General features: G+C 53.4%; 152 protein-coding genes and 1 pseudogene (1 of these 153 only partly in view). 93 read left to right on the top strand and 60 right to left on the bottom strand.

Annotation, left to right across the window (positions count from 1 at the left end):
• Positions 1-169: 169 nt before the first annotated feature.
• Together F0P93_RS27770 and F0P93_RS27765 are read left to right on the top strand one after the other, a co-directional pair.
• On the top strand, positions 170-3,358 hold the full coding sequence (locus F0P93_RS27770; protein ID WP_225309675.1) for a DUF1553 domain-containing protein: 3,189 nt from the start codon (positions 170-172) through the stop codon (positions 3,356-3,358).
• A 132-nt stretch (positions 3,359-3,490) separates the two neighbouring features.
• A complete protein-coding gene (locus F0P93_RS27765) occupies positions 3,491-4,936 on the top strand; it encodes a DUF1501 domain-containing protein (RefSeq protein WP_150881058.1) in 1,446 nt (481 codons plus the stop codon).
• Between the two features lie 290 nt (positions 4,937-5,226).
• Here the strand turns inward: F0P93_RS27765 and F0P93_RS27760 are convergent, their stop codons facing one another.
• On the bottom strand, positions 5,227-6,300 hold the full coding sequence (locus tag F0P93_RS27760; protein WP_150881057.1) for a TIR domain-containing protein: 1,074 nt from the start codon (positions 6,298-6,300) through the stop codon (positions 5,227-5,229).
• Positions 6,301-6,941: 641 nt separating this feature from the next.
• Here F0P93_RS27760 and F0P93_RS27755 point away from each other — a divergent pair.
• Entirely contained in the window at positions 6,942-8,072 is a 1,131-nt protein-coding gene (locus tag F0P93_RS27755; protein ID WP_150881056.1) for a serine hydrolase domain-containing protein, read from the top strand.
• Between the two features lie 107 nt (positions 8,073-8,179).
• On the top strand, positions 8,180-9,565 hold the full coding sequence (locus tag F0P93_RS27750) for a sulfatase family protein (RefSeq protein ID WP_150881055.1): 1,386 nt from the start codon (positions 8,180-8,182) through the stop codon (positions 9,563-9,565).
• Positions 9,566-9,580: 15 nt separating this feature from the next.
• Here F0P93_RS27750 and F0P93_RS27745 read toward each other — a convergent pair whose 3' ends face one another.
• The gene (locus F0P93_RS27745; RefSeq protein WP_150881054.1) at positions 9,581-11,167 is read right to left on the bottom strand and encodes an N-acyl-D-amino-acid deacylase family protein; all 1,587 of its coding nucleotides are present in this window, start codon (positions 11,165-11,167) and stop codon (positions 9,581-9,583) included.
• Between the two features lie 3 nt (positions 11,168-11,170).
• Positions 11,171-11,779 (bottom strand): CbrC family protein, encoded by a 609-nt coding sequence (locus F0P93_RS27740; protein ID WP_150881053.1) that lies wholly within the window; start codon positions 11,777-11,779, stop codon positions 11,171-11,173.
• 375 nt (positions 11,780-12,154) lie between these two features.
• Here F0P93_RS27740 and F0P93_RS27735 point away from each other — a divergent pair, with 375 nt between their 5' ends.
• A complete protein-coding gene (locus F0P93_RS27735) occupies positions 12,155-12,943 on the top strand; it encodes a class I SAM-dependent methyltransferase (RefSeq protein ID WP_191908940.1) in 789 nt (262 codons plus the stop codon).
• A gap of 12 nt (positions 12,944-12,955) precedes the next feature.
• On the opposite strand, the gene F0P93_RS27730 is transcribed toward F0P93_RS27735, so the two are convergent.
• The 5 genes from F0P93_RS27730 to F0P93_RS27710 form a co-directional block, all read right to left on the bottom strand.
• Positions 12,956-15,061, bottom strand: a complete 2,106-nt coding sequence (locus F0P93_RS27730) for a tetratricopeptide repeat-containing sensor histidine kinase (RefSeq protein WP_150881051.1) — start codon at positions 15,059-15,061, stop codon at positions 12,956-12,958.
• Between the two features lie 298 nt (positions 15,062-15,359).
• Positions 15,360-15,791: a hypothetical protein gene (locus tag F0P93_RS27725; protein ID WP_150881050.1), complete on the bottom strand. Its 432-nt coding sequence runs from the start codon at positions 15,789-15,791 to the stop codon at positions 15,360-15,362.
• Positions 15,792-15,938: 147 nt separating this feature from the next.
• Complete coding sequence (locus F0P93_RS27720) at positions 15,939-16,664, bottom strand: YoaK family protein (protein WP_150881049.1); 726 nt, start codon at positions 16,662-16,664, stop codon at positions 15,939-15,941.
• A complete protein-coding gene (locus F0P93_RS27715) occupies positions 16,657-17,190 on the bottom strand; it encodes a GrpB family protein (RefSeq protein ID WP_150881048.1) in 534 nt (177 codons plus the stop codon). Before F0P93_RS27715 ends, F0P93_RS27720 begins: the two co-directional genes overlap by 8 nt.
• 326 nt (positions 17,191-17,516) lie before the next feature.
• On the bottom strand, positions 17,517-20,483 hold the full coding sequence (locus F0P93_RS27710) for an excinuclease ABC subunit UvrA (protein ID WP_150881047.1): 2,967 nt from the start codon (positions 20,481-20,483) through the stop codon (positions 17,517-17,519).
• Between the two features lie 155 nt (positions 20,484-20,638).
• On the opposite strand from F0P93_RS27710, the gene F0P93_RS27705 reads away from it, so the two are divergent.
• The 9 genes from F0P93_RS27705 to F0P93_RS27660 all read left to right on the top strand — a co-directional run bounded on the left by F0P93_RS27705 (position 20,639) and on the right by F0P93_RS27660 (position 34,346).
• Positions 20,639-21,268 carry an MgtC/SapB family protein gene (locus tag F0P93_RS27705; protein ID WP_150881046.1) on the top strand — a complete coding sequence of 210 codons (630 nt, stop codon included), beginning with the start codon at positions 20,639-20,641 and terminating at the stop codon, positions 21,266-21,268.
• Positions 21,269-21,460: 192 nt separating this feature from the next.
• On the top strand, positions 21,461-22,102 hold the full coding sequence (locus tag F0P93_RS27700) for a hypothetical protein (RefSeq protein WP_150881045.1): 642 nt from the start codon (positions 21,461-21,463) through the stop codon (positions 22,100-22,102).
• A gap of 163 nt (positions 22,103-22,265) precedes the next feature.
• Complete coding sequence (locus tag F0P93_RS27695) at positions 22,266-22,856, top strand: RNA polymerase sigma factor (RefSeq protein WP_225309674.1); 591 nt, start codon at positions 22,266-22,268, stop codon at positions 22,854-22,856.
• A gap of 482 nt (positions 22,857-23,338) precedes the next feature.
• Positions 23,339-24,853: a serine hydrolase domain-containing protein gene (locus F0P93_RS27685; RefSeq protein WP_150881042.1), complete on the top strand. Its 1,515-nt coding sequence runs from the start codon at positions 23,339-23,341 to the stop codon at positions 24,851-24,853.
• A gap of 274 nt (positions 24,854-25,127) precedes the next feature.
• Entirely contained in the window at positions 25,128-26,270 is a 1,143-nt protein-coding gene (locus F0P93_RS27680) for a FecR family protein (RefSeq protein WP_150881041.1), read from the top strand.
• A gap of 344 nt (positions 26,271-26,614) precedes the next feature.
• Positions 26,615-29,971, top strand: coding sequence for a TonB-dependent receptor (locus F0P93_RS27675; RefSeq protein ID WP_150881040.1), 3,357 nt, complete (start codon positions 26,615-26,617; stop codon positions 29,969-29,971).
• A gap of 13 nt (positions 29,972-29,984) precedes the next feature.
• Complete coding sequence (locus tag F0P93_RS27670; RefSeq protein WP_150881039.1) at positions 29,985-31,451, top strand: RagB/SusD family nutrient uptake outer membrane protein; 1,467 nt, start codon at positions 29,985-29,987, stop codon at positions 31,449-31,451.
• A gap of 11 nt (positions 31,452-31,462) precedes the next feature.
• Entirely contained in the window at positions 31,463-33,109 is a 1,647-nt protein-coding gene (locus tag F0P93_RS27665; RefSeq protein ID WP_150881037.1) for an FAD-dependent oxidoreductase, read from the top strand.
• Positions 33,110-33,137: 28 nt separating this feature from the next.
• Positions 33,138-34,346: a sialidase family protein gene (locus tag F0P93_RS27660; protein ID WP_225309673.1), complete on the top strand. Its 1,209-nt coding sequence runs from the start codon at positions 33,138-33,140 to the stop codon at positions 34,344-34,346.
• Here the strand turns inward: F0P93_RS27660 and F0P93_RS27655 are convergent.
• Positions 34,341-34,799 (bottom strand): hypothetical protein, encoded by a 459-nt coding sequence (locus F0P93_RS27655; protein ID WP_150881035.1) that lies wholly within the window; start codon positions 34,797-34,799, stop codon positions 34,341-34,343. The genes F0P93_RS27660 and F0P93_RS27655 overlap by 6 nt on opposite strands.
• A gap of 195 nt (positions 34,800-34,994) precedes the next feature.
• Between F0P93_RS27655 and F0P93_RS27650 the strand changes: the two genes are divergently transcribed.
• From F0P93_RS27650 to F0P93_RS27630, 5 genes are all read left to right on the top strand, one after another.
• On the top strand, positions 34,995-35,795 hold the full coding sequence (locus tag F0P93_RS27650) for an SMP-30/gluconolactonase/LRE family protein (RefSeq protein WP_150881033.1): 801 nt from the start codon (positions 34,995-34,997) through the stop codon (positions 35,793-35,795).
• Positions 35,796-36,256: 461 nt separating this feature from the next.
• Positions 36,257-36,802 (top strand): RNA polymerase sigma factor, encoded by a 546-nt coding sequence (locus F0P93_RS27645; protein WP_225309672.1) that lies wholly within the window; start codon positions 36,257-36,259, stop codon positions 36,800-36,802.
• 2 nt (positions 36,803-36,804) lie between these two features.
• Positions 36,805-37,398, top strand: a complete 594-nt coding sequence (locus F0P93_RS27640; protein ID WP_150881031.1) for a hypothetical protein — start codon at positions 36,805-36,807, stop codon at positions 37,396-37,398.
• Positions 37,395-38,291 (top strand): hypothetical protein, encoded by an 897-nt coding sequence (locus F0P93_RS27635; RefSeq protein ID WP_150881030.1) that lies wholly within the window; start codon positions 37,395-37,397, stop codon positions 38,289-38,291. Before F0P93_RS27640 ends, F0P93_RS27635 begins: the two co-directional genes overlap by 4 nt.
• 33 nt (positions 38,292-38,324) lie before the next feature.
• The gene (locus tag F0P93_RS27630) at positions 38,325-39,068 is read left to right on the top strand and encodes a hypothetical protein (protein WP_150881028.1); all 744 of its coding nucleotides are present in this window, start codon (positions 38,325-38,327) and stop codon (positions 39,066-39,068) included.
• 134 nt (positions 39,069-39,202) lie between these two features.
• Here F0P93_RS27630 and F0P93_RS27625 read toward each other — a convergent pair whose 3' ends face one another.
• Positions 39,203-40,504 carry a RagB/SusD family nutrient uptake outer membrane protein gene (locus tag F0P93_RS27625; protein WP_150881026.1) on the bottom strand — a complete coding sequence of 434 codons (1,302 nt, stop codon included), beginning with the start codon at positions 40,502-40,504 and terminating at the stop codon, positions 39,203-39,205.
• Between the two features lie 63 nt (positions 40,505-40,567).
• Positions 40,568-43,615 carry a SusC/RagA family TonB-linked outer membrane protein gene (locus F0P93_RS27620; RefSeq protein ID WP_150881025.1) on the bottom strand — a complete coding sequence of 1,016 codons (3,048 nt, stop codon included), beginning with the start codon at positions 43,613-43,615 and terminating at the stop codon, positions 40,568-40,570.
• 220 nt (positions 43,616-43,835) lie between these two features.
• On the opposite strand from F0P93_RS27620, the gene F0P93_RS27615 reads away from it, so the two are divergent.
• Both F0P93_RS27615 and F0P93_RS27610 read left to right on the top strand, forming a co-directional pair.
• Positions 43,836-44,261, top strand: a complete 426-nt coding sequence (locus F0P93_RS27615; protein ID WP_150881023.1) for an ABA4-like family protein — start codon at positions 43,836-43,838, stop codon at positions 44,259-44,261.
• Between the two features lie 19 nt (positions 44,262-44,280).
• On the top strand, positions 44,281-45,135 hold the full coding sequence (locus F0P93_RS27610; protein ID WP_150881022.1) for a TraB/GumN family protein: 855 nt from the start codon (positions 44,281-44,283) through the stop codon (positions 45,133-45,135).
• Here F0P93_RS27610 and F0P93_RS27605 read toward each other — a convergent pair whose 3' ends face one another.
• Complete coding sequence (locus F0P93_RS27605; RefSeq protein ID WP_150881020.1) at positions 45,136-46,341, bottom strand: DUF8457 domain-containing protein; 1,206 nt, start codon at positions 46,339-46,341, stop codon at positions 45,136-45,138.
• A gap of 139 nt (positions 46,342-46,480) precedes the next feature.
• Between F0P93_RS27605 and F0P93_RS27600 the strand changes: the two genes are divergently transcribed.
• The 4 genes from F0P93_RS27600 to F0P93_RS27585 are packed head-to-tail and all read left to right on the top strand — an operon-like array spanning position 46,481 to position 51,086.
• Complete coding sequence (locus F0P93_RS27600) at positions 46,481-47,110, top strand: thymidine kinase (protein ID WP_150881018.1); 630 nt, start codon at positions 46,481-46,483, stop codon at positions 47,108-47,110.
• 43 nt (positions 47,111-47,153) lie between these two features.
• Positions 47,154-49,445, top strand: coding sequence for a type IX secretion system anionic LPS delivery protein PorZ (porZ, locus tag F0P93_RS27595; protein WP_191908939.1), 2,292 nt, complete (start codon positions 47,154-47,156; stop codon positions 49,443-49,445).
• Between the two features lie 29 nt (positions 49,446-49,474).
• Positions 49,475-50,110, top strand: a complete 636-nt coding sequence (locus F0P93_RS27590; RefSeq protein ID WP_150881014.1) for a uridine kinase family protein — start codon at positions 49,475-49,477, stop codon at positions 50,108-50,110.
• A gap of 46 nt (positions 50,111-50,156) precedes the next feature.
• Positions 50,157-51,086: an alpha/beta hydrolase gene (locus F0P93_RS27585; protein WP_150881012.1), complete on the top strand. Its 930-nt coding sequence runs from the start codon at positions 50,157-50,159 to the stop codon at positions 51,084-51,086.
• Positions 51,087-51,186: 100 nt separating this feature from the next.
• On the opposite strand, the gene F0P93_RS27580 is transcribed toward F0P93_RS27585, so the two are convergent.
• The 4 genes from F0P93_RS27580 to nuoL form a co-directional block, all read right to left on the bottom strand.
• A complete protein-coding gene (locus tag F0P93_RS27580) occupies positions 51,187-52,341 on the bottom strand; it encodes an acyltransferase family protein (protein WP_150881011.1) in 1,155 nt (384 codons plus the stop codon).
• A 90-nt stretch (positions 52,342-52,431) separates the two neighbouring features.
• On the bottom strand, positions 52,432-53,337 hold the full coding sequence (locus F0P93_RS27575; protein WP_150881009.1) for a prohibitin family protein: 906 nt from the start codon (positions 53,335-53,337) through the stop codon (positions 52,432-52,434).
• A 185-nt stretch (positions 53,338-53,522) separates the two neighbouring features.
• Positions 53,523-55,184, bottom strand: coding sequence for a complex I subunit 4 family protein (locus tag F0P93_RS27570; protein WP_374756786.1), 1,662 nt, complete (start codon positions 55,182-55,184; stop codon positions 53,523-53,525).
• A 35-nt stretch (positions 55,185-55,219) separates the two neighbouring features.
• Complete coding sequence (gene nuoL / locus F0P93_RS27565) at positions 55,220-57,136, bottom strand: NADH-quinone oxidoreductase subunit L (RefSeq protein WP_150881007.1); 1,917 nt, start codon at positions 57,134-57,136, stop codon at positions 55,220-55,222.
• A gap of 458 nt (positions 57,137-57,594) precedes the next feature.
• Between nuoL and F0P93_RS27560 the strand changes: the two genes are divergently transcribed.
• The 10 genes from F0P93_RS27560 (at position 57,595) to F0P93_RS27515 (ending at position 72,888) form a co-directional block, all read left to right on the top strand.
• Positions 57,595-60,747: a SusC/RagA family TonB-linked outer membrane protein gene (locus tag F0P93_RS27560; RefSeq protein WP_150881005.1), complete on the top strand. Its 3,153-nt coding sequence runs from the start codon at positions 57,595-57,597 to the stop codon at positions 60,745-60,747.
• A gap of 20 nt (positions 60,748-60,767) precedes the next feature.
• Positions 60,768-62,408 (top strand): RagB/SusD family nutrient uptake outer membrane protein, encoded by a 1,641-nt coding sequence (locus tag F0P93_RS27555; RefSeq protein ID WP_191908938.1) that lies wholly within the window; start codon positions 60,768-60,770, stop codon positions 62,406-62,408.
• A 59-nt stretch (positions 62,409-62,467) separates the two neighbouring features.
• Positions 62,468-65,305 (top strand): hypothetical protein, encoded by a 2,838-nt coding sequence (locus F0P93_RS27550; protein WP_150881002.1) that lies wholly within the window; start codon positions 62,468-62,470, stop codon positions 65,303-65,305.
• Positions 65,306-65,372: 67 nt separating this feature from the next.
• Positions 65,373-66,734: a GH39 family glycosyl hydrolase gene (locus tag F0P93_RS27545; protein WP_225309671.1), complete on the top strand. Its 1,362-nt coding sequence runs from the start codon at positions 65,373-65,375 to the stop codon at positions 66,732-66,734.
• A 43-nt stretch (positions 66,735-66,777) separates the two neighbouring features.
• A complete protein-coding gene (locus F0P93_RS27540) occupies positions 66,778-67,644 on the top strand; it encodes an amidohydrolase family protein (RefSeq protein WP_150880998.1) in 867 nt (288 codons plus the stop codon).
• Positions 67,641-68,639, top strand: coding sequence for a zinc-dependent alcohol dehydrogenase (locus F0P93_RS27535; protein ID WP_150880996.1), 999 nt, complete (start codon positions 67,641-67,643; stop codon positions 68,637-68,639). The genes F0P93_RS27540 and F0P93_RS27535 overlap by 4 nt, the downstream gene beginning before the upstream one ends.
• A gap of 9 nt (positions 68,640-68,648) precedes the next feature.
• Complete coding sequence (locus F0P93_RS27530) at positions 68,649-69,800, top strand: mandelate racemase/muconate lactonizing enzyme family protein (protein ID WP_150880995.1); 1,152 nt, start codon at positions 68,649-68,651, stop codon at positions 69,798-69,800.
• Positions 69,801-69,820: 20 nt separating this feature from the next.
• Positions 69,821-70,501: an RraA family protein gene (locus F0P93_RS27525; RefSeq protein ID WP_150880993.1), complete on the top strand. Its 681-nt coding sequence runs from the start codon at positions 69,821-69,823 to the stop codon at positions 70,499-70,501.
• A 14-nt stretch (positions 70,502-70,515) separates the two neighbouring features.
• Positions 70,516-71,223, top strand: coding sequence for a PIG-L deacetylase family protein (locus F0P93_RS27520; RefSeq protein WP_191908937.1), 708 nt, complete (start codon positions 70,516-70,518; stop codon positions 71,221-71,223).
• A 60-nt stretch (positions 71,224-71,283) separates the two neighbouring features.
• Complete coding sequence (locus F0P93_RS27515; RefSeq protein ID WP_191908936.1) at positions 71,284-72,888, top strand: SLC5 family protein; 1,605 nt, start codon at positions 71,284-71,286, stop codon at positions 72,886-72,888.
• 66 nt (positions 72,889-72,954) lie between these two features.
• Here F0P93_RS27515 and F0P93_RS27510 read toward each other — a convergent pair whose 3' ends face one another.
• Entirely contained in the window at positions 72,955-73,839 is an 885-nt protein-coding gene (locus F0P93_RS27510) for an AraC family transcriptional regulator (protein ID WP_150880987.1), read from the bottom strand.
• Between the two features lie 414 nt (positions 73,840-74,253).
• Here F0P93_RS27510 and F0P93_RS27505 point away from each other — a divergent pair, with 414 nt between their 5' ends.
• Complete coding sequence (locus F0P93_RS27505) at positions 74,254-74,835, top strand: RNA polymerase sigma factor (protein ID WP_150880985.1); 582 nt, start codon at positions 74,254-74,256, stop codon at positions 74,833-74,835.
• 14 nt (positions 74,836-74,849) lie between these two features.
• Here F0P93_RS27505 and F0P93_RS27500 read toward each other — a convergent pair whose 3' ends face one another.
• Together F0P93_RS27500 and F0P93_RS27495 are read right to left on the bottom strand one after the other, a co-directional pair.
• Positions 74,850-77,300, bottom strand: coding sequence for a TonB-dependent receptor (locus tag F0P93_RS27500; protein ID WP_150880983.1), 2,451 nt, complete (start codon positions 77,298-77,300; stop codon positions 74,850-74,852).
• A 96-nt stretch (positions 77,301-77,396) separates the two neighbouring features.
• Positions 77,397-78,212 carry a helix-turn-helix domain-containing protein gene (locus tag F0P93_RS27495; protein WP_150880982.1) on the bottom strand — a complete coding sequence of 272 codons (816 nt, stop codon included), beginning with the start codon at positions 78,210-78,212 and terminating at the stop codon, positions 77,397-77,399.
• Positions 78,213-78,345: 133 nt separating this feature from the next.
• Between F0P93_RS27495 and F0P93_RS27490 the strand changes: the two genes are divergently transcribed.
• The 8 genes from F0P93_RS27490 to F0P93_RS27455 all read left to right on the top strand — a co-directional run bounded on the left by F0P93_RS27490 (position 78,346) and on the right by F0P93_RS27455 (position 93,353).
• Entirely contained in the window at positions 78,346-78,843 is a 498-nt protein-coding gene (locus tag F0P93_RS27490) for an anthrone oxygenase family protein (RefSeq protein ID WP_150880980.1), read from the top strand.
• A 100-nt stretch (positions 78,844-78,943) separates the two neighbouring features.
• On the top strand, positions 78,944-80,266 hold the full coding sequence (locus tag F0P93_RS27485) for a Gfo/Idh/MocA family protein (RefSeq protein WP_150880978.1): 1,323 nt from the start codon (positions 78,944-78,946) through the stop codon (positions 80,264-80,266).
• A 244-nt stretch (positions 80,267-80,510) separates the two neighbouring features.
• On the top strand, positions 80,511-81,521 hold the full coding sequence (locus F0P93_RS27480) for a T9SS type A sorting domain-containing protein (RefSeq protein ID WP_150880976.1): 1,011 nt from the start codon (positions 80,511-80,513) through the stop codon (positions 81,519-81,521).
• Between the two features lie 311 nt (positions 81,522-81,832).
• On the top strand, positions 81,833-82,171 hold the full coding sequence (locus F0P93_RS27475) for a PadR family transcriptional regulator (protein ID WP_114408301.1): 339 nt from the start codon (positions 81,833-81,835) through the stop codon (positions 82,169-82,171).
• The gene (locus tag F0P93_RS27470) at positions 82,168-84,840 is read left to right on the top strand and encodes an ABC transporter permease (protein ID WP_225309670.1); all 2,673 of its coding nucleotides are present in this window, start codon (positions 82,168-82,170) and stop codon (positions 84,838-84,840) included. The genes F0P93_RS27475 and F0P93_RS27470 overlap by 4 nt, the downstream gene beginning before the upstream one ends.
• A 117-nt stretch (positions 84,841-84,957) precedes the next feature.
• Complete coding sequence (locus F0P93_RS27465; protein ID WP_225309669.1) at positions 84,958-87,660, top strand: ABC transporter permease; 2,703 nt, start codon at positions 84,958-84,960, stop codon at positions 87,658-87,660.
• Between the two features lie 117 nt (positions 87,661-87,777).
• Positions 87,778-90,447, top strand: a complete 2,670-nt coding sequence (locus F0P93_RS27460; protein WP_225309668.1) for an ABC transporter permease — start codon at positions 87,778-87,780, stop codon at positions 90,445-90,447.
• Positions 90,448-90,641: 194 nt separating this feature from the next.
• Positions 90,642-93,353 carry a PQQ-dependent sugar dehydrogenase gene (locus F0P93_RS27455; protein WP_150880974.1) on the top strand — a complete coding sequence of 904 codons (2,712 nt, stop codon included), beginning with the start codon at positions 90,642-90,644 and terminating at the stop codon, positions 93,351-93,353.
• 12 nt (positions 93,354-93,365) lie between these two features.
• Here F0P93_RS27455 and F0P93_RS27450 read toward each other — a convergent pair whose 3' ends face one another.
• A complete protein-coding gene (locus F0P93_RS27450) occupies positions 93,366-95,876 on the bottom strand; it encodes an ABC transporter permease (protein WP_150881068.1) in 2,511 nt (836 codons plus the stop codon).
• Positions 95,877-95,941: 65 nt separating this feature from the next.
• Positions 95,942-96,640, bottom strand: a complete 699-nt coding sequence (locus tag F0P93_RS27445) for an ABC transporter ATP-binding protein (RefSeq protein WP_138994553.1) — start codon at positions 96,638-96,640, stop codon at positions 95,942-95,944.
• A gap of 165 nt (positions 96,641-96,805) precedes the next feature.
• On the opposite strand from F0P93_RS27445, the gene F0P93_RS27440 reads away from it, so the two are divergent.
• From F0P93_RS27440 to F0P93_RS27430, 3 genes are all read left to right on the top strand, one after another.
• Positions 96,806-97,525, top strand: coding sequence for an arylesterase (locus F0P93_RS27440; protein WP_150880972.1), 720 nt, complete (start codon positions 96,806-96,808; stop codon positions 97,523-97,525).
• Positions 97,526-97,618: 93 nt separating this feature from the next.
• A complete protein-coding gene (locus tag F0P93_RS27435) occupies positions 97,619-98,893 on the top strand; it encodes a dicarboxylate/amino acid:cation symporter (protein WP_150880970.1) in 1,275 nt (424 codons plus the stop codon).
• A gap of 284 nt (positions 98,894-99,177) precedes the next feature.
• A complete protein-coding gene (locus F0P93_RS27430; protein ID WP_138994634.1) occupies positions 99,178-100,320 on the top strand; it encodes a serine hydrolase domain-containing protein in 1,143 nt (380 codons plus the stop codon).
• On the opposite strand, the gene nadB is transcribed toward F0P93_RS27430, so the two are convergent.
• The 7 genes from nadB to nadC all read right to left on the bottom strand — a co-directional run bounded on the left by nadB (position 100,317) and on the right by nadC (position 105,153).
• A complete protein-coding gene (gene nadB / locus F0P93_RS27425) occupies positions 100,317-101,909 on the bottom strand; it encodes an L-aspartate oxidase (RefSeq protein ID WP_150880969.1) in 1,593 nt (530 codons plus the stop codon). The two genes, F0P93_RS27430 and nadB, sit on opposite strands and share 4 nt — an antisense overlap.
• 14 nt (positions 101,910-101,923) lie before the next feature.
• A complete protein-coding gene (locus F0P93_RS27420) occupies positions 101,924-102,310 on the bottom strand; it encodes a type II toxin-antitoxin system VapC family toxin (RefSeq protein ID WP_191908935.1) in 387 nt (128 codons plus the stop codon).
• A gap of 4 nt (positions 102,311-102,314) precedes the next feature.
• Entirely contained in the window at positions 102,315-102,536 is a 222-nt protein-coding gene (locus tag F0P93_RS27415; RefSeq protein ID WP_150880965.1) for a DUF2281 domain-containing protein, read from the bottom strand.
• 11 nt (positions 102,537-102,547) lie between these two features.
• On the bottom strand, positions 102,548-103,471 hold the full coding sequence (gene nadA, locus F0P93_RS27410; protein ID WP_374756789.1) for a quinolinate synthase NadA: 924 nt from the start codon (positions 103,469-103,471) through the stop codon (positions 102,548-102,550).
• Positions 103,472-103,585: 114 nt separating this feature from the next.
• The gene (locus tag F0P93_RS27405) at positions 103,586-104,017 is read right to left on the bottom strand and encodes a nucleotidyltransferase substrate binding protein (protein WP_150880961.1); all 432 of its coding nucleotides are present in this window, start codon (positions 104,015-104,017) and stop codon (positions 103,586-103,588) included.
• Positions 103,969-104,316, bottom strand: coding sequence for a nucleotidyltransferase domain-containing protein (locus tag F0P93_RS27400; RefSeq protein WP_150880959.1), 348 nt, complete (start codon positions 104,314-104,316; stop codon positions 103,969-103,971). The genes F0P93_RS27405 and F0P93_RS27400 overlap by 49 nt, the downstream gene beginning before the upstream one ends.
• A gap of 3 nt (positions 104,317-104,319) precedes the next feature.
• Positions 104,320-105,153 (bottom strand): carboxylating nicotinate-nucleotide diphosphorylase, encoded by an 834-nt coding sequence (gene nadC / locus F0P93_RS27395; RefSeq protein WP_150880957.1) that lies wholly within the window; start codon positions 105,151-105,153, stop codon positions 104,320-104,322.
• A 125-nt stretch (positions 105,154-105,278) separates the two neighbouring features.
• On the opposite strand from nadC, the gene F0P93_RS27390 reads away from it, so the two are divergent.
• The 7 genes from F0P93_RS27390 (at position 105,279) to F0P93_RS27360 (ending at position 117,785) form a co-directional block, all read left to right on the top strand.
• The gene (locus F0P93_RS27390; RefSeq protein WP_150880956.1) at positions 105,279-105,653 is read left to right on the top strand and encodes a hypothetical protein; all 375 of its coding nucleotides are present in this window, start codon (positions 105,279-105,281) and stop codon (positions 105,651-105,653) included.
• Positions 105,654-105,787: 134 nt separating this feature from the next.
• The gene (gene secDF, locus F0P93_RS27385) at positions 105,788-108,787 is read left to right on the top strand and encodes a protein translocase subunit SecDF (RefSeq protein WP_150880955.1); all 3,000 of its coding nucleotides are present in this window, start codon (positions 105,788-105,790) and stop codon (positions 108,785-108,787) included.
• 138 nt (positions 108,788-108,925) lie between these two features.
• The gene (locus tag F0P93_RS27380) at positions 108,926-110,497 is read left to right on the top strand and encodes an amino acid permease (RefSeq protein WP_150880954.1); all 1,572 of its coding nucleotides are present in this window, start codon (positions 108,926-108,928) and stop codon (positions 110,495-110,497) included.
• Positions 110,498-110,682: 185 nt separating this feature from the next.
• Positions 110,683-112,056 carry an MBL fold metallo-hydrolase gene (locus F0P93_RS27375; RefSeq protein ID WP_150880953.1) on the top strand — a complete coding sequence of 458 codons (1,374 nt, stop codon included), beginning with the start codon at positions 110,683-110,685 and terminating at the stop codon, positions 112,054-112,056.
• Positions 112,057-112,363: 307 nt separating this feature from the next.
• Positions 112,364-116,227 (top strand): eIF2A-related protein, encoded by a 3,864-nt coding sequence (locus F0P93_RS27370; RefSeq protein ID WP_150880952.1) that lies wholly within the window; start codon positions 112,364-112,366, stop codon positions 116,225-116,227.
• A gap of 181 nt (positions 116,228-116,408) precedes the next feature.
• Positions 116,409-116,942, top strand: a complete 534-nt coding sequence (locus F0P93_RS27365; RefSeq protein ID WP_225309667.1) for a hypothetical protein — start codon at positions 116,409-116,411, stop codon at positions 116,940-116,942.
• A 183-nt stretch (positions 116,943-117,125) separates the two neighbouring features.
• A complete protein-coding gene (locus tag F0P93_RS27360; protein ID WP_150880951.1) occupies positions 117,126-117,785 on the top strand; it encodes a hypothetical protein in 660 nt (219 codons plus the stop codon).
• A gap of 74 nt (positions 117,786-117,859) precedes the next feature.
• Here the strand turns inward: F0P93_RS27360 and nuoK are convergent, their stop codons facing one another.
• The 4 genes from nuoK to F0P93_RS27340 form a co-directional block, all read right to left on the bottom strand.
• Positions 117,860-118,168: an NADH-quinone oxidoreductase subunit NuoK gene (nuoK, locus tag F0P93_RS27355; RefSeq protein WP_114408283.1), complete on the bottom strand. Its 309-nt coding sequence runs from the start codon at positions 118,166-118,168 to the stop codon at positions 117,860-117,862.
• A 7-nt stretch (positions 118,169-118,175) separates the two neighbouring features.
• Positions 118,176-118,700 carry an NADH-quinone oxidoreductase subunit J family protein gene (locus tag F0P93_RS27350; protein ID WP_150880950.1) on the bottom strand — a complete coding sequence of 175 codons (525 nt, stop codon included), beginning with the start codon at positions 118,698-118,700 and terminating at the stop codon, positions 118,176-118,178.
• A 24-nt stretch (positions 118,701-118,724) separates the two neighbouring features.
• Entirely contained in the window at positions 118,725-120,143 is a 1,419-nt protein-coding gene (locus tag F0P93_RS27345; protein ID WP_150880949.1) for a 4Fe-4S binding protein, read from the bottom strand.
• Positions 120,144-120,218: 75 nt separating this feature from the next.
• A complete protein-coding gene (locus F0P93_RS27340; protein ID WP_191908934.1) occupies positions 120,219-122,642 on the bottom strand; it encodes an alpha-ketoacid dehydrogenase subunit alpha/beta in 2,424 nt (807 codons plus the stop codon).
• 305 nt (positions 122,643-122,947) lie between these two features.
• On the opposite strand from F0P93_RS27340, the gene F0P93_RS27335 reads away from it, so the two are divergent.
• Positions 122,948-123,406, top strand: coding sequence for a DUF1573 domain-containing protein (locus F0P93_RS27335; RefSeq protein WP_150880948.1), 459 nt, complete (start codon positions 122,948-122,950; stop codon positions 123,404-123,406).
• Between the two features lie 85 nt (positions 123,407-123,491).
• Here the strand turns inward: F0P93_RS27335 and F0P93_RS27330 are convergent, their stop codons facing one another.
• Positions 123,492-126,398: a putative LPS assembly protein LptD gene (locus tag F0P93_RS27330; protein WP_150880947.1), complete on the bottom strand. Its 2,907-nt coding sequence runs from the start codon at positions 126,396-126,398 to the stop codon at positions 123,492-123,494.
• 251 nt (positions 126,399-126,649) lie between these two features.
• On the opposite strand from F0P93_RS27330, the gene F0P93_RS27325 reads away from it, so the two are divergent.
• The 4 genes from F0P93_RS27325 to F0P93_RS27310 all read left to right on the top strand — a co-directional run bounded on the left by F0P93_RS27325 (position 126,650) and on the right by F0P93_RS27310 (position 131,430).
• Positions 126,650-127,420 (top strand): N-acetylmuramoyl-L-alanine amidase family protein, encoded by a 771-nt coding sequence (locus F0P93_RS27325; RefSeq protein ID WP_150881065.1) that lies wholly within the window; start codon positions 126,650-126,652, stop codon positions 127,418-127,420.
• A gap of 217 nt (positions 127,421-127,637) precedes the next feature.
• Positions 127,638-128,624, top strand: a complete 987-nt coding sequence (locus F0P93_RS27320; protein ID WP_150880946.1) for an MlaD family protein — start codon at positions 127,638-127,640, stop codon at positions 128,622-128,624.
• 149 nt (positions 128,625-128,773) lie between these two features.
• The gene (locus F0P93_RS27315; protein ID WP_150880945.1) at positions 128,774-130,399 is read left to right on the top strand and encodes an acyl-CoA carboxylase subunit beta; all 1,626 of its coding nucleotides are present in this window, start codon (positions 128,774-128,776) and stop codon (positions 130,397-130,399) included.
• 197 nt (positions 130,400-130,596) lie between these two features.
• The gene (locus F0P93_RS27310; protein ID WP_150880944.1) at positions 130,597-131,430 is read left to right on the top strand and encodes a hypothetical protein; all 834 of its coding nucleotides are present in this window, start codon (positions 130,597-130,599) and stop codon (positions 131,428-131,430) included.
• A gap of 11 nt (positions 131,431-131,441) precedes the next feature.
• Here F0P93_RS27310 and F0P93_RS27305 read toward each other — a convergent pair whose 3' ends face one another.
• The 11 genes from F0P93_RS27305 to F0P93_RS31615 form a co-directional block, all read right to left on the bottom strand.
• Positions 131,442-132,605, bottom strand: coding sequence for a sensor histidine kinase (locus F0P93_RS27305; protein ID WP_150880943.1), 1,164 nt, complete (start codon positions 132,603-132,605; stop codon positions 131,442-131,444).
• 199 nt (positions 132,606-132,804) lie between these two features.
• Entirely contained in the window at positions 132,805-133,242 is a 438-nt protein-coding gene (locus F0P93_RS27300; RefSeq protein ID WP_150880942.1) for a hypothetical protein, read from the bottom strand.
• A gap of 22 nt (positions 133,243-133,264) precedes the next feature.
• Entirely contained in the window at positions 133,265-133,699 is a 435-nt protein-coding gene (locus tag F0P93_RS27295) for an ester cyclase (RefSeq protein WP_150880941.1), read from the bottom strand.
• Between the two features lie 90 nt (positions 133,700-133,789).
• Positions 133,790-134,359: a Crp/Fnr family transcriptional regulator gene (locus F0P93_RS27290; RefSeq protein WP_150880940.1), complete on the bottom strand. Its 570-nt coding sequence runs from the start codon at positions 134,357-134,359 to the stop codon at positions 133,790-133,792.
• A gap of 20 nt (positions 134,360-134,379) precedes the next feature.
• A complete protein-coding gene (locus F0P93_RS27285) occupies positions 134,380-135,843 on the bottom strand; it encodes a sulfatase family protein (protein WP_150880939.1) in 1,464 nt (487 codons plus the stop codon).
• Positions 135,844-135,887: 44 nt separating this feature from the next.
• A complete protein-coding gene (locus F0P93_RS27280) occupies positions 135,888-136,397 on the bottom strand; it encodes a GNAT family N-acetyltransferase (RefSeq protein WP_150880938.1) in 510 nt (169 codons plus the stop codon).
• Positions 136,398-136,475: 78 nt separating this feature from the next.
• On the bottom strand, positions 136,476-137,762 hold the full coding sequence (locus tag F0P93_RS27275; protein WP_150880937.1) for an O-antigen ligase family protein: 1,287 nt from the start codon (positions 137,760-137,762) through the stop codon (positions 136,476-136,478).
• A 246-nt stretch (positions 137,763-138,008) separates the two neighbouring features.
• Positions 138,009-139,010, bottom strand: a complete 1,002-nt coding sequence (locus tag F0P93_RS27270) for an ankyrin repeat domain-containing protein (protein ID WP_150880936.1) — start codon at positions 139,008-139,010, stop codon at positions 138,009-138,011.
• A gap of 101 nt (positions 139,011-139,111) precedes the next feature.
• Positions 139,112-142,645 carry an ABC transporter permease/M1 family aminopeptidase gene (locus F0P93_RS27265; protein ID WP_150880935.1) on the bottom strand — a complete coding sequence of 1,178 codons (3,534 nt, stop codon included), beginning with the start codon at positions 142,643-142,645 and terminating at the stop codon, positions 139,112-139,114.
• Entirely contained in the window at positions 142,639-143,529 is an 891-nt protein-coding gene (locus F0P93_RS27260; protein ID WP_150880934.1) for an ABC transporter ATP-binding protein, read from the bottom strand. Before F0P93_RS27260 ends, F0P93_RS27265 begins: the two co-directional genes overlap by 7 nt.
• Before the next feature lie 62 nt (positions 143,530-143,591).
• Positions 143,592-143,735 carry a hypothetical protein gene (locus F0P93_RS31615; protein ID WP_191908933.1) on the bottom strand — a complete coding sequence of 48 codons (144 nt, stop codon included), beginning with the start codon at positions 143,733-143,735 and terminating at the stop codon, positions 143,592-143,594.
• Between F0P93_RS31615 and F0P93_RS27255 the strand changes: the two genes are divergently transcribed.
• Together F0P93_RS27255 and F0P93_RS27250 are read left to right on the top strand one after the other, a co-directional pair.
• Positions 143,734-145,233: a sensor histidine kinase gene (locus F0P93_RS27255; protein ID WP_150880933.1), complete on the top strand. Its 1,500-nt coding sequence runs from the start codon at positions 143,734-143,736 to the stop codon at positions 145,231-145,233. The genes F0P93_RS31615 and F0P93_RS27255 overlap by 2 nt on opposite strands.
• Positions 145,230-145,946: a LytR/AlgR family response regulator transcription factor gene (locus F0P93_RS27250; protein WP_150880932.1), complete on the top strand. Its 717-nt coding sequence runs from the start codon at positions 145,230-145,232 to the stop codon at positions 145,944-145,946. The genes F0P93_RS27255 and F0P93_RS27250 overlap by 4 nt, the downstream gene beginning before the upstream one ends.
• Before the next feature lie 202 nt (positions 145,947-146,148).
• Here F0P93_RS27250 and F0P93_RS27245 read toward each other — a convergent pair whose 3' ends face one another.
• Positions 146,149-147,678 (bottom strand): right-handed parallel beta-helix repeat-containing protein, encoded by a 1,530-nt coding sequence (locus F0P93_RS27245; RefSeq protein WP_225309666.1) that lies wholly within the window; start codon positions 147,676-147,678, stop codon positions 146,149-146,151.
• A 299-nt stretch (positions 147,679-147,977) separates the two neighbouring features.
• Between F0P93_RS27245 and F0P93_RS27240 the strand changes: the two genes are divergently transcribed.
• The 7 genes from F0P93_RS27240 (at position 147,978) to F0P93_RS27210 (ending at position 158,152) form a co-directional block, all read left to right on the top strand.
• Complete coding sequence (locus F0P93_RS27240; RefSeq protein WP_150880931.1) at positions 147,978-148,982, top strand: NAD(P)/FAD-dependent oxidoreductase; 1,005 nt, start codon at positions 147,978-147,980, stop codon at positions 148,980-148,982.
• Between the two features lie 91 nt (positions 148,983-149,073).
• Complete coding sequence (locus tag F0P93_RS27235) at positions 149,074-149,388, top strand: 2Fe-2S iron-sulfur cluster-binding protein (RefSeq protein WP_150880930.1); 315 nt, start codon at positions 149,074-149,076, stop codon at positions 149,386-149,388.
• Positions 149,389-149,501: 113 nt separating this feature from the next.
• Positions 149,502-152,663: a sensor histidine kinase gene (locus tag F0P93_RS27230; protein ID WP_150880929.1), complete on the top strand. Its 3,162-nt coding sequence runs from the start codon at positions 149,502-149,504 to the stop codon at positions 152,661-152,663.
• Between the two features lie 77 nt (positions 152,664-152,740).
• Positions 152,741-155,056: a glycoside hydrolase family 20 protein gene (locus F0P93_RS27225; protein ID WP_150880928.1), complete on the top strand. Its 2,316-nt coding sequence runs from the start codon at positions 152,741-152,743 to the stop codon at positions 155,054-155,056.
• Positions 155,057-155,095: 39 nt separating this feature from the next.
• Positions 155,096-156,007: a DUF1338 domain-containing protein gene (locus F0P93_RS27220; RefSeq protein ID WP_150880927.1), complete on the top strand. Its 912-nt coding sequence runs from the start codon at positions 155,096-155,098 to the stop codon at positions 156,005-156,007.
• A gap of 95 nt (positions 156,008-156,102) precedes the next feature.
• Entirely contained in the window at positions 156,103-157,110 is a 1,008-nt protein-coding gene (locus tag F0P93_RS27215) for an alkaline phosphatase D family protein (RefSeq protein WP_150880926.1), read from the top strand.
• A 25-nt stretch (positions 157,111-157,135) separates the two neighbouring features.
• A complete protein-coding gene (locus F0P93_RS27210; protein WP_150880925.1) occupies positions 157,136-158,152 on the top strand; it encodes an alkaline phosphatase D family protein in 1,017 nt (338 codons plus the stop codon).
• Between the two features lie 21 nt (positions 158,153-158,173).
• Here the strand turns inward: F0P93_RS27210 and F0P93_RS27205 are convergent, their stop codons facing one another.
• Positions 158,174-159,430 carry a ComEC/Rec2 family competence protein gene (locus F0P93_RS27205; protein WP_191908932.1) on the bottom strand — a complete coding sequence of 419 codons (1,257 nt, stop codon included), beginning with the start codon at positions 159,428-159,430 and terminating at the stop codon, positions 158,174-158,176.
• A 219-nt stretch (positions 159,431-159,649) separates the two neighbouring features.
• On the opposite strand from F0P93_RS27205, the gene F0P93_RS27200 reads away from it, so the two are divergent.
• Genes F0P93_RS27200 through F0P93_RS27185 form a run of 4 tightly spaced genes read left to right on the top strand, consistent with a single transcriptional unit; the run spans position 159,650 to position 162,552 of the window.
• On the top strand, positions 159,650-160,402 hold the full coding sequence (locus tag F0P93_RS27200) for a hypothetical protein (RefSeq protein ID WP_150880924.1): 753 nt from the start codon (positions 159,650-159,652) through the stop codon (positions 160,400-160,402).
• Positions 160,399-160,824 carry a DUF2846 domain-containing protein gene (locus F0P93_RS27195; RefSeq protein ID WP_150880923.1) on the top strand — a complete coding sequence of 142 codons (426 nt, stop codon included), beginning with the start codon at positions 160,399-160,401 and terminating at the stop codon, positions 160,822-160,824. The genes F0P93_RS27200 and F0P93_RS27195 overlap by 4 nt, the downstream gene beginning before the upstream one ends.
• A 12-nt stretch (positions 160,825-160,836) precedes the next feature.
• A complete protein-coding gene (locus F0P93_RS27190) occupies positions 160,837-161,862 on the top strand; it encodes a sensor histidine kinase (protein WP_150880922.1) in 1,026 nt (341 codons plus the stop codon).
• Positions 161,863-161,868: 6 nt separating this feature from the next.
• The gene (locus F0P93_RS27185; RefSeq protein WP_150880921.1) at positions 161,869-162,552 is read left to right on the top strand and encodes a LytR/AlgR family response regulator transcription factor; all 684 of its coding nucleotides are present in this window, start codon (positions 161,869-161,871) and stop codon (positions 162,550-162,552) included.
• A gap of 104 nt (positions 162,553-162,656) precedes the next feature.
• On the opposite strand, the gene F0P93_RS27180 is transcribed toward F0P93_RS27185, so the two are convergent.
• Entirely contained in the window at positions 162,657-163,475 is an 819-nt protein-coding gene (locus F0P93_RS27180) for a glycoside hydrolase family 16 protein (RefSeq protein WP_150880920.1), read from the bottom strand.
• A 307-nt stretch (positions 163,476-163,782) separates the two neighbouring features.
• On the opposite strand from F0P93_RS27180, the gene F0P93_RS27175 reads away from it, so the two are divergent.
• The 3 genes from F0P93_RS27175 to F0P93_RS27165 are packed head-to-tail and all read left to right on the top strand — an operon-like array spanning position 163,783 to position 167,084.
• Complete coding sequence (locus tag F0P93_RS27175) at positions 163,783-166,056, top strand: ATP-binding protein (protein ID WP_150880919.1); 2,274 nt, start codon at positions 163,783-163,785, stop codon at positions 166,054-166,056.
• Between the two features lie 12 nt (positions 166,057-166,068).
• Positions 166,069-166,497, top strand: a complete 429-nt coding sequence (locus tag F0P93_RS27170) for a response regulator (protein WP_150880918.1) — start codon at positions 166,069-166,071, stop codon at positions 166,495-166,497.
• Complete coding sequence (locus F0P93_RS27165; RefSeq protein ID WP_150880917.1) at positions 166,494-167,084, top strand: biliverdin-producing heme oxygenase; 591 nt, start codon at positions 166,494-166,496, stop codon at positions 167,082-167,084. Before F0P93_RS27170 ends, F0P93_RS27165 begins: the two co-directional genes overlap by 4 nt.
• On the opposite strand, the gene F0P93_RS27160 is transcribed toward F0P93_RS27165, so the two are convergent.
• On the bottom strand, positions 167,081-168,202 hold the full coding sequence (locus tag F0P93_RS27160; RefSeq protein WP_191908931.1) for a sensor histidine kinase: 1,122 nt from the start codon (positions 168,200-168,202) through the stop codon (positions 167,081-167,083). The genes F0P93_RS27165 and F0P93_RS27160 overlap by 4 nt on opposite strands.
• 279 nt (positions 168,203-168,481) lie before the next feature.
• Here F0P93_RS27160 and F0P93_RS27155 point away from each other — a divergent pair, with 279 nt between their 5' ends.
• Positions 168,482-168,820, top strand: coding sequence for a cupin domain-containing protein (locus F0P93_RS27155; RefSeq protein ID WP_150880915.1), 339 nt, complete (start codon positions 168,482-168,484; stop codon positions 168,818-168,820).
• 37 nt (positions 168,821-168,857) lie between these two features.
• Here F0P93_RS27155 and F0P93_RS27150 read toward each other — a convergent pair.
• Positions 168,858-169,862 (bottom strand): annotated as a pseudogene (locus F0P93_RS27150) (PDDEXK nuclease domain-containing protein).
• A 209-nt stretch (positions 169,863-170,071) separates the two neighbouring features.
• Between F0P93_RS27150 and F0P93_RS27145 the strand changes: the two are divergent.
• Complete coding sequence (locus F0P93_RS27145; RefSeq protein WP_150880914.1) at positions 170,072-171,313, top strand: MFS transporter; 1,242 nt, start codon at positions 170,072-170,074, stop codon at positions 171,311-171,313.
• A 218-nt stretch (positions 171,314-171,531) separates the two neighbouring features.
• On the opposite strand, the gene F0P93_RS27140 is transcribed toward F0P93_RS27145, so the two are convergent.
• The 4 genes from F0P93_RS27140 to F0P93_RS27125 all read right to left on the bottom strand — a co-directional run bounded on the left by F0P93_RS27140 (position 171,532) and on the right by F0P93_RS27125 (position 181,261).
• A complete protein-coding gene (locus F0P93_RS27140; RefSeq protein WP_150880913.1) occupies positions 171,532-175,011 on the bottom strand; it encodes a putative Ig domain-containing protein in 3,480 nt (1,159 codons plus the stop codon).
• Positions 175,012-175,092: 81 nt separating this feature from the next.
• Positions 175,093-175,638, bottom strand: coding sequence for a cupin domain-containing protein (locus F0P93_RS27135; protein WP_150880912.1), 546 nt, complete (start codon positions 175,636-175,638; stop codon positions 175,093-175,095).
• Positions 175,639-175,787: 149 nt separating this feature from the next.
• Positions 175,788-179,894: a two-component regulator propeller domain-containing protein gene (locus tag F0P93_RS27130; protein ID WP_150880911.1), complete on the bottom strand. Its 4,107-nt coding sequence runs from the start codon at positions 179,892-179,894 to the stop codon at positions 175,788-175,790.
• 230 nt (positions 179,895-180,124) lie between these two features.
• Positions 180,125-181,261, bottom strand: a complete 1,137-nt coding sequence (locus F0P93_RS27125; protein WP_150880910.1) for a redoxin family protein — start codon at positions 181,259-181,261, stop codon at positions 180,125-180,127.
• Between the two features lie 217 nt (positions 181,262-181,478).
• Between F0P93_RS27125 and F0P93_RS27120 the strand changes: the two genes are divergently transcribed.
• The 9 genes from F0P93_RS27120 to F0P93_RS27080 all read left to right on the top strand — a co-directional run bounded on the left by F0P93_RS27120 (position 181,479) and on the right by F0P93_RS27080 (position 192,444).
• The gene (locus F0P93_RS27120; RefSeq protein ID WP_191908930.1) at positions 181,479-182,543 is read left to right on the top strand and encodes a sensor histidine kinase; all 1,065 of its coding nucleotides are present in this window, start codon (positions 181,479-181,481) and stop codon (positions 182,541-182,543) included.
• A 145-nt stretch (positions 182,544-182,688) separates the two neighbouring features.
• A complete protein-coding gene (locus F0P93_RS27115; RefSeq protein WP_150880908.1) occupies positions 182,689-183,360 on the top strand; it encodes a hypothetical protein in 672 nt (223 codons plus the stop codon).
• An 88-nt stretch (positions 183,361-183,448) separates the two neighbouring features.
• Positions 183,449-183,979 (top strand): hypothetical protein, encoded by a 531-nt coding sequence (locus F0P93_RS27110; protein WP_150880907.1) that lies wholly within the window; start codon positions 183,449-183,451, stop codon positions 183,977-183,979.
• Positions 183,980-184,049: 70 nt separating this feature from the next.
• Positions 184,050-184,625, top strand: a complete 576-nt coding sequence (locus F0P93_RS27105; protein ID WP_150880906.1) for an RNA polymerase sigma factor — start codon at positions 184,050-184,052, stop codon at positions 184,623-184,625.
• The gene (locus F0P93_RS27100) at positions 184,606-185,970 is read left to right on the top strand and encodes an outer membrane beta-barrel protein (RefSeq protein WP_150880905.1); all 1,365 of its coding nucleotides are present in this window, start codon (positions 184,606-184,608) and stop codon (positions 185,968-185,970) included. The genes F0P93_RS27105 and F0P93_RS27100 overlap by 20 nt, the downstream gene beginning before the upstream one ends.
• Positions 185,971-186,155: 185 nt before the next feature.
• Positions 186,156-187,337 carry a DUF4856 domain-containing protein gene (locus tag F0P93_RS27095; RefSeq protein WP_150880904.1) on the top strand — a complete coding sequence of 394 codons (1,182 nt, stop codon included), beginning with the start codon at positions 186,156-186,158 and terminating at the stop codon, positions 187,335-187,337.
• Between the two features lie 106 nt (positions 187,338-187,443).
• Complete coding sequence (locus F0P93_RS27090) at positions 187,444-188,604, top strand: imelysin family protein (protein ID WP_150880903.1); 1,161 nt, start codon at positions 187,444-187,446, stop codon at positions 188,602-188,604.
• On the top strand, positions 188,604-189,953 hold the full coding sequence (locus tag F0P93_RS27085) for an HTTM domain-containing protein (RefSeq protein ID WP_150880902.1): 1,350 nt from the start codon (positions 188,604-188,606) through the stop codon (positions 189,951-189,953). The genes F0P93_RS27090 and F0P93_RS27085 overlap by 1 nt, the downstream gene beginning before the upstream one ends.
• Positions 189,954-190,047: 94 nt before the next feature.
• On the top strand, positions 190,048-192,444 hold the full coding sequence (locus tag F0P93_RS27080; RefSeq protein ID WP_225309665.1) for a TonB-dependent receptor: 2,397 nt from the start codon (positions 190,048-190,050) through the stop codon (positions 192,442-192,444).
• A 125-nt stretch (positions 192,445-192,569) separates the two neighbouring features.
• Here F0P93_RS27080 and F0P93_RS27075 read toward each other — a convergent pair whose 3' ends face one another.
• Entirely contained in the window at positions 192,570-194,000 is a 1,431-nt protein-coding gene (locus tag F0P93_RS27075; protein WP_150880900.1) for a glycoside hydrolase family 125 protein, read from the bottom strand.
• A 310-nt stretch (positions 194,001-194,310) separates the two neighbouring features.
• On the opposite strand from F0P93_RS27075, the gene F0P93_RS27070 reads away from it, so the two are divergent.
• From F0P93_RS27070 to F0P93_RS27050, 5 genes are all read left to right on the top strand, one after another.
• Positions 194,311-194,646, top strand: a complete 336-nt coding sequence (locus F0P93_RS27070; protein WP_138994623.1) for a PadR family transcriptional regulator — start codon at positions 194,311-194,313, stop codon at positions 194,644-194,646.
• 124 nt (positions 194,647-194,770) lie between these two features.
• Positions 194,771-197,485 (top strand): ABC transporter permease, encoded by a 2,715-nt coding sequence (locus F0P93_RS27065; RefSeq protein ID WP_225309664.1) that lies wholly within the window; start codon positions 194,771-194,773, stop codon positions 197,483-197,485.
• Positions 197,486-197,614: 129 nt separating this feature from the next.
• Positions 197,615-200,239 (top strand): ABC transporter permease, encoded by a 2,625-nt coding sequence (locus F0P93_RS27060; RefSeq protein WP_150880899.1) that lies wholly within the window; start codon positions 197,615-197,617, stop codon positions 200,237-200,239.
• A gap of 130 nt (positions 200,240-200,369) precedes the next feature.
• On the top strand, positions 200,370-202,979 hold the full coding sequence (locus F0P93_RS27055) for an ABC transporter permease (RefSeq protein ID WP_150880898.1): 2,610 nt from the start codon (positions 200,370-200,372) through the stop codon (positions 202,977-202,979).
• Positions 202,980-203,109: 130 nt separating this feature from the next.
• Complete coding sequence (locus tag F0P93_RS27050) at positions 203,110-205,725, top strand: ABC transporter permease (RefSeq protein WP_225309663.1); 2,616 nt, start codon at positions 203,110-203,112, stop codon at positions 205,723-205,725.
• A gap of 118 nt (positions 205,726-205,843) precedes the next feature.
• Here F0P93_RS27050 and F0P93_RS27045 read toward each other — a convergent pair whose 3' ends face one another.
• Both F0P93_RS27045 and F0P93_RS27040 read right to left on the bottom strand, forming a co-directional pair.
• Complete coding sequence (locus F0P93_RS27045; protein ID WP_150880897.1) at positions 205,844-208,240, bottom strand: mechanosensitive ion channel family protein; 2,397 nt, start codon at positions 208,238-208,240, stop codon at positions 205,844-205,846.
• Positions 208,241-208,448: 208 nt separating this feature from the next.
• Positions 208,449-209,405, bottom strand: coding sequence for a phytanoyl-CoA dioxygenase family protein (locus tag F0P93_RS27040; RefSeq protein WP_374756788.1), 957 nt, complete (start codon positions 209,403-209,405; stop codon positions 208,449-208,451).
• A 159-nt stretch (positions 209,406-209,564) separates the two neighbouring features.
• Between F0P93_RS27040 and F0P93_RS27035 the strand changes: the two genes are divergently transcribed.
• Positions 209,565-210,407 carry an AraC family transcriptional regulator gene (locus F0P93_RS27035; RefSeq protein ID WP_150880895.1) on the top strand — a complete coding sequence of 281 codons (843 nt, stop codon included), beginning with the start codon at positions 209,565-209,567 and terminating at the stop codon, positions 210,405-210,407.
• A gap of 43 nt (positions 210,408-210,450) precedes the next feature.
• Here F0P93_RS27035 and F0P93_RS27030 read toward each other — a convergent pair whose 3' ends face one another.
• The 3 genes from F0P93_RS27030 to F0P93_RS27020 are packed head-to-tail and all read right to left on the bottom strand — an operon-like array spanning position 210,451 to position 213,955.
• Positions 210,451-211,818, bottom strand: coding sequence for an APC family permease (locus F0P93_RS27030; RefSeq protein WP_150880894.1), 1,368 nt, complete (start codon positions 211,816-211,818; stop codon positions 210,451-210,453).
• 3 nt (positions 211,819-211,821) lie between these two features.
• Positions 211,822-212,895 carry a mandelate racemase/muconate lactonizing enzyme family protein gene (locus tag F0P93_RS27025; protein WP_150880893.1) on the bottom strand — a complete coding sequence of 358 codons (1,074 nt, stop codon included), beginning with the start codon at positions 212,893-212,895 and terminating at the stop codon, positions 211,822-211,824.
• A complete protein-coding gene (locus F0P93_RS27020; protein ID WP_150880892.1) occupies positions 212,885-213,955 on the bottom strand; it encodes an N-acetyltransferase DgcN family protein in 1,071 nt (356 codons plus the stop codon). The genes F0P93_RS27025 and F0P93_RS27020 overlap by 11 nt, the downstream gene beginning before the upstream one ends.
• 407 nt (positions 213,956-214,362) lie before the next feature.
• On the opposite strand from F0P93_RS27020, the gene F0P93_RS27015 reads away from it, so the two are divergent.
• Positions 214,363-216,141 carry an ABC transporter ATP-binding protein gene (locus tag F0P93_RS27015; protein WP_150880891.1) on the top strand — a complete coding sequence of 593 codons (1,779 nt, stop codon included), beginning with the start codon at positions 214,363-214,365 and terminating at the stop codon, positions 216,139-216,141.
• Between the two features lie 106 nt (positions 216,142-216,247).
• On the opposite strand, the gene F0P93_RS27010 is transcribed toward F0P93_RS27015, so the two are convergent.
• Positions 216,248-217,871 carry the 3' portion of a M1 family metallopeptidase gene (locus tag F0P93_RS27010; RefSeq protein ID WP_374756787.1) on the bottom strand. It continues 746 nt past the right edge of the window, so 1,624 of the gene's 2,370 nt are visible here — the last part of the coding sequence; its start codon lies beyond the right edge, outside the window — the gene reads right to left on this strand; its stop codon occupies positions 216,248-216,250.

The raw sequence follows: 217,871 nt of genomic DNA, 5'->3' as shown, positions 1-217,871 counted from the left end.
GGAGATGTTGAACAACCCCAACCTGAAACCACAGAATCCGGGGTATCCGAACTAAAAGTGGGTAAATTCTTGTATAATACTGGAATAGCACAAAATAAAAAAGCCGAACTTGCAGTGAAAATGGTCTTACTAGTTCTGTTCGGAGTCAATGATTAGAATGAAGCTAAAAATGACGAGCCGTATTGGGATGTGGATGGCGGGATTGGCGTGTTTCTCCGGAAGTGTGCTGATTCAAAGCTGTAGTGGGGTGGAAAAACCGGCTGAAATTGAAGCGTTGGCGGATCAGCTTCCCGAGAAGGTGGATTACAACCTGCACGTGAAGCCGATTCTGTCCGACAAATGTTTTTTCTGCCACGGTCCCGACAAAGCTAGTCAGAAAGGCGGTCTGGAACTGGCGACCCGTGAGGGAGCGATGGCGGCTTTGAAAAAAGCGAAGAATAAAAAACACGCCATTGTTCCCGGCGATCTGTCGGAAAGCGAAGTCTATTACCGGCTGGTGACGACGGACGAAGACGAGATGATGCCTCCCAAGTCGTCCAACCGCGTTCTGACTCCGTATGAAAAAGCCGTGCTCCTGAAATGGATTGAAGAAGGGGCCGAATACAAACCGCACTGGGCACTGCTCAAACCGGAAAAGGCGAAACTGCCAACCGTAAAAGACGCCCGTTGGCCCAAAAATCCGGTCGACTATTTTACACTCAACAAAATGGAGGAGAAGGGTTTAAAACCGTCTCCTGAAGCCGACCGGGAAAATCTGCTGCGCCGGGTTACGCTCGATTTGACCGGTTTGCCGCCCACGGTGGAAGAGCAGCAGGCTTTTCTGGCCGACCGTTCGCCGAATGCCTACGAAAAAGTGGTGGATCGGTTGCTGAAATCACCCCATTACGGGGAGAAAATGGCCGCCGATTGGCTGGATTTGTCCCGGTACGCGGACACGCACGGCTACACCGTCGATCGCTACCGGCCGATGTGGCCCTGGCGCGACTGGGTGATCAAGTCGTTTAACCAGAATCAGCGGTTCGATCAGTTTGTGACCTGGCAACTGGCAGGCGATTTGCTGCCCAATGCGACGCGGGAACAACGGCTGGCGACGGCGTTCAACCGCAACCACTCCCAGAACATGGAAGGCGGGATTATCAACGAAGAGTTTCGGGTGGAATACGTCGCCGACCGCGCCAACACCGTCGGAACCGCCTTGATGGGCCTGACGGTGGAATGCGCGCGTTGCCACGACCACAAGTTCGATCCGTTTTCGCAGAAAGATTATTACAGCCTCTTCGCGTTTTTCAACAACGTGGACGAAGCCGGGCAAATTTCCTGGGACGACGCCATGCCGGTGCCGACGATGTTGCTGACCCAGCCGAAACACGACAGCCTGCTGACGTTTCTGGATACCAAAATCAAGACGACGGAAAGCGCGATCCGGCAGACGGTTCAGCAGGAACAACCGGCCTTTGAGCAATGGCAGGCCAAAACCGCATCGGCCCTTCCGTTCGATGCTCGGAAAGGATTACAAGCCCATTTTACGTTCGATAAGCTGGCAAACGGCAAGTTTCTGAACGCCGTTAGCCAGAAAGACAGCGGCAAGGTGCTCGATCCGGTGTTGGTACCGGGCAAACGCGGCAACGCTTTTCAGTCCAACGGCGACGATATTCTAACGCTGGGCGAGGTCGGTATTTTCAATCGCTCGCAACCGTTCTCCATCGGCGTCTGGGTCAACATTCCCAAAGACGTTTCCAAGGCGGCTCTCGTTCACAAAGGCAACGGCGATATTCTGTACAATTTTCGGGGGTATTTCCTGAACCTGCGCGACGGCAAACCGGAGTTGCTGATGGCGCATACATGGCCTTACAACAGCATTATTCGGATCGGGAAGCAGGTTTTGCCGAAAGAAAAGTGGATTCAGTTGACGATGACCTACGACGGTTCGAGCAAAGCGAACGGTTTTCGGCTGTTTGTGGATGGAAAAGAAACCGCGCTGGTGACCGAAAAGGACAATCTCTACAAAGACATTCTGTTCAAAGGCAAGCAAAGCGGGTTGATGGTCGGTGCGGACATGCGCGGCCCCGGTTTCAAGAAAGGCGCGCTGGACGAACTGGTGGTGTATAACCGCGCCTTGTCGGCTCTGGAAGTGCAGGCGCTGGTTCAATCGACCCAAACCCTGCCCACTGTCAAAGGCGAACCGCTGAAGGACTATTATCTCAGCACGGTTTCGACAACCTATCAGCAACAACGCGACGAATTGCAGAAACTGCGGGCGGAGCGAAACCGGAATGCGGAGGAAATTCCGGAAATCATGGTGATGGAAGACATGAAAACGCCCCGGCGCACCCACATTCTCAAACGGGGTGTGTACGATGCGCCCGGCGACCCGGTTCAGCCCGACGTGCCGGCCAGCGTGTTGCCGTTTCCGAAGGAATACCCAAGAAACCGGCTCGGTCTGGCGAAGTGGCTGCTGCATCCCGACAACCCGCTGACGGCCCGGGTGACCGTCAACCGCTACTGGCAAACGTACTTCGGGACCGGTCTGGTGAAATCGGCCAATAATTTCGGTAATCAGGGCAATCTGCCCACGCATCCCGAATTGCTCGACTGGCTGGCGGTTCAGTTCCGGGAATCCGGCTGGAATGTAAAAGCCATGCAGAAGCTGCTGGTGATGTCGGCGACCTACCGGCAATCGTCGCGCGGGCGACCGGACCTGCAACAGAAAGACCCCGAAAATACGTGGCTGGCCCGTGGCCCGATGTTTCGGTTAACCGCCGAAATGATCCGAGATAATGCCTTGGCTTCGAGTGGTTTATTGTCGGGCAATTTGGGTGGTGAAAGTGTGAAACCGTACCAGCCGGAAGGTTTGTGGGAGGTGAACAACACGACGTATGAGCAGGACAAAGGCGAAAAATTATACCGCCGGAGTCTGTACACGTTCTGGCGTCGCACCAACCCGCCCCCGTCGATGAACACGTTCGATGCGCCCTCGCGGAGTTATTGCGTGGTGCAGCGGCAGAAAACCAGTACGCCCTTGCAGGCGCTGGTGCTGCTCAACGATCCGCAGTTTGTCGAAGCTGCCAAAGTGGTGGCGGCCCGGTCAATTGCGCCCGGCAAACCGTTGCCCGACCAGTTGACCCACCTGTTCCGGTTGTTGACCAGCCGAAAACCGGTCGAAAAAGAGTTGACGATTCTGACGAAACTATACCAGCAGGAATACCAGAAATTCCGGAAAAGTCCCGCCAAAATGCAGGGCTGGATTGACGCTGGCGAATACAAATTGCCCGAAGCAACCGAGAAATCCGCCCTCGCGGCCGGTGCCGTCGTCGCCAGTGCGGTGATGAACTCGGAAGCGTTTATTACGAAACATTAGAACGGTTTACGGTTTTCAGTATACGGTTTTCGGTGGCTGACGCATTTGGGCTACCGCCGACCCGGAAATGCGTCATCAAGCACGCGTCAGCCACCGAAAACTGAAAACTGTATACCGAAAACCGGTAAACTTATGAAAGAGAAACTCGCGCAAAGTCTGGCCGATACGTTTAACCGGCGGTCTTTTCTGAACAAAGCTTCCTGGGGCCTGGGCTCGCTGGCGTTGGGTTCGTTGTTGCCTTCGCAGCTTTTCTCCAACCCGGCCGAACGCATCGAAACCGTGCCGAACCGCGCGCCGAAAGCCAAGCGGGTCGTTTATCTGTTCCAGAGCGGGGGGCCGTCGCAACTGGAGACGTTCGACTACAAACCGTATCTGGAAAAAATGCACGGCAAAGACCTGCCCGCATCGGTGCGGAAAGGCCAGCGGCTGACGAGCATGAGCGCCCAGCAGTCGGCACTGCCGCTGGTGAGTTCGCCCTATAAGTTTGCCCAGTACGGCAAAAGTGGCGCGTGGGCGAGCGAACTGATGCCCTATACCGGCAAAGTGGCCGATGACCTGTGTTTCATCAAATCGATGTACACCGAGCAGATCAACCACGACCCGGCGCTGACGTTTTTTCAGACGGGCAATCAACTGGCCGGGCGGCCCAGCATCGGTTCATGGGTGAGCTACGGGCTGGGGTCGGCCAACGAAAACCTGCCCGCGTTCATCGTCATGGTGTCGAAAGATGCCCCGCAGGATCAGCCGTTGTATGCCCGGTTGTGGGGCAACGGTTTTTTGCCATCGAAACACCAGGGTGTGCAGTTTCGCTCCGGCAACGACCCGGTTTTGTATCTGAGCAATCCCAACGGCTACAGTTCGGCGGATCGGCGGTCGATGCTGGATGCGCTGAAAGATCTGAATCAGGTGCAGGAGGAAATCTACGGCGATCCGGAAGTGTCGAACCACATTGCGCAGTACGAAATGGCGTTTCGGATGCAAACGTCGGTGCCGGAAGTGAACGATCTGTCCGACGAGCCGGATTGGGTATTTGACCTGTACGGCGAATCGGCCCGAAATCCGGGGACGTATGCCGCCAACTGCCTGATGGCCCGTCGGTTACTGGAGCGGGATGTAAAATTTGTGCAGTTGTATCACCAGGGCTGGGATCAGCACGGGAACTTGCCCAAGAGCATCACCAAGCAGTGCAAAGCGACCGATCAGGCGTCGGCGGCTCTGGTGCAGGACCTCAAGCAACGCGGGTTGCTGGACGACACGCTCGTGGTGTGGGGCGGTGAATTTGGCCGCACGAACTACTCACAGGGCAAGCTGACGAAAGACAACTACGGCCGCGATCACCACCCGCGCTGCTTCACGATGTGGATGGCGGGTGGCGGTGTCAAACGCGGCATCACCTACGGCGAAACCGACGAGTTTGGCTATAACATCATCAAAAACCCGGTCCACGTCCACGATTTTCAGGCGACCCTGCTCCACTTGCTGGGCGTCGATCACGAAAAACTGACCTACGAATTTCAGGGCCGACGGTTTCGGTTGACGGATGTGGAAGGGAAACTGGTGAAGGGGATTTTGGCGTGAAAACTTGTTGACGTATTCCTGGGCTGATTCAAAGTCTGTATAATCTAGACACCCTAATTGATCTAATGTTACTCTTTAACATTAGATCAAAAGTTACTTCTATATTTATCCCTTTTGCTTATTGGGCTGATTATAGTCTAACTTGGTTGTTTCCTGTTAACGATAGCAAACCTTGCTTTTTAGATTTGCCAAACGCTTATCAGCCTGTGTTGTAATAAGAAAAATTTGTATAGTGAACTAGCTATTTTGTAAGGCTCCTTTAAGCCATGCGCAGTTCTACAAGCAAAACGCTATGTCATTAATTTTGCTTTAATTCTCAAAATTAATTGACGATAAGATAATTTTACTTTTTCGCCAAGCGGGAGCAATTCTTCCTGCATCTCCTGTATTCTGTCGTCTGCTTCTGGCCAAGTCTCACCACTAAAAGGCTTTTTTATTGCACTATAAATTATCCCTTGTTCATATTCAATTCTCATATACTCTGTAATTTTTACGCCACTTTGTTCTAGTTCCCAAATAGTAGGAGACTTAGTTCCTTCTTCGCGGAAAAATTTTGCGGCACACTTATAATGAAAATCATTTAATACAACAATAAAATTCCTATAAGGCAAATCAAGTTCTTTGTCTAAAAAGTGGTTCTGGGTTTCCTCATAAAACTTCTCTAAATTGGTCCAAATATTGTAGTAATACGCGCTTGTATATAAGCTATTTGCTGCTGTCGTAATACCTTCCTTCAAAATAATTTCACTACATATGTTCTTTATTAGCATATAAATATTTTTATCATGACTAATAATTCCTATCTGTGAGTGCCTAGTTAATATATTATCGTAATCTTCTATTATTGAAATAAGAGCAGTTTTAAGGATAGATGTAAGAATAGATCTAGAGCTAGGATCATCACTGTTGTAGTTAGATATTCTACGCCCTCTTATATCAAATGGTAATACTTCCGGTTGGCCGAATTTTGAGTTATTAATTAAGATAACTCTTTCCCATCCCAATACGTGTACTGCAAACCCTAGTTCAATCAGTACGTTAGGATTGGGGGTTAATCTTTTCTCAATGCGCCCATCTGCTGAAGAATTATTAATAATTGTTATATCACAAATAAAAATATCTGCTTTACTAATTTTCTCAAAGATTGTATCTGCGATACTAGGGCTTCCACTTTTGTTCTTTGTATCTCTATCAATACCGATTTCAAACTCAAGATTAGAAATGTTCTTTTTATTTATTTCTTTTTTTGCCTTCTCAACACAACTACTTATTAAATTTTTGTTGTTTTTTGCGTCTAAATCCGATTGCCAAGAATAAAAGGCTACATACGTTTTCTTTGTGAAATCCACACTCAACAGACTCATAATATTGCCTATTTTAAACTAGAACTTATTATTATGTTTTTAATACTTAACCCCCAACTGAGAGTATTATCTATATTTAGTTAGAAATTAATACTATTGCGTACCTAAACAAAGAATCATTTTATTGGCTGACAGATGGATTTTGAAGCAACTTTCTTAATTTACATCTGCTCTATTATTCTAGACAAAACACTAAACTAAAGCCCCTTGACAATAGAAAAAACTTAAATGAATAGGGGAATATTACAATACTAGATAGCAAAAGGCTATTCTGCAAGAGTAATGGTAAAAAGTTTCAGTAAATCAATTATTTAAGCGAGTTTGCGTTCAGATATTGAATCGGGATTTTTGGCTTAATTCTGAAAGTCAGCTAGCTGTTTATTCCGCCTTCCACATTCCCTTTCCCTCATAAACACCCTTTCCGGCCGTTTACCATTTTCAATCACTAGAATCCCGTTGCCCAGCACGGATAAAAAGCCACACAGCGATTCGCAAACCAACAGCGGTTTTACTAAACGATACCCAACCCTGGAATTAGCCAATCCCAACCCCCTCCAACCCAAAATTCACCTCAATCCTACGCCCCGCTGCAACCATCCCGCCCAATTTGTCATCTTTCGAGCATTAATCGGACAAACAGCATGACCGCGACCCCTCTACTTTTAACGTTCGTGACCTTCTTTACCCTGCTGGTGGCTTCCAGTCAGGCCCAGAACCAACCGGCTGATCCGGCTTTTCCCCAACTTGACCGGGCCGTCAGGCAACTCATGGATAGCGCGAACGTACCCGGTTTGTCGCTGGCTTGGATTCAGAAGGGTCAGGTTTCCTATCGCCAAGCCTACGGTTTCACCAAAGCCGACTCAACTCAACGCGTGGATTCCAACACCGTCTTCGAAGCCGCTTCGTTGACCAAGCCCCTCTTTGCGTATGCGGTTTTGCAACTGGTGGAAGAAGGGCGTCTGGATCTGGACAAACCCCTGGTTGACTACCTGCCTTATCCGGACGTGGCCGACGATGAGCGGTATACGAAAATCACGGCCCGGCTGGTGTTGAGCCACCGCTCGGGCTTGCCAAACTGGCGTAAAAACCGGCGCTCCTCCCAACTGGCGATGGTTCGTTCACCCGGCGAACGGTTTGGCTACTCCGGGGAAGGATTCGTTTATCTGCAAAAAGTCGTTGAAAAAATCACGGGCGAACCGATCAACGCGTTCATGGAAAACCGGGTCCTGAAACCGCTGGGGATGGCGCACAGCAGCTTTGTCTGGCAACCGGCCTTCACCGCCAATTACGCCCAGCCGCACGACGAATCGGGAAACGTTGGGCAAAAATACCAACCGGCGCAGGCCAACATGGCCTATTCCCTGCACACCACCGCTCCGGATTATGCCCGGTTTGTGCTGGCTCTTCTCAACGTAACGGGACTGAAACCCGCCACGGTCGATCAGATGCTGAGTCCGCAAAGCCAGTTGCCCACCCGGTTTTCCGGCTCCGATACACTGGCGGCCGGTTCGTATTGGGGATTAGGGATTGGCCTGGAACAAACACCGGCGGAAACCTATTTCTGGCACTGGGGCGATAATGGCGCTTTCAAATGTTTCGTCATGGCGAACCGCACGCGCAAAGACGCGGTGGTCTATTTCGCCAATGGATCGAACGGCCTGGACTTTGCCGACGAGATTGTGCGCCAGACGGTGGGTGGTCAGCATCCGGCCTTTCCCTTTCTGGGGATCAACTGGCGGGCGCAGGCGGGGAAAACTGCCAAAAACCGTTGACGAGCACGTAGGAAAAACCGGCGAACCCCGAACGAGTGGCTAAAATGCGTACTTTTAGGGCCGAAGAAATCCGTTTTTCCTAAATTCGACCCGTCAATCATCTGAGTATGAAGAGCAAACTGGCCCTTCCGGCATTGGTATTCGTGCTGTGTAGCAGCTTTGGGACTTCCCTGCCGACTTCTGAGCAGAAGCCAATCAACCGGCCTCCCAACATCATTCTGATTCTGATCGATGACATGGGGGCGGCCGATGTGGGCTGCTACCGACCCAACTCTTCAGCCAGTTCCTTACCGCCTACGCCCCACATCGACCGGCTGGCCGCCGAGGGCATTCAGTTTACGAACTACTACAGCGCGGCCCCCATTTGCTCGCCTTCGCGCGTGGGCCTGTTGACCGGAAACGTGCCCGGCAAGTGGCGCATTACGTCCTTTCTCGCGGACCGGAAACACAACCGCACCTGCGAACAAGCCGATTTTCTGGACGCTTCGGCGCCATCCGTTGCCCGGGAACTCAAAGCAGCGGGCTATGCCACGGCACACTTCGGCAAATGGCACATGGGCGGGGGGCGCGATGTCGACAATGCCCCCGGAATCCGGCAATACGGTTTTGATGCGTACGCCAGCACCTGGGAAAGCCCCGACCCCGACCCGCTGCTGACGTCGACGGACTGGATCTGGGCGAAATCCGACAGTGTGAAACGCTGGAACCGAACGGCGTACTTCGTTGACAAAACGCTCGATTTTTTGAAGCGAAACCCCGACAAACCCTGCTACATCAACCTCTGGCCCGATGACGTGCACACGCCCTGGGTGCCCGACGAAACGACCCTCAACGAGTTTCCGAAGGGAACCGAAAAACCGCGCGAATTCAAGACCGTTCTGACCGAACTCGACTTGCAGATTGGCCGGCTGATGGCCGGTTTGAAGGCCCTGGGCGTGGACGAAAATACGCTCGTTGTGTTTACGAGCGACAACGGGGCCTTGCCTACCTTTCAGGGAAGTCGGTCGGGGCTGTTCCGGGGCAGCAAGCTCTCGCTGTATGAAGGGGGCATTCGGATGCCGTTTATCGTTCGCTATCCGGCCCGAACGCCCAAAGGACGGGTTGATAATCAGTCAGTATTGAGTGCGGTCGACCTGTTGCCCACGTTTGTGAGTCTGGCGGGCAAAAAGGGGCGGAACACCGGCGCTGACGGCGAAAACCGGGCCGGGGTTCTGCTGGGCAAACCGACTATTCGCAAGAACCCTCTTTTCTGGGAATATGGTCGCAATACCGAATCATTCCGTTATCCGGGCGGTCGTGACAAAAGTCCGAATCTGGCTATGCGACAGGGCCACTGGAAACTGCTGGTCAATGCCGACGGTTCCGGCACCGAACTCTATGAGCTGGACACTGACCCTGCTGAACAAACGGACGTAGCCGCTCAGCACCCCAGGCTGGTGGATGAAATGCGACCCAAACTGATGGCCTGGCGGACGGGGTTGGCGAAAAAGTAAAGGAACCGCAAACGATCACTCCGCTTTCCCCGCATATCCTTTCCCCATCAACACCTGCCCCGGCCGCTTACCGGTGTGCTTGCCGTTTTCAACAACCGGAATCCCGTTGACCAGCACGTGGGAAAAACCGGTCGAGTAGGCGTGGGGAACATCGTAGGTCGATTGATCCGATACGGTTTTTTCGTCAAAAATGACGAGGTCGGCGGCATAACCGGGTTTCAGAATCCCTCGATCGTCGAGCTTAAACCGCTGGGCGGGGAGCGACGACATCCGCCGGACGGCTTCTTCCACCGGAATCACTTTTTTCTCGCGCACATACCGGCCCAGCACCCGGGCGTTGGTGCCGTAGCCGCGTGGGTGCGGCATGCCCGACTGAAACCGCGCCACACCCGCATCCGAAGCAATCATCGTGTTCGGGTAGCGCATGATCGTGGCCACGTCGTCTTCCGACATCGTGTGGTAGACCATCTGAATGCGTTTCATGGCGGTTTTGTCCATTAGTTCCAGCACTAGATCCGCTTCGGTTTCGGCGTTGTTTTTTCGACCCAGTTTCTGGTTGATTTTGGTGATGCTCAGACCATTAAAAGTCGTATCGGCGGGGTAATACGCCACCACGGCGTAGTCGAAATTTTTTCGGTCGTTTTTCTTCAAACCGGTGAGCATTTCCTTCCGGATTTTGGCGCGGGTGACCGGGTCGCGGAAACGGAGGAGCGTGGCCGAGTCGCCGTCGGCCAGTGCCCAGGAAGGAACGATGCTGGAAAGGGAGGTGCTTGAAGCGGTATACGGATATTGATCGACGGTTACATCATAGCCGTCGCGCCGGGCGGCTTCCACCATCGCGACGGTTTCGACGCTCGACCCCCAGATCGGTTTACTGGCGACTTTAAAGTGCGAAATCTCGACCGGAATACCGGCTTCGCGGCCAATCTGAATGGCTTCTTCGATGGCTTTTTTAACGTCCTGCCCTTCGTTGCGCATGTGCGACGCGTAGACGCCCCCGTAGCGTGACGCCATTTTGGCCAGATTGACGATTTCGGGCGTGCGGGCGTAGGTGCCGGGCGTGTAAATCAAACCGGTCGAAATTCCGACGGCACCGTCTTTCATGGCCTGCTCGACGAGCGCTTCCATCTCGGTCTGTTCTTTGGCCGTTGGCTCGCGGAACGCCATTTTCATCACTTTCAGCCGTACGGTATTGTGGCCGATCATCGACGCCAGGTTGGGCGAAAAACCGCCGATGCGCAGCGAATCGAAGAAAGTGCGCAGGTTGGTGGCCGAACTCCCGCAATTGCCGGTAACGAGGGTCGTAACGCCGTCGTAGAGGAAATTTTCGGCACCGGGACGGTCCTGCAAACTGCCTTCTACGTGCGTGTGAACGTCGATGAAACCGGGGGCCACAATCTGGTTTCTGGCGTCGATCACGGTTTTGCCCTCCGTGGCCGGAATGGTGCCAATCCGGGCGACTTTGCCGTTTTGAATGGCCACATCGGCGTAGTACCACGGATTGCCGGTGCCGTCGACCACGCGGCCGTTTTTGATGACCAGGTCGAACGACTGGCCGTAGGTGAACGTGCTGATGAAGAGGAAGTAAAGCAGGTGTTTCATGAATTAATCAGAGTCCCAAAGGGTGATGATCCGGTCGGAATGAAGACTTTTAAACACGTAAAAAAGCGTACTGTACTTGCTGCTGGCGGCATAATCCGGAATGGCCTTTTTGGGAACGTCTTCCCATACTTCCTCCGCATCGGTTTCTTCCGCCAGGGTATAATACAGGGATTTTTCGAACAAGGATTGCGCATCAGAATCGCCGGCCAATTGCCGGTAGAGCGGTTTTGAACCATAACCGATAAACCGGGCATAATCCCCGTCGGCGCAGGGCCATTCCCAATCCTGCCAGGTCACGAGGTGTGGGGTGGTTTTCTCCAGGTCGAGTGTTTTCTGATCGGCCAGATCGTCGATGTCGGCTTTACTCAGCGCTGGATTGGCTTCGTTAAGTTGCCGTTTTAATTCCGTCACATCGCCCTGGCAGGTATAACTATCCCGTTCGTAAAGCCGACCGTTCGATAAACAATCCGGGCAAATAAAAGCAAGTTCGTCTTCGCCGAAAAATCCAGCCGCGTCGAAACACGGTTTTTGCTGGTGGCACAGATCGCAACGCGTCTCTTCATCGCTGACGCCAATAAAAAGCTCCGGTTGATCGAGGTAGGTAAAGGTCATAATAGGCTGCCCTTTTGTGATGCCAGACACTAACTTAACAAACAAACGCCGAATTTGCCAGTGGAGAGGGCCAACAAACGAACTACCGCCCGATTACCTACCGCCTGTTGGGACGCGGATTGAATGAATGTATAGGGCAAGAGCCGAAAAGGGAGAAATCCGGTATTTCGTACCAAATGCCACAGATTGCCGCGTAGACTGTAGCTCTATTTATTGAAATAGTTACAAATTAAACGCAAATTTGTGTCTAAAAATAAGGATAGTTCAAAAAGGGAATGAAAACAATCCCGGTATTTCTCCTAAATTGCAGACATACTATCACGAAGCACCACTATGGGATTAAAAAGTTTGTTGCCCAATTCACTCAAGACCTCCTTGAAAAAGATAATTCCAATCGAAATGATCGACCGGCTGGAATTGCTGACCGGTGAACGCGACGCGTTGACGCCACCCTCCCGAATGATCTTCATCGGCGACGGTGATTTTAAAGCCGTTGGGCGGAAGTCGGTTGATCATATCAAGGAACTGGTTGGGTTAAATTCAACGGACAACGTCCTCGATGTTGGCAGTGGAATTGGCCGGGTTGCGATCCCGTTAACGGACTACATCTCCGCTCCGGGTAGCTACGACGGAATCGAGATCGTTAAAAACGGCGTGGATTGGTGCACGAAAGAAGTAACGAAACGGTTTCCGCACTTCCGCTTTCACCACCTGAATGTATACAATAAGATGTATAATCCGAATGGAACCATGCAGGGCCATGAGCTGCGGTTTCCGTTCGAGTCTTCGACCTTCAGTCTGGTGATTCTAAATTCGGTGTTTACCCACATGCTCGAAAATGACTTTGAGCAGTATCTGGCCGAAATTTCGCGGGTCCTGAAAAAAGGGGGACGAGCCTATATAACCATGTTTTTGCTCAACAGCGAGTCGCGCAAAGCCAACGCAGAAGGTAAAAGCCTGTATGGCCGTCAGTTGACGCCGTTTACGGAACGCACCATGGTGCATATTCAGGAACTGCCCGAAAGCATGATTGCCTTTGACGAGGTGTATGCCAAAGAAGCTTTTCAGAAAGCCGGCTTGACGATTCGGACGATCAATTACGGGAGTTGGGTCGGCCGCACCGGCACCATCGACTACCAGGATCTGCTGTATGTGGTGAAATAAAAGACAGCCGGGCTATTCCGGAAGGGGCAGCAGCACGCTGGCTTTTGTTCCGGCCAATTCGCTGGATTCCAGCCAGAACCGGGCGCCGATCGTCTCGGCGCGTTCCCGGATGTTGTGCAGCCCGGTACCGCCTTCTACCGACGGGTTCAGGCCGATGCCGTCGTCCAGAACCTGCACGGCCAGCCACTTGTCATACCAGATCAGCTTGATGTGTGCCTGCCGGGCCTGGGCATGACGAAGAATGTTCGTGCATAGTTCGAGACAGATCACGTACAGATTGAACTTGACTTCCGGACTGAGCGGCAATTTGCCGCTGGGATCATAGTTCAGCGAAAACACCGTTTTTTCGACCAGATTCAACTTTTTAACCAGACTCTTGAGCGATACCAGCAAGTCCTGCTGGAGCAATTGTTCCGGCAAAATGTTGCGCGACAGTTGATGAACCTGCGTGACGGCGTCGTTGAGCAGGTTCAGGCTGTTTTCGTACAGGGTTTTGTTGCGGGGCGATAAAATATCGGCGTCCATCGTTTGGAACGTCATCTTGGTGGCACCGAGCAGACTGCTCACCCGGTCGTGGAGTTCGGTTGCCACGCGTTTGCGCTCAAGGGTCTGGCCTTTGATCAGCGCCATTTCAATCTCCCGGTTTTTGGTCCGTAACGTCAGGTTGGTTCGCCGGAGCCGCAGGCTATAATACAGCAGCAGAAACCCCAGCGAGCTGATGATGGCAATTCCAATGTACAACAGATTTCGGATGCGTTTCTGCGCCGACAGGCCCAGCCGGAGCTGGTCGATGTGTAGCTGCTTGATGGTGGCTTGCTGGGTGGCCTGCTTCTGAGCGGCAGCGGTTTTCAGTTGCTGCGTTTCGAGCTGGTGTTTCAAGGCGTTGGTCTGGGCCAGCCGACGGAATTCATTCGTTTTGAAGGTATTGTTAAGCCGGTCGATTTCAGCCTGTTTCGCCAGCGTCTGGTACCGCTGGTTTTGCAACAGCCGCTCCTGGCGGTAGGCCGTTTCGAGTCGTTCGCGGTCGAACCGGGCCTTGCTCCGCAGGCTTTCAGTCTGGTTGATGGCCCGTTGTTCCTCCCGTTTTTTGTCGTTATAAAGTCGCTGGTAAGCAAAGGCACTCTTCCAATCCTGCTGGTGCTCATAGGCATTCATCAGCACGGAATAGGCCGTTAGCATGGGCGCGTGCACCTTCTGATTCTTCGCCAGAGCTTCCTTTGCGTTGGCAATGGCCTCGTCATACTGCTTGTTACCGAGGTAAGAAACTGCCAGATCGGCCAGTGCGTCGGCCTGAGGAAGGGGCGCTTTGAGCTGCTCCCAGTACGCCACCGACTGTTTCAGGTACGGAATGGCCTGCGTGAATTTCTGCTGGAGGTTATACACCAGGCCGATGTCGTTGGTCAGGTAGGCCTTGTTGGAAATCGACACCCTGGGTTGTTGGTTCAGGATGTCCCAGGCCCGGAGGGCGTGCATTTCAGCCTCCGCCAACTGCTGCTGCCCTTTGTAGGCATTGGCCAGAATCCGGTGGAGGTCGGACAGATGAACGGGGTCGATTTTTTTGTCTTTTCCAAACCACGCAATGCTCTTCTGCAAATAGGCCACGGCTTCGCCATCCTCCCCGATCGAACTGCTGATGTGGCCGAGATTCCGGTAGATGCGCCAGAAATAGAGGGCATATACCTCCGGGGCGGTTTCGATCAGCGACAGCAGGCGGTGGTTCAGTTTGATCGCCCGGGGGTAATCGGTTTTGACCTCCCGGTAATACCGCTCAGTAACCAGCAGCCCTTTGATCTGGTATTTGATGTTCTTTTTCCGCTCGGCGAGGTGGATGAGGTGGTTGGCCACCAGCAGCGCACTGTCGCGGTGGGTCATGCCACTGTAGTGGACATACGCCATAAAATGCAGGTATTCCATCCGGGCGGTATCGACCGTGGGGGCGGGGCGTAGCCGGTCGAGGCCAAGCAGCCGGATTCGGGTAGTTTTCAACAAACTATCCACGTAAGCCCGGTCCATACTCCGGTCGAAGTCAAAAGGCGGGGTGTAATACCGCTGGGCCAGCAGGGAAGCGGATGAACCCAGCCAACTGATCAGCAAAACGACTCGTTGAAACCATTTCATAGACACCTTGAACACTCAAAATCCTCCTTATTTCACACGGGTGGCGACGATTGGATCGAAAAATTACCGGATTTAGTGCCCAAAAATCACGGATACCAGTGATTTTTGGGCAGCCGGAAAAGTGACCTTTATATCAGTAATGAACTGATACACACACTTAAAAGTAATACCTCTTCGGGATTGAAACGAATCACATCACCCCCGATTTACTAAACGGTGATCACGACCCGGCTTTGGTCCGGGTCGTGAACGGCATCCGCTGATAGCGGGTAGTCCCTTTTTTAATTTCCACATCCATTCAATTCGCCCGCTCGAATGGGTCGGTGTTGTAGGTAATTTCTATCGGCTCGTCTGATCGCAAAGCCGCCGGATATATAAGCTGGATTCGGTTCGCGACGGGGTTGTATTGATAATCTTTTCCGGCTTGTAAAATGGCATCGCCTGCTTTGACCGTTATGGTCTTCTCATCGATGCCAAGTGTCGGCAAAAAAAACGCTCCTTTTATCAGCGTATCGGCTGATTGATTTTTACCGGGCTTTACGAAGACCGTATGAAACCGTGGCAAAAATCGTAGCGCAGGTTGAGGAATTAGAAACATTGGTCTGAAGGGTGCGGGTTGGTGTGAAGGAAGCGAATCAGGCCCGGCGAAAGGCGTTGGCTCCCCGGCCGAATAGGCGTGATTCAGAACCGTAACGCTGATCAACAGGGCGAATAGGAAGGCGGTTTTCATGGAGCGGTTTGGAGAGAAGGCTTCTGGAGAACAACGGGTTACGTGTTTTTTTGTTGTGTCGCCATAAAAACACCCTAAATAACAAATGGTGAGGATTAATTTGTCAATTCTTACTAATGCCAAACCGCCTGTTTGTTTCGTTCTTTATCAGCTACTTTTGAGTTTTCGTCGTAGTTGAATGAGTCGGAATTTTATGTTGTCGTAAATTAAGCCTAAAACTAAGGCAGCTGCAGCAAAAATCAGGGCGTGAAGTTTCATCTTTGAGTATAGAATTCCACCAAGGATGCCACCAATAAAAAAGAAACTGATGATGGTCAGCCGAAGTTTTATTGACGATAGAAGTTTGTGCTTCTGTTCCCGCTCTTTGTAAAAAAACAACTGCGATAATTCAATGCCCAGATCGGTAAAAAGCCCCGTTAAATGCGTTGTCCTGACGCTGGCATTCGAGATGGTGGTAACCAGGGAGTTCTGTAAACCCATCGCAAAAAGCAAACTACAGGCAATAGTATTTGGGTTTTTGATGAGCAAATTCTGTCCCCAGAAACCGATAGTAAATAGAATCAAACATTCTATCGAAGCAGGAACTACGTAAATATAATGATCGTCTTTTTGTGAAATAATTTCAATGAGAAAACTGGAAACAAAAGACCCTAAGAAAAAGAAAAATATATACAGAAAATAGACAAATCCTTGCCAAAAATTGAGTTTAAAAACTTCTTCTACGAAAAATGCAAAATGACCGGTTACGTTCGTTGTCAACCGCTGAACAGCAAAAAAACCGGCTACGTTTACAATGCCGGCAACAAGAGATAACAGCGAAGCAATTTTTAAATTATGGCTTAACGTTCGTGTCTTGCCCTGATGTCTAAACATGGTATATTTTTTCTTCTTCTATAATTGAGTCGATAAAATCATTGCTATAAAGTTCTTTTAATGTAGCGTATGCCTTTCTATCTTGATTCGCCTGATCAGCTAAATCGTATTTCATTTGTTGATATTTTACCCTTGCCCATTCATTTTTCCTTAAAAAATTTCTGGATAGAATATGGCGTTCCAATGCTTTACTATCAATTGGACAAACATAAAGATGATGCTTTATGGTGTCTAATATGGTATTAGCCAATTTTCCATTCCTTTTAAATACATCACGGTCTTGGATTCCCTGATTACCATTATGGTAGTACCCCAACTTTTCGAGTCTCGCTTTTATTTTCTCAAAATCTGAGGTATCGGAATAGATAATATCGATATCGATGATTGGTTTTGAATCCAAATGGGGTACAGAAGTGCTTCCTACGTGTTCAATAGAATAGTCAATCCCGTCCAGGGAAGGTTCGATCTCACGTTGTATGTCCGTAAAATTCTTAATCCAATTTGAAGTATATTTTTCGAGTATCATTCTGTCACTTTAAAATGACGCATAACGTTCAGGGATGCAAAAGTTTTTTCGTAGTAAATATACTTGTTTGAACTATTGATGAGAATGGTGTATTCTTTCTTATTTCCCGATTGTCGAACTATGACGTGCATAGCTCAACTACAACAATAGCCGGACCACTAAGCCCGGCTATCGCTATAAATTCAATCAACCTCCTAAAAAAACCTTAGAAGTTGTTTGAATGAAGGCCGGAGGCCTGTCCTGTCAATAGGCAATAGCCGATGGATGCTATTGCCTATTGACAGATCGCCTTTCCAGGGCTCTCCCCGGTTAATTCAAACAGCTTGTTACACTTTCCCCCGCAAAAAATCCGCCGTGTAATTCTCGCCCTGCGGTAATTTTACCAGCTCTTCCGGGGTGCCGGCAAAGGTGACGTAACCGCCCGTATCCCCGCCTTCGGGGCCGAGGTCGATGAGGTAGTCGGCCGATTTGATGATCTCGGTATTGTGTTCGATGATGATGACACTGTCGCCCTGATCGACCAGCGCGTTGATGGCTTTCAGCAGCTTGCGGATGTCGTGGAAGTGCAAACCGGTGGTCGGTTCGTCAAAAATGAACAGCGTTCCGCCTTTGTTGGCGTTGCCTTTTCCCAGAAACGACGCCAGCTTAACCCGCTGGGCTTCACCACCCGACAAGGTGTTGGACGACTGCCCCAGCGTAATATAGCCCAAACCGACATCCTGCAACGGCATCAGTTTTTCAACCATCTTCGGTTCAGCTTTCCGGAAGTAGTCAATGGCTTCATCGACGGTCATTTCCAGAATATCCGCCACGTTTTTGTCGTTGAGCGTCACTTCCAGAATTTCCTGCTTAAACCGCTTGCCGTTACAGCCTTCGCATTTCAGGAAAATATCGGCCATGAACTGCATCTCGATCTTGACCTCGCCTTCGCCCTGGCACACCTCGCAGCGACCGCCATCCACGTTGAACGAAAAGTGCGACGGTTTATAGCCCCGCGCTTTTGCCACGGGCTGTTCCGCCATCACCTGCCGCAAATAATCGTAGGCTTTGATGTACGTCACTGGGTTCGAGCGCGACGACTTACCAATCGGATTCTGGTCGATCATCTCAATGGAGGTGACGCGGTCCAGACTGCCGCCCAGGCTGTCGTGCTTGCCCGCTTCTTCCGAACCGTCGCCCTTCAACCGCGTCAAGGCCGGGTACAACACCTTGCGGATCAGCGTCGATTTGCCCGAACCACTCACGCCCGTCACCACCGTCAGCGTGTTCAGCGGAAACCGTACGTCCAGATCCTTCAGGTTGTTTTCCCGCGCACCGTTCACTTCGAGCCAGTGCGTGGCTTTCCGCCGGAATTTCGGCACGGGCACGGTTTCTTTTCCCGTCAGAAAAGCGAGGGTGTGCGAATTGTTAGTGAAGACGGGGCCGCCCGGCGGTGAAGAGGTATGAGTTACGACGGAGTTGCCAGGCGGTTGTTCTTCGTTCTCACGATAACTCTTCACGCTTAACTCTTCACTCATAATTTCCTCCCAGGTGCCCTGAAACACCAGGTGGCCGCCGTTGACACCCGCATCCGGGCCGATGTCGATGAGTTGGTCGGCCGCCCGCATCACTTCTTCTTCGTGTTCGACCACAATGACAGTATTGCCCAGATCGCGGAGGGTTTCCAGCACGCTCACCAGTTGCCTGGTGTCGCGCGGGTGGAGGCCAATGCTGGGTTCATCCAGAATATACATCGATCCAACCAGCGCACTACCGAGCGAGGTTGCCAGTTTAATACGCTGGTATTCACCGCCGGACAATGTGTTGGTCAGGCGGTTTAGCGTTAAATAGGTCAGCCCGACGCGCTCCATGTAGTCCAGGCGGTTGCGGATTTCGGTGAGCAACCGTTTGCCCACTTCCTGCTGGTGCGGGGGAAGTTCCAGATTCCGGAAAAAACCGGCGGCTTCCCCAATCGGCATCAGCACAATGTCGGTGATGGATTTTCCACCGGCAATTTTTACGTAACTGGCGTCCTTCCGCAGCCGCGAACCCCGGCATTCGGGGCAGGAGGTTTTGCCGCGGTAGCGCGACAGCATCACGCGGTATTGGACCTTGAACGTCTGGCTTTCGACAAAATCGAAAAACGCATTCAGGCCCTGGAAATATTTGTTACCCGTCCAGAGTGTTTCTTTTTGCTCCGGCGAAAGATCTTTATACGGGCGGTGAATCGGGAAGTCGAACCGGATGCCGTTTTTGAGCAGTGGTTTCAGAAACTCCTCGTTCATTTTCTCGCTTCGCCAGGGTGCCAGGGCACCTTCAAAGACCGACAGATTTTTGTCGGGAATGACCAGGTCCGGGTCGATGCCCAGCACTTTACCAAAACCGTCGCACCGGCGGCAGGCACCATACGGGTTGTTGAAGGTGAACAGGTTGACGCTCGGTTCTTCAAAAACCAGCCCGTCCAGTTCGAATTTATCCGAGAAAACGCGTGATTCTTTGCCCACGACATCGACCCGGCAAACGCCTTCGCCTTCGTTGAAAGCGGTCTGGATCGAATCCGAAAACCGGTATTGACTGTCTTCGTCGGGCTGCCCGTCCGCATCGAACTGAACCGTGCTGCGGTCGATCAGAATTTCCAGCGCGGCCCCCGGCGCGGGTTCTTTCACACCCTGTTCCAGCATTTCTTCCATGAACAGCACTTCGCCGTCGGCCACAATCCGGGTGTAGCCTTTCTGGAGCAACACTTTCAGCTCGTCGGCCAGCGTCCGGTCGGGCCGGATGTGCAGCGGTGCCATAATCAGCACACGTTGCCCCTGTTCGTAGGTATACAGGTATTTAACGACGTCTGTTACCGTATCTTTGCGCACTTCCTGCCCCGAAACGGGCGAGTAGGTGATGCCCACACGGGCAAAAAGCAATTTCAGGTAGTCATAAATTTCGGTGGTCGTTCCAACCGTTGAGCGGGGATTGCGGGTCGTTACCTTCTGTTCGATGGCAATGGCCGGCGACACCCCTTTGATGTAATCGACCTCGGGTTTTTCCATCCGGCCCAGAAACTGCCGGGCGTAGCTGCTCAGGCTTTCGACATACATTCGCTGACCTTCAGCAAATAACGTGTCGAACGCCAGGGAGGATTTACCCGAGCCCGAAAGGCCGGTGATCACCACCAGTTTGTTGCGCGGAATGGCGACGTCGATGCTTTTCAGGTTGTGAACCCGGGCACCCTTGATGATAATATACTGTTTGGGATCAAGATGTTCAACGTTGGGTTGCTGAAAGGAGCCGTCAGGCGGCAGACTAACCGATAAATTCATCCTATAAATTTAGCAAAACTCTATCTTTGGACTAACGGTTTTTTTGAAAGGATGGTTTCCTTTTCAATAACGATTGCCCCCAACCCCCTGAAGGCCGGGCGCAAACCTTCGGTTGGGGTCAATGAATCAGGAATTAGCGTAACCAACGGAAATACATGGATTCGATTGTTCAGGAAGACATTCTAAAACTCCTGCTGGCGATGGTGCTGGGCGGTCTGATTGGCGCGGAACGCGAATACCGCAGCAAATCGGCGGGACTCCGAACCACGATTCTGATCTGTGTCGGATCGGCGCTGTTCACCATCGTTTCGCGCCGTTTCAGCGACGACGACCGGATTGCGGCCAACATCGTCAATGGCATCGGTTTTCTGGGTGCCGGGATTATTTTCCGGCAGGAGACCAGCGTCAAAGGCCTGACCACAGCGGCCACGATTTGGGCCGTAGCGGCCATTGGAATGGCCGTTGGGGGTGGTTTTTACGACCTTGCCGTGGGCGGTTTTATCATCATTGGGGCTACGTTGCTGGTGTTGCCGGGGTTGGCCGCCCGCATTGCCCGCGTCAACCAGGCCCGACAATTCCGAATTGTTACTACCTTTAAACACAAAACGCTGCTGGCGTACGAAACGCTGTTTGAAGAATGTGGGTTGCATCCCCGGTTGCAGAGTCAGCAGCGCATTGGCAACGAAATCATTGGCATCTGGCGCGTTACGGGTTCCGAAAAAGCCCACGAGCGCTGTATTCAGCAGTTGCTGAATGACCCGGAAGTAAAAGAGTTTGGGTTTTGAGTGGGGGCCTTATTGCCAGAACCCGCATTTTGCTGCCCCTAAAGCCCCTTCAGGGGATTTGGATGCGGTTAATCCGGATGCTAAAGTCTCCTTTGAGGGGGTTAGGGGCGGTAAGCGCAAGTTTTACTTACTAAAAACCCCTATTTTTTCGTTTATAATTTGAGTATCCATTTTTGTTCATTAATCAACTCTATGAACCTCATACAGAAAGGTTTATTAGCAATCATGCTGATAAGCAGCAGTGTAGCCTTCGGGCAAATTACCGAAGATCCGGAAGAACGACGCGGAGAAGGAAAAGACCCCTTAAAAACCAAAACGCCGGAAGGAGAGCCGTTGCCGTTTTCGCAGCGACTGCGGTTTGGGGGGGGCATCAGCAACGTGTCCATAGGCAATCCCTTCAGCATCGGTGTTGCTCCCGTTATCGCCTACCAGGCTTCCGAGCGGGCCATTCTGGGCGTCGGTATCAATTATGTCTATTACCGGGCCAAACTATACTACCAGGGTGGTGCCACTGAAATTTACCGGGCCAATCAATACGGCGGACGGGTGTTCGGGATGTATGAGATTGTCCCCAACATTGTGAAAAACCTGTACGTTCACGGGGAATTCGAAAATACGAATGTTGGCTACACGAACTACAACATCATCCCCTACGAAACGCAGCGACGCTGGGTGAGTGCCGGGTTGGTCGGGTTGACGTATTCCCAGCCCATCAGTCGGCGGTTCGGCGTGAATTTAACGGCCTTATACAACCTGAGTTACAATGCCGATCCGACGTTCTCGTCGTTCGTTTATGGCGGCAGTCCCTGGGTGATTCGGGTGTCGTTTTTTTAATTGAGAGAAAAGACGCGGGAGTAGAGAATAAAGACCGTCGCAGGAACGATTTTTCTTTATTCTCTACTCCCGCGTCTTTTCTCTTCCTTTTTAGCATTAATGCCATTAGAATTATAAAAATTTCTACTTAATTCGGGTAGATTTTCAAAACCGAATTAAGACCTTGACCACCGAACGGCAGCCCGACTCACTTCTCTGGAACGCCCTGAAACAAGGCGACCGGCGGGCTTTTGCCGAACTTTACGAGCGGTATTACCGCATCCTCTACAACTACGGATACAAACTGCTGCCCGACGCGGCTCTGGTGGAAGATGCCATTCAGGATTTATTCGTGGATCTCTGGCGGATTCAGCAGAATCTGGCCGAAGCCGAATCGGTCAAGTTCTATTTGTTCCGTTCCCTGCGCCGAAAAATTCACCGCCTGAGTGAGAAAGAGAACCGGTTTTTATCCATCGACCAGGCCGCCTTCCCGTTGCAGACTGACACCACGCCGGAGCATCAGTTTACCGACGGGGAGCAGGAGCAGCAATTGACCCGGCAACTGACCCAAGCTCTGAAACAACTGCCTGAACGTCAATTGGAAGTGGTTACGCTGCGGTTTTACGAAAACTTCAAAACCAGCGAGATTGCGGCCATTATGGGCATCACCGACAAGTCCGTCCGGAATACGCTGCACAAGGCCATGAGCCACCTCCGCGAAAATACCCGTTATCTGGCTCCTTTTCTGGGGCTTTTGTTTCTTCTTTTGGCATAGCATCCTCCGCAATCATACGGGTTTCGTTTTTTCAGTCCGCGGTTTTAACCGGGGCTGATAGAACCATGCCGGCCGTAATCAAGTCCGTAAATCAAGAGTCGGGTAGTTTGCGGTTTCGTATCAAAAGACAGCACATAATGCCGTATGGAAAATAGCATACTGCAACTGCAAGCCGGAGATTGGTACGTTGAGCGACTGCGTAGAAATCAAAACGACATTGGCATTTGTGTCCGAAAAAAGACAGGTAATGTCCACTTTTGGACATTACTTCTTATGAAGTAATGTGGTTAACTTATTGATAATCAATTGTATGAATTCAAATGGTTGGGTGTTGGCAGGATATTTGTTCTACAAAAGTTAAAGTATTCCTGATTTACGAATCGTTGTTTTCTGACCAACCCCAGTCCACAGGGACATAGACTGGTATCTCAGGCAATGCAGCGTAAAAAAAGTCCATGAGTAAGTACTAAAATCTTTATTTTGTGAAAAGGTCTCACCGCTTCCTGCTTATCCTAGCCTTCGTGGCCCAGCCCTTTCTATCGCATGCCCAGGCCAGCAGGGCACTCGACAGTTTGTTTCATGCCTTAGATACAGCCCATGTTTTTAACGGGAATGTGCTCATTCGTGAGAAGGGTCAGACCATTTATCAACGGTCAGTTGGCTTGTCGGACTTAAAAACCCGCAAAAAGCATTCGTTGCATTCCGCTTTCCAGATTGGCTCCATCTCCAAGACGTTTACGGCCGTGGCAGTTATGCAATTAATCCAGCAGCACAAACTTGGTCTTAGAGACAGTTATCAAAAATACTTCCCGGATTTCCCTTTCGCACAGATTCACATCGACCATTTGCTTTCGCATACGTCAGGTCTGCCCGACAAGGAAGAATTATTCTTTCCGCTGATTGATCAGGATTCAACCCGACAAATAAGCAACCACGATATTATTCCGGCTCTAAAGCAGTGGAAGAAAGAACTGGCTTTCTTACCGGGCAGTAAATGGCGTTACTGCAACATCGGCTATGCCTTGCTGGCTACTTTAGTCGAAAAGATAAGCGGTGAACGTTTCGGCGATTACTTGACTCGTCATATCTTCCGCCCGGCTGGTATGCACCACAGCTACCTGCTGGGCAACCTTCCCGGCGATACCCATTCTGTGACGGGTTATCTGGTTCGTCACCATTACCTCAACGACATGGAAAGTATTGGCAGCAGCCAAAAAGTTAGGCGCTGGACGTTTAATCTGCGTGGGCTTTATGGGCCAACGAACATCGTCAGTACGACCGGCGATCTGGCTACCTATGCCACTGCCCTGGACGAGCACAAGGTACTGAGTAAGGATATGCTGGACCTGGCCTTTACGCCCTATCGACTGACAGATGGCACTTCGGCCGCCCCCGGCGGTGAGTTTGGGGCGGCCAACTATGGATTAGGTTGGTTTCTGCCCACCAACACCCAACTGGGTCGAATCGTCATGCACACCGGTCGCGAACCTGGTTTCTTTACCTTTTTCTGGCATGATCTTACACACCATCGGACCATTATTTTACTCGATAATGCGGAGAGTACCGGTTTTGGTACGGCCTGCAAGCAAACGATCAATCTGGCTTACCAAACTCCTTTTTTCGGGACGGAACAACCCGGCAAGCGGTCGCTCTTCCTGCCTTACGTTCGAACGTTGCTGAAAGAAGGGCCGGATGCCGCTGCGACCTTATTCAACCAGCTCAAAGCCGACACCGCTCATTACTTTACCGACGAGCGGGAATTGAACGAACTGGGTCTGGAGCTTCTGGCAGACCACCATGACACCGTTGCGCTGGAAGCCCTCAAGCTAGCGACCTTGCTTTACCCGCAGAGTTGGAACACGTATGATAGCTACGGAAAAGCCCTGCTGCAAAGTGGCAGACGCAAAGAAGCCATCGCCATGTATCGCCAATCGGTCCTGATGTTTCCCGGTAATTTGCCGGGCCAAAAAATTCTGAATGAATTGACGAAGGACTAGTGAAGACCGTATTTGTCTTTCAAGCGGTTTTACTCACTCGAATCAGACGGTAGCACGTACTGAAAAGGAGTACAGTTCTGCTTCACACTCGCATACGAACGCCCTTCAACCGAGCCCACGATTCAAATCGTGGGCTCGGTTGAAGGGCGTTCGTAATCCAACGCGTAAATCCAGAGTCAAAATAAAAAGATCAGAAAAGGAGGGGACACTTCGCTACTTCCAGGCTCTTGGTATATAACAATGGAATAGTTATCTATTTTATGGGCCGGATGCAATGAATGACTACCGTAATTATACCACCGAAGACTTTGCCGAAGATGATTTTTTCCGACGCTGGGTGCTGGCACCCGATGTCGAAACCGATTCGTTCTGGCAGGGATTTCTGGCGGAGCATCCCGGAAAAAACACGGTTATTCTGACTGCCCGTTCGCTGTTACAAGCCATTGCGCAGGTGCAGACCATGCCCACGGAAGCGCAGGGTCAGCGAATGTGGGCCGCCATCGAACACCGCACCGCCGGACTTCCGGGGCTGGAGCAACAACCGGAACCGGAGGGTGAAAACCGCTGGGTTTGGCCAAAAATCGAACGCCCGAACTGGTTTCAGTTGGCGGCTGCCATCCTGTTGCTGGTAGGAATTGGCTGGTGGTATATGCTGCGGTCCAAACTGGCAGAAGAACCGGGGACTTATTCCGGACTCGTGGCCGGGTCGACGGTTGATCTGGTCGAAAAAATAAACAACACCCCGCAACCGCTGACCGTCCGGTTTGAAGACGGCAGCACGGTGGTCTTGCAACCCGGCAGTCGGGTGAGTTACACGGCCACGTTTACGGGCCAAAAACGGGAAGTGTATCTGTCGGGCGAAGGGTTTTTTGAGGTCTCCAAAAATCCGGAGAAACCCTTCATGGTGTATGCCAATGGATTGGTTACCAAAGTGATCGGGACCAGTTTTATGGTTCGGGCGCTGGAGGAAGCCAGGGGCGTAACGGTCATTGTGCGAACCGGGAAAGTGGCGGTTTTTCCGATCAAAGCGCTTGATCGGATGCAACCCGAAACCGGGCAACCGGCGGGAGCGCTCTTGCTGACGCCCAACCAGCAGGCCTTTTTCGATGCCGATAGCGACCGGCTGACCCGCAAACTCGTGGAAGCTCCGCTTTTGCTCAAAACGCCCGAGAATAACCACAACTTTATTTTTGAAAATACGCCGGTGGGCGAGGTCTTCAAAACACTGGAAACCTCGTATGGCGTGTCGATTGTCTACGATGCGAAAACGCTGAAAAGCTGCAACCTGACCGCCCCGCTGGGCGACGAACCGTTGTTCCGAAAACTCGACATCATTTGCCAAACCATCGACGCTACCTATGAAGTCTGGGATGCAAAAATTGTGGTAACCGGAAAAGGCTGCCAACCAACGGAATGAATCCTGAATTAGTGATACCGTATTGAGCTAGTTGGATGCTAAAAAATAAAATAGTACAAATAACTCATAACTCATAACTCATAACTGAATCTTTAACCCTGATTGCATGAAAAAACACCGACCTGTTGATTAAAAAAAAGCCGGAACAGAACCGTACTGTTGCGACCAGTACGGCTCCATCATCCCGGCGAATCAGTGCCCCCCCTTGCTTTACCGGTATTGCGACTACCCTGAAAAACGGGGACGGGGATTGTTTTTGCCTCTACTTCTGAAAAATGTTGAACAAAAACACTGCTAAAAGTATGAAAAAACTGCGGGATTATTCCCCAACTCTTTGCCAGATTATGAAGATTACTTGCGTACAGTTGGTGCTGGCCGTAGTCTTTGCCGGGCTTACCCTGGCCCGAAATGGAATGGCGCAGGAGCTGCTCAATCGATCGATCTCTGTTCAATTGGAAAATAAGGACTTACGGACCATTCTGAACCGATTGGAGAAAGCTGCTAATGTAAAATTTACGTACGTTCCGCAACTCATTTCGGTCGGCAATAAAGTGACACTCCGGGCCGAAAACGACCGCCTGGAGGTGGTGCTGAATCGCCTGCTGAAACCGCTGAACATCACCTATCAGGTTTCGGGCAATTACATCGTGCTGAAAAAAGAGACAACCAGCGCGGTGTTGCCCGAAGAAACGACCCTGGAAGCGCCAGCCCTGATGGCGGAGATACCCATTACGGGGATGGTTACAGACGAAAAAGGCGAAGGATTGCCCGGTGTTAGCGTGTTGCTGAAAGGCACGCAACGCGGCACGGCCACCGATAGCAAAGGGACATTCCGGCTGGCGGTGCCCGACAATTCGGCGGTTCTGGTGTTCAGTTTTGTGGGTTACAGAAATCAGGAAATAACCATTGGTTCACAATCGACCCTGACGGTTCGGCTGGAAGCGGACGAAAAATCGCTCAACGAAGTGGTCGTGGTCGGCTACGGAACCGTGAAACGCTCCGATCTGACAGGTTCGGTGGCCAAAGTGGGCGAAGAAAACATCAAAGCGACGCCCATCGTGGCCCTGGATCGGGCCATGCAGGGCCGGGTGGCCGGTGTGCATGTGACCACCAATTCGGCCCAGCCCGGCGGTTCAACAACGGTCCGTATCCGGGGAACGGGTTCGGTGAATGCGGGGAATGAACCCCTGTATGTGATCGATGGCTACCCAACCGGCAACCTCAATTCCATCAATCCCAATGACATCGAATCCATTGAAATATTAAAAGATGCCTCGGCGACGGCTATCTACGGCTCGCGGGGCTCCAATGGGGTCGTTATGGTTACCACCAAGCGCGGCAAAGAAGGACAATCGAGGGTCAATTTCGAGAGTTACTACGGTGTGCAGTCGGTCCGTCGGAGCGTTCCGCTGATGAATGCCCGGGAATATGCTGAATTCATCAACGAAGCCCGAATCAATGGCGGCAGCACGGCCTATTTTGACGGTTCTTCGGCCGACCGTCCATTGCCGACGTCGCTGGGCGAAGGCACCGACTGGCAGAAGGAAGTGTTTCGGGAGGCACCTATTCAGAGCTACCAGATGAGCTTCACGGGGGGCGAAACGAAAACCCGGTACGCGATATCGGGAAGTTATTATAACCAGCAGGGCATCGTCAAAAACTCGTATTTTCAACGCTTTACGCTTCGCGCCAATCTGGATCGTGACGTAAAGTCGTGGCTGAAGATCGGTTTATCGATGCAGGGCGCCTACACCAAATCGAATGCAGCCCGGACGGAAACCGATGGCGGGATTAACAGTGGCGTTACGACATCGGCGATCAACTACGCGCCGGTTTTTCCGGTTTACAATAGCGCAGGCGGCTATTATCTGGATCAGGGTTCTTTAAACGGCAATCTGGTCGATAACCCGGTGGGGCTGGTGAACGAAATCACCGACCAGAATCTGAACGCCCGGCTACTGGGAAATGTGTTTGCCGATATAAAGCTGGCCGAGGGACTGACGTTCCGCACGAGTTGGGGGGCCGACATCCTGAATACGAAATCAAACTATTATGCTACCCGGCAGGTTCGTCTGGGCGCTACATCCAACGGAAGTGCTTCCGTCAATTCGGGCTTTAATCTGAATTGGCTCAACGAAAATACGCTGTCGTACACCCGAACCATTATCCCAAAACACACCCTGAACGCCCTGATCGGGTATACGACGCAAGGATATCATAACGAAGGAGTTACGGCGAGTGCGGTCAACTTTACCGACGACTTTGCCCAGTTCAACAATCTGGGGGCCGGAGCTACGCTGCAAACTCCATCCTCATCGGCGAGCGATTGGGCGCTGGTTTCGTATCTGGCCCGTCTGAACTACAACTACGATGATCGCTTTCTGCTTACGCTCACCGCTCGACGCGATGGATCGTCGCGGTTTGGAACCAACAATAAGTACGGTTTTTTTCCGTCGGGAGCCTTGGCCTGGCGCATTATCAATGAAAAATTCCTGCAAAATCAGAAGGTATTGACCGACCTCAAGCTCCGGACCAGTTATGGATTGAGCGGAAATCAGGCCATTGGCGATTATCAGTATTTATCGGGGTTGGGCGTCAGTACGGCGATCCTGGGCGGAGCTTCTCCCGTTTTGCGGACTGGCTGGACCCCCACGGCCATCAGTAACCTGGATTTGCGTTGGGAAAAGAATGCCCAGTTTGACGTAGGACTCGATGTTGGTTTGCTCAATAACCGGATTCAGTTTACCGCTGATTATTACATCAAAACAACTTCTGATTTGTTGTTTTCGGTTAATATTCCCCAAACGACCGGCTATAGCACGGCGCTCCGGAACATTGGCAAGGTCGAAAACCGGGGCCTGGAACTAGCGTTGTCAACGATTAACGTTGACAAAAATGGCTTCCGGTGGAATACGGAGTTTAGTATGGCCGTAAACAGCAACAAAATTCTGACCCTCGATGGTCGCCCTGAATTTACGACGGGCAGTGGCATTGGTCACCTTCAGGTATCCAACACCGTTTTATTGAAGGTGGGTGAAGCACTGGGTAATTTCTACGGACGGGTCATGGACGGCATTTTCCAGAACCAGGGGGAAATTGACAATTCGGCCCAGAAAACCGCGAAACCGGGCGATATCAAATACCGGGATCTGAACGGCGATGGCATGATTAACGACAACGACCGCACCATTATCGGAAATGGCTATCCTAAACTCTTCGGTGGGCTGAACAATACCGTAACGTACAAAGGCTTTGAGCTGAATGTCTTTTTTCAGGGCGTTACAGGAAATCAGATCCTGAATTACCTGCGGTTTGACCTGTATAATCTGAACGGAAACAACAACCAGGCCGAGGAGGTGGTGAACCGATGGACTCCAACCAACCCGAGCAACGAAATTCCACGGGCTACGCTCACGGGCGGTCAACGGATTCTGTCGACGTTCCAGATTGAAGATGGGGCCTATTTGCGGCTCAAAAACTTCTCGCTGGGCTACAACCTGCCTTCAGCGCTGCTGAACAAAATTGCCGTTCGGAATGCCAAAATATACGTGGCGGCTCAGAATTACCTCACGTTTACGGCCTATAAAGGCTATGACCCGGAGGTGAGTCGCTTCGGTACTACGTCGATCAGCCAGGGGATGGATTATGGGGGGTATCCGGCAGCTAAAACACTTCTTGTTGGTTTAAACCTGACCTTCTAAACGCCTTACTATCATGAGATCCTCTATTTTTCTACTGTTTATAACCGGATTGCTGACGGCCTGTTCGACCGATCTGGATTTGAATCCGCTCGGTTCTCAATCGGTCGGGACCTACTACAAAACGGCTTCCGATGCGGAGGCCGCGGTGTTGAGTATGTATGGTCAGTTGCGGGGAATGTACCGCGATGAAATTGTCGTTACGCCAAATGTGATTGCCGCCGACGATGGCATTCCGTTTCTGACGGGGAATGCCGACCGGGTGGCGATGTGGCGGTATGGCCTGATTTCGACCAATACGTTTGTCGGAAACATCTGGAGTAATGCCTATACCGGTATTCAACGATCCAACCTGATCATCAGCCGGGCTCCGGCCATTCCGATGGAGGAGGCTACCCGGAAAAGCTACGTTGGAGAGGCTAAATTTCTGCGGGCCATGCACTATTTTACGTTGGTCCGCTTTTTTGGCGATGTGCCGCTGGTGACCACCGAAACGACTTCACTGGAAAATGTGAATGTAGCGCGGGCTTCGGTCGATGAGGTGTATAAGCTAATTGAAAGCGACCTGAAAGAAGCCGAAACGGTATTGCCTAAAAGTTATACGGGCAACAACATCGGTCGGGCAACATCGGGCGCTGCGAAGGGCCTGCTGGCCAAAGTCTATCTAACCTGGGCGGGAGCCAATGCGAGTTCGCCGTATTGGGCACAGGCGGCTGCTAAGGCGAAAGAGGTGATCGATTCAGGGATTTATGATCTCTGGGCCAATTATGCCGATGTGTTTGATCTGAAAAACCGGGGTGGAAAAGAATCCCTTTTTGAAGTCATGTACATCACCGATCTGGCGGGCAACAATTTTACTACGGGGTATGCCCCGCGTGGAGCACCCATCGTACCGAGTACGGGCAGCGGTATTTTTCGGGTCAGCAAAAGCTTGTTCGATAGCTACACGGCCGCCGATAAACGCAAAGCGGTCACGTTCCTGACGTCGTATGTTCATCCGACTACCAAAGCAACCGTTACCCTGTCAACCGACGATGCCGATCCCGCCCGGGCCGTGTCGTTCTGGAAATTGGCCGATGTAACCTCTACCGTCAGCGGAGGAGGGGGGAAAAGTTTTAGTGTCCAGCGCTTTTCAGATATTCTGCTGATCTACGCGGAGGCACTCTCGGAAGCCAATAACGGCCCGAATGCCGAGGCCTATGCTGCGATGAATCGGGTGCGGGTGCGGGCGGGTCTTCAACCACTGAGTGGTCTCAACCGGCAGCAGTTTAAGGAGGCTGTTTTGCTGGAACGGCGGCTTGAGTTTGCTTTTGAAGCGAACCGGCGGTTCGATCTGGTTCGGACAGGACGTTTGCTGGATGCGGTAAATGCCGAAACGTCGTACGGTCGGAGTCCCGCCATCGAAGCAACCAACGTCCTGTTCCCCATTCCGCAACGTGAAATGGATGCAAATTCGGCTTTAAAACAAAACGACGGCTATTAAACGCGAACGCAATGACTTTTCGAAAACAACTTTTATTCCTGGTTTTCCTGCTTTCCTGGAAGGCCCAGGCCCAACAAACCTATGATGTCGTCGTGTATGGCGGAACACCAGCGGGGGTCATGGCAGCTATTCAGGTAGCGCGTATGGGCCAGTCGGTGGTCGTATTGGAACCGGGTAAGCATCTGGGGGGCATCATGGTCGAAGGGCTGGGCGGAACGGATATCGACAATCAAAAAGATTTTCAGAATAGCCCTGCCGTTGGGGGCCTGGCCCTTGAATTTTACCGGCGGATTGTCAAAGTCTATGGCCGTAGCGATGAATTTGAAGAGGTGCTGCGTTCCAGAACCAAAAAAGCAGACATCTGGCGCTTCGAACCGCACGTGGCCGAGCAGGTAATCAAGAACTGGGTCGCCGAGCATAAGATTGTCGTGGTGTATGAAAGCCAGTTGCTGGAAACACCGGGGGCTGTCTCGAAAAAAGGCACAGCCATCCAGCAAATCAAACTCACGAACGGAAAAACGTATCGCGGAAAAACGTTCATTGATGCGACATTGGAGGGCGATTTGCTGGATCGGGCCGGGGTCAGTACGGCCATTGGGCGCGAAGCCAACAGTGTTTATAACGAAACCAAAAACGGCATTCGGGCCGTCACGGACCACAACCAGTTTGCGGTGAAGGTAGACCCGTACAACGTGCCGGGCGATCCCTCCAGCGGGGTGATTTATGGGGTATCCGGCGAGCCGCTGGGACAGCCTGGCTCAGGCGACCACCGTCTCCAGGCCTATTGTTTCAGAGTCTGTCTGACCAACAAGCCGGAGAACCGAATCCCGTTTCCGAAACCGGCAGATTATGACCGAAAGAAGTACGAACTATTCGAACGGTATCTGAAAGCGGGCGGAAGGTTGTATCGTCCGGGTGCGAATATCCCAAATCAGAAGACGGATTTTAACGGGGGCCGGGACGTATCGCACAACCTGAACGGGATGAATTATGCGTATCCGGGTGGAACGTACCAAAAACGAAAGGAGATCATTGATTTCCACCGGCATCACACGCTGGGACTTTTCTATTTTTTAGCTACGGATCCCGAAATTGGCCGACTGGACCCCGATCTGCAAAAAACCTGGTCGCAGTGGGGACTCGCCAGGGATGAATTCACCGACAATGGCGGCTGGCCCCGGGTATTCTACGTACGCGATGCCCGCCGGATGGTATCCGACTATGTGATTACGGAACACCATGTCAAACAAGACAACCCGACGCCGGTTGAAGACCCGGTGGCCCTGGCCTATTGGCCTCCCGACGTACACAATGTTCGTACCCTCGTAAAAGAGGGCTATGCCTACAATGAAGGATTTGTGTTTGGCGGCCATGAGTGGCAACCGTTACCCATTTCATACCGGGCCCTGGTGCCCAAAGCCTCGCAATGCACCAATTTGCTGTCGGCTTCCTGTCCATCATCCAGCCACATTGCTTACGGAGCCATTCGGATCGAATTTACCTTTATGGCCCTGGGGCAGGCCTGTGGCACGGCGGCCGTGCTGGCGAATGAAAAACGCGTAGCCGTTCAACAGGTTTCGTACCCCAAACTACGGGAACGGTTGCTGGCCGACCGGCAGGTGATTCGTCTCGAAAAGACCGACGCACCCGCTAAGTAAAAAACCGGTCTTCGGGCCTTTCTGGTACATGACTACCAGCAGGATCAAAACCCTTCTTTTCTATAGCATTCTTTTCCTTTCGTGGCCTGGGAACGGAGTTGGGCAAACGCCCGACTTCTCCCGGGTGCCGGGAGTGATCGTTGCCCACAGCCCGGCGTCTTCCGGGCTGTATATCGGTTCGCCCAGCCTGTGCGTGTTGCCCAACGGCGATTATCTGGCGTCTCACGACCTGTTTGGCCCCCAGTCCAATGAGTTCGTTAAACCGAATTCGCGCATTTACCGCTCGACCGACAAGGGCAAAACCTGGACGCAGATCGCGGAAATCAACGGGCAGTTCTGGTCAAAACTCTACGTCCACCGCAACGGTCTGTATTTCTTTGGCACCGACAAACACCACGGCAACACGATCATCCGAAAATCCGACGACAACGGCGTCACCTGGACCAGCCCGACCGATGGCGAAAACGGCCTGTTGCTGGCGGGCGAGTACCACTGCGCCCCGGTGCCGTTTCTCGAACACGACGGACGACTCTGGCGGGCGATGGAAGACGCGATGGGGCCCATCAAAAAGTGGGGCAAACGCTACGGCGCGTTCATGCTGTCGATGCCGCTGGAAGCCGACCCGATGAAAGCTGCTAACTGGACCAGCAGCAACGTGTTGCGGCACGATTCGACCTACCTGAACAACGGTTTTGGCGGCTGGATTGAAGGCAATGCGGTGTTGAGTCCGAACGGTGAAATGCTGGATATTCTGCGCGTCGATCATAAAGTCTCGCTGGACGAAAAGGCCGCTTTCGTGCGCATCAGTACGGATGGCAAAACCGCCAGCTTCGATGTCGGTACCGGTTTTGTGCCGTTCCCCGGTGGCAGCAAGAAATTCACGATTCGGTATGATCCGACATCAAAGCTCTACTGGACGCTGACGAATTACATTCCGCAGGCGTTCAAGCAGGCCAATGCTGGGAAAAATCCGGCCAGTTTGCGGAATACGCAGGCATTGTGCAGCTCGAAAGACTTGAAGACCTGGGAACTGCGGCAAGTTGTGTTGCAGCACCCCGACGTTGCCAAACACGGTTTTCAGTACGTCGACTGGCTGTTTGAAGGAAAAGACATCATTCTGCTCTCACGCACGGCATATGATGACGGTCTGGGCGGGGCGCACAACAACCACGATGCCAACTTCCTGACGTTTCACCGCATCAAGAAGTTCCGGAAAAAACCGTTCGCCGGTCTATGAGCTACCCCGATCGTTTAACGCTTTTTTGCGGCTACTAAAGATTTTGCTGTCGAGGGTTTTGCTATAAAACGTTTCGATAACGGTTGTAATCGTCGTCTGGCTCCCGACTATCGTATTGCGTGTCGATTGCTGTTCGTACGTAATCACGTCGCCCACGGTAACGACTTCGTACTCTGTCTTTCCGTAGATGCGATAAATCTTCCCTTTTTTGTTGCTATACCCCCAAACCGATGCTCTGGGTACTTTTTCGGTCCGCCCGTCGGGGTAACGAATGACGACCTGCTGGCCACTCAGGAAAGTGGCCCCGACGGATTTGATGGGCTGGCTGGGTTCGGTGCGGTAGAGATCACTGCTTTGGCGCAAAAGTTGGTTGGGCTCCATCTGCAAGCCCTTTCGCGGGCCGGGCGAACAGGCTGCAGCAATCAAAAGGAGAAAAAGCAAGAACCGGCACATGATAAGGAAGGGGTTAAGGATTGATCAATAGCCGAATGAAAATACTAAAAAGGAATCATAAATGAAAAATGATGAATGTTGAATGTAAAAGTAGTGAAGCACTACAAACACTTTTATATTTAACATTCTCCGTTAACCAGATTGACGGTTTTCGTGTTTAGCAGCTACACGATTTCATCAACACGGCTCCTAACCATGAAAAACAGGGATGTTATTGCCACCGGTTTGCAATTCCCGGAAGGTCCGGCCTTTACCTCCGACGGGACGTTCTGGTGTGTCGAGCAGGAGGGAGCCAGCTTGTTTTGGCTCAAACCGGATGGAACGAGCGGTCGGGTTCATGTGGGCATTGGGAGCCGCCCGAATGGTCTGTATATCGATGACCGTGACCGGCTGTGGTTCTGCGATTCGGGTCTGCACGCCATCCGTTGCATCAATTACCCCGATCAGGAGCCCGAAACCATCGTTGATCACATTGCCGACGAACCGCTCAACTGGCCCAACGACCTGATTTTCGACCCGGAAGGCAACCTGATTTTCACCTGTCCCGGTTCGCCCGACGACGACGAACCGGGTTCTGTCTGCGTGTGTTCACCCGTGGGCGAGGTGAAAAAAATCTCCGAAAAACTATTCTACCCCAATGGCCTGGCCTTTTTGCCGAATGGCCGAACCCTGCTCGTGGCCGAAACCCAGCGCAAGCGCATCTGGGCCGGTCGCTGGGATTCCGTTGGTCTGAACTGGATCAATCCGACGGTTTGGGCCGAAACCGGTCCGGACGGTTTCGGCCCCGATGGGTTGACGCTGGGGCCGGATAATCTCCTCTATGCGGCCATTTACGGCGGTAGGTGCCTCCGGATCTACAAGCCCACCGGTGTTTTCGTGGATACGCTCCCACTCCCCGGCGAAAACCCCACCAACTGCGCCTTCGACCCCACCGGACGACTCGGCCTGGTGGTGACGGAAAGCGAAAAAGGGCAGGTGATACGGATAGAAATGTAAAAAAGGAATGTAAAATGATACCTAAAAAGCCCGAAGGGCTGCCAATCTGATAACCCCGGATTGCATCCGGGGCTAGGCGGACGTATGAAGCCAACCATGCTAACCCGGAAAGGGTTGAGTCGGTCAGGGCCTGAGTCAACCCCCTCAGCTCACTGTCCCGTCCCCGGATTGCATCCGTGGTTATCCACAGGGCAGCCCTTCGGGCTTGTGCTGAGTCTGGTTCTTTCCCGTGCGGCTCAGGAACTTATGTCTTTTCAAGGTCAAAACCTACTGGCGTAACCTTCAGGTGGGGCCGACGTTGGGGAAGTTAGGGATAAAAGCGAAAGTCCTGATTCACGTTTACATTCCCCATTTTGCATTACTCATTTTACATTCCATTTTACATTATTTCCCCTCCCTTTCCAACCTTTTCCCTTCTTTTCTGCCCTTTAGGTTGAACGTTCAACCCAAGCCTGGCTCCTTTGACGCTGACGCCCGATATATCGGAAAGTGAACTCGTTGACTTCTGTCTGCGAAAGGATCGGCCTGTGGCGCAGCGGATGGCGCAACGGCTGTTGTTCGAGCGGTATAAACGGGCGATGTTTTCGGTGGCCCTGCGGATTTTGAACGACAACGACCACGCCAATGATGCCTTGCAGGATGCCTTTGTGGAGGTGTTCCGGCATCTGGACTCGTTCCGGTTTCAGTCGACGCTGGGAGCCTGGATCAAAACAATTGTGGTTCGGCAGGCGCTGCGAAAACAGCAACTCGAATGGCGGTTTGAAACCCTCGACGAACAGTTTCACGATCAGCCCGTTGAGGTGCCGGACACGATCACCGGGGCGGTTCTGGATGCAGCCATTCGGTCGTTGCCCGACGGCGCCAGGGCGGTTTTTGTGCTGGCCGAAGTCGAAGGGTATAAACACCACGAAATTGCGGCCATGTTGAACATTTCGGAAGGAACTTCCAAATCGCAGGTCAGCTACGCCCGGAAATTATTGCGAAAAAAGCTATCTGAATTCAGGTGACGATGAACTGGACGAAAGCACTGCAACAACTGCCCGAACACGAACCCCGGCCCGATCTGTGGGATCGGATCGACGCGGATTTGCGGGCGGATGCAACGATTGACCGGGCGCTGGACGACTTGCCGGTTTTTGACCCGAAAGCCGATGCCTGGGAACAGATTGCCGGGCAACTGGAAAAACCGGTGGTTCGGGCGCTCTGGAAGTATTCATTCAGGTGGGCAGCCGCAGCCGCTGCGGTAGTGACGGGAGCCTGGCTGGTTGTGCGACCGGCTTCCGACGAAAAAGTGACGATTAGCTACCAAACCGAAGTCGTTGAAACGGAATTGACGGTGGCGTCGGAGCCGCTGCAATCGGCTGCTGATCAGAAAGTTGAACGTTTTATTGACGAGCAGTGTGCGCAGCAAACCGTTGTGTGTCAGAAACCGGAAGTGAAGGAACTGAAACAGCACCTGAACGAACTGAGCAGCCGGAAAGAAGCCGTTGAGCAGGAATTGCTGGTGTTTGGCAACGACCCGGCGCTGGTGCAGGCCCAGATCAAGATTGAAAACGAACGCGCTGAGGTGACCAAAGAACTCGTCCGGATTTTAACGATATGAAAACGCTGCTTTTTCTACTGACTTTCGTGACGATTTCCACCCTGGCCCAAACCCGGCTGCAGGTGGTGACGAAAACCGTGGAAAAAGAACTGCCCTACAGCGTCGGCCAGCGCGTGAACCTGACGGCCCAGAAAGCCGACATTACGATCAAAGGCTGGAGCAAAACAACGGTGCTGGTGCGGCTGAAACTGATTGCCAAACACCCGGAGCGCGAGGTGGCCGAACGCGAACTGGGGTACCTGAACTACGACATTCAAACCCGCAACAACGTCATCGATCTTTCCAACCGCTTCACGATTCCGCAGCGGGCGGGCGCGATCAAGGGCAATCTGAAGGCGGTTTATGAAATCTGGGTGCCGACGCGCTGCGCCGTAAGCCTCCAGAATACCTTCGGCGACGTGATTCTCAGCGATCTGGCTGGCGACACGAGTTTGAAGATGGAATTTGGTAAACTCTCTCTTTTCAGCCTGAACGGAAAAACAACGGTTATCTCCGACTATGGCGACATCGATGCGACGGAGCTGGGCGGTTTTTTCACCATCAAAGCCGAAAAAGCCGAAATCACCCTCCGCGACCTGAGCGGCAACGGCACCATTCAAAGCCGGTATGGCAAACTCTCGATTCAGCCCGTCACCAGCCTGACGGCCCTGACCGTTCAGGCCGCCCGCACCGAGGTTTTTCTGTATCCCAAACGGCTGGACGATTTTCAGTATGAGATCGAAACGACGTTTTCGACGATTCAGGTGCCGGAACTCTACAGCGGACACCTGAGTGCCCACAAGCGACGCTTTCGGTATTCATCCAGTGGTAGTAAAGGCATCATTTCCGTAACGAATTCATACAGCCCAATGGTCATTCAGCCAAGCGTGGGCGGGGTGACGCTGGCGAAGTAAAAGAGGTTGACAGAAATACTAAACAAATTGGATATGAAGGCGATTGCCGTTTTTACTTTTGCGATGTTTTGGGGATTATCTTCCGTTTTCGCCCAGCAAACGACCTATTCTCAGGAAGACAGCACGATCACCACCAGCGAACTCAAGCGGTTTTATCGCTACATCACACGGGCCAATGTGGAGGAGAAAACGCTGTTCAAACTGGGATTCTGGCCGAATGCCGGGGATCGGGATTTTACGGGAAGGCCTTCATTCCGAATTGGTCTGAACGCGGATGTATCGGTGGAACGGAAAATAACGCCTTCTTTTTCGGTGATGGCTGGGTTTGATTTTATGCTTCGGTACAATAAGTATGATCAATTTGCGGTGCCTTATTATAATAATGGAACTTATATTGATACCGATAGAATGTTCAGAGGATTTGTTTATGCCAAAGTAGGAACTCGGTTTTATTACGATATGGCAAAACGCATCCGGGAAGGAAAAGCGGCCAATAATTTCTCGGGAAACTACATTGGTATTCAATATACTCGGGCGCTTTCGGTTCGAGTCATCGAACACCGCTATGATACAAAAACTGGATCATCCGCAGGGACGAATAATTATGATATAGGGGGGGGCGTATGGCGCACCACTGCTTTCAGCCATGTGGGGATTTCAACGCCGGATCGGGCGACGGGGTTTTGTCGATCTCAATGTTGGACCAGAAATCACTATTCCAAAACGGGAGAAAAACCATGTTTACGGGCCGGGTCGTGCACTCGGGGACTTTTATAAAAATACGTATCAGCCCAGCCTTGCTCTCCGCGTCAACGCCGTCATCGGTTTGGGCTGGTAATTTAATTCGAGCAAAATATTTATTCCTGCCGGTGTTCAATTTTGAATACCGGCAGGAATAAACCAATTTCATATCAAATCGCCGGATCAGCGGGGGTATTCGGATTCGTTAACCGCTCCTGGTCGGGATACGGGTAGAAATTCCGGTTGCGTTCCGTCAGACTGGTCGGCGGGGCGGGGCGTCCAAACCGGCGGCTGTCTTCGAGCCGCAGCCCGGTCAGGAACAGTTCGGTTCCGCGTTGCTTGTAAATCTCCGTTAACAACGCTTCCGCTGTAACGGCTCCGGCGTAAGCAGCCAGTCCGGGATACACCCCGAACGGATCACCGGTTCGCTGCGTCCGAACGGCGTTGATGTCGGCTACGGCGGCATTCAGGTCGCCATTGCTGCGCACCAGGGCTTCCGCCCGAATCAGCCGCACCTCGTCGGGCATATACACTGGAATGGGCCGGTCGATGGCGTCGAAAAACCCTTTGAGCGTTTTCAGGGCTTCGCCATTGACGGTTTTATCGGGTGTCGACAGGTAAAACGCCAGCCGACCGTCGCCCGCTTCGAGCAGCGTGGCCGGTAAGCCCAGCGTGGCCCGGGGCGCGTAGTTCGCCGAAATCTGCACCTGCTGGTAAATCGGATTCGGGCTTTGCGTGTTGTACACAAACTGCGAGCGAGCCGTCAGATTCACCGCATTGGCCGCGGCCAGTGCCGCCGGGTAATTGCCTGCCGCCAGATTATACCGCGCCCGGTAGGCCTGAATGGTGTTGACCAGATCGAAATCGGCCCCCGTTACCTGGGTGGTGAACGTCGCCGTTGGCGGGTTGGTTGCCACGAGCGAAGCGGCTTCGTCCAGCAGCCGGATGGCTTCGGTCAGGGCGGCTTTGCGGTCGGAGAACGTCACAGACCCGGTTTTGTTGGTTTGCAGCGGCACCTGCTCAAAAGCCGTGGCGAGTCCGCCGAGGGCCATTGCCTTGAACAGATTGGCGTGGGCGACAATGCCACTGCGAAGGGCCGGTTCGTTGGCTAAAACCGTGGGCGCATTGGCGATCAGATCCTCGGCCATGCCCATGACCCGCAGCATCCGCAGCCAGAGGCCCAGCACGTTCCCGTTGAACGTGGGCAGGCCCGTACCGCCCGCTTCCAGCTCCAGAATATTCGTAAAGGTCGTAATTCCTTTGATTTCGCGCGTGGTGGTGCCGGGGGCCAGCAGCAGCGATTCGAGCGCGGAAGTCGAATAAAACTGCCGCATCCCGATGCTGAGCGTAATCATGCCGTCGCGGGTGCTGAGCACCTGGGCGTCGGTGGGGCCGTTGGGGTTGGTGATGTCGAGCTTACAGCCCGCCAGCAGCAGAAAAGCGAAGAAAATGATTAATCGTGTTGGCTTCATATCAAATGGATTGGAAAGAACAGGAGACCGCCGAAGCTGCCCCCGGTTTACCAGATAAAATCGTTAAAACGTTGCGTTGATGCCTACCGTCAGCGTGCGCGGAATGGGAACCTCCACGAAGTCGAAGCCCCGAACGGCATTGGATTGACCGGCCGCATTGGTTTCCGGATCGTAGCCGCTGTAGTTGTCGATCGACAGCAGGTTGCGACCCGCTACGCTGAACCGCACGTTGCGGAAGCCCCAGAATTTAGGAGTCACCGTATAAGCTGCCGACAACTCCCGGAGTTTGACAAACGAACCGTCTTCGATCCAGTTTTCAAAAATACTGAACAGGGCAGCACTCGTGCCTTTCGGAACTTCTCCGCGCAGTTCGGGCTCGTAGCCTTTCAAACCGCCGTACAGATCGCGGTCGCCCACGCGCTTGGTGAAGTTGAACACGTCGAAATTCTGCATGGCATCCCACTGCATCCGGAACGACCAGCGCGATCCCACCGCTACTTCGTTGATCAGCGAGTAGATGGCGGTCGGGTTGGGGTTACCGATCACCTTGCTCAAAATCGTGCCGCTCGGCTGGCCGTCTGCGGCCCGTTGAACGGTGTATGTACCGTTGGCACCCTGAATCCCCCGCTCGCGCTGGGGCAAACCGCCCGGCGTCAGCAACAGGCTTCCGTCGGGATTACGGGCAAAAAACGTGGCGTAAAAAGCGCCCAGTGGGTAGCCGTTGACGGCCGCCACCTGCCCAAAACCGCCCGCGAAAGGCAGCACGCCGTTGCCTTCGACACCGTCGGTCACGTTTTTATTCTGCGTATAGGTCGCGGTAATGTTCCAGCGAACGTTTTTCGTCTCAACAGGAATCGCCCGCACCAGCACTTCAAAACCGCGGTTGGTCATGGTACCGATGTTGACAAACCGGTTGTTGTAGCCACTGCTCGGCGACAGCGTGCGGTTTAGAATCAAATCCTTCACCTCCTTGTGGTAATAGGTAAACTCCACGCCGATGCGGTTTTTGGCCAGACTGAAATCCGTTCCGATTTCGAGTTCAGTTTGCCGTTCGGGTTTCACGCTGAAGTTGCCCAACTGCGCGGGAGCAGCATAGCCCACCTGTCCGCCCACCGAAACCGGCGAATAGTTGGTAAACCGGTCGTAGGGACCGATGGCCGTCAGGTTACCCGCTTGTCCCCAGGCCGCCCGAATTTTGAAGTCCGGCAAGGCGTTTGCCAGCGACGAGTTTTTCCAGAACGATTCGTCCGACACGACGTACGAACCGCTCACCTTGGGGTAAAACTGCCAGCGGTTGTCGATCCCGTAGACCGAAGCGGCATCCACCCGACCGGCGGCTGTCACGAAAAACCGGTTGAACAAACCAAAGGTTTGCTGCGCGAATACGCCAAAGAAACTCCGTTCAGTACGGCTTTCGGCCGCGAGGATGTTGGCCCCGTTGTTCACGGTCTGGCCGAAAACGCCCAACTGCTGGGCGGTGATGCCCGTCGTGAAGCTGCGGTCGTATTGCAAGGTAGCGCCGATGCCGGTCGTGGATTTCAGCCATTCGGTGGGGCTGGCCTGGTAGCGAATGTTCAGGTCGTTGTTCAACTGCAAAATCGACGCTTCGCTTTTGCGCGAATACCCGGCGTTGTACGAGGGCGTCGTGTTGTTGGGCGGAATGTAGCCCGTGGCCAGTTGGGAATACGTATCCAGACCGAACGTGAAGTCGATGCCTAAACCGGGCAGGGGCGTCAGGTTAAGCTGGGCATCACCGATGTAGCGGCTCGTCCGCTGGCGGAAATCGAAGCGCGCAATGGCTTCCAGCGGGTTCGTGCGACGCACCACCGAAACCGGGGCCGTCGAGGGATAAACGCCCGTGGCCGGATCGGGTTGCGGATTGATGAAGTTGTTGCTGAAAATAAAACCGGTGAGCGCACCGTAGGCTTCGTTGATCCCGCCATTCGGAATTTCCTTGCTGTTGCTGTAGGTATACGCCGAACCGATGCTCAGCGTCGCCCACTTGGTCAGCGTCTGCTGAATGCGCATCCGGCTGGAAGCCCGGCTGAAATCCGACCCCTGAACAATGCCCTGATTGGCAAACAGCGACCCGGAGAAAAAATACTGGGTCGTGGGCGTTCCACCCGAAACCGACAGGTATTGCTCGTGGCCGGTGGCGGTTCGGAAAATGTCTTTCTGGAGATCGTAGCGCGTAACCGGCGTCTGCGTCTTGTCCGTTACGGTCGCGTTGGCAAACGTAGCGGGGTGTTCGTTGTAAGGCAGCGTTTTCCGAATGTCACTTAACCGAAACTGGGTGGAAAACGTAATCGTCGGGCGGCCTTCCTGGCCCCGTTTGGTGAAAATCTGTACGACCCCGTTGTTGGCCCGCGACCCGTAAATGGCCGCTGCGGCCGCACCTTTGATGATTTCGATGCGCTCGATGTCGTTCGGGTTGATGTCGACCAGGCGGTTTTGCGAGTAACCTCCCAAGTCGATCAGTTCCCGCGAATCGTTGTTGACGATCACGCCATCGACAATGTAGAGCGGATCGGACGAGCCGACGATGGTGCTGGGACCCCGCAGCCGCACGCTGATGCCACCGGCGGGGTTCCCGGAGTTCTGGGTAATCTGCGCGCCGGACACTTTACCCGCCAGTGCCTGATCAATCGAGGTGGCGGCTGAGAGTTGCAGGTCCTTGGCCTGCACGGTCGCAATGGTATTACCCAGTTGTTTCCGGCTGGTGGCGCCGGACGTTCCGGTAACAACCACTTCGTCGAGGCCCAGGGCATCATCGGCCAGGCTACCGTCGGTCGAAACGGTGGTAGTCTGCGAGAGCGTAACGCTCTGCCGCTGTGTCTGGTAACCAATGGAACTGAACTGGAGCGTGTAGGTGCCGGGGGTTAAATTAGCCGTAAAACGATAGGCACCATTTTGGTCGGAAATGCCGCCGGACGTGGTGCCAATGACCCCTACCGCTGCGCCGGGCATCGGCTTGCCATCGTTTTTTGTCGTTACCTTCCCCTGGAAGGTATACGTCATAGTTTGGGCCTGAATTTCCCGGCCGACCAGCAGAAAAAGGACAAAGAGTAGCCCATGAAAGCCACTTTTCACATGAAATAGTTTTGATTTCATAGAATGTTGATAAAAAACCTGTAAATAAGACGAAGAATGATCGTCCATTTAGTAAGTAACTAAATTTTTAGGAAAGAAAAAAAACGTCTGTGATGAATGGAAGGCGCTTTCGGATCGGGTTGCGACGTACGATCATTTTTCTGAATGGCGCGGCAGATTGGGGCGGTTTTTGTTCTGCTATCAATAACTTTCTATACTTTGTCCTGTCAACACCAAACTGATGTCAACCGATACTGTCTTTCAAATCGTCAATACACTCGTATTGCCGCAATGGTTGCTGATGCTCTTTGCGCCCCGCTGGGCACCCACCGATTGGCTCACCAAAATGCTTCCAATTCCGGCCCTGCTGGCGGTTTTTTACATCTATTATCTTTTTTTTGGAGATAGTGGCCTGGATTGGCAATCGTTTAGCACGCTGGCGGGAATAAAAACGTTATTCAGCCAGGGTGCCGCCTTGCTGGCCGGCTGGATTCACTACCTGGCGTTCGATCTGACGGTGGGAAGCTGGATGTTGCGCGACAGCAAACGCCGGAAAGTACCGCACGGCTGGATGATTCCGTGTCTGCTGTTCTGTTTTCTGCTGGGCCCGGTCGGTTTACTGCTGTACCTCGGCGTTCGATCCATGAAACAGCAGACCATTTATTGATACGCTATTTTTTACACTGATGAAAACGCTTTCTTTTTTACTGGTTCTCGTCTCCACGACCACATTTTCGCAATCCCTGCTGTGGAAGGTATCGGGGAATGGGCTAAAAAAACCGTCATATCTCTTTGGTACCTACCACATTATGAAGGATAGCTACCTGAACCAGAATCCCAAAATCAAGTCGGCCTACGAAGGGGCGGAGGGCGTGGTGGTCGAAACCGAAGTCGATTCGTCGGCCATGCTGTCGATGGCCATGCGGGGGCTGATGCTCGACAAAAGCCTGGACAAACTGCTGTCGCAAACGGATTACAAGCTTGTGGCCGACGAATTCAAGAAGGGAACGGGCTACGATCTGGCGCTTTTCAACCAGATGAAACCCATCGTGACGGCCACCATGCTCAGCCTGGCCTACGTTCAGAAAGAGTCCGATACGCTCAACAGCTTCACGGGCTTGCCGCTCGATCTGTATTTTGCCAGCGACGGTCGCAAACGCCGGAAAACCGTCAGTGCGCTCGAAACGATGGAGGAACAGATGGCTTTTTTGTTCGACCACGATCCGGTGGAAAAACAGGCGCAGCACCTGGTGGAAATGGTGAAGGAAAAGGACGAGATGCACGACATGAGCAAATCCGTGACGGAACTGTACCTGAAACAGGATTTGCAGGGCATGTGGAAACTAAACGAAAAATCCGGGAATACGTTCGGCAACATGACCTACCTGCTTGATGAGCGCAACCACAACTGGATGAAGCGTTTACCGGGCCTGATGGCTTCACGGCCCACTTTCGTCGCTGTGGGCGCACTGCATTTGCCCGGTCCGCAGGGGCTGATCGAGTTGCTGAAAAAGGAAGGCTACCAGGTCGAACCGCAGTAATTACACCGCAAACCGTCGTTTCAGAATGTCGACCAGCATCGCCACTTCGTCGCTGCTCATGTCCCACAGATACTGGGCGGCATACCGGTATGAAACCAGATCGCGGGCCTGATCGTAGCTCGTTGCGCGGTTCAGTTCTTCAATCGCTTCGTTGTAGGAAGCCGCATTGCCGTTGAACAACTGATTGATAAACATGAATTTCTGATTCAGCGAAATGCTTTTGCTGATGCTTTCGATGGGCGCGCGGTAGAAGGTTTCGCCAACCGTAGCCGGGCCGGTCGTTTCGGCATCCACTTTCAGGCTTTCTTCGAGCGTCGACGTTTCGGTCAGATGGGCGGTTGCCTGGCTGGGCTGCATCGACGGTGCGGGCGGTTCAACGGAAGAACCTGAATCCGACAGAAAAAGCGGTTGTACCGGGGCATCGTCATCCGGGGGTGTGCCATTAACCGTCAGGCCCGAACCGTTGACGGGTGGTGGAACGGCGGGCGTTGCCGGAACGACGGTATTCTCCACTTCAGTATCAAAAAAGGACTTGTTCGCCGTTGGCGTCGGTTGCGGGGGCGAAAACTCGTAGGAGGATTTACGGAGCAAAACCACGGGGTCGAGCAGCAGTTTTTCCGAAAACAACGGAATGTATTTCTCCGGTTTTTCCAGCTCGCGGCTTCGCTGCATCAAAATTTCATCGAGCCAGTTCAGGGCCTGGTTGACGTAAACGACGCTTTTTCCCTTCATGCGGTCTTCAATAGCCGCCGGAACAAACTTGTTGATCTGGGTATAGCGGGTCAGTTGGTGCGCGGCTTCGGCCGTCAGGGAAAAATCGGGCTGGTTCCGCAGGGCTTCGTCGAAATAGTGGCGCGGGTCGAACAGCAGAATCAGCGTCCGGCGGGTGGCTTCGGTCAGCAGCGGCTCCAGATGTTCCCGGCGCACCGAAATGTGTTGCGACACGGTATTCATAAACACCTGCATCGCCTGCCGGACATCCGGGTGTTCAAAATCAAAAAAAGGACTGCGAAAACGCTCCGCATCGCTGCGCCATTTGTCGGACAGACTGCTGATAACGAACAAATTGACCTGACTGACGGGGCTTAGTTTTAGGAGTTCCTGCCCGCTGATGACGGTATGATGGGCAAAAAAATCACCCGCCACTTTTCGGGCGTATGATTTGCAATATTCAGTAAGGGAGGAGGCATTGAACTTGTTCGACATATCAAAATATCTTTGCTTTGTAAAGATATGGTTTTCGCTTAGAATATTCCGATCAGACATTGGTGAAATTCTCGTTAAAGCCAGTTTGGCCACTACAAGAAAGGTGCCAGATTAGTAATCTATTCAACGCTACGAACGTATGTTTATTGAACCGAACCGCCGGCGTGAACCGCCCCACCTGCGCACGGGTTGGATTGAAGTGATTTGCGGCTCCATGTTTTCGGGAAAAACCGAAGAACTGATCCGGCGCATCAACCGGGCCGTGATCGCCCGGATGAAGGTGGTGATTTTCAAGCCGTTGATCGACACGCGGTATCACGAAGAAAACATCGTTTCGCACAACGCCAATGCCGTTCGTTCGCAGCCCGTCCAGACGGCCCACGACATCCTGACGCTGGCCGGTGATAGTGAGGTGGTGGGCATCGACGAAGCCCAGTTTTTTGATGATAAAGAGCTGATCGAGGTGTGTAACCACCTGGCCGACAACGGAAAGCGCGTCATTCTGGCCGGGCTGGACATGGACTTCGAAGGTAACCCGTTCGGCTGTATGCCGCAGTTGATGGCCATTGCCGAGTACGTCACGAAAGTCCACGCCATTTGCGTGGTGTGTGGCGACATCGCCAGCTATTCCTACCGCCTGAATCATTCCAAAGAAAAGGTATTATTGGGCGAAACCGACAGCTACGAAGCCCGCTGCCGCCGGTGTTATAATCTGGGGGATCAGGTGGTTAGCAAGGAGTGGGTGTATGAAGACAGTAGTAATGAATAGCGCGGACGACTCCGAATGAATAATGATCAATGAATATCGAATATTGAATATTGAATATCGAATAGCGAAGGGTGGGAGCGTGGTGGGGGTGGAAAACCGCTCAGGACAGGCATTCGTTATTCGTTATTCGTTATTCAAGGTTCGATATTTAATACTGTTTATTCATTGTTTAGTATTCACGGCTCCCTTCGCGAAGGCGCAGCCCGGCACCTGGCATTCCCACCCCAGTTTTCTTTCTGCCCAGACGCTGGCGGCTGTTCAGAGCAAAATCTACTGCGCGTCGGAGAATGGTTTTTTTTACTTCGATCCGGTGGCGAATGAAGCCACGCGGCTGAGTCGGGATGACGGATTTAGCGAAACCGGCGTCAGTCAGTTATTTTATGCAACGGACCAGAAACGGTTGCTGGTTGGGTACCGCAGCGGCACCATCGACCTGCTGTCCGTTAGCGATTCCGGCGAACCCGGAACCCTGACTACGATTACCCTTATACGCGACGCCACGCAGATCCCCGGCAGCAAACGCATCAACCACGTGTCCCGCACCGGCAACGACGCCTACCTGGCCTGCGATTTCGGGATTGTGGTGCTGGATGTTGTCAAATCGGAAATCCGCGATACCTACCGAAATATTGGCCCGAACGGAACGCCGGTGGTGGTGCATGCCACGGCTCTGGCGAATGATTCCATTTACGCAGCCACCTCGCGCGGACTGCTGGCGGCCCGATTCGCGCCAACGGTCAATCTGGCATTTTTTGGCAACTGGAAAACCGTCTCCCTGCCGTCTGGTGCTTCCGTTCAATCCGTAGCAGGCGTCAACAACCGCCTGTATGTGGCCTGGCCGGGGCAGGGCGTTGCCGAGCGGCAGGGCGGGCGTTGGACGGTGGTTAAACCGTTGCCGACGATCACCGGTTTGCTGGCAACGGCGACCGAGTGGATTGCCACCGCGCCCGACGAACTCCAGCGTGCCTCGGGCGCGCTGATGCAAAACGCGTTGCTGGGCGAGCCGAAGGAAATAGCCGAAGCCGCCGGAAGTTTCTGGGTGGCCGATTCACTGTCCGGATTGCTGCGCATTACCGGCATCGCCGTTCAGTCCGTTAGTCCCGACGGTCCGGCTTCGGATGTTTTCCAACGGCTGGCTGCCGACCCGTCGGGTCAGGTACTGGCGTTGCCAGGCGGTTTTTCCGACGATCTGAAACCGCTGCGTCGCCGTCGGGGCTTCGATCGGTTCAGCGATGGGCGCTGGCAGAATTTTCAGGCGTTATCACTGCCCACCGATTTCATCACAGCCGCTTATAATCCGACCGATCAGCGGACGTATCTGGGCAGTTTTGGGAGCGGATTGTGGTCGTTCGGCAACCCCAATTCGCCGGAAGTCGTGAACCGGGTGCTGGCCTCCATCAGCAGCCTGGCGGTCGATCCAAACGGTGACATCTGGCTGGCAACACCGACGCTTGATTTCGGAAAAGCGACGATTCAGGTCCGGCGGAAAACCGGGCCGTTTGAATCATTCATTCCGGGGCGGGGCGATAGTCAGCAACTGATTCTGGACGACAACGGTTTTTTGTGGATGCGCCTGAGTGCCTACAACGGCGGAGGTTTGCAGGTTTTTGATCCCAAAACAAACCGGACCCGGCTTTTATACAACCAGTCGGGCGAGGGCGATTTGCCGGATCGGAACGTTCGGTCGCTGGTGAAAGACCGCGACGGCCTGATCTGGATTGGAACGGATAATGGCGTGGCGGTTTTTGATAATCCGGCAGCGGTTTTTACCGGAACCGTCAACGCGTACCGGCCGGTTTTCGACCGTCGGCGGTTGCTCAGTGGCGAGTCGGTGACGGCGCTGGCGGTCGACGGCGGTAACCGGAAATGGATTGGAACTACCAACGGAATCTATCTTTTCAACGAGGACGGGACGGTTTTGATCAACAATTTTACCGCCGACAACAGCCCCTTGCCTTCTTCCCAAATCACCGATATTGCCATTGAACCCACGCGTGGCGAGGTGTTTATCGCTACGCCCAACGGCCTGGTTTCATACGGCGGAACGGCCAGCGAACCCGCCCCGGTTTTTGCGGGCATCACGGTTTTTCCGAACCCGGTCCGGCCCGATTTCGGCGGGTTGGTCAGCATTCGGGGGCTGGTCGAAAATACCGTGGTCAAAATCATGGATGCGGGGGGGCAACTGGTATACGAAACCCGATCGCAGGGCGGAACCGCCACCTGGAACCTGCGCGACTACCGGGGCCGATCCGCCGAAACCGGGGTCTATTTTGTGTTTGCGGTTTCGCCGGATGGAAAAGAAGGATTGGCGGGGAAATTGGCCGTCGTGCGGTAATTGTGGTTTCAACGTTTTATTTTTGTAGAATGACCACCAAACCATTCATTGTCGGGATCACGGGCGGGAGCGCATCGGGAAAGACATCGTTTTTGAAAGGACTGATCTCCGCGTTTTCGGAAGACGAAATCTGCCTGATTTCGCAGGATAATTATTACAAACCACTGGATCAGATTCCGCGTGATGACATTGGGGTGCACAATTTCGATTTGCCGCAAACCATTGATCACCTGCGGTTTGCCTGGCACATCCGGCAACTTCACGAAGGAAAAGTGGTCGAAACGATGGAGTACACGTTCAACAATCCGAATGTGGTTCCCCAGAAGCTGATCTTCAAACCAACGCCCATCATTGTAGTGGAAGGAATTTTTGCTTTTCACTTTGACGAAGTGGCGGAACAGCTTGATTTGAAGGTATTTATCGACGCCAAAAACAAGATTAAATACGAACGGCGGATGGTGCGCGACCAGGCCGAACGTGCCCTGACACCCGAAATGATCAAACACCAGTGGGACTACCACGTCCGTCCGACCTACCAGGAATTTATCAAACCGCACAAAGCGATGGCGGATATTGTCATTCCCAACAACCTGCACTATCAGAAGGGGCTGGAGGTGGTGATTGGGTATTTGAAAGGGAAAGTCGCTACTTTCGAGCCAAAATAATAAAAACCGGTCGCCGGATGCGGTGACACTACTTCCTAAATCCATTATGAATTTCACCCTAACGCTGCTTTCAGCGACGCTCTTACTGGCAACTTCTGCGATGGCTCAAAAACCGGAAACCGTTGACCTCTGGCCCAAAAACCAAATTCCAAATGCGATACCGAACGAGGCCGTTCAGGAAAAATCGGAGCTGGGCAAAGACGGTATTTTACGAATCAGCGATGTGAAAGTCCCGACAATCGCGGCCTTTCTGCCGCCGAAAGACAAGGCCACCGGAGCGGCCATTCTGGTCATTCCGGGTGGAGGGTACAGCCTACTGGCCTACGGACACGAAGGCGAAGAAATGGCGAAATGGTTCAACGAACGCGGTATGGCGGCTTTTGTGCTGAAACACCGCCTGCCCGACGACCGGACGCAGACGAACAAACACGAAGTGCCGCTGGCCGATGCCATGCAGGCCATGAAGCTGATCCGCCAACATGCGACCAAATGGAATGTCAATACCGACCGGCTGGGCGTGATCGGTTTTTCGGCGGGGGGCCACCTCGCTTCGACTTTGTCGACCCATTACCACCGGGGCACCACCGCCAGCGAAGACGCCAAGCCGAATTTCGCGATTCTGATGTATCCGGTGGTGACGTTCGGGGCCAAAGCGCACGGCGGTTCACGGGAGAAATTGATTGGCAAAACGCCCAGCCAGGAGCAGATTGCGTATTATTCGAATGAATTGCAGGTGAATGGCAAAACCCCGCCAACGTTTCTGGTCCATGCGCAGGACGACAAGGGCGTGCCGGTGGAAAACAGCATCGACTATTACCTGGCACTGACCAAAGCCAACGTCCCCGCCGAAATGCACATCTACCCGAAAGGCGGCCACGGCTACGCGCTCCGGGTGCAGGGCAAAGGCTCCATCGAAAACTGGCCCGCGGCCTGTGAAGGCTGGCTGAAGTCGATGGGGTTGCTGGAGAAGAAATGATTGTTTCGCAGAGTTGATCAGAGGAAATCAGAGTTACACAGAGTTTATTTCTCTCTGATAAACTCTGATGTTCTCCGCTTAACTCTGCGAAACAACTTATTTATACTCTCAAGAACACCTTCTTCTTGTACAGAAAATACAGAAACGCCCATTTCACGGCCAGGAATGCCAGCACGGCGCCCACCGCCCGGATGGGTTCGGAGAAGAAACTGAGGATGCCTTCAAAAAAGAATTTGGCCGCGTAGTCGAAGTCGATAAACTCCCCGGCAATGTAGATCAGGATGGAATTCATGCCGATCACCGTGAAGAAAAACGCCCAGCCGCTTACTTTCCGGACGTCGATAATCCAGTAAAACAACGCCAGCATCAGGATGCTCCAGCCCCCGGCTACGAGCGTGAACGAGCTGGTCCACAGGTTTTTATTGATCGGGAACACCAGCCCCCAGCAATAGCCCAGCACCAGACAGGAGATGCCGCCCAGCACCAGCCACAGCGTTTTCTGATCGCGGTGGGCGGATGGGCCGTCGCTGCGGAGCAATTTCCCGGAGAAAATGCCGAGTAAGGCCGTGGCGATGGCAGGAATGGTGGAAAACAGGCCCTCCGGATCATGCACTTTGAGATACAGACGACCCGGCAGCACCGACCGGTCGACGTAGCCCGCCAGGCTGCAATCCAGCGTTAAGATGCCCGCTCCGCAGCCCGGTACCGGAATGAGTTTCATGGCAGCCCAGTAGCCCAGCAGCAACCCGGCAAACCAGGCGTATTGAACCTTCGGATTCGGGAAATACAGGTAGATCAATTGACCAAACATCCCGGCCAGACCGATCCGGGCCAGAACGCTCGGAAACCGCATGTCGCTGATGGGTTTGGTGAACAAACCGTTGTTGTAAACGATGCCCAGTACCACCAGAATCAGACCGCGCGTGATGATTTTTCGGGCCAGTTCGCTTTTGGCAACCCCCCGTTCCAACCGGCTTCCGACGGCAAACGGGGTGGAAACACCCGCCATGAACAGGAAGAGCGGAAAGATGCAATCATAAGGCCGAAAACCGTTCCACTCGACGTGGGTGAACTGCTCGGCCATAAAAAAGGCCCACGCCCAGCCGGTGGTTTTGGCTAAAACGTGAAAAATTTCTTCTCCTCCGGCAATCCAGAACATGTCGAAACCCCGCAGGGCATCCAGGGACATCAGGCGTCGGACGGGCGCCGGTTGGGCAAGGGCAGGCTCTGAAGCAGCCGTAGAAGTTGATTGCATACCAGTTTGTAGAATAGACCGTCTATAGTACTGCTTGGGGTTTGGAATGGGCTATTGCTGCTGAAAAGCAGTTTTTCGGAGGCAAGCCGGTTATTTATCATTCAGAATCAGCGGCACATTTCCGCGTCCGCCCAGAACGATAATTTTGGCATTGGGCGAAGCGGCCAGTTCGCGCTGGGCTTTGATTTGTTCATATTGCAACTGGCGGTCAGACAAGCCGGTTGACAGGATTTTCTGGTAATCGGCAATCCCCTGTGCTTCAACGCGTTTTCGCTCCGCTTCCTGGCGTTCTTTTTGCAGGACAAACTGCATTTTCTGGGCATCCTGTTCGGCATTGATTTTCGACTCGATGGTGGTTTTTACGGATGCGGGCAGGTTGATGTTTCGAATCAGCAATTGTTCGAGCAGCAACCCCCTTTTCCGGAAATCAGCTTCGATGGTTTTGTAAATCCGGGTCTGAAATTCATCCCGTTTGGTGGAATAGAGTGCCACCGCATCGTAATACACGGCATTGTCACGAATGCGGGTACGGGTAATGGGCCGAACCACTTTATTGGTATAATCCGTACCGATGCTGCGGTAAATCTGGGGGGATTCCGATGGAATAACACGGTACAGAACCGTCAGATCGATTACTACTTCCAGCCCATCGGCGGCCAGAACCCGAATGGCATCGTCGCCCTCGTTGTTGCCTTCGTCATGCACCGCTGACATCGTGTAGTTTTGCGTTTTGATGTCGAATTCAGTAATGCTGACCAGCGGATTGACAAAACTCAGGCCGCTTTCCAGCACGCGCTCCTGCACGCTCCCGAATAAACTCTGAACGCCCACCGTTCCGGCGTCGATCTGACGAACCGAGGAAGAAAGAAAACCGATGCTAACCAGAATCGTGCCGACTACTTTCAGCGGCCGGGAAAACCGGGCGAAGGCCAGTGAAGGGGTATTGACGGCAAAACCGACGATGAGGGCCAGTATGCCAAGAATGAAGAAAAACATCGTTTCTGCGGTGAGTTTAGGGTCGTCGCCGGTAAACCGTTAGTCAAGTCAGCTTACCGCAAGTAAGTATACAAACTTTTAGCCACAGAAGCGGGTGATTTTTTTGACAGGAACGACCGGGACGCGATTGAATGGATTTTTACGAATAAATTAGTTTTGATCCGTTCAATCCGTGTTCCTGTTACCTATTCTACGCTGAACCGCTGAATCCACTGCGCAACGGTGGCGTTGGACAGATTGAACAACAGATTGGGGAACAAACCGAGCAGCAGTGCCAAAACCGCCAGCGGAATCAGCATGAGCCGCTCGCGGGCTGTGAGGTCCGTAAGCTGGCCGGTGAATTCGGTGCGCGACCAGAGTGGTCCGAAAAACATGCGCTGGAGCGTCCAGAGAAAATACGCAGCCGCCAGAATGATGCCCAGTGTGGCAACGGCCGTCATCCAGCCGGGCAGCCAAAGCGATTGAAAACTCCCCATCAGTGTAAAGAGTTCGCCCACGAAACCGGAAAAACCGGGTAGCCCCAGGGAGGCAAAAAACGCAATGGCGGTTAGGGCCGTGTAAGCGGGCATGGTGCTGGCCAGACCCCGGTAGCTATCGATGCGCCGGTCGTGGGTGCGGTCGTAGAGAACGCCGGTGAGCAAAAACAGCATGGCCGACAACACGCCGTGGCTTGCCATTTGGTAGACGGCGCCGTTGACGCCTTCGGAGGTTAGGGAAGCTATGCCGAGAAGCACAAAACCCATGTGGGACACGGACGAGTAGGCAATCATTTTCTTGAGATCACTCTGCGCCAGCGCATTAAAACCGCCGTAGACAATCGAAATAACGCCTAAACCGGCCAGCAGCAGGGCATACTCGGCGGCTCCGTCGGGAAACAGCCCCCAGCCGATTCGCAGAAAACCGTAGCCACCGATCTTGAGCAGCACCCCCGCCAGCACGACCGAAACCGGCGTTGGCGCTTCCACGTGGGCGTCGGGGAGCCAGGTGTGAAAAGGCACAACGGGCAGTTTGATGGCAAATCCCAGAAAAACGCAGAGGAAAGCCAGCATCCGCGACGGAAGGCCGAAGATGACGATTTCGCCGGTTGGCCCCAGAAACGAGTCGGGCAGGTAATTGCCGCCGTGGGCCATGTAGCGCAGGTCGAAGGTATGCACCAGTTGCTGCGACTGGATTTTGTAGTCGGCCAGCAGAAACTGGACCTGACGCATGATGTCGTCGGTGATTTCCGACCGGTCGCCAATCAGACCGATGTTGATGGCGGTTTCGACCGGGTCCATGACCGACAGATACAGGCTGATCATCACCAGCAGAATCAGCACCGAACCCGCCAGCGTGTAGAGAAAAAACTTGATGGAGGCATATTCCCGGCGTGGTCCACCCCACAATCCGATGAGAAAATACATCGGCAGCAGCATGAATTCGAAGAAGAGGAAAAACAGGAAAAAATCGAGGGCAATAAAGCAGCCGATGATGGTGGCCGTCAGCAAGAGATACAGGGCGTGGTAGGCTTTTAAGCGCTTATCGATGGTCCAGGAGGAGAGGGCACCGACGAGCATGACCGCGCCCGTCAGCAAAACCAGCGGCAGGCTAATGCCATCGATACCAACCAGATAATCAATGGAAACAACGCCGAGCGACCCCAGCGGCAGGCTGATCCAGTCGAAGCGTTCGAGGAGTTGGTAGTCGGCCTGCGCGGGGTCGAAAACGGCATAAACCGCTCCGCAGACCAGCAGTTCCAGGCTACAGGCAACCAGGGTAATCCACTTGTAGACGTTTTTTCGGCTGTCGGGCAAAAGAACCACGAGCAGCGAACCGAGCAAAGGAATGAATAGGAGTGATGACAGCATAATAGTTTGCCGGAAACCGCCCAAGCGGGTGCCGACTAGATCAAAAACCAGAGAATGACTAATAAACCTACCACCGCGCTGGCAATGTAGGATTGCACCCGGCCGTTTTGCACGGATCGCGTCAGGTTGCCCAGCCGATGGGCCAGCCACGACGCCCCGTTGACGAGTCCATCAACAATCATACGATCGGCCCAGCCGATCATGTGTGCCAGCACGACAGTGCCAATACCGGCGAAGTCAACCAGCTTGTCGATGACCCGGCGGTCGAAACCGTATGAAAGATACGCCAGCCGAACGAAAGGCCGAACAATCAGCCGTTTGTAGAAGCCGTCGAGGTACCAGTTGTGTTCCGACAAACGACTCAGGGAAGTGGATTGGGTCGAAACCGGCATTCGCCAGCCCAGCCACCCACCAACCACAACCACTGAAATGGAAAGCAGCGCAATCCACAGATGGCCCCCGTGATCGCCGACGGCGGGAAATAACCGGAAAAACCAGCTCTGTTCCGCCGAGAACGGGTTTCCGGAAAACACAAAACCGATGGATAAAACCGCCAGCAATAGAACGGGCGCGGTGAGCATCGGGCCGGATTCGTGAACGGGCGCACTACCCACGGGGTCAGCCGGCCGATAACTTCCAAAGAACACCAGCTGACCTTGCCGGGCCATGTAACAGGCCGTTAGTCCGGACGACAAAACTGCCAGCACGGGGATGCTGTAGGCCAAACCGCCCTGTGCACCCGCCCAGCCGAACGCACCGGTGAGAATGGTTTCTTTCGATAAAAAACCGGAGAAAAAGGGAATGCCGGCCAGCGCAGCCGCACAAACCGCCCAACCGACAAAGGTGAGGGGCATCGCTTTGCGTAAACCGCCCATCTGCCGCATGTCCTGCGTATGAACGCCGTGAATGACCGACCCGGCCGCCAGAAACAGCCCGGCTTTAAAAAACGCGTGCGTCGTCAGGTGAAAAAGCGCTCCGGTTACGTTGCTGGTTCCCATCCCGATCACCATCAGGCCGAGTTGCGAGACGGTGGAATAGGCCAGTACTTTTTTAATATCGGTTTGATAGAGAGCCGAATAAGCCGCCATCAGCATGGTAATCGTGCCGATACCGGTAATGATCAGCAGGGCGTCGGGCGTCAATAAAAAGTGGATGCGGGCGAGCAGAAAAATACCGGCAGCCACCATCGTGGCGGCATGGATCAGGGCCGAAACCGGCGTTGGCCCTTCCATCGCGTCGGGGAGCCAGGTGGTGAGCGGAAACTGGGCCGACTTGCCAATACAACCGCAAAAGAGGCAAAAACCGGTCAGCGTCGCCAGCGGCCCGTTGGACACAAATAGATCGGAGAGTTCGGTCAGTTCGGTGGTTCCTGATTGAAAAAGCAACAGAAAAATGCCGAGGAGAAACCCCGCATCGCCGATGCGGTTCATGATAAATGCCTTTTTAGCGGCCGCAGCCGCAGCCGGTTTTTGGAACCAGAAACCGATGAGCAGATACGACGACAGGCCGACCAGTTCCCAGAAAGCGTACAGAACAATCAGATTGCCCGCCAGAACGATGCCGAGCATGGAACCGATGAAGAGACTCAGAAACCCGAAATACCGGTACCGGTCGCGCTCGTCGTGCAGGTAGGAAATGGAGTAAATCTGGACCAGCAGTGCGATGAAATGAACAATGATCAGCATCAGCCAGGTGAGCGCGTCGAGCCGGAAAGTGATGGGAACCGCCCGACCCGGAATCAGAAGCCAGTCCGTGTGGAAGGTCAGGACATGGGTGCCGGTTTGGGTGGCTACGACGACCGACAGGACCAGTCCGATCAGCGTCAGCGCTGCAGCTACACCACCAGCCCTGGAATTCATTCGCCGACCCGCCAACAGGCTCAGGGTGCCGCTCAGAAAGGGCAGAACGATGAGAAGCCAGAGAAGATTTTGGATGGTATTTTCGTCGAACATCGCGCAAGATAACGCCGGACGTTTGCCGGGGCAAATATCCTGAATAAACCGACCAATAAAAATAATTAGTTGGCCGTAACAACCTCACAAGCTACCGAAAATTACAGCATGAATCTCCCGTGGACAGAGTCTCGTTTTTCGTTCTGTTTTTTACCACCCACAGCGATTCGATGCGCATCACGATTCCGACGGATCGGCGGGCTGCTTCTGAAACCGTTCCGGAAATTGCTGGGGCGGTAAGCAGCAGGTTGGCTCGGTTTTGTGTATGTAGGAAACAATAGCACTGGGCTAGCCAACCCCGCCCGCCAACATCCTTTCAACTCCCGGAATCAAAATTATTTTTTGGAAAAATGAGTACACGGCTCCCACAGATCCGTGTTAGGGGTGGTTTTTGATTTTGCCGCCATCAGACTGCCACGTACTCCCTACTTTTTAACAAAAAATAATGACTCCAGACTATGAAAAAAGCATTACAGAGTAGCCCCTGGGTATTCCTGGTTCTAAGCGGTCTCCAGTTTCTGGTGGCGACGGGCTTCGCCGGGTCAGCATTGGCCGCCGATGCGGGTGTCCGGGTTCCGGCAGGCCCGTCGGCATCGCGGCTGGTCGATTTCACCGTAAAAGGGAAAGTAGTCGATGCCGAGAAAAACGAACTGCTGCCCGGCGTGAGCATCCTCATCAAAGGCTCGCAGCGCGGAACCACCACGGATGAAAAAGGCCTGTACTCCATCGTCGTTCCCGACGACAAAACCGTGCTGGTGGTCAGTTTTCTGGGCTACGAAAGCCAGGAAATCCTCGTCGGCAGCACTACCGTACTGGACATTGCCCTGAACGCCGATACCAAATCGCTCAACGAAGTGGTCGTGGTCGGCTACGGGGTGCAGAAGAAAACGTCGGTTACGGCGGCCGTATCGACGCTGAAAGGCAAAGAAGTGGCGTCGATTCCCATCACCAACCTGAGCAACGGGCTGGGTGGCCGGTTGTCGGGCGTCATTGTCAAGCAAGGCTCTGGTGAACCAGGCCGCGACGGCTCGAACATCTTCATCCGGGGCGTTTCGTCCACCGGCAACAACCAGCCACTGCTGATTGTCGACAACATTCCGCGCAGTTTTCAGCAACTTGACCCCAACACCATCGAGTCGTTTACGGTCTTGAAAGATGCCGCGGCCGTGGCGCCCTACGGCGTGGCCGGTGCCAACGGCGTAATCCTGATTACGACCAAACGCGGAAAAACCGGGGCACCGTCGCTGACGTATAATGGCTACGTGGGTTTTCAGAACCCGACGGTTTTGCCGGACTATGTCACTTCGTACCAATACGCGCTGCTGCGGAATGCGGCCGCCAAAAACGAAGGACTGCCGATTCCGTTTTCCAATTACGCCCTGCAGAAATACCAGGACGGTTCGGATCCCGATGCGTATCCCACGTTTAAAGACATCTGGGGTTCGCTGATCAACAAAAATTCCCTCCTGACGTCCCACAACTTGGAACTGTCGGGCGGCACCGACAAAGCACGGTATTACGCCAGTCTGGGGTATCAGCATCAGGACGGGATGTGGGACGCGACGGGCCAGAACCGCTACAATGTGGCCATCAACCTGGACGCGCAGGCCACCCGAACCACCAAGATTTCGATGAACCTGAACGGCTGGGTACAACAGGGCAAATATCCTTCGATTGCCACAGGCCGGATTTTCGAACTAATCGGCTATCTACACCCGCTCTACGGCCCGCTGCAATACAGCAATGGCATGTATGGAACCTTCGTCACGGGCAGTCTTTTCAACAGCGGTTACCAGAAAACCAACACTTCGGCCCTGTATTCCCAGTTGTCGATCGAGCAGGACATTCCGTTCATTCCCGGCTTAAAATTCAAAGGAACGATTGCCTACGACCCCACGACCATTGTGAGTAAAACGTGGACTTTGCCGGTTCAGAAAGCGTCGATTGATACCACAAAAAGGCCGTATGTGATCAAAGATGGTGTTTTTGGTCAGGCTAAACCGTCGCTCAGTCAGGGACTCGACCAGATTCAGCAGATTACCTATCAGGCAGGGTTGAACTACAGCCGCTCATTCGGGAAAAGTACGATTGGCGCGCTGGGTATTTTTGAAGCCAAATCCAACGACCTGGCCAGCCTGAGTGCCAGCCGCCGGAACTTTAATCTGCTGGTGGACGAAATCAACATGGGCAGTTCCAGCCAGGCGGACATGTCTACCGCGGGCATTTCGAGTTCGGCCCGGCAGATGGGTCTGGTGTATCGCGTGACCTACGATTATGCTGATAAATACCTCGTGGAAGCCAGTGGCCGCTACGACGGCAGCTACTTTTTTGCGTCCGACAAACGGTACGGTTTTTTCCCCGCCTTTTCGCTCGGCTGGCGGCTGTCGGAAGAACCGTTCCTGAAAAACCAGGTCTCCTGGCTCGACAACCTGAAACTCCGGGGTTCCTACGGCGAAGTGGGCGCGCTGGCCGGAAGTGCGTTTCAGTACCTGAGCACCTACAGCGTGTTGGGGACTAACTACGTCATCGGCAAAAACGCCGTTCAGGGCATCCGGGAGCGGGCCGAATCCAATCCGAACATCACCTGGGAGCGGGCGAAGAAAACCGATATTGGGCTGGAAGCGACCTTATGGAAGGGGCGGTTTACGTTCGAGGCCGATTATTTCTACGAAAAACGCTCGAATATGCTGGTCAATCCCGATGTGGTGGTGCCGGCCGAATACGGGGTCGCTTTGAGTCAGGTGAACGCCGGGATCATGGACAACCGCGGAATCGACCTGTCGTTCGCGACCAATTACCGGTTTTCGAACGACCTTCAGGTGTCACTCGGAGGCAATTTTACGTACGCCAAGAACAAACTGCTCCAGGTTTTCGAGTCGCCGGTGACTGCCAACAATCCCAACCGCCAGCTGACCGGCCGTTCGCTGGGCACGCAGTTTGGCTTTCAGGACCTGGGCTATTTTCAGGTGAGTGATTTTGACGAAGCCGGGAATCTGAAACCGGGGATTGCCGTCCAGCCGTGGGGAAAAGTGCAACCGGGCGACATCCGGTATGCCGACCTGAACGGCGACGGAAAGATCAATGACAACGATTTGACCGCCATCGGTGATCCGGCGGCTACCCCGCGCATTATTTACGGCCTCTCGCCCAACGTCCGCTACAAAGGCTTCACGCTGGACCTGCTGTTTCAGGGAACGGCCAGAACCAACTGGTATTATCAGCCCTCGTCCGTGATGCCCTTCTGGGATACGATGCTGCCTTACGTTCAGAATTTTGACTACTGGACCCCCGAAAATCCGGATGCGAAAAACCCCCGGCTGACGTCCTCACCGACGGTCAACAATTCGCAGATTTCTTCTTTCTGGGTGGGCGATGCAAGCTACCTGCGTCTGAAAAATGCGACACTGGCCTACAGTCTGCCTTCGTCGGTGACGCAGAAGATGAAAATTCAGAACGTACGGGTTTACGTTTCCGGTCAAAATCTGCTGACGTGGACCAAACTGGTGAATTATGACCCGGAAATCGGTCCGAACAACTCCTGGCAGCCCAACGGTCCCTGGTCGTATCCGCAGCAAAAAGTATTCTCAGTTGGCCTGAATGTGACCTTTTAATGATTCAAACGAGACTGATTATGAACAATTTATTTATCAAAAGACGAACCCGCATCGTCGCTTTGCTCTGCCTCGTTCTGGGCATTTCTTCCTGCCAGGATTTTCTGGAAGTAGAACCCCGCGATCAGGTATCCGACGGAACTCTATGGAGCAGCACCGCCAACGCCGATCTGTTTTTGCACGATGTGTATGCCGGTGTTCCGACCATGGACTCCGGTGATCCCTGGGAAAACTATTCCGACAATTCCCTGAATGGGCAGGCTGGCCGGACGAGCGCCATCCTGTACGGGGCGTCGATTTATACGCCCAGCAATGCCCCCAACCGGTGGGCGCTGTACGTTCAGATCCGGAAAGCGAACCTGTTCATTGCCAAAGTAACGGCGTCGGCCTTGCCGGATGCGTGGAAAAAACAGCGGCTGGGGGAAGCCCGGTTTTTGCGGGCCTATTATTATTCGCTGTTGTGGGTATCGCACGGCGGAGTACCGATTATCACCGATGTGCTGAACCAAAGTACGCAGGGCGACGCCATTTTCCGGCCCCGCAATACCTCGGAAGAAACCTATAAGTTCATCGCCGATGAGTGCGCGGCCAGTGCGGAGGATTTGCCCGTCACGGCCGAAGCGGGCCGGGCCACCAAAGGCGCTGCCCTGACCTTAAAGGCGTGGACCGAGTTGTTTAACGCCAGTCCGCTGAAAAATGCCACCAACGACAAAGCCAAATGGGCAGTGGCGGCTGCCACCTACAAAAAAGTGATGGATCTGAAAGCATACAGCCTGTTTCCGGACTACAACACCTTGTTTTTTGAGGAAAATAACAACAATGTGGAGGTGATCTTCGACCGGCAGCACCTGGGCGGAACCGCGCTGGCCAACTACCGGGAGTCGTATCTCGGCCCCCGCTTTGTGTATGGCACCCTGACCGGTTTTGGGCATGTCGATCCGACGCAGGACATCGTGGATGAATATGCCATGGCCAACGGTCTGCCCATCACGGCACCCGGTTCCGGCTACGATCCGCAAAACCCCTACGTGAACCGCGAAAAACGTTTTTATCAGTCGATTGTCTACGACGGTTCGACCTGGCTGGGCGATCTGATGATCATGAAACAGGGCGTGGGCAGCCTGAATGCGACGGATTTGAACAACAGCAGTGTATCGACCAAAACCGGGTATTACCTGCGAAAAGGCATGAACACGAAATACGCCAGCGTCAACAACAACCTGAACGGGGCCAATTTCATTCTCTTCCGGTATGCAGAGGTGTTACTGGGGTATGCCGAAGCGCAGAACGAAGCCGTTGGGGCCGACGAATCGGTTTACAGTGCCGTCAATCTGGTGCGGGCCCGTTCCGAACTACCGCCCTTAACGCCCGGCATGACCCCCGCGCAGATGCGGGTGGCCATTCACCGCGAACGCCGGGTCGAGCTGGCTTTTGAAGACAAACGCCTGCCCGACCTAATGCGGCTGAAGCTGGCCGAAAAAGTATTGAACGGAACGGTCCACGCTATGAAAATTGACATGGTGGGCGGAAAACCGGTCTATACCGTCATTCCGGCAGCCGGAGGGGCCAAAGTGTTTTTCCCGGAAAAGAATTATGTCCTGCCCATTCCGCAGTCAGCGATCGATAAAAATTCGAAATTGACGCAGAATCCCAATTATTGAGTACGTTACCACCCCGGCTGAGCGGGTTTCCATTCAGCCGGGGGTTATTCCGATTCATTATGCACGGTTTTACGAAAATACGTCGTTGGTTTTGCTTTTCAACGGTCTGGCTGACCGGTTCTTTTTGCGGCCCGGCTGCACCCGCGCAGACCAGCCCGTTGCAACAGGCAAAAGTGCAGATTTCCTTTGGTCACCGGTCCCCGCAGCGGACGATTCAGTCGGTTCAACTGCAGGGCCGCTCACCGGGCTTGCAGGTGTCCGTCCCGACGGGCGCGAACCTCGAAAAAAACGACCGGGCGGCTCTCAAATCCGTTCTGAATACCGGCGCGGGCGATGTGGATGTCCTGCTGGTGAATCTAAGCTGGCCGAAACCCACGGCAACTCCCCGCAAACTGGCGTCCCACAAAGACCAGCATACGATCAACAACGACGCGATGTGGGGCTATTTAATGGCCAACGGTTCACCCGGCCAGGCCTCCCGGCTGAAGGACGACTCCTGGCAGCAACCCGATGCGCCTGTGCTGACCGTTCAACTGGCCGAAAACGGTACGGAAGGCTTTTCCGTGGCCCTCGAGCAGCTCCTGCGGCACGGTGCCATGTGGTTGCCGGAACACGATGTTTACCTCACGCTGGCCGATAAACCGGTCGATTTTAAGCAGCATCTGGCTTCGCTGACCGGTCAGCGAACGCTCGATCAGGTGGCAAAAACTCCCGACGCTTCCCTGGAGCAATTCAAAAAAAGCTGGGAGGATTTCGGAAATCCCAACCAGTGGGATGTTTCCTGGCAAACCAAGTACCTGGGAACCCGGGGGCATTTGCTGGTGACGGCGCCCGCACACGGATCGCTCTACAAATTTGCCATCGATCGCTGGGCCAACGTACGGCCCGATTTCGCTTCGCCCCACAAATTCCGGCTGGACCTCCTGTGGCCCGATAGCCAGTGGAAATCCCAGACGATTGTAAACGGTTTGCCGATCTGTGTGACCCAACTGGAGCGCGAGAGTCAGCAGGCTGCAATCGAGCAGTTTGCCGCGCCGATTACCACACTCCCGGTCATCGGTCGGGGTGAACTACCGGGCGTGATGCTTACCCGCGTTCGGCTATCGGGCAAAACCGGTCCGGTTTCAGTCGGTTTCCGGCTCACGAGTGAAGCGAAAAACCGCCTATTGGAAGCCCAAAAGAAGGGCGACGACTGGGTCGTTGTGGAGCCGGGAACCAACCGGATCTGGCTGATGCTGGAAACCGGCCCCGGGTTTTCGGTTCAGATCAATAAACCGTCAACGGCGAATGCCAACCCGGCGGTCGAAATCACGTGTACCGGCGAAGTGGCTGCTGGCGAAACTCGGGAACTGCTGGCCAAACTGCCCTCTCCGGCGGTCGCGGAGGCCGATTATCCAAAACTCAAAGCCGTCGATTTTGCCGCGTCCCGGACGTTCATCGTGAACTATTGGGAAAACTGGCTCCGTCAGGGTGCGTCGTTCGAGGTGCCGGAACCGGCGGTGAACAACCTGTTTCGGGCCAATTTGTGGCATGCGCTCATTCTGCCCCGGCACCGACTGAACGAAAAAGGACAGCCGCACATGGATTTGCCCTACGCCAACACGGCTTACGGCCAAACCAACGCCGACTGGCCCATCAACCAGGCGGTTTACGTGGACTATATGCTCTACGGGTTGCGGGGGCATTGGCAGGTGGCCGACGACGAGATGGCCGCGATGTTCCAGAGTCAGCAGCAGCCCGACGGACGGATTGGCGGTTTTGCCAACTGGGGCGTTTATTCGCCGGGGCAATTATACGCCATTGCTCAGAACTATCTGCTCTCCCGGGACCGCAAGCGGTTTGACGTCCTGCTGCCCCAATCGCTCAAAACGCTGGACTGGTGTCTCGCGCAGGTGGCCAAAGCCGGAACCGGCAGCGGTGCTAACGGCCTGATTCGCGGTCCTTTGAATGATTTGACCCACGCTGAACGGGAATGGGCCTTTACACAGGCTTACTTCGTGGCCGGACTGGAACGCTTCAGCCAGGCCCTGGCCGTCTACGGTCATCCGCGGGCAAGCGAAGTGCGTCAGGTGGCCGCGAAGATGAAGCAGGACGTGGAACGGGCGTTTGCGCGGAGCAGCGTGCAGTCGGCGGTGGTACAACTGGCAGACGGAAGCTGGAACAATTTTGTGCCGACCGACGCCATGACGCCACGCCGGATGATGGAACAATGGTATCCGACCGACGTGGATTGCGGCCCGCTGCACCTGGCCCGGCTGGAGGCAGTCGATCCGCGCGGCTGGCTGAGCACCGCGATGCTGCACGATCACGAAGACAACCTGTTTCTGAAAAATCAGGGGGCCGCCAACGAGCCGGTCTACGTTCAGCAGGCCCGGGTTTACCTGCGACGCGACGAAGCAAAGGCCGCCATTCGGGCTTTCTACAGCCTGATGGCTTGCGGTTTTTCGCACAACCAGCTTTCGCCGGTCGAACACCGATGGGCGTGGGGGCAATATTACGGCCCGCCGAGTACCGACGGGGCTTGGTTTGAATTGTACCGGGATATGTTGCTGAATGAACGCGATAACCAGACGCTTTTGCTGGGGCAGGCCATTCCGCGGACGTGGCTGGAAGCGGGCAAACGGATTGCGGTTCGGAACGCACCGACCTATTTTGGGCCGCTGTCGTTTACGATGGAAAGCCAGACCGCGACCGGCTCGATTACCGCCCGCATCGAATTATCGAACCGCAACCCGCCCGGGGAGTTACTCGTCCGGTTTCGGCATCCGCAGGAAAAACCGCTGCGGAGCGTGCTCGTAAACGGAAAACCGTGGACCGATTTTGATGTCAAAAAGGAGTGGGTTCGCATTCCAAAACCGGTTGCCGGTTCTTATGTGGTGACGGTTCAATACAAATAGTCAACGGTATGAAAAACTTTTTATCTTACGTCTAAATACGTCTTGCATGCGACCTAAAGCCTTCCTTTTGAGTATATTAGTCAGCGTTTCGGTGCCGCTTCTGGCCCAACCGGTTCAGGTCAGTGTGGGGTTTGGCGAGAAAGAAGGCCCCATGCGCATGGAACGGATGGCGTTGGGGCAGGGCGGTCTTTCCGAAGAACCGATGATTGCCAGCCGCGTCACGGAAATTCGCGCGCTGCACCCCGGCATCATTCGGCTTTTTGTCAGTGAATATTACGACCTGTTGCCCAAACCCGGCACCTACCATTTCAAAACGCTCGACAGCATGGTGACGTCCGTTCTGCTGACGGGGGCCAAACCGTTGATGAGCCTGTGTTTTAAACCGAAGCTGCTTTTTCCGAAAATCGACCAGGACATTGTTGAACCGACGGACTACAAACAGTGGGAAGAACTCGTTTACAACGTCGTGAAACATTACCGCGACCGTAAGGCCGGGATTCAGTACTGGGAAGTGGGCAATGAGGTGGATATTGGCGAAGACGGCGGAACGCCCTACCGCTTCAAACCGGAGAGTTACGCCCGGTATTACAAGCACACGGTGGCGGCTGTCCTGCGCGCCGATCCCACGGCCAAGGTAGGTGGTCCGGCTTTGGCGTGGTTTAAGTCGCCCATTTTGCCGGCTCTGCTCGAGGCCTGTTCGAAAGAGAAACTACCGCTGCATTTTGTTTCCTGGCACCATTACAACAACAGTCCGCAGGTGATCCGGAAGCAGATCGACTACGTTCTGGATCTGCTGAAAAAACACCCGGATCTGAAGGCCGAAACCATCATGGACGAGTGGAATGTGGACTTGTTCAACCCGATTCTGGACCCCCGCTACCAACCCTGCTACGTAGCCGAAACCATCTGGCAGATGAAAGACGCCGGGCTGGACTGGTCGTGTTACTACCAGATTCGCGACTGGTACGTCTCCTACGACACCTTTGCCAAGGTATTCTCGCCGTCGGGGGCGGCTTTCATGACCCGCTGGTGGAACCGGCAGGCGCAGTTCAGCGGTCTGATCGATTACCAGAACCAGCTTCGTCCGGCGTATTTTACCTTCAAACTGCTTTCCCGCATGGCGGGCGAACGGCTGAAAGTCAGCTCGTCGAGCGACAAGGTGCACGGTTTTGCGACGCAGGACGACCAACTGCAAATGCACAATATGATGCTGTGGAATTTTTCGGACCAGACCGTCGAGGTCGAAATGAGCCTGAATGATCTGCCGAAAAAGATGCGAACGCGGCACATTGTTCTGGATGCCACTGGAGCGGGCAATGACGAAAACCACCGGCTCCGACCGGACCCGTTCATTCAGCTCAACCCGGGAAACCAGAAATTGACGGTGAAACTGGAGCCCTGGGCGGTGCATTACTGGTCGCTGGAATGAGCCGGTTGGCCGGAATTTGTTTACGTGAGCTTACTGAGAAACCATGATTGTTGATATTCACACGCATTTTTTTCGTCCCGAAACCGACTTCGGTCCCAAACTACAAGCCGACATGGCCCGTTGCGGTGTTGATGCCGCCGTTTGGGGAGATGTGGGCGAACGGCACCTCGAAACCACCCGCGACGCCGACGTGGCCATTGTTTTTGGCCTTCAGGCTTCCCAGACCGACTGGAACATTCCCAACGAAGTGGTGGCCGCCCACGTCGCCCGCGCCCCGGAACGGCTGCTGTTCTTTACGTCCATCGACCCGGTTTTGCCCGATTTTATGGAACAACTGGAACGCGACCACCAGGATTTGGGGGCGGTGGGCGTCAAACTGGCTCCGCTCTACCAGAACATCCATCCCGGCGATCCCCGGTGCTACGAGCTGTACCGGTATTGCGTCAAACACGGTTTGCCCATCCTTTTTCATACGGGAACGTCGTTCGTGGGCGGTACCCCGCTGGACTATTCGCGTCCGGTTCATTTCGATCAGGTTGCGGTCGATTTTCCGGATTTGCGGATGATCATGGCGCACCTGGGGCATCCGTGGGAAGGCGAAACCATTGCCGTCATTCGGCGGCACGCCAACGTTTTTGCCGATTTGTCCGCCTTGTATTACCGCCCCTGGCAATTTTATAATTCGATGCGTCTGCTGGTGGAATACCGGGCGGATGCGAAAGTGCTGTTCGGTTCGGATTATCCCTTTACGACAACGGGTTCGTCGCTGATCGGGGTGCGCGGCATCAATGCAGTTCTGGGAAACAGCGGGTTACCACCGATTCCGTCGGACGTTCTGGAGGGGATTATTCACCGCGATGCCCTGCGTCTGCTCGGTCTGCCGCATCCCGCGACCCGCATCCGCCCATGAACCGGCCTTCCACCATGCAGGCGCTGCAAATGCGCGGCATCCGCGAACTGGTGAAAACGGAGCTTCCCGTTCCATCGCCCCAACCGGACGAGGTGTTGATCCGCACCCAGGCGGCTACGATCTGCACGTCGGATCTGCACGATCTGGCGACCAATCCGTTTAACATTATTTTGCCCCGTGTGCTCGGCCATGAAGCTGCCGGGATTGTCGTGGCCTGCGGTTCGGCGGTAACGCAGTTCGTTCCCGGAAACCGGGTGGCGGCTCATCCGGTGGTTCCCTGCGGTTATTGCGAAGAATGCCTCCGGGGCTTCGATCACCTCTGCGCCAACATGGGCCATCTGGGCTATGATCGCGAGGGCGGTTTTGCCGACTATTTCGTGCAACGTGCCGACCGGGTTCGGGCTTTGCCGCCGGACGTATCGTTTTCGCTGGGGGCCTTGCTGGAGCCGGTATGCGTTTGTTTACAGGCGGTTGCGCGGGCGGGCGATGTTCGGGGGCGGGTGGTACTCGTGGTTGGCGACGGCCCTTTCGGGAATATGATTGCGCGGCTGGCGCGTCGGGCGGGAGCCAGCCGGGTTCTGGTGGTGGGTCGGGAGCCGTTCCGGTTGCGGCACATACCGGATGCTGAGATTGTCGAGGTTCCGCCAGCCCGGTCGGTGGACGTGGCGATTCTGGCGGTCAGTTCGGCGGAAGCGGTGGGCGTTTGCCTGTCGGCGCTGCGGCCGCGCGGACGGCTGGTTATTTTTAGCGCCGTGCTTCAACCCGTTCCAATCAATCTTTTTCCGCTGCATTTGTCGGAACTGGAAATTGTGGGAGCCTGCAACGACGAAAACCGCCTGGACGAAGCCCTGCGCTGCCTAAGTGATCCCGAGCTGGCTTTGCACGAAGTGATCACCCAAGAAATCCGATTTGAAGACTGGAAAAAAGCCTTTGATCTGGCGAGTCACCAGCATGACCGGGCCTTGAAAGTGGCTCTCGTTTTTGATCCTATTTGACTGAACGCTATGAAAATAACCAATGTAGAGGCTTTCATTCTTGAATCGCCCTTCAAATACCAGGCCCCGGAAGGCAGCGAGGAAGCGCGGGGCGTCAAACACTGTTTCCTGCTCAAAGTCAGCACGGACGAAGGGCTGGTGGGCTGGTCGGACGTCGAAACCGCCCCGCACGTCGGCGAAGCTGTGGTCAACGCACCCGAAAGCGGGTCGGGCGTTTTCGAAGGACTCCGGGCGCTGGTAATCGGCGAAGACCCGTTCGATGTCGAGCGGCTCTGGGACAAAATCTACCGGGGTTCCATTTACTATGGCCGACGCGGGGTAGCGATGCAGGTGCTTTCCGGGTTCGACATTGCCTGCCATGACCTGATCGGGAAAGCCATTGGCCGACCGGTGTACAAAATTCTCGGGGGCGCGCGTCGCGACCGGGTGCGGGCCTATGCCTCCACGCTTTTCCGCCCTACGCCCGATGACATCCGGCGTTCCTGCGACTATTACCTGGAGAAAGGCTTTACGGCGGTGAAATTTGGCTGGGGTGTTTTCGGGCAAAACCGCAAGCTGGACATTGCGCTGGTGGCCGCAGCCCGCGAAACGCTGGGATCCGACGTCGAACTGATGATCGATCCGGGCTGGATGGTAAACCGGTCGGCCTACGACGCCATCGAGTTGTGCCGGGCGCTGGAACCCTACAACATCTTCTGGCTGGAAGACTTCATGCACCCCGAAAACTACGAGGGCTACGCCAAGGTGAAAGCCGCCGGGGTTCGCACCCGACTGGCCGCCGGGGAGCAGGAAGCCACCGCCTGGGGATTCCGCGATCTGATCAACCGGGGCGGTATCGACGTGGTGCAGCCGGATTTGTCGCGCTGCGGGGGCTTTACGCAGGTCCGCAAAATCATGTGGGAAGCCGAACACGCCGGGATCGACGTTTGCCCGCATGCCTGGCTCACGGATTTGCTCACGGCGGCCAGTCTGCACGTGAATGCCGTCTTGCCGCGCGCGCTTTTTCTGGAATACAATGTGAGTGATAACCCCATGCTGCGGGAAGTGATCCAGAATCCGGTGCAGATGGACGCCGAAGGCTACATCCCCGTTCCGCAGGGGCCAGGTTTAGGAATCGAAATAAACGAACAGGCCGTCCGACGGTTTTGTGTAAATCTCTAATGAAAATGATCAGCTTAGCTATGAAAACTGCCCTAAACTTTCCCTCCGATGAAGAACGGTTTAGTTGGATAAAAGAAAATCTGTATGTCCCCGTGGTGTGTGACGTTCTCGACGGTCTGGGGTATCGGAATCAGGCCATGCACCACCGCTTGCGGCCGCTGGACCCGGACCACTGCGTCATTGTCGGACGGGCCCGGACCTTCCGCTGGATGGATACCGACTACGTAATGGACGATCCGTATGGCCTGGAAATTGAAGCGATGGACGCGCTGGGCAAAGGCGATGTGGTGGTGCATTCCACCGACCCGGCCGGAACCAATGCGCCCTGGGGCGAGTTGATGAGCACCATCGCCAAACGGAACGGGGCCACCGGCTGCATTTGCGACAGCATGATCCGCGACTGCCGCAAAATCATGGCAATGGAGTTTCCGGTATTTTACGGTGGTATTCGTCCGCTGGACAGCCTGGGCCGGGGGCGCGTCATGGCCTACGATGTCCCCGTTCGGTGTGGCGACGTGCTGGTGCATCCCGGCGAGTTGATTTTTTCGGATTTCGACGGCATCGTGGTCATTCCGCTGGGGCTGGAAGACGAGGTGCTGGCTCAGGCGTATGAGAAAGTTACGAAGGAAAACCAGTCGCGGATCGACCTGCTGAACGGGGATTCCCTGCGGACTGTATTCGACCGGCACGGGGTATTGTGATGAGCGCAAAACCGATGAATATTCTCTGCGTAACGGCCCATCCGGACGATGCTGAAATTCTCTGTGCGGGTACCCTGGCGCGGTACGCCAGTCAGGGGCATACCGTCACCATCGCCGTGTTTACGAGCGGCAACATGGGCGATGCGAAGATTCCACCGGACGAGCTGGCGGTGATGCGGGAGCAGGAAACGCGGGAAGCCGCCGACCTGCTGGGTGCCCGGCTGATCTGGGCCGGGATCGATGATGAACACGTTTTCCCAACCCTGGAGCAGCGACGGATCATGATCGACATTCTGCGGGAAGCCGATCCGGACGTGATTTTTACCCACTCGCCCAACGACTATCATCCCGACCACCGGTACGTCGGTCAACTGGTTTTCGATTCGTATTTCCAGAAAGGCCTGCCCCACATTCCCGGACAGCAACGCCCGGCCTGCCGGTTTGGCCAGGCGCAGGTTTATTACCTGGACAACCTGGGCGGCATCGGTTTTCTGCCCACCGAATACGTGGACATCAGTGCGGTTTTCGAGCTGAAAATGCGGATGCTGGCCTGCCACCGCTCGCAGGTGGTTGCCATGCAGGAACTGGCCAACACCGATTTGCTTGGCATGATCGAAATTCAGGCCCGGTTCCGGGGGTTGGCGGCCGGTTGTCGCTACGCCGAAGGGTTCACGCGGCTCGATGCCTACCAGCGCGGATTGACGAGCCGGATTTTACCCTGACGGTTTCGGTTCAAAACCGGCCGACGGGGCTTTTTCACACGAATGCCTACAACCTTCCCCATGAACAACTTCCACCTTACGCTTACCGATATTGTCATTATTGTCGCCGAAATCCTGGTCGTTGTCGTCGTCGGCTTGCTGGCGGCCCGCAAAGTGGTTCGAACAACGGAAGGTTATTTTCTGGCTTCGGGCCGCATGCCGTGGTACCTCATCGGGGCGGCTTTTGTGTCCACCAGCGTTTCCAGCGAGCAGATTGTCGGCACCATCGGCGCGACCTACAAAGGCGGTCTGGCCATCGCCAACTGGGAATGGTGGTGTCTGCCCACCTATTCGCTGATGATGGTTTTTTTCATCCCGCTCTACCTGCGCAACAAAATTGTAACGGTGCCGGAACTGCTCAACCGGCGCTTCGGCCCGGCCTGCGGGGCCATCTACAGCAGTGTGATTCTGGTGGGCTACGTCTTCATTTTCCTGCCGCCGGTCTTGTACGGCGGCAGTTTAACCCTCAGTGAATTAACCGGTTGGTCGCAGTGGTACGTGCTCGCCGGCATTCTGATTCTGACGGCCAGCTACACCTTGTTGGGCGGACTCAGTTCGGTTATGTGGACGGATGCCATTCAGTGCGTGATGCTCATTGGGGGCGGGGTGCTGCTGTTCTTCGTGGCCCTCGACAAAATTCCCGGCGGCTGGGAAGCCATGACGCTGGCGGCACCGGATCGTTTTCACCTCTACCGCCCGGCCACCGACGAGGAAGCTCCGTTTTTGGGGTTGATTCTGGCGTCTTTCGGCGTCTTTTTATTCTATCAATCCTCCAACCAGGTGATGGTTCAGCGGATTTTGTCGGCCCGGAGCACATGGGACGGCATGATGGGGCTGGTTTTTGCCGGTTTCATCAACATCATTCGGCCGCTGGTGACCTGTCTGCTGGGTCTGATCGTGTATCACTGGCTCGATGTCATGCACCAGGGGCCGTCTTTGCTGCCCAACAGGCAGGATCAGGCGTTTCCGTACTCCCTGGCGGTTTTTGCGCCGTCCGGTTTGCGTGGCATCATTCTGGCCGGTTTTTTTGCCGCCGTCATGGCGTCGGTCAGTGCGCTCACCAATTCCGTGGCCACCATCTTTTCGCTGGATGTCTACCACCGGTTCTGGCGAAAAAAAGCCGGCGATAAGGAATTGATCACAACGGGGCAGGTGTCAGGCGGGCTAGCGTTGCTGATTGCCGCCGTTGTTTCGCCGATTGTGGCCAACGTGGGCATGTTCAAATATTTCCAGACCGGGGTTACCTACATGGCGACGCCGTTTATTTCGGTGCTGCTGATGGGCATTTTCTGGAAACGCACGACCTACGCTGGTGCCGTCGCCGGGATGCTCGGCGGTTTGGTGATCCAGATTGCCCTGGCGCTCCTGATCTGGGCGTTGGATAGTAAAATCAACTGGCTGTACGTCGCCGGGATGGCTCAGGCCCTGACCATGCTGCTCATTGCGGTGGTTTCGCTCTACACCACGCCCCCGACGACGGAACAATACAAGCCGTTTCTGTGGCGGTTTTCCTGGTTGCGCGAACTGGAAGAAGGCACGCAGGTGCGCCCCTGGTGGCAGCAGGTGAAATTCTGGTTTGGTTTGTACGCCGTCGCCTGGTGTTACATTTACTGGCGGTTCTGGTAAAATCCGGCTTGCGCGTCGCTCCTTCTGATTCTCCTAACCCTGATCGAAAATAGGCTGTCTAACAGCCTATTTTTCATTCACGTCGGAAGCGCGTACAGCCGATTTACGGTAATTCAACCGGTATTCGACGGGCTGGTAATTTTTGAATTTCTTGAACTGGCGGTAGAAGAACGTCAGGCTCTCATACCCGGAAGCGTAGCACACCTCGGCAATCTGCAGATCGGTTTCGATGAGCAGGCGGCAGGCCACGTTGATTTTGTATTCGTTCAGAAATTCAAAAAAAGAGCGTTTCATGATCTTGCTGAAAAACCTCGAAAAATACTCCCCGCTCATGTTGACCTTTTCGCCCACATCCGCCAGCGTTATCTTATGCTGATAATGGGTTTTGATGTAGTGGTAAACGATGTTAATCCGCTCGTGATCAATGTAGTTCAGGTCGTGGTCGAAGCCCTGTTCGCACAGAAACGAACGCTGGCTGGTGGTGGCAAGCCGATACAGAATCTGGACGAAATGCATCAGCTTTTCAAAAGGGGGGAGCGAGGCCAGTTCGATGAAGCTGGATCGTAATTCCACCGCCAGAGCCGTGTTGAACTTCACGCCTTTTGGCGATAGTTTGAGCAAATGGTGGATGGCTTCGAACTCCTTCGTTTGCAGAAATCCCTTTTCCAGAAACTCCTGTTTCCAGTAAATAACCACCGCGCTGGCCGATTGCCCCAGATCGTCGTTGTTAACCCAGGCATGTGGCAAATTGGGGCCGAGCAAAACCAGGTCATCTTCGAAGAAATTCTCCACGCTGTTGCCGACGTAGCGCACCCCCGGACTCGACAGGATGTACGTGAGTTCGTATTCCGGGTGGTAATGCCATGGATACTCAAATCCTTTGTTTTCCTGTTTGTCCACGCTGATGGAGTGAAACTCCAGCGCGGGAATTGGTTTGTACAGTGCTTTCATCTCACTTGCTTCCGTTTATACCTCCCTTTTATTTTTTCGGCCCCCGTCTCATTCTGAATGGATGGACTGCACTACCGATTGAAGCCCGTTTGGGATTGAATTCGGATGGCACGACAAGATAGTGTAAGGATTGAACAATATCGTTGACAAAAACGGGTATTTCATTCCTGTATATTTGTTCAGGTTATTTTTTATACAGGATAAAAAGAATGGTATAGTGGCAATTGGTCGTCATTGTATAGAATATAATTCTAAGAAATGGCAGATACTTAAAATATTGGTTGGTCTGTCGGGGTCTTCCAACGGCCTTTGGTTTTGCCGCTGTTGTACACTTTATGGATAAAAGTCGGGTACAGCATAAATACCCGGTTTTCATGGACACTAACGCGTTTACTCAGACTAAATAAATTCAAAATGAGCGCATTTTCGTATCACTATGTGGGTGCCAATGAGGATTCGTTGGTTTGGGAAAAATTCAGGAGGGGTGATCAGATCGCCCTCGGCCGGATTTATCGGAAGCAGTATAACGCCCTGGTTAGGTACGGTTTATCGCTGGTGCAGGATGAAGAACTGGTGGAAGATTGCATTCAGAATCTGTTTGAAAAGTTATGGCTTTGCCGCGACCGGCTGGGCAGCATTCTCGTCATTAAGCCTTACCTCTTCAAAGCCCTTCGCCATCACATCATCGACCAGTTGACCCTGCAAAAACAGAAGTCACAGTTTCTGGCTACGTACTTCGAAAAGTATACGGTTACGGTATCCTGCGAAGAAACCCTGATTGCCGAGCAAAGCCGGGAGGAACAGCGGAAAAAACTGCTCCATTCCCTCGGATTGCTGTCGAAACGGCAACGGGAAGCGGTGTATCTGAAGACGTTTGAAGAACTGGAGTACGACAAAATATCGGAAGTGATGCTGCTCAACCAGCAATCGATCCGCAACCTGATTCATCAGGCCGTCAAAACCCTCAAAAATAACCGCAGTCAACTCGCGTGCTGACGTCTGCCCGTCGCTCAAAACTCCTTGTCCCCAAATTCGCTGGCCGGCAGCCGGGCCTTTCTGGAAGTCTGATTAAAGGTGTAACTGAGGTTCAGCAGGAAAATGTCGGTTTCCTGGATGTAGTTGGTCGTGGTGTAAAAATTCCGGCCAAAGGTCGTGATGCGTTGCTGGTTGGTGCCCAACAACCCCAGGTCGATGTTCTGCCATTGCAGGGTGGCCGTCATCCGGCCCTTCAAAAAGGTCTTTTTGGCCGACGCCCCCGGAATGATAAACCGGGAATCTTCACCTTGGGCCGTGATTCGTTTCGAGAGGTAATTAAGGGTGGCCTGGACCTGAAACGTGGGCGAAAACCGGACCGTCGTATTGGCGTTGATGGAATAGACCACACTCGACGTATTCACGATCACGGCGTTGTTGAACAGCCCCCCCTTGATCTGGTAGCGGTACACATTTCCGCCCGCATACACCTGCCAGGCCTTCGTCAGATTCAGGGTCGTTCCGGCTTCCAGTCCCCAGGACGTGGCCAGCCCGGCATTCGTATAAATCCGGTTCAGAATCGTGTCGTTGTAAACGCTGTTGACGCGGTTGACCACATTTTTAATCCGCTGGTTGTAGAGCGTTACGAAGAGGTTTCCCTTATCAAAATCCTTGATCAGTCCGATTTCCGACAGGTCGATGAACTCCGGCAGAATGTTGGGATCGCCGGATTCGAGGGTTTCGGAGTGTTCGCGCTCCGGGAACGGATTCAGCTCGTTGTTGGTCGAGCGTTGCACCCGTTTGCTGTATCCGGCTTTGGCCCGCAGGGTTTTGCTGATGGCGTACTGGACATTCAGGGACGGGAAAAGGTTGGATAAATTCAGGTTACGGGTTTCCTGATTCCCCGCCGTAAACGCCCGCGTGGCGTATTCATACCGCAGTCCGCCGATGTATTCCAGCTTACTGGTTTTGGCCGAATACTGCCCATACACCGAATGAATCTCGTTGAGAACTTTCGTCGTGCTGCTGAACTGGGGAACGGCAACAAACGCACCGGTTTCCAGATTCTGGTCGAGGTACTGAAAATTGCCTTTCTGAACCTGGTTGCGGTATTGGTAACCGGTTTCGAGTTTGCCCTTGCCCACCGTGACGGCGTAATCGGCCTTTAAGCGGTAGGCATTCAGCGGGTTTTGGCCGGGGTTGCGGGTGTTTTGCAAAACCGTCTGGCGGTCGGGCATCCGCAGGTTTGCATTGGTCGTCAACCCGTCCAGATCCGCCTTTTCGAAGAGACCGGAAACCGTCAGGATGGATTTGTTGGGAAAGGTATGGACGTAATCCAGGTTGCCGAGCGTAATGGCGCTGGTCTTGCGGGCGATGTTCGAATTGAAATACGAGATCCGGCCGATGACATCCCCCGTAACCAGGTCGGTTTTGGTGTTGTCGTAAACGATGTCGGCCCGGCGCGACTGGGAGCGAAAACCGGTGTAGAACCCCGCCGAAAACGCGTTGTTTTCGTTGGGCGTATAGGTCGCCGAAACCCGGCCTGTGTAGTTATACCGGATAAAACTCCGTTCGCCCACCGAGGGGAAGGCCGTGTAGCGGTTGCTGATGGTGGTATTGACGTCGCCCACCCGCCGACCGGCGATGTCGTTGCGGAAATAATTCCCGCTGACGGTTACATCCCACTTGGCCGACTTCATACTGAACGTGGCATCGGCGCCAAACCGGACGGGCTTGTTCAGGTTGTCGTAGGTATACAGGGAGGGCAGACCGCCCTGGATATTGGCCGCAAAAGACCGCTGGCCAACCTGTGCGGTTTTGGTCGTAATGTTGATGATGCCGCCCTTTCCGTCCGGGTCGAACCGGGCCGAGGGGGAAGTGATCACTTCGACGTTTTCAATCGAATTGGCGGGAATCTGGTTTAAAATCAGGGCCGGATCGGTCTGAACCGGTTTTCCGTTGACCAGCACCAGAAAGCCCGACGACCCCCGGAGCGTAATGCCGCCTTCGCTGTCGACCGTGACGGAAGGCGTGTTTTTCAGGACGTCGATGGCCGTTCCACCCTGGCTGCCGATGAATTTATCCGCCCGGTAGACCTGCCGGTCAATTTTGTTTTCGACGGTTTGCCGTTCGCCCTGGACGTTCACCTGCTGAAGCGTCTGCGTATCTGCCTGTAATGCGATGGTTTGGGGGGCAGTTGACTGGCCCGAAACCGGAATGCTGAACCGTTTTTTGCGGTAGCCGATGTACTGGACTTCCACGTAATACGGCGCAGCGGGCACGTTGTCGAATCTGAAATTTCCCGCGTCATCCGTCAGGGTGCCGTTGACCAGCGTCGAATCCTGGCTTTTGTAGAGCGCCACCGAGCCAAAAGGCAAGGGGCGACTGGTTTCCTGATCGACCATTTTACCGGTAATCGATCCGGGATTTTGGGCATGAACGAACGGGATCGCCAGAAGCGTGGCCAGCAGGGTTACAAAAAATTTCATCGGAAGTTATACCTTCGCCTGTTGAGTTAGTCAGGGGCAAAGGTATCTCCCGGTATGTCAGGCGGTTTTGTAGATTACAGCCATAAACTGGTACATTCAGGAAATTCCTTTCCGATAGATACTTGGCAAAACGCCCGTCTGGCGTTTAAAGAACTTGTTGAAGTGGGAGGGGTCCGTAAAGCCCAGTTCATACGCCACTTCTTTCAGAGTCTGGAAGGAATACAGAAGCAGTTTTTTCGATTCGGTCGTCAGCCGTTCGTCGATGATTTCGCCCGCCGTTCGGTTCACCATTTTCCGGCAGGTGTTGTTGAGCGTTTTGGACGTAACATTCAACTGTCGCGCGTACTCGCCCACCTCGCGGTTGGTTCTGAATTGCGCATCGACCAGCGCGAAGAACTCTTTTAGGAGGGTTGGAAGTGCCTGGCTTTCATCCGATTTGATTTCCCGTTTCAGCAGGTTGAGCAGCAACTGGAGATAGGTCTGAATGATGGCCTGGTAGTTACTGTTCTGCTGTTCATATTCGACCTCGATGTTCCGGAACAGCTCAACGATGGTCGGATGGATATGGCTCAGGTCAAAACCGCTCGGAAAAGCCAGCGGAAACGTTTGAAACAGCGCTTCGTAAAAAGGATGATCCAGCAAAAAGTCTTTCTGCACCATCACCACGTATCCTTTCGGAATCTCGGTCAGTTCCCAGCTATGGATCTGGCCCGGCATCACCAGATACAGGCTATGCGGTTTTACGGTAAACCGGTTGAAATCAATCTGATGCGTACCGGCACCGGCGTCGAGGTAAATGATTTCGAGGTAGTCTTTGTGACCATGCGGATTCGTGGTTTTAATCACCTCCTTCATCCGTTTGATTCGGAACAGTTCGCGCTGGTTCAGCTTGTTTTTGATGGTAATCTGCATGGGTTAAGGGTCGTATAACGAAGCGGTTTCTTCGTCGGCTAGTGTCGTAACGCGTAAATCGGCTGTCGGTTTTATTCTATTTTCAGAATTGCCACCCGTCTACCTTGGCGGCACAACAAACGCTAAAAGTACAATGAAATTTGCAACCTTGATTTTAGTACTCGCGGGAACATCCACGTCGTTAATGGCCGGGGTTTTCTACGCGTTTTCCTGCGCCGTCAACCTGGGGTTGGGGCGTTTGGCCGATGTAGCCTACCTCACCGGTTTTCAATCCATCAACCGCGCTATCCAGAACCCGGTTTTTTTCATTAGCTTTTTCGGAGCGCCCTTGTTTCTGTTGCTTAGTGCGTGGCAACAGTACAGTCCGTCTGCTTCCCTGCGGTTCTGGTTGTTGCTGGCGGCTGCGGTGGTGTATCTCGCGGGCGCATTGGGCGTCACGGTTTTTGGCAACATTCCGCTAAATACGCAACTCGAATCGGTCGACTTACTCTCCGCTTCACCGGACGAACTGGCCCGGATCCGGGTGCGGTTTGAAGGTCCGTGGAACCGGCTGAATACTGTTCGCACGCTGGCATCGACGCTGGCAGTTGTGCTGTTGTTTCTGGCCTGTCTCAGCCGCGAGGAACTGTAGAAGGTCTCAAGTAGCGGTTTTCTCTGGAAAACCTGCCGGAAGAATGATAAAATTAGTCTGTATTGTACTAATTTGCTGCTTTCCTATTCCTACAATCCTGATGACCACTTCCCGCAGAAAATTTCTTCAGAAATCGTCCCAAATCGCCACCGGCGTTGGCCTGACAACGGCCTTGACCGAACTCGTTGCCGCGCCCGTAAAAACCGCCCCGGCCGATGAAGTGGTGGTGGCCCTGATCGGTTGCAACAGCATGGGCTGGTCCGACCTCAACTCGATGCTCAAACAGCCGGGGGTGCGGTGTGCCGCCTTGTGCGATATCGACAGCAACGTGCTGAACAAACGCGCGGCTGAACTGGAAAAATCGTCGGGTAAAAAACCGGTTCTGTACAGCGACTTTCGGAAACTGTTGGAAAACAAGGACATCGACGCCGTGATCATCGGCACGCCCGACCACTGGCATTGCCTGCAAACCGTCTACGCCTGTCAGGCTGGCAAGGATGTGTATGTGGAAAAACCGCTCGCCAATTCCATTGAAGAATGCAACCTGATGGTGGATGCGGCCCGAAAACACAACCGCATTGTGCAGGTGGGACAGTGGCAGCGCAGCGGTCTGCACTGGAATGCGGCTCTGGACTTCGTGCGTTCGGGAAAAATCGGCCGGATTCGTTCGGTGAAAACCTGGGCCTATATGCCGTATGGGAAGACCTTTCCGGTCAAGCCCGACAGCCCCGTTCCGGCGGGTGTCGATTACGACTTCTGGCTGGGACCGGCCCCGAAACGCCCGTTCAATCCGAACCGGTTTCACGGCAGTTTTCGCTATTTCTGGGACTATGCGGGGGGGCTGATGACCGATTGGGGCGCCCATATGATCGACATCGGGCTGGCGGGCATGAACGTCAGTTCGCCCAAAACCGTCGTGGCGCTGGGTGGTAAATACGGTTTTCCGGATCATGCCGGCGAAACGCCCGATACGCTGCAGGTGGTGTATGATTACGGCAATTTTACGCTGCTCTGGGAGCAGTCACTCGGCACGGGGCGCGGCCCGTTCGACCGCGAACACGGCGTGGCTTTCGTCGGCAACCTGGGAACGGTCGTAATCGATCGTTCCAAATGGGAGCTTTTTCCGGAAACCGATGCGGGGAATTACCTCGTTCCGGCCATGCCGCCGAAATTCGGGAATGGCAAGGATCTGGACAGCCATACACAGAACTTTGTGACCTGCGTCCGGAACCGGCAGAAGCCCAATTGTCCGGTGGAAGTGGGCCGGGATGTGGCCCTCCACGCGCATTTGGGCAATATTGCCTACCGAACCGGTGAGAAACTGGTGTGGGATGCCGAAAAAAGACAGATTGTTGGCAATGAGAAAGCCAACCTGCTGGCTCAGGCCCATTACCACGGCAACTGGATTGTGCCCCGCTCGTAGCAAACGGCTTTCAATCATTTTGCCCTTCAAAATAGTGACTTTCGCGAACAAAAAACTTCTAAAGTAGTATTACGACTTTCGCTTGTTGCTCCTTAATCCCCTAAAGGGGACTTTTGCATCCGGTATAAGCTGTGTTCACGCCCCCTTTAGGGGATTGAGGGGCAAGATGTGAGGGCAACAAAGGTATCAGACGTAAGGAATAATGTTTGTACAATAAAAAAATGAACACGCCGAAAGACCGCCTATGAAAACGACTACGCGCCTGATGAAGGTTCTGCGAAATGCTTCCTTGATGCTGGGATTGGGACTGTTGGGAGCCCGTGTGACGGTGGCGCAATGCACCCAGAAAAATGCGAAGGATCAGACTGTTGACTTTCGCTTGACATACGATAAAGCCACCCAGCGCTTCACGGCCTGGTATGTGCCCTCCATATCGAGTACGCACCGGCTGGTAACCGCCCAGTTTAGCATCATTACTCCCAACGGATTTACGGCTCCGGAAGCCGGTTCGGGGCGGGATTCTCCGCTCGAACTCACGAGCATAAACGGATCGTGGCAGGACTTCGTGTTTGACAACGAACTGTTTACGTCAAAGTCCCTTTCTCCCCTGGCGTCGATGGAGAGCGTGGCGGTTCATCAGGTAGGAATGGCTCCGCAGGCCACGGATGTTGGGGCCGTTACGGCGGGCGTGCCCGTACCGCTTTTTTCCTTTGTTTCAACCGAACAGGAAGGTGTTGTTCGGATTGCCGAAACCGGAGAGAAAATACAGAAGGATATTCTGAGCCGATTCGGCAGCAACATCAGCAATGAAATGGCCATTCAGTCGCCGATCAAAGCCTTTGTCCGGGCCGAAGAGCGGTATTGCAAAAACGATGTGCAGAACAAAATTGAATTTAAAAAACCGGTTCTGATTGATCCCAGCGCGGCCACAACCGTCAAACCGACGGCGGGTGTTCAAACCGTGGGGGTGGCCGGAACGGATGAGTTACTGGGCAACGAGCAACTGATGGTGACGCCGAATCCGGCCACGGTCGAACTAACGGTGTTGTACCAACTGCTGTCGGCCGGCAATGCCGGGATCGATCTGGTGGACGGGCAGGGCCGGATCATTCAGACGCTGGTGGCCCGCAAACACCACGCGATTGGCAAATACCACCTGAAAGTGACCTTGCAGGATGTGGCCGCCGGGTTGTATTTCTGTTCTTTGAAAGGTGAAAATGTTCAGAAAGCCGTGAAAGTGATCATTGCAAAGTAGTAAAAATGTCCCTGAAAGTAAAAAGCCGGAAACTGCCTCGTTTCCGGCTTTTTTGTTTGGGCAATCGTATTCTGGGTCTTCGACCGTTTCCGGCATTTTCTGGTCATTCCGTCTTTGCAACCGCTGACAGGGTCTTCGACCGTAGCGACGGTCCGACGCTGTCAGGGTTTCATCGTGTCCGTTTCAGGACGTAAACTGTCCGCATTTGGACACTCACCCGGTGGGAATATGCTGAAATAGAGCTACAAGAGCGCATTGGCTGGTTTGGCAAAAGATTTGTACGATAAAATAGAGACTAATACCGGAATCCGATGCGTCGTACTTATCTAGGAGAGTTTGAAGAGATCGTTTTGTTGATGGTGGCCATTCTCGACGGGGATGCCTACGGGGTGACCGTCAGCCAGGAGATTGAGCAGCATACAGGCCGCCAGGTGACGTTCGGAACCGTTCACAACACGCTCATCCGTCTGGAAGAAAAAGGCTTTGTGACGTCCCTGCTCGGCGGGTCCACGGCCGAACGCGGTGGCCGGCGCAAACGGCTGTTCAAAGTCACGGCACTGGGCAGCCGGGCGTTGCAGGATATTCAGCAACTCAGGAATGAACTCTGGCAACTGCTTCCTCCCAACACCCTGAAACTCGGCGGCTCATGAAGAAGACTCCTCCACCCATCCACTCCCATCCGCCCCGCTGGGCGCAGCGGCTTCTGGTCTGGCTGCATCCGTCGGAAACGCTCGAGGAAGTCGAGGGCGATCTGGATGAGTTATATACCTACTGGCATCAGCGGGCGGGTAAAACACAGGCCACGTTGCGCTATGTGCTCAATGTGGTGTCGGTTTTGCCGCCGTTTGTGCGTCGTCGGCAACGGAAAGAAATGGATCAAACCCCTTCAAGCCTTCACCCAGCCATGCTTCAAAGCTACTTCAAAATTGCGCTCAGACATCTGATCAAAAACCGGGTGTATTCGTTCATCAACATCGGCGGTTTAGCCCTCGGCATCGCCTGCTGCCTGCTGATTTTCCTGTATGTTTACGATGAACTGAGCTACGATCGGTTCAACGCCAATTACGACCATATTTACCGATTGGTGGAAAAGCAGCAGCAGCCGGGCGGCATTTTTGACGTTGCGGCCACCCCCGGTCCGTTGGCGGCCACCCTCACGAACGATTTTCCGGATGTGCAGCAGGTCACCCGCGTCGGGCGGTGGTCGGGTTTGCTGAGCCAGGGCCGTCAGTCGGTAGAATCGAATCAGATGCTGGTGGTTGACCCCGGCTTTTTCAGAATGTTCAGTTACCGTCTTCTTGTGGGAAATCCCCTGACGGTTTTCCGGGCGCCCGATGAAGTAATTTTCAGCGAGGCTACGGCCGAACGGTTTTTTGGAGCCAACTGGCGGCAACAGAACGTGCTGGGGCAGTCGGTCAAGCTGAACAACGAGCAAACACTCATGCTGGTGGGCGTGGCGGAAAATCCGCCGGTTCAGTCGCACATTGAATTTGAGGTTCTGCTGCCATTCAAGTGGCTTGAACGGAACGACGAGTGGAGCATGAAATGGAACAGCAACAGCTATCATACCTACGTTCAGCTCAAACCCGATCCGTCGGGTGTCCCCGCCGACCCAACCGCGTTTGCGGATAAAGTCCGGCACCAGCTCAAGCGGTATGATGCGGGCAACGAAACGCCCCTGTTGCTGCAACCGCTGTCGGAAATCTATTTATACTCGAAATTTGCGTTCGAAACCGATCACGGCCGGCGCAGTGATATTGCCTACATCCGCATTTTCGTCACGGTGGGGCTGATGGTGTTGCTCATTGCGGTGATCAATTTTATCAACCTAGCCACGGCGCGGGCGTCGCAGCGGGCCAGAGAAGTGGGCGTTCGGAAAAGCGTTGGGGCGCAGCGAAGAAGTCTGGTGACGCAGTTTCTGGGCGAAGCACTGCTGATGACCGTTCTGGCCGTGGCGGTATCGCTGGCGCTGGCCCAACTGCTGTTGCCGCTGTTCAACGATCTGGCGAACAAAAATCTGGAGATTCCTTATCAACGGCCGGTTTTCTGGTTCACACTGGCCGGATTCACCGCGTTTGTCAGTTTGCTGACGGGTCTCTACCCGGCTTTTTTTCTCTCCTCTTTCCGGCCCATCCGGGTGCTCAAAGTCGGTGTTGCGGGCCATTTTTCGAACGTCAAAGCCGGGCGGGGGTTTCGGCAAACGCTGGTGATCGGGCAATTTGTGTTGTCCATTGCACTGGCGATCAGTACCATTGTGATCTATCGGCAGTTGTCCTACATGCAGAATACCAAATTAGGGTTCGATCAATCGCAGTTGCTGTACGTGCGGCTCAAAGGCGATTTGCGCGGGAAGTCGCAGCCGCTCAAAAGGGAAGTGGAACAGTTGCCGGGGGTTGAACAGGTATCGACTGCAACGAGCAATCTGGTCAATATGAACAACAGCTCGACGATTGAATGGGAAGGGCAGGCTCCGAAAGATGAGTTTCTGATTACCAACATGAACGTGGATGCCGATTTTGTGAAAACCGTCGGCATGTCGCTGGTTGCGGGCCGGAATTTCTCGACCCGAATCACCAGCGACACCTTGTCTACCCTGGGAGCTTACCTCATCAACGAAACAGCCGCCAAACGCATGGGGTGGACCCCCGTGAGCGCCGTGGGAAAACGGGTCAAATTCTGGGGGACGGACGGCAAAATCGTTGGCGTGGTGAAAGATTTCCATTTCCGGCCTTTGCACGTCGGGATCGAACCGTTCATTTTCCGGTTCCGGCCCAAAGAGTTCTATTTTACACTGTTGGTCAAAACCAAACCCGGTCTGGTGGCGCGCACGTTGAGTGACATCACGCAGGTGTATAAGAAGATTGACCCCGACCATCCGATCAGCTACGGTTTCGTGGATCAGGATCTGGATGCGCAATACCGCTCCGAACAACGGATCGGGCGCATTATTCTCTGCTTTGCCATTCTAACGATTCTGGTGTCGTGTCTCGGTTTGTTTGGTCTGACCGCGTTTACGGCGGAGCAACGCACCAAGGAAATCGGGGTTCGGAAAGTGCTGGGAGCTTCCGTCGCCAGCATCGTGGCGCTGCTTTCCAAAGATTTTCTGAAACTGGTGGTGATTGCGCTGGTGATTGCCAGCCCGCTGGCCTGGTACGCCATGAAGTACTGGCTGGAAAACTTCGTCTACCGAATCGAAATGCAATGGTGGATCTTCGCGTTGGCTGCCGTCCTGGCCGTCGGCGTTGCGTTGCTGACGGTCAGTTACCAAAGCATCAAAGCCGCGCTGATGAATCCGGTGAAGAGCCTGCGAAGCGAGTGAAAAAGAAAGGAATGATAAAGACCAAATGATAAATGCCAAATGTAAAAGTCAAACGCGTGCAGGGCTACTTTATCATTCATCATTTTGTATTTATCATTTGACATTACAAAATTTCAGATGCATCCCTCAAATCACCCACATCCGCCCCGCTGGGCGCAGCGGCTTTTGGCCTGGTTTCATCCATCGGAAACGCTGGAGGAAGTCGAGGGTGATCTGGATGAATTGTATGCCTACTGGCATCGGCGGGCGGGCAAAACGCAGGCCACGTTGCGCTATGTCTTGAATGTCGTTTCGGTTTTGCCGCCGTTGGTGCGCCGACGGTCTTTTAAAAACGAGTATTCCCAACCCTCATCGCTTCGCCCGGATATGATCCGTAATTATCTCAAAATCGCTTTTCGCAACCTGCTGAAAAACAAGGTTTTTTCGTTGGTCAATCTGACCGGGTTGGTGGTCGGCATTACGGCTTGTCTGATGATTTTGCAGTATGTCAGTTTTGAGCTGAGTTTCGACCAGTTTCATACCGACATCGACCGGATCTACCGCGTCACAAACGACCGTTTCCAGCAGGGAAAACTCGTTCAACACGGTACCATTACCTATCCAACCATCGGCAAAACCATGGCGAAGGATTACCAGGAGGTGGATTCCTACACGACGATGGTCAACGGCGGAACAGTCAAGCTTCGGAGGGAGAAGTCGATTTCTCAGGACGAACAACTCTTTTATGTGGATGATCATTTCCTGACCTTTTTCACCTTCCCCCTGCTGGCTGGCGACGCCAAAACCGCCCTGAAAGCGCCAAACAGTATGGTGCTGACCGAAAGCAATGCGAAGCGGATTTTCGGCGTGGAACCAAAGGATTACGCCCGACTGATCGGCCAATCCCTGTATGTCGATCTGGACACTGAACCGTTCCGCATCACGGGCATCCTGAAAGACATTCCGGCCACGTCGCACCTGCAATTCAAGACGCTGATTTCGTACGAAACCCTGGTCAGAACCTGGGGCGATTGGGTGAAAACCAGTTGGGACGGATCGGACATGTGGCATTATCTGAAGCTAAAACCGGGCAGCGACGCGGCAGCTTTAGAACAAAAATTCCCGGCGTTCAGTGATCGGTATTTCCAGGGCGACAAGGTGTCGGGAAGTGTGGAGAAATTCTACCTGCAACCCCTGCGGAAAGCGCATCTTTACTCCGATTACGAGTACGAAATTGGCATTGTCAACAACGGAAAGGCGGTTTGGACGATGCTGATTATTGCGGCTTTTATCCTGCTCATTGCCTGGATCAATTACATCAATCTGGCCACGGCGCGGTCGCTGGAGCGGGCCAAAGAAGTGGGCGTGCGAAAAGTGGCCGGGGCCACGTCGGGGCAACTGATCGGGCAGTTTTTGTCAGAATCCGTTTTGCTGAATCTGTTTGCGCTGGTTCTTGCCATCATACTAACGGTTTCGCTGCAACCGGTTTTGAATGAGATGGTTGACAAACCGTTGTCACTGTCGTTGCTGACCGGTCAGGGCTACGGCGGAAGTGCCATGGCATTGGCGTTGGTGGGCGTGTTTGCGCTCGGGCTGTTCTTATCCGGTTTTTACCCGGCTTTTGCCTTGTCGGCTTTTCAGGCCATTCAGGTGCTGAAAGGCAGTTTCAAGCGGTCGGCCAAAGGAATCTGGGTTCGGAAATCCCTGGTGGTTTTTCAATACACGGCTTCGGTTGTCCTGATTATCGGGACGTTTATCGTGTTCCGGCAGCTCGAATTTATGCGCAAAGAAAACCTCGGTTTTAACATGGATCAGGTGTTGGTCGTTCCCGGTCCCGCGCTGACTCTTTGGGATTCGACGGCCATCGACCGGATTACCAGCTTCAAAGCCGAAGTGAAACGGTATCCGGCCATTCAGGCGGCTGCGTCATCCATTAACCTGTTTGGTAATCGGTTGTCACGAACGTTTAATGTAAAGCGGGTTGGGTCTAATCAGGAAAAGGGCGTAACCATTAGTCGAATGGTGATTGATTTAGACTTTTTCGATACCTACCAGATCAAGCTTTTAGCGGGCCGGAACTTCATTACGACCGACTCCGACCCGGACGGCCGAAAAGTAAAAAATGCAATACTCAATCTCTCCGCGGTCAGGTTGCTGGGTCTGCCTGATGCGGCTTCGGCCCTTGGGCAGAAAATTGCGTGTTATGGCCGGGACTGGGAAATTGTCGGCGTGGTCAGCGATTTCCACCAGCAGTCGTTGCACTATCCCATCGAGCCCATTGTTTTCCAGCCTTTCTACGCCAATGGTGGGTTTTACTCTTTCAAAATCGCGTCGACCGATCCGGAAAAGACGATTGACCAGATCGAGCAGAAATACCGGGAGTTTTTCCCCGGTAATACTTTCTCGTATTCCTTCATGGATGAGCAGTTTAACCGCCAATACCGGCATGATCAGGTGTTTGGTAAAATCACCACGTTCTTTTCATTTCTGGCGGTATTGATTGCGTCGCTGGGGCTGTTCGGGCTGTCGTCGTATACGATTTCGCAACGCGCCAAAGAAATCGGGGTTCGGAAAGTGCTGGGCGCATCCGTGGGCAGCATTGTCGCCCTGTTGTCGAAAGATTTCCTGAAACTCGTGGGGATCGCCATCGTTATTGCTGCACCCATTGCCTGGTATGCGGTTTCAACCTGGCTGGATGACTTTGCCTATAAAATCGATCTGTCCTGGTGGATTTTCGTCGTGGCCGGTGTGCTGGCTGTCGGCATTGCCCTGCTGACGGTGAGCTTTCAAAGCATCAAAGCCGCGTTGATGAATCCGGTGAAGACGCTGCGAAGCGAGTGAAAAAGAAAGGAATGATAAAGACCAAATGATAAATGCCAAATGTAAAAGTCGAACGTATACAAGGCCATTTTATCATTCATCATTTTGTATTTATCATTTGACATTAAAAAATTTCAGATGACCTCCACAAATCCCCCACCTCCTCCCCGCTGGGCGCAGCGGCTTCTGGCTTGGCTTCATCCGGCGGAAACGCTGGAGGAAGTCGAGGGCGATCTGGACGAATTGTATACGTATTGGTATAACCGAGCGGGGGAAACTCAGGCGGTTTTACGGTATTTGCTCAATGTGCTGTCAGTTTTGCCGCCGTTTGTGCGCCGACGACATCGTAAACATCACTACAGTAACCCTTCAAACCTGCGTATTTCTATGATTCGGAATTATCTAAAAATCACCTTTCGCAACCTGAAACGACAAAAAGTTTCCACCGGCATCAACATAGTTGGGTTAGCCATCGGATTGGCTACCTGCATACTAATTATGCTATACGTGCAGGATGAATTATCCTACGACCGGTACAATGAGAAAGCAGATCGGATTTTCCGGGTCAGACTCAACTTGCGGTTGAACGGTAAGGACCTTGGTGGAGACGGTTTAGGCCAGAATGCCGCCCGAAATTTGAAACAGGAATTCCCCGAAGTAGTAAACGCAACGCGTATCCGCGGGGGAAGTGAGTTTGTCAGCTATGGAACCACCTCATTCCGACAAGATAACCTGCTGCTTGCCGACTCCTCTTTTTTCGAAGTATTCACCATTCCGTTCCTGAAAGGGAATCCGAAGCGGGCGTTGACAGAGCCAAACACGGTGGTATTGACCGAAGAAACCGCCAGGAAATACTTCGGTAATCAGGAGCCGATCGGAAAAATCCTGTCATTCGGCAGCGACAAGACGCCTTATCGGGTTACAGGCGTGGTCCGAAATGTACCGACGAACTCTCATTTTCAGTTCGATATGCTGGCGACGCTGGTCGGTCGTGACGAAATCATTGATGGGTCGGGCTGGTTGTATAACATGAGCTATCAAACCTATCTGCTTCTGCCCGAGCGCTACGATTATAAACGGCTGGAGGCCAAACTTCCCCAACTCGCCGAAAAACAGATTGGGAGTGAAATACAGCAATTCCTGAAACTGACCCCGAAACAGTTTCGCGAGCGGGGTGATGATTTCGGCGTTTTACTGCAACCACTCACCGAAATCCATTTGTATTCCAGGACCGAATCGAACAAGGGTGGGAATATCATGTACATATACGTGCTGACAGCCATCGCCGGCTTTATGTTGCTGATTGCCTGTGTAAACTTCATGAATCTGTCGACGGCCACGGCGGTCCGTCGTTCGCGTGAGGTTGGGGTACGTAAGGTGATGGGGTCGGTGAAAGGACAACTGCAGCAACAGTTTCTGCTCGAATCGGTTCTGTTGGCGCTGTTGGCACTGTTGGTTGGTTTGCTGGTTGTTGGTATAGCACTTCCCTCCTTTAATCAACTCACTGGCAAGACCCTGACAATCCATTTATTGACCGAGCCTTACATAGCGGCTGGTTTGGTAGCGGGAACGGTATTGGTGGGACTGCTCGCCGGTAGCTACCCGGCTTTTTACCTGTCTTCCTTTAAGCCGGTTTTGGTCTTGAAAGGGCGGTTTACAGCCGGAAGAGGGCGTTTCAACCTGCGAAGCGGTTTGGTGGTCTTTCAATTTTTCATCACCATTTCAATGATTATTGCTACCGTTACGGCAGATCGACAACTGCGCTACATGCAAAGCCAGAAAGTGGGTTTTAATCGCGAACAGGTACTGGTGATTCATGATTCGAACATGCTTCGAAGCAACGAAGCCGTATTTCGCGATCAGATCATCCGATCTCCGCAAGTCGTCATGGGGAGTATTTCGGGGCAGGTTCCTGTCGGGAAAACCAACCTGGATAACACCACCGTCAGGGCTAAGGAAAATCCGGATCAGGGCGTCATGACCCGGTTCTACTTTGTTGATCCGGAGTACATTCCTACTTTGGGAATGCATATGGTCCAGGGGCGCAATTTTTCAAAACAGTTTCCTACTGATGCTTCAGGGGTTATTCTGAATGAAACCGCTGTTCAGGCATTGGGCTGGCAGAAGAATCCGATTGGAAGGGAGTTGATCGGCTCCACGGACGATAAGGGCGCATATATAATTTACCGGGTAGTTGGCGTGGTAAGCGATTTCCATTTCGAATCCCTGCGGCAGAAAATCGGGCCATTGGCCATGTTTTTGGGTAGAAACTCCGGCAACATTCTGGTCAAAACCCGTACAGATAACCTTCCGCAGCTTCTCACTTCCTTAAAGCAGCAATGGGAGGTATTTTCGCCCGCAGCCCCTTTTTCCTATTCGTTTCTGGACGACCGGTTTGAACAGGTTTATGTCGGTGAGCAAAAAATAGAACAGGTATTAACTCTCTTCTCCAGCCTGACGATCTTCATCGCCTGTTTAGGGCTATTCGGATTGGCAACCTACAACGCCGAACAACGTACGAAAGAGATTGGCGTTCGGAAAGTGCTGGGCGCATCCGTGGGCAGTGTGGTGGCCTTACTCTCCAAAGACTTTCTCAAACTCATTCTGATCGCGCTGGTACTGGCTTCTCCGGTTGCCTGGTGGGGCATGACCCAATGGCTAGAAGAATTTGCCTACAAGGTTACAATCGACTGGTGGATTTTCGTCGTGGCCGGTGTGCTGGCTGTCGGAATTGCCCTGCTGACGGTGAGCTTTCAAAGCATCAAAGCCGCGTTGATGAATCCGGTGAAGACGCTGCGGAATGAATGACCCAATGGACTATCGAATACTGAACAACAAATAGCGAATAACGAAGTTTGACGGCGGTTTTCTGGTTTTTTGGATAAAAATGGCTGATTGTGCGAATTTGGCACAGGATCAACAGCATTTGGTACAGGATTAACAGGCTATCCAGAACGAGAGCCGGAACTTTGGGTATATTTAGAAACCCAACTCCCGCCTTCATGAAAAGATACGCTACTTTATTTTGGAGTATTAGTCTGTATGTCATCAGCTTGGCCGGTTGGTCGCAAACGCCACAACTTCGCTTGCAGACCGTTGCGACGGGACTAACCAAACCGGTCGATGTGGTCAGTGCCGGTACAAATCGGCTGTTTGTCGCCGAAATGGGCGGTAAAATCAAGATCATTGAGCCGACCGGTACGGTTCTTTCAACGCCTTTTCTCCAAATTCCTGCCAATCGACTGATTGATGTCGAATTCAATGGGGTTTACAGCATCGCTTTCCACCCCAATTTTGCTACCAATGGCTATTTCTACGTCTTTTATAATCAGAAAGACGGACAAAGCATTCTCTCCCGGTTTACCCGAAACGGCAGCAATCCGAATATCGCGGATTTGGCGAGTGAGCGGGTGCTCATCACCTTTCCGTTTCCCGATAAAGGCCATCGGGGTGGCAAAATCCTGTTTGGGCCCGATGGCTATCTGTACATCTTTGTCGGCGATGATGGTTACATGGGCCGGGGACAAATGGGCGATGTGCTGGGGAATGCGCAGAATCTTCAGAAATGGTACGGGAAAATCCTGCGCATCGATGTCAACAGCGGTTCACCGTACAGTATTCCGCCGACCAACCCGTATCTGACTCCCGGCGATGGGATTCCGGACGAAATCTGGGCCCGCGGTTTGCGCAATCCCTGGCGGTGTAGTTTCGACCGGGAAACGGGTGACCTCTGGCTGGGTGACAATGGACAGGACGGGTACGAAGAAGTCGACTTTGTGGCGGCCAATGCCAGTAAAATCGTGCCTGCGGCCCAGAATTTCGGGTGGCGTTGCTACGAAGGTGCGCATCCGTACGCAACGGCCGACTGCAATCCGTCGCAAAGTCTGGTAATGCCCCTGCACGAGTACGCGGGTTTTTCCAACAACGGCAACCAGTCGGCTTCGGTGGTGGGGGGCTACGTCTACCGGGGCAATGCCTATCCATCCCTGCGGGGCTGGTATGTATACGGGGACTATGCGCAGGGAAAATTGTGGTTGCTGCGCCGGGAGGCTAATAATACGTACCAGACGATTCTGCAATCGCCAGCGTTGGTGAATCCCATCGGTTTTGGCGAAGGATCGGATGGCGAACTCTACGTTCTGACGTTCAACGAAGGATCGCTGTACCGGATCGCAACGACTGAATCACCGGTGGTAACGAATCGTCCGCCCGTAGCGCCATCCCCGCCTGCGCTGGCCGCAACGGCTGGCCAGGCTTTCACAACTACCCTGCCGGTTTTTGCCGATCCGGATGCCGACCCCTTAACCTATGCGCTGACAAGCTTGCCTGCGGGGCTGACCTTCAACGCCGGTAGCCGCCAGATCAGCGGGACGCCTACCCAGTCAGGCACGTTTCCGCTGGTTTATTCGGCAACCGATGGTCTCCTGAAAACCGACCTGTCGATTTCTCTGACGGTGGCTGCGGGCGGTGCGGTCGTCACCGGCAATTTTGAAGGGTATCTGGATGTGGTCAATTGCAGCACCCTTTCCGGCTGGGTCTGGAACCGGGACAAACCCAACTTGCCCCTTTCCGTCGAGTTTCTGGACGGTGCCACGAGTGCCACGGCGGTTTTGATCGGGTCGACGCTGGCGAATATCTACCGGCAGGATCTGAAAAATGCCAACAAAGGCAATGGCGAACACGGGTATAGTTTTGTCGTACCGGAAAGCCTGAAGGACAATCAGACGCACACGATCTGGGGGCGGGTGCAAGGCTCCACGTATATTTTGAAGTGGTCCCCCAAAACCATCAACTGCGTGGGTACAGGTCTCCCGCCGACCAACGCAGCCCCGGTGGCTCCATCGGTTTCGTCCCTGACGGCTCCGGTCAACGTGGCCTACACTTCGGCCGCCCTGCCTGCTTTCTCGGATGCCGAAAGTGATCCATTGTCGTATTCCCTGACAAGCCTGCCGTCGGGCTTGAGTTTCAATGCCGTTACCCGGGTGATCAGCGGAACGCCCACGCAGCCGGGGACTTTCAACCTGACGTATGCGGCCACGGACGGTAAACAAACGCCGGTTTCGACTACGCTGACCCTGACCGTCAACGGAACGGTTGCTCCTCCGCCGGTTGTGACCGGAAATTTCGAAGGGTATTTGTCGGTGGTGAACTGTCAGGAAATACGGGGCTGGGTCTGGGATCGCAACAAACCGAATACGCCCCTGACTGTCGAGTTCTTTGCGGATGGGAACGCGATCGGAACCGCCGAAGCCAAAAATTACCGGCAGGATTTGAAAGATGCCGGTAAGGGCAATGGCGAACACGGGTACGTCTTTCAAACGCCTTCGGCGGTGCGGGATAACGTCAATCACCAGATCAGTGCGAAGGTGAAGAACAGCACCTACACGCTCAAAGGCTCCCCGATAGCGTTACAATGTGCCTCTTCCGCCCGGTTGTCGGCATCCACCGAAGAGCTTGGGCTGGAGGTGATCATTCGGGGAAATCCCGTCACCGGCGATGAACTGGTGGTGGAAGTTCGGGGAGCCGCCGGTCAGCCGCTGCGTCTGCAACTGAACGATCTGAACGGGCGACTCATCAGCGAGCGACAACTGGAGCAAGCGCAGGAAGTGGAGCGTCACGCGCTGGGCTTGAATCATCACCCGGCGGGTCTGCTTTTGCTCCGGATCAGTACGCCGACCCGGAGCAAAACGGTTAAAGTCGTGAAACTAAACTAACCGGTTTGGGAATCAGGCTTCGGCCCGCAACACTTCCAGGGGCGGCCGCACCAGCACCCCGCGGCTGTTGAGCAAACCGATGACGATGGTCAGGCTGGTGACAATGCCCACAACCGCCAGCAAGGGCACGAAATTGGGGCTGAACGGCACTTCGAAGACGAAGTACGCCAATGCCCAGGTGCCGAACAGCGATAAGACGATCCCCGAAAAAGCTGCCAGCAGACCCAGAAACAGGTATTCGATCAGCGTGATGAGCAGAATCTGACGGCGGTTGGCACCCAGCGTTCGGAGCAGAACGCTCTCCTGAATTCGCTGGTATTTGCTGATAATCACCGAACTGCTCAATACCAGCAAACCGGTAATGATGCTGAACAGGGCCATAAACCGGATCACGAACGAGACTTTTTCCAGCACTTCATCGATCGTTTGCAGAATCAATCCCAGGTCGATGGCCGAGACGTTCGGGAAATGAGTAACCAGATCCCGCTGAAACGAGGCCGATTGCTGGGTGTCGCCAACGCGCGTCATCAACACGTGAAACTGCGGTGCCTGATCGAGCACGCCTTTGGGGAAAACAATCAGGAAATTGGTCTGAATGCGGTTCCAGTCCACCTCACGGGTTCCGCCCACGATGGTCGGCACGATCAAACCCTGTACGTTGAACGTCAGTTTATCGCCCAGCTTCAGTTTCATGCGCTCCAGATAGCCTTTTTCCACCGAAATGTAGACCTGGTCATTGGTCTGGTAAGGTGCTTTTCCGGCGGTTAATTTTTCGGAACTGATCAGTGAATCGCGGTAGGTCACGCGGTATTCGCGGGTCAGCGCCCAGTCGGGAATTTTGGCACTCGTGTCTTTCTGAATGGCTTCTACCGTCCGCCCGTTGATTTCGGTCAGCCGCATGGTGACCACCGGAACGTTCTGAAGAACCGGCAAACGGTGGTTTTTGACCAGTTGCTGAACCCCGGCTTTCTGCTCATTCTGAATATCGAACAGCACCATGTTGGCCTGATTGCCACTGGACGAGAGTTGCACCCGGCTCAACAACAGCGTCTGCGTCAGGTACAGCGTCGCAATTAGAAACGCGCCTAGCCCAATCGAAATCACCAGAATAAGCGTCTGATTCTGGGGTCGATACAAATTCGCCAGACTTTGCCGCCAGATGTAACTCCACGAAACCGGGAAAAACCGGCGTACCAGAACCATTAGCAGTTGGCCAATGCCCGTCAGAACGCCAAAGGCAAAAGCCAGCCCGGCCGTAAAACCGACGGCCATTTTCCAGTCGCGAATTTGCCAGTAGGCAAAACCGGTAATCGACAGTACTATCAGAAAATAAACCGCCCACTGAAGCGGATCACGGCCGGTCACATCGTCGTCGTACGAACTGCGGAGTGTGCGCAGGGGCGACACCTTCCGGATCACCAGCAACGGCAGCAACGCGAACAAAATGGCAATGATCAAGCCCGCACCGACGCCCTGGGCCACGGCTTTCCAGGATATTTCAGTAACCACATCGACCGGCAGAAAACTCCCGAAAACCGCAGGCAGCATCAGTTGCACCACCGAACCCAGAAGCGCCCCGACGATGGCACCCAGCAGACCCATCAGCGAGGTTTGGATGAGGTAAATCAAAAACGCCTGCCGACCCGTTGCGCCCAGGCAACGCAGCACGGCCACCGAGGCCACTTTCTCTTTCACGTAGAGATGCACGGCACTGGCCACGCCCACACAACCAAGTAACAAAGCAACAAAAGCGACCAGATTCAGGAACTTGGTCAAGTCCGCGAAAGCCCGCCCGGTTTGCTCTTTGCGTTCCGTCACCGTGTCGGAATTGATACCCAGTTTGTCGAGCCGGGGCGAAATCGTTTTGACGTATTTGTCAACATCAGTGCCGGGTGCAAACTGGTAATACGAACGGTAGGTTGCCCGGCTGCCGCGTTGCAGCAGGCCCGTTTCCGGCAGAAAACCGTACGGAATAAAAACCGTTGGCGCCACCGTGGTCGTAACCGCCGACTGCCCCGGAATTTTCATCACCCGACCGGCCACGTAAAACATGAGCTTCCCGACTTTCACCGAATCGCCGGGTTTGGCATTCAGTTGCACGAGCAGCGCATCATCGACCAGTGCAACCCGCTGCCGGTTTTGGTTCGCTTTCCGAAACAGCGCCACCGCATCGGCAGGCTGGGTGTCCCAGGCCCCGTAATACGGAAATTTGCCCTGAATGGCTTTCACCTGCGCCAGCCGGACGCCCTGGGAGCGCGGAAACAAAACCATCGACGGAAACGCCACTTCCCGGCTGCGTTCCGGGCTGATTTTGGCCAGAAACTGCTCCGTGTTTTTGTTGATTTCTTTGTTGGACGACAGCACCAGATCGGCGCCGATCAGTTCGCGGGCCTGCTCATCGACGCTGCGCGAAAGGTTGTCGCCAAACGAATTGATGGCGACCAGGGCAGCAATGCCGAGCACAATGGCCGACATGAATAAAAACAGCCGTTGCCGGCTCCGGCGACTGTCGCGCCAGGCCATTTTCCACAGCCAGGGATCGAAAATCGAGGCTGCCTGCGGTTTTATCTTGGGAATTTCACGATCCATCAGTTGGTAGCGATACGGTTTCCGGTTAATGTATCTGACACCAGATTGCCGCCCTTGATCCGGATGATGCGCTGGGTGCGGGAGGCCAGTTCGAGGTCGTGCGTCACCAGCACCAGCGTCGTTCCGGCTTCGCGGTTCAGTTCAAAAATTAAGTCAACCACCGTGGCGCTGGTATCGGTGTCCAGATTGCCCGTTGGTTCATCGGCAAACAGGATTTTGGGGCGGTTGGCGAAGGCGCGTGCCAGCGAAACCCGTTGCTGCTCGCCCCCCGACAGTTGGGTGGGGTAGTGGTGACCGCGCTGGCCCAAACCCACCCGTTCCAGCAGTTCCTGAGCGGTTTTTCCCGCCCGTTTCTCGCCCCGCAATTCGAGCGGAACCATGACGTTTTCGAGGGCTGTCAGGGTGGGCAGCAACTGAAAATTCTGGAAAATAAAGCCGACGTATTGGTTGCGAACGGCAGCGCGTTCGTCTTCGCTGAGGGTGTCTAATTTGATGTTATTCAGATAGATGCTGCCCGAAGAGGCCCGGTCTAACCCGGCACACAGGCCCAGGAGGGTGGTTTTACCGCTGCCCGAAGGCCCGACGATGGAAAAGGTATCACCAGGCTGTATTTCGAAACTCACGGAATTCAGAACGGTTAGGGTTCGACCTCCGCTCTGGTAGGTTTTTGTCAGATTCTCGGCACGCAGAATACTCATAAGTCAGTAGCTTAACGGAATGTTTAGATAACCAATTCGTTGCCGTTTTATTCACCGCGAGGGACGGAATATTTGATAAAGGGTAAGAAATGGGTCTAAATGGATAAAATACCCTTATTTTTGTTGGTAATCGGCTGAAACTTCATCCTGAAAATTGCGTAAACAATGAATTTATTGAAAACCATGGCGAATTATAAGGTCTGGATAGCCGGTTTGTCGCTGCTGGCGTCGGTGGTGGGCTGTACTTCCAAAACGGAAACCAGCCAGGCGCAGGAAGAAAAACCGGCTGCGGCCGACAGCACCCAACCGGCAAAAAGTCAGAAAAAAACGATTTTGTTCTTCGGGAACAGCCTGACGGCGGGCTACGGCCTGGACCCGGCGGAAGCCTTTCCGGCCCTGGTTGGCGAAAAAGCCAAAGCGGCAGGCTATGACTACCAGATTATTAACGCCGGGGTGAGTGGAGAAACGACGGCGGGTGGTAAAAGCCGCATCAGTTGGGTGTTGCGAAAACCGGTCGATGTGTTTGTGCTCGAACTGGGGGCCAACGACGGGCTGCGCGGCATTCCGCTCGATGATTCCGGGAAAAATCTGCAGGCGATTATCGACACCGTAAAGCTAAAAAATCCGCAGGTTCAGATTGTGATAGCCGGTATGCACATTCCGCCCAACCTCGGAACCGATTATTCGAGTCAATTTTATAAGCTTTTCGTAACGTTATCCCGGAAAAACAAAGCCGAGCTGATTCCCTTTTTGCTCGAAGATGTCGGCGGTATTCCTAAATTGAACCAGGCCGACGGCATTCACCCTACGGCAGAAGGCCATAAAATCGTGGCCGAAAACGTCTGGAAAGTGCTGGAGCCGGTGCTTCAGAAACAATCCTTGTGAGTGAATGAATCTACAGACCAATCTATAAACCCGTTAGGTTTTTAAAACCTAACGGATTCCCTCCCCCAACCTTTTTCATAAACCTACCCTGCTGTGCGCAAACTTCTAAACAACCTGACTTTTCGCGTTCTGGTCGCCATTACGCTCGGGATTCTGATCGGTCACTTTTTCCCCACTACGGCGGCTAAACTCAAACCGCTGGGTGATCTGTTCATTAATCTGATCAAGATGGTGATTGCACCCATCATTTTCCTGACCATCGTGTTGGGAATCAGCAATATGGGCGATTTGAAGAAGGTGGGCCGGGTAGGGGGGAAAGCGCTTCTGTACTTTGAAATCGTGACAACCGTTGCGCTCATAATCGGGATCGTTATTGCCAACTGGGTGAAACCGGGTGCCGGGGTGGATGCCTCCTCGGTGCAGGGCGGTGATATTTCGGCGTATACGTCGCAGGGAAAAGACCTGGACTGGGTCAAGTTTTTCATGCACATCGTTCCCGACAATGCCATCAAAGCCTTCGCCGAGGGGGAAATCTTGCAGGTGCTGGTTTTTTCCGTGTTTTTCGGCATTGGGCTGACGCGCATGGGCGAGCGCGGGCATTCGCTGATTGTGACGTTCGAAAAGCTGTCGCGGGTGTTTTTCAACATCCTGAACGTGGTCATGACGCTGGCTCCGCTGGGCGCACTGGGCGGTATGGCCTACACCATCGGTAAATTCGGACTGGCCACGCTGCTGCCGCTGGCTAAACTGATGGGGACGGTTTATCTGACCATGTTCCTGTTCATCTTCGTGATTCTGAACCTGATTCTGCGCTATTACCGCGTCAGTTTGTGGAGTGTTTTGAAATACATCAAGGAAGAACTGCTGATCGTTTTCGGGACGTCGTCATCGGAGTCGGCCTTGCCGCAGGTGATGGATAAACTGGAAAACATGGGCTGTTCGCGGTCGGTGGTGGGGCTGGTGATTCCGGCGGGCTACTCGTTCAACCTGGATGGTACGACGATTTACCTGTCGATGGCGACGATTTTTCTGGCGCAGGTTTTCAGTGTGGATCTGACGCTGGGGCAGGAACTGACCATCATCGGCATTCTGATGATTACCTCCAAAGGAGCCGCGGGCGTGACGGGCAGCGGTTTTATCGTACTGGCCTCGACGCTGACGGCCGTGCGGGTGATCCCGGTCGAAGGGCTGGCGCTGCTGCTGGGCGTCGACCGGTTTATGTCGGAAGCCCGTTCCATTACCAACATCATCGGCAATACGGTTGCCACGATTTTCATCGCCAATAATGAGAAAGAGTTTGACCGGGCGAAAATGCAGAAGGCCTTCGGTAAAATGGAAAAAGAGGAGCTGACGGATTATAAATACTGACAAATGCCCCCAACCCCCTAAAGGGGACTTCAGTCATCCGACAAAAGTCCCCTTTAGGGGGTTGGGGGCGAAATACTGACGGTACGATAAAAAAGCCCTGCGGTGTCAGGAGAAAAAATGTATTTTTGTTTTATTCAGTGCAAAAAACAGTTCAGGGGCGCGTCAGTGCATATCAACGTAATGGAATGAGAGTTTCGGGAATTTGGGCAGGAATTATTGCCATTTGTATCCTCCTTGGGTGCGATTCGAGTGAAGAGAAGAAATTGAAGCGTTCGGCGAATGCCATGCACAATTGCGCCGAGGAACAGACCCTGAGTTCGGCGGAGGAGCGTGCCATTCGGCAACAAATCGGGGCCGATGCGAAAATTGCGAAAATTGAAGCCATCATTCGCGGCAAGGTGCGGGCGGGTTTCAACGGCAACGTTTTGATCGCGCAGAAAGGCGTTATTCTTTACAAAAACACGTTTGGGCTGGCCCATTTCGAAAGCTCTTCCCGCGACTCGCTCAACGAAAACTCCAAATTTCAGTTGGCGTCGCTTTCCAAAACCTTCACGGCGGTGGCTACGCTCAAACTGATCGAAGCCGGGAAGCTGAAACTGAACGACACAATTCAAAAATTCTTTCCGGATTTTCCGTACCACGGCATTTCGGTCGAAAACCTGCTGTCGCACCGGAGCGGTTTGCCGAACTATGCCTACGCTTTTGAAGACAGCATGCGGACGAATTTTTACAAGTTCGAAAAACCGTATCCGAACAACAGCGAAATCATGTACTGGTTCGCCAACGTGCATCCTACACCGCAGCGCTACAACATTCCGGGCCGCACGTTCAGCTACAGCAACACCAACTACTGCGTGCTGGCGGCCATCATCGAGAAAATTACGGGCATGTCGTTCGATCAGTTTGCCAAGAAAAACATCTTCGAACCGCTCGGCATGAGGAACACCTGGGTAGCCACCACCCGCAACGATTCCATCAACCAGTTTCGCACGGCAGGCTACCAGTGGAACCGCCGGATTCCGAAGGATTATTACGATAACGTGGTGGGTGACAAGGGAATCTATTCGACCGTTGGCGATTTGTTTAAGTGGTATCGTGCCCTTAACGGCGACTGTCTGATGCGGAAATCCCTGCTGGCCGAAGCCTTTTTGCCCCGCAGTTTCGAGCGCAAAGGCACGAAAAATTACGGATACGGTTTTCGGATGTACGTCAACAACCAGAATCAGCCGGAATACATTTACCACACCGGCTGGTGGAAAGGTTACAACAGCCTGTTCTGGTTCAGCCCGAAAGACGATTTTGTGATCATTCTGCTAGGCAACCGCTACAACAAGTCGATTTATCAGGTCAAGGAACTGCTCGAAGTGCTGCACGGCCACCCCTCCAACGCCGAACCGGAAGCCGAAACCGGCGAGGTCGACGTTTAAACGGTTTCTTTCTCGATATCCTGGTTAAAATGCAGTCCCCGGTTGTCGTGCCGGGCCATGGCGGCTTTGATTACTAGATACGCCACTTCGATCATATTCCGCAGTTCGCAGATCCGGTTCGAGACTTTCGACTGCCGGTAGAGTTCTTCGTGTTCCAGATAAATCAGCTCCAGCCGGTCGAGTGCCCGTTTCATCCGCCGGTTGGTACGAACAATGCCGACGTAGTTCGACATGATCGACTCCAGTTCGCGCTGCATTTCCGTCACCAGCACAAGTTCTTCCGGGTGCGTCGTTCCGGCGTCGTTCCATTCCGGCAGGTTATCCGGGATCGCGGCTTCGTTGAAGTTCTCGACGGTTTTCAGATACGCCCGGTGACCGAACACCACCGCTTCGAGTAAGGAGTTGGAAGCCAGTCGGTTGGCTCCGTGCAAACCGGTGCAGGAACATTCGCCGGCGGCATACAGGAAGTTGATATTCGTTTGGCCGTATTCGTTCACCTTGATGCCCCCGCAGAGGTAATGCTGCGCGGGAACGACGGGAATGTAGTCTTTCCGGATGTCGATGCCCAGGTTATCCTGGCAGTAGGCCGTAATGTTGGGGAAATGCTCGACAAATTTCTCGAAATCGCAGTGCGTCACGTCCAGATACACGTGCGGATCACCGGATTTTTTCATCTCGGAGTCGATGGCACGAGCCACAATGTCGCGTGGAGCCAGCGACAGACGCTCATCGTAGTGCTCCATGAACGTCTCGCCCTTGATCGTTTTCAGAATACCGCCAAAACCGCGCACGGCTTCGGAAATCAGGAAGCTCGGTTTTTTGCCCGGTTCGTACAAGGCTGTCGGGTGGAACTGGATGAATTCCATGTCCTTGCAGATCGATTTGGCGCGGTAGGCCATGGCAATGCCGTCGCCCGTCGCAATCGTCGGGTTGGTGGTGCTTTGGTAGACGTTGCCAATGCCACCCGTGGCCAGTAGCGTGGTTTTCGCCAGAAACATTTCGACCTGGCCGGTATGCGTATTCAGCACGTAAGCTCCGAAACAGCGGTTATCGTTGTCGTAGCGGTGGACGGTTTCGCCGAGGTGGTGGCGCGTGATGAGGTCAACGGCGTAGTAATGCGTGAAAATTTCAATGGCCGGTAGTGACTGGGTTTTTTCCAGCAATGCCCGCTCGATTTCGGCCCCGGTGATGTCTTTGAAGTGCAGAATCCGGTGGTCGGAGTGGCCGCCTTCGCGGGCGAGGTCGTAGTCGCCGTCGTCTTCCTTATCGAACCGGGTACCGTAGTCGATCAGTTCGCGTATCCGCTCGGGCGCTTCGCGCACCACGATTTCGACCACCTCGCGTTTGCTCAGGAAGTCGCCCGCGATCATCGTATCCTCGATGTGTTTCTCGAATGAATCCTCCTCGGCCCACACGGCGGCAATGCCGCCCTGGGCATACTTGGTGTTGGTCTCGTCGGCCCGGACTTTGGTAATGACGGCAATCCGGACGGGCTGGCCGGTTTCTTCAAAATGAATCGCCAGTTTGGTGGCGTAGCTGAGTCCGGCAATTCCGGAGCCGATCACGAGGAAATCGAAGTGTTGGGGCATGGGTTAGGAAATTATTATTTCCACTTTACTGAAATGGAATAGAGTGGAAAATAAGCATCTTTACTGACAACAGTTAGGCCCTCTGATAAGGATTGGGCAATCAACAGACGGTCGAATGGGTCGTGATGATGAAATGGTAATTTGGTAAGTTCTATAATATGAGTGGGCAAGATAGGCATCAAAGCGATAGAAAGATTAGGTAACTCATTGATAATATCTTGTATCGAACGCGTTAACGAAAGCTTACCCAAGCTTTGTTTGATGCCTATCTCCCAAATACTAACAATACTCACAGAAAGACGATTAACCGGTTTTTTCAGATTAATAAGCGTTTCGACAGGAATCAATGTATCATCTTCCAATAGCCAAAGGAGAACGTGCATATCCAGTAGGTACTTCATACATTTACATATAGTCCTTGAAATCATCCAAAGGCGCATCAAAGTCATCAGCCATATAGGTCACAAGGCCTTTCATTGTACCGAATTTCCTTTCTTTAGCTGGTTCAGGCTTTTCTGCTGCTGTTTCAGTGGATAGAACGGCTTGTAAAGACTGCTTCTCTTCCGGCGAAAGTTTCTTGACGGCTTGGAGCAACTCCTCAAAGCCAACTTGAGCAGTCAGTTCCATAATCAAATTGTTTACAATCCCTTACTCATTTCCAGCATCCGCAAAACCGACGCTTCCGCTTTCACGCGAATGTCTTCCGGGACAAAAATCTCCGGTTTTTCGTAATACAACGCATTGTACAGCTTTTCGAGCGTGTTCATTTTCATGTACGGACATTCCGAACAGGCGCAGGTATTGTTCTCACTCGCCGGAGCCGGAATGATTTTCTTGTTCGGAACCGACTGCTTCATCTTGTGCAGAATACCGGCTTCGGTGCCAACAATAAACACCTCGTCGGGTTGCTCCGTCACGTATTTCAACAGGCCCGTAGTCGAACCCACGTAGTCGGCCTGGCTCAGAATGTGTTCCTGGCATTCGGGGTGAGCAATGAACTTGGCTTCGGGGTATTTCTGGCGTAAAGCCGTCAGTTTTTCCAGCGAAATATCGATGTGGACAATGCAGGCCCCATCCCATAACACCAGATCCCGACCGGTTTTCTTGGCCACAAACCGCCCCAGGTTGGCGTCCGGCGCGAAGATGATTTTCTGGTCTTTCGGCAGACTTTCGACAATCTTCACGGCATTGGACGACGTGCAGATGATGTCTGACAACGCCTTGATTTCCGCCGAGCAGTTGATGTAACTGATCACAATATGGTCCGGGTGCTGGGCTTTGAAAGACGCAAACTGGTCGGCCGGGGCCGAGTCGGCCAGCGAACAACCGGCGTTCATGTCGGGAATGACGACTTTCTTGTGGGGCGACAGGATTTTGGCGGTTTCGCCCATGAAATGCACCCCGCAGAACACAATCATGTCGGCACTGGTGGCGGCTGCCTGCTGCGACAAGCCGAGGCTGTCGCCGATGTAGTCGGCCAGATCCTGAATGTCGCTGTCGACGTAGTAATGGGCCAGAATCACGGCGTTTTTCTCTTTTTTCATCCGCCGGATTTCGTCCATCAAAACCTCTTTTTCTTTCGGCGTGGAGCGGCTGATGTAACCGATTTGCCGGATTTCTTCATCTAAAGTGAGTGGGATCGTTGCCATAGTGTGTAAACAAATTCAATCTAAAAATTATTCGCCAAGTACTTTTTGAACCATTGAAACCAGTTGTTTCAATGTGGAAAGATGCCTGGGTAAACGCTCATATACCTCATCAAAGACCGATTCTTTATAAACGTGACTCAGTAAATTCCGGTCGTTGATCGTCTGAAAAAGAGCGTCCGTCATGTCTTCGTCGCTGAATAAATTCAGAAAGTAATGCCGGTAGACCAATTTAGGTGATGCGGGCGATTCTCCTCCCTGCTCGTCCAAAATCCGCTTTACAGTTTTCCAGCCTAACTCGGTACAGTATTCAAATTTCTGAATACAGGCATTTTTATAGATGTCCAGTTCAATGGAATTTCGACCGCTGTAGTCATACTGCATGACCTGACCGAAGCCGTCGACGGCTCGTTTTAATTCAACAATTTTTCTGCGGAGAGATTCGCTGGGCTGTTCCACCATTGTACAGATTCTGAGGCAATACGTTTAAAATCACCATCCCGGATTTGAGAAAAGTCTACTAAATCCACTTTATACAGCAAATCGCTTTCATCAAAGATTTCCTGCAATCGATCCAATATAGCTGGATTGATTGGTTCTGGCCCGATAAATCCGATGTCGATGTCTGAATGGCGACGCCCTTTTCCAGCAGCCCGGCTTCCAAACAGAAAAACGCCGTATCGGTTGAGGTCGAGGTGTTTCAGAACTATCTCACGGCAATAGGTCAGTGCTTCCTCCTGTCGTTCACTCAGCGTTTTCATCCGTTAATAGGCTTTCAAACTCATGTCCAGGCTCTTAACCTGGTGGGTCAGGGCACCGGACGAAATGTAATCGACGCCGGAATCCGCGTAGTCGCGCAGGTTGGTTTCGTTGATTCCGCCCGATGCTTCCGTCACCATCCGCCCGTCGATCAGTTCCACCATCCGCTTCAGTTCCGCCGGTGCAAAGTTGTCCAGCAACATCCGGTCGATCTGCCCGATGCGCAGCACCTCTTCCACTTCCTTCTGATTTCGCACTTCCACTTCAATCGGCAGGGTGCGCCCGGTGGCTTTCAGATACTGAACGGCTTTGGTAACGGCGGCTTCAATCCCGCCCGCATAGTCGAGGTGGTTGTCTTTGATCAGAATCATATCAAAGAGACCGAAACGGTGGTTGATGGCACCCCCGATTTTGACTGCCATTTTTTCGCAAATCCGGAAGTTCGGCGTTGTTTTTCGCGTATCCAGTAACCGGGTTTTGGTGCCTTCCAGCATGTTTACCATCGTTCGCGTGTGGGTAGCAATGCCGCTCATGCGCTGCATGCAGTTCAGCACCAGCCGCTCCGCTTTCAGAATCGACTGCGCCCGGCCGCTGACCGTCAACACAATATCGCCGTAATGAATGGCCGAACCATCCTGCATGTTGATGTGAACCTGCAAGTCCGGGTCCACTTCCCGAAAAACCGCTTCGGCCACTTCAACACCCGCCAGCACGCCATCTTGCTTCACCAAAAGCCGGGCGCGCTTCTGGGCATCGGCCGGAATGGTCGAGAGCGAGGTATGATCGCCGTCGCCAACATCTTCAGCTAGGGCCAGTTTGATAAACTCCTGTAATGTCATTTTCAATTATTTCGGCGAAAGTTAGTGGACTTCTTGAAAAAATACCCGAAAAAAACCGATTTGCTTTCTTGCCGAACTATCACGAAATTTGTTCCCCTCGTTCCGGCGAACCATTTTAAACGTCCATGAAGCAACAGCGTAACGATTGTATTCGTTTGATGAGCCTCTTCCTGACCGGCTTGCTACTCCTGGTAGCATCGGGCGGGCCTTCGTGGTTGTCTGTTGAACAACTTTCCGCAAAGCAAACTGTTCAAACGCCGAAGAAGGAAAAGAAAGCCGCCGATGCCCAGCAGGTTGTCGTTCAGGCGACCTCGTTTGATGCCGTTGTCACGCCCGCGCTGACGTTTGGTTTCGCGCAGGCGGTTTATCTGCTGCCACCGCCCGTCTTGTTTTTTGTTCTGAAACAGACGGTTATTCCCCGGTATTCGGAGGTTCCTTATTTCTACTTCTCGTTTTTTCGCTACGTTTTCGGGCATCACATCGCCATTAATGCGCCCTGATTTTTCTAGAAGTGAGAGGTTAGACAAGAGATGCTAGAATTATAACCGTACTGAATACGGTTTTTCGATGTCTCCCGGCTTTTCACTCTTCGCGTTCTCTTTATTCTTTAATCTCATCTCTTTTTTCTATTTCAATGCAAAACCGAGTCGGAATACTCATTCTGACGGGTGTAGTTGCGCTATTGTGCATTTACTATCTGTCGTTTACGTTCGTGTCGAACAGCATTAAAAATGACGCGACTACCTACGCTACCAACACGAAGGGTGATGTGGACATCACCAAAAAGCAGCATTACATCGATTCCCTCTGGAAAGAACCGGTTTATCTGGGCAACACGCTGGAAGAAGTAACCACGCGCGAATTGGGCCTGGGTCTTGATTTACAGGGCGGTATGCACGTCGTTCTGGAAGTGTCGCCCTCCGAAATCCTGCGCGGTCTGGCCGGTGGCACCCGGGATCCGAAATTCGAACAGGCGCTGAAAAAAGCGACTGAAGCCCAGAAATCGGGGCAATCGAAATTTGTGGATAATTTTATCAGCGCCTACAAAGAGGTGGCGCCCAACACGAAACTGGCGACGATTTTTGCCAACAGCACCAACCGGGGCAAAATCAACTTTCAGTCGTCGGATGCCGAAGTTCGCAAACTGATCAACGACGAAGTCGACGGTTCCATCAGCCGGGCGTTCCAGATCATTCAGGCGCGGGTCGATAAGTTTGGGGTTGCCAACCCGAACATCCAGCGGTTGCCGGGTTCGGGCCGGATTCTGATCGAATTACCGGGTGTTGATAATCCGGAGCGTGTTCGTCGTCTGTTGTCGGGGGCTGCCAAACTGGAATTTGCCGAAGTCTATACCCTGAACGATGTGGCCGGTGGGCTGGATCAACTGGGTGCTTACCTCGTGCAGATGGAAGCCGAACGAAAAATTGCGGCTAGCCAAAAACCGGCTGTAACGACAGCAACCACGGACACGACGAAAAAAGACAACTCGCTGGCGGCTCAGTTAGCGCAGAAAAACCAGGCGGCAAAAGGCGATAGCGCCAAGTCGGATACGTCGGCAACGGCGGCCCAGAACGCGGCTTTGACGAGCCTGTTCGTGCCGATGTCGCAGAACCAACTGGGGGTTTACCTGAAAGATACGGCTCGCGCCAACGATATTCTGAGCCGTGCCAACGTGAAAGCGTTGTTTCCGGCGGATGCCGTTCTGATGTGGGATCGGAAAGCCATTGTTACCAACGACAACAAGGAAATTCTGCCGTTGTACTTTATTCGGAAACCGGCGGGCAAAGCACCCCTGGAAGGCGATGTGATTGTCGATGCCACCAACGATTACGACGACCGGGGCCGTCCGGAAGTCACCATGCGAATGAACGCGGAAGGGGCCCGCAAATGGCGCGCGCTGACGGCGGCCAACATCAACCGTCCGGTTGCCATCATTCTCGATAACCTGGTGTATACCGCGCCAACGGTGCAGAACGAAATTCCGAATGGAAGCTCCAGCATTTCGGGAAACTTCACCGTGGACGAAACCAAGGATATGTCCAACATCCTGAAAGCCGGTAAATTACCTGCGCCTACCAACATTGTGGAAGAAGCCGTCGTTGGTGCCACGCTGGGTTCAGAAGCGGTTTCGGCGGGGGTTCTTTCGTCGGTAGTGGGGTTGATCATCGTCCTGATTTTCGTGGTAGCCTACTACGGTAGCGCCGGTTTCATTGCTGACCTTGCCCTGTTTGTCAACCTCTTCTTCCTGCTGGGCATCATGGCTTCGCTGGGGGCGGTTTTGACCATGCCCGGTATTGCCGGTATCGTGTTGACGATCGGTATGGCCGTCGATGCCAACGTACTGATTTTTGAGCGGATCAAAGAGGAACTGGCACTGGGAAAACCGTTCAAGCAGGCGATTTCCGACGGTTTTACGAATGCTTATTCATCCATCATCGACTCGAACGTAACAACGCTCTTAACCGGTGTGATCCTGTTTATCTTTGGAACGGGTCTGATTCTGGGTTTTGCCACCACGCTCGTCATCGGTATCCTCACATCGCTGTTTGCCGCCATCTTCATCACCCGGATTATCCTGGAACAATACGTGAAGAATGGTAAAACGTTGCCTTTTGCAACCAGTTGGTCAAAAAACCTGTTCAAAGACTCGTCGTTTGACTTCGTATCGCGCCGGAAGTTGTATTACACGATTTCGTCGGTTATCATCGCTTTGGGGATCATTTCGGTGATTTTCAAAGGCTTCGGTCTGGGGGTTGATTTCAAAGGAGGACGGTCGTATGTCGTTCGTTTCGAAAACAGCGTCAGTACCGATGACGTGCGAAATGCACTGGAAAATGAGTTGCCTGGCTCACTCGAAGTAAAAACGTATGGTGGTACTGGTATTGGAGCGGCTAATCAAGTCAAGATTACGACCAGCTACCTGGCTGATGCCACTACGCCGGAAGCCGACAAACAGACGGAATCGAAATTGCTCGCCGGTCTGACTAAAATACAGGGTAATAAAAGCAGCATCGAAAGTTCGCAGAAAGTAGGTCCCGCCATTGCCAATGACCTGATTTACTCGGCCCTCTGGTCGATTTTGATGGCCGTTGCGGTGGTATTCTGTTACATTCTGATCCGGTTTAAGAAGCTGGCTTTTGGTTACGGTGCCGTCGTCGCGTTGTTCCACGACGTGCTGATCATTCTGGCTATTTTCTCGATTGGTAATGGCTGGTTGCCGTTCTCACTGGATGTCGATCAGGCGTTTATCGGGGCTTTGTTAACCATCATGGGGTATTCCATGAACGATACCGTCGTCGTCTTTGACCGCGTTCGGGAATACCTGAACGATACGAAAGGCCGCAAGGAAAGCATTCCGGTGATTATCAACAACGCTTTGAACAGTACCCTAAGCCGCACCGCCGTAACGGGTCTTTCGACCATGCTGGTGTTGATCGTGCTGTTCTTCTTCGGTGGCGAAACCATCCGTGGGTTCTCGTTTGCGATGCTGATCGGGGTCATTGTCGGAACGTATTCGTCGCTCTTCGTGGCAACGCCGATTGTGGTCGATGCTTTGAGCCGCGACCAGCTCAACGAAGTAGCCGTTACGCCGGAACCGCCGGCAACCGGCAAAGCAGCCCGCGCCAAAGCCTAAGGGTGATGCATGAAAAAAGGGATAAGGACTATGATCGTCTTTATCCCTTTTTTATATTTCGGTTTTCTTGTATTGACTACAACCACAAAAGCCTTATTTTGCAAAACATTTAATCCGTAAAATTTTATTCGGTTCTATATGGAGTCTACCAAAGCATCAACCCAAACTAAGAATCAACTTTGGGCCAAGAAGTCGATCACCAAGCTCATGGAAGAGACGGCTGCCGAGCCAAACAGTCTGGATCCGATTAGTCAGGAGGGAACTTTAAAACGCACGTTAAGCTCAACGAACCTGATTGCTCTCGGGATTGGGGCCATCATCGGTGCCGGGTTATTCGTCCGAACCGCAGCCGCGGCTGGGGGACACGCCGGGCCGGGGGTTACCATCTCGTTTGCCATTGCGGCCTTTGCCTGTGCGCTCGCCGGGTTGTGTTATGCCGAGTTTGCGTCGATGATTCCCATTGCGGGTAGTGCCTACACCTATAGTTATACTACGATGGGCGAATTTATCGCCTGGATTATTGGCTGGGATTTGGTGCTGGAATACGCACTGGGTGCGGCCACGGTTTCGATTGGCTGGTCGCAATACCTCAACGCACTCTTCTATGACTTCTTCAAGTTTCACATACCCTATCAATGGTGTCACTCCCCCTTTCAGATCAGCGACGGGCTGGGCATGTACGCCGGTGAAGCGGGTGTGCACGGGATCATCAACCTGCCAGCGGTCTTTATTCTGCTGATGTTGAGTTTGTTATTGATCCGGGGAACGCAGGAGTCGGCGACGTTCAACAACATTATCGTGATTGTGAAAGTAAGCATTGTTTTGCTGATCATCGCCCTCGCCTGGAAATTCATCAACCCCGCCAACCACGTGCCGTATCTGATTCCGGCTGATGCGGGAACGGCTACGCTGAGCACCGGCCAGATTCACAACTACGCCGATCCGCTCAACCACGGCTGGCTGGGTGTGTTGCGGGGCGCCGGTATCGTGTTCTTTGCGTTCATCGGTTTCGATGCGGTTTCAACAGCCGCGCAGGAAGCCAAGAATCCGCAGAAGGATATGCCCGTCGGTATTCTGGTTTCGCTGGCGATCTGTACGTTTCTGTACATTCTGTTTTCGCACGTCCTGACTGGTCTGGCACCCTACAAAGAATTCATGGGCCACGGGGGAGAAGCGTCGGTCGTTTACGCCATTACGCATTACATGCCCGGTTATGAGTGGCTGGCTTCCCTGGTAACGGTAGCGATCCTGGCCGGTTTTTCTTCGGTAATTCTGGTGATGTTGCTGGGTCAAACCCGCGTATTCTACACCATGAGCAAGGATGGGCTGGTGCCGGCGATTTTTTCAAAACTGCACCCGAAATACAAAACACCGTACCGGTCGCAGTGGGTGTTTTTTGTCTTTGTTTCCATTTTTGCCGCGTTCATTCCCGATAGCGTCGTGGGTGACATGACCAGCATCGGAACGCTGTTTGCCTTCGTGCTGGTGTGTCTGGGCATCATGATTCTGCGCAAAACCGACCCGAATCTGGTTCGTCCATTCAAAACCCCCATGTACCTGATTGTGTGTCCGCTGGGTGCGTTCATTTGTCTGGCCATGATCATGAGCCTGGGTTGGGAAAACTGGACCCGCCTGCTCGTCTGGATGGGCATCGGTTTGTTGATTTACTTCGTCTACGGACGGTACCATAGCAAGCTGAGAGCTAAATAATTATGAATGTAAAATGCTGAGTAGTAAATGTAAAAGGACCACACAAGACAGCACTTTTACATGTATAACTCCTTTTCCAGCGATGTCAAAAACGCCTGAATCTTGGTCTAGATTCAGGCGTTTTTATTAAATGACCCCTGGCTTTGCCAAAGTTTTCTCAACTTTGGGCACGGAAATGAATCGTGATGATAATCGAACAACTTTATACCGGATGCCTGGCTCAGGGAGCCTATTATATTGAAAGTGAGGGCGAGGCTGCCGTGATTGACCCTTTGCGTGAAACCGCTCCTTATCAGAAAAAAGCCGAACACAATGGAGCCCGGATCAAATACGTGTTTGAGACGCATTTTCACGCTGATTTTGTCTCCGGCCATCTTGATCTGGCCAAAAAGACGGGCGCAACGATTGTGTATGGCCAGACCGCACAAACCCGTTTTGAGTCCTATATTGCGCAGGATGGAGAAGCGTTCAAGCTCGGGAAACTGACCATCAAAGCCTTGCATACACCAGGCCATACGCCGGAATCGACGACGTATCTGCTGGTGGATGAAAACGGTAAAAACCACGCGATTTTTACCGGCGATACGCTGTTCATCGGTGATGTGGGCCGCCCGGATCTGGCCATCAAAGGCAATCTGACCGAGCACGATCTGGCCGGGATGCTGTACGACAGCCTTCATGCGAAGATTATGCCGCTGCAAGATGACGTCATCGTGTATCCGGCGCACGGGGCTGGGTCGGCCTGTGGGAAGAACATGAGCAAAGAAACGACGGATACGCTCGGGAACCAGAAGCGGTTTAATTACGCACTGCGGGCGCAAACGAAAGAGGAGTTTATCAAGGCCGTACTCGACGGACTAACCAAAGCTCCGGCGTATTTTGCGGAGAATGCCCGGCTCAACAAAGAAGGCTACGAAGCCATCGACGACGTCATGGAACGCGGCCATCAGGCTCTGTCGCCAGAAGCTTTTGAAGCGGCTGTCAACGAAACCGGTGCGCTGGTGCTCGACGTCCGCGACGCGCCGGACTTTGCCAAAGGCTTTATTCCCAACGCGATCAACATTGGACTGGACGGCCAGTTTGCCCCCTGGGTGGGCGCGTTGATTCCGGATTTGAAGCAGCCCATTGCGCTCGTCACCGCCGTTGGTGAAGAAGAAGAAGCCGTTCGGCGACTGGCCCGCGTGGGCTACGATCACAGCATTGGCTACCTGGAAGGCGGTTTTTCGTCGTGGCAAAAAGCCGGAAAAGAAGTGGATGCCATCGACTCCGTCTCAGCCGGTGCGTTTGCCCGACAACATGGCGAAGGAACCGTCGTGGATGTTCGCCGGCCCGACGAGTTTGCCATTGAACACGTTCGGGATGCCAGGAACTGGCCGCTCGATACGCTGAATGATCACCTGACCGACGTGGACAAAACCGAGCGGTTATACATCCACTGCGCGGGCGGTTACCGCTCGATGGTGGCGGCTTCGATCCTGAAAGCCAGAGGGTTCGACAACCTGGTGAATGTGGAAGGAGGAATCGCTGCGATGAAGAAGACCACGGTACCGATGGATTAACGGGAACGGTTGTCCGTGGTATGAGTTCGGGCGTGCTCGCCGAACTTCTGGTTTTCTTCCTTCCATTCACCTGCAACACCGTTCAGTGAGCAGTCTCAGATCTGCCTCCTCCTAAAATCTCTCATTTTTTTCGATAAAGCTGTTACAATTCCTTAGTCTACGTGAATAATCAATTGTAACAAGCTTAGGCCAAGATTTCCGGTTCCTCCACGCCCTTCAATTTGTGCCTGGCTCTATGCTAATTGGAGCCAGGTTTTTTAAATCATTTAATCTGATTTTTGACTACTTGTAGGGCTTACTTTCAACTATGAATCGAACGCTATTTCTGTATTTGCGAATCACCGCCAGGCTGTTCTTTTCGCAAACCCGTTGCCAATACCTGAGCCCGACAGCTATGAATCATTTACTTTTTACCACACTTCTTTTGCATCTATTTCTGGCTCCTTTTGCCTATGCCCAGAAGCCGGAGCTGGTGGTGCCGGTTGGGCATACAAGCAGTATTAAATCTATAGCCATTTCACCAAATGGAAAATATGCGATATCAGGATCGGGAGATAAAACGGTGCGTCTATGGGAAGTTGAGACGGGCCGTGAAATACATCGATTTGAAGGGCACACGGATGACGTAACAACAGTTGCCTTTTCCCCCGACGGTCACTACATCGTTTCCGGCGGAAGCCTGCACGATAACAATATCATCCTATGGGATATAACGACAGGTCGGGAAATACGTAGGTTTAGAGACGACAAAGGATTTACGAACCGAGAAAGCAATCGTCTTTATAAGAAAATAGGTAAATACCCAGGAAAAGGGAGAATGTCTTACGTTTCATCTTTAGTTTTCTCTCAAGATGGGGACTATATTTTATCAGGCTCTTGGGACAACACGTTAAGACTGTGGAAAACCAGTACTGGCAAGCTAGTTCGTAAGTTTAAGGGGCATACTGGTGAGGGGGGCTCCTATGTTAGATCTGTCGATATTTCACCAGATGGCCAGTATGCCCTTTCAGGAGCAGGATGTAGTGATTCAAACTGTGAAACTAACCAAGACAAAACAATACGGTTATGGAATGTGGCTACTGGTGAGGAAATTCGTCGGTTTGAAGGCCACACAGACGCAGTCAACTCGGTCGCTTTTTCCTCTGATAGTCGCTATATTATTTCAGGATCTGGGGATAAGACCATCCGGTTATGGGACGCCAGTAATGGGCAAGAAATCCGACAATTTAAGGGACATCTCAAGTCAGTCAACTCGGTCGCCTTTTCCTCTGATAATAAATATATTATCTCCTCAGGCTCTCACGATGAGACTGTACGGTTATGGGACGCAGGCAGTGGGCAAGAAATCCGACAATTTTTGGGGCTTAGAGAGCACGTTTGCTCGGTTGCTTTTTCGTCCGATGATAGCCATATTCTTTCGTGTTCGAATGATGATATAAAATTATGGAATACCCAAACAGGGCTAGTTACCCGGAGTTTTCATCAAAAAATGTCTCGTAAGGAACCCAGATTTGCTTTAGCGCCTAATGGCGATTACATTATATTGAGTTCTTATCTTGAGCCTCTGCAACGATGGAGCTTTACCAATAGCCAGGATTTTCGCTGTTTGGGATATGAGGATGATCTAAGATGGATGACTGGGATCGCTTTGTCGCCTAATGAGAAGTATATTTTATCCAAAAGAACATGGAATAATACTTTCAGACTTCATGATGCTTCAACAGGAAAAGTAATTCATAGATTTTCGGTAGGCAACAGTGATTTTAGTATTAGTTCTATTGGCTTTTCTCCGGACAATCGTTACATTTTTTCGGGAGAGGGAATCGTAAAAAGTGGAGGCAATTTGCAGCAATGGGACATTGTGAGTGGCCAACTCATCCGTGAGCTTAAAGGGCATGAGGGAAAAGTTAATTCTATTGCCTTTTCCTCTGATAGTGTATCTATTATTTCGACGGGCTGGGATAAGACCATCCGGTTATGGGACATACGCAGTGGGCAACAACTCCACCAATTTAAGGGGCATACTGGTGCCGTTGAGTCTGCTGCTTTTTCCCCCAATAACAAGTACATCGTTTCAGGCTCCTGGGACAAGACTGTACGATTATGGGACGCAGTCAGTAAGCAGCAAATCTATCAATTTGAAGGGCATACAGGAACCGTCAACTCGGTCGTCTTTTCGCCCGATGGTCAGTATATTGTTTCAGGATCTGATGACAATCAAATTATAGTATGGGACATTACTACAAAAGAAAAAAGGATAATCAAGGGGCATACTGATAGGGTTAGGCAAGTCAGCTTCTTACATGACGGACAAATGATACTATCAAGTTCGTGGGACAAGACAATAAAAGCCTGGAATACAAGTACCGGTAAAGAAATCGCAACCCTCATTGCCGTTGATTCTACCAATTGGGTCGTAACCACCCCCTCCGGCCTGTTCGATGCGTCACCAGAGGCCATGAAACAGATGTATTACGTGGTAAACGACCCCACCGACCGCGATGAGCCTTGGAAAGTCATTGACCTGGATCAACTCAAACAACGTTATTATCAGCCGGGTCTGCTGCCCATTCTGATGGGATCTAGAAACGAGCCGCTCCGTCAGGTACCTGCCTTTGAGAACGTCACCCTGCCTCCGGTTATCAAGCTTTCGATTCAGAGCGACAAACTGATTGTTCAACTTAACAATCGAAAAGGCGGTATTGGCCCGGTCTCCGTTTTTATTAACGGCGCAGAAATAGTGGAGGATTTACGCCGGGACCCCAAGGGAGATAGCAACCAGAATACGCTCTCGCTTGAGTTGCCACTGGCTTCCTTCACGAATCATTTCTATACAGATGCGCAAAATAGTATCCGAGTGGTGGCGCAAAATGGGGAAGGCTGGCTCCGCAGCAGCCCGGTAGAAATCAGCTATAAACCGTCCATCACTGCCCGTGGTGGTGTGCCTGAGAAAACACCGTCATCCGTTGATCGCAAAACCGTACGCTTTCGGGCCGTGGCCGTCGGAACATCCAACATTGGGCTTCATTTTGCCCATTCCGATGCCGAGCAAATCGCCAACGGGCTTACGCTGGCTGCCAGTGAGCTATTCGGTCCGGCCAATGTGACTGTACAATTGCTGGTCACCAAACCCGGCGGCCTTGCCCAGTCTACCAAAGCCGCCATTGTGAAGGCATTGGTAGAGGCTCAACAGACGAAGGCTGAGGATGTTTTCGTGTTACACCTCTCTGGTCATGCCGTCAATTATGGTGGACAGGATGGGGATTTGTATTTTCTCCTGGCCGGAGCCAAATCAGCCGATGTGAGCTATCTGAACGACCCCGCCATTCGTCAGGAATACGCGCTATCGAGTCAGGAACTTATTGGTTACCTCCGGAAAATACCAGCCAAGAAAAAAGTGTTGATTCTGGATGTCTGTTCGGCCGGGAAAGGAGCCGAAAAAATTCTGGCGGCCCGCGATGTTCCCGGTAGTCAAATTCGGGCGCTGGACCGGTTGCAGGAACGAATGGGGCTGTACGTACTGGCCGGTTCGGCTGCCGATGCCGTAAGCTACGAAGCCAACCTATATGGGCAAGGATTAGTTACCTATGCCCTGCTACAGGGCATAAAAGGCGCAGCGCTACGGCGTGACGGAGAGGAATTTTTAGATGTAGCCACCTGGTTTACGCATGTGGAAAACCAGGTTCCCATTCTGGCTAAAGGCGTTGGTGGTATTCAAAAACCGTTTTATGGAAAGGGCAGTCATTTGGGAGGTTCCGTTCCGGGGCAAGCTACGGAAGGGAGTTTCGACATTGGCAAAGTCACCGAATCAGTAAAAGCTAAGATTCACATTGCCGAACCCAAGCCCGTGTTACTGGTCAAAAATTTTCAGGAAGTTACCGAAATCGACGATGTACTTGATCTGAAAAGCAAGGTCGAAAGTGCTTTAAATGATTTCATCGCCACGCGGGGAAGCGATGCGCCTATGCTGACGATGGAAGCGAAAGACTATCCGGGGGCCTATACCCTGAATGGTCTTTATACGCTACAGGGTGAAGCCTTATCCGTATCGTGTAAAGTAAAAAAGGGCTCAGTGTCAGTAGGAGATTTTGTTGTAACCGGAACCAAAAGCAAGCTGACCGATCTGGTGCAGGCAGTGTTGGCTAAAGCGAAGGAGTTCGTGAAACCATAAGATCCTCGGCTATCGGGTTATCGTATACCCGTTGAAACGGATTGCACAGGCGTGCAATCCGTTTCTGTTTTTAGCGGAAAACGGAGGTAAAAGGAAATCAAAAAAAATCCGGAAAGGGTGTTACATCCTGCCTCATTCCCGGAATATCCGTTTGAAGCAACTAACGATCTCATCAAGTCCCATGCAAAAACAAGTCATTTCCGCTCTGTGGTTGGGCACAGACACGTTCCATCCAAAATCACCTTTTAACGTTTACACCTTTTTTAATTCACTTTCTATGAACCTGTTCTCCATTCATTCAATCCGTACTCTGCTGGTGGTTTTCACCACCATCCTGCTGTTTTCATCTTGTAGTAAAGACGAGCCTGACCCACTTGACCAGTATGTGGGTACATGGACTGAGACCAATGCGCAGGCCGGTAATGGTCTTAAAATTACCATTAGTAAATCAGGAAATACCTTAACGCTGGCTGATTTCGCGCCCAATGGCAGTCTCACCGCTACGGTTAGTGGTTCAGGTTTTCAGGCTGATAACAAAAATATTGCGACTGGCATACCGCAAACGTTCCCTGATAACAGCCAGGGGCAATTTTATCTGCAGAACCTGGGTGGTAGTCTATCGGGTGGCAATCTGACGCTCACCTATACCCTCTTCAGCCAATCTCCTACGATGTACTATAAGCAAGACATTACGAAGGTTTTTGCAAAAAAATAAACCGTTGGTCTGAGGGTGGAGGCAAGTGTTTCTGCCTTCAGACCGACTCAAAATACCGCCATTAATCCTAAAACTTCTCCAATAATCAGGCATGAGCGCATACGCTCCATTGAGTACTGTAGCCAACACCACTCTGATAGAAAACCATTCAAATCAAGTAGAAAGCCAAACTCATCATTTCCAATGAAATCAGTTGTTTTTACCATCGGGTGCCTGCTTATTGCCCTGACCAGCCTGGCCCAGACCCGGGAGATTTACACGAATGCCAATTTCAGGAATATTGCCCAGAATCATAAGGTGCTGGCCATTTTGCCCTTCAGAACGAAACTACAACTGCGGCCCAAAGAAGTCGAAAAAAACGGTGGCGCAGCCGGGGTGGCTGTTTTGGAAAAACGGGAGGGGCTAGCGGTGCAGAGTGCCATGCACTCGTACTTCCTGAAACGCCAGGAATCAAGAGACTTATTTATTGATGTGCAAGACCCGAACCGCACAAACTCTCTGCTTCAACGCAACGGCGTTACTGACGAAACGCAAAGCGGTTTTACCCCCGAAGAATTAGCCAAAATGCTGGGCGTCGATGGCATTATTTCCGGCACCTTTGAAAGCACCCAGCCTATGTCAAACGGTGCAGCCATAGCCCTTGGGATGTTGGGCGGTTTCGGTGGGGCTACCAACACCGGCAAAATGATGATTAACATTAACGATGGAAAAACCGGTGAACTTCTCTGGAAATATGACAAAACACTTTCCCGTGGCTTCGGAAGCGATACGGGTTCGATTGTCACAACCATCATGCGGAAGGCTTCAAGACAACTGCCCTACGACAAAGATTTTCGGGATTAGCGCCGGTGTATAGCCGGTTGATTGCCAGTTCATCCTTGATTTCAGCATGATCCGTGGTGCCGAAATACGACCGGTTATTTCTTCAACTCATTCATCTCATCGAGTTGAACCGTGTTGAAATGGCGGTATACCTGCAAAATAATCGCCAGCGCGATGGCGGCTTCGGCGGCTGCGACAATCATCACAAACAGGCTGAAGAGCTGCCCCTGCAACCGAACCGGGTCGTGTTGACTGAACGCAATCAGGTTCAGGTTCACCGCATTCAGCATCAGTTCGATGCCCATCAGAACCATAATCGCGTGGCGTTTCAGGATCACAATCGCCAGCCCAATGCTGAATAAGGCGGCTCCTACGAGCAGAAACAGGCCGGAATTAATTTCCATCGGTTCGTTATTTAGTTCGGGATGAAGCCGCAATGGTCGTGGCACCAATCAGAGCCACCAGCAGCAGGACGCCCGCTATTTCGAAAGGAATGAGGTATTCGGTCATCAACTGCCGACCAATCGTACCGACCGTCGACCGGTAAGATGGTTCGCCCTGATTCAGCAAGACGAAATTTCCCCGCACCAGCGCCCGGTACAACACGCTGAAAATACCACCCGCCACCAGCAAGGCCCACAGCCAGCTCCGGTGTTTGGTCAGAATGAAGTTCGGTTCGGTATAATCGGTTTTGGCGGTATCGGTTTTGTGCGTCAGCATGACCCCGAAAATGATCAGTACCAGCACACCGCCCACGTAAATCATGATTTGCGAAACGGCCAGAAAATCGGCACCGGCCAGCACGAACAGCCCCGCAACGCCCAGTAACGTCAGCAGCAGAAAAAAGGCGGCATACAACACATTTTTGGTCAGTAAAACCGCCAGGGCCGATCCGAGCGTGAAGAGGACGAATAAATAAAAAACGATCTGAACCACTGATTTAGCTGATTTTCTTGATGACTAGGACTCGTCTTTCGGCGGTAGTTTTGGTTTCAGCGTCGGCCGAAAAACCGGTCGGGGCTTTGGTGCTCCGTCCGGTTTTTGCGCGTCCACGGGCGGTTCTGGTTCTTCCGGTTGTGGTCGTAGTTCGGCAACGGGCTCTGCCGGTTTGGGATCTTCTACAGGCGGAGCCGACGCGGTTTTCGGCCGCATGGTTGGCCGGAACGCCGGTTTGGCGGCAACGGGTTTTTGTTCTTCCGCGACCGGTTGGTCAATCTTCGCGGGTTCCGTTGGTTTGGGGTCTTCAACGGTTTTTGATTCCGCAGCCGTCGGGGCGGTTTTCGGTTTCAGGGTCGGTCGAAAAACCGGCCTGGCGGCTACCGGCTTCGGCTCTTCAGTTGTGGCTGGCTCCGACGAAACCGCTTCCACCGGTTTGACTTCTTCGGCTGGCGGGGCGGTTTTTGGTTTTAAAGTCGGCCGGAAAACGGGTTTTGCCGCGACGGGTTTGGCTTCTTCGGCTGGTTTTTCCAGACCTGCCATCGCAATTTTCTCCGCTTCGTCCGGGGTTACATCCGTGAGCGGGTGTTCAGCCACCGAGCCCGCCGAATTTTGTTCTGTCAACGGTTTTGCCTCCTCCTTCGGCGGTTGAGAAGGCGTTTTCAGCGTCGGCCGGAAAACCGGACGTGGTCTTGGCGTTGGCGGTTCTGCCACCGGCGTGGTTTCAGCCGCTTCCATAGACGGTTCCGGTGCGACGGTTGGCTCAGCAGGCGGTTCGGCCGGTTTGGGAGCGGGTTTCATACCGGGCCGGAAGACCGGTTTTTTCGGCGTGTCCAGCGTCGGCGAAGGGGCCGGAGCGGCTTTGGCAGCGGCCTGCTGCGCCTTCATGGCTTCTTTCTCCAGCACAAACTGTTCGTACAACCGCCGTTTTTCATCCGCCTGTTCGGGCGTCAGGTTGGCATAATGGTAGGTCATGTTGCCCAGCTCAAACTCGCTGAAGTCGTAGGTCTTCGTCATCGTCAGGCATTCGGTCGGGCAAACCGTTGTGCAAAGACCGCAGTAGCAACATTTGGCCATGTCGATGTCGAACTTGCCCGCATACAGCCGAATCGGGGAGCCATCCGACGCCTTTCCCACTTCCTCCGTGGCCTTAATCGCATCGATGGTGATGCAATCGACCGGGCACACTTTGACGCACTTATCACAGACGATGCAGTCTTCCATTTCGTTGTGGAGCCGGTAGCGGCCATTGTCCGGCACCTGAAGCGTCTCAAACGGGTATTGCAGCGTGACAATGCCCGTGTCCTGCCCGAAATAATCCTTCTGCTGGACATTGATCGGTTTTCGGCTCTGGCGGGCATCCAGCAAATGCCGGAACGTGAGCTTCAGCCCCGTCAGCGTCGTTTGGATGCCTTCCTGTATATCTTTGAAATACTGGCTCATTTCGTGCTGGAAGAAAGAAGTTAGAATAGAGAATAAAGACTTTGGCGCTAAGCAATCTGCTCTTTCTTCTTTCTTCTAACCTCTTTTCTCTCCATATAATTTCGGGAAACGGGCCGGTTCGGCTTCGTTCATCAATTCATACACCACATCAAAAACGTCTTCGGCACTGGGTTTGGAGAAATAATCGCCGTCGGAACCGTAGGCCGGGCGGTGCGCCTTGGCCGACAGCGTCCGGGGAGCCGAATCGAGATAGCGGTAAGCATTTTGTTTTTCGATCACCTCCTGCATCATGTAGGCCGAACCGCCACCCGGAAAATCTTCGTCGGCAAACAACACCCGACTGGTTTTTTTGATGGACTCTACGATGGCATTTGACCGGTCGAACGGCAACAGGGTTTGCACGTCGATGACTTCGACGTCAATGTCGAACTGGCGAAGTTGCTCGGCGGCTTCCAGCACAATCCGGCACATCGACCCGTAGGTCACAATGGTAACGTCGGAACCCTCGCGCAGGATTTCGGGAACGCCGAGCGGCAGGCAAAATTCGTCCAGGTTCTCCGGCAGCCGTTCTTTCAGCCGGTAGCCGTTCAGGCATTCGACCACCAGGGCCGGATCGTCGCCTTTGATGAGGGTATTGTAAAAACCGGCGGCCTGGGTCATGTTGCGGGGCACCAGAATGTGTAAACCGCGCAAACTATTGACCATCGCGCTCATGGGTGAGCCCGAATGCCAGATGCCTTCCAGCCGGTGGCCGCGCGTCCGAATGATCAGGGGCGCTTTCTGACCACCTTTGGTGCGGTAATGCAGCGTGGCCAGGTCATCAGTGAGCGTCGCCAGGGCGTAAAAGATATAATCGAAATACTGAATCTCAACGATGGGTTTCAAGCCCCGCATGGCCATGCCGATGCCCTGCCCGATGATGCTGGTTTCGCGAATCCCGGTGTCGGTGATGCGCAGTTCGCCGTATTTTTCCTGCAAACCGGCAAATCCCTGGTTTACATCGCCGATTAGCCCGACATCTTCGCCCAGGGCCACCACGCGCGGGTCGCGGCCGAAGAGGCTGTCGAAATACCGTTGCATCAACTGGTAGCCGTCGATCAGCGGACTTTCATCCGTATAACGGGCTTCTACCGGGGTCACGTTCAGCGGGGAATCCGGCGACTGACTGTATAAATGGGAGCTATAGCGTTCTTCATTTTCGGCGGTGGTGCGTTCCAGCCAGGCCAACAAGCCCTGTTTGGCTTCTGAATCGTCGGTTCGCAAAAACCGCAAGGCCCGTTTCACTGCTGCCGTTGCATCCCGCCGGATCGGCACGTGGGTGGTGCGCAACTGGTCGCGGATTTGGGCAATGGGTTCGCCCTGCCGGGCGGTTTCGGCGGCCTGTTGCAGCAGCAGCATAGCCTCGTCAAAATCACCTTTTAAGGAGGCTAAATAGGCATTCCAGGCTTCCTGGCGGGCGGCTTTGGTGACCCGGGTGGCTTCGCGCTCGATGGCATCCAGCTCGTCGTGACTGGCGTATCCGTTTTCGAGAATCCACTGGCGAAACTGCCGGTTGCAATCGTGCTGGCGTTCCCATTCCAGGCGTTCGGCGGTTTTATAGCGTTCGTGCGAACCGGACGTGGAATGACCTTGTGGTTGAGTAACTTCCTGAACATGAACCAGCACTGGAACGTGTTCTTCCCGGCAAATGCGGGCGGCTTTCTGGTAAGTTTCCACCAGGGCCGGATAGTCCCAGCCTTTCACAGTGAGAATTTCGATGCCTTTCTCGGTATCAGTTCGTTGAAAACCGGCCAGGGCTTTGGAGATACTGGCTTTGGTGGTCTGGTATTCGACCGGAACGGAAATGCCGTAGCCATCGTCCCAGACCGACATTAGCAGGGGAACCTGCAAAACCCCGGCGGCATTCATCGTTTCGAAGAACATGCCCTGCGAAGTCGAAGAATCTCCGATGGTTCCGAAAATAATTTCGTTACCATTTCGGGAGAATGTCGTCAAAAGATGTAGATGGGAATTCTGACGATACAGCCGCGATGCGTAGGCCAGCCCAATTGATCTTGGAATCTGGCCTGCCGTCGGGGCAATATCACCAACGGAATTGTATAGTTCGGTTTGATTGCGCCAGAGACCTTTTTCATCGAGCCAGCGGGTGGCATAATGGCCGTTCATCTGGCGGCCCGCCGAGTTAGGGTCGGCTTCGATGTCGGTGTGGGCGTAGAGCTGGGCGAAGAATTCGGTCCACCGGAGTTCGCCGAGTGCCGTCACGAAGGTTTGGTCCCGGTAGTAACCGGAACGGAAGTCACCGGCTTTGAAAGCATGAGCGGCTGCAAGCTGGGCAATTTCCTTGCCGTCGCCGAAGATGCCGAATTTGGCTCGTCCACCCATCACCTCGCGTCGGCCCAGCAGGCTGGCGTGGCGGCTTTCACAAGCCAGTCGATAATCTTGCAGGATTTTTTCCTGTGTCAGCGTATCGGTCGTATTCAATTGTTCGTTTGCAATCACAGAACGGCCACAGTTTTAGAGGTTCCAGTTAGCTCGATTAATTGCCTGTTCAAGGGTTTGTTGGTGGTTTTCAGGCGGATACCCAAAACGGATGATCATTGAACAAACAAAGTAACTCCGGCGATCGGAGTAAAAATAATATAAAGTTTGGCAGCTTTCAAAAAAACGATTTTTTGACTTTCTTTGTTAAGCGAACATATGCCGTAATTTGCCTGGCAAACTTTTATTTGGCAAACCTTTTGTAGTATATACCTAGGATTGTAACGTTGTTTACCCGTTTGTTTGTAACTAAATTTTAAAAAGAAATGAAAAAGGCTTTTTCACTAATCGTGGTATTTTTTGCCATTACGACCATTGCTTTCGCTCAGAAAGGCGTTATTAAATTCACCAAAGAGTCGCATGACTTCGGCAAGGTTCCCCAGGGTACGCCCGTTACCTACACGTTTGAGTTTACCAACACCGGTACTGACCCCGTGGTGATCTCGAACGCCCAACCTTCCTGTGGTTGTACAACGCCTGACTGGACCAAGAGCGCCGTTTTGCCCGGTCAGAAAGGATTTGTGAAAGCCACGTACAATGCGGCTTCGATGGGTTCATTTAACAAGAACGTGACCGTGGTGAGCAATGCCGAACGGGCATCGATTCCCCTGAACCTGACGGGTGAAGTAACCGCCAAAGAAGGTGCTTCTACCGCTGCCGCCACACCGGCTGCTGCGCCTGCCGCTGAAAAAAGCAAGAAAAAAGCTTCGAAGACTTCCCGCTAATAGCAAACGAAGGCCATTCGGTACTGCCAAAAAAGGCATCCTGCATTTGCAGGATGCCTTTTTTGGCTTTTATAAGTCGGTTTTCCTAGTAGTTGATCGAGGTACCCCGGCGACGGCTGAGTTTCAAATCCTGGAGAATCGCCGACTTCACACGGAGATCGAACGAGTAGAAATTGGACCGATACCGGTTGCCGGAAAACGGCGTGTAGCTGAAGTTCATGTCCCAGCAGTGCAGGTCGCGGTGCAGCGTGATCGTGGTCAGCGAAGGGGCTTTGGCCGAAAAGTCGAAACCGGTCTGGAGAGAAACCTTCCATTTGGGCGTCAGACTTAAATCGCCCGTTACCTGCAGTGTTTGCAGAATCTGGCTTTCGATGGGTGTGAACTTCGTGAGGCTGAACGTGTAGCTGAGGTTGACGGTCCAGGGAATGTTGAAATCGACGTAATCTTCCGGATTCCGGTTCATGTGCCGCAGTTCAGCCGCGTCGGTAGGCGTCTTGGCATTGGGCGCCACCTTCGGTTTTTTCGAGTCCTTGGGGGCAAACTGCGTGCTCAGATAGAAGTTCAGATTCTGCAAATGCGCCAGCCCCTGCCCCTGGGTGATCGCCAGTTTGTCGATTTTATTGATCCGGAAGTTGTTGACATACGGACCCGTTTGGTAAAGTGTTGATTGGTCCGGCACGTAATAAACACCGGTTGGAGTACTGACCGTGTCAGAAAACGCGTACGGGTCGAAAACCGCCGAGAAGTTGAAACTGACTTTCTTCAGAATCTGCGTATTGGCACTGAAATTCACCTGCGAAAACTTGAACTGCGGAGCGTAGGGGTTGTAGGATCCCGACAAACTGATGTTGTCGAAGAGCGACACTTTCTCAAATTCCTCCTTGGCGGAATCGCTCCGTGCCCGGACTTTCATCTCCAACTGGTTAACAATGCTGTAGCTGATGGATGCCGCCCGGCCTGTAAAGCTGGACGCCCCTGCCGTACCGCCCAACCCCCGATAGCGCGAAATCTTGAGTACTTTCGTGGTATCGTACGGATCGCGGAACTGCGTTAGGGTGGTCGTAAAGGCGCTGGACAAATCCGGCGTGTAGCTGAACGAAATCGAAGGCGCAATGGTGTGCCTGATGGCTTCCAGCCGCCCCGCCCGTATGAAAAAGGTACCATAGGCGCGGGTGTTCATCGAGGCACTGAAAGACAGGAAATACGTCGCCGAAATACCACTTGCAGTATCCACCTTCACGGCTTTACGATCCGGCAAGTAGGTATATCGCAGGCTTTTGGTGTAAACATCACCGCTCAGCGACACCCCCGGCGTAAAGTTGAGATAGCGGGCCAGCTTGAAGTTGGGTAACGAAATCGGAATCGAATACCGGCTCTGCACCTGGGCGTTTTTCAGGATGGTCGGCAGGTTTTCGACGGTCATCGGAATCAGGTTGGAGTTGGTATAAATCTCCTGATTCGCCACGGCCGCCAGGCTGTCCCGCAGCCGTTGCAAGGTATCCCCCCGAATCGTTAGTGACGTCACCACCGGGAAGCCCAGGTTGGTAATATCCACGGTTCGGAGGGTGTTGTTGACGGTGGCCTGGGCATTGAAATCCATCCCCAGCCGGAAACTTTCGAACCATCGCCCGGTACCGCCTTTGAGGGCAAAGGGGGCAATCTGGGCCACGCCGAGGTTAAAGCCCGACGAAATGTTCGTTTGACCGCTTTCGCGCAGGTTGGTAACCGGATTGTATTTCCCGAAGTTCTGGCTGACGTTGATGTTGGCCGAACTGGTCACATACTGCCCAAACTTGTGGCTGTAGTTGACGCCGGAGTTGGCCGCATTGGAAACGTAACGGCCCGACGTCAGCGAGGTGTTCAACTGGTTGTAGCTGTTGCTGCTGACGTTGACGTTGGCCGAAAACTGCGAGTTGCCACGGGGCCGGGGCGAGTGCGACCAGATGATGCTGAAGTCGTTGCGCGGCTTCGTGGCTGTATCGACGAGCGATGTGGTCCGGTTGCGGGCGTAGGAAAGGGCGAAGTTGCCGCCAAAGCGGTAGCGTTTCAGGTATTCCGACGAAAGGCCAAGCCCCCAGCTACCGTTGGAGTAAATCTGCCCCCGAAGGCTCATGCTGATGTACTGGCTGATGGCGAAGTAATAGCCGCCATCGCGGAGGTAAAAACCGCGTCCGTTGGGTTCCTCGCCGTATTGGGGAAAAATCAGCCCCGAGGTGCCGATTTCGTTTTTCTTGGGAATCGGGAAAAAGCCAAACGGAAGCGCTAAAGGGGTGGGAATGTCGTTAATAACTAAGTTGAAAGGCCCGGAGATGAGCTGTTTATTGTGAACAACCTTGATCTTGCTGGCGTTGATGTGAAAGTGGGGGGTGGTCAGGTTACAGGTCGTGTAAATGGCATTTCGGATGTATAAATTGTCTTCAGCGTCTTTTTTGACGGTTTTTCCCCGAACATTGCCTTCGCCCTGAGCCGTAATAACGCCCTTGATAAAGCCTTTTTTGGTTTTGAAATTGAAGCGGATTTCCTGTGTATCGTAGCGGCCGCTCCCGTCCTGAAAAATAGGCAGACCGACCATTTTCTTGGCGGTTGAATCGTAGCGGCCTTTGGCAAACACCTCGTTGGTGGTCCAGTTCAGCTTGATGTAGGCGGCCGTCAAGTGAATATCTCCGTAATCGACCTTGGCATCGCCGAAAAGTTCGACAATCTGGCCCGTTGCATCAAAGAGCGTGGAATCTTTGGCTGAATAGTTGACGGTTGTTTGTAAATTACTGCCGCTATCGACCGAATCCGGGCGACTCACCGTTCCGCGCGTCGTATCGACCACCACCGAATTGCCGGTTACGGTGGCTGAAGAAGGAGTTGCCGAGCGCGGGTTAAAAGCCGGAACGGTACGACGCGCCGGTTGTTGCTGACCGTGAACCACCAGTGGAAAGAGGGCGATCAGGCAACAAACCAGATTCCGGATAATAAAGTATGGATTTTTCAGTTTTATCAAAAAAATTATATTTGCTCACAATCCAGCGCTGGCTTCCGCTGTCAGCCCGTCCGGTCGAACGGCCAAAAGGGTTCCGGCCTACTCCGGTTTACAAAGTTAGTCGCTAACTTCATTCCAATACTGCCTTGAAACGGTTAAACCTGTTAAAAATTATTAAAGTATTCCGGACGGTCCCAAAAACGCCTGCCCGGACCCTCTTGCCTGCTTGTTGTTTGGTGATCGCCGTTCTGTGTCTGCTGGCCTTGCCCGGAATGATCCCGGTTTTACCGCAGGATAATCCAAAACAGGAGCAACAGCAGGCAGAGATCCGGCCCGGTCGACTGCGAACGGTCGTTCTCGATCCCGGCCACGGGGGCAAAGACCCCGGCACCATGACCAAGCGCAACCGCGAATCGCGGATTGTGTTGAAAATTGCGCTGGAACTGGGTCGGCGCATCAAAGAAGAACTGCCGGGCGTCAAAGTGATTTATACCCGCTCAACGGATGTGTTCATCGAACTGAACGAGCGCTCGGCCATCGCCAACCGCAACAAAGCCGACCTGTTCATCTCGATCCACGTCAATGCCAGCCCATCGTCCAGTCGCGTCAACGGCACGGAAACCTACACCATGGGGCTGCACAAAACCAACGGGAATCTGGATGTGGCCAAACGCGAGAACGCGGTTATTTTGAAAGAAAGCAATTACAAGGAAAACTACCAGGGCTTTGATCCGGACTCGCCATTGGCCCACATCATGCTGGCCAACTACCAGCATGCCTTCATGAACAGCAGCGTCGATTTTGCCCAGAAAGTGGAGTGGAGTTTCAAGAAAAATGCCGAGCGACCCAGCCGGGGCGTCAAGCAGGCGGGTTTCCTGGTGCTGTGGCGAACCACCATGCCCAGTGTGCTGGTTGAAACCGGTTACATCACCAATCCCGACGAAGAACGGTATTTAGCTTCGGAAGAGGGGCAGGATGCCTTGGCAAATGCCATTTTCCGGGCCTTCAAGGCGTATAAAGACGAAGTAGATGCAGTAGAGTAAGCAAGTTGTTGTTAACTTCGCAGCGGTTTTTATTGTTGAATGGCTATATGACTAAGAATGGTCGGATGGCTAAAAATGGTTTTCAGGGTTACGAAGGGTTGAATGTTGAAGTGCCAGATCAGGACGGGTCACCAATCATCCAGCCATTTTAACAATTTAACCATCAAACCATGTGTAATCCTCTAGCCATCAAACCATTCATCCATTCACACTCCGCATGAAAATTTCAAAAGAAGCAAAGGTGGGCATCCTGGCAGTGGTAGCATTGGCGATGCTTTATTTCGGATTTAATTACCTCAAAGGTGCCGATATCTTTTCCCGATCGAATAAATACGTAGTCGTTTATGATAACGTGGATGGGCTGACACCCTCAAACCCGGTGCAGCTCAACGGCCTGAATGTCGGGCGGGTGGATCGGATCGATATTCTGCAGCAGCAGGGTAACCGCTTGCTGGTTACGCTGGACATCGACAAACGGATTCTGGTGGGCAAAGGCTCCAAAGCCATTCTGGCCGATGCCGGCGTATTGGGCGGCAAGCTCATCATTCTGCAAATCAATCGGTCGGCGGGTGAACTGGCCAAAGGTGATACGCTGGTGAGTGGGAAAGAAGCGGGACTAACGGCCTTGATCAAAGAGAAAACGCTGCCGGTTTTGAATACCGTCGATTCGCTGACCATCAACCTGAACCGGATCGTCAAGCAGTTCGATCGCACCGGCCTGGTGTTGACCCGGACGCTGGAAGGCGTGGAAGCAACCACCGGAACCCTGCAACTCACCATCGGCGAAAACCGCGAAGGCATCAAGCGACTGATGACCAACCTCGGCGCTTTGTCGGCGTCGCTGGCCGAAACCGAGAAAGAAATTAAACCGCTGCTGTCGAAAGCCAGCACCTTTGCTGATTCGCTCAATGCCCTGAAACTGAGCCAGACACTGGCCAGCGCCAATCAATCCATCGGAACTTTGCAACAAATGCTGGCCGACATCAACAGCGGCAAAGGCACGCTGGGCAAGCTGAAGGGCGACGAGGCACTGTATAAAAACGTTAACAACGCCACCGCCAGTCTGGATAAATTGCTGACCGATTTCCGCGAGCATCCGAAGCGGTACGTGCATTTTTCGCTGTTTGGCAAGAAGGAAAAGGCGGTTACCACACCGGCGCAGAGCGCCACCATCGTGGTGCCACTTTCGGATTCGACAAAGTAACACCTGTCAGGTTTTTTTTACCTGACAGGTGTTAGCCTTATGTAGAAAAAAGCGGCAAAGGTTGCATCACAGACCTGAGCTAGAAAACGGTAAAAAGCGACACCTGCAAGGTTAAAAAAACCTTACAGGTGTTTAACCGCCTGACGACGATGACTCCGCTTCTGGAAGAATTAAACCGCAAGTCTACCCAAACCCAACTCGGTGGTGGCCCGAAAAAAATTGAAGACCAGCACCGGAAGGGTAAACTCACCGCCCGCGAGCGCATTGCTTATCTGATCGATCCGGATTCTTCTTTCATTGAAATCGGGCTATTTGTCGGGGATGGGATGTACGCCGATCACGGTGGTTGCCCGTCGGGGGGCGTGGTGGTCGGTCTGGGCTACGTATCGGGAAGGCAGTGCGTCATTGTGGCGAATGACGCGACGGTGAAAGCCGGGGCCTGGTTTCCGATTACAGCCAAAAAGAACCTCCGGGCGCAGGAAATAGCGATGGAAAACCGCCTGCCGATCATTTACCTGGTCGATAGTGCGGGCGTTTATCTGCCGCTTCAGGACGAAGTTTTTGCTGATAAAGAACATTTCGGCCGGATTTTTCGCAACAACGCCCAGATGTCGGCGATGGGCATTGTCCAGATTGCGGCCATTATGGGCAGTTGTGTGGCCGGCGGAGCGTATCTGCCGATCATGTCGGACGAAGCCCTGATTGTGGAAGGCACCGGATCGATTTTCCTGGCCGGTCCCTATCTGGTCAAGGCGTCGGTGGGCGAGGACGTCGATGCCGAAACCCTCGGCGGAGCCAGCACCCACAGCGAGATTTCGGGGGTAACGGATAACAAATACCCCGACGAAAAAAGTTGTCTGGACGCCATCCGGCGCAGTTTTGATAAACTAGGGGAACCCGAAAAAGCCGGTTTTAGCTACACGGAACCGGTTTTGCCCGCCAAAAATCCGCAGGAACTGTATGGCCTGATTCCGGTCGATCGCGTCAAACCGTACGACATGCGCGAAGTGATTGCGCGGCTGGTAGACAAGTCCGAATTTGATGAATACAAGGAACTGTATGGACAAACCATCCTTTGCGGCTACGCGCGGATCAACGGCTGGGCGGTCGGCATTGTGGCCAACCAGCGGAAAGTCGTGAAGGCAAAAGGCCGGACGGGCGCGGGTGGCGCTTCCGGGCCGGGCGAAATGCAGATGGGCGGGGTGATTTATTCCGACTCGGCCGACAAAGCCGCGCGGTTTATCATGAACTGCAACCAGAAAAAAATACCGCTGGTGTTTTTGCAGGACGTCACCGGTTTTATGGTCGGGAGTCGTTCGGAGCAGGGCGGTATTATCAAAGACGGTGCCAAGATGGTCAACGCGATGGCCAACTCGGTGGTGCCGAAATTTACGGTCATTGTGGGCAATTCCTACGGCGCGGGCAACTACGCCATGTGCGGCAAAGCCTACGATCCACGGCTGATTGTGGCCTGGCCTACGGCGCAGATGGCGGTGATGAGCGGGGCGTCGGCGGCCAAAACGCTGTTGCAAATCCAGGTGGCATCGCTCAAAGCCAAAGGCGAAACCATCACACCGGAAAAGGAACAGGAATTGCTGCAAAAAATTACGAATCAGTATAACGAACAGCTTTCGCCCTACTTCGCGGCTTCGCGGCTCTGGGTCGATGCCGTGATCGATCCGCTCGACACCCGCACCTGGCTTTCGATGGGCATCGAAGCCGCTAACCACGCGCCGATCACGAAGGCGTTTAATGTGGGGATCATTCAGACGTAGGGCGCTCTCCACCGGATTTCATTGCCTCCGTTGCCCCATTCAGTCTCTTTTTCTGCGGCTTCAGGGGGCCGAATCAGCCGTTGATGACAAAACCGTCTGGGAAAGCACGCTCCTGATGCTAGTTTGCAGCGTTTTATCAGCCACTCCGCCGGTCAGTAAGCGGAGCGCGCTGTCATCGTAACGCTCCACCACCAGCCATGATCACTTCCGCTTTGCAGAAAAACCGCCCGTGGTTTTTGCTATTGGGTTTCCTCGTTTTGATGAACCTGAGTGCCTGTTCGCCCAAGTCCACGCTTTCGCAGGAACCGGAGCCGACCGCTCTTCGACTGCAAAAAATCACGGCGGGCGAAAAGAACTTTCAGCAATATCACTACAACTCTGCCGGTCTTTTAGCCAAATTTCAATCGAACTGGGCGTATACTGACAGCACAGTAGCGATCCTGAATGCAGACCTGGAATACGACGCTGAAAACCGCCTGAGTCGCATCATCAGCAATGGAAGCCTGTCGGTGAAGTTTTATTACGAAGGGAAATTGCTCGACAAAACCGAAGAATACGATCATCGAAACCGGCTGGTGGTTTCGCATTTTTACCTTTTTGGCGCGGAAGGCCGGCTGGTCGAACTGCTCGATCAGATTCACGATACCGATAACGACACCTTTGAAACCGCTACGTTTATCAAATACCGGTATGAATACGATCGTCGGGGAAACGTGACGCAGACCCAATCGTTTATCAGAAAACCGGGTAATTCGTCTTTTAAGGCCTGGGAAACGGTTTCGTATGAAGCCTATGACGACCAGAAAAATCCGCATTGTCCGCTTGTTCTATACCCTTATCTACCCCAGGAGCGGACGATGGTCAACAATCCGGGAAAAATTACCGTTAAACGGGCGGAGGATCAGTCGGTTATCTCGGTTTTGACCCTAACGTATCAGTATAACCAACAGGGCTATCCGACGCACAAAACCCAGCAGATGACAACGACGAAGCCATTTCCGGCCAGTACGGTTTATTACCACTACGAGTAAGAGACAACGCGTCAGTTCAGCGACTGCAGGGAATCGGTCTGGACATAGTGGTGAAGCATTTTGATCACTTTCGGAATCGTAAAATAGAACGTCGTTCCCTGGCCTACGGTGCTGTCGATCCAGATTTGTCCCCCGTAAATGTCGATCACTTTTTTGCAGGTAGCGAGCCCGATGCCGGTACCGGAATACTGATTGCGCCCGTGAAGCCGCTGGAAAATCTGAAACACCCGCTCGAAATACTGGCGGTCGATGCCGATGCCATTGTCGCGGATGGCAAAGCGATACTGGTTGCCCTCATCCGTCACCTGAATGCTAACCCGGGGAGCCACGTCGGGTCGGCGGTATTTGAGAGCGTTGGATAGCAGGTTTTGAAACAACTGTTTCAGGTCGGTGCGATGCCCCATAATTGTGGGCAGGGTGCCCAGATCCACCACGGCCCCCGTGGCCTGAATTTCGGCTTGCTGTTCCTCCAGAATTTCATTGACCAGTTCCTGCAGATCGACATGCTGGAGCGCAACATCACTGCCAACGCGCGAGAAATCCAGCAGATCGTTGATCAGGTTGCGCATGCGCTCAGCCGCAGCCGTCGACACCCCAACGAGCCGCCGGGCATCCGGGTCGAGCTGATCGCCGTGTTTGCTTTCGAGCAGCGACAGGTAGTTGGCGATCGTTTTCAGGGGCGATTGCAGATCGTGCGACGCGATGTAGGCAAACTGCTGCAACTCCTGATTGGAGCGCGTCAGTTCCTGCATGGCCAGTTGGCGGTAGGACAGTTCGCGGTCATATTCTTTCGATGTGCGCAGCCCAACTGCTTCGTTGAAATACCGGATCAGGGCAACGACCGTTGCCACCGACACCACCGCCGTCAGAAAACGGATCAGGGCGTTGATGCGGTAGGCCGGAATCCAGAACATGGCGGCATCAATCAGGTGGGTCAGGCCACAAAACAGGATAAAGGCACCAAAAAGCCAGAAAACACCGGCCAGGGGTACTCCTTTTTTGATGAAGATAAAGCGAATCAGAATGAGGGGAATTGCCATGTACGCCAGCCAGATGGTCAGGTCGGATAGAATATACAGCCAGCCGTGAAAATCGGTCCAGGTCCCGCAATTCCAGCGGGGCGGCCAGTCGCTGGTATCGGCGAGCCGTTGGAAAAAATCAAATACTTGCTGCATCGTGCAAAACGGGCCAACAGCGCGGGTTCGGCGTCTGCCAGTTGCCCGGTAGAGCCTACTGAATAGAACACCTGCCCGGCCCCTGAACCACTACTAAAAATGGGGGATTTTGTTCTAAACTTACTGGAAAGTCAGCTTAATTTCCCAAAGAACCCCTACTTTTTTCGCTGATGAATCACGTTGCGGTTAGGGCAACGGGTTAATTACCAACCAGCTGCTCGTTCCCGATTCGTTGACGGACCTCATCCGGGTGCTGGGTTCCGACCAGTAGCGTCCGTTTTTTTCCTTTCTGTTTTATCGCGATGCCCCAATTACCGGAAACCGTATGGGCGGTTCCGTTCCAGGAAAAACGAATGCCCCAGCCCCCAAATTCGCCGAGAGCCGAATACCTGCGGACGGTAACCTGTTCCATCTGATTCCATTTGATTACGCGGTAGGTTGGCTGAAACGGAAACCATCGGTAGGCAATTCCTTCCTGATCGATCCGGGTTTCCAGCCGCAAGAACCAGAACAAGCTCAGCACACCCGCCATGATGCCCACATGAATGGGTTGCCCGCGATAAATGACCAGGGCCAGGCTGCCGAGCAGCAGCACCCAGAGCCAGGGTTGACGAAAGTGTTGTGTTTCTTTGTACATGGCAGACGTCGGTTTCCAGCATTCACACCTGGATTTTGCAGCCGTGGGTGCTGTTTTTTAATTGATTTTCCAGCGAGTTTCCGTCGAGTAAGGCCCAATGTTCACGGATTTTTCCATCGGTTACTTTAAAACACCGATAGCCCACCACGGAAGCTTCTGCCCCAACGGGTTCGATGCCGCGCCAGACGCCGATCTGGCGCACCTGCATGGTGAATTTGATCAGGCAGGTATCGCCTTCGGTTGCCTGCTCTTCAATGCCGGTTTGGTGTTCGAATGCCGCGCTGGTGGTCAGAATCCATTGCTTCAGTCCCTGCTGGTTGGCCGGGAACGACGCCGGCAATGAGTGATCGATAAATTCCGGATGAAGATAATCATCGAGCGTTTCAAAGCGGTTTTTATTCCAGATGTTTTCGATAAAATGAGCAACAATCGTGCGGGTATTGGCTGGAGTATCCATGTGGTTTTGGTCGTTAAAGCGTGAAACGGCAGCAAAATTCGCCCTATTTTCTTCGATCAACCTGTGACGAAAATCACAAAATGAAACGCCTTACCGGTTTTTGCGGATTCGGCTGACCGTTTCCCTGGCCATGCCCAAATAGGAGGAAAGCTGCGACAGCGAAACCCGTTGCAGCAACTGCGGAAAATGACGAACCACGTAGGCGTATCGTTCGGTGGGAGAGTGGATTCGGAAAAGATTGGCGTGGTCTTCCTGATCGACCAGCATCTGCTCCAGCAAATTCCGTCCAAACGATTCGATCTCGGCCGACTGGCGGTATAAATCCAGCAGGGTTACCTTCGCAAACTCCCAAACGACGGTGGCTTCACCCGCCTGAATCCAGCAGGCCGAAGGAGCCCCCGAACGCAGGCTTTTCAAATCCGTCACAAATTCGTTTTCGAACGAAAACCGGGTGTTGATTTCTTTGCCGTCTTTGTTGTAAAACGTTCGTAGATACCCTTTTTCAACGTACCAGATCGTTTTGCAAACCTGGCCTTCCGGCAACAGAACCTGACCTTTTGCCAGCGGTTTTTGCCGGGTAGAGCAGATCAATAAATCGGACGCGTCCCGCGAGAGTTCCGCAATCGATTGAATGCCCGCTTCGAGGCTACGGTGTGTCATGGGTTTCTGGTTGAATGGAATCACTCAAACTCCCATTTACTCACCCACAAATCCTTCGTCTGCTGCTGAAACCGTTTGAGCTTTTCCTGCATCCGTTTCAAGGTCGCCCGGTGTTTGGGGTCATTGGCCAGATTGCGGACTTCGTCAGGATCGGTTTGCAGGTCATACAACTCGAACCGCGGGCGATTCAGATAGGCGGTCACAGTCCGTTTTCCGTACAAAGTACGACCGGTTTTGCGAACATCCTGCCACGTAAACGAATGATACAGATCGAGCGCCATCGGAAAAGGCAGCGCATGAGCCAGGTTGAAAATCAGCTTGTAGCGTCGTTCGCGCAGCACCCGCATTGGGTAATACATCGTCACCTCATGCAGCGAATGCGACGCATACACTTCGTCCCAGCCCGTTACCTTTTCCTGTTCCACAATCGATTTGAAACTCCGGCCCTGGCTGTAAATCGTGTCTGACAACGCACCCGCAAAATCCAGCAAAGTGGGTGTTAGATCGACCCACGAAACCATCGCATCCTGCACAAATCCCGGTTTTTGCGGTTTCGGCAGTCTGACGATGAGCGGCAGTTTCATTCCCGGTTCATATAACGTCGTTTTTGATCCGGGAAACGGTGCACCATTGTCCGATAAATACACGATCAGCGTGTTGTCATACTGCCCGGTTTCTTTCAACAGCGCCACCAAGCGTTCTACCCCCTGATCCAGTCGGCTGATCGACTCGTAGTATTGGGCCAGCTCCATCCGGGCCGCCCGCGTATCCGGCAGATAAGGCGGCACCTGAACCTGAAAAGGTTGGTAAAACACGTCGTGAACCTGCGGATAACCGCCCGGCCGGTTGCCAAACCGATTGGCTTGATCACTCGTAAAAACCGGCAAACCACCCGCCGACACGGCATTGCTCCGGTGCGGATCGTCGGTGGCAAAGTAGAGAAAAAACGGCTTTTCGGAGGGTTCGGAGAAGAGCGAATAACACAAATCGGCCATCGAAACCGGGCTGCGGCCAATCGACGCCGGATCGTTGACGCCACCGCCCTGCAGCACCTGCTGAAAATGATAGGTTCGTTCGGGAGCGACGTGAAATTTGCCGATCCGGGCGGTTCGATACCCGGCTTTATCGAGCAACACCGGCAGCGTTCGGACCGTGTCGAAGGAACTAAAATGGTGTTCCCGATGCTCCAGACCGTACATGCCGTTGGCGTGGTTGTGAAGTCCCGTCAGCAACACCGACCGGCTCGGGCTGCAACTGGCCGTGGTGCAAAAGGCATTGGTAAACCGGGTGCCTTCGGCAGCTAGCCGGTCGATGTGGGGCGTTTTGATCACCGGATTGCCGTAACAACCCACGGCTTCGCGTCCGTGATCGTCGGCCACAATCACAACGATGTTGGGTCGGGAATCTTTGCGGTGGCTGCGGGGCCGAAAAGCGGTAATCGCTACCAGCAAAAGCAGCGTCAGGGCGAACAGGAGTCGTACCATCGTTCACTTTTTACCGTAAAAATAGGGGATTTACGGGGCAAATTTCAGGAAAGATTCAACCGCTTTTCATAACAGTAAAACCGCAAACCAGGCCGGAACCCCAGCCCAATTTCACCGGCAAATACATAACCGGCCTTTGGAAAAAGCCGCTGGGTAGCTTCGTTTTGGGTATTCGTATCGATTCGGAGCACGTCGATGCTGCGTTGGCGGGCTACTTCGTCGGCCTGCGCCAGCAGCAGAGCGGCAATGCCGCGGCCCCGAACGGCAGGATCAACCGCCAGGCGATGCACGACAAGGGCCGTTTCGCTCAAATCCCAGCCCACCTGCGCATATTCCGGCTCCTGATCCGTGGTGATAGCGGCCACCCCGACCGGTTTTCCGTCCCGTTCAGCGATCCAGAGCTGGTTCAGCGCAATGTCATTTTCGAAAACCGCAGCGTTCGGATACTGGTCGTCCCACTGAAAATTACCGGAAGCCTGCATCAGCGGAACTACGCGCCGGATCAATTGGAGTAAAGCCGGGATGTCATTTGAAGTCGCCAGGCGTACGGTCATGGAGGATGAAGTCTGATCGTTTAAAAACCGGGGTAAAATACGGAAGTTTTCGGCTGGTTACCCCCGCTACGGCGGTTTTTATCCAATTTCGTGCATGACTTTCTCCGGCCGGGCTCTCGTTTTGACGACTTCCGGCTCTACCGGATTCGGAGGTAGTTTCATCCCGGTCAGGAAAAACAAAGCCGTAAAGAAGGAGTAAAAGACCACCCCGTGTTGCTGCGACCAGACATTTTCGGTGAAGAAGGTAATGCTGACAATCATCAGCAAAATGGCGTAGAGATGATCGCGCCGTCGGAACGCATTGGCAAACTGAACTCCCAGAATGAGCAGCAGCAAGCCAATGCCAATCAGGCCAAACGAGAGCCATTGGTTGATGTATTCGTTGTGCGTGTCGTAGGCCACCAGCGGAATATGAAGCATTTTCGAGTAGACCTCATACTGCGCAGTCAAGGCCTGATCGACATAGCCGGGGCCCAAGCCTGCCACCCAATGTTCTTTCAAAACGTCCAGATCGACCGACCAGATCACCTGGCGCATCTGCACCGAATTGGCATTGGGATTATCGGTCGGTTTGGCGTTGATTAAAGCCGAAAATTCACCGATCCGCTGGCTGCTGAACGGGATGGAAATGCAGGCAACCGATACCGAAAGAATCAATACGGCCAGAATGGGGACAAGCTGGTATTTGTGCATCCGGTTGATCCAGCCGTAATACAGCAGGATGACGAACAGCGCAATGACGGGGGCTTTGGGCATCAGTGCCATCAGAAACAGGAACAGCGGGAAGAGCACCGCGCCCAGTTTCCAGCCTTTCAGTTGCTGCCGGTGTTTGGGCGAAATCAACAGAATGGCGGTGGCAAAACATAGGTTGATACCCATGTAAGTCGGGTGAAAGCTCGTGATTTTTTCAAAATAAAGCCGGTATTGAATGTGGGCTTCCGGGCCGCTGATTTGCCAGCCATATTCGAGGAGATAAAACAGATTTCCCGCCAAACAGGAAATAAAACAGGCGTAAACGAAGTAAATCAGCTCACCCGAAAGGATTTTGCGCGTTTGGGGTTGTAAAAAAAGAAGGGCAAACGGCGCGACAAACAGGCTGGCTTTCTGTTCAAGATCAAAAAGGACGCCGGAACGGTTGGCGGGATCGGTGAAGGGGACATGGAGGGCGTAGAGTACGTAGACACTGCCCAGTAAAAAAGCTCCGCCGTAGGGTCGGAAGGCTCGGTTTTTATTGAAAAAATTGTCTCTGACGACCCAGAACAGAAAAATTCCCATCAGAACAAAAATCTGCACCCGGTTGGGCAGTAAAAAGGCAAACATCACAATCCGGGCCAAATGCTTATCGTACGCAGTCAAGCTATTCATTCACGTTGTTTTTATTGGAGACTGCGTCATGCGGACAGGCTGGGGCGACGATAACGCCACACGACCAAGCTGCTAATCAACTGTTTAGAGGGGATTTTGCCTTCGAAAAACCGGTTATCCACCCCCGCATGCGATCCCACCGTTTTCTATAAGACCCTGTAGACCGGGAAGTAGTTGTAATTGTTTCGCTAATCTTATCGTATAGCCCCGGAGGGTACGAAGAAAATCGGGGTAAAGGCTTGTTCATCAGGGCTTCTTTCCCGGTAAATTTTCCCGGACTTTTTGCAGGCCGGTAAAAGCCGGGGGCGTCGTTCCGGTTTCGGCGTACACCGTTGCCCGCTTTGTCAGGAGTTCCCGAAAAACAAGCTGACGGGGCCCAACAAAGGCGGGGTCGGCACCCTGCTCCAGCAAAACCTGGCAGATTTCCCACAAATCCTGGCGCGCAGCCGCCAGCAGCACCGAATGGCCGACCAGCCAGCCGTAGTCGGCAGGTGGGTAGACGACATTGGGGTCAGCACCGTGCGCCAGCAGCAGCCTTACTTTTTCCAGCCGTTCTGTGGGATCATCCAGGACGACAAGCAAAACCGGCAGGTTCTGATTCTGGCGGTGTTTCGCGTTGGCATCGGCTCCGTGTTTCAGAAACCAGGCCAGCAAGGCCGCCGGACCTTGCCGGGCCACCAAAACGTGCGTCGGCGTATGGAGCGAATCGGCGGTTTCGAACGTGGCCCCTTTCGCCAGCAGCAATGCCAGTGCTTCCACGCGGAACGGTTCCTCAGGCCGACCGGCGGCCCGAAGAGCCGCGAAATCGAGCAAGGTGGTATGCTCCTCACCGCTTTCGTTCAGCCGGGGGTGGGGGCCGCTCAGGAGAGCTTTCAAGTGCGGCAGGTCGTTGGCCGCAATGGCCTCCGCAATGCGTCGCTGGTCGGGATCTTTGAAATAATACGACCCATCCCACCGGCCCTGATTGTCTTTTTCGGTCCGGTGTGTGTAAGAAAACACATACGCCCATGTACGCAGACTCAACGCTGCCGGAACCAGCAGGGCTACCAAAACCGCTATTTTGGTAGCCGGAAAAGGCAGCAGATTCAGGCCTAGAACCGCCACCAGCAGAATGGCACCCGCAAACAGGTAGCCCACGGCCAGTCCCCGCCCCGCAGCGTCGGTGCCGGATTGATTCAGCGTCAGATACGCAATCAAAACGGCATAGCAGCCGATGAGCGACCAGTTGGTCAGTGCAAGGATTTTCATACGCTGAAAGTACGCCCCGAAAATCGGGAACACTACCCGCACTGAACAACGGGTAGCGTTCAGTACATAGCTGGTTATGAAATGGTTCGAGTTTCCTTGGCCTACTCGTTGATATCTGCCACGTTGTTCTGCGAATTTTCGTCCAACGCGTAGCCATACGGATCGATCGCGACGGCTTTTGGCTTTTTGGCGATGGTCAGTTGAACGATCGTGCGCGGCTTTGCGAAACGGTATTTCCGGCTGTAAACGGGTTTTGTAGCCGCAGTCCATTCGTCCGAAGGCTGATCAAAAACCGCGATTTCCCATGCATCGTCGGGTGGCAGGACCACTGGTTTGCCACCGTTTCCAGGCTCAGTTTTCGCTAGATTGACTTCCAGTGTAAGCGCAAACTGCCTGTTAGCAAGCGATTTACAGGAAAGGACCCGAATGGACAAGGCGTTGGTGACGACGCTCCGCAAAACCTCATCGATCAGTCGGCGCTGTTCTTCCGTTGCTTCCCGTTTCAGGGCCTGCACCAGATCGTCCGGTTTTGGCTTTTTCCGGGGATAGGTGTGGTCGGTGAGGAGTTGGCGCAACGCCCGGTTGAAATGCTCTTCACCCATCTGTTCCTGAATCCGGCACAGCACCAGACCGCCTTTTTGATACCCGGCAAACGGCTGATTCTCCGTGACAACCAACGGCAATTCCGCTTCCGACTGATGGCGGCTGGCAAAATAAAAATTCTTATCGCCCTGAAAATAAGGTCGTAAAATCATTTTGCCGTACCGTTTTCGGAGAACGGTCGCTTCCGTGTATTTCGCCAGCGACTCCGTCAGCAACTGATCGCCCGGCCCGGAAACCGGCCGAAGCTGGTGCGCCCACCACTGATGAGCGACTTCGTGTACGACGGTGGCGTAAGCATAATTCACCTTTCGAGGCTCCCGAAAATCCGTCAGGAAATTGAGTTTTTCCCGGCTGAAAACCGTTCCCGGATAGGCCGTTGCCGAACCGCCATACTGCGGGATTTCCGCCAGCGTCAGGTGCCGGAACGGATACGGGCCAAAATGATGAATGCCGTACGCCAGCGCATCCTTCAAGCCCTGCATCATGGCCGGGATATTGGCGGTTTGCCCCGGTTGATACAGAATGCGCAAGGCCACGCCTTGATACACGTCGGTTTTTTCCGCATACCGGGCCGAACTCAGCGCAAACATGAACGGCACCGGGTGGCTTGATTGATAGGAGAAATACCGTCGGTCGCCCTGAATCCACGATTTTTGCAGTGTCCCCACCGTGGCAATCTGCTGGTCGGCAGCCGTTGAAATCGTGGTTTCCAGATCGATCCGGTGGTAGTGGTCCGAAGGATTCCGGACGGTTTGCCGGCCCAGGTCCGCTGCCCGGCGAACGGTTTCATCGTCGGATTCCAGCCGGGTGTTGTAGCCCAGAAACGGCACGTATTTCTCCAGTTCGATGTAGGAACCGTTTTCGACCACCGAGTTTTCACTGTTAAACGGCATAAAACCGGTCCGCAAAACCGCCATCGAGAAGTGCAGCGAGGTGGTTTCGCCCGGCCGCAACGGTTTGGCCAGTTCGAACTGGTATTGATGAAAAACCGGGTCGTAGGTTTTCTTCTGACCGCCGGGGAGCGTTAGTCGAACGGCCGAAACCTCCGGGTCGACACCCAGCCAGATCCGCTTCAGGGGCGTTTTGGATTGATTCTGAAGCTGATAACGTCCCTTTACGCGGTATTGGCGACGTTCCGGGTACACATCCACCTGCATTTTCAAGGCGGTAATCACCGGCTGGGGGAGTTTTGCAAACCGTTTGTAGGTCTGTTCATAGCGAATTTGCCAGTTCTGGCGGGTGGCTTTGCTTTGGTATTTCCCAATCACGTTAGTCTGGTAATAAATCAATCCGCCCACCAGCAATCCGAGCAGAAACGCTCCGCCGAAAAGGATTCTTCCAGTTTTCCCGACCTGTTTTCCGACGGTTTTCAGGCGGTGCCGCGCCCGGACGTGCAGCGTAGTGGGCCAGAAGCCGACGGACAGAATCGTGAGCAAAACCGCGCAGCAGCCCCAGTAGGCCATATACCAATTGAAAGCGGGGGCATAATGACCAAAACCGTTCATCAATGAATAATTCAGTTCGGGAACGACGGCGTACCGGAGCAGGTAATGTTCGATGCCGAGTCGGCGGCTGAAAACCAGCAGGGCCGCCACCACCAGGCTGAGGAGTAAGCCGAGGTATTTGTTCGGGCTGAGGGTTTGGATAAAAACAACCAGAACCGCAAACCACAGCAGGGGCAAACCGCTGTAATAGTAAAGCGACCCGTAAAGCAGGACGCCAGGTTCTAAATAGCCCGCCATTCCCTGAATTGTCAGCCCGATCCCGATGTTGATGCTGATGATCAGCCCAATGAGCAGGGCTAAAGCCGCCAGTTTGGCTCCGACGAAAACGAGCGGATGCGCGGGTGTGCTGGCGATTAATGCCTGCCGCTGACCCAATCGCTCCCGTCCGACCAGTTCGGCTCCCCAGAAAATGATCAGCAATAGGGCGGGCCGGATCGAGCAGAGGTATTCGACGATCACCCCCGTATCCGGATACGTCACGATGCCGAACCAGCCGTTGCGCAGGTGGTCTTTCAGGTCGATTCCGGTCAGGAAAACCCAGAGAATCAGCATCACCCAAACCGGGAAATTTCCAAAAACCGCCCTGGCTTCTGATTTTAGTTGCGCTCCGAACGCCATTGCCGTATGCCGCAACGTGCCGGGCGTCAGGTGGTACCGGCGATACAGTATTCGCGGCCCAATGGATGACTCCGGTTTTGTTTTTCGGGAACGAACCGGTTTGGTTTCGCCGAACGAAAACCCGCGATAACTGACCGCCAGCACCAGCAGGGCCAGTCCGCTCCACACCAGGCGGTTGATCCCGAACAAACCGTTGACGGGAAAAAGCTGATGATTTCGCTGCTCGACGGTCCAGAAACGGGTTTCCTGAAAAAACGGTGCCAGTCCGAAAGGGTCCATCAGAAACGGGAGCAAGCTAGTCGAATCCGCACGGGGTGCCGAACCCGCCATCAGGGGCGAATTGCCCAGAACCGAACCCAGCAGATACAGCACGTAAATCAACACGCCGGTGGTATAAACCGCCCGTGGGCTCCGGCTCAGCAGGGCCGTGCTAAAAATGAGACTGATCGAAAAGAAGAGATTCGGCACCCCGAACACCAGCATTGGCCAGGCGTAAAAAGCCAGATGAACCGGTCCGCGCCGGGCTGGATCGCTCAGAAAAGAACCGACGAAGAGGCCCAGAACCGCCAGCCCCAGCAGGCTGAAAACCGCCAGGAATAAACCCGAAAACCGGGACGTAAAGTAAGAAAACCGCCGGACGGAACTCGTGGCAACCAGCGCGTCCATCCGGTAGGTGGTATCGCGCAACACCACGTTGGCGCACAGCAATGTGCTGACCAGGATCGAAAGAAGCGAAAGCAACGCCACCAGGGCATTGACGACGTAGGGGGCGTTGGTAAATACCGCGTCGCCCCCGAAACCGCCCCGCACGGCGATGAGTCCAAACAGAAAGAACAACCCGGCTGCGGCCCGGAACGAGAGCTGGCGGCTGTGATACCAACCTTCGAAGCGAAGTAAGCGGTTTAGCATACGGTTTCCTGTTTGGTTTCCGGTAGAACCGAAAAATATACTTCTTCCAGACTGGGCGAAACCGGTTCGAAACCAGCCTCAGGGCATTCGTCGGCCAGCACCAGCACCTGGCGTTTTCCCGAAAATCGGCGGGTCGACAAAACCGTGTAGGCCGCCTGATACTGCGGCAGCGTGTCGTTCGGGATGGTTTTGCCCCAGACCCGGCCTTGTAGCGTGCTGGTGAGGTGGGCCGGACTGCCCTGCGCAATGATTTTTCCCGACGCCAGGATCGCCAGTTGCGGACACAACTCGTAGACGTCTTCCACGATGTGCGTCGACAGAATCACCACCACCTCCTCGCCGATTTCGCTCAGCAGATCGTGAAAATGGTTCCGCTCTTTGGGATCGAGACCCGCCGTTGGTTCGTCCACGATGATGAGTTGCGGGTTTCCCAGCAGTGCCTGCGCAATCCCGAACCGTTGCAGCATCCCGCCCGAAAATGTGCTAACGGCCTGTTTCCGAACCGTGTAGAGATTGGTTTGCTGCAAGAGCGCATTGACCTGTTCACGCCGGTCGCGCTGGTTCAGCAGTCCTTTCAAAATGGCCAGGTGATGCAGGAGTTCGCTCGCCGACACGTTGGGATACACGCCGAAATCCTGCGGGAGGTAGCCCAACTGACTCCGCAAGTGCTGCGAATGCTGGTGAATGTCGACGCCATCGAAGAAAACCGTACCGCTGTCGGGTTGCTGGAGGGTGGCGAGGGTACGCATGAGGGACGATTTGCCCGCGCCGTTCGGGCCCAGCAGGCCAAACAAACCGTTCGGGATGGTGAGCGAAACCGCGTCCAAGGCTTTCACGCCGTTGGCGTATTGTTTGCTGAGTTGGTTGATTTGTAAGCGACTCATACCAAGTTGGTTCGTAACGAAAGAGAGTCGAAAAGTAGGGGAGATCGCCATCATTGACCGGTTTACATGAGCAACGCAGCCGGTTTCGTGACGAACGATGCATCCGGCCTGATTTTAGCCTTCCGGCGACGTTCGTCACCGGCTTCGGTCCGTTTGTCATTTTGATTTGGGGATTCCATCGTAACCCGCTTTCTTGATCGTCCCATGACCACGAATACCGTAGTTTACCAACCCGAACGACTGCTTCGATACCTGGAGATCGGGCTTTTTCTAGGGATGGCCAGTGCGTTAAGCATCGCCAATACCCTGACCAACCGACCGACCACCTGGCTGACCTATTGCCAATCAGTGCTGTCTGTCAGTGTATTACTGCTGCCGGTTCTGGTTTTTTCCGGGTACAAACCACACTGGAAACAGCAACCGCCCCGCCGTCGGTATCTGCAACGGTGGCTGGCCTGTTTCGCATTTTACCTTCCCGTCAGCACGGCGGTTTTTGTCTATTTCGTCCCGTTTGGCTTGCCCGCTTCGTTGTTCATTCTGACCGCTTTCTACGCGCTTCTACTCGAGTTGCTGCTGGAAAGTGCAGCCTACCTGCAAAAGCAGCTTCGGCGGGTTCAGTGGTTGCAAAAATTTGGTCTGGAAGAAGCCCTCATCATCAGCGTCACGCTGATTTCCGTCACGCTGGCGGCCATGGCCGTTTCGAGCCTGGGCAACCCGTTGTATGATACGAAGGAGCAGTTGCTGATTGCGTTTACGCTGGATTTTGGTAAGCTCTTCCACCATTTCGGCACTTTCCTGAGTTATGCGCTACAGTTTTTGTTGATGTATTTGAGCGGTTATCTGTTTTTTTACCTCAACAGCCACTTTCTGGTTTCCCACGTTCTGAAACAGAAGGGGCTGGTGTTTTACACCCTGAGTGTGCTGGCGACCATCGCGTTGCTGTATCCGCTGATCGCTCAGGCGTTGCTGCTGTTGCCCATCAACGAGCGGCTGGGCGGTTTTTTTTCGAGCAACCCGTTTCAACTGGAGAATGCGTTTGCCGCTCTGGCGGTTATGCTGGTGAGCCTGCCCGTGGTGCTGGCGTTGCAGTGGTTCAACCAGAACGCCCGGATCGTGTCGCTGGAGAAGGAAAAAACCGAAGCCGAACTCGATTTGCTGAAACAACAGATCAACCCGCATTTCTTCTTCAATACGCTCAATAACCTCTACGCCCTGAGCCTTCAGAAATCGGAGCGGGCACCGGAGAGCATCCTGAAACTGGCCGAACTGATGCGGTATGTTATTTATAAAGGCCGGGAACGGCAGGTAACCATCCGGCAGGAAATCGACTATCTTGAAGACTATTTGTATTTGCAGCAACTCCGGCTTCAACGGCAGGCCGACATCCGGTTTGAACAGGAAATTGCCGACGATCGGCGGCCCGTAGCCCCACTGTTGCTCATTGTGCTAGTTGAAAATGCCTTCAAACACGGGATTGAACCGGCGCAGGACGCGGCCTTTTTGCACCTGCTGGTTCGATCCGATGTCCGGCAGCTTTCTATTCGCTGTGAAAACTCGTTTGAGCCGCCGGAAAAAAGCCAGACCGGGATTGGGTTGCAAAACCTTCAAAGGCGGTTGACGTTGCTGTATCCGGGAAAGCATACGCTGGTCATTACCGCTACGGATCAGCGGTTTACGGCCGAATTAACGCTGTTGTTCTCATGAAGATGCGTTGTCTGATTATTGACGATGAACCCCTGGCGCATGACGTCATTCGGACGTATGCGGAGGATGTGCCTTTTCTGGAGATTTGCGGGCAGTGTTACCGGGCCACGGAAGCACTCGACTTTCTGAGCCGGCACCCGGTCGATCTGATTTTTCTGGACATCCGGATGCCCCGGCTCACGGGCCTGGATCTGTTAAAAACCCTGACCCGAAAACCGCTGGTAATCATTACGTCGGCCTACGAAGAATACGCCCTGGAAAGCTTCGATCTCGATGTTTCCGATTACCTGTTGAAACCCTTCCGGTTCGACCGGTTTTTGAAAGCCGTCAACCGGGCGCTAGCTGATTTCTCCCGTCGGGAACCGGTGCTTATTCCACCTTCTCTGGTTTCTCCGGCTCCCGCGCAGATCTACATCAGGTCCGACAAAAAGCAGGTGTTGGTCAATCTGGATGAAATTTACTACCTGGAAAGCCTGGGCAATTACGTGAAAGTCTGGCGGGAAACCGGTTTTCTGCTGACGCCCCGAACCCTGAGCAGTTTTGAAAACCAGCTTCCTGCGGACGCGTTTATCCGCATTCATAAATCCTACCTGCTCAACAAACCGTATGTGCAGTTTATCGAAGGCCATACGATTGTGCTCCGGAACGGGAAGCGGTTGCCGGTTGGGAAAAATTACAGACAGTTGGTGCAAGATTGGATTGTGCAGGGTTGATTTTTTGTTACAAGGGAATGATAAATGTAAAATGATGAATGCCAAATGGAAAAGGAGTTGTCAATCCGGCACTTTTACATTTAATATTCATCATTTTACATTTATCATTCCTTATTATAAAAAAATACAAAAAACAGCCCGGCACAAGCAGTACCGGGCTGTCTGAATTATCCCTAAACCCTTAATCTCAAATTCTTACAATTTATTTTTCAAGCAGAACATTGTCCTGCGCATTGGCCTTGAAGGTGTTGACGGTCGAGGCATCTGCGTTGAGTTTTGAGCTGTAACTGACGAAGATTCCGTAGCCGCCACCGTTGGCGATCGTGGTATTTTTGACCGATAAATTACCGCCGTACAAAGCCACATTAGCCTTTTTACCTGAAACGATGGCCAGACTACCACCGTGGCTGATCTCCGCGTTTTCGATCACATTCCGGGAGTTGTTCGAGTAAATCATCAGGCCTTTCCAGGACGCGGAGGTGCGGTCGGCACCCGTGAAGGTCACTTTTTCGGTGGCCGTTCCTTTGGCAATCAGATAGCCCTTGCTATTGATCATCATGACCACATCGCGGGCTGCTTCGATCGTCACACCGGGGCTCAGTGTCAAGCCGGATTCGACCGCAAAATCACCAGCCAGACGATACGGCGTTTTGTCTTTAAAACCGCCCCAGGTAATGTCGCTGCCTTCCCGCAGGTAATACCCCTTGATTTCAACCACATTCCGGCCGTTTTCACCCGTGAAAGCCGAGGCCGCATCCAGTTTGTCGACGTTGGCCGGATCGAGAACAATCCCGGCTTCGGTATTTTTCGTAAAGCTGTTGGTGGCAAATTCGCGCAGAATACCGCCTTCCTGCACCAGCAGGCCATAGCCATCATTTTGCGAGAAAAGGCTGTTTTTTAGGGCGATCTGGGCTTTTCCACCGCCAAACAGGCCCATCCCGGCTTTGGTTGCGCTGATGAGGGCGCGGCTTCCGGCGTGCATCACTTCAATGTTTTCAAACACGTTGGCGTTGCTGCCCGAGTAGATCATGATACCCACCCAGTAGCCTTTGGTTTTCTCGGCACCGATGAAGCGGATTTTCTTCTCGGCAGTTCCTTTCGCGATGATCAAGCCACCGCCGTCGTTGATGTCCATGCGGGTATCCCGCTCAAAGGCGATGACGACACCGGGGTTGATGGTCAGTTCGTGTGAGACCGTGATGCTTTTGGTGACGATATAATCCGGATAGTCGGGGTTGGCAATGCGGTCGGTCAGCACGGTTTTAACGGTGATGCTCTTGTCGATGGCAACGGGCTGGGCGACGGAAGCGGCCAGTTTTACTTTATCCTTGCTGGTTCCGTTGGCGTTAGAAACCGTCAGTTCGAGTTCGTAATCCCCCACTTCATCGGCGACGAAAGTGGGTTTGGCCGTGGTGGCCGCCGAAATGGCTGCCGTACTTTTGGCGGGTTTGGAAGCAATCGTCCACTGAAAAGTCAACGGGGCTCCTTTGGTGTCGACGGAGGCACTGCCGTCGAGTTTCACGGTTTCGCCCACCTGCACTTCCTGGTCGGCACCGGCATTGGCCGTCACGGTGTTAGAGGGAGCGGGGGTTGGATCGACGTCGTCTTTTTTACAACCGGTTACGAGGAACGTGGCTGAAAGGAGGATGGCAAAGGCGCGCTGGGTAAATACGGTGGTGACCCACGCGGAGTTTTTCGCGAATGGCATCGCGGCAGGAATTCGTTTTTTCATGATTTGATGTTGTTTACTGTTTTGTGCGTAGCGTTCAACTACGGGTACAAAGGTGCGGGATTCGTCGGATTGCGGCTGTCGCATTTTCCGACAAAAAAGAGACTTTATACGCCACCTCGTGACCACTCACTCAATCGACCGCAGAAGGGCTTGCGTTATTCCCTGTACTTATACCATATTCTGTTTTATCATACCTTTTGTTATGACCTTTCGCGGTTTTGGCGACTACCTTTGCCAGGCGGAAGTCAGGAAAGCTGGTCGATAATTACCATCCTGATGAGCAAATACAAACAAATACCATGATCACAACAGATATTTGCATCATTGGCGCGGGTCCCGTAGGGCTGTTCGCCGTTTTTGAAGCCGGTTTACTGAAAATGCGGTGCCACCTCATCGATGCGCTGCCGCAGGTGGGCGGCCAGTTATCCGAGATTTATCCCCAGAAACCAATTTATGACATACCCGGCTTTCCTGACGTCAAAGCGCAGGAGTTGGTGGATAACCTGATGGAACAGATCAATCCGTTTCACCCGACGTTCACGCTGGGCGAACGGGTGGAAAATCTGGAGCGTCAGGCCGACGGCTCGTTTTTCATTACCACCAACGAGCAAACCGTGGTGCATTGCCAGGTGGTGGTGATTGCGGGTGGTTTGGGTTGTTTCGAACCCCGCAAACCCGAAATCGAGGGGCTGGAAGCGTTTGAAGGCAAAGGCGTTTCGTACATGATTAAAAATCCGGAGTTGCTGCGCGACCGGCGGGTGGTGCTGGCGGGCGGGGGCGATTCGGCCCTCGACTGGACGGTTTTCCTGGCCAATATTGCCAAAGAAGTGACCCTGATTCACCGCAGCGACAGCTTTCGGGGCGCACCCGATTCGGCCGAAAAAGTGTTTGAACTCGCCAGCGAAGGCCGGATCAACCTGATTCTGCAATCCAACATTACCCGCGTTTCCGGGAACGGCCATTTGCAGGAGATCACCATCACGGGCAAGGACAAAACCGTAACGACACGCGCCACCGATCACCTGATTCCGCTCTTCGGCCTGACGCCCAAACTCGGCCCCATCGCCGACTGGGGGCTCCAGATCGATAAATCAGCCATTCAGGTCGACACCACGGATTATGCTACCAACGTGGAACGGATTTACGCCATCGGCGACATCAACACCTACCCCGGCAAGTTGAAACTGATTTTGTGCGGTTTTCACGAAGCCGCTTTGATGTGTCAGAGTGCGTTCAAATACGTGTACCCCAGTCAGAAATTGAGTTTTAAATACACCACCGTCAACGGAATACCAACCTTTTAAAAAGACAAGAGAGGGTAGACAAGAGAGGATAGACCTGTGACCACCACAGTTTTTGTCTCTATTCTCTGGTCTATCCTCTCCCTTCTACCCCATGATCCACTTCACCATTGAAGATCAAAACGGCGGACAGCAGCCGATCGAAATACCGGAAGGCATCAGCCTGAGCCTGATGGAAGTACTGAAAGCTTCCGAATACCCGATTCTGGCCACCTGCGGGGGCATGGCTCTGTGCGCCACCTGCCATGTGGCCGTGCTGGAAGGTGCCGCCCGCTTGCCGCCCGTGAACGATGCGGAAGGCGACCTGCTGGATACCTTGCCCGACGCGGATTCGGACAGTCGGCTGGCGTGTCAGTTGCGGGTCGATGAGTCGCTGGATGGCGCGGTTTTCCGGTTGCGGGCTGCGTAGCGTACCTGGTGGGGGAAATGCGTTCAAATGATGCATTTTAGTTGTATTTTTACGTCATTTGAAAACCGGTACAACGAACCAGCGTTTTTGCCCACCGACCCCTTCCTTTCTCAATGATTACCAAACGACGCCCGGCGTGGCTATTTTTCTTCTGGCTGCTCAGTTTGAAGGTGCTGGCCCAGTCTCCCACGCTGTCGTTTCAACGCTTATCACTGCGCCAGGGGCTGGCCACAAATTTTACATCGTCTATTGCACAGGATGATCTGGGGTTTATCTGGATCGGGACGGTGAACGGCGTCACCCGCTTCGACGGACTGCGTTGCATCAATTATGCCCCCCAGATCGGAAACCCCCAATCGCTTTCCCACCGCATTGTCCGCTCCGTTTTTAAGGCGCGGGACGGCATCCTGTGGATCGGCGCTCAAAAGGGATTGAACCGCATCGACCCACAAACGCAGGCCGTCAAACGGTTTTATTTCACGGCTTTGGGCGACGGCTGTAACTTCGTCCGGACGGCGGCACAAAGCACCGATGGCGTGCTGTGGTTGGGAACCAACGGCGGAATCGTACGCTTCGATCCGGTTACGGAAAAAGCCAGTTTGCTCACCGTTCCGTCCGACTCTACCGACCGCCCAACCGCCAATTCGATCCGGTATCTGCTGGCCGATGGCCCCACCCTCTGGATTGCTACCCAGGCCGGACTCTATGCGTATAACCGGCAAACGAAGCAATTCCGGACCTTTCGCCATGCGGAGTCGATTCCCACCTCTTTGCCGGATGATTATGTGTTGTCGCTGGCCCGGCATCCGCGTTCGGGGGCGATGTATGTGGGTACTAAAAAAGGGCGGGTTGCAATTCTGGATCCGGCCACCGGCCAGTTTCGGAATTTGCCCATCCGCGTAAGCCAGGGCATTGCGTCGATCCTGATTACCCGGAACGAAACCGTCTGGATCTGCACGGCAGGGGAAGGACTGTACCGGTATGATGCGACTAAAAACCGGTTTTTAGGTTACAAGAACGACGAAAATAACCCCCGAAGTCTCGTTTCAAATTCATTAAAAACCTTGTTCGAAGACCGGGCGGGCATCATTTGGGTTGGTTCCGACGACGCCGGGGTGAGTTGGTTTAACCCCAAAGTTGACAAGTTTCGCTCTCTTTTCGACGACGTTGGCTACCACCCCGTTTCAACCCTGGGGCTGGATGCGGCCTCGCTTTCGTTTGATCTGAAAGACCGTCTCTGGATCGCTACCCGCGACGGCCTGACGATGATCGATCCGCAAAGACAATCCTATCGGGTCTACCGGCATGACCCGCAGGATCCGGCCAGCCTCCGGAACAACCTGACGTATTCGGCCCTGGCCGACCGCAACGGGGACGTGTGGGTGGGGCAGTTTACGGGCCTGAGCCGACTGGATACGGTAACGCAGCGGTTTGAACACATTCCTTGCCTGCCATCCGCCGACGATCCGGCCGACTACCCGGTTTTTAACCCCAAACGACGCGATTTTGTGGCCGGCAATCAGGTCTTTTCCGTCATTCAGGGGCGGGATAACCGGGTATACATCGGTACGAACGAGAAATTGACGATTTATGACCCCCGCACCCGTACCTTTAGCAACCAGTTCAACGACGAACGCATCCGGAAACTGCCCGGAAAGAACTACAACACACTTTATCTCGATCGCTTCGGCAATTTGTGGGTAGGCGGTTTAGGGCCGGTTTTTAAAATCAGCCCTGACCTGAAACTGCTGGATCAGTACGTCCACCGCGAAGAAGATCCCCACAGTTTGCCCGACGAAGGAGTAACGGATTTTGCCGAAGATGAAACCGGAAAGCTCTGGATCAGCACGGACAATGGCCTGGCCCGGCTCGACGAACAAACCAAACGCTTCGATGTCTTTACGACCCGCCACGGCCTGCCCAACAGCGACATTGCCGGCCTGCGACTAACTGGCGATACGCTCTGGATCAGTACTTCCAACGGGGTGGCGGTGACCGATATTCGTCAGCTTCGTTTTATTCCCTTCGATGAAGCCGACGGCCTGCCGATGACCGAATTTGAGTCGGGGTCGAGCGAGCGTGATTCGAAAGGACGGCTTTACTTCGGCGCCATGCGGGGGCTGGTCTACATTCAGCCCGGCCGGGTTCGGATCAATCGCTTTGTGCCGCCGGTGTATCTGACTTCCTTCAAAGTCAACGGGCGGGAGTACTTGCGGAACATTTCGGCCAATCCGCCGGACATCGGTCTCGATTACGACCAGAATCAGTTCAGTTTTGAAATCGCGGCCCTGAATTTCGACAACCCCGGCGCCAACCGGTATGCCTACCGGCTCGAAGGCTTCGAGGAACGCTGGAACCAGACCGGAAACCGTCCGTTTGCCAGCTACACCAATGTGCCTTCCGGCGACTATGTGCTGCACGTCATTGCGGCCAACAACGACGGCATCTGGAACCGGGAGGGTTACCGGATGCGGGTGATGATCCGGACGCCCTTCTGGGAAACCTGGTGGTTTCGGCTCTCGGCCATCGGTGCGCTCATTGCCCTCGTGGTTTTCATTGCCCAGTGGCGCAACCGCCGGGTGGCGAAGGAGCAACAGGAGAAAAGCGAACTGCGGGAACGGATTGCCACCTCGGAAATGAAGGCGCTGCGCTCGCAGATGAACCCCCACTTCCTGTACAATTCGCTGAATGCCGTCCGGCTTTTTGTGCTGCAAAACGACAGTGACAATGCGGATAAATATCTGGTCAAATTTGCCCGGCTGATGCGGCTGATTCTGGGCAATTCGCGGCAGGAATGGGTGACGCTGGCCAGCGAAACCGAACAGCTTCAACTGTATCTGGAACTGGAACAACTGCGGTTTGGCCACCAGTTCGATTTTTCGATTGAAACCGATCCGTCGCTGGACCAGGAGCGGGTTTCCATTCCGCCGATGATTATTCAGCCCTACATTGAAAACGCGATTCTGCACGGCATGGCCCACAAAAAAAGCCGGGGCTCCATCCGGGTTTGCATCAAACCCGTCGGTGAACACCTGGAGTGCATGGTGGACGACGATGGGGTGGGTCGGCAAAAAGCCGCATCCCTCAAAAGCCACGCGACCTCGTCGCACCAGAGCGTCGGCCTGAAAGTGACGGAGGAACGACTGCAACTGATTCAGCAGCGCAGCGGAAAAGAAGCGGGAGCAAAAATCATCGACAAATGGAATGACGACGGCGAACCGGCCGGAACGCAGGTTGTGATTCGACTGCCACTGACGCTTCAGGAACCCGTTTGAGCCGTTCGCTATGAATCTGGAAGGGAGAAATCCCTTTTTGCCTACCTTTGAATTTTGCCAACCACCGTCCGTTCTTCATGAAACACCTTGTTGCCTTCCTGGTCTGTCTTACGCTTTCGTTTTCCCTGATTGCCCAATCCGACAACGCTTACAACCTGCTTCCTTTTCCGGCCCAGTTTGCGGGTAGCGACGGCCACTTTACGGTTTCGCCCGCTACACGCATCGTCATTGCCGCCAAAGACGCGGGGCAGCGGGCAGCCGCCCAAACGCTGGCCGGTCAACTGAAAACCGCCAGCGGTTTTCAGGTTGCGGTGGCGTCGGCAACACCCGCCCTGGCGAAAGGAAAGCACATTGTTTTTCAGACGCATAAAGCCGGTCGCTGTGGCCCGGAAGGCTATGTGCTGAACGTGAAACCGGAACGGATTGTGGTGGAAGCCGAAACGCCCAAGGGCTATTTCTACGCCGTACAAACGCTCCTGCAACTTCTGCCGACGGCGGTTTTCAGCCCCGCAAAAGTCGACAACGTGGCCTGGACCATTCCGGCCTGCCAGCTTCTCGACCGGCCCCGCTACGGCTACCGGGGGCTGATGCTCGATGTTAGTCGACATTTCATGCCCGTGTCGTTCGTCAAGCGGTTTATCGACCTGATGGCGATGCACAAACTCAACACCTTCCACTGGCATTTGACCGACGACCAGGGCTGGCGGATCGAGATTAAAAAATACCCCAAACTGACGCAAGTTGGTTCCAAACGCAAGGAAACTGTGGTGGGTCACAATGCCGAAAACTACCCGTTTCAGTACGATGGAAAAGAATACGGCGGTTTTTATACGCAGGAACAGATCAAGGAGGTGGTTCGGTATGCGGCCGCCCGGCACGTGACGATTGTTCCCGAAATTGAAATGCCGGGCCACGCGCTGGCGGCTCTGGCTTCCTATCCCGAATTTTCGTGCGATGCGGCCAAAAAATACGAGGTGGCGACACGCTGGGGCATTTTCAAAGACGTCTACTGCCCCAATGAGCCAACGTTCGTGTTTTTGCAGCATGTGTTGACGGAAGTGATGGCGCTGTTTCCCGGCAAATACATTCACATCGGCGGAGACGAATGCCCGAAAGACGCCTGGAAAGCGAGTGCATTCTGCCAGGATCTGATCAAAAAACTGAAGCTCAAAGACGAACACGAGTTGCAGAGCTATTTCATTCAGCGCATCGAAAAGTTTGTGAACTCGAAAGGCCGGGCTATCATTGGCTGGGACGAAATTCTGGAAGGGGGTCTGGCTCCCAACGCAACGGTGATGAGCTGGCGCGGGACGGAAGGCGGAATTGAAGCCGCCAAACAGAAACACAATGTGGTGATGACGCCCGGCGAGTTCTGCTATCTGGATCAGTATCAGGGCAATCCGGCGCAGGAACCGTTGGCGGGTGGCGGATATTTGCCCATCGAAAAAGTGTACAGCTACGAGCCGACGCCCGCCGAACTGACGCCCGACCAGCAAAAATACATTCTGGGGGTGCAGGGCAACGTCTGGACCGAATACATTCCGACGACGCAGCACGTGGAGTACATGGTTTTTCCGCGGGCGTCGGCGCTGGCCGAAATCGGCTGGATGCCAAAGGGACCGCGCAATTTCGAGGATTTTGCGATGCGCCTGAAGGAACACCTGAAACGCCTGAATTACCTGAATGTCAACTATTCCAAACGACTGCTCGATGTGCGCGCCGTGACGCAGTTTACCGACGCCGACCAGTTGCAGGTTCGGCTGGAAAAGCTTGATTCCGACAGCAAGATTTACTACACGACCAACGGCAAACAACCGTCCACGACCTCGACCGAATACACGATGCCGATTGCGCTGAAAAAAACAACGACGATCAAAGCCGTGACAACCGCCGGAGCCAAATTTGAGGAAACGTTTTACATTCACCGGGCGAAAGGAAAACCGTATACCTACGCCAATACCGCTGCCGAAAAAGCCGACCCGACGAAGAAAAAACTGACCGATGGACAGGTGGCCCAGAGCCCCCGCAACAAGTCGGAATGGGTGAGCATAACCGGCGAAGATCTGGAGGTGACGATCGATCTCGGCGAGGTGCGGCCCGTAACCAAAGTGTCGGCCAACTTCCTGAAGCGTATTTCGTACAATGATTTTCCGCCTTCTGCTGTCGAAATCGGGTTATCTCAGGATGGCACGACCTACAAGGACGCGATCAGCCAGCCTGTCAAATATCCGCTTGAAGGATCGTGGGGCATGTTGCCGGTGGTGGCCGATTTCAAAACCGCCCGGGCGCGGTATGTGCGCATCAAAGCCAAAAATGCCGGAGCAGCTCCGGCGGGGTTGCCAAGGGAAGGGTTGCCGACGGCGGTGTCGGTGGATGAGGTGGTGGTGGAATGACAAAATTGGTATCTTTACTTGAAAGAAACCGATGACAACATGACCACTCCATCCGAAAGACTGAAAACCCTCGACGCCGTCCTCGACGGGCTGATGAGCCGGTATCGGGAACGCGTTCCCGACGTGTTGAAAATCGTCGATGCGCTCATTGATGAAAACGTGATTCGGGCCGTTGATGAGATTGAAAATGACCACATTGCGTTCCGGACGATGGGCGTGCCGAGCCTCGGAATCCAGTCGTTCGAAAAGATCTTTCTGCACTACGGTTACGAAAAACGCGAACCGTATGACTTTAAGGAAAAGAAACTGAACGCCTGGTGGTACAGTCCGCCGAAACCGCATTATCCGCGCATTTTTGTGAGTGAACTGCGGGTACAGGATTTGTCAGACGAAGCCCAGCATGTCATTTACAAGTACACGGATACCGTCGTTTTCGATCCGGTCGATGCGCTGGATCTGGACGATGCCGGGGCCGTCGATCAGTTTCTGCATCAGCCGCTCTGGCAGATTCCCACCCTCGACGACTACCGGACGTTGCTGAACGAAAGCGAATATGCCGCCTGGGTGATTTACAACCGCTATTACCTCAACCACTTCACGATCAGTGTGCACAACCTGAAACCGGGATACAACACCGTCCAGGACTTTGTCGCTTTTCTGGAACGGCGCGGAATTAAGCTCAACACAGCGGGCGGGACAATTAAAATTAGTCCGGACGAAGGTCTGTTGCAGGCCTCGACCGTTGCCCAGATGATTGACGCCGAATTTGCCGACGGCAAGATCCATCGCATTGCCGGCTCGTACGTCGAGTTTGCCGAACGGCGGGTGTTGCCCGAGTTTCAGCACCTGCCCGCCGATCAGATCCGGCGCGAACACCGGCGCGATGGTTTTGAAGCCGGTAATGCCGACAAGATTTTTGAGAGCACGTTTACATCGCAGACCGGGAAATAATCAACCCGGCTTCTTCTGTTAACAAATGGTAAAGTTGATTCAGAAACGAATCAACTTTTTTACATTTACAGGAATTAACGACCCAAACCTCCTGTATGAAAAAATTAGTTCTACTTGGCCTGCTGGTCTGGACGGGGTGCCGCACCCCAAAAACCGAAACAGCGGCTTCCGCCCGCGAGAAGCCCGTCACCACGATTGCCTTCGGTTCGTGCAGCGATCAGAAACGGCCCCAACCACTTTGGGATGATATTGTGGCTCAAAAACCGGAGGTCTGGATCTGGCTCGGCGACAACATTTACGGCGATTCGGAAAACCTGGATACGCTGAAGGCCAAATACGACCGGCAGAAATCCAACCCTATTTATGGCCAGTTGCGGCAGTCCACCAAAATCATTGGCGTTTGGGATGACCACGATTACGGCGTCAACGATGGCGGCAAGGAATATCCGCGCCGGAAGGAAAGCCAACAGTTGATGCTGGATTTTCTGGACGTATCGGCCAGCAGCCCCTTGCGGAAGCAGGAAGGCGCTTACTCGTCGCACGTTTACGGGCCAAAAGGCCAACGGGTGAAGGTAATTCTGCTCGATGGCCGGTATTTCCGCGATCCGTTGAAAAAAGTCAACAAAGTCAATGCGCCCGATCCGTCCGGGGATATTCTGGGCGAAGCGCAATGGCAGTGGCTGGAGCAACAGTTGACGAAATCCGACGCCGATGTCCACATCATCGGGTGTGGAATCCAGTTTCTGGCCAACGACCATACGTCCGAGAAGTGGGGGAATTTTCCCACCGCCCGGCAGCGGTTTTTCGATTTGTTGAGCAAAACGAAGCCGAAAGGGGCGATGCTGATCAGTGGTGACCGGCACATCGCCGAAATTTCCAAAATCAGCCTGCCGGGACTGGGCTACGATCTCTACGACATCACCAGCAGTGGTCTGACGCACACCTCCAAACCCTACGAACAACCGAATGCATACCGCGTTGGCAAAATGGCATTTGACCTGAATTACGGCTTGTTTTCCATCGACTGGGCCAGAAAAACGGCAACCGTTCGGGTGAACGGCGACAACCGGGCGACGTATCTGACGCAGGAAATACCGTTTTGATACAGCTTCCTGATTGCTCAACGTTATGAAAACTATTTTTTTACTCGGCTTGCTTGGCTGCACGCTCTGGACGGGGTGCCGCACCCCGAAAACCGAAACGGCGGCTTCCGCCAGTCAGCAACCCGTTACTACGATTGCCTTCGGTTCGTGCAGCGATCAGAAACGGCCCCAACCACTTTGGGATGATATTGTGGCTCAAAAACCGGAGGTCTGGATCTGGCTCGGCGACAACATTTACGGCGATTCGGAAAACCTGGATACGCTGAAGGCCAAATACGACCGGCAGAAATCCAACCCTATTTATGGCCAGTTGCGGCAGTCCACCAAAATCATTGGCGTTTGGGATGACCACGATTACGGCGTCAACGATGGCGGCAAGGAATATCCGCGCCGGAAGGAAAGCCAACAGTTGATGCTGGATTTTCTGGACGTATCGGCCAGCAGCCCCTTGCGGAAGCAGGAAGGCGCTTACTCGTCGCACGTTTACGGGCCAAAAGGCCAACGGGTGAAGGTAATTCTGCTCGATGGCCGGTATTTCCGCGATCCGTTGAAAAAAGTCAACAAAGTCAATGCGCCCGATCCGTCCGGGGATATTCTGGGCGAAGCGCAATGGCAGTGGCTGGAGCAACAGTTGACGAAATCCGACGCCGATGTCCACATCATTGGATGCGGGATTCAGTTTCTGGCTAACGACCATATCTACGAAAAGTGGGGGAATTACCCCACCGCCCGGCAGCGGTTTTTCGATCTGTTAGGCAAAACAAAACCGAAAGGTGCCATGCTGATCAGTGGCGATCGGCACATTGCCGAAGTGTCCAAAATCAGCGTTCCGGGGTTGGGTTACGAGTTATACGACATCACCAGCAGTGGCTTGACGCATACGGCCAAACCGCGTGATGAGCCGAACGCCCTGCGGGTTGGCAAGGTGGTTTTCGACCTGAACTACGGCTTGTTCACCATCGACTGGGCCAGAAAAACGGCGACGGTTCGGATCAACGGCGACCATCAGGCGACGTATCTGACCCAGGAAATTTCCTTTTAACGGTTCTTTCCGTCGTAAAAATTACCGCGACTGATATGGGCCGTGAATGGCTTTTACCCGGAACGACTCGTCGGTGTCTTCCAGAATGAGAACGCGGTAGGTATCTCCGCCCGGATCGACCCGCACCAGCACATGCCCGGAATCGCTTTTTAGACGGTTTAGCATCTCGCCGATCACCAGCTTGTTGGCTTCCAGCATGTCAGTGGCAAATACGTCGCGGTCGCCCGCGTAGACCTGCTGCGTGTAAATCCGCGCTAGCACATCGTGTCCCGGATGGTCGGACGACCAGACCGGAATCACCAGCACGCGGGGGCGCAGGCTGCCGAGCAGAAAACCGTTCTGCGAATCGCGGTTGCCGTGGTGATCGAGCAATTGCACCTCCACCGGCCCAACCGACCGCGCCACCGGTGTTTCGACATCGTGCCACATCGGCGCGCCGAATTGCAGGACGCCGGGAATGTCGCCCCCCGAAAAATAATCGAATTTGCCGTAGCTCAGTCGCAACGCCATGCTGCACATGTTCTCGTTCGGATACTGATTTTGGGGCAGCGATTTCAGTTCCGGGAAATGCTGACGCGTGACCGACCCAACGCCCGTCCAGATCTCACCGTTGACGGCCAGATTCCGGATTTCAAACCGGTCCCTGTATTTCGCGGGTTGTTTCAGCAACCGAATCTGGTCGTTGCGTCCGGCCTGCAACCGCTCCACTTTCAGGGCTTTGTTCTGCATTTGCCAGCTCAGAAACTTCCGGTAATTCGTCACCAGCGGGTCCTGCTCGAAGGAGCGAGGGTAGTTGTAATCCGGCCAGCCCCGGTCGATGACGGTTCGGATGGGAATGTGTTCACCCACTTCGGTAATCCCCGTGAGCAGATAACCGCCCGCCGATTTTTTGGAAGCCGACGACGGCGCCCCCATGTGGTCGTCGTGAAAATGGGTCATGATGGCGTAGTCGATGGCCGGATCAGGGCGAAAACTTTGGGCTTTGCGGGCATAGCGGGCAATCCACTCCCCGGCATGGCGGTCGGCACTGGGCCGGGCGGGGGTGTTGCGCGGGCTCGTCGTTCGCGGGTCGGTCAGATCCAGCTCACCGGCGTCGATCAGGGCTGTGGTGCCATCGGGCAGGATCAAAAACGCCGAATTGCCGCGACCGGTATTGATCTGGTGGATGTCCAGATAGCCTTCCTGCCAGACCGGCAGCGGCTGGCCCACCGTCTGGCCGTAGCTGATCAAGGCGTTTCCGAAAACAAACAGGCAGGCAAGTACGTAAAACCGTTTCATAGGGGTAGAGGAATAGTCGAACCGTAAGCGGACAAACTTAATCATTTCAATTTTACCGACGAATCGTTCGGTGTAAAGGGAATGTTAAAGTAATATTTACCGGATCATGAACACATAGTTGAGCGGTTTGACCACAAACTTTGCAGCATTACCCACACCCGTTTGGAAACGGAATTTTCTACCGGTTTTTTTGAAGTACACTCGTTCAGGCAACTACCTATGAAACTCACTTTTTTAATCGCACTTCTGGCCGCTTCTCCGGTTTGGGGACAATCCGACGATTCCACGGCCGCCCCCGTCATTCCCGCCAAAAGCAATTTCAGATCCAGCTTGATCATGGAACCCGGGTTTGCGTATGCGGTAACTCATCTGCCCGCTATGCAGAGGTATTTTCGTGACAATCAGGTTAAAGTAGACAAGTCGCTGGACCGGATGGCGCTGGCGGCTTTTGCCTATCGGCGACAACGATTTAAAGTGACCCTGCAAGCGTTTTTTGGGATTGACAAAAGCTTACTGCCGCCCGATAAAAAAGGCACATCCCTGTTTGCCCGGAGCCAGAGTGTCAGCGGTTTGACATTCCTACTGGGATACGATGTGGCCAATACGCGCAACAAACGGGTCTTTATCAACGCCGGTTTGGGCAGTATTAACTACGAATACAGCTTGTTTCGACCCAGCAGTCAGGTGGTTTCGTTTCAGAATATACTCCAATATACGCCACCCGCAAGTGTACCTTCTTTAAAACAGACCACCGGTTTCTGGGATGTGAATGTGGAGGTTGCGCAACGTGAAAAACGGCCTAATACGTTTCAATGGGTTAGCCGGGTCGGTTACCGGCGCAGTTTTCAACGTACTCCCTGGCATTCTGAGGCTTATCAACTCGTGGATGCTCCGAAGGAACGCCTGGGCCAATTCTATTTCCAGGTAGGGCTGTATATTTCCCGCAACTACATGGCGCGCCGTAAGCCATGAAAACGCTTCTGTTCAGTCTGCTGATGTCAGTTTTGGTGGCAAATGACAACCGGCAACCGATCCAAACCGAACCGGCGCAATTGATTTTGTATCGCGAAAAAGAGTTTATTTCGGGATTGGGCAAAGCCTATGCCTTCAAAATAAACGATCAAAAAGTCGGCGAACTGTCGCCCAATCGGTATGTTCAACTGCCCGTACCGCCGGGCCGGATTAAAATTGAGTTCATCAGTGATTATTTTACCGATAGCCGACCGCTTTGGGTACGGGTGCAGGCGGGTCAGACCTATTACATCAAGGCGGTTGTGGAGGTTGATTTCCTGAGTTCCATGATGCTGATGGCGCCGGTCGATCCGCAGCAGGCCCGGCAGGAATTGCGTCGGATGAAACCCGAAACCGTCCGGCCAGTCCTGCAACCCGATTAAGGTCACCCGTTCATGAACCGACGTTTTGTGTTTTTCCGGTCATCCCTGCTGCTGGCAGTTTCCCTGCTGGCCCTGCTCACCTACTGGGGGTGGCGGCTCTATCAGGTCGTCTGGCCCCGGCGGGATCAGGAACTGCCGGATTTAGGCAGCCTGATGCGGTATCTGCTGGGCCTGCTTTTTTTGCTGCTCTGTATGGGGTTGCTGGCTTTTCTGAATTACCGGCTGGCTTTCCGGCGGTGGATGCATCAGGAAAAAAAACGGCCGTATTACTGGTGCTGGTTGTGCCTTTTCGCCTGGTTGCTCTTCGAAGCCCTACAAGTTCGTACCGATCAGGAACCCGCTTTTGTGGACGAAAATATTCTGGTCACTGTGCTGCTGGTGGGCTTTCTGATTCTCTACGGTTTTATCGCCGATGTGCTGCAAACCCGGCGGCAGCAGCAGCAACTGATCCAGCAAAAAACGGAAGCCGAACTAACGGCGTTAAAGGCCCAGATCAATCCCCATTTTTTGTTTAATGCGCTGAATACCATCTACAACGAAGCCCAGCAATCGGACAACGAATCGGTGGCGGATCTGATTGAACAGTTGTCCGGCATTCTGCGGTTTACTTTGAAGGACTCGACACGCCCGGTGATTTCTGTCGAACAGGAGTTTCAGTTTCTGGAAAAATATTTGGCCCTGCAACGCGCCCGGTTGCCGCACCTGGACACGTTGCATCTGCACACCCGGCTGGAGTGGGACGGCCAACCGGCGCAACTGCCTCCTCTGTTGCTGATTCCGTTTGTCGAAAACATGTTTCAGTATGGTGTCAGTCTCATTCACCCAACGAAGCTGGAACTGGACGTGACAGTCGAAAACCGACAGCTCCAGTTACGCGTTGTCAATACAATCGGAGCCACAGCCGGTACGAAAACCGGCTCCGGAACCGGCATTGCCAACGCCCGCAAGCGCCTGGCACTGCTCTATCCCAACCGGCATGAGTTGCAGATTTCGCAAACCGATCAGGCATTTGTCGTTACCTTACGCATTGATTTATAATTACCTATGCTCCGAGCCATTGCCATCGATGACGAACCCGCAGCCCTGGAGGTCTTGAGCCGGTATGCCGAAAAAGTGCCGTTTCTGGAGTTGGTTCAACCTTTTCTGAATACGACCGATGCGCTGAATTTCCTGCACACCCAACGGGTTGATTTGATTTTTCTGGATATTCGAATGCCGGATCTGAGCGGGACGGATTTTGCCCAACTGATCGCTCCGCTCAACAAATCGATTGTTTTTACGACCGCCTACGCCGACTATGCCCTGGAGGGGTTTGCCCTGAATGCCCTCGATTATTTGCTGAAACCCATCGCCTTCGGCCGGTTTTTGCAGAGCTGCAACCGCGCCTACACGCAATACCTGCTGCAACGCGGGGAACCGTCGAGCATTTTTGTGAAAGATGGCTACGACTGGGTGCGGATGAATCTCAGTGAGGTGCTCTACATCCATTCAGACACCAACCTGCTCTTCATTCACGAAGAAAACCGGCAGGTATCTACTCGCATGACGTTGTCGGAAATGATCGAAATGCTGCCAGGTGACCAGTTTGTCCGGGTCCACAAATCGTATGTCGTGGCGCTGAAAGCGATCCGCAAACTGGAACGACACCAGGTAACGGTGGGCCACGTCACCATCCCGCTGGCCGCCAGCTACCGGCAGGCACTGGAGCAACGTCTTTTGCGGAAGTGAGGAGGTATTTCGCGGAGTTGAGCGGAGTAAAAGAGAGTTTAGGGAGTAATTAATTTTCTCTGCGTAACTCCTTTTTACTCCGCTCAACTCCGCGAAACAACACCTCATTGCTGATAAACCCGCACATAATCCACTTCAAACCGCGCCGGGAATTTCGTTGCCGAGGGGTCACCGCCGTTCTGACCGCCGATGGCGAGGTTCAGGAGCAGATAGTGCGGTTGGTGGAACGGGGTTTTGCCGCTGCCGTCGCCGTTGATCGTGGTCGACAGCGCCACCGCGTTGAGCAACTGATCATCCACGTACAGTTTGATAAAATCCTGGTCCCAATCCATGCGCCAGGTGTGGAATTTCGCCGACCACTTTGGATCGGTGAAGTCGGTGATGGGTTTCTTCGTCGTCCGCCATGCTGCTTTCCACTTTTCATTCGTTCCCCAGGCGACATTGGCAAGCAGCATGTTCCGGTAATATTCCATGATGTCGATTTCGCCGTTGGCCGGCCACTCGCCCGACACGCCCAGCGTCCAGAACGCGGGCCAGAGACCCGGACGGGTGTCGATCCGTCCCCGCATTTCAAACCGGCCGTATTGCCACTGGTGCCGCCCTTTGGTCAGCAGGCTGGCGGCCGTATACCGGATGGAGTCGCGGCTGGTTTTCCAATTGGTGCTGCCGGGCTGATGAGTAGGATTCGGGCGGTTTTCCCGACGGCCTTCGATGATGAGCAAACCGTTTTCGCAGCGGGCGTTGTCGGGCTGGTACCATTGAAGCTCGTTGTTGCGGACAAAACCGGTTTCGAAGGCCCATTTCTTTGGATCGGGTGGGCCGGGGGTGTTGAATTCATCGGCCCAGACCAGCTTCCAGTCGGCGGTTGGTGGAGCAGATGGCCTGGCAAAAAGACAGAGAATCAGGCAGTAAAGCGGGGTCATAAGCAATCCGGGTTGGAATAGAGCGGTAAATGTAAAGGTTCGTGGCAGATTTCGAAAATAGGGTTCAGAAATCATCGAAAAAGCGGCAAAAAGGACAAAATTTAGTACAATCACTCTGTGCATATGCTGATGTTGGCGCAGTGGTCATCCGCGTTTTTCCATATTTTTAATCCGGTTTTTTAAACCCAAACTAAGTTTTTTGAGTTTTATTTGCTCGGATGCCCCCTCTTTTTTTACCTTATACGTTTGCTTACAAAACCTCAGCTAAGACAGAATAAAGACCGCGCAGGTCTGTTACCCCTATAAAATGATTGTACCAACAGCCAACATAGCCCCTTCAGGAATCAATTTGACCAATTGTGAAACAGAGCCTATTCACATTCCCGGTTATATCCAGTCCCACGGCTTTTTAGTGGCCATTTCGGCAAATGATTTTGTTATTCGCTATTGTAGCGAGAACAGCAGCACGTTTGTAAACCGGCCGGCGACCGATCTGCTGGGAAAACCGCTCGATGCCCTGCTGACTGAAACCGACCTGACGGCCGCCGAACTGGTGTCGATTCTGAACGTGGGAAAACGGGAGAACGCCTGGTCGCGGATGAACCCGCACCGGTTTCGCATTAACGGGAACGAATGGAATCTGATTGCCCACCAACACGATACCCTGATCATTCTGGAATGGGAATCGGCGGTGGCCGCTCATGCCCATTTTGAACAACAGTTGATTGCTGATGCGTTGAGCGAAGTGCAATCCAACCGGACGCTGATCGAACTGATCCAGAATACCGCCCGGCGGGTGAAGCAGATCATTGGCTATGACCGTGTGATGGTCTACCGGTTTGCCGCCGACTGGCACGGCGAGGTAATCGCCGAAGAGAAAGAATCGCACCTGGAATCGTATCTGGGCCTGCATTATCCGGCTTCGGACATTCCGCGGCAGGCCCGGGAGTTGTACAAAACCAATCTGGTGCGGATTATTGCCGATGTGAAAAGCGCCCCTTCGCCCATTTTTTCACTGCGTGACGGAGAGCAGGCAGAAGGCCAGCCGCTGGATTTGACCCATTCGGTGCTGCGGGCGGTGTCGCCGATTCACATCGAGTATCTGAAAAATATGGGTGTACAGGCCTCCATGAGTATTTCGCTGCTCTACCGCGGTGAACTGTGGGGACTGATTTCCTGCCACCATTCGACGCCCCGGTTTGTCGATTTTCCGGCCCGGCAGGCGGCTAAATTTGTCAGCCAGTTGCTGTCGTCGGCCCTCGAATTCCGGAAGGACGAAGAGGACCAATCGCTTCTGTTTCAGATTCAGCAGAACGGGCAAACGCTCAATAGCCAGATTCTGAAAGACTGGGATGTTGTGGTGGGTTTGACCCAACACCCGTTGACGGCGTTACACATCAACAGTGCCACGGGGGCGGTGTTGGCGTTTGACAATACCTTTTATTGCATGGGCAAAACCCCCACCGAATCGGCGGTGGCCGGGATTACGAACTGGCTCAAAACGCAGGAATTCGATACGGTTTTTGAAACAGACCGTTTGCCGGAGCTGTATCCACCGGCCGAATCCTTCCGGGAAGTGGCTTCCGGGGTGCTGGCCATTGCTTTGTCGAAGGAACTGGATGAATATTTGCTGTGGTTTAAACCGGAGCAGGTTCGGCAGGTGACCTGGGCGGGCAATCCGGATAAACCCGTGACGGTTTCGGAAAACGGCCGGCAGCATTTGCACCCGCGTAAGAGTTTTGAGGCATGGTCGCAAACCGTTCGCAATACGTCGGAACCCTGGCGGGATGCTGAACTCGCGGTCGCCATCAAGCTGCGGGAAGATGTGTTGCAGGTGGTGGCCCGCAAAGCCAACGAAGTCCGGCAATTGAACGAACGGCTGCGGGTGGCTTATGAAGAACTGGATGCGTTCAGCTATACGGTTTCGCACGATTTGCGGACGCCCCTGTCGTCGATTCGCTGTTATTCCGAAATCATTCTGGAAGAACAGGGTGCCACGATGGATGACGACACGCGCGTGATGTTTCAGAAAATTCTGGATTCGACGGAGCGAATGCGATCCCTGATCCGACATATTTTGTATTATTCCCGGATGGGACGCACCGAGTTGAATTTCACAAAACTGGACATGCCAAAAATGCTGGACGTGATTCGGGACGAAATTCTGATCACTGAAAAGAATAAAAACCGGAACGTCCAGATCGAATTTGGTGCGATGCCGTCGATTTATGGTGATCCTACGATGGTGAACCAGGTGTTCACGAATCTGATTTCCAATGCCGCCAAATACACCCAGCGAGTCCCGGAAGCGGTGGTTTGGGTGGAAGGCCGGGAAACCAGCGATGAAGTAACGTATACCGTGAAAGACAATGGGATTGGCTTCGATATGAAGCATGCCGCTAAAATGTTTGACCTTTTCAAGCGTTTGGAAAATGCGGCCAGCTTTGACGGAACCGGGGTCGGACTGGCCATTGTCAAGCGGATCATCAACCGGCACCGGGGAAAAATCTGGTTTCACAGCGAACCCAATCGTGAAACCCGGTTTTCAGTTTCGTTTCCAAAGGAGCAACAGACTCCGTAACCTTGTACGACAATGTTAGATCTCTTGTATGTTGAAGATAATCCGGACGATGCCGACGTTTTTGGTCGGGTGATGCGGAAAATGGAGAAAACGATCTCCTACAAAGTGATCAATGTGGGCTCCGAAGCCCTTGATTACCTGAGTGCCGAAGGAAAATACCAGACCGAGACGGCTCCCCTGCCCAAGCTGCTGCTGCTCGATCTGGATTTGTCGGAATACAGCGGGTTTGATATCATTGAAAGAGCGCGTTCGCTGTCCCGGACGCGGCTATTGCCAATTGTGGTTTTCAGCACTTCCGACAATCCACAGGACATCAGCCAGTCGTTTCAACTCGGTGCAAATGCCTATGTCGTCAAACCGGGTACGTACCAATCGATCGGGCAGTTGTTGCGTCGGCTGTGCGACTTCTGGTTGATCGATAACAATGTAGTAAACGCATGATGACGGTAGCGGAACGACTGCGGCACGAAACCCGTGCCTTACATGAACAAACGGAGGCCTTGCTCTATACCGAACCCTTACGGGCCGGTGCGATGCATCCGGAGCAGTACCGGCATTTGTTGCAGGCACATTGGACGTTTCACCAGGCGCTGGAGGCCGCCATCGATCAAAATCCCGTTTTTTTTCGGTCTTACGATCAAAACGACCGCCGGAAAACGCCCTGGCTGGAAGCGGATTTGGCCGAGTTGAACATGGACTTGCCAGACAGTAGACCTGATTTGTTTCAGCATTGGTCGCCCATTGACTTGCTGGGAGCAGCTTACGTGGGCGAAGGCTCGATGCTGGGGGGGAAAGCGGTGATGCATTATTTGCAGAAAAGCCCGGAACTGCAACCCCTGCTTATAAATGCCCGGTTTTACCGGGGCTATGGCGTCGAAGCCCTGGACAAATGGAAAGCGTTCGGGGCAATTCTGGCTGCTCAGGAAGAGGCAAATCACGACCGGATTATCGAAGCGGCTCAACGGGCTTTCTTAGCGTATCACGACATTTTCAGACATACACAACCGCAGCGTCAGGCGGTAGCTTAACCCGTTCTGCCATATACCGGCAGAAACACTTTGAAGGTGGCACCCCTCCCGACCTGGCTGGATACGTCAATGGCTCCGCCGTGAATTTCGGCTACTTTTTTACAGACTGCCAGCCCGATGCCCGTTCCGCTGTAGGCCGACCGGCTTTCCAGCCGCTGGAAGGGTTGAAAAATCCGCGATTTGTATTTTTCGTCAAAACCGATTCCATTATCCGCCACTTCAACCAGCAGAAAGAGCCGCTGGGACTGGCTCTGCAGTTCTTCCGGCAAGTCTTCGGGTTCGGGATAGCGGGCATTGATCTGAATCTCCGGTTTCTGGTCGGCTTTCTGAAATTTGATGGCATTGGCAACCAGATTCTGGAACAACTGCCGCAAGCGCAGCGGATTTCCGAGCAAATTAGGCAACGGAGCTACCTTAACAATGGCTTTTTTCTCCGAAATCGACATTTCCAGATCCCCCAGCACTTCCTTGATTAAACGCGCCAGCGAGATGTTTTCAAACGGTTCCGTTTGAGTCGACAGGCGCGAATACGTCAGCAGATCGCGCACCAGTACCTGCATCCGTTTGGCCGAATTCTGAATCCGGCGGACGAGGTCTACTTCGCCATCGGCCAGACTATCCGCAAACTGACTTTGCAGCACATCGCCGAAAGCCTGCAGTTTTCGTAACGGTTCCTGCAAATCGTGGGATGCGATGTAGGCAAACTGCTCCAGATTTTCGTTGGAATTCCGGATCTGGTGGATGGTGGCTTCCAGCTGATGCTGGATGCGTTTATTTTCGGTAATATCCAGAAACGTAACCCGAAGCTCATCGCCAAACCGGTCGGCTACGACCGTCAGCCAGCGGTCCATGCCGTCGCTGTTGTAGTGGTGTTCGAGTTTGAGGGGCTCATCCTGGGTGAGTGCCCGGCAATAATGGTCGAAAATGCCGTTGGTTTTGTAGGTCGGAAACCACCGGCTGTGGAGTTCGCCAAGGAGAGCGGAGGGTTCCTGGTCGACAAAGATCGCCAGTTTTTTATTCACAATGGAAAACCGGAAATCCGTTACTTCGCCCTGATCGTTTCGAACCGGTTGCAGCAGGAATAAAGCCGACTGGGCGCTGTCCATCAACGCACGCAATCGTGAAATTTCGGTTACTAAGGGGTCTTGAGCTGAATCCTGGGGTGGTTTATCCATTTCAAATCAGCCCAATCAAGGGCTGGTATATGCGGTTTAATCAACTAAGATAAACGGTTAATTGTTGATTTTTTTGCCTGAAAAGCGAAAATCTATCGTTAGGGCCTTCCCGAAAACCGGGCCAGCCAGTGCCGTATTCAGGGTATTCTTCCAATGAGGGCGGTTGGTATGGCGTATTCTGGTATTTTTGCCGGGAAAGTCTCATGTAAAAACCAATCTTGGATGGCAACGCTCGATTCTCTTTTTATCAACGATGAAAACCGGCCCTGGGAAACCGTTGGCCCCGGTGTTCGACGCAAAATCATGGCGTATGATGCCCATCTGATGCTGGTGAAAGTGGCCTTTGACGCGGGTGGCATCGGGGCCATTCACCACCATTACCACACGCAGATGAGTTATATCGAAAGCGGGCGGTTTGCGATCACGATTGCCGGCGAAACCCGCGAACTGAAAGCCGGGGACGTTTACCACCTGCCCCCGGATGTGCCCCACGGTGCCGTAGCCCTGGAAGCCGGTGTACTAGTGGATGTGTTTACGCCGATGCGGGAGGATTTTGTATGAGTATTTGGTTAAATGCCGTGCAGACGGGTACTTCTATTCATGTGCTGGATTGATTGAATTGATAAAATTCAGCCAATTTAGCTTCGAGCAGGTGCTTGTCGGGTAATTGGCGGGTATAGTCAGCCACCAGCGTGGGCGACAGCGTCCGGCTGAGGGCGTATTCCACCACGGCCTGGTCGCTGCTGGCGCAAAGCAACACGCCAATACTGGGATTCTCGTGGGGCTTGCGTACATCGCGGTCCAGCGCTTCCAGATAGAAATTAAGTTTACCTATATACTCCGGTTCAAACGGTCCGGCTTTCAACTCAAAAGCCACCAGACACTGCAGATCACGGTGATAAAACAGCAGATCCAGCCGGAAATCGCGCATTCCCACCTAAACGGGATATTCTTCGCCCATAAACGTAAAATCACGGCCCAATTCGAGTAAAAAGCGTTTCATGTTCTGGATCAAAGCCCGTTGCAGGTCGCGTTCAGAGTGACGCTCGGGCAAATCAAGAAATTCAAATACGTATTGATCCCGGAAAATGCCCTCGCCAAACGAGTCGCGAGCTTGTTCCTGTAATTGGGTCCTCACTGTGGACACATTGGGTGAAAGCATGACCCGTTCATAGACACCCGCTGCAATCTGGCGTTCGAGTTCGCGAGAACTGTATCGCTCTCTTGTCGTAAGCAACAAGTAGAATTGTCGTTCTTCCGGCGTTTTGCATTGAGCCAAAATAGTGAGATGATTTGTCCAGCTTATTTTTGACAGCACTGCTGTCAAAACTTCGGGGGCATTGCGATAAGTTTCATAAAACCTCCTCATTCGGTAGAGGCCTCTATAACTAAACCCTATCCAGTCAGGGTGTTACTTTTGTAGATAATCAGCTAATTGCACAACGGTAGCATCGCCCCATTCACTGGTTTCTACTTTTCGACTGATGTAGGCTCCGACATTCCAATACAGATCGATCAGTTCCCGGTTCACATGGGCTATCGCACGCTGCCGGGCCTGTTGAATTAGCGTAAGTAGTTCAGCAAAGTAGGGAATTGGATTCATTGTTAAAATTTGGAGAGTTCAGAGGGGTGGAAAGACCTATTGGCGGACCAAAAAGACTGCCAAAGTTATGAGTTTACGATCCGAAAAATCCTAATCAACGGGTTATTAATCGTTTCCGATTTCACGAGTTTTCGAACAACCTTTATATTCACTACAATCCTGTCCAGTAATTCACTATTTTGAGACCGGATTTCACCACGGCCCTTCACATGAATTACCGTTCCCGGGTACTCTCGTTTTTATTTGCGCTTTCCACCATTACCTACATCGACCGAACCTGCATTTCGCTGGTCGCATCGGACATCAAGAGTGACTTAAAGATCGGGAACGATCAGTGGGGCTGGATCCTGAGTGCCTTCGCGCTTTCCTACGCCCTTTTTGAACTGCCAACCGGTGCCCTCGGCGACCGGCTGGGACCCCGGCGGGTATTGACGCGGGTGGTGGGCTGGTGGTCGGTTTTCACGGCGCTCACCGGCACCGCCACGAGCTGGCTTTATCTGGTCATCGTGCGGTTTCTGTTCGGTGCGGGCGAAGCCGGGGCCTATCCCAATGCTTCCATCGTGGTTTCCCGCTGGTTTCCGCGGCAGGAAACCGGTCGGGCGCAGGCCTACATCTGGGCCGCTGGTCGCGTGGGCGGAATGCTGGCCCCCTGGATCGTGGTGCCGGTGGCCACGCACTTCGGCTGGCGGGCGTCTTTCTACGCGATGGGTTTGCTGGGTCTGGTTTGGGCGGTTTGCTGGTATATCTGGTTTCGCGATTTTCCCAACGAAAAACAAAACATCACCGCCGACGAACTTGCTCACATCGAAGAAAACCGGCGGTTTCGCATTTCCAGCCACCACATTCCCTGGCGGGCGGTTTTGCGGAGTCAAAACATGTGGGCCATTATGCTGATGTTCCATTTTTACATGTATGGTGCCTATTTCTTCACGGGTTGGCTACCGACCTACCTCAAGGAAGGGCGGCATTTCGATAAAGAACACATGCAGCTTTTTTCGACGCTGCCCTTTTTTCTGGGTGCCATCGGCTGCTTCACGGGCGGTTATTTGAGCGATTGGTTATCGAAACGCTACGGGTTAAAAGTCGGTCGGCGGGTGGTGGGCATCGTGGGACTGGGGCTTTCGGCGGTGATGATCCTGCTGTCGGCACTGACGGAAGACAATCAAACAGCCGCAATTTTTCTGTCGATGGGCATGGGTTTCAAGGACTTGACGCTCCCGGTTTCGTTTGCAGTTTGCAATGATGTGGGCCGGAGTCAGTCGGGCATGGTGTCGGGTGCCATGAACACCGTCGGGCAGTTGGGGGCGGTTTTTCTGGGCGTGTTGTTCGGCTACATCGTCAACCTCACCGGCGATTTCAACCTGCCGCTGTTTCTGATTGCATTTCTGTTGTTGTGCAGTTGCCTGCTCTGGCTCCGCATCGATCCCACGGAGGAGGTGGTTTTAACGTAACCCTGACAGCGGCTGCAAGCCCTGTCAGCGGTTGAGACTGGAGCAATTGTATAATTGAGAGAACAAAAGTCAAAAATCGCCCAAATCGAATCATTACCGCATAAAGCGATACGGAAAAGGCACTTGGCCGCGCCCGTAAACTCCTTCTCCAGCCGTTCCAGTACCTTCAGGCCAAGGTTGGGTAGCACTCCAGACAGAGTGCTACCCAACCTTGGCTCTTACTTTCCTTTCAAAATCTTTACGGTTTTTTGCTGGGTTGGCGTACTGACCCGCAGCAACAGCATTCCCGGTGCCTGATGGAAAACCGGGAGCCTGTGGTGTTCAACCCGACTTGCTTGTTTTACCTGCTGCTCACTGACCAGATGCCCATTGACGTCCGTCAACTGCACGTGCAGTGGTTTTCCTTCGGCTCCCCGGATTTCTACCTCGACCTGATTCGAAACCGGGTTGCCCAAAACCGTCACCTGTAAGTCAGAAGTAGATTCGGCTGACAACCGGGTTGGGGCATTACACTGGTATTCCTTCGGTGACCCTTTCAAAACGAACGTAGAACCCAGCACCCGCGCCAGCACCCTGGTGCCGTTGGTGACGCTGCCCGGTGGCGTGAAATTATACGCATGTGCGCCATTGCCTTTTCCGGCCTCTTTCAGATCGACCCGGTAAATATTAGCCAGCGTACTGCCCAAAGGCGTGATGGTTCCCGGACTGGGTTCGAGGTAAAATTCGACCGTGACCGGGGTATTGGGTTTGTTGCGATCCCAGACCCAGCCGCGAATTCCTCCGCAATCGAGTTTGTCCAGATAGCCTTCGAAGCTGCCCGTGACGACGGTTTCGGCCGGATTGACGGTCAGGTTGAAACTCACGCTGTTCATCGCTCCTTTCTCATCGGTCGCCGAGTAGGTTAGCGCAAAGCTTCCCGCGATCTCGGTTTTTCCGCTAATCTGCCGGGTACCGCTGGTGAAGGTAAGGCCAGCAGGCAGACCTGCCAGCGCATAGCTCAGGGCACCGTTTTCCGGATCGGTGAAAACCGGTAAGGTCGTGGTAAAAGTCACCCCCTGCTGGGTGGTCAATGGCGTCATCGTGGGAGCGACGGGCGGTTTATTCGGTGGGGGCGGAGGGGTTCCGTTCTGGCAGCGGATGGTTTTCGGGCCGTCCTTGAGGGTAAAACCGCTACCCACCACAGTGGCGGAGAGCGTATGTACTTCGCCATCTTTCAGCTCATCCGGAATAGTCCACCGAAACGCATGAATCCCATTGCCCTTGCCACCATCTTTCAAATCCTGCCGAAACTCGTTGGCCAGAATCGTACCCTTGCTTTCGGAATCCACCAGAATCTCGACCAAAATGGCGGTATTGGGTTTGTTGCGATCCCAGGCCCAGCCCCGGAAACTGGTGCAATCTCCTCCGTAAATGAACCCATCGAAGGAACCGGTGACGGTCGGCGCGGTGACCACGACGGTTACACTGGCCGGATCACTGACACAACCACCGACGTTACAAGTGGCCTGGTAGACGAAAGTGCCGGGGTTCGTTGTCTGGACAGAAATGGCTCCGGTTCCCGACGAACCGCCCGGGCCGTTCCAGGTGAGAGTTCCGGCACAGTTGCTGGCGGTTAAGTTGACCGTTGGTGCTCCTTGCGTGACGGTCGTGCTGGTCAGATTGGGGGGCGCAGGAGTACTGGTATTTCCCGAAACCGTAATACTAGTAGAGGCCGAACAACCCCCGTCCGCCGTGACGGTGACGGAATACGGTCCGGCGGCACTGACGGTTCGGATGGCATTCGTGGAATTGTCGTCCCAGCGGTAGGAGCTTCCCCCGCTGGCGGTCAGGCTGACGGTCGGACTGGCGCAGGTCAGCGTCGCACTCGACGGCGTGATGGTGGCCGTGGGAGCCGTATTGCCCGTTACAGTGACACTGCTGGTGGCGGTGCAGCCTGAGCTGAGATTGGTGACCGTCACTGTAAAGGCTTTGGGGCCGGTGGTGAGCAAGGTGGCACTCACGGGGTTGGTTGTGGTGCTGCTCAGGTTGGCTCCAGCTGGGGCAGCCCAGCCATAACTCAGGTTACTGCCGCCCGTTACCGTTGCCGACAGACTAATCGCCTGCCCGATGGTGACGCTGGCGGAAGAAGCCAGGGTTGACACGGTGATGGCTCCCGGTTCTCCCTGAAACTCGTAAGCGCCCATGTCGACCCGGTTTCCGTAAATGCGGGGATTCCCGGCCAGATCCGTCTGGGGCAGGGCCGTAACACTGTAGGGGCCGGAAACCGCCGTGGCGCTGGCCGGATCACCGGCATTGACAGCCGCGGAACAGGCCGTCAGTTGGAGGTTATCCGAACTGACAAAGGGTGAGGTGGCGGTAGTGAGGTTGTGGGAGCCAGTGTAGTTGGTTACCGAAGTTTCGAACAGACTGTAGCTGGCCGTTGTCGCTGAGGTTGCATCGACATATATCGAATTACTTCCTCCATTGTTCCAGAAAATGCAATTGATGAGATTGGTATTGCTGAAGGTAGAATTAAAGAATCCCCCTCCAGTGCTATTTATAGCTGTATTTGACGTAAAGCTACAGTTGATCAGGCTGGAACTGGAGTTATTAGTAACTATTCCCCCACCATAACTTGCGGTATTTGACGTAAAGCTACAGTTGGTCAGGCTGAAACTGGAACTCTGACTCACCATTCCTCCCCCAAAAGAACCAGCTGTATTTGACGTAAATCTACAACTGGTCAGACTGGGACTGGAATTAACATTAAACATCCCCCCCGCGACATCAACAGCGGTATTTGACGTAAAGCTACAATTGGTCAGGCTGGGACTGGCGGCAGAATAGTTATAGACCCCTCCTCCATCAGTAGCCGTATTTAACATAAAACTACAGTTGGTGAGTATCGGATAACATTCAGTACCATTAAGCATTCCCCCTCCATTAGTAGCCGTATTTGACGTAAAGCTACAATTGGTCAGACTGGGACTGGAGTCAGTATTATAGACCCCTCCTCCATCAGTAGCCGTATTTAACATAAAACTACAGTTGGTCAGGTTGGGATTAGAGTATGCGTAATTATAGATTCCCCCACCACCACTAAAAGATGTATTCGATATGAAACGACAATTGATCAGGGTTGGGTTGGAATTAGCATTCAACATCCCCCCACCGGTAGCCCTAAAATTGCTCAAATTATTAAAGCTGGCATTCCCACCCGTAATTACAAACCCGTTCAGGATGGCCGTACTGGTGATGCCTGAGTTGAATATGACATGATAGCTGTTGTCGGCGGGGTCGCCCACCGTCCCAATGTCACCACTCAGGGTGGTGCTGGACGGGGTGGTCAGGTTGAGGGCGGGTCGCTCGCTGCGGTTGGCTTCCGTTCCCACAAAACCGCCGTAGATGGCAACGTTGTTCTTCAGGCTGAAGCTAATGTCGCGGTTGGTTCCGGTGGTGGGTTTGTAGGTTCCCCCGGCCACCCACACCTCACCGCCCGCGCTGAGCGAGTTGATGGCGCCCTGCAAATCGGCGGTGGCGGTGGCCCAACTGGTGGCCGTCGCCGGATTGGAGTTGGTGCCGGTTGTCGACACAAACCGGGTGGTCGTCTGGGCGGAAACGATCAGCGAAAAACCGAGCAGGCAACCCAGTAATAAAAACCGGGTACGCAATGCCGCGATGGCCTCGGTCGGGAATAGTGAGGTAAAACGTTTCTTCATTTTACATGGATCGATTAAGGACGAAAAATGGAAACCGCCGGAGCATCGGTTCGATGCGTGGTGGTCGGTTTTTACGGGTTGTCAGTCCGGCAGCTTGTACCCGAGCGAACTGCCAACGAAAGCCAGAAACCGCATGAGCCCGTGGGGCGGGTTGGCCGACTTGATTTCTTTTTCGTGGTCCACGAAAAGCATCGAAATCCGGATCAGGGAACCGAAGTTCTTTGGCGGCAGCGTCATTTTTCCACTGGTAATCAGGGTGTGCATCCGCCGGAAAAACCGCTCAAAACCGAGGGCAGGCTTGTGGATGTTGAGGAGCCGAACCGGTTCGGGATGTGAATTTTTGAGCGTATGCGGCACACCCGCCGGAACGGTTGCGGTTTCGCCCGGTTTGACCAGCCGCCATTGTCCGTCGATCCACACATCCAGCGTGCCTTCCAACACCTGATAGCTTTCCTCGGCCTGGGGGTGAATGTGCTGCGGAGGCCCCTCAAAACCGGGCACCAGCACATTAATGACTTCAAAAAAAGCCCCGTTGGTCTCTTGCGTGTCTTTGGTAATTTGCCACCACATGCCGGCGGCTGGAAAATCCAGAATTCGATCCGAATCCGTTTTGTCTAACTCTTTCATGGTCGCTGTTTTAAATAAGGGCAGGAGCCACCTGCCGGTGGAAAATGCAGTTTCCAGTGACCGGTTTTCAGGCCCTGGTTAGCGACACAAGGATACGGAAGCGGGGTGTGTAGGGAGGTGGACTATTGTCCGAAATGGTGGACTATTGTTTAATTGGGGCCAGAAAGCCGAAAACTGGCGGGCGAAATGCCGAATTCGTCGGAAAATACCCGGCTGAAATACTTGGGGTCTTCAAAACCGACGGCGTAGGCCACTTCTGAAATATTCAGATCCGAAGCGGCCAGCAGTTCTTTGGCTTTGCCCAGCCGAAGCGCCCGAATATACCGGGTCGTGGACATGCCGGTGAGGGCAACCAGCTTGAGGTGAAGCGTGGAGCGACTCATGCGCATCCGTTGGCAAATGGCCTCAATCGAAAAATCGGGATTGTCCAGCTGCTCTTCCAGCGCCGTCCGCAGCTTCAGCAGGAAAAGGTTTTCCAGTGGATCGGTTCCTTCGGCAACTGTCGGATCGGGTGCGCCGGTTTTTAGCGCCAGTTGGCTGTAATGCGCCTGCAGGATTCGCCGGGACTGAAGCTGGTTTTCCAGCACCACCCGCAATTCTTCCCGCTGAAAGGGTTTGGTCAGGTAAGCATCCGCGCCCCGCCGGAGCCCGCTGATGCGGTCGCTGGCAGCGGCTTTGGCGGTCAGTAACACGATGGGAATGTGGCTGGTGCGCGGATCGTTTTTCAATTCATCACACACTTGAAAACCGTCCTTCTGCGGCATCATGACGTCGCTCAAAAGCAGGTCCGGTATGGTTGAAAACGCCAGATCAATACCGGTTTGGCCGTTTTCGCCCCGAAGAATCCGGTACTCGTTCCCAAGGCAGGATTGGATGTACGTGGCGACATCGTCATTATCTTCCACCAGCAGCAGCACCGGTTTGTCACCGGCAACCGGAGCCTCCGGTTCGGTTTCGACCCGGTTTTGCGGGCTGATCAGAACAAGGCCGGTGGTCGCAACGTCGGTTGGCGTAACGTCGGTTGGCGGAGCCTTTTGGGTACGGGGCAAACTGACCACAAACTCGGCGCCCTCGCCGGGTAAACTCCGCACCGCCAGTCCGCCGTTCATCAGGAGCACCAGTTCGCGCACCAGCGACAGCCCGATGCCGGTTCCACCGGTTTCGGAAACCGGGCGGATGGAAACCTGAAAAAACCGGTCGAAAATGTGGCGCAAACTCTCGGGTTCGATGCCCGGCCCGGTGTCGCGCACCCGGATCGAAAACCAGGGTTCACTGCGGTGTTTGGTGGGAGAAATGTCCTCGTAAAAACCCTCGCCCGGCGGATTCCAGTTGTCGTGAATGACCAGATGGAAATACACGTCGCCCCCCACGGGGGCAAATTTCAGGGCATTCGTTAACAGATTCGAAAGAATGTCCTGTAGTTTATCCTGATCGAAATCCGTTTCGCAGGTTTCTACATCGGACCGGAAATGGAGTTGAATGGCTTTGCGGTCCGCCATCGACTGAAACGATTCGGCAAGGTACCGGCTGAAACGAACCAGATCCGACCGAACGGGCTGGAGTTGCATTTCGCCCGCTTCGAGTTTCGACAGATCCAGAATCTGGTTGATCAACCGCAGCAGGTTGCTCCCGTTGCGTTCGATCAGGTCGGATGCCTGTCGAATCCGGTTGGATGGCTCATCCCGTTTCAGTTCCGACGACATGCCCAGAATAACCGTCAGGGGTGTGCGGAATTCGTGGGAAATATTGGCAAAAAACCGGGATTTGGTTTCGTTCAGCCGTTGCAGCACCTGCGCCTGTTGGGCAATGATTTCTTTGTCGTCCTGAATTTGGGCGGTGGCCTGTCGGATTTCGGTTTGCAGTCGTTTCTGTTCCTGCTGGTGGTTCCAGATGCGCCACCGCAGCCAGCCCCAGATCCCGCCAATCAGCAGCAAAACCGTCAGGATCATAAACCAGATTTGTAGGTAAAAAGGCCGGAGAACCTCAATCGGAATCGTCAGTGTATTAGCCGACCACTGTCCGTTGGAAGCCTGCCCTTTGATCAGCAATTGATACGTGCCGTAGGGTAAGTTTCCGAGCCGCAGCGACGACTCCGCCTGGTGCGTCCAGGCATTGTCCAGACCCTTAAAATGATAGGCGTAGACGTTTTTTTCGGCATCGGCGTAATTCAGCAGCGCAAAATCGAGTACGGCAGTCTGGTCACCGGGTCGGATGGTGATTTGGTGAGTTTGGTTCAAATCGGCGGTTTTGTCAACGATCTGGTTGATGTTTTGGTCAAACTGCCGAAACCCAACGATTCGCATCGGGAGCGTAACGGGCGGTTTTTCGGCTTCCAAATCCCGTGGATCGAAGGCAGTAATACCGTTGAGGCCGCCGAAATAAATTCGCCCGGTTTTATCCTGAAAATGCGAAATCCGGTTGAATTCGTTGTGCGTAATGCCATCCTGCACAAAATACGTCCGGGTGGTCAGCCGAACCGGATCGAACCGCATAATTCCGTAGTCGCTGCTCATCCACAGATTGCCCCGCCGGTCGGGGTAAATCGCGTAAATATTATCGTTCGATAAGCCTTCCGAACGTCGGAACCGACGAAAGCGGTTTTTGGGGCGATCCCAGCGGATCAGGCCGGCATTGGCCGTCGCGAGCCAGTAAATGCCTTTCGCATCCTGGTAGACATGCTGAAAATTGTCGGCGGGCAGGTAAAAACCGCCTTTGCCGCCACTCCAGTAGCGGGCGGTGATGCCCCTGGCGGGGTCAACGACATACAAACCCGTGTTGGAACCAAGCCAGATGGTGCCCTGCCGGTCGGGCGCGATGTGGAGCACATGAGCCTGAGCCAGTTCTTTAAACTGATGATAAGCCGTAAATGGTTTTGACTGCCCGGTTTGAGTATCCACAAACCGGAGGCCGGTTGGCGTTCCGACCAACCAGGACGCCGGGGTAAGGGGATGGAGAGCCCAGATGGAGGACGCATCGGACAACGGGATAGTGGAAGAACGGCGCGATTGGGAATTATACTGAACCAGTTGATTCCCGTTTCCGGCGTAAATCTCTCCCTGCCCATCCGAGGCTAAGCCGTACGCAAAAACCGTGTTCCCGTACAACTTTTTGGGTAAGCCACCCGCTCCCGGAACCGCAAAGAGACCCCGTTTTTCCAGATTGGCGAAGACCTGATCGCCCAGCACGGTGATGCCCCGGGTCGCTGCTTGTTCTGCTTTATTACTTTCCTGGTAAAAGAACCGGTGAAAGTGATTGTGAGTTAATTTGACCTGGTAAACGCCGAAACTGGTTCCCAACCAGAATTGCCCGCTTCGGTCGCGGTAAAAACTCCGGTTTTCGATGGTTTCGCCGGAAGTCTGGCCGGCAATGGTGAGTAACGTTTGGTTGGTTGAGTCCCGTAAACTGATGCCATCCCAGATCAAACCGGTTCGATCGAATGGATAGCAAACAGGTCCAATATACCTTTTCATCGATTCGAGCAAAACCGATGACCACTCCCGCCGATGCCCCGATTCATCGACGCTAAAAAACTGGTGACGCTGTTTTTGGGCCGGATTATACACCGTGTAGAAGAATTCAATCCCGGCGTTTCGCTTTCCCAAGCACCAACTGACGACGTCTTTTCCGTGCGAAAACTGACGTAAAATACGCCCATCGGCGGTGAGTTCAACGAGCCGGTTTTCATCCGCAATCGCCCAGACGGTGTTGTGGGCGGTGGCCCGAAACGTGCCCAGCGACTTAAATTGCGGAAGCGAAACCACCCGCAGGCCCGAGGTCGGATGATAGGAGAGGAGCGCAGCGGGTTGGTAGTTTGTTAGATAAATGGTTCCGTTATCACTGCTCACCAAGCCCTGAAGATCCGTAAATGAAGTCGGAAGTTGTTGCTTTTCAAACCTTTTCTTTAACGCAATCGACTGGTTTGTCAGCGGATTAAATACCGCAATATTGGTTTGGCTTTTGAGGCCCATCAGCCACAAATTTCCGTCGGCGTCCCGGGCAATCGACTGAATATCATCAAAATAAAATCCGTTGTGGCCCTTGGTGAATGTGGTGAAGGTTTTGCCATCGAAGCGATTGAGACCGAACTTGGTTCCGAACCACATGAACCCCTGTTTGTCCTGAGAAATGGCATTCACTTCGCGGTGCGACAGGCCATTTTCCGGCCCGTAGTGTTTCACCGAGGCCGCGAACTGCTGGGCGTTTGCCAGCGTAAAAAAACTAAGAATCAGGCCTGTCAGAAGGCTCGCGGTTTTCAAGGTGGGTTTTGTCAAAGCCCGGAAAGAGAAAACAAATTTATAAATGAAAATCAATCGGAGCGGTGTCCTGATCGTTAAATGTACTTTTTAATTAAATGAAGAGACTTTTTGGGGAATAATAAATGTAAAATGATGAATGCTAAATGTAAAAGTGTTTCAGGCGCGTCAGCCCACTTTTACATTTAGCATTCATCATTTTACATTTATTATTTATTTTAAAAAACTGCTTCTCAATAATACCGCCCGATCAGCCGGTTTTCCACAATCTTCCGTTTCATTTCCAGCGGATCGATCGGCCCTTGTTTGCTGTAGACGATTTTGCCGCCCGGCTCCACCAGAATCGTGTAGGGCAAAGCGCCCTGCCAGTTGGGATCGATGGCTTCGATCAGCGCGTATTTGTCGTCCGAACTGAACAGGTAATTCTGGTTGGAGGCTTCCTTCTTCTTCAAAAATTCGAGGGCTTTGGCTTTTTTGTCGGGCTTGTCGGCCGAAACCGTCACGAACTCGAAATCCCGCTCGCGGTACATCCGGTCGATGGTGATGAACTCCGGAAATTCCTGCACACACGGCCCGCACCAGGTCGCCCAGACGTTGATCAGCCGCAGTTTGTCGGAATCGTTTTTGATCAGTTTTTTCAGACCAGCCACGTCCACATCGGCCAGGGAAACCGGTCGTTTCGCCCATTCAGCCTGCTGTTTCCTGATGTAATCACTCTTTTCGATCCATTTCACCGAACAGCCGAAGGTTTTGGTGGTGGCCATCGGCACCTTCTGACCGGCCAATACCGCATCCAGCGCCGTCCGGGCATCTTCGGCGTTGGCCGAGCCCGGTTTTTCCTTCGCATCGAACCGCCCGGCGTATTGCAGCTTGCGGTCTTTGTCGAAAATGAAAACGTGGGGCGTCGCCACCGGGCCGTATTTCTCCGACGTGGTTTGCGTGTCGCCGTCGTAGAGATACGGAAAATTATAGCCCTTCGCTTTGGCGCGCACCTTCATCTCGGCGAAACTGTCGCTCAGATCGGTGTAGCCCAGTTCGGCCAGGCTCACGGTGGCCGGGCTGTTGGGCGAAATGACGACAAAGTTCACCTTTTTCGGTTTGTAATCGGTCACCAACTGAATCAGGCGGTCTTCGTAGGCCTGCGCGGTGGGGCAGTGGTTACAACTGAACACGATGACCAGCGCGGGTGAACCGGCAAAGCTTTTCAGGCTATACTGCTTTCCGTCGACGCCGGGGAGCGAGAAATCCGGAGCCGAAGCGCCAATTTCCAGAGTTTTGTGATCCGCTTTCGGCATAAAAGCCAGCGTGCCGATCAGAACGACCAGTCCGGACAGTCGGTACAGCCTTTTGATGAAGAGATTGATACTCATCGGAATAGTTCGTGTTGTGTAGGAATACTCTACTTTAACCTGAAAATAATGAAATAAAACCATACGGGAAAAATCCATACCGGAATCTGACGGTTTGTGGGCTAAAAATGCGGATTCAACCGACTATCTTTTGAAACAAATGGCCGGTAAACTACTTTTAGCAAACGGTTCAACGCCCTCGCATCCGGCCCATACGAAACGAGAACAACCCGATTCCGTGAACAAAGTGACCCTGACCCAACCCGGCAACCGGGTCGAGCCCATCAACGACAAATGGCTGCAAATCATCGGCACACCGGTGGCGGTTTTGCCGTTCGTGTTTTTTTACATGAATGAATACGGCTACGATTGGCGTCTCTTTGCGCAGGCTTTTCTCTGGGGACTGGTTTCAACCGCCTGTGCCTGGCAATTGCTGCGGTGGTGGGTGATGAAGGTGCGGGTGCGCTATGCCGACCGGACGCAGTTCCGGCAACGCATCCTGACGACGTTTCTGGGGTATTCGCTGCTGATCATTCCTGTACAACCCATCGAAACCTGGGTGGTGAGCCATGTTGATTTTACGGGGATGGTTACGCCGGCCGAATTTCCGCGCGTTTACCTGATTCACATCGGCATGGCGCTTTTGTTTGCCCTGCTGGTGGGGGTGATTTACGAGAGTATGTACTACCTCCAGAAAAACCGGGAAGCGATCACGGAAGCCGAAGCGCTCAAAAAGGCGACCTTGCAGAGCCAGTACGACACGCTGAAAAACCAGGTCAACCCGCATTTTCTGTTCAATTCGCTCAATTCGTTGTCGTCACTCATTACCGAGGACAAAAAACAGGCCGGGGCGTTTCTGGACGAACTGGCGAGCGTCTACCGGTATTTGTTGCAGGAAGGCGAGCGGGAATTGACTTCGCTCCGCAGCGAGGTGGCGTTTATCCGGTCGTATCTGTTTCTGATTCAAACGCGGTTTGGCCCGGCCATTTCGTACGACATTCAGGTGGAAGACCGGTTTCTGGACGATATGCTGCCCCCGTTGACGCTCCAGACGCTGGTCGAAAATGCCATTCGGTACAACGTCATTTTGCCCGAAAAACCGTTGCGGCTGACGATTGAGACCCTGGGAGACGGTGAGTTGCTGGTCACCAATCCGATTCAGCGCAAACCGCTCCGCGTAACGGCCATTCCCATCGGACTGGGGACGCTCACCGACCGCTTCCGCCGATTGGGCCTGCCCGCGCTGGAAATCAAAGACGACGGCGAGGAGTTTCGGGTGCGGGTTCCGCTGTTGCGGAGGTAGTAAATTCGGTTTACGGTTTTCAGTTTACGGTAGCTGACGCATACTTCCTGGCGGGTTTTGCAGCGCGTTAGTCCCGGCGAGGAACCGCACCGTAAACCGTAAACTGAAAACCGTAAACCATTTTTAAACCAAGTAAACAACAACCATGAACACGTTAAAAATCAGTTTCTTCGCGGCTCTGTTGAGCAGCACCGTTGGAATGGCCCAATATGTTCCGCTGGGCGCCATCACGTCGTGGACCGACGGCTATGTCGTAACGACCGACAACGATACCATTCGCGGGAAAGTCCGGGTGGGCGCGATGGTGAATGACGCCCCGGCCAGCGTCGTAGTGCGCACGGCCGACGACAAAAAAATAACCTTCAAAGGCGAGAAACTCCGTCTGGTGGCCCAGGACATTCCAAAATTTGCCTATGCTACCGGGGCCATTCCCCGCGTACGGGAGCAGGTGGTTTTTGAGCGGGTGCCCAATCCGCGCAAAGACGGAAAAACCGCTCTGCTCGAACGGCTGAGCCATCCGGGCAAAATTACGCTGTACTTCGACGCCAGCGGCTGGAAGAAAAGCGCGGAGTATACCTTCGGCAATTTCACGATCGGCACCAATCCGAAAGACCTCAGCTTTGTGGTGGTGAAAGACCAGACCAACGCGCGCATCGTGAAAAAAGGAACCATCGACGAGGAACACGAGGCTTTGTTTGGCGACTGCCCGGCCTTTGTGCGGCAGTTTCCGGCCGCCACGCGCCGGGACTGGAACCGGTTTGGCGAGATCGTGGAAGCGTATAACCGGACGTGCGTGATCGGAACGGCGTTGAACTGACGGTTTCCCAAAAAAAATGCGAGGGGTTGTAGCGTTCGTTCCGCGCGTTACGTCATGGGTTTAGTAAACACTAAACAGACTTATTTCCATGAAAATCCATTCCATTTTATCCAGCTTCCTGATGGTTCGAAAAATGTCCGCTCTGTTGAGTCTGGCCGTCCTGTTGACGCTCGGGGCCTGTAACCAGGATTCGGCCAACGAACCCGCCCCGTCGGACAAAGACCTGACGAGTTTGCAAAAAAGTGCCGAAGAATTCGACCGGGCCATGAACGCCCGTACCAAAGCCGAAGGAACCCAGTTTACCATCGAGAACGTCACCCGTGACGGCAACATCCTGACGGTGAAAGTGAAAGGCGGTTGTTCGCCCGAATCCTTCAAGGCCGTCTGGAACGGGGTCGAAATCATGATTTATCCGCCGACGATCCACCTGGCGCTGATTCATGAAACCGGCGACGTTTCCGGCTGCCCGACCGATCTCGTACACACGCTCAAAATTGACGTTACCAAAGTGATTGGTGAAGGCGATCATTCCAATACAACCTTTGTCGTCTATAACGGGTCGAAGGTGCAGGACACCACGCTGAACCCGGACGGCACCGTTTCCAATTCCAACCGGTAAAATACCACTCATATCCGGAACGGTGGGCCGTCGGGCTCACCGTTCTTTGTTATCGCCCGCAGCCGGTGATATGGCACCAGATTGTACTCCTTTTGAACGACAACTCATCGAAGGATGCCGGAACGGCAGCCCGCAGCACCAGGAAATGTTTTACAAACATTTTTACGGGTTTACAATGGCCATTGCGTTGCGATACCACCCGGCCCGGCAGGAAGCGGGCAGCGTGGTCAACGATAGTTTTATGAAAGTCTTCGACCGGATCGACCGGTATGCGTTTGACGAAACGTTCAAAGGCTGGCTGCGCCGGATTGTGGTCAATACCGCCCTCGATCATTACCGGAAACTGACCAGGCACGCCCAAGCCCTCGATCCGGAACAGGCCGACAGCCAGGCCGTTGCCCTCGAAGATTCGGTCATTAGCCAACTCACGGCGGAGGACATTCTGAACCTGCTCCAACACCTTCCCGACCACTACCGCATGGTGTTTAACTTATACGAAATCGAAGGCTATTCGCACGACGAAATCGCCCGGCAACTCAATCTGTCGGTCAGCTCGTCGCGGGTTTACCTGGTTCGGGCGAAAGAAAAACTTGCCCGGTTGGTGAAAAATTATTTCCCGAATCACAATGAAAGATTCTATCCATAAACGGCTGACCGATCAGATCCGAAAGACGATGGGACGGTATGAACCGGCTTACGAGCCCGGTTCGTGGGAGGAATTTCAGCGGCTCCGGCGCAAACGGCAGCAGCGGCAACCGCTGGTCTGGTTCCGGTATGCGCTGGCGGCCTGTCTGTTGCTCGGCGTTCTGGGCGTGCCGGTTTGGCTGTATGTCGGTCGGCAGGATTCGGAATCCCTGGCAAAAAATCAACCCAAAACCGGTTTTTCGGGAAAGAAAACCGTTCCGTCGTTGGTGGAGAAGCACCGGGTAGAAGGAGCGGGGTTAATCTATAAAAAGGAACCCGTTGAGCCTGATGGAAAACCGCTGCTTTCGCTTTCCACTCCTGGAGTCGTGCGCGACCCCGGTTTTGCCCCTAAAGTTGTTCTTGACCCCGGTCCTAAAGGGGACTTGGACGCGGCAAAATCTGGATTCAGAAAGTCCCCTTTAGGGCCGGGGTCGCGCACGACTTTAGGGGCAAGGCCGGTGCCGCGCACGACTTTAGACGCAAGGCCAGAACCAATTGCCGTTCGCATTCGCCCCGACGAATCAATCAGCCAAACCGGCTCGTATGACTTCATCACGCCACGATCCATACCGATCACCCAGCGCCCGCTCCGGCCTTTGGGACTTCCCTTGAGTCTATGGACTGACCAACCGGTGGTGGCAAAAATAGACCGGTCTAAAATGGGGCAAAAGCCCATTTGGGGCGTTAGTCTGGCCCCGCAGTCGGTATATGCCGCGGGAAGTTCGGCATCGCCAGCCGTGGGGGGCGGACTTTTTTCCGAAATTCCGATCAGCCGCCGGTTTAGCCTGTCGACCGGGTTGTCGATGGCGCAGCAAAAATTCGGAACCGCCGGGCCGGAAGTGTTCGTTGTTTCGACGATTCCCCAGTTGATTTCGACCAGCATTCGGCTCACGGCGGTCGATCTGCCGCTGAACATACGGTTTCGACCCAAAAAATCGGCTAATTTGGGCTTCTACGCCGAAGCGGGCCTGTCGTCCGTCGCCTTTCTGAACGAACAGTACGCTTACACCTACCAGCAGCAAAAAGAGGTGACGGTGGTGGTGATGGGAACCAACGGGCAGGAACAAACGACCACACAGTTCGTGACGGCGCAGGAAACGATAAACCAGGCCGCACCGGCTTTCCAGAAAATTTACTGGGGTCGAATCCTCAATCTGTCCATCGGCGTGGAACGCCGGATCGGCACCCAATTTCGCTTATCCGCTGAACCGTATCTGAAATATCCGATCGGGCCGTTTACGCGGGAAAACCTTCTGCTTGGTTCGGGGGGCGTCAGCCTGCGGCTGGGTTTTCAGTCTGTCCGGTGATTGCAATTGACAGCGAATCTGGTTCTGGTACCATTTCTGGCCGGAACCAGATTTTTTTCGTCTAGTATAAGGCTCTTACTTTCAGCAGGTTAAAATCTTATTTAAAAACATTCTTACTAATAATCTTATAACCAGTCTAAATAGTATTTACATTTACGGCAGAATAACCTTTTATCGAATCCATCATGTTCAAATTAAATGTACTTGCCCGATACATTCCCATTGTGTTGGTAACCGCCAGTCTGATCGCCTGTAGCAAAGACGACGATGACAATGGCATCACACCGCCTGAGAACCTGCGTTCGGCTATCGACTATTCCAAATTAACGGACACTACGGCCTACGCCAACTTCTTTGCGGATGTCAGCGGTGCCAAAACCGTCGATCTGACACCGGGTAGCACCCAACTCCTGATGTTTCGCGCCATCAATACCTACAACGGCACGGCGGTAGGAACCGGCGCCACGCTGGATTCGACCGTATTGAAAAATATGTTTTCCAACACCGGCAACCCCTTTACCGATGCGGCTTTGAATACGTCCGGCGTTAACCTGCGGTCGATTTTTGCCTCGTCATTGCCAGCGGCTGATGCCGAAAAAGAACGCAAAACACTGGAAGCCGCTTTTGGACCGATTGCCACCGCCAGCAAATCCGTAACGGCCATCGCGTCGGAAGGCAAAGCGGGCAAGCTCGTAACGGGAACCAGTTCCTATCTGGTGGACGCCAGAGGCATTGAGTGGGGCCAGATCATCCAGAAATCGATGATTGGCGGCATGCAGGTCGATTACATCAGCAACGTGTTGCTGAGCGACAAGAACCTGGCACTGGACAATTCCAAAGTGGTAACCGGTAAAAAATACACCGAACTGGAGCACAACTGGGATCAAATTTTCGGCTTGCTGACGGCCAATCCGGTTTATGGCAGCAAAGCAACGGCTACGTCGTCCGGCGAAAGTTTCATCGGTTCGTACCTCTGGGAATACAATAAAGAAGACTTCCCCAAAATCCACACGTCCTTGCTGAAAGGCCGGGCGGCTATTGTCAACAACGACCCGACGACCCTGAAAGCGCAGGTGGCTATTCTACGCCCGGCCCTGGAAAAAGCCCTGGCTGCTGCGGCTTTAGGCTATCTGGGGAAATGGAAAACGAACGCAACCAACGACGCAGCCCGTGCCCACGCCATCGGCGAAGGACTGGGATTCATTTACTCGCTGCGGTTTTGCAAAGTAAACGGGGCTGATGCGGCTTTCTCGGACACCATTCTGGCGGGACTGATCCTGGCACCGAACGGTTTCTGGGGGCTGACCAACACCAAAATCGATGCAGCCGCTGCGGCCATCCGGACGAAGTTCAAGATCACGAATTAATGTAGGGTTTATGGTTTTCGGTTTTCAGGTTACGGTGGCTGACGCGCGCTTCATACACGTCAGCCACTGTAAACAGTATACCGAAAACCGTAAACCATTTTTAAGTATGGCACATTTCAGTTGGAAAACCGTCGGTTTTTTGTTTGCTTTTTTGGGGTTGGTCTGGGCTTGTTCGACCAGCAAGGATACGCCCGATCCGGACCCCGATCCGAATCCTACAAACCCTGTTGGCACCGACCGCAAGGCGATGCTGACGCACCTGGCGGACAACATCATTCTGCCGGGCTACGCCAATTTTAAAACCAAATTTGACCTGATGCGGGCGAAGTCGGAAGCCTTTGCGGCCAAACCCGACCCAACCACGCTGACGGAATTCCGGCAGGCCTGGGTCGATGCTTATACCGAATGGCAAAAAGTGGAGCTGTTCGATGTCGGCCCGGCAGAATCGCAGACACTCCGGTATTTTTTTAACATCTATCCCGCTAACGTGACCGGGATTGAGGAGAATATCGTCTCGGGTTCGGCGGTGATGGACTTGCCAGCCGCGTACCCCAAACAGGGTTTTCCGGCTTTGGATTACCTGATCAATGGCCTGGCGGCCACCGACAATGCCATCCTGCTGCGGTATACGACGGCTGCGGATGCGGCCAAACGGATTGCCTACCTGAAGCGAATCACCACCCAGATGAACACAGTTTTTACCGCCGTTCTGACCGAGTGGACAACCGGTGGCTACCGGGACAAGTTTGTGAACTGTACCGGCATCGACGCGGGGTGCTCAACCTCGAAACTGGTCAATGGGTATGTACTTCATTATGAGCGGTATATCCGTTCGGGGAAATTCGGAATTCCGACGGGCGTGATGGCCAGCGGCACTCCGGCTCCCGAAAAAGTGGAAGCGTTTTACAAAAAAGACCTGTCGTTGGTTCTGGCCAAAACCGCCCACCAGGCCGCCATTGATTTTTTCAACGGGAAAGACGTGAAAACGGGGCAGGAGGGACCCGGTTTTAAAAGCTACCTCAACGCTCTGGGCGCCAAAGACAGCCAGACCGGGAAGTCGCTGGTGGAGGTGATCAACGCGCAGTTTGAATCGACCAACGCGAAACTGAATGCGCTGAAACCGAATCTGCACGACGAAATTAAGACGAATAATGCTGCGGTGGTGGCGGTTTACACCGAAATGCAGAAAGCCGTACGAATGCTGAAAGTGGACATGACGTCGGCCATGAGCATCACCATCACCTACGTGGATACGGACGGCGACTGATGGGCCGGTATTTTCGGACATACACCTCAGCGGCTCCTTTGGCCGTTTTCCGAATCGCCTTTGGTGTAATGCTCCTGGGCAGTGTCGTTCGTTTCTGGGCAAAAGGCTGGATCGAAGAGCTTTACATCAAACCGGCTTTTTTCTTTCCGTATTACGGTTTTGAGTTCATCGAACCGCTCGGCGAATACACCTATCTGCTGTTTGCCGTCTGCGGTCTCAGCGCGCTGCTGGTGGCCCTTGGCTGGTTCTACCGGGTGGCTTCCGTGCTGCTTTTTCTGAGCTTTACGTACATCGAACTAATGGACAAAAGCACCTACCTGAATCACTATTATTTTGTGAGCCTGGTAGCGTTTCTGCTGATCTTCCTGCCCGCTAACGTCTATTTTTCGGTGGATACTTACCGAGATCCCCGTCGGTTTTATGACCAGATTCCCCGCTGGACGATCGACAGTTTGCGGCTGCTGATGGGGATCGTTTACCTCTACGCTGGGCTGGCCAAACTGAACTCCGACTGGCTGCTGGAAGCGCTTCCGCTCCGGATCTGGTTGCCCGGTCGCAACGATTTACCCATCATCGGTTTTCTGTTCAACTACCGAGAAACGGCGTATGCGTTCAGTTGGCTTGGCGCGCTCTACGACCTGAGCATTCCGTTTTTGCTGCTCAACCGCATCACGCGCCCGTTTGCCTACGTCGCCGTGGTGGTTTTTCACGTGCTGACCGTCATTCTGTTTCCCATCGGCATGTTTCCGTACATCATGATCGTGGCGGCTCTGATCTTTTTCTCCGCCGGTTTTCACCAACGCATCATTGCGGTTTTATGCCGTCTGCTGCGCCTGCCAGATAACCTTTTAGAGCGTCATAAGATATTGATTTATAACGGGCTACAGTCCAAGAGACTGTTATCCGTGCTGGCTCTGTTTTTCATCATCCAACTCCTTTTTCCCTTTCGGTATACGCTCTATCCCAACGAGTTATTCTGGTCGGAAGAGGGCTACCGGTTTTCGTGGCGGGTGATGCTGATGGAAAAAATGGGGCATGTTCAATTCAAAGTCGTGGACGAATCGGGGCGGCAGGCCGTCGTCAACAACCACGAATACCTGACGCCTTTGCAGGAGAAAATGATGGCGACGCAGCCGGATATGCTGGTTCAGTTTGCGCAGTATCTGCGGGATCAGTACGCCCGGAAGGGTTTTCAAAACCCGAAAGTTTTTGCCGATACCTACGTCAGTCTGAATGGTCGACTGGGCAAACCGTACATTGACCCGACGGTCAACCTGGCGCAGGAAACCGACTCGTTCCGGCCCAAAAAGTGGATTTTACCCTTTGGCGATGAAATTAAAGGTTTATAGATCGATTGCCCCTAAAGTCGTACGCGACCCCGGTCCTAAAGGGGACTTGGACGCGGCAACATCCAGATTCAGAAAGTCCCCTTTAGGGGTATTTTTGCTATTCTTTCTAATTGCAAATGCCGGTCTGGCCCAACACACGCTGCGGGGGCTGGTTCATGAAAAAACGAGCAATGCGCTGGTCGATGGGGCCAGCGTCTACCTGAAAGGCTCCCGGACTATTTTTATGACCGACAGTTTGGGGCAGTTCACCATTCCCAATTTAAAAAGCGGCACCTACCAACTCCAGTTTTTCTCCCTGAATCACAAACCGTTTAAAACCGAACTGACGGTTCGCTCGGATACGACGCTTGACATTTCGCTGGAAAGTTCTGAAAAAACGCTCCGGGAAGTGACCGTTACGGCCCAGCAGGGCAGTTTCGGCATGACCCGGCTGCGCGAAGTGGAAGGCACGGCCATTTTTGCCGCCAAAAAATCGGAAGTGATTTTGCCCGACAACCTGGTCGCCAACCTGGCCACCAACAACGCCCGGCAGGTGTATGCGCGGGTGGCCGGTCTGAACATCTGGGAAAACGACGGGGGCGGTTTGCAACTGAGCATCGGCGGCCGGGGCCTCGACCCCAACCGGACGTCGAACTTCAACGTCCGGCAAAACGGCTACGACATCAGCGCCGACGCCCTGGGCTATCCCGAAAGTTATTACACCCCGCCGACGGAGGCACTGAAACGCATCAAGATTGTGCGCGGAGCCGCTTCGCTGCAATACGGAACGCAGTTTGGCGGGTTGCTCAATTTCGAAATGCGCCAGCCCGTTACCGACCGAACCATTGAAGTGACGTCACGGCAAACCGTGGGGTCGTTCGGTTTTTTCAACTCGTTCAACAGCGTGAGCGGCACGGCTAAAAAGCTGAGTTATTACGCCTTTTTTCAGTATAAACGGGCGGACGGCTGGCGGCCCAATTCGCATTTCGACAGCAAAACCCTCTATGCCGATCTGCACTACCAGTTGACCGACGACGCCAAAATCGGCCTGGAAGTGACGCACATGGACTACCTGGCCCAGCAACCGGGCGGGTTGAGCGACGCCATGTTCCGGGACGATCCCCGGCAATCGAACCGGGAACGAAACTGGTTTAAAGTGGACTGGAACCTGTTCAATGTGCATTACGACTGGAAAGTAAACCGCCGGTCGGACATCAACCTGCTGGCGTTTGGCGTGGTGGCGTCCCGGTATTCGCTGGGTTTTCGGCCCAACCGCGTGGCAACGGTCGACAATGAAAGCGTGGAGCGGGATCTGATTGCCGGTGATTTCCGAAACTGGGGTTTTGAAGGGCGGTTTCTGAACCGGTATAAACTGGGCCAAAAAGACGGCGTTATTCTGGTCGGAACCCGGTATTACCACGGTTTCAACCACAGCCGACAAGGCGTTGGCCCAACGGGCAAAAACGCAGATTTTACGTTCGTCGAACCCGATCAACTCACGTCGTCCGACTACCGTTTCCCGAACCGAAACGTTTCGTTTTTTGCCGAAAATGTGCTTTTCCTGAACTCGAAAGTATCCATAACGCCCGGTCTGCGCTACGAACACATCCGCACCACAGCCGACGGTTTCTACGGCAACGTCGTCCGCGATCTGGCGGGCAACATCATCGATATTACTAAAACGCAGGAGAAACGGGTCAATCCGCGCGGTTTTCTGATTGCCGGTATTGGCCTGAGTTACAAGCCGTCGGCTCAGCTTGAAGCCTACGGGAACATCTCCCAGAATTACCGATCGATTACGTTCAGTGACATGCGAATCGCGAACCCGTCGGCGGTGATCGACCCCAATTTGCAGGATGAACGCGGTTTTTCGGCGGATGTGGGCGTGCGGGGTGAGAAAAACGAAGTGCTGAATTATGACCTGAGTCTGTTTGCGCTCAACTACGGAAACCGCATTGGCGAAGTGCAGTTTTACGACGAAAACGACCGTGTTCTGCGCAAACGGACCAACATCGGCCGGGCGTTGATCGTGGGGCTGGAGTCGTATGGCGAAGTGGAACTGTTGCGGCTGTTAGAAAACCAGTCCGATCGCTGGGGCTGGTCGGTTTTCGGCAATCTGGCCCTGATTCGTTCGCGGTATGTCAACAGCCAGATTCCGGGGGTAGAAGGCAATGAAGTCGAGTTTGTTCCCGCCGTCAACCTCAAATCGGGCATGCGGTGGAGCTACCGCAACCTGAAAGCATCGTTCCAGTTTACGTACCTGACCGACCAGTTTTCCGACGCGACGAACGCCATCGATGGCGGTTTTTCGGGGGTTGTCGGACGCATACCGGCCTATCACATCATGGATTTTTCGCTGTCGTGGACTTACCGGTGGCTCAAACTGGAAGGCAGCGTCAACAACCTGACGAATGAATTTTATTACACCCGCCGGGCAACGGGCTACCCCGGTCCGGGAATTTTGCCGTCCGACGGGCGGGCGTTCTTCCTGACGGTTGGCGTAAAATGGTGATGAAACCCTGACAGCGGTCGAAGACCCTGTCAGCGGTTAGGTGACAGGGTCTTTAGCTGCTGACAGGGTCTTTAGCCGCTGACAGGGTCTTTAGCCGCTGACAGGGTCTTCGACCGCTGTCAGGGCTATAATACTTTGCTCAACAGTTGTGGTCGTTCGTTCACCACTTTCAGAATCAACTCCCCGAACAACGTATTGGACCAGGCAAACCATTTGCGGGTGAACTTCGCCGGATCGTCTTTGTCGAAGGATTCGTGCATGAAACCGGTGTTGGCGTGGGTCTTTTTCAACTGGCGGAGTTGCGCCAGAATCTCCTGATCGTCGGTGGAGGTGAGTGCGCGCATGGTCAGGCTCATGGGCCAGATGTTGTTCACCAGCGTGTGCGGACTGCCGATGCCTTCGGCGGCTTTTCCCCGGAAATAATACGGATTGTCGGCGCTGAGCGAAAACCGGCGGGTGTTTTTATAGATGGGATCGCTGGCCGAAACCGCTCCCAAATACGGTAATGAAATCAGATTGGGCACATTGGCGTCGTCCTGCAGCAGATGATTGCCAAATCCATCGACTTCCAGCGCGTACAGTTTGCCGAATTTCGGATGCGTATAAACGGCGTATTGCTTCAACGCTTTCTCCACTTCGTCGGCCAGCGCCCGGCATTCGTTCGCAAAAGCCGCATCGGGTTTAATTTTATCAGTCATGGTGGCCACCTGCCGGAGCGATACCACCGCAAACCAGTTGGACGGCACCAGAAACGGGAAAACCGTGGCGTCGTCGGAGGGGCGGAAAATGCTGTGAATCAACCCGACCGGGCGCGTTGGATTGCCGTAGCCATTGCCCGGAACGGTATCCGTCGACCACGACGTTTCGCGGCCAAATTTGTAGGGACCTGGTCCGGTTTTGCGCTGCTGTTCGCGGCAGGTTTTCACGACCAGCCGCATGGCGTCGGCCCAGTCGGCATCAAAAGGGCTGGTGTCGCCGGTGGTTTGCCAGTAGTGATACGCCAGCCGGATGGCGTAGCAAAGGGAGTCGAGTTCCCACTTCCGCTCGTGCAAACCCGGTTTCATGGCCGTAATGTCCTTCTTCCATTCACCTTCCTTTTTCGGGTCGGAATAGAACGCGTTGGCGTACGGGTCGAGTTTGATGCACTGCGTTTGCCGCCGGATCACGCCCGCAACCAGCTTCCGCAGGGGTTCATCGTCTTTAGTCAACGGCAAATACGGCCATACCTGGGCAGTGCTGTCGCGCAGCCACATGGCGTCGATGTCGCCCGTAATAACAAATGTATCGGGTTTGCCGCCAGCCTCACTGAACTGGACGGTGGTGTCGAGCGTGTTGGGAAAGCAATTTTCAAAAAGCCAGGCCAGTTCGGGATCTTTGACGGTTTTCTTCACGCGTTCAATCGCCCGTTCGACGGCGGCACTGGTGAAGTTGCGTTTGTCGGCGGCCACCCGAACCACCGGGAAAGCGGGTTCGCGGGTTGCAAAAACCGGCTGAACACCCAGCAGGATACCGGCACTGGCTCCGGCGGATTGTTGAATAAAATGACGACGATTCATACTCGGTTGGCTGGTGATGGGAACGCTGATTGAACGGATCAAAACAGATTCAATCCGTTTAATCTGTCAAATCCGCGTTCCTATTACCAAAAGTAGGAAATAAATGGCTTTCGAACGGGCCTTTTTCCAGCCGCCACCAAACTGTCCAGATGCGTACAGACATTGTCCAAAAACGGACAGAACAATTAGTTTCCGGTTTTAAAAACATATGTCTATTTGCCGGAAACGCCCCTTTTCCGGTTTGGCAAAAGATTTGATATACGGAAATAGAAGAAATCAATCAGACTCTTAACCCAACTGGTTTTGGCTCATGCGACGCAGTGATCTAGGCGAATTTGAAGAAGTGGTTTTACTGGCCGTGGCCGTGCTGGTGCCAAAAGCGTATTCCGTGATGATTGCGGAAGAGCTGGAACGGGAAACCGGCCAGACCGTCAGTACCGGAGCGGTTCACGCGGCTCTGCAACGCCTGGAGCAAAAGGGCTATGTGACCTCGGTGCTGGGCGAAGCAACGGCGGAGCGCGGGGGACGCCGGAAGCGGCTGTTCACCGTTTCGGCGCTGGGCGGCCGGGTACTGACGGAAGTTCGCTCGGTCCGAAACCGGCTCTGGGATCGCATTGTACCGCCAACGCTGCTGGAGTGGAGCTAGGATAATGATCAAAAATTATAAATATCAAATGTAAAATGATGAATGTAAAAGGCTTCTAAAAACCGGACCCGGTAGAGTAACTTTTACATTTAATATTCATCATTTATTATTTGAAATTGGAAAAATGAAGTCCTCCCAAACCCCAAAACCGAATCGTCGGACCGGAATGCCGGACCACGCGCCCCGCTGGCCGGACCGCCTGCTCACCTGGCTGATTGCTCCGCACCTGCGCGAGGAGGTACTGGGCGATCTGCACGAGCGGTATCAGTTGCGGGTGCAGCGGCTGGGTGAAGCCAAGGCCCGGCGACGGTATTGGCGGGATCTTCTGGCCTATGTGCGGCTTTCGATGATCAAACGACAATCTTCTGACTACCCAACCCCTTTTTTTCTAACGCCCGGTATGCTACGCAATTATGTAAAAATCGCCTTTCGCAATCTGGTCAAGAATCCGGTTTTTTCCGCCATTAACGTGATTGGCCTGGCGCTGGGCATGATCTGCTGCCTGTTTATTTTTCTTTGGGTGCAGGATGAAGAGAGCGTCGATACTTTTCATGCGAACGGCAAAAACCTGTATACGGCCTATCAGACCTTTTCAAGCCCTGGGAAGGTGGATGGAAAATACGGAACGCCCATGCGGGTGGTGAACCAGCGCGCGGTTTTTTTACTGGAGGATGTGAAATCCGCGGTTCCCGAAGTGCAAAACACCGTCTTTTATGCTACGGGGTATGAACTGCCGTGGGGGCATCCCGAAACGTTTCAGACGGGGGAAAAGAAATTCAAACTGGAGGGTTCCCGCGCGAGCCGGGATTTCTTTAAAATGTTCAGCTATCCATTGATTGCGGGTCATGCGGAAACGGCCCTGAACGACATCGGCGGTATGGCTATTTCCCGAAAAATGGCCGAGCTGTTTTTTGGCAGTCCCCAGAATGCGCTGGGTAAAAGTCTCCGGTATGAGAACAAACTGGATTTCAGGGTAACGGCAGTTTTTGAAAATTTGCCGGTACAAAGCTCGCTGAAATTCGATTTTCTGCTTACCTGGGAAGCCCAAAAAAGTAAACTGGAATGGGCTTCCAACGACTTCCGGACGTATGTGCAACTGGCGGAAACGGCAGACCCCAAAACCGTCGAGACGAAAATCAACCGGTTTTTGCAACCCCGGCTGGCCAGGAATACCGGCGTTACAACCCAGATCGGGCTTCAGCCGTTTGGCGAACAGTATCTGCACGGCAATTTTGTGAATGGTAAACCCGATGGCGGACGCATCGAATACGTCCGGATTTTTAGTGGTGTCGCCCTGTTTATCTTACTCATTGCCTGTATCAATTTCATGAATCTGGCCACAGCCCGTTCCGTCAAACGGGCCAAAGAGGTGGGCGTTCGGAAAGTGCTGGGCTCAACACGCGGCCACCTGATCGGGCAATTTTTTGGCGAAGCGTTGCTGCTCGCGTTTCTGGCCATGCTGGTTACGTTGTTGCTGGTAACGCTTTTCATGCCCCTCTTTAATGCGTTCACAGGCAAACAGATTGCCTCGCCCCTCACCCAACCTTCCTTCTGGGTTTCGCTGCTTGGCCTGACGGTCTTCACCGGCACGATCGCGGGGAGTTACCCGGCACTCTTTCTGTCTTCGCTGCAACCGGTTCGCATTCTGAAAGGGGTTTTGCGGTTTACGCAAAGCGCCATCTGGTTTCGGCAGGGATTGACGGTTTTTCAGTTCGGACTGGCTATTATTCTCCTGGTGGCCACCATCGTCGTATCCCGGCAGACCCGCTACGTACAGGACACGCATCTGGGTTATGATCGCGAAAACCTGCTGTACGTCCGGATTGAAGGTGAACTGATGACGCAGCGCAACTATCTGTTATTTAAAGAACAGGTCTCCAGAATGCCGGGTATTGCACTGGTCGACCGCAGCAGCGAAGCTCCGCACGTCATGGGATTTGTGGTGGATGCCAACGACGGAGCGGCCAACACCAGCCAGGATGCGATCAATTGGGAAGGCAAGGAAAAGAATGTTTCCGTGGGCTTCAAACCCACCTCGGTCGGCTTCGATTTTGTGAAGCTCATGAACCTGAAAGTGGCCCAAGGTCGCGATTTCTCCCGAGCCAACGCGACCGATTCGACCGATGCCTTCCTGGTGAATGAAGAAGCGGTGAAGCAGATGGGGCTGAAAAAGCCCATCGGGAAATGGATCTCCGCCTGGCAAAAAAAGGGGCATATCATTGGTATCCTCAAGGACTATCACACGCACTCGCTGCACGAGCCCATCAAACCGCTGGTGATGGATGTGAAGGAATACGAGTATTTCGGGGTGATCCTCGTGCGCACCGAAGCCGGCAAGACCAAAGAAGCACTGGCCAGTTTGGGAAAAGTATATAAAGAACTGAATCCAAACTACCCCTTTGCGTATCAATTCATCGATCAGGAATACGAAAAACTGTACCGCAGCGAAGAGGTGATGGCGAAGCTTTCCAATGTGTTTGCGGTTCTGGCGATTCTGATTTCCTGTCTCGGTTTGTTGGGTCTGGTCATGTTTTCCACCGAGCAGCGCACCAAAGAAATCGGGATTCGGAAAGTGCTGGGTGCTTCGGTAAGCCAGATCATCATGCTCTTTTCCCGGGATTTTCTTCGGCTGGTCTGGATTGCCATTCTGATTGCCTCGCCCATCGCCTGGTATGCCATGAATCAGTGGCTACAAAGTTTTGCCTACAAGATTGATATCGCGTGGTGGATTTTTGCCGCATCGGGTTTTGGCGCGCTGGCCGTTACGCTGCTGACGGTGAGTTTTCAAAGCATCAAAGCCGCCTTGATGAATCCGGTGAAAAGTCTGCGGAGTGAGTGAAAATGAGGGGAATAATAAATGCAAAATGCTAAATAATAAATGTAAAAGTATGACCAGGGAAGCACGTTGAAAGCGTGCGGAGCCACTTTAATATTTAACATTCATCATTTATTATTTGAAATTCATTTTATGAAAACCCCAAAACCGCCCTCCTGGCCTGACCGACTGCTTTCCTGGCTGGTGGCTCCGCACCTGCGCGAGGAGGTGCTGGGCGACCTGCACGAACGGTTTCACCGGCGGGTGGAGCGGCTGGGCGAAGCCCAAGCCCGGCGACGCTACTGGCGGGAAGTGCTGGCGTATCTGCGGTTGTCAAACCTGAAACGAAAACCATCGGCGTATTCTTCACCATTCTATCTAAGCCCTGTCATGCTACGAAATTATTTCAAAATCGCGCAACGAAACCTGCTGAAACACAAGGGCTATTCGCTCATCAACATTGGCGGGCTGGCCACGGGCATGGCAGTGGCGATGCTCATTGGCTTGTGGATATACGACGAATTGTCCTTCAATACATACCACCAAAAGTATGACCGCATTGCCAAGGTGATGCAAAGTGCGGTCGTGAACGGAGAGTTTGGGGCCGGAGAGTACATGCCCATTCCGTTGGGAAATGAACTTCGCACCGCGTATGCCGATGATTTTATATCCGTGGTGCTGTCTTCCTGGACCCGCGAGCATATCCTGGCCTATGGCGACACAAAATTGACGAAAACGGGGAATTTCATGAGCCCGGAAGCGCCCGATCTGCTGACCCTGAAGATGCTCAAAGGGACGCGGGAAGGACTGCGAGATCCGTCGTCCATTCTCCTGTCTCAATCCGTTTCTGACGTGCTTTTTGGGGATGCAGACCCGCTGGGCAAAATCGTGAAGATCGATAATAAGCTGAACGTCAAGGTAACCGGTATTTACGAGGATTTACCGCACAACACCGCGTTTCGGGACATGACATTTATGGCACCCTGGGATTTGTACGTTTCGTCGGAGTCCTGGGTGAAGCAGGCGCAGGACAACGCCGACTGGGGGAACAACTCCTGGCAAATTCTGGCTCAGCTTGCAGCGAAATCTGATTTTGAAGCTGTTACGGCAAAAATTAAAAATCTAAGGCTAAAGCATGTTCCCGAAACGGCGTATATGAAGCCGGAAGTTTTTTTGCATCCGATGAGCCGCTGGCATTTGTATACGGGCTGGGACAAATCCGGTAACGTAGAGGGCCGGATTCAGTACGTCTGGTTATTCGGCATCATCGGCGTCTTTGTGCTCTTTCTGGCCTGCATCAACTTTATGAATCTCTCGACGGCCCGGTCGGAAAAGCGGGCGAAAGAGGTGGGAATCCGCAAAGCCATTGGCTCCCTCCGAAGCCAGTTGATCAGCCAGTTCTTCAGCGAATCCCTGCTGGTGGTGGCGATTGCCTTTGTGATCTCGTTGCTGCTGGTGCAGCTCATGTTGCCGTTCTTCAACGAGGTGGCCGATAAAACCATTGCGATTCTGTGGGCCAATCCCATTTTCTGGCTTTCCGGGATCGGTTTCAGCTTTCTGACCGGCATCCTGGCGGGCAGTTATCCGGCGTTTTACCTGTCGTCTTTCCTGCCCGTCAAAGTGCTGAAGGGTACTTTTCGGGTGAGCCGGTTTGCTTCCATTCCCCGGAAGGTGCTGGTCGTCGTTCAGTTCACGGTTTCCGTCACGCTGATCATCGGTACGATCATTGTTTTTCGCCAGATCCAGTACGCGAAAAACCGGCCAATTGGCTACGACCGCAGTGGCCTGATTACGATTACCATGAATACACCGGAATTGTACGGACGTTATAATGCCTTGCGCAACGAACTTCTGCAAACGGGGTCGGTCACGGAGATGTCGACCGCTTCGACCCCGGTAACGAATTTGAATTCACGGCTGATCGGGTTCGACTGGGAAGGCAAAGACCCCAATTTGAAGGAGCAATTCGGGACGGTTGCCGTGTCCCATGATTTTGGGAAAACCGTCGGTTGGCAATTCATCGAAGGGCGCGATTTTTCCCGGGCCTTTTCAACGGATTCGTCGGGCATGGTGCTGAACGAAACCGCCGTCCGGTACATGGGCCTGAAAGATCCGGTAGGCAAAACGGTCAAATGGAATGGAAAACCGCATCGGATTATCGGCGTGGTCAAAGACCTGGTGATGGGCTCGCCTTTCGAACCGGTTTATCAGACGGTTTTCCTGTTGAGCTATGAGTGGGCCAGCGTGATCAATATCCGCTTGAACCCCAACCAGAGTGCCAGTGAATCGATGGCTAAAATTGAAACCGTCTTTCGCCAGTTCAATCCCGGTAGTCCTTTCGATTACAAGTTCTCGGATCAGCAGTATGCGTTGAAATTCGCCACCGAAGAACGGATTGGCCGACTGGCTTCGGTGTTTGCTGCTCTGGCCATTTTCATCAGTTGCCTGGGCTTGTTCGGGCTGGCGTCGTTCGTCGCCGAGCAGCGCACCAAAGAAATTGGGGTCCGCAAAGTGCTGGGAGCCTCGGTCTTCAACCTCTGGCGGTTATTATCCAAAGATTTTGTGATGCTGGTCGTGATCGCCTTCGGGATCGCTACGCCCATTGCCTGGTATTTCCTGCATCACTGGCTGCAAAAATACGACTACCGCACGGAAATCTCCTGGTGGATTTTTGCGGTTTCGGGCTTCGGTGCCCTGGCGATTACATTGCTGACAGTGAGCTTTCAGAGCATCAAAGCCGCCCTGATGAATCCGGTAAAAAGTCTGCGAAGTGAATGAGAATGACGGGAATCATGAATGCAAAATGCTAAATAATAAATGTAAAAGTATGACTCAGGAAGCCCGTTGAAAGCGTGCGGAGCCACTTTACTAGTTGACATTTATTATTCATCATTTGATATTAAACCATATGAATCGAAAACCGTGTCCGCCCCGTTGGCCCGACAAACTCCTGACCTGGCTGATTGCTCCGCACCTGCACGAAGAGGTGCTGGGCGACCTGCACGAACGGTTTCACCGGCGGGCGGAGCGGCTGGGCGGGATCAAAGCCCGGCGACGGTATTGGCGGGAGGTACTGGCGTATGTCCGGCTGTCATTCATCAAACGAAAACCATCAGCGTATTCTAAACCCACCAATACGGACATGATCAGTAACTATTTCAAAATTGCCTTCCGCAATCTGGTTAAAAACCCGGCCTATTCGTTCATCAATATTTTTGGACTGGCCACGGCTATGGCCGTGGCGATGCTCATTGGGCTTTGGATGTATGATGAGCTGTCGTTCGATAAGCAGCCTAAACACTACGACCGAATTGCCCAGCTCTGGCAGTTTGTCAAGTTCGATGCCGAAAAATCTTCGTATGCTGTTCTGCCAATCCCGCTGGCGAACGAACTGCGCAGCAAGTACCCCGATTTTGAATCGGTCAGTCTGGCGGTTTCCCGTGAAGCGGTTCTGGACGCCACCGGTAATCAAAAATTCACCAAAATCGGTAAGTATGTTGAACCGGGTTTTACCAAAATGATGTCTCTGACAATGCGGACCGGAACCGATGCCGGTTTGAACGATGTCAATTCGATTCTGCTTTCCGAATCGACCGCAGCCGCCTTTTTTGGTTCCGCGAATCCGGTCAACCAACTGGTTAAACTGAATAATAAACGGAATCTAAGGGTGTCGGGGGTTTACGAAGATTTTCCTTCGAACAGCACCTTCAGCGATGTATCGTTTCTGGCTCCCTGGAAGTTGTTCGTGGCTATCGATGCGGGAGCCAAAGACTCGCAGAACAAATGGGATAACAACGATTACCAGATCTTTGCGCAACTCAAACCGGGTGCGGATTTCGAGGAGGTTTCGGCCAAAATCAAGGATATCCGGATGAAAATGGATAATCCGCCGGGCTATAAACCGGAGTTTTTTCTGCATCCGATGCGCAAGTGGCATTTGTATTCGGATTTTAAAGATGGCGTCAATACCGGGGGGCTGATTGTCTTTGTCTGGTTATTTGGCATCATCGGCAGTTTTGTTTTGCTGCTGGCCTGCATCAATTTCATGAACCTGAGCACCGCCCGGTCCGAAAAACGCGCCAGAGAAGTCGGTATTCGCAAAGCCGTTGGCTCCGTGCGGAGCCAGTTGGTCGTCCAGTTTTTTAGCGAATCGCTGGTATTGTCTCTGTTGGCGTTGGTCGTATCGCTGCTGTTCGTCGGGTTGACGTTACCGTTTTTCAATCAGATGGCCGACAAACAAATGACCCTTTTATGGTCGAATCCCGGGTTCTGGCTTTCCGCACTGGGCTTTAGTTTACTGACCGGCTTGATTGCCGGCAGCTACCCGGCTCTGTATTTGTCGTCGTTTCAGCCCGTAAAAGTTTTAAAAGGCGCTTTTCGGGTGGGACGGTTTGCGGCTGTTCCCCGCAAAGTACTGGTCGGCTTTCAGTTTACGGTTTCGGTGACGCTGATCATCGGCACCATTATCGTTTTTCGCCAGATCCAGCACGCCAAAGACCGACCGGTTGGCTATAATCGCAGCGGGCTGATTGAAATCAGGATGAATACACCGGACCTGTATGGACATTACGAGTCACTGCGCAGCGATTTGCTGGGAACGGGCGCTGTTGCTGAAATGGCGGAATCAGATGCTTCGATAACGGTTCAGAATGGGGGCATGACGAATGTTAGCTGGCGAGGGCAGGCCGCTGATCTGCGCCCCCTGATGATGTCGAACCGGATCACGCATGATTATGGCAAAACGGTAGGCTGGCAGGTGGTAGCCGGTCGTGATTTTTCCCGAAAATTTTCTACCGACTCCGCAGCGGTTATTCTCAATGAAACGGCGGTGAAATTGATGGGCTTCAAAAACCCAATCGGCGAAATCATTACGTGGGGAGGGGCAAAGTATACCGTAACCGGTATGGTCAGGGATATGGTCAGGGAGTCTCCCTTTGAGCCGGTTAAGCCTTCTTTTTTCGTCTTGAATTATGAAGCGGCCAATACCATCCACGCCAAACTGGCACCCCAGCTTCCGGCCCGTGAAGCCCTTGCCAAAGTGGAGCAGGTGTTCAGAACCTACAGTCCGGCCTCGCCTTTTGACTACAAATTTGTGGACGATGGCTATGCCCGGAAATTCGGCCACGAAGAACGCATTGGCAAGCTGGCAGGTGTTTTTTCCGGTTTAGCAATTCTGATCAGTTGCCTGGGTCTGTTTGGGTTAGCGTCGTTTATGGCCGAACAGCGCACCAAAGAAATCGGCATCCGCAAGGTGTTGGGGGCTTCGGTCTTCACGGTCTGGCGGCTGCTCTCAAAGGAGTTTGTGGTGCTGGTCATCATCGCGTTCTGTCTGGCGGCTCCTCTGGCCTACTACGTTCTGTCGGACTGGCTCCAGAATTACGAATACCGTACCGAGTTATCGTGGTGGATTTTTGCGGCTTCGGGAATCGGCGCCTTGGTGGTTACGCTGCTAACGGTGAGTTTTCAAAGCATCAAAGCCGCTTTGGTGAATCCGGTAAAAAGTCTGCGAAGTGAGTGAGAATGAAGGGAATCATGAATGCAAAATGCTAAATAATAAATGTAAAAGTATGACTCAGGAAGCCCGTTGAAAGCGTGCGGAGCCACTTTACTAGTTGACATTTATTATTCATCATTTGATATTAAACCATATGAATCGAAAACCGTGTCCGCCCCGTTGGCCCGACAAACTCCTGACCTGGCTGATTGCTCCCCACCTGCACGAAGAGGTGCTGGGCGACCTGCACGAGCGGTTTTATCGTCGTGCGGAACGATTGGGCAAACGCGAGGCCCGGCGACGGTATGAGCGGGACGTCCTGGCGTATGTCCGGCTATCATTCATTAAACGAAAACCATCCGAGTATCCGAATCCAACTCCTACCACCATGCTGTACAGCCATTTTAAAATTGCGTTCCGCAACCTAATGGGCGGGAAAAGTTTCTCCATCATCAACATCGGTGGGCTGGCGGTGGGCATGGCCGGAGCCGCCCTGATTGCCTTGTGGCTCCAGAATGAGATTAGCTTCGACAAATTTCATCAGCACAAGGACCGGCTTTATCAGGTATATGGCCTCACCAACAGCGCAGGTGGAGAACCGGTTGCGATACCGGTCACCTCCCAACCGCTGGCCCCGACCTTGCAACAAAATTATCCGGAAGTAGAAGCCGTTACGCGGGTAAAAGACGTCGACCAGTTTCTGATCCGGGTCGATGACAACCGATTCACCGGTATTCCGGGGGCGTTTGCGGACCCTTCTTTCCTGCAACTGTTCAGCTTTCCGTTGGTGGAAGGGTCTAAAAACGAGCAGCTCACCACGATTTCGTCCATTGTCATTACCGAAAAACTCGCCCGGAAGCTGTTCGGCACCACCGACGCGCTGAACAAAACGATCCGGCTCGATTCCGTCGATCATTTCGTGGTCACCGGTGTTTTAAAGGATTTACCACCAAATACGCGTTTTACGTTTGAATACCTGTTGCCGTGGGATTATCTGAAAAAACTGGGAAGCGGCTGGAGCAACGAGAGCTGGCTCAGCAACAACACGCCAACGTATGTCTTGCTGAAACCGAATACGAACCCGGCCGCCTTCACGGCAAAAATCAAAGACCTGACGCAGCGGTATGCGGGGCGCCGGGATGTCTGGACGCATTTCCTGTTCCCGCTGAGCCAGTGGCACCTGTACGCTGAATTTGAAAACGGAAAACCGGTGGGGGGGCGCATCGAAACCGTCCGCGTGTTTGGGCTGATTGCCGCCTTTATTTTGCTGATTGCCTGCATCAACTTCATGAACCTGAGTACGGCCCGAAGTGAAAAACGGGCGAAAGAAATTGGCGTGCGGAAAGTGGCCGGGGCCGGGCGCGGGTCGTTGATCGGGCAGTTTATTACTGAAGCCTTTCTCACCGCCTGTCTGGCCGGGGCCGTTGCCCTGTTACTGGTTGGGCTGGCCTTGCCGGCGTTCGATACGCTCATCGGCACGCAGCTTTCGATTCCCTACCAGCAGTATTCGTTCTGGCTCTGTACTGTTGGCTTTGTGGTTCTCACCAGTTTGCTGGCGGGCAGTTACCCGGCTTTTTACCTTTCCTCCTTCCAGCCGGTCGGCATTTTTACGAAGCAATTCAAAAAAAGCCAGTTGGGCCTGTCGCCCCGGAAAGTGCTGGTGGTGCTCCAGTTTACCTTTGCCATCGTGCTTGTTACTGCCACGATGATTGTCCGCGACCAGATCATTTACGGCCAGGGACGGGACAAAGGTTACGCGAACGACGATTTGATTCACGTCAATTTTGTCGGTGACATTGAGAAGAATTACGCGCCGATCAAACAGGAACTACTTCGTTCGGGGGCTGCGGTTTCCGTCACAAAAACCATGACGGACCTGACGAACGACGGCTGGCGGAGCTGGGGGCTTCGGTGGCCGGGCGAAAATCCAAAAGATACCAACACCGCCATCACGATCTTCAGTTCGGATGCCGATCTGGTCAGAACGGCGGGCATGACGTTGGTCGAAGGGCGGGATATCGATGGTTACCGGTACCCGGCGGATAGCTTTTCCGTGGTGTTGAACGAAACCGCTGTCAAGCTGATGGGCTTTAAAAATCCGGTCGGGCAGACGCTTTCCAACCGGGACCAAAAGCGAAGCTGGCGGGTTGTGGGTGTGGTCAGGGATTACATTGTGGGGTCGCCGTATAACCCCATTCCGCCAGTGGTTATTCAGGGGCCGGGGGCCTGGTTCAATACCATGCACATCAAGTTCAACCCCGCAAATTCGACGGCGGAAAATCTGGCAAAAGCCGAAGATGCTTTCAGAAAATACAACCCGGCCTATCCCTTCGATTATCAGTTTGTGGATCAGGAATATGCGCAGAAATTCGAGAACGAACAGCGTACCAAAACCTTAGCGGGCCTTTTTGCGGCCCTGGCAATTTTCATTTCCTGTCTTGGGTTATTCGGATTGACCTCCTTCACGGTCGAGCAATCCCGGAAAGAAATCGGCATCCGGAAGGTGTTGGGCGCCACGGTGAGCCAGATCGTTACGTTCTTATCCAGAGGCTTTCTGAAACTGGTTTTGATGGCCTTTCTAATGGCCACTCCGATTACGTGGTACGCCATGAGCCAGTGGCTTCAGGATTATTCCTACCGCATCCGCCTTTCGGGGTGGATTTTTGCCGCAGCCGGACTGCTGGCGTTGGTGATTGCGTTGCTGACCGTCAGTTTTCATACTATAAAAGCGGCTTTGTCCAATCCGGTGAAGAGTTTACGAAGCGAGTAACCCGGACTCCATCACCCCGATTTGGGCGGAAGCAGAATTTTTTGACAGGAACGCGGATTGAACCGATTGTACAGATAAGCACAGAGCAAAATCGGTTCAACCCGTGTTCCTGTCAACGTTACATCATCTTAATCCCCACTTCTTTAAACCGCCGGTACAGATTCAACAAAACTTCACTCCGAAACTGATCTTCTTTGTTGACCGAATTGATCCAGACCCGCACTTTTAACTCGATGGCATCGTTCGTAATGGTCGAGAGAAAAATTTCGGGTTGCTGGCGTTTCACGGCGTTCGGATGTTTCGAGATCTCTTCTTTAATCAATGCTTTCAGCGTACTTAATTCGTGTTCCGCATCAGCTTTAATGGTCAGCTCAATTCGTTTGGCTTTGTGATTAATGGTCCAGTTAATGACCTGTCCCGACAGCAGATCGCCGTTGGGAATGATCACTTCCGAACCTTCCGTTGTGAGCAGGCGGCTGGAACGAATTCCGATGGTTTTCACGCGCCCTTTTTTGTTGGTAATCTCGATAAAATCACCGATCTGAAACGGTTTATCGAAGATCAGAATGATACCGGAAACCAGGTTATTGACAATGTTCTGAAGCCCTAGCCCAATCCCGACGCCCAACGCACCGACAATCACCGTTACCTTGTCCAGCCCGATTCCGGAAGCCAGAATGGCGAACAAAAAACCGCCGATGAGCATGAAAAGCCGGATCATCACCAGCCGCGAATCGGCATTGCTGATGTTTCCGCCGATTTCGTCGTCGGTTTCTCCGAAAAAATAGCCAATGTATTTCCGCAGCGCACCGGAAAGGTATAGAACCAGGAAAAACAACACGATGTTTCCCCACGTAAAGGTCGTGCTGCCAACACTTCGTTCCGTTCCTAAAAAATGGGAAACGGTTTGATAAACGGCATTATAGACGTAGAGGTTGTTGGTGAAAATAATCAGCCAGGCGATTACGGCCAGGGCGCTCATCAGCCGGTGTAAGCCGATTTCCAGTTTGGCGTAATTAAACCGGGCGGCAATGCCATCGGCGAGTTTTCCACTCACAACCTGAAGCGCAAAGGCTTCGTTGATAATCTGAATCAGCGTGAAAAGTCCAACGGCCTGCGTCAGGCCGTAAATAGCCGCCGTCGAGAAGATTTTCGCCAGGCTCATTCGGCCAAGAATATTGCAGAAGACTGCCAGGACATTCAGGATAATATACAGAATGGAAACCTGTTTGATAAAACCGGTGAGCGAGAGCGTTTTGCGGATTCGGAACAGAAACAAGAACCCGAAAACGACCGATATGGCATTGAGAATCAGGAGCCAAAGCCGGAAGGTGATGCCCGGGTCAATGATTGACGTTCGGGTGATGATGACCAGAACATACAGCGCAACGATGGCCAGCCAGTTGAGAAAAAGCTGCCGGGGCCAGCTTCGGAAAAAGAGACCGGTAAGCGCCAGTAAAAGGATAAACTGCGTCAGTTCGACGTAAACGGCCGGGGGGCGAAGATCGAAAAAAGGAGCGAAATTAAAGACGAGAACCAGCACCGGAAAAACAGGCATGGCGCGGAGGTATTTAATTTTTAATTCCTTCCGAATTTCCTGCGGTTTTCCGTGACGTTTGATAATCGAAAAACTCCGGTATACCCAGGCAAAAAAGGCCGCACCAATGATCAACATGTAGAACCCGTTGCCGGCACTTCGGTCGAAATAATACGCCAGCATGTCCCGCTGTCCTTCGTAGGAACGTTTGATCAAATTATCCAGGTGATCGTCGGAACCCACGCTTTTGGGAATGGCCCAGATAAAATCGGTTTCCTTGCCGGTAATTTTGACGTTAAACTCCCGAATGCGCTCGTTGACGACATTGGTTAACTCGGCGGTTTCGAAATATCCGTCGGAAACAGCGGCCTGAAGTTTATTGATGCGGGTCAGGTTTTTATTGGTCGATTCACTGGCGTCGATCCACTGTTGCCGCAATTCTTTCAGTGAGTTAAAATACAAAGCCCGGTATGAACTATCGGCGGGGAGAACCAGCACCGAATCCCGCGCCAGCGAAATCAACTGCCCGTTCATGCCCGACAATTGTTTTTCATACCCGGAAAGTGTTTCCCGCCAGACCTTAAGCTGCGTTTGCATGTCCTCGAGCAGCACCTGAAACATGAGCATGTTTTTCATGTCGTGCACCTTTCGATACAGCGCCAGGTTAGTCCGAATCGTTTTGACGTACGACTGAACTTCCGGAAGGTTGTTCTCGATTTGCCAGGTGCTGAATCCCCGCCGGGTTCGGTTGCTGATGTCGTTTAAGGCCGTATGCCCTTTTTCAAGCCGGGCAATGATGCTATCGACCGGAATACCGGGTTGCGGAATAACCGGTAAACTGTCTACCGGATTGCCTCCGGCGGTTTTCTGGGCATACAGGCCGTAGGAGAATATTAGAAAAAATACTACTAAGCCACTGAACGTCAGGTGTTTTTTGGTGCTGTATTGGTCTGTTAAATGGATTTTATTCCCAATCATTCTGCTACCGGTTTTATTCAAATCAAGCTCCTCATTCGTTGTGTCGCTCTACATGAATACTACCGAAATTCGATAATTGTTATGATTTGGGAGGTGTGTGCCCCCGGCAGACCTCTGAAACAGGGAACCGGGATGCGAATCAGAAACCGATCAAAACAGGTTAAAATCGGTGTAAATCCGTTTCATCCGTGTTCCTATCCGGCAAAGATCACCACCTTTCCAGCCCCAGCAGTTTTTTGCCCAACTCGCTCAACTCAGCGGTTTGGTATTTCAATTGTTCCCAGCCGCGCGGGTCGCCGGGAAAGGCATAGCCTTCGGGGGCTTTGCGATCCTTCCACGACGTGATGCGCCACTGCCGCAGGGTTTCATGGTCTTCCTGGGCGGGCATCATGGAGATGTATTGCGCAATCCGGACTTTATCAGTGGTCCGGTTCGGCCGAATGCCGTGTGGTTGTGTGCTGTTAAAAATCAGCAGATCGCCGGCTTCCAGTTTTACTTTTACCAGCCCAAAACCGGTCGTATCGGGTTTAAAATGATCGCGGTCGGCGGGCTGAGTCAGTTTCCAGGTATCGTAGGTGCGGTAGAGTTCGGGAATGCACTGAAAACCGCCCATGTTTTCGTCGGTTTGGTCGGCCAGCGCCAGTACGCCCTGCACGTTTTGCGGTTTGGTTTCCGGGTCGTAATCCCAGTGAATGAAGCCTTTGAATTCATAACCGGGTCGGGCGGGCAGGTTAAGGTTGGCGCGGTCGATGGTGACCCAGAGTTTTTCAGTTCCCCAGATGTCCACAAAGGCGTCATAAATGCGGGGCGACTGCCGGTTATCCCACAGATACTGGTGGTTGTAAAGCTCCACCATACCGCTGTTGCTTAACTCCTTCATTTTCATTTCGGCGCGGGGTGGTGCATACCAGGTTTCCGGATCGTTGGGGTCTTTTTCTTCAAATTCCCACAGAAACTGCGCTAAACGTTCCGCCTGTTCTTTTGATACGGCATTTTTAATCACGATGTAGCCGTTTTCCATCCAGAACTGCCAATCGGCTTCCGAGAGCACCCGAAGCGGTTTTCCGTTCGAGCGGTCGTTGAGTTTGAGGTGGCTGCTGGTGGCCGTCGACGGGTTTCCGGGCATGTCTTTGTGGGCATTGTCCGGGGTCATTGTTGGTGTCATTGATTCCATAAGTCGGATCAGTTAAGGATTGGATAGGACAAAGGTAGCACCCGACTACCGGCGAACGCTACACGTCCACTGGCCAATACTTGAACAGGATTGATCTATTGGTTATTAATTTGGCGGTAGTATGTATAGTTTTGTACAAATAGTACAGCGATGAAAGCGTATTTGGAAGAAATCAAACCCGATCGCGACAGTTCATTCCGGCTGTTGCTGACGCCCCATCTGAATGATTTTTTCATGTGGCATTTCCATCCGGAATTCGAGCTGGTTTTCATCGAAGGCGCTGACGGTCCGCGCCATGTGGGCGATCATCTTTCGCGCTACGAAGGCAGCGACCTGGTGTTTATCGGGTCATACGTGCCGCATCTGAACTTCGATTATGGGGTTCGGACGGACTACCGGAAAGTTGTGGTTCAGATGCGGGAGGATTTTTTGCGGGATAACTTTCAGAAAATGCCGGAGCTGGCCGCCATCGCCCGCTTGTTCGATCAGGCCCGCTGGGGAGTTGCGTTTTACGGCAACACCAAACGGCTGGTGGGAAAGCGGCTTGCGCGATTGCACGGGCGGTCCCACTTCCGTCAACTGATCGAGTTGCTGGAGATTTTTCAACTACTGGCCACCTCGTCGGAGTCGGTTTTGTTGAACAACCGCCCGGTCGGATTTCCGTATAACCAGAAGGAACAGCAGCGATTGCAGCGCGTGTACCGGTTTATCGACGCTAACTACCAGCGGAAAATTGAGATGGCCGAACTGGCCGATGTGACCAACCTGACCGTGGCTGCTTTCTGCCGGTATTTCCGAAAGATGACCCGAATGACGTTCACGGAATTTGTCAACCAATACCGAATTCGGGAAGCCAAGCGGCTGTTGCTGGCCGACCAGTCGGTGACTGAAGTCTGTTTTGCAAGCGGTTTTGAGAGTTTATCGTATTTCAACCGGGTTTTCAAAAAGGTAACCGGAGTGAACCCGATGGGATTTAAGAAGGTGCACGGGTAGCCTCAACGTTGTCCGGAATGATTCACAATCAGGCTTTTCGCGCCTAAACTTTCCCCGGTTTCTGCCGATACCAAAACCCGTAAAACGGAATTCCGGTGGCAATCAATCCGAGCCCCATCAACGCTTCGCGGGGCTGTTCGATGAGGGTGATGACCACCAGCGTCATGCAGAAAAGACAGAAAACGACCGGCAAAACCGGGTAGCCGATAACGCGATAGGGGCGGGACAAATCGGGCTGGGATCGCCGGAGCAGCAGGACGCCAAAGGCCGTTGAACCGTAGAAAATGAACGACGCAAAGACCAGCATATCCGTCAATTGATCAAACGTGCCGGACCAGACCAGCGCCACGGCCCAAACCGCCTGCCAGACAATCGACACCGAGGGCGACTGAAACCGGGGGTGAATCCGGGCTACCGTGCTGAAAAACAGACCGTCGCGGGCCATCGCGTAATACAGCCGGGCCGATGTCAGAATGGAACTGTTGGTGGCGTTGAAGGTCGTACACAAAATCAGGACAGATACCAGCGTGGCCCCGGTCGAGCCACTGACCCGCCGGATAACTTCGACGGCGGCAATCCGGCCGGGCGTCTGGTTAAGCGCGATCAACTCCTCGATCGGCAATACGTATACGTACATGACGTTCAGGAGCAGGTACAGGCCCACGACGAACAAGGTGCCGATGCCAAGCGCTAGCGGCAAATTTCGCTGCGGATTCCGGATCTCCTCCCCCAGAAATGCGATGTTGTTCCAGCCGTCGTAGCCCCAGAAAGCGCCCAGCGACGCGATGAAGAGGGCTTTGACCAGAACCATCCCTTCAATAGCCCCGCCGTCGAAGGCCGGGCTATTCCGGCTCAGGTGGTCGAAACTGCCCAGCGGAGAACTGAACCCCGCGATGGTGATCCCGACAATGGTGAGCAAAATGACGCACATCAGCACCCAACTGATGCCGCCCGCAAACCGGATGCCGCGGTAACTGGCCAGGCTGAGGAGGATAATGAGCGCGGAAGCGATTCCTTTGGTCCAGAATCCGGCTTCGTCATTCAACACCAGCAAACCGACCAGCGACTGGGCAAAGATGTGCGCCAGCGCGGAAATAGCCGCCGTTTTGACCACCGTGAAATTGCTCCAGCCGTAGATAAAGGCAAAAAAGCGGTTGTAGACTTTCTGGTAATAGATGTATTCGCCCCCCGAATTCGGAAACATGCCCGCCATTTCAGCATTGGTCAGCGCACCGGCCAGACTCACCAGCCCCGCCAGCAGCCAGCAAAGCAGAATCAGACCGGGCGACTGCAGGGCGTCGGCCATCGGGGCGATTTTCTTGAATACGCCCGATCCTACCATGACGCTGATCACCAGTACAATAGCAGTGGGCAAGCTCAATACCCGGGCTAATTTAGGGGCTGGTTTCATCGGTTACAGGGTTAAGTCGGTGAGTCCCAAACCGGGCAATCCGGTGGGCCGCATCAGGCCATTTTCAATGCTAAAACCGCCCTTGACAACGTCTTCGGCGAGGTCCAGGCTGCCGTCCAGATCGAGGTAGCGGGTATGTGGACAGGCAAAAGCCGCGTGCAAAGCGGCCGCAATGCTGACAATACTCTCGTCGTTGCAGCCCCAGAACAGCTCAATCTGGCTCAGCCGGGCCACCGTCGCGATGTCGAATGCGCCCCGGATTCCCCCGCACTTCATGAGTTTGATGTTGAAAATCCCGAACGGTTGCGGCTCCTGCGCCAGTTTCAGCGCGGCCTCACCCCCTTTCAGCGATTCATCGGCGGCCAGGCGCTGGCGAAGAGGCAACGGCAGTGAGCGGAGTTCTTCCTCCGTTCCCACCGGCAACGGTTGCTCGATCAGTTCGACGCTGGCGTCGTCGGTCTGTCCGATAAACTGAATCAACTGATCGACGGTATACCCCTGATTGGCATCGACGCGCAGCACGATGTCGGGGCCAAACTGTTCCCGAAGTTTTCGGATTCGTCCGATGTCTTCGGCGACGTCGAGTCCGGTTTTGACTTTCAACACCCGGAAACCCTGCTGAATGTATTCGCGCGCGGCTTCCAGCGTTTCGGCAATCGGCATGATCCCAATCGTGATGGAAGTGGGTAAGGCCCTGACTTTTTGTCCGTACAGCTCGACCACCGGAATGCCCAGAAACTGCCCGAGGGCATCGTGGAGGGCAATGTCGAAAGCCGCCAGTGTGCCGGGCAGATTTGGAAACTGCTGCCCGGCTTCGTCGATCAACTGAAACGCATGGCGAATGTCGCGGCCCACAAACCGGGCAATGCTGTCACTTTGCAGATTGGCGAACGTCTGATCCGGCGATTCGCCGACCACTTCCGGCGACGGGTTGGCGGCCCCAACGCCGATGATGCCGTTGGCTAATTCGACGGTCAGAAAGATGTTCTCAACGGCCGAAATCGTCTGGTAGGCAATCGTATACGGTTTCGTGAGTGCCAGGTCCCGGCGGTAGGCCCGGATGGATTTAATCTGCATGATGAACGGTTTTTTCAACAAGTTGACGGATGATCGGAACCACCGGCGCCAGGCCTTCCTGGAGGGGCAGCAACACCGGAATGCCTAGCCGTTCGGTGTATTCCTGTTGAAACTGCTTGGTTTCTTCCAGGGTGCAATTTTCCGTGTTTAAAGCTAGTGCTATCACCTCAGATCCGAACTTTTGGATGATTTCGATTTCCGATTCCACCGACGGAATTTTGCCCCAATGCTCGTCATAATCGAAATACGTGCGTTTGGGCGCGTGCATCAGGACAACGTGTTTTGCATTGCCCGAAACCATAAATTCCAATCCACACGGGCCGCTGGGATTCCGCAACGACGATTGGCCTTCGATCACCAGCACATCGGCACCGGTTTCCTGCCAGCACGACACGAGGGCGTGTTCGATTTCGCCGGAAATGAAATCGTTGAGCGTCGAGTCGAAAATAAAACCGTATTTTCCGCCCTGGAGCCAGCCGGTTTGGCCGGTATAAATCATCTGCGCATGGAGTCCGGCTGCCTGGCAGGCCTGGGTCAGCAGCCGGGTGGTGGTTCGCTTGCCCATCGCGCAGTCCATGCCCAGCACGGCAATGATGGGGGCGGTAATCTTGAAAACATCGCCCGACCAGAAATGCAGTTCGGCGCGGGATTTGGGTTTCCGAATATCAATCAGGTTGGCACGGTATTCTGCCGCCAGCGCCACCAGTTCAGGTCGGTCGTTCAGCAAATCATGGAGGCCATTGACAACCGACAACCCGTTTTGCAGGCACGTTTTGATCAACGTCAGAATCTCTTCCGGCAAAACACCGCCGACGGTAGCGACGCCCACAATGCCACATTGCACGGGCCCAACGGCGGCCAAGGCCTCCTCCAGCGAGGCAAATACCGGAATCTGACGGGGTTTCCCATCCAGTACTTCACCCGCGTCACGGCCAGCGGTCGGAGGGTCAATCACACCGGCGATGGTGTAGCGTTCGCTGTCCCGAATGAGTCCGTGGGCGGTTTTCGCATCCGGTGAGGCCAGCAATCCATTGGTTAGGAGTAAAGCACGATCGTTCATTGTCTATTTTGGGCGTACAGTTCGGCAAAGAAAGCGTATTCTGTTTAATCAGTATTAAAATTTCAAAAAGGACGAATTTTTCATGAAAAAATAGCTAATAAATCCATTTTTATCTCCTATTTGTTCCGTGGCCTGTTCAGAAACCCAGCCGAACAAAACCACCGGTTTTCGAGTCTACTTACCAACCAGCCTGAAAGGCTGCCATCACTAGCCCCGGGCATCACCCGGGGTTTGGGTTATCGTCCGGGGTTTGGTTTATCGCCCGGGGGGTGAGAATCATCCGGGATCGGGGGATTACCCGGGGTTTGGGGTATGGATGATAATGATCACATCCGGCGTTCCCCGGGCGATGCCCGGGTCTAATGATTACAGCCTTTCAGGCTGGTACGAATATTGGATGTGAATTTATGGGTATTCTGTGGATGTATTTGAAACCGCACCGGTGGCTGGTGGGTTTGTCGCTGCTGCTGGCGGGTGTCAGTCAGATTCTGATGATGATCGATCCGTTGATTTTTGGAAAGATCATCGACGAATACGCGACCAAACCGGCGGTGCGGCCCGAAACCGAGCTGGTGAAAGGCGTTTTGTTCTGGCTGCTGATTGCCGTCGGCATCGCCACGCTGGCGCGGCTGGCCAAATCGTTTCAGGAATATTTCATGCGGCTGGTCGTGCAACGGTTTGGTACGCAGGTTTTTAACGACGGACTGAAACAAACGCTGCGGTTGTCCTTTCAAGAATTCGAGGAACAGCGAAGTGGCGAAACCGTCGCCCTGTTGCAGAAAGTACGGACGGATACCGAGAAGTTTATTAATGCCTTCATCAACATCCTGTTTTCATCCATCGTCGGGATGGGTTTTCTGATCTGGTATGCCGTCACCAAACACTGGGCGCTGATTCCCATTTTCGTCATCGGAATTCTGGTGTTGGGCGGTTTGACCGGACTGCTCAGCAAGAAAATCAAAACCGTTCAGAAGGCCGTCAACCGGCAAACCGTGAAGTTGGCCGGAGCCATCACCGAATCCCTGCGCAACATCGAACTGGTGCGGAGTCTGGGGCTGACGTTTCCGGAAATCCGGCGACTCAAGCAGTATACGCAACGGATCTACGACCTCGAAATGGAAAAAACCAAACAGGTTCGTACGTTGTCGTTTTTGCAGGGAACTACCCTGAACGTACTGAAACAGTCGATTTTGTTTGCCTTGCTGTGGCTCATTTTTCGGGATGTGCTGACCACCGGCGAACTCATTTCGATGCAGTTCATCTCCACGGCCATCTTTGCGCCCTTGCAGGATTTGGGCAACATCATCCTGTCGTACCGCGAAGCCGAATCCTCGCTGGGACTTTTCGACAACCTGATGCACAAATCCATCGAACGGCGGCCCGACGATTCCATCGACTTTGGCGTTCTGGAACACCTGCGGTTCGACAACGTCGTTTTTCGACACCAAACCGCTAAACAGAACGCGATGGACGGCATTTCGTTCCGGGTCGGCATGGGCGAAACGGTTGCTTTTGTGGGGCCTTCGGGTTCGGGAAAATCGACGCTGGTGAAGCTGCTGCTGGGATTGTATAAACCGGTTTCGGGGGAAATTTACTTTAATGACGTGCCGGCGAGTCAGATTCGCTACAACCCGATGCGCCGGCAGATCGGCTTTGTGACGCAGGATACGCAACTGTTTGCCGGTACGATCAAAGAAAATATGCTGTTTGTGAAACCCGATGCCACCGACCAGGACATCCTGGAAGCCCTTCACAAAGCCTCCTGCGATCAACTTATTGCCCGCTCCGAAAAGGGCATTCAGACGGTTTTGGGCGAGGGCGGCATGAAACTATCCGGGGGTGAAAAACAGCGGATTTCCATCGCCCGCGCCCTGATCCGGCATCCCCGGCTGTTGATTTTCGATGAAGCCACCTCGGCGCTGGATTCGCTGACGGAAGAGGCCATTTCAGACACCGTTCGCAGCATTTCGGCCCGGCGCGAACAGATCACCATTCTCATTGCCCACCGCCTTTCGACCATTATGCACGCCGATACGATCATTGTGCTGGAAAAAGGCAAAATTGCCGAAACCGGCTCCCATGCCGAACTGCTCGACCAGAAAGGCTTGTACTACGCCATGTGGCGGCAACAAATCGGCGAACGTCGGCCCGAAACACCGGTGGTCGGTGAGGCACAAATCAATTAAAAAAGGAATTTCAAATGTGAAATGATGAATATTAAATGTAAAAGTAGCCCGGCGCTCTTCACTTTTACATTTAGTATTCATCATTTCACATTTGAAATTCCTTTTTTTACCTTCTAGGCGCTCCGCCCTGCGTAGCCGGTGGTTGCGTCTCTTGCCGCTGTTGCTGCATCGGGTTTGGTCCCTGCGCGCCCCCACGGCCACCAGCCTGCTGTTTATACAACTGGAAACGCGTCGGTTTTTGTGCCTGGCGCGGGAATGAATTGTTGTCTGTGTCGATGTCGGCGATTTCCTGGAACGGATCGAGCGTCCACTGCGTCACCTTCTTCGTGGTCGCAATCACCTTGTTGATCTGCGCATCGTTGAACCGCCAGATCTCCGCCGGAAACCGCGCCACCGAATCCGTACCGTCCTCAAACTGCATCCGAATGATCACCGGCATCGGCAAACCGCCCTTGTTCTTCAGCGTCAGCGTATAAAAATTATTCTTCGAGTCGAGCGTCTTGCGCTCCTCCTCGTTGAGCGACGCCAGATAATCCTGGTATCTCTTCTTGTCCGCATCCGTCACCGCAAACGGGTCGTAGCTATTGTAGAAATCGCGCATCGTCGAGTCCTTGGCGACTACGGTTTGGTCTTTCGTGGCCGCGTCGCGAATCTTGCTCATGGTTTTGGCTTTCGCTTCAGCCTCGGAACGGGCCAGGGCTTTCTCGATTTCGGGATTCTGGGTGTTGAGCGTAAACCAGTCGACTTCGACCAGATCCTGATCGACGGGTTCGACGCCGTAGAACCAGCCTTTCCAGAACCAGTCCAGATCGACACCGGAAGCGTCTTCCATGGTGCGGAAGAAATCGGCCGGGGTAGGATTCTTGAAGGCCCACCGGCGTGCATATTCCTTGAAAGCGTAGTCGAACAGTTCGCGGCCCATGACGGTTTCGCGCAGAATGTTCAGCGCTACGGCGGGCTTATCGTAGGCATTCGGGCCAAACTGGATGATGTTGTCCGACGAGGTCATGATGGGCGACAGCGTGGCCGGGTCCGATTTCATATAGGGCACAATGCGTTGCGGTTCGCCATAGCCGCTCAGGAAGTTATAGTCCCATTCTTTTTCGGCCAGATACTGGCAAAAACTGTTCAGTCCTTCGTCCATCCAGGTCCATTGCCGCTCGTCGGAGTTGACGATCATCGGGAAAAAGTTGTGACCCACTTCGTGAATAATGACCCCAATCATGCCAGCTTTGGTTCCGGGCGAATACGTGCCGTCGGGTTCAGGCCGACCGCCGTTGAAGCTGATCATCGGGTACTCCATGCCGCCGTAGCGCGTGGCGTGGCACGAAATGGCGACTGGATACGGGTATTGAATCGTGCGGTTTCCGTACGACTTCAGCGTGTGTTCGACGGCGCGGGTCGAATATTGTTCCCAGAGCGGATTGCCTTCTTTGGGGTAGAACGACATGCTCCAGATTTTCTTCCCATTGCCATACACGTCGGTTTGCATGGCATCCCAGATGAATTTGCGCGATGAGGCAAAGGCGAAATCCCGGACGTTGTCGGCTTTGTAAATCCAGGTTTTCTTGCCGGTTGGTTTGCCTTTTTCAGCCGCGATGGCTTCGTCCTGCGTCACAATTTTAAGGGGCATTTTCGAGGTCGATGCTTTCTGCAACCGCTGGAACTGCGTGGGCGTCAGCACCTGCTTGTAGTTCAGACATTCGCCGGTCGACCCCACGATGTGGTCG

Source organism: Larkinella humicola (assembly GCF_008727875.1).
Taxonomy (GTDB): Bacteria; Bacteroidota; Bacteroidia; order Cytophagales; family Spirosomataceae; genus Larkinella; species Larkinella humicola.
Note: the sequence above shows the minus strand (reverse complement) of the source record. Positions and strands in the feature narration are given on the sequence as shown.

Excerpts from the sequence above, each read along its gene's own strand:
- F0P93_RS27770 (WP_225309675.1), top strand. The coding sequence starts at position 170 with ATGACGAGCCGTATTGGGATGTGGATGGCGGGATTGGCGTGTTTCTCC.
- F0P93_RS27765 (WP_150881058.1), top strand. The coding sequence starts at position 3,491 with ATGAAAGAGAAACTCGCGCAAAGTCTGGCCGATACGTTTAACCGGCGG.
- F0P93_RS27760 (WP_150881057.1), bottom strand. The coding sequence starts at position 6,300 with ATGAGTCTGTTGAGTGTGGATTTCACAAAGAAAACGTATGTAGCCTTT.
- F0P93_RS27755 (WP_150881056.1), top strand. The coding sequence starts at position 6,942 with ATGACCGCGACCCCTCTACTTTTAACGTTCGTGACCTTCTTTACCCTG.
- F0P93_RS27750 (WP_150881055.1), top strand. The coding sequence starts at position 8,180 with ATGAAGAGCAAACTGGCCCTTCCGGCATTGGTATTCGTGCTGTGTAGC.
- F0P93_RS27745 (WP_150881054.1), bottom strand. The coding sequence starts at position 11,167 with ATGAAACACCTGCTTTACTTCCTCTTCATCAGCACGTTCACCTACGGC.
- F0P93_RS27740 (WP_150881053.1), bottom strand. The coding sequence starts at position 11,779 with ATGACCTTTACCTACCTCGATCAACCGGAGCTTTTTATTGGCGTCAGC.
- F0P93_RS27730 (WP_150881051.1), bottom strand. The coding sequence starts at position 15,061 with ATGAAATGGTTTCAACGAGTCGTTTTGCTGATCAGTTGGCTGGGTTCA.
- F0P93_RS27725 (WP_150881050.1), bottom strand. The coding sequence starts at position 15,791 with ATGAAAACCGCCTTCCTATTCGCCCTGTTGATCAGCGTTACGGTTCTG.
- F0P93_RS27720 (WP_150881049.1), bottom strand. The coding sequence starts at position 16,664 with ATGTTTAGACATCAGGGCAAGACACGAACGTTAAGCCATAATTTAAAA.
- F0P93_RS27715 (WP_150881048.1), bottom strand. The coding sequence starts at position 17,190 with ATGATACTCGAAAAATATACTTCAAATTGGATTAAGAATTTTACGGAC.
- F0P93_RS27710 (WP_150881047.1), bottom strand. The coding sequence starts at position 20,483 with ATGAATTTATCGGTTAGTCTGCCGCCTGACGGCTCCTTTCAGCAACCC.
- F0P93_RS27705 (WP_150881046.1), top strand. The coding sequence starts at position 20,639 with ATGGATTCGATTGTTCAGGAAGACATTCTAAAACTCCTGCTGGCGATG.
- F0P93_RS27700 (WP_150881045.1), top strand. The coding sequence starts at position 21,461 with ATGAACCTCATACAGAAAGGTTTATTAGCAATCATGCTGATAAGCAGC.
- F0P93_RS27680 (WP_150881041.1), top strand. The coding sequence starts at position 25,128 with ATGAATGACTACCGTAATTATACCACCGAAGACTTTGCCGAAGATGAT.
- F0P93_RS27675 (WP_150881040.1), top strand. The coding sequence starts at position 26,615 with ATGAAGATTACTTGCGTACAGTTGGTGCTGGCCGTAGTCTTTGCCGGG.
- F0P93_RS27670 (WP_150881039.1), top strand. The coding sequence starts at position 29,985 with ATGAGATCCTCTATTTTTCTACTGTTTATAACCGGATTGCTGACGGCC.
- F0P93_RS27665 (WP_150881037.1), top strand. The coding sequence starts at position 31,463 with ATGACTTTTCGAAAACAACTTTTATTCCTGGTTTTCCTGCTTTCCTGG.
- F0P93_RS27660 (WP_225309673.1), top strand. The coding sequence starts at position 33,138 with ATGACTACCAGCAGGATCAAAACCCTTCTTTTCTATAGCATTCTTTTC.
- F0P93_RS27655 (WP_150881035.1), bottom strand. The coding sequence starts at position 34,799 with ATGTGCCGGTTCTTGCTTTTTCTCCTTTTGATTGCTGCAGCCTGTTCG.
- F0P93_RS27650 (WP_150881033.1), top strand. The coding sequence starts at position 34,995 with ATGAAAAACAGGGATGTTATTGCCACCGGTTTGCAATTCCCGGAAGGT.
- F0P93_RS27640 (WP_150881031.1), top strand. The coding sequence starts at position 36,805 with ATGAACTGGACGAAAGCACTGCAACAACTGCCCGAACACGAACCCCGG.
- F0P93_RS27635 (WP_150881030.1), top strand. The coding sequence starts at position 37,395 with ATGAAAACGCTGCTTTTTCTACTGACTTTCGTGACGATTTCCACCCTG.
- F0P93_RS27630 (WP_150881028.1), top strand. The coding sequence starts at position 38,325 with ATGAAGGCGATTGCCGTTTTTACTTTTGCGATGTTTTGGGGATTATCT.
- F0P93_RS27625 (WP_150881026.1), bottom strand. The coding sequence starts at position 40,504 with ATGAAGCCAACACGATTAATCATTTTCTTCGCTTTTCTGCTGCTGGCG.
- F0P93_RS27620 (WP_150881025.1), bottom strand. The coding sequence starts at position 43,615 with ATGAAATCAAAACTATTTCATGTGAAAAGTGGCTTTCATGGGCTACTC.
- F0P93_RS27615 (WP_150881023.1), top strand. The coding sequence starts at position 43,836 with ATGTCAACCGATACTGTCTTTCAAATCGTCAATACACTCGTATTGCCG.
- F0P93_RS27610 (WP_150881022.1), top strand. The coding sequence starts at position 44,281 with ATGAAAACGCTTTCTTTTTTACTGGTTCTCGTCTCCACGACCACATTT.
- F0P93_RS27605 (WP_150881020.1), bottom strand. The coding sequence starts at position 46,341 with ATGTCGAACAAGTTCAATGCCTCCTCCCTTACTGAATATTGCAAATCA.
- F0P93_RS27600 (WP_150881018.1), top strand. The coding sequence starts at position 46,481 with ATGTTTATTGAACCGAACCGCCGGCGTGAACCGCCCCACCTGCGCACG.
- F0P93_RS27590 (WP_150881014.1), top strand. The coding sequence starts at position 49,475 with ATGACCACCAAACCATTCATTGTCGGGATCACGGGCGGGAGCGCATCG.
- F0P93_RS27585 (WP_150881012.1), top strand. The coding sequence starts at position 50,157 with ATGAATTTCACCCTAACGCTGCTTTCAGCGACGCTCTTACTGGCAACT.
- F0P93_RS27580 (WP_150881011.1), bottom strand. The coding sequence starts at position 52,341 with ATGCAATCAACTTCTACGGCTGCTTCAGAGCCTGCCCTTGCCCAACCG.
- F0P93_RS27575 (WP_150881009.1), bottom strand. The coding sequence starts at position 53,337 with ATGTTTTTCTTCATTCTTGGCATACTGGCCCTCATCGTCGGTTTTGCC.
- F0P93_RS27570 (WP_374756786.1), bottom strand. The coding sequence starts at position 55,184 with ATGCTGTCATCACTCCTATTCATTCCTTTGCTCGGTTCGCTGCTCGTG.
- nuoL (WP_150881007.1), bottom strand. The coding sequence starts at position 57,136 with ATGTTCGACGAAAATACCATCCAAAATCTTCTCTGGCTTCTCATCGTT.
- F0P93_RS27560 (WP_150881005.1), top strand. The coding sequence starts at position 57,595 with ATGAAAAAAGCATTACAGAGTAGCCCCTGGGTATTCCTGGTTCTAAGC.
- F0P93_RS27555 (WP_191908938.1), top strand. The coding sequence starts at position 60,768 with ATGAACAATTTATTTATCAAAAGACGAACCCGCATCGTCGCTTTGCTC.
- F0P93_RS27550 (WP_150881002.1), top strand. The coding sequence starts at position 62,468 with ATGCACGGTTTTACGAAAATACGTCGTTGGTTTTGCTTTTCAACGGTC.
- F0P93_RS27540 (WP_150880998.1), top strand. The coding sequence starts at position 66,778 with ATGATTGTTGATATTCACACGCATTTTTTTCGTCCCGAAACCGACTTC.
- F0P93_RS27535 (WP_150880996.1), top strand. The coding sequence starts at position 67,641 with ATGAACCGGCCTTCCACCATGCAGGCGCTGCAAATGCGCGGCATCCGC.
- F0P93_RS27530 (WP_150880995.1), top strand. The coding sequence starts at position 68,649 with ATGAAAATAACCAATGTAGAGGCTTTCATTCTTGAATCGCCCTTCAAA.
- F0P93_RS27525 (WP_150880993.1), top strand. The coding sequence starts at position 69,821 with ATGAAAACTGCCCTAAACTTTCCCTCCGATGAAGAACGGTTTAGTTGG.
- F0P93_RS27520 (WP_191908937.1), top strand. The coding sequence starts at position 70,516 with ATGAATATTCTCTGCGTAACGGCCCATCCGGACGATGCTGAAATTCTC.
- F0P93_RS27515 (WP_191908936.1), top strand. The coding sequence starts at position 71,284 with ATGAACAACTTCCACCTTACGCTTACCGATATTGTCATTATTGTCGCC.
- F0P93_RS27510 (WP_150880987.1), bottom strand. The coding sequence starts at position 73,839 with ATGAAAGCACTGTACAAACCAATTCCCGCGCTGGAGTTTCACTCCATC.
- F0P93_RS27505 (WP_150880985.1), top strand. The coding sequence starts at position 74,254 with ATGAGCGCATTTTCGTATCACTATGTGGGTGCCAATGAGGATTCGTTG.
- F0P93_RS27500 (WP_150880983.1), bottom strand. The coding sequence starts at position 77,300 with ATGAAATTTTTTGTAACCCTGCTGGCCACGCTTCTGGCGATCCCGTTC.
- F0P93_RS27495 (WP_150880982.1), bottom strand. The coding sequence starts at position 78,212 with ATGCAGATTACCATCAAAAACAAGCTGAACCAGCGCGAACTGTTCCGA.
- F0P93_RS27490 (WP_150880980.1), top strand. The coding sequence starts at position 78,346 with ATGAAATTTGCAACCTTGATTTTAGTACTCGCGGGAACATCCACGTCG.
- F0P93_RS27485 (WP_150880978.1), top strand. The coding sequence starts at position 78,944 with ATGACCACTTCCCGCAGAAAATTTCTTCAGAAATCGTCCCAAATCGCC.
- F0P93_RS27480 (WP_150880976.1), top strand. The coding sequence starts at position 80,511 with ATGAAAACGACTACGCGCCTGATGAAGGTTCTGCGAAATGCTTCCTTG.
- F0P93_RS27475 (WP_114408301.1), top strand. The coding sequence starts at position 81,833 with ATGCGTCGTACTTATCTAGGAGAGTTTGAAGAGATCGTTTTGTTGATG.
- F0P93_RS27470 (WP_225309670.1), top strand. The coding sequence starts at position 82,168 with ATGAAGAAGACTCCTCCACCCATCCACTCCCATCCGCCCCGCTGGGCG.
- F0P93_RS27465 (WP_225309669.1), top strand. The coding sequence starts at position 84,958 with ATGCATCCCTCAAATCACCCACATCCGCCCCGCTGGGCGCAGCGGCTT.
- F0P93_RS27460 (WP_225309668.1), top strand. The coding sequence starts at position 87,778 with ATGACCTCCACAAATCCCCCACCTCCTCCCCGCTGGGCGCAGCGGCTT.
- F0P93_RS27455 (WP_150880974.1), top strand. The coding sequence starts at position 90,642 with ATGAAAAGATACGCTACTTTATTTTGGAGTATTAGTCTGTATGTCATC.
- F0P93_RS27450 (WP_150881068.1), bottom strand. The coding sequence starts at position 95,876 with ATGGCCTGGCGCGACAGTCGCCGGAGCCGGCAACGGCTGTTTTTATTC.
- F0P93_RS27445 (WP_138994553.1), bottom strand. The coding sequence starts at position 96,640 with ATGAGTATTCTGCGTGCCGAGAATCTGACAAAAACCTACCAGAGCGGA.
- F0P93_RS27440 (WP_150880972.1), top strand. The coding sequence starts at position 96,806 with ATGAATTTATTGAAAACCATGGCGAATTATAAGGTCTGGATAGCCGGT.
- F0P93_RS27430 (WP_138994634.1), top strand. The coding sequence starts at position 99,178 with ATGCACAATTGCGCCGAGGAACAGACCCTGAGTTCGGCGGAGGAGCGT.
- nadB (WP_150880969.1), bottom strand. The coding sequence starts at position 101,909 with ATGCCCCAACACTTCGATTTCCTCGTGATCGGCTCCGGAATTGCCGGA.
- F0P93_RS27420 (WP_191908935.1), bottom strand. The coding sequence starts at position 102,310 with ATGAAGTACCTACTGGATATGCACGTTCTCCTTTGGCTATTGGAAGAT.
- F0P93_RS27415 (WP_150880965.1), bottom strand. The coding sequence starts at position 102,536 with ATGGAACTGACTGCTCAAGTTGGCTTTGAGGAGTTGCTCCAAGCCGTC.
- nadA (WP_374756789.1), bottom strand. The coding sequence starts at position 103,471 with ATGGACGAAATCCGGCGGATGAAAAAAGAGAAAAACGCCGTGATTCTG.
- F0P93_RS27405 (WP_150880961.1), bottom strand. The coding sequence starts at position 104,017 with ATGGTGGAACAGCCCAGCGAATCTCTCCGCAGAAAAATTGTTGAATTA.
- F0P93_RS27400 (WP_150880959.1), bottom strand. The coding sequence starts at position 104,316 with ATGAAAACGCTGAGTGAACGACAGGAGGAAGCACTGACCTATTGCCGT.
- nadC (WP_150880957.1), bottom strand. The coding sequence starts at position 105,153 with ATGACATTACAGGAGTTTATCAAACTGGCCCTAGCTGAAGATGTTGGC.
- F0P93_RS27390 (WP_150880956.1), top strand. The coding sequence starts at position 105,279 with ATGAAGCAACAGCGTAACGATTGTATTCGTTTGATGAGCCTCTTCCTG.
- secDF (WP_150880955.1), top strand. The coding sequence starts at position 105,788 with ATGCAAAACCGAGTCGGAATACTCATTCTGACGGGTGTAGTTGCGCTA.
- F0P93_RS27380 (WP_150880954.1), top strand. The coding sequence starts at position 108,926 with ATGGAGTCTACCAAAGCATCAACCCAAACTAAGAATCAACTTTGGGCC.
- F0P93_RS27375 (WP_150880953.1), top strand. The coding sequence starts at position 110,683 with ATGATAATCGAACAACTTTATACCGGATGCCTGGCTCAGGGAGCCTAT.
- F0P93_RS27370 (WP_150880952.1), top strand. The coding sequence starts at position 112,364 with ATGAATCGAACGCTATTTCTGTATTTGCGAATCACCGCCAGGCTGTTC.
- F0P93_RS27365 (WP_225309667.1), top strand. The coding sequence starts at position 116,409 with ATGCAAAAACAAGTCATTTCCGCTCTGTGGTTGGGCACAGACACGTTC.
- F0P93_RS27360 (WP_150880951.1), top strand. The coding sequence starts at position 117,126 with ATGAAATCAGTTGTTTTTACCATCGGGTGCCTGCTTATTGCCCTGACC.
- nuoK (WP_114408283.1), bottom strand. The coding sequence starts at position 118,168 with ATGGAAATTAATTCCGGCCTGTTTCTGCTCGTAGGAGCCGCCTTATTC.
- F0P93_RS27345 (WP_150880949.1), bottom strand. The coding sequence starts at position 120,143 with ATGAGCCAGTATTTCAAAGATATACAGGAAGGCATCCAAACGACGCTG.
- F0P93_RS27335 (WP_150880948.1), top strand. The coding sequence starts at position 122,948 with ATGAAAAAGGCTTTTTCACTAATCGTGGTATTTTTTGCCATTACGACC.
- F0P93_RS27325 (WP_150881065.1), top strand. The coding sequence starts at position 126,650 with ATGATCCCGGTTTTACCGCAGGATAATCCAAAACAGGAGCAACAGCAG.
- F0P93_RS27320 (WP_150880946.1), top strand. The coding sequence starts at position 127,638 with ATGAAAATTTCAAAAGAAGCAAAGGTGGGCATCCTGGCAGTGGTAGCA.
- F0P93_RS27315 (WP_150880945.1), top strand. The coding sequence starts at position 128,774 with ATGACTCCGCTTCTGGAAGAATTAAACCGCAAGTCTACCCAAACCCAA.
- F0P93_RS27310 (WP_150880944.1), top strand. The coding sequence starts at position 130,597 with ATGATCACTTCCGCTTTGCAGAAAAACCGCCCGTGGTTTTTGCTATTG.
- F0P93_RS27305 (WP_150880943.1), bottom strand. The coding sequence starts at position 132,605 with ATGCAGCAAGTATTTGATTTTTTCCAACGGCTCGCCGATACCAGCGAC.
- F0P93_RS27300 (WP_150880942.1), bottom strand. The coding sequence starts at position 133,242 with ATGTACAAAGAAACACAACACTTTCGTCAACCCTGGCTCTGGGTGCTG.
- F0P93_RS27295 (WP_150880941.1), bottom strand. The coding sequence starts at position 133,699 with ATGGATACTCCAGCCAATACCCGCACGATTGTTGCTCATTTTATCGAA.
- F0P93_RS27290 (WP_150880940.1), bottom strand. The coding sequence starts at position 134,359 with ATGACACACCGTAGCCTCGAAGCGGGCATTCAATCGATTGCGGAACTC.
- F0P93_RS27285 (WP_150880939.1), bottom strand. The coding sequence starts at position 135,843 with ATGGTACGACTCCTGTTCGCCCTGACGCTGCTTTTGCTGGTAGCGATT.
- F0P93_RS27280 (WP_150880938.1), bottom strand. The coding sequence starts at position 136,397 with ATGACCGTACGCCTGGCGACTTCAAATGACATCCCGGCTTTACTCCAA.
- F0P93_RS27275 (WP_150880937.1), bottom strand. The coding sequence starts at position 137,762 with ATGAATAGCTTGACTGCGTACGATAAGCATTTGGCCCGGATTGTGATG.
- F0P93_RS27270 (WP_150880936.1), bottom strand. The coding sequence starts at position 139,010 with ATGAAAATCCTTGCACTGACCAACTGGTCGCTCATCGGCTGCTATGCC.
- F0P93_RS27265 (WP_150880935.1), bottom strand. The coding sequence starts at position 142,645 with ATGCTAAACCGCTTACTTCGCTTCGAAGGTTGGTATCACAGCCGCCAG.
- F0P93_RS27260 (WP_150880934.1), bottom strand. The coding sequence starts at position 143,529 with ATGAGTCGCTTACAAATCAACCAACTCAGCAAACAATACGCCAACGGC.
- F0P93_RS27255 (WP_150880933.1), top strand. The coding sequence starts at position 143,734 with ATGACCACGAATACCGTAGTTTACCAACCCGAACGACTGCTTCGATAC.
- F0P93_RS31615 (WP_191908933.1), bottom strand. The coding sequence starts at position 143,735 with ATGGGACGATCAAGAAAGCGGGTTACGATGGAATCCCCAAATCAAAAT.
- F0P93_RS27250 (WP_150880932.1), top strand. The coding sequence starts at position 145,230 with ATGAAGATGCGTTGTCTGATTATTGACGATGAACCCCTGGCGCATGAC.
- F0P93_RS27245 (WP_225309666.1), bottom strand. The coding sequence starts at position 147,678 with ATGAAAAAACGAATTCCTGCCGCGATGCCATTCGCGAAAAACTCCGCG.
- F0P93_RS27240 (WP_150880931.1), top strand. The coding sequence starts at position 147,978 with ATGATCACAACAGATATTTGCATCATTGGCGCGGGTCCCGTAGGGCTG.
- F0P93_RS27235 (WP_150880930.1), top strand. The coding sequence starts at position 149,074 with ATGATCCACTTCACCATTGAAGATCAAAACGGCGGACAGCAGCCGATC.
- F0P93_RS27230 (WP_150880929.1), top strand. The coding sequence starts at position 149,502 with ATGATTACCAAACGACGCCCGGCGTGGCTATTTTTCTTCTGGCTGCTC.
- F0P93_RS27225 (WP_150880928.1), top strand. The coding sequence starts at position 152,741 with ATGAAACACCTTGTTGCCTTCCTGGTCTGTCTTACGCTTTCGTTTTCC.
- F0P93_RS27220 (WP_150880927.1), top strand. The coding sequence starts at position 155,096 with ATGACCACTCCATCCGAAAGACTGAAAACCCTCGACGCCGTCCTCGAC.
- F0P93_RS27215 (WP_150880926.1), top strand. The coding sequence starts at position 156,103 with ATGAAAAAATTAGTTCTACTTGGCCTGCTGGTCTGGACGGGGTGCCGC.
- F0P93_RS27210 (WP_150880925.1), top strand. The coding sequence starts at position 157,136 with ATGAAAACTATTTTTTTACTCGGCTTGCTTGGCTGCACGCTCTGGACG.
- F0P93_RS27205 (WP_191908932.1), bottom strand. The coding sequence starts at position 159,430 with ATGAAACGGTTTTACGTACTTGCCTGCCTGTTTGTTTTCGGAAACGCC.
- F0P93_RS27200 (WP_150880924.1), top strand. The coding sequence starts at position 159,650 with ATGAAACTCACTTTTTTAATCGCACTTCTGGCCGCTTCTCCGGTTTGG.
- F0P93_RS27195 (WP_150880923.1), top strand. The coding sequence starts at position 160,399 with ATGAAAACGCTTCTGTTCAGTCTGCTGATGTCAGTTTTGGTGGCAAAT.
- F0P93_RS27190 (WP_150880922.1), top strand. The coding sequence starts at position 160,837 with ATGAACCGACGTTTTGTGTTTTTCCGGTCATCCCTGCTGCTGGCAGTT.
- F0P93_RS27185 (WP_150880921.1), top strand. The coding sequence starts at position 161,869 with ATGCTCCGAGCCATTGCCATCGATGACGAACCCGCAGCCCTGGAGGTC.
- F0P93_RS27180 (WP_150880920.1), bottom strand. The coding sequence starts at position 163,475 with ATGACCCCGCTTTACTGCCTGATTCTCTGTCTTTTTGCCAGGCCATCT.
- F0P93_RS27175 (WP_150880919.1), top strand. The coding sequence starts at position 163,783 with ATGATTGTACCAACAGCCAACATAGCCCCTTCAGGAATCAATTTGACC.
- F0P93_RS27170 (WP_150880918.1), top strand. The coding sequence starts at position 166,069 with ATGTTAGATCTCTTGTATGTTGAAGATAATCCGGACGATGCCGACGTT.
- F0P93_RS27165 (WP_150880917.1), top strand. The coding sequence starts at position 166,494 with ATGATGACGGTAGCGGAACGACTGCGGCACGAAACCCGTGCCTTACAT.
- F0P93_RS27155 (WP_150880915.1), top strand. The coding sequence starts at position 168,482 with ATGGCAACGCTCGATTCTCTTTTTATCAACGATGAAAACCGGCCCTGG.
- F0P93_RS27145 (WP_150880914.1), top strand. The coding sequence starts at position 170,072 with ATGAATTACCGTTCCCGGGTACTCTCGTTTTTATTTGCGCTTTCCACC.
- F0P93_RS27140 (WP_150880913.1), bottom strand. The coding sequence starts at position 175,011 with ATGAAGAAACGTTTTACCTCACTATTCCCGACCGAGGCCATCGCGGCA.
- F0P93_RS27135 (WP_150880912.1), bottom strand. The coding sequence starts at position 175,638 with ATGAAAGAGTTAGACAAAACGGATTCGGATCGAATTCTGGATTTTCCA.
- F0P93_RS27125 (WP_150880910.1), bottom strand. The coding sequence starts at position 181,261 with ATGAGTATCAATCTCTTCATCAAAAGGCTGTACCGACTGTCCGGACTG.
- F0P93_RS27115 (WP_150880908.1), top strand. The coding sequence starts at position 182,689 with ATGAACACGTTAAAAATCAGTTTCTTCGCGGCTCTGTTGAGCAGCACC.
- F0P93_RS27110 (WP_150880907.1), top strand. The coding sequence starts at position 183,449 with ATGAAAATCCATTCCATTTTATCCAGCTTCCTGATGGTTCGAAAAATG.
- F0P93_RS27105 (WP_150880906.1), top strand. The coding sequence starts at position 184,050 with ATGGCACCAGATTGTACTCCTTTTGAACGACAACTCATCGAAGGATGC.
- F0P93_RS27100 (WP_150880905.1), top strand. The coding sequence starts at position 184,606 with ATGAAAGATTCTATCCATAAACGGCTGACCGATCAGATCCGAAAGACG.
- F0P93_RS27095 (WP_150880904.1), top strand. The coding sequence starts at position 186,156 with ATGTTCAAATTAAATGTACTTGCCCGATACATTCCCATTGTGTTGGTA.
- F0P93_RS27090 (WP_150880903.1), top strand. The coding sequence starts at position 187,444 with ATGGCACATTTCAGTTGGAAAACCGTCGGTTTTTTGTTTGCTTTTTTG.
- F0P93_RS27085 (WP_150880902.1), top strand. The coding sequence starts at position 188,604 with ATGGGCCGGTATTTTCGGACATACACCTCAGCGGCTCCTTTGGCCGTT.
- F0P93_RS27075 (WP_150880900.1), bottom strand. The coding sequence starts at position 194,000 with ATGAATCGTCGTCATTTTATTCAACAATCCGCCGGAGCCAGTGCCGGT.
- F0P93_RS27070 (WP_138994623.1), top strand. The coding sequence starts at position 194,311 with ATGCGACGCAGTGATCTAGGCGAATTTGAAGAAGTGGTTTTACTGGCC.
- F0P93_RS27065 (WP_225309664.1), top strand. The coding sequence starts at position 194,771 with ATGAAGTCCTCCCAAACCCCAAAACCGAATCGTCGGACCGGAATGCCG.
- F0P93_RS27060 (WP_150880899.1), top strand. The coding sequence starts at position 197,615 with ATGAAAACCCCAAAACCGCCCTCCTGGCCTGACCGACTGCTTTCCTGG.
- F0P93_RS27055 (WP_150880898.1), top strand. The coding sequence starts at position 200,370 with ATGAATCGAAAACCGTGTCCGCCCCGTTGGCCCGACAAACTCCTGACC.
- F0P93_RS27050 (WP_225309663.1), top strand. The coding sequence starts at position 203,110 with ATGAATCGAAAACCGTGTCCGCCCCGTTGGCCCGACAAACTCCTGACC.
- F0P93_RS27045 (WP_150880897.1), bottom strand. The coding sequence starts at position 208,240 with ATGATTGGGAATAAAATCCATTTAACAGACCAATACAGCACCAAAAAA.
- F0P93_RS27040 (WP_374756788.1), bottom strand. The coding sequence starts at position 209,405 with ATGACACCAACAATGACCCCGGACAATGCCCACAAAGACATGCCCGGA.
- F0P93_RS27035 (WP_150880895.1), top strand. The coding sequence starts at position 209,565 with ATGAAAGCGTATTTGGAAGAAATCAAACCCGATCGCGACAGTTCATTC.
- F0P93_RS27030 (WP_150880894.1), bottom strand. The coding sequence starts at position 211,818 with ATGAAACCAGCCCCTAAATTAGCCCGGGTATTGAGCTTGCCCACTGCT.
- F0P93_RS27025 (WP_150880893.1), bottom strand. The coding sequence starts at position 212,895 with ATGCAGATTAAATCCATCCGGGCCTACCGCCGGGACCTGGCACTCACG.
- F0P93_RS27020 (WP_150880892.1), bottom strand. The coding sequence starts at position 213,955 with ATGAACGATCGTGCTTTACTCCTAACCAATGGATTGCTGGCCTCACCG.
- F0P93_RS27015 (WP_150880891.1), top strand. The coding sequence starts at position 214,363 with ATGGGTATTCTGTGGATGTATTTGAAACCGCACCGGTGGCTGGTGGGT.